Source organism: Sphingomonas sp. BE123, from assembly GCF_031456015.1.
Classification (GTDB): domain Bacteria; phylum Pseudomonadota; class Alphaproteobacteria; order Sphingomonadales; family Sphingomonadaceae; genus Sphingomonas.
Map to the genome: position 1 here is coordinate 782143 of NZ_JAVDTW010000001.1, position 221638 is coordinate 1003780.

Below are 221638 nucleotides of genomic sequence, written 5' to 3' on the forward strand. Positions count from 1 at the left end.
GTTGACGCCCAGGTTGATCATTGCCGAGGTCGCGAAACTGTCTTCCTCAAACGCCCGGTTGGGCGCCCCCATATAGTCGTAGCTCTCGTTCCAGTCGCCGTAATCGCGCACCGAGGCCTCGACCTTCGAGGCATATTCGGTCAGCGCAGCGCGGGTGCGTTCGATATGGCCGTCGATCGCCTGCGCCTCGAGCTTGTCGAAACTGGGCGTGATGACGAGGGCAAGCAGCAGCGTGACGCTGGCCGCGCCGAGCAGCGCGACGCCGGTCAGGATCACGACGAGCTTTGCCCCCAGCGAACGCGGCAACCGCGCGCGCGCCGGCAGGATGGACCGCAGCGGCATCGCGGTCAGCCGTAGGTACCGTTGCGCGGCGCTTCGACGTCCGGCGGATCACCGGGGAGCAGACAGCCGGCATGCGCCATCGCGATGGCAGCATCGGCCTCCATCGGGCGGGCGAGATAATAGCCCTGGACATGGCTGCACCCGGCGAGGCGCAGCGCCTGAAGATGCGCGTCGGTTTCGACACCTTCGGCCACCACTTCGAGCCCGAGCGCGCGGCCGAGATGGATGATCGAATGGACGATCGCGGCGCTCTCCCGCTCGCGGCCCATGCCATCGATGAAACTACGGTCGATCTTCAGGCAATCGAGCGCGAATTTGCGGATATTGTAGAGCGAGGAATAGCCGGTGCCGAAATCGTCGAGCGCGATGCGGAAGCCCATCTGGCGCAGCTTGTAGAGCGTTTCGGCGGCACGTTCGGCATTGTCGAAGATCGCGGTTTCGGTGATCTCGATCTGCAGCCGATTGGGGTCGATGCCGGCGCGCTGAACGCGTTCGACCACATGGCCGACGAAATTCTGGCGACGAAACTGGCGCGGCGAGAAATTCACCGAGACATATTGGCCGGGCCATTGCTGGAGCATCTTGAGCGCTTCATCGAGCACCCAGTCGCCCAGTTCATGGATCAGGTTCGATTCCTCGGCGATCGGAATGAACATGCCGGGCGAGATCGGCCCATATTCGGGGCTGTTCCAGCGCAGCAACGCCTCGAACGCCACGACCTCCAGCGCATCGCGCGCGACAATCGGCTGGTAGACAAGGCGCAGTTCGCCCTGCGCGATCGCCTGGCTCAGCCCACCTTCGATGCGGCGGCGGAAGCGGATCGATTCGTCCATGCTTTCGTCGAACACGCGCACCACGCCGCGGCCGGCGCGCTTCGATTCATTGAGCGACAGGTCGGCGCGACGCATCACGTCGATCGGATCGTGCTTCATCCCCGGTTCGACGATGACGAGGCCGGCCGAGGCCGATCCCTGGACCGAATGGCCGAACACGGTGAAGGTCTTCGAACACGCCAGCAGCAGGCGTTCGACCGCCTCGATCGCCTCGCCCTCCCCGGCCACCTTCATGAGCACGGCGAATTCGTCCCCGCCCAGTCGCGCGACAAAGCCGCCGGGCGGCACCGCGCCCTCGATCGTGTCGCACACCATGCGGATCAGCTCGTCGCCGGCGAGATGGCCGAACGTGTCGTTGACCAGCTTGAACCGGTCGAGGTCCATCATCGCCATCGCGAACCTGTCGGGTCCGCGCACATGATCGGTCAGCGCGCGCATGAACGCGAGCCGGTTGGGCGCGTCGGTCAGGCTGTCGTGATTGGCAAGATGGGTGGCCTTGCTTTCGTTTGCGGCGAGTTCGGCCTTCTGTTCTTCGAGCAGGGCCATGGCCTGTGCAAGCTGGCGGTCGACCTCCCAGCGCTGGCCGAGCGCGGTGGCGGTCTGGACCACCTCCTCAACCTCGAACGGCTTGGCGATATAGAAGATCTTGTCCGCCGGACCCGCGGCGCGGCTGATGTCGAGCGGGGAGAAATCGGAAAAGCCGGTGACGATGACGATGTTGATGTCGGGATCGAGCGCGCGGATGCGGCGCGCGGTTTCCTTGCCATCGATCCCGGGCGGCATGCGCACGTCGATAAAGGCGACCGAGAACCGCGCACCGCTTTCGACCGAGCGCGCCACGGCATCGACCGCGTCGAGACCCTGCATGCAATGGACGGTGTCGAAGTCGGGGCGCTCGGCGGCAGGTTCGGGGGCATTGTCGGGTTCGCCGAACAGTTCCGCCGCCATCGCGTCGAGCGCCGCGCCCTGCGCCGCAGCGACGCCATTGCCCTTGAAGCACTGGCGATAGGATTCGTGCATCCCCGCTTCGTCGTCCACGATCAGAATGCGCAAGATCCGCTCCCTTTCAGTCACTAGCCTGTCCGCCTAGCCGGTCAGGGTTAAAGCGAGGTAAAAGGGTTAACGCGGCCTTCTCCATCGCCTCCGCATTGGCCCCAAAAAAAGCGGGGCGCCGCAGCGCTGGGCCGGGCGCCCCGCCGAGTCAGGAGGGGGATGAATGCGTCTCCGCACCGCCACTCCCTGCCCCGCGGCGACCGACGCCGCCACGGTCAGACTCTGACGTTCACCGCCGTGCCAGCGTCCATGCCGCCTCGACCTGTCCGGCAAAGCCGTCGCGGAATTCACGCAGATCGGCGCGCGATGCGCCGGCCGGATCCGGTCCGGTGAGACGCGCCAGCAGCGCGCGCTGCGCCGTGCGGTAGAGCGGCCTGGCTGCTTCCGCGCGGCCGCCGTCGAGGTGGAAATGGGCAAGGTTGAGCTGGATACGCAGCGTCTGCACATGGTGGACGCCGAGCGCCGTGCGCGCGCCGGCCAGCGCTTCATCGAACAGCGCCGCTGCCTCGCCCCGGCGCCCGAGCCGGGCATAGGCGGACGCAAGTTTGCCCGCGCTCGCAATCCGGTCAGGATGAGCGGGCGGCAACAGGCGCAGCTGGGCGGCACGGGCCAGCTCAAGCTGAGTCGCCGCTTCGCGCAGCGCCCCTTCGGCGCGCAGGTCGCCGAGCAGGTTGCCGCCCAGATTGGCACGGAGCGTCGCCAGCAGCAGCGGATCGACCCGCGCGTCGGGCGCGATCAGCGCGAGCGCCGCGCGCAGCGTCGCCACGGCACCCGCACGATCGCCGGCTGTATCGAGCGCAACCGCCAGATTATTGTAGCCAGTCAGCAGCGCGTCCGGCGACTGGCGGTTGAGGCGACGGATCCTGAGCGACTCGCGCAGATACAGTGCCGCTTCGTCATGGCGGCGCAGATCGGTGAGGATCAGGCCATAGCTGCTGTGGCCGACCGCCATGTCGGGATGATCCGGCCCGAGCGCATCGCGCCAGATGCGCGCCGCTTCGCGCGCAAAGGGTTCCGCTGCCGCCGGATAGCCGATCTCCCGCAGGAAATTGGCATAGTCATTGTAGAGCCGTGCGAAGCCGGGGCGTTGGTGCGCCCATTCGGTCACCGTCGCGCGGTGCATGTTGGACTGCGCCGCTTCGATCGCCGTCTTGTAGCTGCGCGACGCCGGTTCGATCAGGCCGAGCGCCCATGCCGCCTCGGCCGTTGCGGCATGGGCATCGACCGTATCGGGATGATCCGCACCGAGTGCCGCCTGATAGCCTGCCGCGCCGCGGCGCGCGGCGTCATAGGCGGCGCGCAGCTGGTTGGCGGCACCCAGCGCGGTTGCCAGCGCGAGCTGGGCGCGGGCGACATCGCGGCTGTCAGGTCCGGCGGTGGCCTGCGCGATCGTCAGCGCGCGCCGGGCATGTGCCTCGGCCTCGCCTGTCCGCCCGATCCGCAGCGACAGGTTGACCATCGCGTGGATGAGGTCGAGGCACGCGTCGGCGCGCGGCGCGGTTTGAAGGCACGTGGCAAGCTGCTGTCCGACGAGCCGGTGCCCGGTCGCGAAATCGCCCGCCGCGACGATCTCCGCCGGCACCGAAGGCGGCACCCGCGCGGCGGTCTGCGCCTGCGCCGGCAGCACTGCCGCGAGCGCGAGCGCGCCGATGCAGCGGACCGCGTGCGCGGCGGCACTGTGCCAGCCGCTCGCCCGGCTCGTATCCGTCCCGCTGCCCCCCGCCTGTGCCCGCATCGCGCGTTTCCCGACTCCGGTCGATCCCCGCCCCGGCATAGCAAAAATCCGGGGCGCCGCGCGCCTGTGCTGCGCGCGACGCCCCGTCAAAGGTTCAGGGGAAAGATGCGTCTCCGCATGCCGCAGCTGTGCCGCGCCGCGCCGGCTTCCGCCACAGTCCAAGTCTGACACGCGCACGCGCCGCTACGGAAAGCACGGGTCGGTACGCGCTGAACTGACGAACGCGCGAACTCCGGTTTATCCTATACAGCCGCGATGAAACCGGTTACAGGGACGCCGCCCAACGCATAACAGGCAGGCCGCCGACTCGCCCGGTCCGGGACGAACGGTGCAATCAGGTAAACGTTGTCAACCTCCAGGGGGGATCCTGTGAAGTCATCACATCTCGCACCGAATGCATTCATCCGTGGCTCGCGCGTCCGCGCCGCCGCTGCCGCCCTCGCCTGGTCGAGCGCCGGCGCCGCCCTGGCCATCGGCGTCGCGGTTCCCGCGCATGCGCAGCAGGTCAACGCCTCGCTCCGCGGCACCATCACGGCCGAAGGCGGCGCGTCGCAGGTGACTGCGGTCAACGTCAACACCGGCCTGACGCGTACCGCGACGGTCAGCGAAAATGGCGTGTACCAGATCGCGTCGCTGCCGCCGGGCACCTATCGCCTTGAGGTCACCACGCCGTCGGGCGTGCGCAAGACCGACGAATTCCAGCTGCTCGTCGCGCAGAACGCCGTGCTCGATTTCGACCTCACCGCGCCCGTCACGACGGCCGATACCGGTGCAGCCGATGAAATCCTGATCACTAGCGGCCGCATCCGTTCGATGGAAGGCGGCGAAGTCGGCGTGAACATCACGCAGCGCGAGATCGACACGCTGCCGCAGAACAACCGCAACTTCCTCGCCTTTGCCGACCTCGCCCCGGGCGTGCAGTTCATCACCGGATCGAACGGCAATGCCCGGCTGCAGGGCGGCGCGCAGGACAGCCGCACCGTCAACGTGTTCATCGATGGCGTCGGCCAGAAGGACTATGTCCTCAAGAACGGCGTGACCGGGCAGGATTCCTCGGAAGGCAACCCGTTCCCGCAGTCGGCGATCGGCGAGTACAAGGTGCTCAGCTCGAACTACAAGGCGGAGTTCGACCAGGTCAGCTCGGTCGCGATCACCGCGGTGACCCGTTCGGGCACCAACGAGTTCAAGGGCGACGCCTTCTTTGAATATTATGACGAGAGCTTCCGCACGCGCACGCCGATCGAGCGTGACACCAACGCGGCCAAGACCTCGGTCCAGGACATGCAGTTCGGCGCCTCGCTCGGCGGTCCGATCATCAAGGACAAGCTGCACTTCTTCGTTACCTATGAAGGCAAGCGGATCGAGCGCCCGATCGACATCTTCCCGGGCAATTCGGCCAACAACGCCAACATCCCGTCGGCGGTGCAGAACGAATTCGGCAGCTTCAGCCGCATCTTCAACGAAGACCTGTTCTTCGGCAAGCTGAGCTTCCAGCCGACCGATCGCGACCTGATCGAAGGGTCGGTCAAGGTGCGCCTCGAAAGCGGCGATGGCATCGGCAGCGGGTCGAACCTGCGCGACACCGCCAGCAACTCCAAGGTCGAGGAATATCGCGGCACGTTCCGCTGGGAGCACAGCGCCGACACCTGGGTCAACGACCTCAAGCTGACCTATGAAGACGCGCGCTGGGCGCCGACCCCGGCCGTGTTCGGTCCGCAGTTCGCGTATCAGGATGCCAATGGCGTCCAGATCTATCGCACCGGCGGCGGCTCCAACTATCAGGACAAGGGCCAGAAGGGCTGGGGCATCCAGAACGACTTCACCTGGACCGGCGCCGAGCGCCACACGGTCAAGGCCGGCGTCAAGGCGAAGTGGGTCGACCTCAACTCGCTGCAGCTCAACCTGTTCAACCCGGTCTATTTCTACAACACCCAGTATAATGGCGCGGCGTGGAACAACACCCAGCCGTTCCGGGTCCAGTTCGGCTTCGACCCCGGGCTTGGCGCCGATCCGATCGTCCAGTCAAAGAATTTCCAGCTTGGCCTGTACATTCAGGACGACTGGCAGGCGACCGAGCAGCTGACGCTGAACCTCGGCCTGCGCTGGGATTATGACCGGACCCCGGCATGGGTCGATTTCGTCCATCCGGCGCAGGCGGTGGCGGCGGTTTCGCCGGCCAACTACCCGAACCTGAACAACGCCAATTACAACATCAACGACTATATCTCGACCGGCAAGGAGCGGAAGACGTTCACCGGTGCGTTCCAGCCGCGGCTGGGCTTCACCTACATGATCGACGAGGAATCGAACTTCGCGATCTTCGGCGGCTATGGCCGTTCGTACGACCGCAACCAGTTCGACTTCATCCAGCAGGAAACCAGCGTCGGTGGCTTCTCCACCCGCACGTTCAACTTCCTGGTCCCCGGCGACACGCGCAACAATTGCACCCCGTCGGCGACCTGCGTTGCGTGGAACCCGATCTATGCAACCCCGGAAGGGCGCGCACAGCTGGTCAATTCGGTCGGTCCGCAGGGCGGCGCCGAGCTGCGCTTCATCAACAACGATCTGAAGACCCCGTATTCGGATCAGTTCAGCCTGGGCATCCGCCGCCAGTTCGGCCTGCTCGAGACCGAGCTCGGCTTCTCGCACATCAAGAGCCGCGACGGCTTTGTCTGGCTGCTGGGCAACCGCCGTCCCGACGGCAGCTTCTTTGCCCCGACCGGCAACCAGAGCTCGCCGTTCGGCAACCCGCCGCCGGGCCGCGGCAGCATCATCCTGGGCGACAACGGGCTCGAGACGAGCGCGAATTCGGCCTATGTGAAGCTGACCAAGCGTTACACGCAGAGCTCGCCGTGGAACGTGACTGCGACCTACACCTACACCGACGCCGAAGAGAACCGCCAGTTCGGCGAGACCTTCAGCCTCGATTTCCCGTCGATCAACGACTATCCGACCCTGCGGTCGGCGGGCGTGGCGCGGCATCGCCTGGTGATGGCGGGCAGCGTCGACCTGCCGTTCGGGATCGTCTTCTCGAGCAAGCTGCGGCTTGAAACGGCCCCGTATCTCAAGGGCTTCAACAACACCGCGACCGGCGTGCGCATCATCCAGGGGATCGAGGGGAACAACCAGAACCCGTTCATCCTGGGCGATTGGTGGGCGTTCCGTCAGCTCGACGTTGCCGTCACGAAGTACGTCCCGCTCAAGTTCCTGAGCGAGACGACCAAGCTGCGGCTGCGCGTGGATGCGCTCAACATCCTCAACACCTACAACTTCAACAGCTACAACTCGAACCCGCGCGACGTCACCGCGGATGCCAATGGCGTGTTCGGCGACATCGCCAACCGCGGCATCGGCGGCAACCTGACCCGCACGATCAAGCTTTCGGCCGGTATCTCGTTCTGATCGGCTGAACCGGGATGGCGCGCGGACGGATTTCCCCGTCCGCGCGCCTTTTTTGTGTCTAAGGAGTAACCATCATGGCGTTCCGCCTTTCCTCGATCGGTCTTGCCGCGCTGCCCATGCTGGCCGCCTGTGCGACGCTGCCCGCCCCTGCCCCGCAGCCGTCGGCGGCGCCGGCGCTGAACGAAGCGGCTTTTGTCGAGGATCTGTCGCGGCGGACGTTCGATTATTTCTGGGAGACGACCAGCGTCGAGACGTGCCTGGCGCCCGATCGCTGGCCGTCAAACCCCTTTTCCAGCATCGCCGCGACCGGCTTTGCGCTGACCGCGTACGGCGTCGGGGCGGAGCGCGGCTATGTCACGCGGGCAGCGGCCGCAGAGCGCACGCGCAAGTGCATGGAATTCTACTGGAATGCGCCGCAGGGTCCGGCGGTCAGCGGGACCGCGGGGCATAAGGGCTTTTTCTACCATTTCCTCAAGAACGGCGACGGCACGCGCTATCGCAATACCGAACTGTCGACGGTGGACACCACGCTGCTGCTCGGCGGCATCCTGTTCGCGCAAAGCTATTTCGACCGCGACGATCCGACCGAAGCGGCGATCCGCGATCTGGCGGAGAAGATCTACGGCCGCGTCGACTGGACCTTTGTCCAGCGCGAGCGCAGTTCGATCCCGTCGGCGAACAGCAACGGCGGCAAGGCGATCGCGATGGGATGGTACCCGGAGCGCGGCAATGGCGGCGATTTCGGGACGCATGACTGGGTCGGTTATGACGAGGGGATGCTGGTCTATATCCTCGCGCTCGGGTCGCCGACGCATGCCGTGGGCAAGGACGCATGGGACACCGGCTGGGCGGGCAAGCTCGGCAAGAGCTGGGGCACCTATTACGGGCAGGAGCATCTGCAGTTCGAGCCGCTGTTCGGGCACCAGTACAGCCATGTCTGGGTCGATTTCCGCGGCATCCAGGACGCGTTCATGGCCGGCAAGGGCATCGATTATTTCGAGAACAGCCGCCGCGCGACGCTGGCGCAGCGTGCCTATGGCGTGGACAATCCGAACAACTGGACCGGCTATTCGGGCGACATCTGGGGCTGGACCGCGTCGGACGGGCCCGGCGGCGGCGCCAATGGCCGCGTCGTCAATGGCAAGGCCCGCGAATTTCAGGGCTATTCCGCGCGGGGCGTGAGCAGCTATCGCATCGTCGACGATGGCACGATCGTGCCGACGGCGGCTGGCGGATCGGTCGCCTTCGCGCCGGAAATCGCCCTGCCCGCGCTGATGGCGATGCGCGCCAAATATGGCGACAAGCTGTACCAGCGCTATGGCTTCAAGGACGCGTTCAACCCGAGCTATACCTTCACCGATGTCGGCAGCCGCGACGGCGTGGTCGACGCCAAGCATGGCTGGTTCGCGCGCGATTACCTCGGCATCGATCAGGGGCCGATCCTGGCGATGCTGGAAAACCACCGCAGCGGCCTGATCTGGAAGACGATGCGCAAGAACCCGCATATCCGGCGCGGGCTGGAGCGCGCGGGGTTCAAGGGCGGGTGGTTGGAGCAGCCGGCGGGGAAGTAGGGCGGAGCGCGCACCGACCATAATCCTCCCCCGCCAGGGGGAGGTGGCGCCGAAGGCGTCGGAGGGGGAGGACGGCAACGTCCTCTCCACTCAAGCCGACCCCCTTTCCTCCCCCTCCGTCACGCTGCGCGTGCCACCTCCCCCTGGCGGGGGAGGATTGAGACGAGACTGGCGCTGAAGCCTCCGTCCGGAACGGAGAAAAGGGTTATTCGTCGCCCATACGCAGCGCGGCGATGAACGCTTCCTGCGGGATGCTGACATTGCCGTATTCCCGCATCCGCGCCTTACCCTTTTTCTGCTTTTCCAGCAGCTTGCGCTTACGCGTCGCGTCGCCGCCATAGCATTTGGCGGTCACGTCCTTGCGCATCGCGCTGATCGTCTCGCGCGCGATCACCTTGCCGCCGATCGCCGCCTGGATCGGGATCTTGAACAGATGGCGCGGGATCAGTTCCTTGAGCCGCTCGCACATGCCGCGCCCGCGCACCTCGGCGGTCGAGCGGTGGACGATCATGCTGAGCGCGTCGACCGGCTCTTCATTGACCAGGATGCCCATCTTGACGAGGTCGCCCTCGCGATAACCGATCTGCTCATAGTCGAAGCTGGCATAGCCCTTCGACAGCGACTTCAGGCGATCGTAGAAGTCGAACACGACTTCGTTGAGCGGCAATTCGTAGGTCACCTGCGCGCGGCCGCCGACATAGGTCAGGTTCTGCTGAATGCCGCGCCGGTCCTGGCACAGCTTCAGGATCGACCCGAGATATTCGTCGGGGACGTAGATCACGGCCTGGATCCACGGCTCGCTGATCGTCGCGATCTTGTTGGGATCGGGCATGTCGGCCGGGTTGTGCAGCTCCAGATGCCCGCCGCCATGGGTCAGCTCGATCTGGTACACCACCGACGGCGCGGTGGTGATGAGGTCGAGGTCATATTCGCGGCTCAACCGCTCCTGAATGATCTCGAGATGCAGCAGGCCGAGGAAGCCGCAGCGGAAGCCGAAGCCGAGCGCCGCGCTGGTTTCCATCTCGAAGCTGAACGACGCGTCGTTGAGGCGGAGCTTGGAGATGCTCTCGCGCAGCTTTTCGAAGTCCGCCGCATCGGTCGGGAACAGGCCGCAGAACACGACCGGCTGGACTTCCTTGAACCCCGGCAGCGGCTCGGCCGCGGGCTTCTTGGCGTCGGTCAGCGTGTCGCCGACGCGCGCCTGCGCCACTTCCTTGATCTGTGCGGTGATGAAGCCGATTTCGCCCGGGCCAAGGTCGGCAAGCTGTTCGATCTTGGGCCGGAAACAGCCGACACGGTCCACCAGATGGGTGGTGCCCGACTGCATGAACTTGACCTGCTGGCCCTTTTTGAGCGTGCCGTCGATCACGCGGACGAGGATGACCACGCCGAGATACGGGTCGTACCAGCTGTCGACCAGCATCGCCTTGAGCGGCGCATTGGCATCGCCCTTGGGCGCCGGGATGCGTTCGCACACCGCGTTCAGGATTTCCTCGATCCCGATCCCGGCCTTGGCGCTGGCCAGCACCGCGTTCGATGCGTCGAGGCCGATAATCTCCTCGATCTCGTTCTTGACCTTGTCCGGCTCGGCGCTGGGCAGGTCGATCTTGTTGATCACCGGCACGATCTCATGGTCGTGCTCGATCGACTGATAGACGTTGGCGAGGGTCTGCGCCTCGACCCCCTGCGCCGCGTCGACGACCAGCAGCGCGCCCTCGCACGCCGCCAGCGACCGGCTCACCTCATAGGCGAAGTCGACATGGCCCGGCGTGTCCATCAGGTTGAGGACATAATCCTTGCCGTCCGGCCCCTTCCAGTCGAGGCGCACGGTCTGCGCCTTGATCGTGATGCCGCGTTCCTTCTCGATATCCATGTTATCGAGCACCTGTTCGGACATCTCACGTTCGGTGAGACCGCCGGTGCGCTGGATGAGGCGATCGGCCAGCGTCGACTTGCCGTGGTCGATATGCGCGATGATCGAGAAATTGCGGATGCGGGAAATGTCGGTTGCCATGATCCCGCGCGCCTAGCAGGGGTCGCGCCCTTGCGGAAGATGCCCTGTGGGGCCAGTGTGCGGCGATGCGGTTCCTGCTCCTAGCCCTTCCCTGCTGCGCTGCCCTTCCGGCGGCGGCAGCTGACGTGCCGGTTCATGTCGTCCGGCATTTCGACACGCCGGCGGGGGAGAAGGACCCCGACCTGTTGCCGCAGGGCGTGGCGCGGGCCGAAGCGCTGGCGCGCTGGTTCCGGGGCAAGCGGCTGTGCGCGATCCTGGTGACGCAGTACAAGCGCACGCGCCGGACCGCGGCGGCGACCGCCGCCGGGCGCGGCATCGCCATCCGCACCTATGACGCGGCCGATATCGCCGGCGTGGTGGCGCAGGCGCGCGCATCGGCCTGTCCCGTGCTGATCGTCGGGCACAGCAATACCGTGCCGGACATTGTCGAACGACTGGGCGGTGCGCGGCCAGCGCCCTTGTCGCACCCCGATTTCGGCGACCTGTGGACCATCGCGGGCGGGACCAGCGACACGGTGCGCATCGCCCCCTGACCGCGACGGCGCGCGGCGCGGCCGCGACCGGAATTTCGGTGCGTCGGCGCGGCCGATGCGATATGCGTTGCAGTGGGACGCCTGGGGCGCCCGTGTCAGATTGTGTCAGTGGAAGGGGAGCCGCGTGACCGATTATCGCCGACGCGGCCTGCGGGGCCAATGCCCCAGGAACGGGAGGAAGAATTCGATGCGTCTTGTCCGCAATGTGATCGCCGCAACCGCGCTGCTTTCGATGGCTGCCGGCCCGATCGCCGCATCCGCGCAGACCGCGACCAGTTCGTCGGGGAAAACCTATCGCGACGGAACCACCAAGGGCGCATCGTCGGGGCGCCGGGACCAGGAGCGCGGCCAGCGCGAAATCCCGCGCTGCACCAAGAATCTCGGCACCGTCGCGATTGTCGAGCCGGACAATCAGTGGTGGCGCGAGCTGAACCTGGGCAGCCCGGAGGCGATCCTGAAGGTGTTCGTCCAGCAATCGGGCTGCTTCACCATCGTCAATCGCGGCCGCGCGATGCAGAGCCGCGCGATGGAGCGCGCGCTGCAGGAGCAGGGTGAGATGCAGCCGGGCCAGAATGTCGGCAAGGGCCAGGTGCGGACCGCAGACTATTTCCTGCAGCCTGACATCGTCTCGTCCAACCGGGATTCGGGCGGCGGCGGCGTGGGCGGCGCGATCGGCGGCCTGCTCGGCCGGCGCGGCGGCATCCTGGGCGGCGTTGGCGCGATCGCCGGCGGGATCAGCATCAAGAAGAAGGAAGCCAGCGTCACGCTGTCGATGGTCGATGCGCGCACGACCGAGGAAAAGGCGATGACCGAGGGCTATGCCCGCAAGACCGATGTCGGCTTTGGCGGCGGCGCGGCGAGCGGCTGGTGGGGCGGCTTTGCGGCAGCGGGCGGCACCGGATATCAGAATACCGATATCGGCCAGGTGATCGTGCTCGCCTATCTCGATGCCTATACCAAGCTGGTCTATGAACTGGGCGGCCTGCCCGACGACGCCGCTGCGGCGGCCCCTCCTGCGCGCCGCTGAACCGTCCCGGATCGGCATGACGGGGCCGGTCGCGCACGCGCCGGCCCCGTTTCCACCCGCGCACATCCGAAGACTCCCTTAACGCGCGATCAACCACGTCTTTACGCGGTTCGGTATAACCCTTTGCTGCAACAGGGGCCGCACGACGCCGGATGGGCCGGCGCGATGGCACTGCGGGGATGCATGGGACCGACTGTGGCACGTTTGGCAGGGTTGAGCGGCGCTTCGGGCGCGCTGACCGCGCTCGTCGCCGGGGACGGCAGCGACAGCCACCCCTATCTTGCCCATCTGGCGCGGGCGGCCGTGCCGTTGCGCGACCTGGCTGACCTTGCCCATCAGATCTGCCTGCTCCACGCCCGCCATCCCGACCTGTTCGAGCTGGCCGCGGCACAATCGCGCCAGCCCGCTGCGGCCGAATGGCATGCCCATGCCGTTGCCGGTTTTGCGGCGGAGCGCGCCTATCTGGTGCGGCTCGTCGCGGCTGCCGGGCCGATGCCGAGCACGCCGGGACAGGCCGCGTCCGAAACCGCGATCACCGCGCAGCGCCATGCGCTCGACATGCTCGCCCGGTCGGATCGCAATGGCTGCGCCGACGGCACCGCGATCGCGCTGGCACTGGACTGGCCGGCGATCCGGGCGGTACTCGACATATTGGCGCTGCGGCTGGGGCTCGAGCCGCCACCGGGCGATCTGCCCCCGGCGTTCGAGACGGCGACGGTGATCGACGTGCTCGCAACCGCCCTTCCGGTCGAACGCGCGATGATGTTCGGGGCGCAGCAGATGCTGGCCCAGCATCGCGGCCTGATCGACCTGCTCGACGCGCGCGCGTCGGCCCGCGGGCAGGACTGACCCCACTCCCCGCTTGCGCGGCACCGGCTTTCCCCGCTAGTCCATACCCGATCTTCCAATTTGACGGGGACGGGAATGCGCTTCGAAGGCACGCAGGATTATGTCGCAACCGACGATCTGAAGGTCGCGGTCAACGCTGCAGTCACGCTGCGCCGCCCGCTGCTGGTCAAGGGCGAGCCGGGCACGGGCAAGACCGTGCTGGCCTATGAAATCGCCAAGGCGGTCGGCGCGCCGCTGATCGAATGGAACGTCAAGTCGACCACCAAGGCACATCAGGGCCTGTATGAATATGACGCGGTGGCGCGGCTGCGCGACGGCCAGCTTGGCGACCCGCGCGTGCATGAGATTTCGAACTATATCCGCAAGGGCAAGCTGTGGGAGGCGTTCACGTCGCCCCAGCTCCCGGTGCTGCTGATCGACGAGATCGACAAGGCGGATATCGAATTCCCCAACGACCTGCTCCACGAACTCGATCGCATGGAATTCCATGTCTACGAGACCGGCGAGACGGTGCGTGCCGCCGAGCGCCCGATCGTGGTGATCACGTCGAACAACGAGAAGGAACTGCCCGACGCATTCCTGCGCCGCTGCTTCTTTCATTACATCAAGTTCCCCGATCGCGGCACGATGCAGGCGATCATCGACGTGCACTTCCCCGGTATCCAGAAGATCCTGGTGAGCAAGGCGATGGATATCTTTTACGATATCCGCGAGGTCCCCGGCCTGAAGAAAAAGCCGAGCACCAGCGAGCTGCTCGACTGGCTCAAGCTGCTGCTGCACGAGGACATGCCGCTCGACGTGCTGCAGTCGCGCGACCCGAGCAAGGCGATCCCGCCGCTCCACGGGGCGCTGCTCAAGAACGAACAGGATGTGATGCTGTTCGAGCGGCTGGCATTCATGGCGCGGCGTCAGCAGGGCAAATAGGCCGGCCAGTGGCGCTGTATCGCCGCGATCCGATCCTGCCCGAATGGGAGCCGGTTCCGTTCACCCTGTGCGGGAAGGCCGCAGACCGACAGGAAGCGGGCTTTCATCGTTTCGCGCAAATGGCGATCCACTGGTCGCGGATCGACTATGCCGATTTCCCGAAGACAGGCTTGTTTGGCCATGATCGCGCCTGGTTTGCTGACCGCGACGTCAGCCATGTCGCGACATTGGGCGATGAAGCGCTGCTGCTGATTGACAATGTCTGGTTCGGCTGGCCCGATCCACCGCGCTGGGGCCTGGTATCGCGCGATCGGGACGGCACGAAATGGCAGCATTGGGGACATTTCCCCGATCTGCCCGCCTCCTGGCAGGTTCCCGAAGTACGCGAATGGGCGAGCGGCGGCTGACTACTCCCCGTACCCCGCGACATGTTCGAAGATCAGCGTCAGCGCGGCGCGGTCGGCCGCGTCGATCTCCGGGCGCCAGATTTCGAACAACAGCACGACGCGGGTGTCCTGCCCGTCATTCCACGCCTCATGCTCGATCGAATCGTCGAAGATGAGCATGCGCCCCTCTTCCCACTGCCGCGTCTCGTTGCCGACGCGGAAGCGGCAGCCGGGCGGGACGATCAGGGGCAAGTGACAGATCAGGCGGGTGTTGAGAAAGCCGGTATGCGCCGGAATGTGCATGCCCGGCTTCAGCATCGAGAACAGCGCCATCGGCGAGCGCTTCGCGATCTGCGGGATCGGGGCCAGTTCCAGCGCGGCCATCGTCTGCGGGCAGCGGTCGGCATGGTCGGCGACGCGTTCGCCCCCCTGCCACAGATAATAGGCGCCCCAGCGCGGGTCGCCGACCATCGCATTGCGCTTTGCGGGGCGGCTCGGGTCGGATTCGACATAGGGCCGGAACGCCGCTTCGTCGGCCAGGATCGTGGTCAGCTCGTCACGGATCGCGTCGGTGCGCGCCTCCAGCGCGGGCACCCAGTCGAACGCGCTGCGGTCGTAGAACTGGATCTGCGGCAGGCCGGGAAAATAGAAGCTTTGCGGCTGCTGGACGAAAATCTGCCGCTTGCCGGTCAGGATCTCCAGCGCCTCGGTCACGCGCGGGCTGCGCTGCGTTGCGGTCAGTCCGGCATCGTCCAGCCGCGCCCAGATGCTCGCCGCCTGTTCCGCCGAAAGCGCATCGAGCGCAGCCTTGGCGCGGTGCAGCATCGCGTTGAGCGCGGGCGACAGCTGAGGCAGCTGCGCCGCGGTCTGGAGCGCGGTTGCGTAAAACGCCGTCGCCGCCTTGCTGTCACCCAGTTCGCGGCGGCAATCGGCCTTGAAGATCAGCGCCGCGACATGGCGCGGATCGATTGCCAGCACCCGATCGACCGCCGGTTCGGCCGACACCCAGTCGCCAAGCAGGACATGCGCCTGCACCACCAGCAGATGCGGCGCGTCGCTGCGCCCCGCCAGCGGTTCCAGCGCGGCGAGCGCGGCACGCCCGTCGCCGCGGCGCAACGCCTCTGCTGCCTGTCCGTGAAGCTGCGCCGCCTGCTGCGTCGTGACCGTCATCGCGCCACTATAGTCGGCCGATCCGATGCGGCAATCGGCCCGCTGTCGCGCCGCCCCACCCTGTCACACGCGGGTAACGCCGCGGGCCGATAGCGGGCGCGGCGGATGCGCTGGTGCGGCGCGCCTCCCTGTGCGGTGGTCGAGCGGGAGGAAACAGCGATGATGAAGCGGTTCGGTGTGGTGGCGCTGGCCATGTTTGCGCTGGCGGGGTGCGACGGCACATCGCTGCGCGCGGTGCATATCGTCGGCTCGTCGACGGTGTTGCCGTTCACCAAGGCGGTGGCCGCGGCGTTCGTTGCCGCCGACGACAATCGCCGCACGCCGACGATCGAATCGACCGGGACCGGCGGCGGCATGGTCCGTTTCTGCGAAGGCGTTGGCGCCAAATATCCCGACCTGATCGAGGCATCGCGCCGCATGCGCGCGCGCGAATTCGACATCTGCCAGGCCAATGGCGTCAAGGATATCATCGAGGTGCCGATCGGTCTGGACGGCATCGCGCTGGCCGAACCGCTGGAGGGTCCGAAGCTGGCCCTGACGCGCAAGGACATCTACCTCGCGCTCGCCGCCAACCCGATGGGCAAGCCGAACAGCGCGAAAACGTGGAAAGACGTCAACCCGGCGCTGCCCGCCAGCCCGATCACCGTGCTGGGCCCGCCCGCGACGAGCGGGACGCGCGACGCCTTTGTCGAGCTGATCCTCGAGCCCGGGTGCCTCGCGGCGATGCCGGCGGCGCAGGAATTGCGGATGAACCCCGACCCGGCACTGTACGCGGCGGCGTGCAAAACGCTGCGCAGCGATGGTGCCTATGTCGAAAAGGGCGAGGATGACGAGGTGATCGTCGCCGGCCTGGCCGAGAACCGCGCAGCGATCGGCGTGCTCGGCTTCTCCTATCTCGACCGCAACCGTTCGCGCCTGCGCGGGGTATCGATCGACGGCGTCGCCCCGACCGCGCAGGACATCGCCAAGGGCAGCTATGCCGGCGGGCGCACCCTGTACCTCTATGTCAAGAAGCGCCACCTCGACGCGATGCCCGAGCTTCGCGCGTTTCTCGACCTTTATGCCAGCATGTGGGGGCCAGGCGGCCCGCTGACCGAGCGGGGGCTGATCGCCGCCCCCGACAAGGTCCGCCAGCGCGCCGCCGCGACGATCGCCAACGGCTATACGATCGACCGCAACGCGCTGCCGTGAGGGGCGCGGTCGCCGGCTCAGCCGTCGACCCGCACCACCAGCTTGCCGATCGCGCCACGGTCGGCGAGCTTGGCGATGGCCTTGCCGCCGTCCTCGAACGCGAACACCTCGCTGACGTGCGGGTTGATCTTGCCCGCTTCCCACAGGCGGAACAGGTGGTCGACATGCGCGGCGTTCGCCTTGGGATCGCGCGCGGCAAAGGCGCCCCAGAACACGCCGCACACGTCGCAGCTCTTGAGCAGGGTCAGGTTGAGCGCGAGTTTCGGGATGCCGGCGGGGAACCCGACGACAAGGTAGCGCCCTTCCCATGCGATCGAGCGGAGCGCGGGTTCGGCATAGTCGCCGCCGACGGGATCGTAGATCACGTTCGCGCCATCCGGCCCGACCGCCGCCTTGAACTGTTCCGCCAGCGCCTTTGACGCGTCCTTGTCGAACGGGGCGCGGCCATAGATGACCGTGTCGTCCGCGCCGGCCGCCTTGGCCGCCGCCGCCTTCTCCGCGCTCGAGACCGCCGCAACGACGCGCGCGCCGAATGCCTTGCCCAGTTCGATCGCCGACAGGCCGATGCCGCCCGCAGCGCCGAGGATCAGCAGCGTGTCGCCGGCCTTCAGATGCCCGCGATCGCGCAGCGCATGGATGCTGGTGCCATAGGTCATCAGCAGCGCGGCGCCCTGTTCGAAGCTCTTGCTGTCGGGCAACGGGTAGAGGCGGCGATGATCGACCGCGACCTTTTCGGCGAGGCCGTTCCAGCCGGTCGACCCGAGCACGCGGTCGCCGGGCTTGAAGGCGGTGACGCCCTCCCCCACCGATTCGACGACGCCGGCGATCTCGCCGCCCGGCGCAAACGGGCGCGGCGGTTTGAACTGGTATTTGTCCTCGATGATGATCACATCGGGGAAGTTGATCGCACAGGCCTTGACCGCGACCACCACCTCACCGGGTTTCGCCACCGGATCGGGCAGCTCACCCATGGTTAGAGTTTCAGGTCCGCCCACTTCCTTCGACAACAACGCCCGCATCACCGCTCTCCCTCTTGAGCCACGGCCGCGCGTCGGCGACCATCGACTCATATTTCGAAATTGCGGTATCTCTTGCCAGTGTCAGCCCGACCTCGTCCAGCCCCTGCATCAGGCAATCGCGACGGAACGGGTCCATCTCGAAGCTGAAGCGGTCCTGGAAGGGGGTGGTAACGGTCATGGTTTCGAGGTCGATGGTGACCGGATCGGTTTTGGCGACGTCGATCAGCCGGTCGATCGCCTCCTGCGGCAGCACGACGGCAACGATGCCGTTCTTGAACGCGTTGCCCGAGAAGATGTCCGAATAGCTTGGCGCGATCACCGCAGTGATGCCCATGTCCTTGAGCGCCCAGGCGGCATGCTCGCGGCTCGACCCGCATCCGAAATTGTCGCCCGCGATCAGGATCGGCGAACCGGCATAGGCGGGATCGTCAAAGATGTTGCCCGGCTGCGCGCGCACCGTTTCGAACGCGCCCTTGCCGAGCCCTTCGCGGCTGATCGTCTTGAGCCAGTGGGCGGGGATGATGATGTCGGTGTCGATATTCTTGGCGCCCCACGGATAGGCGCGCCCTTCGACCTTGCGGACGGGGTCCATGGTTCAGCTCCGGCTCGGTTGAGTGCGCGCAACAACACCGGCCGCGCTGCTGCGCCGCCCGGTTGCAGGCCCGATCGATGCGATGACGGCGTGCGGCGCGCTCAGCGCACCGGGGCAGCTGCCTGTGCGCTGGCCCGCGCCTCGCCGACGGTGAAGGTCGCCGTGGCGTAGACCGCCGCCGCGCCGCTCAGGATGGTGCCAGCGACCAAAGCCACCAATACGCGCTTCATCGGTCATTCCCCCGCCTGGGCCCCCATCAGGTCCCGTACGTCCGTCAGTCGCCCGGTTACCGCCGCTGCCGCCGCCATTGCGGGTGAAACAAGGTGCGTCCGGGCGCCCGGACCCTGGCGTCCTACGAAATTTCTGTTGGAAGTGGAAGCACATCGTTCCCCCGACGGCACCTTGTCGGGGTTCATTGCGAGACACATCGAACAGCCCGGTTCGCGCCATTCGAACCCGGCGCTGGTGAAGATGCGGTCCAGTCCCTCGGCCTCGGCCTGGCGTTTGACCAGCCCCGAACCGGGGACGATCAGCGCCTGCCGCACGCTGTCGGCGACCTTGCGCCCGTTCACGACCGCGGCGGCGGCGCGCAGATCCTCGATCCGGCTGTTGGTGCAGCTGCCGATGAAGATATGCTCGACCGCAATGTCCTGCATCCGCGTGCCCGGCGTCAGGCCCATATAGTCGAGCGATTTCTGCGCGGCGACGCGCTTCGACGGATCGGCAAAGCTGTCGGGATCGGGCACCACGCCGGTGATCGGCACGACATCCTCGGGGCTGGTGCCCCAGGTGAGCGAGGGGGCGATGTCGCTGCCCTGCAGCGTCACCACGCGGTCGTACACGGCGCCCGGATCGCTCGGCAGGCTGCGCCACCAGGCCAGCGCCTGCTCCCATTGTGCGCCCGTGGGCGCCATCGGCCGACCCTTGAGGTAGGCGAAGGTCGTTTCGTCCGGCGCGATCAGGCCGGAGCGCGCGCCGCCCTCGATCGACATGTTGCTGATCGTCAGCCGCCCCTCGACCGACAGGCCGCGGATCACATCGCCGGTATATTCGACGACATAGCCGGTGCCGCCCGCCGCCCCGGTCTTGCCGATGATCGCGAGGATTACGTCCTTGGCGCTGACGCCATAGCCGAGCGTGCCGTCGACGCGGATTTCCATCGTCTTCGACTGGCTGAGCAGCAGCGTCTGCGTCGCCAGCACATGCTCGACCTCGCTCGTCCCGATGCCGAAGGCGAGCGCGCCGAGCGCACCGTGCGCCGACGTATGGCTGTCGCCGCAAACCAACGTCGTGCCCGGCAGGGTAAAGCCCTGTTCCGGCCCGACGACATGGACGATGCCCTGTTCAGGCGCGGTCGCACCGAAATAGTCGATGCCGAATTCGGCGACATTGCGTTCGAGTGCGGCAAGCTGCTGCGCGCTTTCGGGATCGGCGATCGGCAGCCGGTTGCCCGCCGCATCGACCCGCGCGGTGGTCGGCAGATTGTGGTCGGGCACGGCGAGCGTCAGGTCCGGGCGGCGCACGCGGCGACCGGCGGCGCGCAGCCCCTCGAACGCCTGCGGGCTGGTCACCTCATGAACGAGGTGGCGGTCGATATAGATGAGACAGGTGCCGTCGTCGCGCCGTTCGACGACGTGCGCGGCCCAGATCTTCTCGTAAAGCGTGAGCGGTTTGCTGGCCATAATGCCGCCCCCTTACGCCTTTGTTGCGCGGGAGCAAGGCTTTGCGACATTTTGTGAGGCAAAGTGGCGCTTCAATGCCCCACCACGCCGAGCGACGCGAATGGCTTGTCATGTTCGCCATATTTCTCGACCAAGCTCGCGCTGGCTTCGTTGAGGCCGATCACGTCGACCGCCTTGCCCTCACCGCGCAGCCGCAGGACGATCTTGTCGAGCACCCCGGTCGCCGAAATGTCCCAGAAATGTGCCTGGGTCAGGTCGATCGTCACCGCCGTCACACCGTCTTCGCGGAACATGATCGACTCCATGATCCGGTCGGTCGAGGCGAAGAAGATCTGGCCGCCGATGGCGTAGCTGCGCGTCGTCCCGTCGGCGCTGAGCGCGGTCTCGATCGTGACCAGCTGACGCACCTTGCCCGCGAAGAAGATGCCCGACAGCAGCACGCCCGCGAGCACGCCCATCGACAGATCATGCGTCCACACGACGATGATGACGGTGGCCAGCATCACCACGCTCGACTGCCACGGATGGACGCGCAGATCGGCGAAGGACTGCCAGCGGAAGGTGCTGACCGACACGAACACCATCACCGCGACCAGCGCCGGCATCGGGATCTGTGCCACCCACGGCCCCAGCACGACGATCAGGATCAGCAGCAGGATGCCCGCGGCAAAGGTCGACAGGCGACGCCGCCCGCCCGACTTCACGTTGATCACCGACTGGCCGATCATCGCACAGCCGCCCATGCCGCCGATCATGCCGGTGAAAAAGTTGGCGATGCCCTGCCCCAGCGTCTCGCGACGCTTGTCCGAGCGGGTTTCGGTCATGTCGTCGACGATCTGCGCGGTCAGCAACGATTCGAGCAGGCCGACCGCCGCCATTGCCAGCGAGAAGGGGGCGATGATGCGCAAGGTTTCCCAGGTCAGCGGCACCTGCGGCCAGTGGAACATCGGCAGCGCGTCGGGCAGCTTGCCCATCTCGCCCACCGTGTTGACGTCGATGCCCATGCCGATCGTCACTGCGGCGAGCAGCACGATCGCCACCAGCGGCGACGGCACTGCGCGGGTGATGCGCGGGAGCAGGTAAATGATCGCGAGGCCCGCCGCGACCATCGCATAAGTCTCCCAGCCCACGCCGGTCAGCTGCGGCAGCTGTGCCATGAAGATCAGGATCGCGAGCGCGTTGACGAAGCCGGTGATGACCGAGCGGGACACGAAGCGCATCAGCAGGTCGAGCCGCAGCAGCGCGGCAATGCCCTGGAACACGCCCATCAGGATCGTCGCGGCGAAGAGATATTCGACGCCATGGTCGCGCACCAGCGGCCCGACCAGCACCGCCACCGCCGCCGTCGCCGCCGAGATCATCCCCGGCCGCCCGCCGGAGATTGCGATGATCACCGCGATCGAGAAGCTCGCATAAAGGCCGACGCTGGGGTCCACACCGGCGATCAACGCGAAGCCGATCGCCTCCGGGATCAGTGCCAGCGCGACGACGAGGCCCGACACGATCTCCCGCCCCGGATTGGTCAGCCAGTCGCGGCGGACATTGGAGGCAAAGGACATGTGGACATCGGCCATCGCGCGGCCTCCTCGGTTCAGCAGGGTCGGAATGTGCTGCGATGCAGCGTGAGGCCGCCGCTTAGCGGACGCTGACGCGTGGCTCAACCCAGACCGGGTACTTGCAACTGCGGAGATGTGTAGCTTGCGTCATGGACGAACGGGAGCGCGTCGCCGGTGCGCAACGCATCCAGCACCTGCGCGAAGTCAGTGTCGAAAGCGAAGCCCAACTCGCGCTGGATCCGCCCGCTGTCATAGACCCGCCCGATCCGCGTTGGCAGCTCCCAGCCGCGCGCGGCATAGAGCGCGGGGGCATCGGGGAAATGCCGCGCGATCACGGCGGCTGCGTCTCGCTTCAGCTCCGCTGCCTCTTCGCGTGCGAAGGGCGTCGGCGCGGACACGATATAGGTGCCGAACCCGATTTCCGGTGCCCTGGCGAGCGCCGCGACATGCGCCCGCGCGGCGTCCTCCACGGTCAGGCGGCGGTGGAGCAGCTCGTTCGCCTTCAGATTCGCGCCCGGCGGATGGCTGAGCGTGTCGTCGTCCTCGGGAAAGAAGCGCCCGGTGCGCAGGATGATGCAGTTCAGTCTATGTTCGGCATGAAACAGGCGGCACAGCTGCTCCGCCGCATATTTGGTGACGCCGTAGATGTTGCGCGGTTCGATCGGGCCGCTGTCCTCGTCGAGCCACACCGCCGAATCCCCCGCCTCGTCGCGGATCGCCTGGCTGATCATCAGCGAGGTGGTGGAAGTGAAGACGAACCGATCATGCCCAGCGGCGACCGCCGCTTCCAGCAGGTTCAGCGTGCCGGTGACGTTGACGTCAACGAATGCCTGTTTGGGATAGCGCGCAATGTCGGGCTTGTGCAGTGCGCTGCCATGGATCACCGCCTCGATCCCGCGCTCGGTAAAGACGCGGTCGATTGCCGCGCGATCGGCGACGCTGGCGATCACATCGGTATCGGCGCCCGGCGCGACGTCGAAGCCGGTGACCCTATGCCCTTGGGCGCGCAACATTGGCGCGAGGAATCGGCCCAGCCAGCCGGACGACCCGGTGAGCAGGACGCGCATCAGCGTGCGCTCCCACGCCATAATCCCGCCGCCGTGAAGCCGCCGAACAACGCCCCCTCCGCCGCGCTCGTGACCATCCGGCTGCGCAGGCCGAAGCCGGTTTCGTCGAGCAGCACGCCGATCCGGCCGAGGTCCAGCCGTGCGCCGTCCATGGTCTGGGTCAGCACGTCGATGCTCCCGGCAAGCAGGCGCCCGCCGAGCAACGCGATGATCAGGCCGGCTGCCCCACCGAGGATCATTCCGGCCAATCCCGCGTGACGTTTGGTGCTGCCCGCGCGTCGGGCCGCGATCCAATAGGCGAGCCCCACCGCGCCGCCCAGCGCCAGTCCCTCGGGCGCGCCGGTAATCCCGTCGGGCGCGCGGCCGAGCAGCAGCGCGAAGGCGTCGATGCCGAGCAGCTTGGCCACCGCGCCCACGATCAGCCCGGCGAGCGCGCCGCCGAGAATTGCCAGCGACGACCGGGTGCCGCCGCGCTGCACCGCTGCCGCGACCCCGAACGCGACCGCTCCGCCGCCGATCGCCGCGACAGCGATGGTGATGCATGCCAGCACCAGCACGAACGACAGCGCGCCGCTCTGTGCCGGCACCGCCAGCGTTGCGCCGAGCATGCCATAGGCCAGCCCGCCGACGACCCCCGCGGCAACGGCCCCCGCCGTTCCGCTGGCACCCATCTGCCACAGCGGCGACGGCGTCGGCATGTGAGCGATCGGCGGCAAAGATGGGACAGGGGCAATCGCAGCCCCTGCCCCCTCGACCGCGCCGACGAACCGGTATCCGAATTTGGGAACGGTCGCGATGAAGCGCGGGTCGCCCGCTTCGTCGCCCAACGTACGGCGCAGCGTGCGGATGCACTGGGTCAGCGCCTCGTCGGTCACCGGAATGCCGCGCCACACCGCGTCCATGAACCGGTCCTTGGTCACCAGCTGACCGCGCGCGTGCACCAGCAGGATCAGCGCGTCGAGATAGCGGGCGTTGAGCGCGATCGCCGTCCCGTCGCGGCGCAGCTGGCGCTCGGCCGTGTCGAGCTCGAAGTCTTCGAAGCGGTAGATCATCGGGTCCATGGCGAATTCAGCGAAGCCTCAGATCTTGCTCATGCCGCTCACCCCCGCTGCGCGGCATGGATCGGGCGCAGCATTCATGGAGGCAAGCAAATGGTTGAACAAGCGAAGACTGGCAGCGTGTGGCGCAATCCGTGGCGGTTGATCGGGTGGGGCGGGATTGCCGTGCTGATGCTGACCCCGGCGGTAGCGATGCAGTTCACCGATGAGGTCAACTGGACGGTCGGCGATTTCATCTTCGCCTTTCTGATGCTCGGCAGCGTCGGGCTGGCGGTCGAGCTGACGGTGCGCGCCAATCCGGCCTGGTCGTATCGCGCGGGGGTGGGGATCATGCTCGCCGTGAGTTTCCTGACCGTGTGGATCAACCTGGCGGTCGGGATCGTCGGCAACGAGGACAATCCGGTCAACGCGCTGTTCTTTCTTGCGCCCCTTGCCGCCGTCGCGGGGTCAGTGCTGGGCGGGTTCCGCGCTGGCGGCATGGTCATCGCCACGATCCTTGCCGCGATGGTCCAGATCGCGGTGATGCTCTACATCTGGGTGGCCGGTGCGGGGTTTCCGATCGGGGTCACGGTGTTCTTCAGCACGCTGTGGCTGGTCGCGGCGGGCCTGTTTCGTCAGGCGGCGCGGCGATGACAAGAAATCCTCCCCCGCCAGGGGGAGGTGTCAGCGCAGCTGACGGAGGGGGAGGAAGCACGACGGTCGATAGGGCACAGCCGTCCTCCCCCTCCGTCGCCTTCGGCGCCACCTCCCCCTGGCGGGGGAGGATTAAGGGATCAAACCGTCGCCAGCGCGACCTCATACTGTGCCGTCGTCTTCGCCGCGACCTCTTCCTCGGTCACGCCGGGCGCCAGTTCGATCAGGCGGAAGGGCGAGTCATGATCGACGCGCTGGAACACCGCCAGGTCGGTGATGATCATGTCGACGACATTCTTGCCGGTCAGCGGCAGCGTGCATTCGGGGATGAACTTGGGGCTGCCGTCCTTGGCATTATGCTCCATCACCACGATGATCTTCTTGACCCCGGCGACCAGGTCCATCGCGCCGCCCATGCCCTTGATCATCTTGCCCGGGATCATCCAGTTGGCGATGTCGCCGGTCTGGCTGATCTCCATCGCGCCGAGCACGGTGAGGTCGATATGCCCGCCGCGGATCATCGCGAAGCTGTCGGCGCTGCTGAAATAGACCGATTGCGGCAGTTCGCTGATCGTCTGCTTGCCGGCGTTGATCAGGTCGGGGTCCTCCTCACCCTCGAACGGGAACGGGCCGATGCCGAGCATGCCGTTTTCCGACTGCAGCGTGACCTCGACCCCCTCGGGGATATGGTTGGCGACCAGCGTCGGAATACCGATGCCGAGATTCACGTAGAACCCGTCCTGCAGTTCCTTTGCGGCGCGCGCGGCCATTTCGTCGCGGGTCCAGCCCTTGCTCTCTTGGGGCATATCTTACTCCTTGGGCGATTCGGTTGTCGGGGCGGCGGTGCTGCGCACCGGGTTGGGCAGCAGGAACCAGCCTGCGCCCCAGAGCGGAGCGACCATCGTTTCGGTGGCGGCGGCGGCACGGCGCGTGCCGTCGCCCTGGTCGAGCGCGTCGCTGAAATCGCCGAGCGCGTCGCCGACGATCGCCACGACACAATAGCTCGACGCCAGCGTCTGGCGTACCTGATCGGCCGATACGGGCGGGTTGCCGCCGCGCAGCAGCAAGGTCTTGCCCGGCTCCATCCGCCCAAAGCCGAGCCGGTCGAGCACGGCGACAACGCCGGCGGCATCGCGCGGCCAGCGCCCGCTGACGAACAGCGCCTGGACGCCCTCGCGCCGCAGTGCATCGACCCCTTCGACGGCCCCGGGGACGGCGACGAGCGCGTCGCTGCCATCGCCGATCCAGCGGCGCCAGCGTGCATCGGGGTCGCCCCCCTCCGCCTGTTCATCCAGGTCGAACAGGATCGCCAGCGGCTTGGCTTCGCACGGCACATAGCGCGGCGCCTCAAGGCTCGCGCCGGCGGCCAGCACGACCGAGCGCGCGCCCTCGCCAGCCGCGCGCGCGGCGACCTGTCGTTCGACATAGGCCCAGAGCGATTGATAGGCCTGGAGCGAGCGCGCAGCCGATTCGGCCGATCCGCTCAGGTCACGCGCGGCCGCGACCGAAGCCGACAAGCGCTGCGCCAGCGCGCGTGCTTCGGGTGTGGCGAGCGTGTCTGCCGCCGCCGCCTCGCTCGCCGGTGCGGCTGCGGGCGTCGGCGCAGCAGCCGGGACTTGTGCAGGCGCGGGTTCCGCCGCGCCGCCGCCCAGCAGCTGCCGCCCTGCAATCGATCCGCCCGCGACGATCGGGATCGCCGCCGCGACGCATCCGCCGCACAGCAGCCCCGCCGCGCCAAGCGTCAGCAGGGCGCGCAGCCGGATCACGCCGCGTCGCTGTCCGCGCGCTGGCGGACGGTGCGGAACTCGATCTTCTTGTCATAGGGCGCGCCGACGATCATGCGCTTCACATAGATGCCCGGCAGGTGGATCTGGTCGGGATCCAGCGCCCCGACCGGAACGATTTCCTCGACCTCGGCCACGCAGATATTGGCGGCGGTGGCCATCGGCTGGTTGAAGTTGCGCGCGGTCTTGCGGAAGATCAGGTTCCCGGCCTCGTCCGCTTTCCACCCCTTGATGATCGACAGGTCGGCGCGAATGCCGCGCTCCAGGATATATTCCTGCCCGTCGAACACCTTGACCTCCTTGCCCTCGGCCACCTTGGTGCCGACGCCGGTCTTGGTGTAAAAGCCCGGGATGCCCGCGCCGCCGGCGCGACACCGCTCGGCCAGCGTGCCCTGCGGGCAGAATTCCACTTCCAGTTCGCCCGCCAGATACTGCCGCTCGAACTCCTTGTTCTCGCCGACATAGGACGAGATCATCTTGCGCACCTGGCGGCTGCGCAGCAGCTTGCCCAGCCCCTCGCCGTCGATGCCGGCATTGTTGCTGGCGATGGTCAGGTCCTTGACCCCCGATGCCTGGATCGCGTCGATCAGCCGCTCGGGAATGCCGCACAGGCCAAAGCCGCCCGCGCAGATCGTCATGCCGTCCTGCAACAGTCCGTCCAGTGCAGCCTCGGCGTTCGGATAGAGCTTCTTCATCGCCGCGATTCTCTCCATTGCCATGTGATGCGGGCGATAGTCGCGCGGGCGGATCGCGGTCAAGCAAACCTGAACCAACTTTCAACTTTGGCAACGTGCAGTGTGTTACCTCAATGCAACAGTTTCAACCCAATCTGCGCAAATTGCGGCGCGCGTTGGTTGATGTTCAGCTTGCCACCGCTACATCGCCACCCGTCTGCCGTTCGCAGGCGCAATAATGATAAGAGGGATGTAACATGCGTATTCTTTCCGTGGCGCTTCTCGCCGCAGCCACCTGTGCGACCCCCGCATTCGCCCAGGACAGCACCAGCTTCACCGGTCCGCACGCGTCGGTCTTTGCCGGCATGGAACAGGTCAACACCGACGGTCCGGACGAGACCGGCGTGATCTACGGCATCGCTGCCGGCTATGACTATGACCTTGGCAAGGCCGTGGTCGGCGTCGAGGTCGAAGCCGCCGAAAGCAACACCGATTATTGCGAGACCGCCGTTCTGGTCTCGTCCGACTCGCTCTGCACCTCGGCTGGCCGTGACCTGTATGTCGGCGCCCGCGCCGGCGTGAAGATCGGCGACAGCTCGCTCGCCTATATCAAGGGTGGCTATGCCAATGGCCGCCTCAACGTCGACTATACCGGTGGCGCAGCAGCTCCGGCCGGCGCCGACTATTCCGACAATGTCGACCTTGACGGCTTCCGCATCGGCGCGGGCGCCGAGCACAAGCTCGCATCGGGCGTGCTCGTGAAGGTCGAGTATCGCTACTCGGAATATGAGCAGGAAGTCAGCCGCCATCAGGGCCTGATCGGCGTCGGTTTCCGCTTCTGATCGAATCCGGCCCGACCGGCCGGATCAGGAAGGGGCCGCGCGACCCGGGTCGCGCGGCCCCTTTGCTTTGCGGCAAATGCGCGCCGCACTGCGGCAAATACAAGGTCGCCCGCGTTGAAGCGTTAACCACTCCTGCTTATGGTCGGTCGCGTTCCGGGGGCGGGATCACGACGCGATGCTTGAATTTTCGGTTTTCCTCTACGGCCTTTTGTCCGGCTTCGTCCTCATTTCGGCGGAGCAGAACCGGCGCCTCGACCGTCCGAATCCGGCGATGGTCAGTGCAGTCGGCTGGGGCCTGTTCGCGATGTCGGCGACCCTTGCCGTTCTGTGCCTCGCGGTTGCGCTTGCCGCCGCACTGGGCGCCCCGCTGCCCGCGCAGCTGAGCGCGCTCGCCGCTGGCTGACAAAAAAACGGGGCGACCGGATGGCCGCCCCGCAAGGGCTTGGGAAAGATAGTCAGGTCAGGTCAGCGCTCAGCGCACCGAACCGCGACGCACCAGGTTGACGATCCCGAGCAGCACCACCGCGCCCAGGAACGAGATCAGCAGCGACGTTACGCTGAACGAACCGTCGGTGATCGACGCGCCGCCGATCAGCGGGGTGATGATCAGACCGGCGAGCAGCGCGCCCACGATGCCGACGACGATGTTGAGGAAAATGCCCTGCTGGGCATCCGTACGCATCACGATGCTTGCCAGCCAGCCGAGCACGCCACCAACAACCAGCAGTACAATGAGATTGATCATCCGAGGTCTCCCTTAATCCTTCTCGGCGTGGCCGAGTTGAGGGATATACGGCTGAAACCGCCGGACGTTCCGCGTCCGACAGAATTTGATTCGTGCCAGGAGCGCCGCATGCCGATCTATGCCGTTGACGGGCTGACACCCCGGATCGATCCCGACGCGTGGGTCGCGCCCAGCGCGGACGTGATCGGCGATGCGCAGCTCGCGGCGGGCGCCAGCCTGTGGTTCGGCGCGGTCATCCGGGCGGACAATACGCCGATCATCGTGGGCGCGCGCAGCAATGTGCAGGAGGGCGCGATGCTCCATTCCGACCCCGGCGCGCCGCTGACCATCGGGGAGGATTGCACGATCGGCCATCATGCGATCCTGCACGGCTGCACGCTGGGCAATCGCGTGCTGGTCGGCATGGGCGCGATCATCCTCAACCGGGCGGTGATCGGCGACGATTGCCTGATCGGTGCCGGCGCGCTGGTGACCGAGGGCAAGGAATTCCCCCCGGGCAGCCTGATCGTCGGCAGCCCCGCCCGCGCGATCCGCGAGGTCGACGCAACGACCCGCGCCGGCCTGCTCTATTCGGCGCAGAATTATGCCGAGCGCCAGCGGCGGTTTCGTGCCGGGCTGCGGCGGGTGGACTAACGCTCGTCCACGCTTTCCAAACATGCCGTCACCCCCGCGAAAGCGGGGGCCCATCTCCTGCGTGATTGGCATATTTCACCGGCGCAGCGCGCGGGCCGTCCGGGAGATGGGCCCCCGCCTTCGCGGGGGTGACGGTGTAGCTAGTGCCAAGGCCGACTCCAGCACCTCCGTTTGAAGATCCTGGCGGCGTTCGAACCACCGGTACGGCCAGCCTTGCCGTTTACGTAAAGCATCTGGACAGGCAGGTCAGTTCGTCTATGAAACGGGTATGGCCCTGCCCGCTCTCTTCGATCGCCTGCGCCTGCCCGTCATCGGGTCGCCGCTCTTCATCGTCTCCGGTCCCGAACTGGTCATTGCCCAGTGCAAGGCGGGTATCGTCGGCTCGTTCCCCGCGCTCAACGCGCGGCCGCAGAGCCAGCTCGACGAATGGCTGCACCAGATTACCGAGGAACTGGCCGCGTGGAACCGCGACAACCCGGATCGCCCAGCGGCGCCCTATGCGGTCAATCAGATCGTCCACCGCTCGAACGACCGGCTTGAGGCCGACCTTGCCACCTGCGCCAAGTGGCAGGTGCCGATCGTCATCACCTCGCTCGGTGCGCAGGAGCAGCTCAATCAGGCAGTGCACAGCTGGGGCGGCATCGCGCTGCACGACGTGATCAACGACCGCTTCGCGCACAAGGCGATCGAGAAGGGCGCGGACGGCCTGATCCTCGTCTGCACCGGCGCGGGCGGCCATGCCGGACAGCTCAGCCCGTTCGCGTTCGTGCAGGAAACCCGCGCCTGGTTCGACGGCCCGATCGCGCTGTCGGGATCGATCGCCAATGGTGGCGCGATCCTCGCGGCGCAGGCGATGGGCGCGGACCTCGCCTATATCGGATCGCCCTTCATCGCGACGGCGGAGGCGAATGCCGAGGCGGATTACAAGGCTGGCATCGTTGCCGGTGGCGCGTCCGATATTGTCTATACAAATCTGTTCACCGGCGTGCACGGCAACTACCTGCGCCAGTCGATCGAGGCGGCGGGGCTGGACCCCGACAATCTGCCCGAGAGCGATCCGAGCAAGATGAATTTCGGTTCGGGCGGGAATTCCAAGGCAAAGGCGTGGCGCGACATCTGGGGGTCGGGCCAAGGCATCGGCGCGGTGCGCGAGGTTCAGCCGGTGGCGGCGTTCGTCGACCGGCTGGATAGCGAGTATCGCGCGGCGAAGGCGCGGATTGCGGCGCTGTCGAACGGCGGTTGGACAGCCTGACCTGACCCATCGTCGCCCCGGGCTTGACCCAGGGCGGGGCTGCCTTGTTTCGGCGAATTAGGAAGAAGAAGCCCTGTCCCGGGTCAAGCCCGGGACGACGAAAATGAGGTTAGCGGGTAACGCTCAAGCCGCCAGACGGCGCGCCTTTTCCAACTTCTTCATCAGCATCTGGCGCTTGAGGCGCGAGAGGTGGTCGAGGAACACGATCCCCTCAAGATGATCCATCTCGTGCTGGATGCAGGTCGCGAGCAGGCCGGTGAACACCTCGTCATGCGGCTCGCCCTGCTCGTCCAGCCACTTGACGCGGCAGGTGGCGGGGCGATCGACATCGGCGAACTGGTCGGGGACCGACAGGCAGCCCTCGGTATAGGTGCTCATCTCCGCAGCGGGGTCGAGGATTTCGGGGTTGATGAAGACGCGCGGCGCCTTGATCGGCTTGCCCTCCTCGTCTTCCTCCTCCTGCAAGTCCATCACGATCACGCGCTTGGGCACGCCGACCTGGATCGCGGCGAGGCCGATGCCGGGCGCATCGTACATCGTGTCGAACATGTCGGCGATCAGCGCGCGCAGTTCGTCGTCGACCCTCTCGACGGGGGTGGAGACGGTCTTGAGACGCGGATCGGGTACTTCGACAATCGGGAGAATAGCCATCGCGCCAATTTAGGTGTTGGCCGGTGCGGGGTCAATTACGCGCAGACCGCAGATTTCCGATCAGTGTGATCAGGCAACCGGGCGCCGCGCGCGCAGCGCCTGCGCCAACGTGCCTTCATCGAGATAGTCGAGCTCGCCGCCCACGGGCAGGCCGTGCGCGAGTTGAGTCAGCCGGACCGGATAGCCCTCCAGCCGCTCGGCGATGTAATGCGCGGTGGTCTGGCCCTCCAGCGTCGCGTTCATTGCCAGCACCACTTCATCCACCCCGCCCGCGGCGATGCGGGTGACGAGGCTGTCGATCGCCAGATCCTCCGGCCGCACCCCGTCGAGCGCGGAGAGCTTGCCGCCGAGTACATGGAATTTGCCGGGGAACAGCCGCGAGCGTTCCAGCGCCCACAGGTCGGCCACTTCCTCGACCACGCATAATTGACGCGTGTCGCGGCGCGGGTCGGCGCACACCGCGCACGGATCGGACGTATCGACATTGCCGCAGGTGGAGCAGGTGGCGAGCCGCGCGCTCACCGCCTCCAATGCGCGCAGCAACGGGTCGAGCGCCGTCTCGCGCTTCTTGAGCAGATGCAGCACCGCCCGCCGCGCCGAGCGCGGGCCAAGGCCGGGGAGGCGCGACAGGGCTTGGGTCAGGGTTTCGATCTCGGGCGATGCCATGGATGCGGTGTAGGCAATCCGTCATCCCGGGGCTAGAGGCCACCCCATGCGGATCATCTTCATGGGCACCCCCGAGTTTGCGGTGCCGACCCTCAATGCGCTGGTCGAAGCGGGCCACACGATCGTCGCGGCGTATAGCCAGCCGCCGCGCCCCGGCGGGCGGCGTGGCAAGGCGCTGACCCCCTCCCCCGTCCATGCCCGCGCAGAGGAACTGGGGATCGAAGTCCGCACGCCGCTGTCGTTCAGGAAGGACCCCGACGCGGTTGCCGCCTTTGCCGCGCTCGACGCCGATGTCGCGGTGGTCGCGGCCTATGGCCTGATCCTCCCCGTGAGCGTGCTGGAAGCGCCGCGCCTCGGCTGCCTCAACGTCCATGGCTCGCTCCTCCCCCGCTGGCGCGGCGCGGCGCCGGTGCAGCGCGCGATCCTGGCGGGCGATGCGGAGACCGGGGTCGGGATCATGCAGATGGAGGCGGGCCTCGACACCGGCCCGGTGCGACTGGAGGGGCGCACCCCGATCGACGGCAAGACCGCGGGCGAACTGACCGCCGAGCTGGCCGAGCTGGGCGCGCGGCTGATGGTGGAGGTGCTGGGCGATTTCGACGGGCATCCGGCAGTGGCTCAGCCCGAGGAGGGCGTGACCTATGCGGCGAAGATCGACAAGGCGGAGACCCGCCTGAACTTCGACCAGCCCGCCGAGGCGGTCGAACGCCAGATCCGCGCCTTCAACCCGCCCGGTGCGTGGTTCGAGCATGACGGCGAGCGGATTCGCGTGCTGGCGGCCGAGAAACTCCCTCTCCCCTCAGGGGAGAGGGTTGGGGAGAGGGGCATGATCCTTGACCCAGCAGCACTGCCCCTCTCCCAACCCTCTCCCCAGGGGGGAGAGGGCTTTTGGATCGCCTGCACCACCGGCGCCATCCGCCCCACCCTGGTCCAGCGCGCGGGGCGCGGCGTCGTCACCACCCGCGAATTGCTCAACGGCTTCCCGATCCCCCCCGGAACGCAGCTGTGACCCGCTTTGCGCTGACGATCGAATATGACGGCCGCCCCTTCATGGGCTGGCAATATCAGGATCACGGTCCCAGCGTGCAGGGCGCGATCGAGGATGCGCTGCATGGCATTACCGGCGAGGATGCGCTGGTCCATGCCGCCGGGCGCACCGATGCCGGGGTCCATGCGCTGGGCATGCGCGCGCATACCGAGATCGAGAAGGACATCGCCCCGTTCCGGCTGATGGAGGCGCTCAATGCGCATCTGCGCAAGGTGCCGGTCGCGATCCTGGCGTGCGAGGTTGTGCCCGACGACTGGCACGCGCGCTTTTCCTGCATCGCGCGCCATTATGTCTATCGCATCGTCACCCGCCGCGCCCCGCTGACCTTTGACAAGGGGCTGAAATGGCGCGTCCCCCACCCGCTCGACGCCGACGCAATGCACGATGCCGCGCAGATCCTGGTCGGTACGCACGATTTCACCACCTTCCGATCGGTCCATTGCCAGTCGGCGAGCCCGCTCAAGTCGCTCGACCGGCTGGATGTGGTGCGCGATGGCGACGAGATCGCCATCCACGCCTCGGCGCGCTCGTTCCTGCATCATCAGGTGCGGTCGATGGTCGGGTGCCTGTCGATGGTCGGGCGCGGGCAATGGACTGCCGACGATTTGCGCGCCGCGCTCGAGGCCAAAGACCGCGCCCGGCTCGGCCTCAACGCGCCGTCGGACGGGCTGTATTTCGTGAAGGCGGACTACCCTTAGCGGCTGAACCGCGCCGCCAGCTCGGCATGAGTCGACCAGCGGAACTGGCCCACCGGCTGAACCCAGTCGAGCTTGTACCCGCCCTTGACCAGCGCCTCCGCATCGCGCGCGAAGGTGGCGGGGTTGCACGAGACATAGGCGATCACCGGCGCCTTGCTCGCCGCCAGTTCGACCGCCTGTTCCTTCGCCCCCGCGCGCGGCGGATCGAGGATCACGGCGTCGAACAGGTCCAGCTCCTTCGCGGTCAGCGGGCGGCGGAACAGGTCGCGATGCTCGGCGAACACCTGCCGCTGCGCGCGCCCGGCGGCGGCCTTGAGCGACAGGATCGCGTCGCGCGCGCCTTCGCCGGCATAGACTTTCGCCGCGGGATCCATCGCGAAGGTGAAGGTGCCAAGCCCGGCGAACAGGTCGGCAATCGCCCGTGCACCGCCCACGGCTTCGCGCACCGCGGCGACCAGCGCCGCCTCGCCCTCGGGCGTTGCCTGCAGGAAGCTGGCGGGCGGGAACGGCACAGCGACGCCGCCGAAGCTGACCGTCACCGGATCGGGCTCCCACCGCGCTTCCGGACCCATCCCGTCATCGACGCTGAGCCGCCCGAGCGCGTGGCGCATCGCGAACGCGGTCACCGCTTCCACGGCCTTGAGGCTGTCGGTCACCAGCCCCTCGACCAGCACGTCCGGCCCCTGATCGGTTAGCGCCAGATGGACGTTGACCCGGCGGCTGGCCGGGAGATGCGTCGCGAGCAGTCCGCGCAGCGGCTGGAGCAGCGCGAACAGCCAGGGGTCGAGCACTTCGCATTGCTGCACATCGATCAGCCGGTGGCTCGCCTGCTCGGTAAACCCCAGATGCACCTGCCGCCCGCGCCGCTCGGCATGCAGTGTCGCGCGGCGGCGGGTGCGCGGCGGCGACAGCAACGGCGCGCGGATGTCGGCGGTCAGGCCATGCTGCGCCAGCGCGCCCGAAATGCGCATCGTCAGGAATTCGGCATAGGCCGCGTCGTCGAGATGCTGAAGCTGGCACCCGCCGCATTCGGGAAAGTGGCGGCACGGCGGCGCGACATGGCGCGGGCCATGCGCGACGCTGCCATCGGCGCGCAGCCGGTCCCCCGGCGCGGCCAGCGCGGCGTGGCGCCCGTCCGCCGTCACCCCATCCCCGCGCGCGGCAACGCGCACGATCATCTCGTCATCACTCATCGTGCGCGCTCATAGGCAAGCGGGAGCGCATCCGCCAGTTCGTCGGCGAGGAAACAGCGGTCGAGGATGCGCGCAGCTTCGCCATGCAGCCAGACTCCCGCACCGACCGCCCCGAGCACGTCCCGGCTTCGCTGGGCCAGCATCGCGGCGATTGCCCCCGCCAGCACATCGCCGGTTCCCGCAACCGAGAGCCACGGGCTGCCGATTGCTGCGACGCTCGCCGAGCCATTGGGGGCGGCAATGACCGTGTCCGCACCCTTGAACACCACCACCGCGCCCGAGCGTGCAGCAGCATCCTGCGTCCGCTCGATCTTGCTGCCGCTCGCTGCGCCGAACAGCGCATCGAACTCGCCCGCATGCGGGGTGAGCACGGTCGGCGCGACGCGAGTCTTGAGCGTGTTCAGATCGAGCAGGTGGAGCGCATCGCCGTCGATCACCAGCGGCCGCTTGCTCGCCAGCGCCGCATCCAGCTTTTCGCGCGCGCGATCATCGCGGCCCAGTCCCGGCCCGATCACCGCCGCGCCGATCCGCGTGTCGTCGAGTGCCTCCGCACTCCAGCGCTGGCGGACGATCGCATGCGGCGGGCTCGGCAACCCACCGGTCAGCAGCAGCACATAGCCCGCCCCGGCGCGATAGGCCGCGCGCGCCGCAAGCTCCGACGCGCCATGCATCGGGCCGGAAACCACCGCGACCATGCCGCGCGAATATTTGTGCGCATCGGCGCGCGGGCGCGCGAGCGACGGCTGCCGCAGCGCGCGAATATCGGAATCGATCACGCCAAGCCCGATCTCGACCAGCCGCACGGTTCCGCACCGCGCGGCAACCGGCTGCAGCACATGGGCTGGCTTGAGCGCACCCAGCGCCAGCGTCGCATCGAAATGCGGAAGCGCCGCGCCGAAATCGCCGCCAGCGTCGGTCTCCGCCCCGCTCGGCAGATCGACTGCGACCGACAGACGCGCGCGCCCAACCAGGGTGGCCAGCGTCCCGGCAATCCCGCTATCCAGCGCGCGCGTCAGCCCCGTCCCGAACAGCGCATCGACCAGCACCGGTGCCGCCTCGGTCGCGTCAGTCAGCGCCTCGACCGCCCCGCCCCACGCCGCCCGCGCCGCCGCAGCAGCTTCAGTCTTCGGCTCCCCCAGCGCTGCCACCCGCACCGCCATCCCGCGCTGCGCCAACACCCGCGCCGCGACATAGCCGTCACCGCCATTATTGCCCGGCCCGCACAGGATCAGAACGTCGCTGCCCGCCGCCAGCCGATGGCCCCATTCGGCGACACCCGCGCCAGCGCGCTCCATCAATTCGGCGACAGTTGACCCGGCAGCGATCGCGCGTTCCTCCGCCGCGCGCATCGCTGCGGCAGTCAGCACCGGCGCCCCTTCGGGCACGCCCGAAAACATCAGTCGTCGCCCTGTGGCTTGGGCAGCAGCAGCGCGAGCAGCAGCATGCGGCATTCGGCGTCGATCGTGCCGTCGATCAGTTCGGGGCGAAAGCGCCGCTGAAACGCCACCGTCGCCGCCAGCGGATCGCGCACGTCATAGCCGAAGCGTTCGAGCGCGAGCAGGAAGCCGCTGTCGGTCCAGCCCGGGTCCATCAGATTCCTGGTCGGACGCGGCAGCGCCAGCCGCAGCCGTGCGAGCTTGCCCCATGGAAACAGCTCGCCCGGATCCTGTTTGCGCGCGGGCGCGATGTCCGAATGGCCGACGACATTGCCGCGCGTGATGCCGTAGCGGTCCTTGATATCGGCGACGAGGCGGATCACCGCATCGATCTGTTCGTCGGGGAACGGGCGATAGCCATATTCATGACCGGGATTGACGATCTCGATCCCGACCGATGCCGAATTGACGTCGGTGACGCCGCGCCAGTGCGACCCGCCGGCGTGCCAGGCGCGCTTGGCCTCATCGACCATCCGCACGACCTGCCCGTCCTCGGCCACCAGATAATGGCTGGAGACGCCGAACTCGGGATCGCGCAACCGCTCGATCGCCTCCTCGGCGCTGCGCATGCCGGTATAGTGCAGCACGATCATGCTGACGGGTAGCAGCCGCTCGCCGAAATTGGGCGATGGCGCGTCGATGATGTTCAGCTCGGCCCGGTCCTGCATGGGATGCAGGGATGCGGCGGCGCGCGCCGAAAGGCAAGCCGGTTGCGCGCCGGGTCAGCCCAACCCGGCTGCGCGCGGGACCGGTGGTGGCGGATCGGCGCGATACAGGCCGCGGAACCGGCTGCACGGGACGAACGCGTCGGTCTGCCCGATCACCGTTTCACCGGCGCCAAGCAGCAGCGCGCCCCCGTCGCGGGTGGCCGACCGCAGCGTCGCATAGGCGCGCGTCCGCAACGCCGGCGGGAAGTAGAACAGCACGTTGCGGCACAGGATCAGGTCGAACTTGCCGGGCGGTGCGGGGTCCTGTGCCAGATTCTGGCGCCGGAACTGGATCCGCCGCGCGAGCTCGGGGCGCACCACCCATTCGGTGCCGTCCTGGTCGAACCAGGTCATCATCCGCCGGATCGGCAGCCCGCGCTGAATCTCGAACTGCGAATAGCGCCCGCTGCGCGCGCGTTCGATCGTTGCCGCCGACACATCGGTCGCGACGATCTCCGGAAACGGCAGGCCGCGCGCGACATAGGCTTCCTCGAACAGCATCGCGAGCGAATAGGGTTCCTGTCCGGTCGAGCAGCCGGCCGACCAGATCCGCACGCGCCGCCCGGGCTGTTCCTCCACCAGCGCAGCGACGGCCTCGACCACCAGTTCGAGCACGCCCGCATCGCGGAAGAACGAGGTTTCGTTGTTGAGCAGCGCGTCGACCACCGCGTCGGCGAGCGCGCCCGAACGCGTGCCGGTCAGCTGCGCGACCAGCTGGTCCGCGCTCTGCATGCCGTGCGCGCGCAACACCGTCTTGAGTGCAGTCTCGATCCGCCATGCACGGTTCGCCGCGATCTGCTGCCCGGTCCGCTGCTCGAGCAGCGCGGCGATCACGTTCATGGCGCCGGCCGAGACGCTGGGTTGCAGTCCCGGCATCAGCGCGGCCTGCGCTGGCTGGCGACGACACGTCCGATTTCGTCGGGCGGCAGCACCGCGCTGGCGCTGGCGGCGATGGCGCCGGGCATGCCCCACACCACCGACGTCGCGCGATCCTGCGCCAGGATTGCGCCGCCGGCATCGACCAGCGCGCGCGCACCGGCCGCCCCGTCGCGCCCCATCCCGGACAGCACGACGCCCAGCCCGCGCTTGCCGTACACATCGGCAATCGATTCCAGCATCGGATCGACCGAGGGCATGCACCCGCTTGCCGCGCGTTCGTCGGTCAGGCGGATGGCAATGCCGTCATAGCCGCGTACGCAGCGGATATGCGCGTGTCCCGGGGCCACCAGCATGCGGCCGGGGCGCACGCGCATCGCATCCTCGGCCACCTCGCACGGCCGGCCGGACAGGACCGCGAGCTGCGCGGCGAAATAGCTCATGAACGATGCGGGAAGATGCTGCGTGACCAGGATCGGGACTTCGAAGCTGGGCGGGATCGCGCGCAGCATCTGGCTGAGTGCATGGATCCCCCCGGTCGACGCGCCGACGGCGACGATGTCGAATTCCTGCGGCACCGCGCGCGCGGCCAGCGCCGGGCCGACCGGGTCGCTCGTGCGATCGGTCAGCCGCGTCAGCCGCTCTTCGAGCACCTGCGCGAACTTGCCGGAAAAGCTGCCGACGCCGGGTTTCTCGAGCGTGTCGGCCGCGCCCAGCGCAAGCGCCTGAACGGCGGCGGCGGCGCCGCGCTCGGCCGAGGAAGACACGACCAGCACCCGCGCCCCGCGTCCAGCGGCGAGCAGATCGGGCAGTCCGGTCAGGCCGTGCACCCCGGGCATTTCCAGGTCGAGCAGGATGACGTCCGCGCGATTGGCGGCGAGAAACGACAGCGCCGCGGCAACGGTGCTGACCGCACCGACGACCTGAAACCCGCGCATCCCCTCGATCATCCGGCCGAGCACAGCCCGCGCCACCGCCGAATCATCGACGATCAGGATGCGCACGCCATCGGCGCGCGGTTCCGGCGAAAGGCCGGCCGCGGGGGAACTGCCAGACATGGATCGGGATCCTCAGGCGACGCCGACGATCTGAAGCTTGCTCTCCAGCGTCTCGCGATCGAACGGCTTCATCACATATTCGTCCGCGCCCGCCTCGATCGCGGCGCGGATATAGGCCATGCCGTTTTCGGTGGTGCAGAACACCACTTTGGGCTTGCGGACGATTTCGCTGTCCTTGAGCGCGCGCAGGAAATCCATCCCGCTCATCACCGGCATGTTCCAGTCGAGCAGCACGACATCGGGCGACGCTTCAAGACAGGCGTCGAGCGCTTCGCGCCCGTCGCCGGCTTCGCGGACCTCGAAGTTCAGCGTCTCAAGGATGTGCCGCGCGACCTTCCGGATCACTTTGGAATCATCGACGACGAGGCAGGTTTTCATACTGGACGCTTCCCGGTTCGGCGGAACTGTCAACGCTTATGGAGGAAATACGTAAGTAGGACGTTAATCGCGACCGGTGTGATCGGCACAATCGGGACCGGGCACCAGCGCGGCAAGGTCGATCGCCAGGATCGGCTCGCCATCGCGCTCGACCAGGCCGCGTCCGGCGCGCTGCCACACCGGCGACAGCGGGACGCCGACGGCCATCGGCTGCGATTCGAACGGCGCAACGTCGTCCAGCGCATCGACCAGCATCGCATAATGATGCCCGTCGACCGGCGTGATCACGGCGCGGCCGGTATCGCGCTCGGCCGGGGCTAGCCCCAGCGCGGCGCGCGTGTCGATCACCGTAACCACCCGGCTGCGCAGCGCCGCAAGCCCGCGGACATGGCCCTCGGCACGCGGCACCGCGACGACATGCGCGATATCCACCACCGATTCGACCTGATTGGCATCGATCGCGACCGACTGGCCCGCAATCTGCGCGATCAGGAACAGCTGTTCGCTCATGCCCCGCCTCCCCGCGCCACGCGCGCAATCGCGCCGAGCAGCGCCTCGCGATCGTAGCGATAGATGCTGCCGTCCGGCCCGCCGCGCTTGCGGCTGCGCAGGCGCACGACCGGCGCCGCCTCGACCGCCGCCTGATCGGGTTCATCGTCCAGCGTCAGCACGACCTGGGCGCGGTCGCCCGGCGCCAATGCACTGACCACACGATACCCGGCCTGTTCGACCAGCGGCGCGATGAAGGTGGCGAGCCACCCCGTCTCCGCGCCGGCCAGCAGGCACAGCGGCGGCGCGTCGGACACCGCGTCCTCCTCGCCATGTTCGGCAAAGAGCCATAGCGGGTCGAGCATCTCGACCGGTTCCCCGCCGATCAGCGCGACTCCGGCGACCGGACCCGGCACGCTTGCCGGCGCAAGTGCGCTGGGCAGCGGCACGATGTCGGCCGGTTCGGCAATGGCATAGGCGATTTCGGTAAGCCCGTCGCGCAGGCGCAGGATCGATCCGGTCCGCTTGGGATCGGCGCCGTCGATCGCCGCAACCGGCATGATCCGCCCGTCGATGGTCAGGCGCAGCCGCCCGGCACTGCGGTGGAGCGCGCCGGCAGCGACCTTTTCGATGCGGTCGACCACTTCCAGCGGGACCGCGCGGCGCGCGCCGTCAAGATCGCTGAACACCAGCGCCAGCGCGCCATCGTCCAGCATCGGATCGTCGACATGCTCCTCCTCGATCTCGCGCGCCCGCTCGAACTGCAGCCCGGCGTCGCGGGCAAGTCCGGCACAGTCGAGCAGCAGCATCGGGCATCCGCTGTCGGGCAGGGTCTGACCGGCATAGAGCCCGGTCGCCATGATCGCCGGCGCGGCCGGCTTGATCACCAGTTCCTCGTTATCCAGCACATCGTCGACGCGCAGCGCATAGCTGCCCTCCCCGATGCTGACGATCGCCACCATCGGATAGCCGCTCGGCGCGGCGTTGAGGCCGAGCTGATCGGCCAGCACGATCATCGGCAGACGCCGGTCGCGCAGCGTGACCACCCATGCGCTGCCAATGCGGTCGACCCGGATGGCGTCGCTGCGTTCGCTGACGATTTCCTCGATCGCCTGGCGGGGAATGGCAAAGGACTGGCCACCCGCGCCGACCACGATCGTTGGAATGATCGACAGCGTCAGCGGCACATGGATCAGGATGCGCAGCCCGCGGCCGGGATCATTGTGCAGCTCGACGCGGCCGCCGATCTGCTCGATCGCCGCGCGCACCACGTCCATGCCGACACCGCGCCCGGAAATCTCGGTCACTTCGTCCTTGGTCGACAGCCCGGGTTCGAAAATCAACGCCAGCCGCGCACGGTCGCCCAGCGCGCGCAGGGCATGTTCGTCGCGGCCCTGTTTCACCAGCTTGCGGATCACCCGCTCGACATCGATACCGCGCCCGTCGTCGGCGACCTCGACCACGATCTGGTTGCCCGACTGACGCGCCGAAACGATCAGCCGGCCGTTTTCGCGCTTGCCAGCGGCACGGCGTTCGGCGGGCGATTCGATGCCATGGTCGATCGAATTGCGGATGATGTGGACCAGCGGGTCGCGCAGCACCTCGATCATCTCGCGGTCCAGTTCGACCTCGGAACCGTCGACCTGAAGCATCACCGACTTGCCAAGGCCCGCGGCCGTGTCGCGCACCATGCGCGGCAGCGCGGAAAACAGCGCGTCGATCTTCTGCATCCGGGTCCGCGTGACGGTGTCGCGCAGATCGGCGACGGTTGCCGACATCCGCTCCAGCGCGGCCTCGACCTGCGGGTCGACTTCGGCACTGCGCAGGCGGCGCGACAATTCGTTGCGGGCGAGCACCATGTCGGACATGCCGCTCATCATCCGGTCGAGCAGTTCGACATTGAGGCGCACGCTGCGGCTCTGCGCGCGCGGCGCGACGGGCGCCGCAGCGGCCTGAACCACATCGGCAGCGCCCCCAGCCAGCGCGGCGATCAGCAGGTCTTCGCCGGTGTCGTCCAGCGCAGCTCCCGCGTCGATCGCTTCGACGATCTCACCGATCCGGTCGACCACGCCCAGCACGGCGTTGACCAGCGCGCGATCGGGCACGCGCGTCCCCGCGCGTACGTCCGCCAGCACATCTTCCGCCGCATGGCTCAGCCGCGCGAGCCGCGGCAGGTCGAGAAAGCCGCAGCTTCCCTTGACGGTATGGACAAAGCGGAAGATCGCATCCAGCCGCTCACGGTCGGCGGGCGCAGCTTCCCAGGCGATGATCTCGCCGGACAGCGCCTCCAGCGTTTCCCGCGTCTCGGCAATGAATTCCTGTAACAGATCGTCCACGGGCGCCCCCAAAGGTCCGGCCGGTCTTGGCACCGATACGGTTAACAGGGAGTTAGGACGCGGGCGGTATCGCCACGGTCCGGGCGGATTACTCCCGTATTCCTACGACTATCTCCCCGCGCCCGTCCGATTTACTCATTTCGCGACGGACATGGTTGGGCATCCCTCAACCATCACCGTTCGAGCCATTGGGAGAGGGGATGGCGACGTCACGACTGGACGCGATGCGTCGGGACTGCAGGCTGGTCGCCCGCGTGGTCTCTGCCGAAATCTTTGCCGCAACGCTGGATCTGGGGACGCGGCTGCCGCCCGATCTGTTCCGTGCGCGAATGGTGTGCATCCCCATCCTGATCTCGGTCACGCGCGACCAGATTGACCGGACCATCCGCGGGGTGGATCCGGGGCGCGGGCCGTCGATCAACGCGATTGCCGCCTCGCTCGACCTGCCGTTCGAAACCGCGCGGCGCAATGTTCAGCGCATGGTCGAATGCGGCTGGCTGCGCATCAGCGATCTGGGCGGCGTTGCCCTGCCCGATCCGATGCCAGAAGCGCTCGGTCGCTGGTGCCGCGATCTCGACAGCCTGTTGCCGCGCGCAGCGGCGCGTATCGCACGGCTGAGCAGCGCTGCGGAGCGCTTCCATCCGGTTTACGGCTGCGACAAGGCCGCGATGCTCGGCGCGCTCGACCTGTTCCTGGTCATGGCGAGCACCTCGTCATTGTTCGACCAGCGCTTCAGCGACCTGCTGCTGATCCACTTCGTGTGCAATGCCAGCGTCGCGCATCTCAACAGCGATGCGCCCGGCGCGGCCCCCTTTGCGCGGCGCGAAACCGTGCCGACATCGGACGACCGCGCCTTCATCCCGCTGGCCCGCATCGCCGATACGACCGGCGCTTCGCGCTCGACCGTCTATCGCATCGTCAGCCAGTGCGTCGCGGCGCAGGTGTTCGAACGGCGCGGCAACGCCGTGCGCGCCTCTGTGCCGTTTCTCGCCAGCCCGCTTTATGCCGAGGCGCTCGAACGCGTCGCGGGGCGCACCGCGACGCTGTTCTCGCGGCTCGAGCGGCACCGCTGCGGCGCCGGGTGCGCAGAGCTGGATGCGGCGCTTGACGGTGGTGTCGCGACCGCGCGCGCCATGCCCGCACCGCGCGTCGCGACAGACAGCGCGGTGGTCCCGGGAACCATGGCCAGCTGGGCCTATCCGGCCTGAGCCCCGCCAGCGTTCGCTTCAGCCAGCCGCGCGCCACGGCGTGCGCGTGACCATCACCGCGGCAAACAGCGGCGAGGCGAGAAACGCCGCCAGCCAGGGCTGGACCCGCGCCAGGTCCTGTGCCGCGAACCAGTCCGGGTCGACCGCCGCGAATTGCCGCACGAACGGCAGGATCGCGGCATCGGCGAGCCCGAACCGCGCTCCGCCCAGCCACGCCTGCGCGCCAAGCCGGGTGCCGAGTCCCTGCAGGATCGCCAGCGCCGCCGCGCGATGATCGACCCCGTCCGCCGGATAGCGCTCGGGATATTTGTAGCGGTCGAGGTGATGCTTGAACGCGCCGTCATTCGCCGCGATCAGCGCCGGCGCATCGCCCGCCAGCCAATGCTCGGGATCGTTGCGCGCCAGCGCCCAACGCATGATGTCCAGGCTCTCGTCGATCACCCGGCCATCGGGCAGCACCAGCACCGGTACGGTCCCCTTGGGCGACGCCGCGATCATCTCGGCCGGCTTGTCGCGCAGCCTGACCTCGCGATGCTCGACCGCCGTTTCGCTCACCGCCAGCGCGAGCCGCGCCCGGATCGCATAGGGGCAGCGGCGGAAGCTGTAGAGGATCGGGTCAGTCAGGCTCGCGTCCCCCGGCCTCTGGCGTGAACACCGCGCCGACATGCGCCTCACCGCGCTGTGCCGCCAGCTGCGCCTGGCGATGCCGCTCGGCATAGCTGGCGCGCTGTTCCTCGGTGCGCGTGCCGATACAGGCGGGGCAGCTCACCCCCTCGACATAGTCCGGCGACTGCCGCGCTTCCGGGCTCACCGGCATGCGGCACGCGCGGCACAGCACATGCGCGCCGACCTCCAGCCCGTGCTTCACCGCCACCCGCTCGTCGAACACGAAACATTCGCCGTCCCACAGGCTACGGTCCTGCGGTACTTGCTCCAGATAGGCGAGGATGCCGCCCTTGAGGTGATAGACCTGCTCCACCCCCTCCGCCTTGGCAAAGGCAGTCGATTTTTCGCAGCGGATGCCGCCGGTGCAGAACATCGCGATCTTGGGCATGCGCCCTTGAGCCTCGATCTCCGCGCGCTTGGCGCGGAACCATTCGGGAAATTCGCTGAAGCTGCGCGTCTTGGGATCGATCGCGCCGCGAAACGTGCCAATCGCGACCTCATAATCGTTGCGCGTGTCGATCAGCACCGTGTCCGGATCGGCGATCAGGTCGTTCCACTCGGCCGGCGCGACATAATGCCCGACCCCGGCGAGCGGATCGATATCGGGCTGGCCCATCGTCACGATCTCGCGCTTCAATCGCACCTTCATCCGGTGGAACGGCATCGTGTCGGCGTGCGAGAATTTGACGTCGATCTCCGCGCATCCGGGCAGCGTGCGGACATGCGCCAGCACCGCGTCGATCGCCGCATCGCTGCCGGCAATCGTACCGTTGATCCCCTCACGCGCCAGCAGCAGCGTGCCCTTCACCTCCTGCGCGACGCACAGGTCGAGCAGCGGACCGCGAATGGCCGCCGGGTCGTCGAACCGGGTGAACTGGTACAGCGCCGCGACGCGGACTTGGCTCATCAGGCTACCTTGAACGCTGCCCCGAACAGCAGCACGTCGGCGTCGGGCGGCGACACCTGCAGCTCGCCCCCGCCCTGCGTCACCAGCTGGTGGACGAGATAGGCGGCGGCCGCGCGCGGGGTGACCGGCGAGTCGCCGGTGTCGCCGCTCAATGCACCGCGCAGTTCGCCGTCCAGCACGATGCGCGGCCCCTGCGCGCGCACCACGATCTCGACCATGTCGTCACGCGCCTCGGCGCCGATGTCCAGCTGCCCGCCGCGCACCAGCGCGTCGCCGCCGATCAGCGCGAGGTTGAGCAGCACCTTGATCACCTGCTTGGGCAGCACCGGGTCCTCGACCATCCAGCCGATCGACACGCGGTGATTGTCGCCGAACAGCCCGTCGATCGCCGCCTGTGCCTCGCGCGTGTCGACGGTGTCGCCGAACCCGCCCGCCGCGCCGAACGCCAGGCGGAAGAATTTGAGCTTGTTCGCACTCGCCTTCGCGCTCTCCGCCAGCAACTCCAGGCAGCGCGCGCGCATTTCGGGATCATGCTCGTCGGCGAGCAGTTCAAGCCCGTTGTTGAGCGCGCCAACCGGGCTCAACAAATCGTGGCACAGGCGCGAGCAGAGCAGGCTGGCAAAATCGGTCGGCGAAATGTTCATGGATGCTCCCATTGCTCCCCACCCCTTTGGCCCAGCCGCGCCGCCGCTGCAAGCGCGGTGAACCACGATGTGCAATGTTCTCACGACAAAATGTCAGGTTTTATTGACAAGACGATTCTCGAGCGCGATATGTCAGGAAGACCTGACACCGGGTCGTGTCTTTTCGAACGGCAGAGCGGCGGCGTGCGGAACCGGTTGAAGATACTGCGCGCCGAACGCGACTGGAGCCAGGCCGAGCTTGCCGGCCGGATCGACGTGTCGCGTCAGGCGATCAACGCGATCGAGACCGGCAAGCACGATCCTTCGCTCGCGCTTGCCTTCCGGCTCGCGCGGCTGTTCGGACAGCCAATCGGGGAAATCTTCAATGACGGGAATGACGATGACTGAACGCTGGGGTGAGCAACAACATGCAAAGCGGGTGCAGCAAGGCCGGCGGCGCAACCGCTGGCTGGCGGTCGGGGTAGTTGCACTTCTCGTCGCCATACCGTTCGTCATCGGCGTGATCGACGGAGTTCGCGGCGCGCCGCGCGACGGGGTGCCGCTGCCGATCCGCTCGGCACTGATTCTGGGCGTCACGGCATTGATCCTCACCTATCTGTGGCGCAGCTGGCGTGCGGCGGACGAGTATCAGCGCGCTACCGCGACGCTGTGCCTCGCGGCGGCAGGACTGGTCGCGCTGGTCGTCACCCCCGTCGCCGAATTGATCGGATCGATCGTCGGCCAGCCGCTGTCCTACGAACTGCCCTGGGCACTCGCGGTGGTCGCAGCGATCGGCACCTGGCTGTGGCGGCGACAGCGCTGAAACGCGCATGGCAACAGCGCCGCGCGACGCCCCTTTCGTCGCGCGGCGCGCCCGGCTAGCATGCCGCAAAATTGATGAAGGGGATCGCATGTACCGCTTTGCACTGACAACGTTGACGGCTCTGGCACTCACGGTCCCGGCCACCCCTGCGCTCGCCCAGACCCGCGCTGCGCCCGCCGACGCGGTCAGGCTCGACACCAAGCGGATCGACGCAATGCTGGCGAAGATGATCGCCGATGGCCGTGCAGTCGGCGGGTCGGTGCTGGTGTGGAAGGACGGGCGCGAGGTGCATTTCGCCGCGCGCGGGGTCGCGGACCGGGAGGCCGCCCGCCCCTTCGCCCGCGACACGCTGGTGCAGATCTATTCGATGACCAAACCGGTAACCGGCGTCGCCCTCATGCAGCTGTGGGAACAGGGCAAGTTTCGCCTCGACGATCCGCTCGCGCGCTACCTCCCCGATTTCGCGAACATGCAGGTGCAGGACGGCACCGGTGCGGACGGCAAGCCGCTGTGGCGCGCGGCGAGCCGCCCGATCACGATCCGCGACGTGCTGCGGCACACCGCCGGCTTCGCCTATGGCGACGGCCCGACCGCGGCACACAAGGCGTTCGCCGCCGCCGACCCGCTCAACCCGCAGAATACGCTGGCGGAGTTCGGCCGCCGCCTCGCCAAGGTACCGCTTCTGTCCGAGCCGGGCACCGAATGGCATTACAGCGTGTCGGTCGACGTCCAGGCGCTGTTGGTCGAGCGGCTGAGCGGCATGAAGTTCACCGACTATGTCCAGCAGCACATCTTCGACCCGCTCAAGATGCGCGAGGCTGGCTGGCACCAGCCGATGGACCGCCTCCCCCGCTTCGCCGCGACCTATGTGAAGGGGCCGAGCGGCATGACCCGCCAGCCCGAGGCGGCGATGCGCGAGCGCAACTTCCCCGGCGTGCCGCTGACCATGGGCGGCGCCGGCATCGTCGCGCCAATCGACGATTATATGCGCTTTGCCCGGATGCTGCTGAACGGCGGCGAGCTCGACGGCGCGCGCCTGCTCAAGCCCGCAACGATCCGCCTGATGGCGACCGATCACCTCGATCCCGCGATCACGGAACGCGAATGGCTGCCGGGCAAGATCGACGGCGGCTTCGGCGTCAACTTCGCCGTCCGCACCGCCCGTCCCGCAACACCGGACCGCAACCGTGGCGCCGTCGGCGAATTCTTCTGGGACGGCGCGGCCAGCACCTTGTTCTGGGTCGATCCCGCCAACAACATGGCGGTGGTGTTCTTCGTCCAGACCTTCCCGTTCGACGGCACGCTGCACACCGATATCCGCAAGGCGGTGTATGGCGCGGACTATCTGGGGCCGAAGGGGGATTGATCTACCGGTCGCGCGCGTCGAACCCGGCGCGCGCGGCACCTACCGCTTCCAGATTCGCCTCCGCCCAATGCCACACGCCGCAGAACGCCTCGCCCAAACTCTCGCCCAGCGGGGTCAGGCGATAGTCCACGCGCGGCGGAACGACCGCATGCACCGTGCGCGTCACGAACCCGTCGCGCTCCATTCGGCGTAGCGTCTGCGTGAGCATTTTCTGGCTGATGCCGGGGATGGCGCGCGAAATCTGGGTAAAGCGCATCTCCCCGCCTTCATCGAGCGTTTCGAGCAGGAGCATCGTCCATTTGTCCGCGACCGCACCGATCAGTTCATAGACCAGCGCATCGACGCGGGGGTCGCTCGCATGCCATTCACTATTGCTCATCGCTCACACTCTCTTTTTGGTAAGTATAAATCTTTTGGGTGCCTTCTTTCGATACGATAGCACCGACCTAAATTTGCGTCACCACATCCCAAGGAGGCGCAGATGAAACAGTCCGGCAACACCATCCTCATCACCGGCGGCGGATCGGGCATCGGCGAAGCGCTCGCCCATCGCCTGCACGATGCCGGCAACACCGTGATTGTCGCGGGCCGCCGCCGCGATGCGCTCGACACCGCAATCGCGGGCCGCGCGAACCTGCACGCCATGACGCTCGACATCGACAGCGCGGAGGCGATCGAGAGCTTTGCTGCCGAGGTGATCGCAGCGCACCCGAACCTCAACGTCCTGATCAACAATGCCGGAATCATGCGGTATGAGGACCTGTCCACGCGCCGGGACCTGACCGATGCCGAGGCAATGATCACCACCAACCTGTTCGGCCCGATCCGCCTGATCAACGCATTGGTCGATCATCTGAAGGCGCAGGACGACGCGGCGATCGTCAACGTCACCTCCGGGCTCGCCTTCGTACCCCTCGTCATCGCAGCGACCTACAGCGCGACCAAAGCGGCGATCCACAGCTACACCATCTCGCTCCGCGACGCGCTCGCCGGGTCGGTCGAAGTGATCGAGCTCGCTCCACCGGCGGTCCAGACCGACCTCACCCCCGGCCAGCGCGAGCGTGCCGCCTACCAGCCGCTCGACGACTTCGCCGACGAGGTGATGGCACTGTTCGCGCAAGTTCCGACGCCAAAGGAAGTGCTGGTGGAGCGCGTAAAGCCGCTCCGCAACGCCGAGGCGGAAGGCCGCTTCGACGCTACGCTCGCGCAACTCACGGCGATGGTGAAGGGCGCGCAGCACTGATCCCCCCGTCGCCCCGGCCCCGCACCGGGGCGCGATCAGCCGAGTTCCTCCCGCTCGAACCGCCCATGCAGGCCGCTCGCTCCCGCGCGCCACGCGGTGACGGCGTCGCCTGCGACGATCACCCACAGTTTTCCGTCCGCCGCCGCCATCGCCGCATCGGTCGCGGACGGGGTCGCGTCGCCCGAAGGGTGCGAGTGCCAATAGCCGATGACCTTGTCCCCGCCCGCACGCTCGGCCTTCAGCGCCGCGATCAGCGCGCCCGGATCGATCTCGAACCGGCGCGTCGGATCGCCCGAGGCATTGGCCGTGACGCTCGCCCGCTCGACCCCTTCCGCACCGAACAACAGCCCGCACGCCTCGAATGGCGCGGCTTCGGCCGCTGCCCGCTGCATTAGCGCGATAACACAGCTTGAAATCCGCAAACCCATGCCCATCTGCGTAGCGCAATGAACCGGGGGGTTTCCACACTCGAAGCGCGGATCGCGGATACAGCGGATGGCTGGCGGCTCGACCGGGCTTTGGCGGATGCGCTCCCCACGCTGTCGCGTGAGCGGATCAAGGCGCTGATCTCCACCGGCAACGTCACCGGCCCCGATGGCCTGATCCGCGATCCCAAGAAAAAGGCGCCCGGCGGCGCGCTGTTCACGCTCACCGTCCCCGACCCCGAACCCGCGCATAACGAAGCGCAGGACATCGCGCTCACCGTGGTGTTCGAGGATGAACATCTCATCGTCATCGACAAGCAGGCCGGGCTGGTCGTCCACCCGGCAGCGGGCAATTTCGACGGTACGCTCGTCAACGCGCTGCTGCATCATTGCCAGGGCAGCCTGTCGGGCATCGGCGGCGTCGCGCGGCCCGGCATCGTGCACCGCATCGACAAGGATACCTCCGGCCTGATGGTCGCGGCCAAGACCGATCGCGCGCATGTCGGCCTTGCCCGCCAGTTCAAGGATCATTCGATCGACCGGCGCTATCAGGCGATCGTCTCGGGCCGACCGAAACTGTCAGGCGGAAGCGTCGACGCACCGCTTGCGCGCTCACCGCAAAACCGCAAGAAGATCGCCATCCAGCCCGGCGGCAAGCGCGCGGTCACCCACTGGACGCTGGTAAAGCCGCTGTACGAGGCGGCGTTGGTCGAATGCCGGCTCGAAACCGGGCGGACGCATCAGGTGCGCGTGCACATGGCGTCGCTGGGTCATCCGTTGATCGGCGATCCGGTTTATGGTAGAACTAAAAAGGAACATCGGGAGGTCGTGGAAACCTTGGGTTTCCGCCGTCAGGCCTTGCACGCCGCCCGGCTGGGGTTCATCCATCCGATCAATAGTCACGCTTTGGCGTTCGATAGCGAAATGCCGGCGGACATGCAGGAACTGATGGATAAGCTCGTCGTATAGTTTTTTGACCCGTCGCAACGAGGGTCGACCGGCATCCCCGCCTAAGAAGGGGGGAAGCCCAGACAAAGGGAGTGAAGTACCATGGCCAGCGGAAGCAATGTCCCGGCGACCATCCCCGCCCTTGGCGGTGAGGCCAGCCTGAACCGCTACCTTGCGGAGATCCGCAAGTTTCCGATCCTTGCGCCCGAGCAGGAATATATGCTCGCGAAGCGCTTTCAGGAGCATGGCGACCCCGAAGCGGCCGCGCAGCTGGTCACCTCGCACCTGCGCCTCGTGGCGAAGATCGCGATGGGCTATCGCGGCTATGGCCTGCCGGTCAGCGAACTGATTTCCGAAGGCAATATCGGCCTGATGCAGGGCGTGAAGAAGTTCGAGCCCGATCGCGGCTTCCGCCTCGCCACCTATGCGATGTGGTGGATCCGCGCCTCGATTCAGGAATTCATCCTGCGCAGCTGGTCGCTCGTGAAGATGGGCACGACCGCAGCACAGAAAAAGCTGTTCTTCAACCTGCGCCGGATGAAGGCCAAGCTCGACGCGTTCGAGGATGGCGACCTCAAACCCGAGGATCTGGCGAAGATCGCCAAGGATCTGGGCGTGACCGAGGAAGAGGTCACGTCGATGAACCGCCGCATGGCGATGGGCGGCGACACGTCGCTCAACGTGCCGATGCGCGAGGATGGCGAGAGCCAGTGGCAGGACTGGCTGCAGGACGACAGCGCGCTGCAGGACGAGGTCGTTGCCGAAGCGCAGGAAGCCGATGTCCGCCACGGCATGCTGATCGAGGCGATGGACGAGCTCAACGAGCGTGAAAAGCACATCCTGACCGAACGCCGCCTGACCGACGATCCCAAGACGCTCGAGGAACTGAGCCAGGTCTATGGCGTCAGCCGCGAACGCGTCCGCCAGATCGAGGTGCGTGCCTTCGAAAAGCTGCAAAAGGCGATGATGCGCCTGGCCGGCGACCGCCGCCTGCTCACCGTCGGCTGAGCGATCGGCCGGGGGACGGGTGGCGCAGGACAATAGCGGAGCGGGCGGATCGCCGCCGGGTGCATCGCGCCCGGTGTCGCCGCTTGGTCCACGTCCGCTGCCCGACCTCGGCCATCTCGATGGAATCGGTATTCAACCCGTGAAACCCGGCAAACCGCGCAGGCCGATCGGCCGCCGCCTCGTCGGCTGGCTGTTCAAGGGCGCGCTCGGCTTCGTGCTGGTGTCGGTCGCGATGGTCACGCTCTATCGCTTCGTCCCGCCGCCCTTCACGCTCACGATGCTGGGCGACGTGTTTTCGGGCCATGGCGTCACCAAGAAATGGGTGCCGCTGTCCCGGATCGACGCCGACATGGCGCGTGCCGCCATCGCGGCCGAGGACGCGCGCTTCTGCAGCCATTCCGGGTTCGATTACAAATCGATCGCCGCTGCAATCGCGCGCAATGCGGAGGGCGGGAAAGTGCTGCGGGGCGGATCAACGATCAGCCAGCAGACCGCGAAGAATGTCTTCCTGTGGCAGGGCGGCGGCTATTTTCGCAAGGCGCTGGAGGCGTGGTTCACCGTCCTGATCGAAGCGATCTGGGGCAAGCGTCGCATCATGGAAGTCTATTTGAACGTCGCCGAAACCGGCATCGGCACCTATGGCGCAGAGGCAGGGGCACGCCGTTATTTCAAGAAAGGCGCGGGCAATCTGACCCGTGCCGAAGCCGCGCGCATCGCTGCCGTGCTGCCGCTGCCCAAGCGCCGGGCCGGCGTCGCTCCGAAAGGCTTCACCCGGCGCTACGGCAATTCGATCGCGGCCCGGATCGGCGTGGTTCAGCGCGACGGCCTCGACGCCTGCCTGCGCTGATCCGGCATCCGCAGCCGCCTGTTTGAGGCGGAAGTGACCCCGGGCCGCGCCCGGGGCCATGCGCGCGCTTACTTCTTGTCCGCCGGGACCGCCTGGTCGATCGCATCGCCGGCCTTTTCTGCGGTGTCGCCAACGGCCTGTGCCGCCTCGGTGATCGCCGCGTCCTTGCGCGTCTCGGAATTGTTGCTGAGGAAATAGAAGGCACCGACCACCACGATCACCAGTGCGATGATGCCCAGGATCAGCCCGCCGCCGCTGCCGCGCCGCTCGATCACCGTGGTGCCGCCTCCGCGCTCGGTCACGCGTTCCGCGGTCACGCCATCGGTGCGCTCGACAATCCGTTCTTCAGCCATGTTTCATCTCCCAACAGGAACATTGGCGGCCCAACGCAGCGGGCAAAGCCATTGTTCCCGTTGTGAAATGTTCAGGCACTTTGATTGGTGCGGTGCCGGCCCGCTCCCCCACCCGGCCACCCAACGACAGTAATTCTATGGGTGGCCGGGTGGGGGAGCGGGTTGGTGCCGCCACAAACGCCCTCAGAACGGCAGCTTGAACCCCGGGGGCAGCGGGATCCCGCTCGACAGCTTCGACATTTCCGCCGACGCCGCTGCATCTGCCTTCGCCCGCGCATCGTTGAGCGCAGCCGCCACCAGATCCTCGACCATCTGCTTCTCGCTCGGCGCGAGCAGCGATTCGTCGATCGTCACGCCGATGATCCGGCCCTTGGCGCTCGCCTTGACCTTGACCAGCCCGCCACCCGACGCGCCTTCGACCTCGATCCCGTCGAGGTTTGCCTGCGCCTTGGTCAGCTCGTTCTGGACGTTCTGCGCCATCGCCATGATGTCTTCGATACTCTTCACCCAAACCTCCTGTGTTCGCGGGTCCAGCCGATCAGCTCGGCATCGGGAAAGGCTTCGAGCGCGGCGGCGACCACCGGCGAGGCGAGCACGGCATCGCGCTCCGCCGCCTCGCGCGCCGCGCGCTCTTCGTTCAACGTCGCTTCGCCCGGTGCGTCGGTCACGCGTAGCGACCAGCGCTTGCCGAGCACGCGTCGCAGCACGCTTTCGAAATCATGCACCAGATCGGCGGGCAGGCCCTGACTGCTGATCTCGACAATCGGTTCGGCGATGCGGATCGGGCGGACCAGGTTGCGCACGCGCGCGGCGAGATGCTCCTCATGCGCCGCCGCCAGCCGCTCGACCAGTTCGGCCATGCTGCGTGGAGCCGGGGCCTCGGCGGGCGCGGCAGGCGTCGCGGCGGGAGCCGACGCACCCATCGGCGCCCCCTCGGCAATCCGCCGCGCCAGTTCGCCCGGATCGGGCAGGGTCGAGGCGTGAATCACCCGCAGCAGCGCCATTTCGCATGCCTCGATCGGCAGCGCGGCACGGATCACCTCGTCATGCCCCTTGAGCAGTAATTGCCACAGCCGGTGCAGCGCCGGGAAGCCGAGCTTCCCCGCCCATTCGGCCAGCGCCGCGCTTTCCTCGCTCGCCTGTCCCGGGATCACCGTGTTGCCGAGCTTCGCCAGCGTCACGCGGTGGACCATTTCCAGCAGCGATTTCAGCACCGCCTGCGGATCGACGCCCAGATCATATTGCCCGCGCAGCGCCGTCAGCGCGCCCGCCGCATCGCCCGCAATGACCAAGCCGAACAGGTCGCGGATCGCATTGCGGTCGGACAGGCCGAGCATGTCGCGCACCGCATCCGCCGTGACCGCCCCGCCCTCCATGCCGGCATGCGCAATCGCCTGGTCGAGGATCGACAGCCCGTCGCGCGCCGACCCTTCCGCTGCGCGCGCGATCATCGCCAGCGCCTCCGGCTCGGCCTGCGCGCCTTCTTTCTCGACCACTTCGCCGAAATGCGCGGCGAGCTTTTCCGCCGGAATGCGTCGCAGGTCGAAGCGCTGGCAGCGCGACAGCACCGTCACCGGCACCTTCTGCACCTCGGTCGTCGCGAACAGGAATTTCACATGTCCCGGCGGCTCTTCCAGAGTCTTCAGAAGCGCGTTGAATGCGTTCTTCGACAGCATGTGCACTTCGTCGATGATGTAAATCTTGTACCGCGCCGACACCGCCGAATAGCGCGACGCATCGATGATATCGCGCACATCGTCGACGCCGGTATGGCTGGCGGCGTCCATCTCGATCACGTCGATATGCCGCCCCTCGGCAATCGCGCGGCACGGTTCGCACACGCCGCACGGATCGATCGTCGGCCCGCCCTGCCCGTCCGGGCCGATACAGTTCAGCGCCTTGGCGATCAGCCGCGCGGTCGACGTCTTGCCGACCCCGCGCACGCCAGTCAGCAGAAACGCATGCGCCAGCCGGTCGCGCCGGATCGCGTTACCCAGCGTCTGCACCATCGCATCCTGTCCGATCAGCTCGGCAAAGGTCTGCGGCCGGTATTTGCGCGCGAGCACGCGATAGACGCTGTCGCGCGGCTGGTGCGGTTCGTCGAGGCCAAGGAATGAATCGGACATTGCGGAAGACCCTAGCGGCTCCGGCCGGTCACGTCATGGGGGGAAGGTGGGAGCCGGGACGACCCGACACGAAAATCGTTACGGCTGCTTCCTTCCGGACCTGACCGGGTTGGCGACGGCATCGTCCGCCCGACTCCCGCGGCGCAGATAGGCGGAAGTGCGCGCGATTGCAATGACTCCGCCGCATGTCGCTGCTAAGCCCCTGTCCGATGCGCATTTTACTGCTGGGCGCCGGGGGGTTCATCGGCCGGCATATCCTGTCCGAATTGCTGGCGAGCGGCCATCAGGTCCGCGCCGTCGCGCGCGATGTCGCGCGGCTGCGCGAGGCGGAGCCGGGCGCGGAGTGGATCGGAATCGACCTCGCCCGCGCCACCGATGCTGAAGGCTGGCGACCGCACCTGTCCGGGATCGACTGTGTCGTCAACGCGGCGGGCGTGCTGCGCGGGCCGGAGATGCAGGCAGTCCATGTCGACATGCCGCGCGCGCTCCATGCCGCGTGCAAAAAGGCTGAGGTGCGCCGCGTCATCCTGATCTCCGCCGTCAGCGCGCGACCCGATGTCGATACCGACTACGCCCGGTCGAAGCTGGCCGGCGAGGCGGCATTGCGTGACTCGGGGCTGCGCTGGACGATTTTCCGCCCGTCTTTGGTGATCGCGGAGGGCAGCTATGGCGGCACCTCGCTGCTGCGCGGCCTCGCCGCTTTGCCCTTCGCACAGCCGCTGGCAGGCGATGGCAACTTCACCTTCTCCCCGATCCATGCCGACGACCTCGCGCGCTCGGTGCGCCTCGCGTGCGAGGATCTGTGGTTTGTCGGCCAGAGCTTCGAACCCGCCGGGCCGGAAACGCTCACCCTGCGCGAATTGATGACGCGCTATCGCCACTGGCTCGGCTTGGGCCCCAGCCGCCTCGTCCGCGTACCGATGCCGGTGATGCGCGCGCTCGGGCGGATTGGCGATCTGGCCGGATCCGGCCCAGTCTCGACCAACAGCCTGACCCAGCTGGTCGCCGGCAACGCCGCCGACGGCGCGGCGTTTGCCCAGGCGGTCGGTTTCCGCCCGCGCAGCGTGGCTCAGGCGATGCGCGACCGCGCCGCCGGGGTGCAGGACCGCTGGCACGCGCGGCAGTTCTTCCTCGCCCCCGCGATCCGCTGGGGCCTCGCGCTGCTGTGGCTCGCCTCGGCGCTGCTCGGCCTGTTCGCCGGGCGCGCGCAGACGCTGGAGTGGCTCGCCGCGATTGGCGCACCCGCGGGCGCCGCACTCCCGCTCCAGATCGGCACCGCTTTGCTCGACCTCGCCATCGCCGCACTCGTGCTGCGCGACCGCACCGCGCGCACCGCGACCGCCGTCCAGTTCGCAGTCGTCAGCGGCTATACGCTCGTCCTCACGCTCGGCCTGCCCGAACTCTGGGCCGATCCGCTCGGGCCGCTGCTCAAGAACCTGCCGATCCTGCTGCTGATCCTCGTCCATGGCGCGATCGGGGACCGGCGATGACCTATCTGCTGGTCAAATGGGTGCATATCCTCAGCTCCACCGTGCTGTTCGGCTTCGGCGCAGGGACGGCCTGGTACCTCTGGAACGCGCACCGCAGCGGCGATCCGGCAACCATCGCCAGCGTCGGAACGATGGTCGTCCGCGCCGACTGGATCTTCACCGGCACCAGCGGCGTGGTTCAGCCGGTCAGCGGGCTGATCCTGCTCCACCTGCTCGGCATCCCGCTCACCGAAAGCTGGGTGCTGGCCAGCGTCGCGCTCTACCTGCTCGCCTTCGCCTGCTGGGTGCCGGTGGTCGGCCTCCAGATCCGCGCCCGCGACCTCGCCCGCGCGGCGTGCGCCAGCGGCCAGCCGCTCGGCCCCGACTATCACCGCGCGATGCGGCTGTGGTTCATCCTCGGCTGGCCCGCCTTCATTGGCCTCACCGCCGTCTTCTGGCTGATGGTCGCCAAGCCGCAATTGTGGTGAGAGGTCAGCTCATGTGGCGACGCGGGTCCATCGCGGCATGGAGGATGCGCACAACGCGAATCCTCCGAGCCTCAATGCGGTAGTAGAGAATGTGGGAACCCGCCGGCCAGCGCCGCAACGCCCGCCGTCCGTAAAACCGTTCAGGGCCAAGCGCTGGATGTTCGCACAGCCTCAAGCATCGCTCACGCATCTCGGCGATATAGGTGTCCGCCTGTTCGACGCCCCATTCGATGGCCGAGTAACGCCAGATTTGCTGAAGATCGACCTCAGCGCGTTTGGCGAATTTCAGCTCGAACGAAATCGCGCGCGTTCCTCGGCAACGATCTGGTCGAACGTCTTATCGCTCAACCCGCTCGCCTCGCCCTCTTCGAGCGCAGCGATCAGCTCGGGACTCGGCTCGCCCTCACCCTGTACGCTCAGATCCGACCGGATCAGATCGCGGACATAATCGCTGATGTCGGCATACAGCCCATCGCGGATGCGCGCATCGACCAGCGGCTTCATATCCTCCGGAAGGGAAATCCGCATTTCGATCATCGAGCAAATCTCCTCCCTGCCGCGCGCCCTGCCAATCACCCGAACAACGCCCCGACCAGCTCCCCGACCTTGGCATGCGCCGCGTTCGCCCTGGCCGATGCCAGCCCCGGCGCGTCGAGGTAGCAGGCGATCAGGATCGGCTTGCGCCCCGGCGGCGTGGCAATCGCGATCGTGTTGAAATAGCCCTCGCCGCTCGTCCCGGTCTTGTCACCCACCCGCCAGCTCTTGGGCAGGCCCGCGCGCAGCCGGTCCTTGCCGGTCGGCGATGCTTCCATCCAGCCCGTAAGCTTCGCGCGCGACGCCGGCGACAGCACATCGCCCAGCAGCAACCGGTTCATCAGCCACAGCATCGCGTCGGGCGTCGTCGTATCGCGCACCTCGCCATTACGGACATTGTTGAGCGACGGTTCGTCGCGATCCGACCGGGTCAGCTGGTCGCCCGCGTCGCGGATGAACCTGGTCAGCCCGCGCGGCCCCGAAATCTGGCCGAACAACAGGTTGGCGGCGCTGTTGTCGCTCATCACCACGGCGGCTTCGCACAGGGCGTCGATCGACAGCGCGCCCTTGGCAAGGTTTGCCTTCACCACCGGCGCATAATCGAGCAGGTCGGCCTCGCCGAAGCGGATCTCGCGCGTCAGGTCCAGCTCGCCCCGGTCCACCCGCGCCAGCACTGCAGCGACCAGCGGCACCTTGAACGTCGAGCACATGGCAAAGCGCGCCTCGGCCCCGTCCGAATAGCGCCGCCCGGTGCCGCTGTCATACACCGCCAGCCCCAGTCGCCCGCCGGTCTCGGCGCGGATCCGGTCGAACGGTCCGATCTTCTGCGCAAGCGCGGGAGCGGCGGCGAGCGCAGCGGCGCCCGCAATCACGGTGCGGCGAGTCGTCATCATCATCGTCCCTGCATATCGCGATGTTCTGAAGGCAGGCTGACCGTCAGCCCGTCCAGCTCCGGCGTGAGCACGATCTGGCACGACAGCCGGCTGGTCCGCGTCGCCCCGACGGCAAGGTCGAGCATATCCTCTTCCTCCTCGCTCGCACGCGGCAGCCGCGCGAAATCTTCCGCCGACACGATGACGTGACAGGTGGAACAGGCCATCTGCCCCTCGCACGTCCCCTCCAGCGGCATGCCCCGCGCTTGCCCGATTTCGAGCAGCCGGTCGCCCGGCGCGCCTTCGGCCTCGGCCGCAACCGCACCATCGACGGTCAGAAACCGCACCCGGATCATGCCGCAATCCGCTGCGCGCGGGCGGCGGCGTCGATGCGCTGGATCGCGTTCACCAAATCCTCCTCGTTCGTATAGCGACCGAACCCCAACCGGATGCTCGACCGCGCTTCGGCGTCGCTCAGGCCCAGCGCCTGCAGCACATGGCTCGGCCGACCCGATCCGCTGGCACAGGCCGACCCCGCCGAAAAGGCGATGTCGCGCAGCTCGGACATCAATCGCGCGACGTCCAGCCCCGGATAGCGCAGGTTGAGATTGCCGGAATAGCGCGCATCCTGCGACCCGTTGAGCGTCCAGCCCGCGGCATCCAGCGCGCGCAACCCGATGTCGAACAGCCGCGCCGCATGCGCGCGATCCGCTTCGAACCGCTGCCCGGCCAGCGCCGCCGCCGCGCCGAATCCCGCGCACAGGGCCGGCGACAACGTCCCCGAGCGCCCGCCCGGTTCCTGCCCGCCGCCATGCAGCAGCGGCTCCAGCGCGACGCCGTCGCGTATCCACAACGCGCCCACGCCCTTCGGCCCGTGCAGCTTGTGCGCCGACACCGCGACCAGATCGACCCCAGCGGGAATCGCCACGCGGCCATAGCCCTGCACCGCATCGGTCAGCATCAGCGCGCCCGCCGCCCTCGCCAGCTCGGCCAGCGCCGCAACCGGCTGGATCACCCCAATCTCGTTGTTGACCAGCATCGCCGCGACCAGCCCGGTCCCCGGCCCGATCGCGTCGCGCGCGGCATCAAGATCGACCAGCCCGTCCGGCCCAACCGGCAGCACGGTGACCGCGCGCCCGCGCCGCGCCTCTGCTGCCACCGTGTCGAGCACTGCGGCATGTTCGGTCGCGATCGTCACGATCCCGCCGCTGCTGCCCTTGATCGCCCAGTTCAGCGCCTCGGTCGCGCCCGACGTAAAGCTTACGGTCCCGCCAGCGGGCATCAGCCCGGCGACCTGTTCGCGCGCCATCTCGACCGCCGCCTTGGCCTTGCGCCCGGCCGCATGCGCCGAATGCGGATTGGCGAAATTCTCGCGCATCCATGGCGTCATCGCGGCCAGCGCCTCGGGCGCCAGCGGCGTCGTCGCCTGATAATCGAGATAGATCATGCCGCCCGCGCCCGGGCTTCCTCGGCGATCGTCCGCCACAGCGCCGCAAAGGCGTCGACCTCGGCCTCGGTCGTCGACCGCCCGAAACTGACCCGCACCACTTCGCGCAGCGCCGGTTCGTCCCAGCCCATCGCGGTCAGCACATGGCTGGGGCGCAGGCTGCCCGACGCGCACGCGCTGCCCGCCGACACCGAAATACCCGCCAGATCGAACCGGATCAGCTGCGCCGCCGACGATACCCCCGGCATGCGATACGCCCCGATCAGCGGGCTGCGCGGGCTGGCCGCCCCGACCACCTCGACCCCGGGCAACGCCGCCTCCAGCCGCGCGCGCAGCCGCGTCATCGCGGCCATGTCCTCCGGCACCGCCAGCGCGGCGGCATAGCCCAAAGCGCCGGGCAGATTCTCGGTCCCTGCGCGATAGCCCTTTTCCTGCCCCCCGGTCGGGATCAGCTTTGCAAAGTCGCGCACCAGCAGCGAACCGACGCCCGGCGGCCCGCCGCGCTTGTGCGCCGACACCACCACCAGATCGGCCTGCCTGATCGCGGGATCGGCCCCGGCCGGCATCTGCGCCGCATCGACGATCAGCGTCCCGCCCGCCGCGTGCACGATCTCGGCAATCTCCGCGATCGGTTGGCGCACGCCCGTTTCGCTGTTCGCCCATTGCACGCACAAGGCCGTGTCCGGCCCGACCGCCGCCTTCAGCGCGTCGCGATCGATGATACCCTGCGCATCGACCGGCAGCGTTCGCGCCCCCTCCGCCAGCCGCAGCACCGCGTCATGCTCGACCGCCGTGATCAGCGTCGCCCGCGCCATGCTCCGGCGCAGCGCGATGTGCAGCGCCTCGCTCGCCCCGCTGGTGAAGATCAGCTCATGCGCCCAGCCATAGGCGCCCGCCACCGTGCGCCGCGCGGCTTCCAGCGCCGCGCGCGCCGCGCGCCCCTCGGCATGCGGCGATGACGGATTGGCCCAATGTGCCATGCCTTCGAACACCGCGGCCTGCGCCTGTGGCAGCATCGGCGTGGTCGCGGCATGGTCCAGATAGATGCGGTCGGTCAGGAGAATCGTTCCAATTGCTTGTCGGGGCGTGAGGACTATATAGCCTGCACCCGTTTCCGCGCTACCGCGCGCCCATCACAGAGCAGGTCCACTTTGCCCGAAGTCATCATTCCCGGTCCCGAAGGCCGCCTCGAAGGGCGGTTCGCGCCCGCCCCCCGTCCCCGCGCACCGGTCGCGATGATCCTGCATCCGCACCCCAGCGCGGGCGGCACGATGAACAACCGCATCGTGCAGGAACTGTACAAGACCTTCCAGCGCCGCGGCTTCGCCACGCTGCGCTTCAATTTCCGCGGCGTAGGCAAGAGCCAGGGCACGTTCGACAACGGCATCGGCGAGCTGAGCGACGCCGCGAGCGCGCTCGACTGGGTGCAGAGCTTCCACCCCGAAGCATCGACCACCTGGATCGCGGGCGTCAGCTTCGGTGCGTGGATCGGCATGCAGCTGCTGATGCGCCGCCCGGAAATCCGCGGCTTCATCTCGGTCGCGCCGCCCGCGAACATGTACGACTTCACCTTCCTCGCCCCCTGCCCCAGCTCGGGCATCATCATCCAGGGTGAGGGCGACGAGGTCGTGACCCCGGGCGCGGTGCAGAAGCTGGTCGACAAGCTGCGCACGCAAAAGCACATCACGATCCACCACGACACGATTCCCGGCGCCAACCATTTCTTCGAACATGAAATGGACCAGCTGATGCGCAGCGTGGACAATTATCTCGACATGCGCCTCGACCCCAATTCGCCGATCCGGTGATTTAGATCCTCCCCGGAACGGGGAGGGGGACCGCGCCCGCAGGGCGTGGTGGAGGGGGCCCGAGGTAAGGGAAATCCGGTGCCTCGGGCCCCCTCCGTCAGCGCTACGCGCTGCCACCTCCCCGTTCCGGGGAGGATTTTGGCTAGGCTTTCGACGCGTCGCGAAGCATGATCGCCCCATGAAGCAATCCACCGCGATCAAGATCGCCGCCGGCGTCGCCGCTGCCACCATTGGCGGCCTGTTCCTCTATTCCCGCGCGACGCGCCCGCCGGTCATCAACCCGAAGGTGCCGGAACCGGCCAAGCCGGTCGACCTGACCCGCTACGCCGGCACCTGGTACGAACTCGCCCGGCACGAAAATCGCTTTCAGAAGGGCATGGACTCGGTCACCGCCGACTATGGCCTGGAAGCCGAGGGCAAGGTCAGCATCGTCAACAGCGGCATCCGCACCGGCGAAACCGAACGCGACGTCAGCGAGGGCACCGCGATCGTCGCCGACGAGGACACCAACGCCAAGCTCAAAATATCGTTTTTCGGCCCGCTCTACACCGGCGACTATTGGGTGCTCGACCATGGCGACGATTACGACTGGTCGATCGTCGGCGAGCCGTCGGGCCGCTATCTCTGGATCCTCGCCCGCGACCCCCGCCCCGACCCGGCGCTGCTTCAGATGCTGCTGACGCGGGTCGAGGAACTCGGCTATGACCGCTGGGCGCTGCGCATCACGCAGCAGGGGTGAAGATGGACCGCATCGACATCACGGTGACCGGCGGATGCCAGTGCGGCGCGGTCCGCTACCGCGCCACCGCGATGCTCGACAACGCCCATCTCTGCCATTGCCGCATGTGCCAGAAGGCGACCGGCGGCCTGTTCGCGGCGCTGGTCGCCGCCCCCAATGACGCGCTGATCTGGACGCGCGGCACTCCCGCCACCTTCCGCAGCTCCGCACATGTCGATCGCGGGTTCTGCGCCGACTGCGGTACTCCACTCTTCTATCGCGGCGACAGCGGGCGCACCAATCTCACCATCGGATCGCTCGATGCCCCCGCAGCCTTTCCGCCGAAAACGCAAATGGGCAACGAATCGCGCATGCCGTGGTTCGCCGACCTGCCCAGCCTGACGGACGAAGGCGCGACCGAAGATCAGGATCCCGACTGGGCCGCCGCCATCGCGGCCAGCAGCAATCAGGCGCCCGACCGCGACTGCCCCCCTTAAACCGTCCAGATCAGCACATTCCCGACCAGCACTACCGCGCACACGATCATCAGCACGCCCTTGGTGCGGTCGCCCTTGCGGAGCATCGTCACCCCGCCCCACACCAGCACCGCCGCCGCGATCAGCAGCAGCGACAGGGTCATGTTGGCGGCGGGGGACAATTCGGGGCGCATGTCGCCCTCCTGCCGCGCTTTCCCGCGCCCGTCGAGTCGATCCGTGGTTAATGCGATTGACTCGCAACACACCCGCTGCCAAGGGGCGCTGAAAGTTTAGCCTTTCACCGCCCTAGCCAGAAAAGGTTGCGCCGCGCACCGCTGGCCTTTAGCCGAGCCGCCAATGTCCGACCGTAACGCCATCCCCCTCGCCCCGTCCGCCGCGCTCACCGTGGAGACCGTGCTCAGCGTCCGTCACTGGAACGAGCATCTGTTCAGCTTCACCATCACGCGTCCGCAAAGCTTCCGCTTCCGCTCGGGCGAATTCGTGATGCTCGGCCTGCCGGGCGAAGGCCGCCCGCTGCTGCGCGCCTATTCGATCGCCAGCCCCGCCTGGGCCGAGGAACTCGAATTCCTCTCGATCAAGGTGCCCGACGGCCCGCTGACCTCGAAGCTTCAGCTGATCCAGCCGGGCGACCAGCTGTTCCTCGGCCGCAAGCCGACCGGCACGCTCGTCACCGACGCGCTGCTGCCGGGCAAGCGGCTGTTCTTCCTCTCGACCGGCACCGGCCTTGCCCCGTTCCTCAGCCTCGCGCGCGATCCCGACGTCTATGAGATGTTCGATCAGGTCCAGCTGGTCCATTCGGTCCGCCGCGTCAGCGACCTCGCCTTCCGCGAAGAGCTGGAGGCACAGCTCGCCGGCGACCCGCTGGTGCAGGATCAGGCGCTGATCCAGTTCAGCTACCTGCCGACCGTCACGCGCGAACCGTTCCCGACCAATCAGCGGATTGGCACGCTGATCGAAAATGGCGGCCTGTTCGGCCCCAATATGCCGGGCGAAAAGCGCCTGAACCCCGAGACCGACCGCATCATGCTGTGCGGGAGCATGGAGATGATCAAGGATCTCTCCGCGATGCTCGACGGCATGGGGTTCGAGGAAGGCTCGAACAGCAAGCCCGGCCACTACGTCATCGAACGCGCCTTCGTGGGGTGACGATCTCGCTCCCGGCCAGGAGATCGGGCGGGTTCAGGTCGGTACCAGCCCAGCCGTCACCCCCGCGAAAGCGGGGGCCCATCTCCGGTACTGTCCACTTGTCGCACCGGCGCAATGTGGTGATCATCTAGGAGATGGGCCCCCGCTTTCGCGGGGGTGACGATTAGTTGCGCCTCATTCCCGATTGCCCCTGCCCCAATGGTAACGCTATCATCCCGCCCGACATACCATCGGAGAGGACGGCGATGCCCCACATCATCTCGCGGCGCAGCTTCATCGGGACCAGCGGCGCCCTTGCCGCCACGCTGACCACTACCGCCAGCGCCGCATCGCTCCAATCCAGCACCACTGCCCGGCTCAAGGGACTCCCCCTCCCCGCCGGCGTCTGCCTCCCCGCCACGCCGCCGCGCCGCAAGCGCGACGACAGCGTCGGCATCGCGATCGTCGGGCTGGGCGGCTATGCGCTCAACCAGATCATGCCGCGCATCGAACAGGCACAGCGCGCGCACATCAGCGCGCTCGTCTCCGGCAACCCCGAAAAGCTGGCTCAGGTCGGCACCGCCTATGGCGTGCCCGCCGACGCGCGCTACTCCTATGAAGACTTCGACAGGATCGCCGCCGACGACCGGATCGACGCGGTCTACATCATCCTCCCCACCGCCTTCCATGCCGACTTCACGATCCGCGCCTTCGCCGCGGGCAAGCATGTCCTGTGCGAGAAGCCGATGGCACTCTCCAGCGCCGAATGCGAAGCGATGATCGCCGCCGGCCGCCGCGCCAATCGCATGCTGATGATCGCCTATCGCTGTCATTTCGAACCGTACAATGTCGAAGCGATGCGGCTGATGCGCGAACGGGCGGTCGGCGCGATCCGCCTGATCCGCACCGACCAGTCCTATCGCGCCGGTCCCACCACCCCGGCGCAGAACTGGCGCTTCAACCGCGCGCTCGCTGGCGGCGGCCCGCTCGAGGATTACGGCCTCTATGGCGTGCAATCCGCGCTCTATCTCAGCGGCGAGATGCCCGACAGCATCAGCGCCACGACGTTCCAGCCCAAGGGCGACCCGCGCTTCACCGAAATCTTCGCGCATGTCGGCGCGCAATGGACCTTCCCGTCGGGCGCGGTGGCCCAGCTCGCCACCGCCTATGACAGCGCCGGCGCCAATTTCGCCCAGGTGCGCGGCACCGACGGCACCCTCATCATGGACCCCGCCACCAGCTATTCGGGGCAGAGGATGCGGATCGAGGGGCGCAACGCCCGCGACTTCACGCCCGGCGACCCGACTGTTCAGTTCGCCGGCCAGCTCGACCATTTTACCAGCGCCATCCGCGACGGCACCCCGATCCTGACCGACGGCGAGATGGGCCTGCGCGACCTGCGGCTGATCGAGGCGACCTACGCCTCCGCGCGCACCGGGCGCACGGTCAGGCTGGCGCCGGACGGTCGCATGCGGGGTTAAGGCGGCGCCCCCGCCGGGCTTTCACAACCGCGTCACGATGCGCCGCTATCGCGCTCCGATGGCATTGCGCGATACTCGGCAGGGGGGACCATCCGGCGCATTCGGCTCCCCCCGCAACGGCTGTCGGTGAAGAAAGCGCAACGCACCCGTGCTCGCGCCCCCTCCCGCCCCCAACGCTCCCGAATTGCTGGCGGGGGACGCGCGTCTGACCCCCGTGCCGACCACTCTGGCTGCGTCCTATGTCGCGCGTCTGGCCGCCGACGGGACGCGCAACCTGGTGACCAATGCCGCCAGCCTGATGCTGCTGCTGCGCTCGGGCGCCGTCGATCTCCCGGTGAGCGTCGACGATGGCACGCTGGGCCATTCCTATGTCACCAGCCCGCACAGCGCCTATGTTCTCTATGCCCGCGACGAGATCGCGCTGCTCGGCCTCGGGCGGATGCGGCTCGCGGCCGATGCAGTGCTGCGGACGCTGAGCGGCCTGTTGCGCAGCATGCGGCTCAACCGCGCGGTGCATCTCGACAATTGGCTGCTGTCGACCAATCTGCACGGCTGTTGGGACGGCGCCGGCCTTGCCGGGATGCGCCAGCTTCTCGCTGACCGCTTCCCCGATCATTTCCTGATCATCCGCTCGCTCGATCCGTGGACCTGCCCGGCGCTGCTGGACGCCGTCCGCCACGATGGCTGGACCCTGCTGCCCGCACGACAGGTCTGGGTCACCGACGATCTGGCAGGGCAATGGCTGCCCCGCGGTCAGACCCGCGCCGATGCCAAGGCGTTGCGCCGCTCGGGCCTGCACACCGGGCGGGCCGACGCGCTCACCGAACGCGACTGCGCGCGGATCGCCGATCTCTATCGGCAGCTCTATGTCGGGCGCTATTCGGCGATCAATCCGATCTTCACGCCCGACTTCATTCAGGCGGCGGCGGCCATCGGCCTGCTGACCTTCCTCGTCGCGCGCGATGGGCAGGGGCAGATCATGGCCTTCTCCGCACTGCGCAGCGCTGGCGGAGTCGGCACGGTGCCGCTGATGGGCTATGACATGACCCGCCCGCAGGGCGAGGGCCTGTACCGCATCGCCAGCTACATGGCCGCCGATACCGCGATGCGCGCCGGGCTGCGCTTTCACGGATCGGCCGGCGCGGGCGAGTTCAAGCGCAGCCGCGGCGCACACGGGGTGATCGAATATATGGCGGTCGATGCCCGCCACCTCTCCGCCCCCCGCCGCGCGGGCCTCGCGCTGCTGGCCGCCGGGCTGAATGCGTTCATGAAGCCGATGCTGGAGCGCAATGGGTGGTAGCGCGGCGGCGCCACCTCGGGAATGCGCAGACCGCTCCAATCACGCCGAAACTGCCGTGCCAGCTCCCTTGACGCAACACGACCGCGCCTCTAGGTCGCTCCCAACACTCTATCGCTGGAGACTGCCATGCGTGACCAGATCGTCCCCAATCAGGAATCGGCCACTCTCGAAGCACGCGCTCCGGTCGCGTGGTCGGCCCCGACCCTTACCGAACTGCCGATCGCGGAACTGACCCAGGGCGTTGGCGGACCCAATTTCGACGGTGACGCTTCGCCGCTGTCCTGAGCGCAGGGGCGCCTGCGCTGCGCCGTTCCGCTTCTGCCTTACAGGTTGATTTGTGCCGCTGATCGCCGTCGCTGCGCAGCGGGGGGTCGGGCTTGCGCCTGACTTACGCCGACGTCTGACCGGGCCTGCGGTGTTCGATACAGCCGATGCCCGGCTGGTCGAACTTGACCCGGTCGGCGCGCCGCCCGCCCGCCCGTCGCCGCGCCCGCGCACGATCGCGCCGGGCGCCGCCGGGTCGGGGCTGGTCCTTGATGGCTATATCCTCGATGCCGCCGGTCTCGCCGCGATTGCCGGCGAAGATCCGCGCCGGGGCCTTGCTGCCACGCTCGACAGCGGCCTCACCAAATCCGGCGCGGAGTTCCTGTCGCATCTCAACGGCGATTTCGCGCTGATCTGGCATGATGGTCGCGACGGCTCATGCCTGCTCGCCAGCGACATCATGGGCCAGCGTTCGCTTTACTATGCCGAGGCCGGTGGCCGCCTCTACGCCGCGTCCCAGCCCAGCCTGCTGCTCGGCTTTCGCGATGTCCCCGACACGCCCGATGCCGAGGCACTGGCCTATCGGCTCTACGACCTCCAGCATCTTGCGCCCGAACGCACACCGTACCGCCATATCCGTCTGCTGCCGCCCGGACACGCGCTGATCTGGCGCGACGGCACGACCAGCATCCGTCCCTTCTGGTCCCCGATCCCGCGCCGCACGATCCGCTTCCGCCACGACAGCGACTATGTCGATGCCGCCCGCGAGCTGCTCGACCGCGCCGTCGCCGCGCGCGTGCCCGCGCGTGGCTCCTTTCTCTGCCAGCTCAGCGCTGGCCTCGACTCGTCGGCGGTCGCCACATCGGCCGCCCAGCTGGCCGATCGCCCGTTCCACACCATCACGGTCCGCCCCGATCCGACTGCCATCGCCGCGCATGACCCGACCCGCCACTTCGTCGATGCGTGGCAGCGGGTTCAGCCGCTGCTCGCCCGCTATCCCCAGATGACCGGCCATGGCGTCGATGCGCGCTTGCCGGGGCTGGAGGAGGAGGAGATGGGCGGGCTGTTCTGGTCGCGCGACTGGCCAACCGGGTCCTTGCACCACCATGGCTGGCTCTATCCGCCCGTGTGGGATCTGGCGCGGCAGCTCGACACCCACGTCATTCTCAGCGGCAGCGTCGGCAATGCCAGCTTCAGCCATGATGGCCGCTGGGTTCTGGCCGACGCGATCCGTCGCGGCCGGATGCTTCAGGCGCTCGCCTGTCTTAACGGGCCGGAGCGGCGCCGCGATGGCCTGCTGCGTGCGCTGTGGAACAATGGCGTGCGACCGCTGCTCCCCTTCGCCGACCGCCTCGGTCATCGCGCCAGAGCAGGGCTGCCCGCAAACAGCTGGGCCGACTTTGTCAGCGTGCGTCGCGATGTTGCCGACCGGCTCGGCCTTGCCGCCGAGTCGGGCATGCCTCCGGCGCGCACCGGCTCCCGCGATCTCGACCGGCAGATCGCCGCGATCGAGGCGACGCGCATCCGCCACGCGACGCACAGCGCCCTGAAACAGCGTGGCGGGTTCGAAATTCGCGACCCGACTGCCGACCGCGCGCTGCTCGACTTCTGCCTCGCCATCCCGCGCGACCAATATCATCGCAAGGGGATCGACCGTTATCTCGCACGCCGCATGCTCGCCGGTCGCGTCCCGCCAGCGATCGCGAACGAGCGGCGCATCGCCCCGGGCCAGCCCGACTGGTTCGCCTGGGCCGATCGGCGGCGCGACTGGATCGGCGTGGAACTGGCGCGGATCGAGCAATCCCCGCTCGCGTGCGCGGTGCTGGATGTGGCGCGGATGCGGCAGATCTACGACGATTGGCCCGCCTCGGCAGAGGAAGCCGGGCGCCCGCCCCGCGTCCACCAGCTGCGCCATGCGCTCGGCCATGGCCTGCGCGTCGGCCAGATGCTCGCCCGGATCGAGGGGCGCAACGAATAGCGCGCGCGCCGCGAGCCATGCCCGCCGGGCTCAAGCGGCTTCCAATGTTGGAAATTCCCTGATCTAAGCTGGTCGGTGACCCCCGACCCCGCCTCTTCGCATCCCGACGCCCGCGCGCCCGACCTCGACCGGGCGGGCCTCGCACGGGTGCGATGGCCCGCCGATCATGTCAGCCTGACAACCCGCATTTTTTGTCAGTTTCGTCCGGACACTGCCGCGCCGCCGTCAGTCGTCGCCGCTCAGCACCCGGGCATAGGCCGCCGGATCGGCATTGCCGCCGCTCAGCACGACCAGCAGGTCGGGCCGCGCCTCGACCTTGCCCGCCAGCAGCGCTGCCAGCGCGACCGAACCGCCCGGTTCGATCACCAGCCGCAATTTGCGCGCCGCCCAGCGCTGTGCCGCCCGCACCTCGGCCTCGCTCACCCGCACGCCCGTAGCCCCGCGCCGCGACAGCACGTCAAAGGTCAGCGGGGAGACACGCAGCGTCTGCAGCGAATCGCACGCCGTTGGCGGCGGATTGTCGCCGACCGGCTCGATCCAGCCCGCCTCCAGGCTGCGGCACATATCGTCCCAGCCTGCGGGCTCGACCACCGTGACCTCCGCATCGGGCAGCGCCAGTGCGACCCCGGCGGCAAGGCCCCCGCCGCCGCACGGCACCACGACATGCGCCGGATCGGGCAGCTTCATCTCGGCCGCTTGGGTCAGCACCTCGATCCCCAGGCTGCCCTGCCCCTCGATCACCCACGGGTCGTCGAACGGCGGCACCAGCGTGGCACCGCGGGCATGGGCAAGGTGCGCGGCGATCTTGTCGCGATTCTCGGTCATGCGGTCATAGCTGACCACCTCGGCCCCCAGCGCCAGGGTCGCCTCGCGCTTCAATGCCGGCGCGTCGCTCGGCATCACGATGACGGCCGGCACCCCGAGTCGCTTGGCCGCCCAGGCAACCCCCTGCGCATGATTGCCGGAAGAGAATCCGACCACGCCCCTCGCGCGGACGTCCGGATCGAGCGCAGTCAGCCGGTGCCACGCCCCGCGAATCTTGAACGCGCCGATCGGCTGCAGCGATTCGGCCTTGAACATAACCGGAACACCGCGAATCTCGGCCACGAACAAGGGGGTTGGCGGCAGGATCGCGGCCACCTTTGCTGCCGCATCGCGGACCCCTGCCCGGGTTGGCTGTCGCAAAATTGTCATAACATCCCCTCTCGCCCCGGTTCTTCCCGGTTTTGCACTTTACATCCCGGCCCCTCGACCCTAAGTGGCCCTTCCGCTGCCCCATGGGACTTCCACCGCAAGGCAGTGTTTTTCACCGTACGGCGCAAGCCAATTGGAGGTCCCTTGAGTTGCACAAGCATCATAGCGCGCTGGGGCTAGCGAAAGCCCTTCGTCCCGTCGAGCCGGTAACGCTCGTTCGTCCGCACGCTGCAAAGCGCGCCGCCCGCTTCTTTGTCGAGAAGTTTCCGGGAACGGTGCTCTATGCCGTCAAGGCGAATCCCTCTCCGGAATTGCTCCAGATCCTCTGGGACAGCGGTGTGACGCATTATGACGTCGCGTCGATTGGCGAAGTGCGCATGGCGCGCCGCGCCCTGCCCAAGGCGACCCTGTGCTTCATGCACCCGGTCAAGGCCGAGGAAGCGATCGAGGAAGCCTATTTCGTTCACGGCGTCCGCACCTTCAGCCTCGACACGATGGACGAGCTGGAAAAGATCGTTCGCGCCACCCGTGGTGCGACCGACCTGAACCTGTGCGTCCGCATCCGCGTGTCGTCCGATCATTCGAAGCTGAGCCTCGCGGCGAAGTTCGGGGCGGAGCCGGAGGATGTGAAGGATCTCCTCGTCGCGACCCGTCAGGCCGCCGATGCGCTGGGCATCTGCTTCCATGTCGGTTCGCAGGCGATGACCCCGACTGCCTATGCCGAAGCGATGGAGCGCGTCCGCGCGGCGATCGTCGCCTCGTCGGTCACGGTCGACATCGTCGATGTCGGCGGCGGGTTCCCGTCGACCTATCCGGGTATGGAGCCGCCGCCGCTCGAAACCTATTTCGGCGTGATCCACAACGCGTTCGAGAATCTCCCGATCTCGTACAGCGCCGAACTGTGGTGCGAGCCGGGCCGTGCGCTGTGCGCCGAATACAGCTCGCTGATCGTCCGCGTCGAAAAGCGCCGCGGGGACGAGCTGTACATCAACGACGGTGCCTATGGCGCGCTGTTCGATGCGGCGCATGTCGGTTGGCGCTTCCCGGTCCGCGTGCTGCGCGACGATGCCGATGAAGCGGCGGAGATGACCGAATACAGCTTCTACGGCCCGACCTGTGACGATCTCGATCACATGGCCGGCCCGTTCGAACTGCCTGCGGACATCCAGGCCGGCGACTATATCGAGGTCGGCATGCTCGGCGCCTATGGCTCGGCCATGCGCACCGCGTTCAACGGTTTCGGTTCGGACCTGGTCCACACCGTCACCGACGAACCGATGGCGACGCTCTATTCGGGCATCGCGATCGAACGCCCGACCAATGTCGTCAGCCTCGAGCAGTTCAAGCGCCGCGCGCGCCGCTGATCGCGCATAGCTGGACCTGACAAAAGGGGCCGCCGTCCATCCGGACAGCGGCCCCTTTTTCATGCCTCACGGCCAAAAAAAGGGGGCCGCAGCCCCCTTCCCTCACTTCCCGTCGAGGATCGCTTCGATCGCTGCGGTCACCTCACCAATGTCCGCCATGCCATCGACCCGCTGCACCAGGCCCCGCGCCTCATAAATCGGCAGGATCGGCGCCGTCTTGGCCCGATACTCCGCCATCCGGGTGCGCACCGTCTCTTCATTGTCGTCAGGACGCCGCTTGAACTCGGTCCCGCCGCAGACGTCGCAGACACCGGCCACCGCCGGCTGCTTGAAATGGTCGTGATAGCCAGCGCCGCAATTGGCGCAGGTGAAGCGCCCGGTGATGCGCGCGACCAGCGCGTCCTCGTCGACCACCAGCTCGATCACGTGATCGAGGCTGCGTCCGCGTTCGGCGAGCAGCGTGTCGAGCGACTCGGCCTGCGCGGCGGTGCGGGGATAGCCGTCGAAGATCGCGCCCTTGTCGCCCAGCGCGTCAAGGCTCTCGCCGATGATGCCGCTGACGATTGCGTCGGAGACAAGCTCGCCCGCTTCCATCACCGCCTTGGCCTGCAGCCCGACCGGCGTGCCTGCCTTGACCGCGGCGCGCAGCATGTCGCCCGTCGACAGCTGGACCATGCCACGCTCGGTCTCGAGCCGCGACGCCTGGGTTCCCTTGCCGGCCCCCGGAGGCCCCAACAGGATGATATTCAACTGGCTTCCCCTTCAATGCCGCTGCGCCGTTCAGCGCAGACGGCCACCCTTCAGCTTCGCCTTCTTGATCAGGTCGCCATACTGGTGGGCCAGCAGGTGCGACTGGATCTGCGTCACCGTGTCCATCGTTACGTTGACCACGATCAGCAGGCTAGTCCCACCAAGGTAGAACGGGATCGACAGCGCCGAAACGAGATATTCGGGCACCAGACAGATGAAGGTCAGATAGGCTGCGCCGATCACGGTAATGCGCGTCAGCACATAATCGAAATAGGCCTCGGTGTTCTTGCCCGGACGGATGCCGGGGATGAAGCCGCCATGCTTCTTGAGATTCTCGGCCGTCTCCTCCGGGTTGAACACAACCGCGGTGTAGAAGAACGAGAAGAAGATGATGCCGGCGCCGTAGAGCAGCATGTACACCAGGCTGCCATGCTGCAGATACTGGTTCAGCGTGATGATCAGGTCACCGCCCCAGCTCTCGCCGGCCTGTGCCTGGCCAGCGAACTGGCTGACCGTCAGCGGCATCAGCAGCAGCGAGCTGGCGAAGATCGGAGGGATCACGCCCGCCGTGTTGATCTTGAGCGGCAGGTGGCTGCGCTCGCTCTGCATCCCGCGCTGGGTCTGACGCTTCGGATACTGGATCAGGATGCGGCGCTGCGCGCGCTCCATGAAGCAGATGAAGACGATCAGGCCGACCACGGCGAGGATGATCGCGACCAGCGTCAGCGAGTTCATCGAACCCGAACGGCCGCCCTCGAACAGCTGGACCAGCGTCGTCGGCAGGTGCGCGACGATGCCCGCCATGATGATCAGCGAGATGCCGTTGCCGACACCGCGGCTGGTGATCTGCTCACCCAGCCACATCAGGAACATCGTGCCGCCGATCAGCGAGATGACGGCAGCGATGCGGAACAGCATGCCCGGCTCGACCACCGGCGCCAGACCCTGGGTCGCGCCCAGCGTCTCAAGGCCCACGGCGATGAAATACCCCTGGATCGCGGTCAGCGCGACCGTGCCGTAACGGGTATATTGGTTGAGCTTCTTGCGCCCGCTCTCGCCTTCCTTCTTGATCGCGGCCAGCTGCGGCGACAGCGACGTCGCCAGCTGCACCACGATCGACGCGGTGATGTACGGCATCACGCCCAGCGCGATGACCGACATGCGCTCCAGCGCGCCGCCCGAAAAGGTGTTGAAGAAATCGAGCACGCCGCCCTGCGTGCGGTCGGCCAGCAGGCCGAGCTGCGTCGGGTCGATCCCGGGAAGCGGCACGAAGCTCAGCATCCGGAAGAGGATCAAGGCGCCGAGGGTGAACCACAGGCGCTTCTTGAGTTCGGTGGCCTGGCCGAACTTGGACAGGTTGAGGCCGGATGCGAATTGATCGGCTGCGGATGCCATTGAAAATCTATCCCGGAAACCAAAGCGGCGGAGAAGCGTATGCCGCTACCCCGCCGCCCATATAGGTTACTGACGGTTCAGGGCAATGCAATGCAGCGCCCTGTCCACAGCGTTTGTCAGGCCTTGCCGGCCTTCTTGGCGGCAATGACCTTCTGCACCGAACGATGCTTCGCGGCATGCTTGTCAGCAGCCGGAACGATCGTCGGGATGGTCACGGTGCCACCGGCCTTTTCAACCGCCTCGATCGCGCCCTTCGACGCACCGGCGACGGTGAAGCTCAGCTTCGCCTTCAGTTCGCCCTTGGCGAGCAGGCGGACGCCGTCCTTGCCGCCACGGGCCAGGCCGACGGCCTGCAGCGCCGCGTGGTCGATCTCGGTCGCGGTCAGCTTGCCGGCGTCGATCAGCTTCTGGATCATGCCCAGATTGACCTCGGCATAGTCCTTGGCGTTCGGATTGTTGAAGCCGCGCTTCGGAAGGCGCATGTGGAGCGGCATCTGACCGCCCTCGAACCCGTTGATCGCGACGCCCGAACGTGCCTTCGCACCCTTCTGGCCGCGGCCCGCGGTCTTGCCCTTGCCCGAACCGATGCCGCGTCCGACGCGCATCCGGCCCTTGCGGGCGCCTTCATTGTCGTAAAGATCGTTCAGCTTCATGTCGTGCACTCGCTTTCGCTTTTGTCGCGCTGTGATGGGAAGCGCGTGCCCTTAGAGGCTGGGCGCGCCAATGTCACCTGAAAAATGCGCCACGGGCGCTGCCGCTCGGGCCGGCGCGCGCCGCAGCCATCGCGCCGTGAGCCAGCGACGCACCGGCGTATCAACGAGTCGATCGAACGCATAGCCAATCGCGGTCACGCCGATCACAAAGGCCAGCGCGACGCCGGCCGACGGCGCAAGATCCCGCGCCCCGATGATCTGGAGCCCGGCCAAGGTCACGAGCAGTAACGGCATATGCAGCGCGTAGACGGGATAGGACGCCTTGCCGAGGAACAGTGCCACCTTCGCGGCGCGCGGCCCGGGTTCGAACCGCATCGCCATCCAGGCCAGCACCGGGAACAGCAGCAGCACGACCGCGGTATCAAAGCCGAACCACGCCACCGGCGCCCAGAACAGCAGCACCAGCGCTCCCGCCGCCGCCAGCACGGCCGCCGTCGACCGCACCGGCAGCCGCGACTCAATGCGGGCAAGCGCCACACCGGCGAAGAAACCAAAGCCGGCCCGGCACGCAGCGAGCGCGGCATGCTCGATCGCGAAACCCTGCTCGAAACTGCCCTCGGCCGGGGTGAGCAGCACGACCCCAGCTGCCAGAACCGCCAGCACCGCGATGAGCCTTGCCCCGTGCAGCCACCGCCAGAACGCGGCAAAGGCGATGTTCACGAGCAATTCGAACGCGAGCGACCAGAACGGGCCGTTGAGCGGATAATAGTTGCGCCCATCGACCCAGGGCTGGGGCACCAGAACCATGGTCAGCCCCGCACTCACCGCAATCGCACCGATGCTGTCGAACGGGATTACCCCGTCCCCCCGCCCCGTCATCAGGATCGCAGCGCTCAACAGGGCCGCGATCAGCGTCGCCGCGGCAATCGTCGGCATCAGCCGGATCAGGCGCATCGCGGTGAACCGGCGCAGGTCCAGCGCTCCGTCCGCAAAGCGCGCATCATAGCTGGCCGCCATCACGATGCCGCTCAGGATGAAGAAGAAATCGACGGCAAGATAGCCATGCGCCGGGACCAGCGCGCCGAACAACGTCGCGGCATGCACCCCGATCACGCTGATCGCGGCGAGCCCGCGCAGGTCCTCGATCGCCACGAACTGCCGCTTCACTGCAACCGAATATGCGCCCATCCCGTCCCCCAACGTCGGCACATCCGTACAGCGCATGCAGTCCCGCGCAAGGACGTTTCGGCCCCGTGACCACGCCCCCGTGCATCACACGCAAAACGGGGGCGGTCGCCATGGCGACCGCCCCCGCTTTTTCGTCCCAATCGTCGGGCGGGCGTTCAGCCCTCGACGATCTCGACCATGTGCGGCAGCTTGCGGATCATGCCCCGGACTTCGGGGGTGTCCTCCAGCTCGCTGACCTTGTGCATCTTGTTGAGGCCGAGACCGATCAGCGTCGCGCGCTGATCCTTGGTCCGGCGGATCGGCGAACCGATCTGCTTCACCTTGATCTTCGCCATCTGCGTTACTCCACGATGGCCGCGGCATCAGCCTCGGCGGTCTGCGAACCGCCGCGACCGAGCAGGTCGGCAATCTTCTTGCCGCGACGCTGGGCCACCGCCTTCGGGGAATACTGGTCGCCCAGTGCCTCGAAAGTGGCGCGGATCATGTTGTAGGGGTTCGACGTACCGACCGACTTGGTCACCACGTCGGCAACGCCCAGGCTCTCGAACACGGCGCGCATCGGACCGCCGGCGATGATGCCGGTACCCGGAGGCGCCGAGCGCACCGTCACCTGGCCAGCGCCGAAATGGCCCTTGCCGTCATGGTGAAGCGTCCGGCCCTCGCGCAGCGGCACGCGGACCATCTTCTTCTTGGCCGAAGCGGTCGCCTTGCTGATGGCTTCCGGCACTTCGCGCGCCTTGCCATGACCAAAGCCGACCCGGCCCTTGCCGTCGCCGACCACGACCAGCGCAGCAAAACCGAAGCGCTTGCCGCCCTTCACCGTCTTGCTGACGCGGTTGATGTGGACCAGCTTTTCGATCAGCTCTTCGCCCTGCTCGTCGCGCGGGGTGCGGTCGTCACGACGGCCGCGACCACGCTCGCCACCGCGGCCACCGCGATCGCCGCCACCACGGCCACCACGGCCACGACGGTTCTCGTTGCCAGCCTCGGCTGCTGCGCCCTCGACGGGCGCCTGGTTCTGTTCGTCAGCCATCTTAGAACTCCAATCCGCCTTCACGCGCGGCATCCGCCAGCGCCTTGACGCGTCCGTGGAACAGGAACCCGCCACGGTCGAACACGACCTGCGTCACGCCCGCATTCTTGGCGGCTTCCGCGATGCGCAGACCGACTGCCTTGGCCGCGTCGATGTTCGCGCCGGTCGTGCCGCGCACGTTCTTGTCGAGCGTCGAAGCCGCGGCGAGCGTCTTGCCCTGCGCGTCGTCGATGACCTGCACATAGATGTGCTTGCCCGAACGATGCACCGACAGACGCGGACGGCCACCCGAGCGCGCACGCAGTGCGGTCCGGTTGCGGCGGCGGCGCTTCTCGAAGAGAGAGAGACCCTTGCTCATTACTTCTTCTTCCCTTCCTTGCGGAAGATGAACTCGCCGTCGTACTTGATGCCCTTGCCCTTATAGGGCTCGGGCTTACGCCAGCGACGGATTTCAGCGGCAAACTGGCCGACGGCCTGCTTGTCGTTGCCCGAGATCTCGACGGTCGTCTGGTCGGGGGTCTTCACCTCCACACCTTCCGGGACGTCCAGGTCGACATCGTGCGAATAGCCGAGCTGCAGCTTGAGCTTGCGGCCCTGCGCGTTGGCACGATAGCCGACGCCCGTGATCAGCAGCTTCTTCGTGAAGCCCTCGCTGACGCCGGTCACCAGGTTCTGGACCAGCGTACGCTGCATGCCCCAGAACGCCTTGGCGCGCTTGGTGTCGTTGGCGGGCTTCACCGTGATCGTGCCTTCGCCCACCTCGTACGAGATGTCTTCGGCGGTCGGCATCGTCAGGGTGCCCTTGGGGCCCTTGACGCTGATCTTGCCGGCCTCGACGCTGGCGGTGACGCCAGCGGGGACGGTGATCGGCTTCTTACCGGTGCGGCTCATCAGAACACCTCCGCCAGCACTTCGCCGCCGACATTCTGCTCACGCGCTTCGGCGTCGGACAGAACGCCGCGAGGCGTCGAGACGATCGTGATGCCAAGGCCGTTGCGTACCTTGGGCAGCTCCTTGCTGCCCGAATAGACACGGCGGCCAGGCTTCGAGACGCGGGCGATCGACTTGATCGCCGGCTGGCCCTCGAAATACTTCAGCTCGATGCGGATGCCGGCCGCGGGGCCCATCTGCTCTTCGCTGTAGCCACGGATATAGCCCTCGCGCTGAAGCACGTCGAGCACACGCGCACGCAGCTTGCTCGCCGGCGTCAGGACGGAGTCCTTGCGGGCGCGCTGGCCGTTGCGGATACGGGTGAGCATATCACCCAGGGGATCGGTCACTGCCATCTTCGTGATCCTTACCAGCTCGACTTCGTGACACCGGGGATCAGGCCCTTGTTGGCCAGATCACGCAGCATGACACGTGCGAGACGGAACTTGCGGTAGTAACCGCGCGGACGACCGGTCAGCTCGCACCGGTTGCGGATGCGGGTCGGGTTCCCGTTGCGCGGGATCTCGGCCATCTTGAGACGCGCGATCAGGCGCTCGGTCTCATCGAGCGACTTGTCGTTCGCCATTGCCTTCAGCTTCGCGTAGCGGCCGGCGTACTTCTTCACCAGCTGCTTGCGACGCTCGTTCTTGAGCACGGAACTCAGTTTCGCCATGACTTAAGTTCTCTTTCCTTGCCTTTACGCAGCCTGCTTCTCTTCGCCGGTCATGCCGACGAAGGGGAAGCCGAAGAGACGGAGAAGCTCACGAGCCTCCTCGTCGGTCTTCGCGGTGGTGGTCACGATGATGTCCATGCCGCGCACCTTTTCGATGCGGTCATAGTTGATCTCCGGGAACACGATCTGCTCCTTGAGGCCCATGGCATAGTTGCCGCGGCCGTCGAACGACTTCGGGCTGACGCCACGGAAGTCGCGGATACGGGGCATTGCGATCGTGATCAGGCGATCGAGGAACTCGTACATGCGCTCACGACGCAGCGTGACCTTGCAACCGATCGCCATGCCCTCACGCAGCTTGAACTGCGCGATCGACTTCTTGGCCTTGGTCACGACAGGCTTCTGGCCCGCGATCAGCTCCATTTCTGCAGCTGCCGCTTCGACCTTCTTCTTGTCCTGGGTCGCTTCGCCGACGCCCATGTTGAGCACGATCTTCTCGATCTTCGGCACTTCCATCGCATTGGTGTAGCCGAACTTCTCGGTCATCGCCTTGACGATTTCCGCGTCGTACTTCGACTTCATGCGGGGGATGTACTTGTCAGCCATTAGATGACCTCCCCGGTCTTGACGGCGACGCGAACCTTCTTGCCGTCGCGCTCTTCAAAGCGGACGCGGGTCGCCTTGCCGTCCTTGGTCACATGCGCGACCTTGGAGACATGCAGCGGCGCCTCGGACCGCTCCAGGCCACCCTGCGGGTTGCCCTGGGTCGGCTTGCGGTGGCGCACCGCGACATTGACGCCGGCGACGACGACCTTGTCGTCCTTCGGCATCGCCTTGACGACCTCGCCGGTCTTGCCCTTGTCCTTGCCGGACAGGACGATGACCTGGTCGCCCTTCTTGATCTTGGCAGCAGCCATCACAGCACCTCGGGGGCGAGCGAAATGATCTTCATGAAGCCCTTCGAGCGGAGCTCGCGGACCACCGGGCCAAAGATACGGGTGCCGATCGGCTCCTCGTTCTTGTTGACCAGGACGGCAGCATTGCCGTCGAAGCGAATGACCGAGCCATCGGCGCGGCGAACGTCCTTGGCGGTGCGGACGATGACGGCGCGATGCACGTCACCCTTCTTCACCTTGCCGCGGGGCTGTGCTTCCTTGATGCTGACGACGATGACGTCGCCCACGCCGGCGAAGCGACGCTTCGACCCGCCCAGCACCTTGATGCACTGCACCCGCTTCGCGCCGCTGTTGTCGGCGACGTCGAGATTGGACTGCATCTGGATCATCGATCCGGTTCCTTCTCGTTCGGCCTACCGGGACTGTGCCCGGGGGTTCCAGTTGAACTCTTGAGACCCGTGCGGGTCTTAAGCGATGTCGGCCCGCTCGGGGGTCGCGTGGGTATTCACCCGCTCGATCACCTTCCAGGTCTTCAGCTTGCTGATCGGTGCGGTCTCTTCGATCCGCACGGTCTCGCCAGCTTTGTACTCGTTCGCCTCGTCATGGGCGTGATACTTCTTCGAGCGCCGGATGATCTTGCCGTAGAGCGGGTGCTTGACCTTGCGCTCCACGTTCACGACCACCGTCTTGTCGCCCTTGTCGGACACGATCTGCCCGGTCAGCACGCGCTTCGGCATGGTTCAGTGTCCTCTTACTTCGCAGCCGAGCGCGAGCGCTCGTTCTGCAGCGTCTTGATGCGGGCGATGTCCTTGCGGACTTCCTTCACGCGGCTCGACTTCTCGAGCTGGCTCGTCGCCGCCTGGAAACGCAGGTTGAACGCCTCGCGCTTCAGGTTGCCCAGCTCCTCGGTGAGCTGATCGTCGCTCTTCGCGCGCAGATCACTTGCCTTGGTCATTTTACTCAACCCTCCAGGTGCGACGTGTCGCCGAGGCGGGCCACGACCTTGGTCTTGATGGGCAGCTTCATCGCCGCACGCTCGAACGCTTCTGCAGCGAGCGGGCCGGGAACGCCGTCCAGCTCGAACAGGATGCGGCCCGGGGCAACGCGCGCTGCCCAATATTCGGGCGCGCCCTTGCCCGAGCCCATGCGGACTTCAGCGGGCTTCGACGACACGGGCAGGTCGGGGAACACGCGGATCCACAAGCGCCCCTGGCGCTTGATGTGACGCGTGATCGCGCGGCGCGCCGCTTCGATCTGACGTGCGGTGATCCGCTCCGGCTCGAGCGCCTTCAGGCCGTACGACCCGAAATTCAGCGTCGCGCCGCCCTTGGTCTCACCCTTGATCCGGCCCTTGAAGGCCTTGCGGAACTTGGTGCGCTTCGGTTGCAACATTGTCTCTAACCCTTAGCGACGGTCATCGCGCGCCGGGCGCACGCCCGACGTCTGCGATTCCATGTTCAGGCGATCGGTCGCCATCGGATCATGGCCCAGGATCTCGCCCTTGAAGATCCAGACCTTGACGCCGCACACGCCATAGGCGGTGTGCGCTTCGGCGGTCGCATGGTCGACGTTCGCGCGCAGCGTGTGCAGCGGAACGCGGCCTTCGCGATACCATTCCGAACGCGCGATTTCCGCGCCGCCCAGACGGCCGCCACAGTTGATCCGGATGCCTTCCGCGCCCAGACGCATCGCCGACTGAACGGCGCGCTTCATGGCGCGGCGGAACGCGATGCGGCGCTCCAGCTGATCGGCAATGCCCTGCGCGACAAGCTTGGCATCGACTTCGGGCTTGCGGATCTCGACGATGTTCAGCGACACGTCCGAGCTGGTCATCGCAGCCAGCTTCTTGCGAAGCTTCTCGATGTCCGTGCCCTTCTTGCCGATGATCACGCCGGGACGCGCGGCAAAGATGCTGACGCGGCACAGCTTGGCCGGACGCTCGATCACCACCTTGGAGATCGCCGCCTGCGGCAGCGTCTTCATGATGAACTGGCGGATCTTCAGATCCTCCAGGAGCAGGCGGCCATAATCGGCGCCTTCGGCGAACCAGCGGCTGTCCCAGGTGCGGTTGATCTGCAGGCGCAGACCGATCGGGTTGCTCTTGTGACCCATGACTTACGCCTCTTCCTGCACTTCACGCACCACGATCCGAAGGCGCGAGAACGGCTTCAGGATGCGGGTCGACTTGCCGCGACCGCGGGTGTGGAACCGCTTCATCGTGATCGACTTGCCGACCGATGCCTCGGCGACGACGAGTGCGTCGACGTCGAGATTGTGGTTGTTCTCGGCATTGGCGATGGCCGAAGCCAGCACCTTGCGCGCATCAACCGCCATCGCCTTCGTGCTGAAGGAGAGGATGTTGAGGGCGTCGCCCGCCTTCTTGCCGCGGATCAGGCCAGCAACCAGGTTCAGCTTCTGCGCCGAACCACGGATCTGCGTGCCGACCGACAGCGCCTCATTGCCGCCTACGCGACGGGGAGCCTTGGGCTTCGACATGTTAGCGCTTACCCTTCTTGTCGGCCGCGTGGCCCGGGAAATACCGGGTCGGCGCGAACTCGCCGAGCTTCATGCCAACCATTTCCTCGCTCACCGACACCGGCACGAACTTGCGGCCGTTGTAGACGTTGAAGGTCAGGCCGACGAACTGCGGCAGGATGGTCGAACGACGCGACCAGGTCTTGATCGGACCGCCACGGCCCGAATTCTCCTGCGCGGCTTCCGCCTTCTTCAGGAGGTGGAGGTCCACGAACGGACCCTTCCAAACGGAGCGAGCCATGGTTTAGCCCTTCTTCTTCGCGTGGCGGCTGCGGATGATGAACTTATCCGTCGCCTTGTTGTGACGGGTGCGCGCACCCTTGGTCGGCTTGCCCCACGGGGTGACCGGATGACGGCCGCCCGAGGTCCGGCCTTCACCACCGCCGTGCGGGTGGTCGACCGGGTTCTTGGCGACACCGCGGGTCAGCGGGCGGATGCCCTTCCAGCGGTTGCGGCCAGCCTTGGCGAGGTTGGTGTTGCCGTTGTCGGGGTTCGACACGGCGCCAACGGTGCCCATGCAGTCCGAGCGGATGTAGCGCTGCTCGCCCGAGTTCAGGCGAACGATGACCATGCCGCGGTCACGGCCGACGACCTGCACATAGGTGCCGGCCGAACGTGCGATCTGACCGCCCTTGCCCGGCTTCATCTCCACATTGTGGACGATGGTGCCGACCGGCATCTGGCCCAGCTCCATGGCATTGCCCGGCTTCACGTCGGTCTTCTTGCCGGCGATCACCTTGTCGCCAACGCCAAGGCGCTGGGGAGCGATGATATAGGCATAGTCCGGCGTTTCGGCGGTGCCATAGTTGATCAGCGCGATGAAGGCGGTGCGGTTGGGATCATATTCGATCCGCTCCACGGTGCCTTCGACGTCCCACTTGCGACGCTTGAAGTCGATGATGCGGTAACGCTGCTTGTGACCGCCCGCGATGCCGCGCGACGTCACATGGCCCTTGTTGTTGCGGCCACCGGTCTTGCGCTTGCCCTCGGTCAGCGACTTGACGGGACCGCCCTTGTGCAGACCCGAACGGTCCACCAGGATCAGGCCGCGCCGCGCCGGCGAGGTCGGGTTGTAATTCTTGAGCGCCATGGTCAGTTGACCCCCTGCGTCACGTCGATCGAGTCACCGTCCTTGAGGGTGACGATCGCCTTCTTGATGTCGCTGCGCGTGTAGGGCTTGCCCTTCCAGCGCTTCGTCTTGCCCTTCTGGACGATGGTGTTCACCGCAGTGACACCGACGCCGAAGATCGCCTCGACCGCCGCCTTGATCTGCGGCTTGGTCGCATCGTTCGCGACCTTGAAGACGACTGCGTTGGCTTCCGAAACCAGCGTCGACTTCTCGGTGATGTGCGGCGCGACGATCACGTCATAGTGACGGACGTCGATCTGCTCCTTCTTAGCCATTGAAGCGCGCCTCCAGCTTTTCGACGGCAGCGCGGGTCAGGACCAGCGTGTCGTGCTTCAGGATGTCATAGACGTTGGCGCCTGCCGCCGGCAGGACGTTGACGTCCGCCAGGTTGCGCGCCGCGAGGAAGCCGTTGCCGGCCTCGGCGTCGATCACCAGCGTCTTCTTGCCGACGTTCAGACCAGCGAACTGATCCTTCAGCGCCGCAGTCTTGGTCGCTTCGAAGCCGTCGAGGACGATCAGCGAACCCGCCTTGGCGTGGCTCGACAGCGCCATCTTCAGACCCAGCGCGCGAACCTTCTTGTTCAGCGAGATGTTGAAGTCACGCAGACGTGCACCGTGAGCCTTACCACCGCCGATGAAGATCGGAGCGGCGCGGTCGCCGTGACGGGCGGTACCGCCACCCTTCTGGCGACCGAACTTCTTGCCGGTGCGCGAGACTTCCGAACGCTCACGCGTCGGACGGGCGGTGCCGCGGCGGTTCCACAGCTGCCAGGTGACGACGCGGTGCAGGATGTCAGCGCGCGGCTCGACGCCGAAGACTTCGTCCTTCAGCTCGATGTCGCCCGATGCCTGCGCGTCGAGGGTTTGAACCTTGACCTTCACGTTCAGCCCTCCTGGCCTTCGGTCGCCTCAGGCGCCTCGACCGTGTCGGCCGGGGTGTCCGCTGCGGCGGTGTTGTTGCTGTTGGCAGCGCTCTTGATGCCCGCGGGGAACGGCGCGTCGGCGTGACGCGCGACCTTCACCGAGTCCTTGACGAACAGCCAGCCACCCTTCGAGCCAGGGACCGAACCCTTGACGAAGATCAGGCCGCGCTCGACGTCGGTGCCGACGATCTCGAGATTCTGCTGCGTACGGTTCTTGTCGCCCATGTGGCCGGCCATCTTCTTGTTCTTGAAGACGCGGCCCGGGTCCTGACGGTTACCGGTCGAACCCAGCGCACGGTGGCTGATCGACACGCCGTGCGTTGCACGCATACCGCCGAAGCCCCAGCGCTTCATGCCGCCCGCAAAGCCCTTGCCCTGCGTACGACCCTGGATGTCGACGAACTGGCCCGCGACATAATGGTCGGCCGAAATCTCGGCGCCCACGTCAAGCAGACCGTCCTCGTCCACGCGGAACTCCGCGAGGATTGCCTTGGGCTCCACTTCGGCCTTGCCGAACTGGCCGCGCTGCGGCTTGGCGACGTTCTTCGCCTTGGCGCTGCCAGCGCCCAGCTGCACGGCGGTGTAGCCGTCCTTGTCCATTTCGCGACGGGCGACGACCTGAACGCCTTCGAGGCTCAGAACGGTAACCGGCACGTGGCGGCCATCGTCCTTGAACAGGCGGGTCATCCCCAGTTTCTTCGCGATCACGCCAGTGCGCATGATCAACTGCTCCTCAATACAGAGGCACCCCGCGGACAATTCCGAAGGGTGCGTGCCTCAGCCCGAATATGCGATGCGAGCCCCCGTCCGGGCTGAATTCCGACCCGAAGGCAGGAAAGACGGGGGACGCAGACCCGAACCGAAGTCCGGCGGTATCCCTATGTCGTTTAGAGCTTTCGCTCCGGGGCGGTTCATCGGATCGGGATCGATCCGGCCAGCCCTGCGCGACTCCAGTGGAATCGCGAATCTCGTTGGGAGAGCGCGGCCATTACGCCAGCTCGATCTCCCTGTCCACCCCTTCACGCCGCTTTCGCGGTAAAGGATGTGGAAACGACCCCGGCAACCGCGCGGGGCCGTGTCAAGCGGATCAGGCCAGCTTGATCTCGACGTCCACGCCAGCGGCCAGGTCGAGCTTCATCAGCGCGTCGACGGTCTGGGCGGTGGGCTGAACGATGTCGAGCAGGCGCTTGTAGGTACGCGTCTCGAACTGCTCGCGCGACTTCTTGTCGATGTGCGGGCCACGGTTGACCGTGAACTTGTCGATGTGGGTCGGGAGCGGGATCGGGCCACGGATCATGGCGCCGGTGCGGCGCGCGGTGTCGGCGATATCGCTTGCGGCCTGATCGAGCACGCGGTGGTCGAACGCCTTCAGGCGGATGCGGATATTGTTGTCCATGTCCCTACCAATGCGAAAGAGCGGGGCGCGTGAAACACGCCTCTTGCTGGTTCATACGCTAAAACGAAGGCGCGCAACTACAGGGGAAGCGGGAGGTTGGCAAGGGGGTGGACCCGGATTTTTCGCCGTCTGTCGCTATTCAACAATGGTCATATCCGGATGGCGACCTACGAACGAGATAATGGCGGCGATGGTAGCTGGGTCATCGCAGAAATCTCGGCCCAGACACCCCATCGTCTCGATGACACCAGTCTCCAGAATCCCAAGCCAGTCCTCGCCTTCCAGCCCCTCTAGGTCATCAAATACCCAACGAAACAGTTCGCGACGATCCATCCGCGGAATCGCAGCCACACCATCCAAATGCTCCGCCCATGGCGTCGATGTGATGATTGCCTGGATGACCGCCCGAGTCCGCGCCTCGACATGTTCACGCCTGGCTTTGATCGTCCCCATCAGCACCTCGTCTAAGCAATCATACGCCGCTCAACCGACAAAAAGCCCGGCCTCCCCTGGGGGAAGCCGGGCTCTTCATTCTCAGCCCTTGCGGGCGTCGATTACTTGTCGATGCCGCTGACGACGCCTGCACCGACGGTGCGGCCGCCTTCGCGGATCGTGAAGCGCTGGCCGACGTCCATCGCGATCGGCGCGATCAGCTTCACGCCCAGCGCGACTTCGTCGCCCGGCATGACCATCTCGGTGCCCTCGGGCAGCTCGATCGTGCCGGTGACGTCGGTGGTGCGGAAGTAGAACTGCGGACGATAGTTCGCGAAGAACGGCGTGTGACGGCCACCCTCGTCCTTCGACAGGACGTACACCGACGACTGGAAGTCGGTGTGCGGGGTGATCGAACCCGGCTTGGCCAGAACCTGGCCGCGCTCGACTTCGTCACGTGCAACGCCACGGATCAGCGCGCCGATGTTGTCGCCAGCCTGGCCCTGGTCGAGCAGCTTGCGGAACATTTCGACGCCGGTCACGGTGGTCTTGCGGACGGTCGGCTGGATGCCGACGATCTCGACTTCTTCGCCAACCTTGACGATGCCGGTCTCGACGCGGCCGGTCACCACGGTGCCGCGGCCCGAGATCGAGAACACGTCTTCGATCGGCATCATGAACGGCTTGTCGAGCGGACGCTCCGGCTCCGGGATCGACTCGTCGACAGCGGCCATGAGCGCGAGGATCGCGTCCTTGCCCAGCGCGTCGTTCGAACCCGACAGCGCGCAGGTCGCCGAACCGCGGATGATCGGAATATTGTCGCCGTCGAACTCGCGCTTGCTGAGCTCTTCACGGATTTCCATTTCGACCAGCTCGAGGATTTCCTCGTCGTCAACCAGGTCGACCTTGTTCAGGAAGACGACCATGGTCGGAACGCCGACCTGCTTGGCGAGCAGGATGTGCTCCTTGGTCTGCGGCATCGGGCCGTCGGTGGCCGACACGACCAGGATCGCGCCATCCATCTGCGCGGCGCCGGTGATCATGTTCTTCACATAGTCGGCGTGGCCGGGGCAGTCGACGTGCGCATAGTGGCGGTTCTGCGTCTCATACTCGACGTGGGCGGTCGAGATGGTGATGCCGCGCTCACGCTCTTCCGGCGCCTTGTCGATGTTCTCGAAGTCGACCTTTTCCGACAGGCCGGCATCCGCCAGAACCTTCGTGATCGCCGCGGTCAGCGAGGTCTTGCCATGGTCGACGTGACCGATGGTGCCGATGTTGAGGTGCGGCTTGTTCCGCTCGAATTTTGCCTTCGCCATTGTTTCCTACCTTCTGAGTCTATCTTCCCGGACCGCCATGGGACTCACGAGAACGCGGCCCCATAGCGATCAATTTCACCTAGCGCCAGCCTTATGCCAGCTTCGCCTTCACTTCGTCGGCCACGTTCGGCGGCACTTCGTCATAGTGCGAGAACTGCATGCTGTACTGCGCGCGTCCCTGGGTGAACGAGCGGAGCTGGTTCACGTAACCGAACATGTTGGCCAGCGGGACCATCGCATCGACGGTCTGCGCGTTGCCGCGGCTGTCGGTGCCCTGGATCTGGCCACGACGGCTGTTGATGTCGCCGATGACGTCGCCGAGATAGTCCTCGGGGGTCACGACCTCAACCTTCATGATCGGCTCGAGCAGCTTGATGCCGGCCTTCTGCGCCGCTTCGCGCATTGCTGCACGGGCGGTGATTTCGAACGCCAGCGCCGACGAGTCGACGTCATGGTACGCACCGTCATACAGCAGCACTTCGAAGTCGATGATCGGGAAGCCGACCAGCGAACCGGTCATCGCCGTCTCGCGGAAGCCCTTTTCGATCGCGGGGATATATTCCTTCGGAATGTTACCGCCCTTGATCTCGTCCTTGAAGACGAAGCCCGAACCGCGCTCACCCGGGGTCAGCTTGACCTTGACGCGGCCGAACTGGCCGGTGCCGCCCGACTGCTTCTTGTGGGTGTAGTCGATGTCGACCGGCTTCGCGAGATATTCGCGATACGCCACCTGCGGCGCGCCGACATTCGCCTCGACCTTGAACTCGCGCTTCATGCGGTCGACCAGGATCTCGAGATGGAGCTCGCCCATGCCCTTGATGATGGTCTGGCCCGACTCATGGTCGGTCGAAACGCGGAACGAGGGATCCTCGGCGGCCAGACGGTTGAGCGCGAGGCCCATCTTTTCCTGGTCGGCCTTGGTCTTCGGCTCCACCGACAGCTCGATCACCGGCTCGGGGAATTCCATCCGCTCGAGGATGATCGGGTTGGCCGCGTCGCACAGCGTGTCGCCGGTCGTCGTTTCCTTCAGGCCCGCGATCGCGACGATGTCGCCCGCACGCGCCTCGTCGATGTCCTCACGCGAGTTCGCGTGCATGAGGAGCATACGGCCGATCTTTTCCTTCTTGTCCTTCACGGAGTTCAGGTACGAACCCTTGCTCAGCGTGCCCGAATAGATGCGGGTGAAGGTCAGCGAGCCGACGAACGGGTCGTTCATGATCTTGAACGCCAGGCCCGAGAACGGCGCATTGTCGTCCGCCGGACGCGAATCCGGGGTTTCGCCATCGAGCTTCACGCCCTGAACGTCCGGGATGTCGAGCGGCGACGGCAGATAGTCGACCACCGCGTCGAGCAGCGGCTGAACGCCCTTGTTCTTGAACGCCGAGCCGCACAGGATCGGCACGAACGCCATTTCGAGCGTGCCCTTGCGGATCAGCTTCTTGAGCGTCGCGACGTCCGGCTCGTTGCCTTCCAGATAGGCTTCCATCGCCGCGTCGTCCTGCTCGACCGCCATTTCGATCAGGTCGCTGCGATACTTCGCGGCCTTTTCCTTCAGGTCATCGGGGATGTCCTGATATTCGAACTTGGCGCCCAGCGACTCTTCGAGCCACACGATCGCGCGGTTGTTGACCAGGTCGACGAGGCCCTTGAAGCCGCCTTCCATGCCGATCGGCAGGTACAGCACGGCCGGACGCGCGCCGAGGCGATCGACGATCGTGTCCACGCAGAAATAGAAATCGGCGCCGGTGCGGTCGAGCTTGTTGACGAAGCACATCCGCGGAACCTTGTACTTGTCCGCCTGGCGCCACACGGTTTCCGACTGCGGCTCAACGCCGGCAACGCCGTCGAAGCACGCAACCGCGCCGTCGAGCACGCGCAGCGAACGCTCGACTTCGATGGTGAAGTCGACGTGGCCCGGGGTGTCGATGATGTTGATCAGATGCTCGGGGCCCTGACCGTCCTCGGCCTTCCACTTGCAGGTGGTCGCCGCCGACGTGATCGTGATCCCGCGCTCCTGCTCCTGCTCCATCCAGTCCATCGTCGCGGTGCCTTCATGCACTTCGCCGATCTTGTAGGACTTGCCGGTGTAATAAAGGATGCGCTCAGTCGTCGTCGTCTTGCCGGCGTCGATGTGCGCCATGATGCCGATATTGCGATAACGCTCGAGCGGATGGCTGCGGGCCATGATCGTGGTTCCTTAAGGGTATGGGGAGCCGCCAGAAGCGACTCCCCGGGATATAGGCAAGATTGTTACCGGTAAAAGACCGGCAACGCCGTCATTACCAGCGGTAGTGGCTGAACGCGCGGTTCGCTTCCGCCATGCGGTGCGTATCCTCGCGCTTCTTCACCGCGTTGCCACGGTTGTTCGCGGCATCCATCAGCTCGCCCGACAGGCGCGCCGACATGGTGTTTTCGCTGCGGTTGCGCGCCGAAGCGATCAGCCAGCGGATCGCCAGCGCCTGGGCGCGCTCGGGGCGCACCTCGACCGGTACCTGATAGGTCGCACCGCCGACGCGGCGGCTGCGGACTTCGATGCCCGGCTTGATGTTGTTCAGCGCTTCATGGAAGACCCCGATCGGGTCCTTCTTCGCGCGCTGCTCGACCACCTGAAGCGCCGAATAGACGATGCCTTCGGCGACGGCCTTCTTGCCGTCCAGCATCACGCTGTTCATGAACTTCGACAGAACCTGATCCCCATAGACGGGATCGGGCAGGATTTCCCGCTTTTCGGGACGACGACGACGTGCCATCTTGAATTTCCTTCTAAAACTTCAGCCGGTTCCGGAACACGTCCGGGGCTTACTCTGGCTTACTTCGGACGCTTCGCGCCGTACTTCGAGCGGCTCTGCTTGCGATCCTTGACACCCTGGGTGTCGAGCACGCCGCGCAGCACGTGATAGCGGACGCCGGGAAGGTCGCGAACGCGGCCGCCACGGATCAGCACCACCGAGTGCTCCTGCAGGTTATGCCCCTCGCCGGGGATGTACGAGATGACCTCGCGGCTGTTGGTCAGACGGACCTTGGCCACCTTGCGAAGTGCCGAGTTCGGCTTCTTCGGGGTCGTGGTATAGACACGGGTGCAAACGCCGCGCTTCTGCGGGTTCTGCTCCATTGCAGGGACCTTCGACTTGGTCTTCTGCAAAACGCGGCCCTTGCGGACCAGCTGGTTGATCGTCGGCATGAAGCCCTTCACCTTCCAATGGTTACTTTGCTGGAGCCGTGTGACCGGAAAATACGAAAGGACCCTGGCGGCCTAGCGCGGCCTCCGGGCCCTGGCGTCTCCAACAACGTTCAGCTCAATAAAGCTCGCGGGACGGAATCCCTGCGAGCGCGCGGCCTATATACCTGCACCCCCGGTCGGTCAACGGGGTGTTTGGATCGCCGCGCCGGGGTTTTCGGGGATACGCCACAGATAGACTGTCGAACCGCCGACGCGGCGCTTCGCCTCGGGCTTCCAGTCGCCCATGTCAAAGGCGTGGCTGACCACGCGCGTTCCCGGCTTGAGCTGGGCGAACAGCTGCGGGCGCAGGCGGAGGTTCACTTCGGGCAGCAGATACATGGTCACGACATCGGCGGAGCTCAGGTCGGTCTTGAACAGGTCCACCGCTTCGAATCGCACCTTGTCAGCGACTCCGGCCTTGCGCGCCGCCGCGCGCGCCTTGCGGATCAGCACCGGGTCGAGGTCGACGCCCAGCCCCCGCGCGCCGCGCTCCTTTGCGGCGGCAATCAGGATGCGCCCGTCGCCCGTGCCCAGGTCGATCACGGTATCCCCCGGCTTCACCTCCCCCATCTCCAGCATCAGCGCGACGACGTCGCGGCGCGTGCTCTTGTACGGGACGTCGAGCTTCGGCCCGCCAAAGATCGTCGTGGCGGAACAGCTCACCATGGTCGGCAACATGCAGCGCCCGCCCAGTGCGATCAGCCCAAGCGCGACCACGGCGAGGGTCAGCGCGAGCAGGCGAAGACGGGCGGCGGAGGACAGCGAGCGCAGCATCGGTGCGCGGTTTGTGCAACGACGCCAGCGTCTTGTCCACTGCACGCACGGACGTGGCTTAACCCGATCTTCAGCGCATGCCCCTATCGGCGATGCGATGTCGTCCGCCGCCCTCCGTCCGGGATTTCCGGCCCCCTCGCCCGTGCTCGTCGCGCTGGTCGCCGCGGTGCAGGCCTGGGTGCTGTGGCCGCTCTTCACCCCCGACATGACCGCCTATCTGATCCCGTGGCTGGAGAGGATCCGCGAAGCCGGCGTGGCCGACGCCTTTGCGCGCCCCTTCTCCAACTATATGCCAAGCTATCTCTACCTGCTCGCGCTGGTGAGCCCGCTTGCCGGCTGGCTGGATGCGATGAGCGTCATCAAGCTGCTTTCCGTCGCCGGGACGGTCGCGCTCGCGCTCGCGATGCACCGCTTGCTCGGCGCGCTCGGCGTTGCCCAGCGCGCGCACTGGGCAGCACTGGTCGTCGCCCTCCCCTCGGTCGCGTTCAACGCGCTGCTGATGGGGCAGTGCGACGCGCTTTATGCCGCTGCCTGTCTGATGGCGGTCGCGATGGCGGTCGAGCGGCGGCACCTCGCCATGTTCGTCTGGTGCGGCGTAGCCGTCGCGTTCAAGGCACAGGCGCTGCTCGTCGCACCCTTTTTTCTCGCCGTCGCGATTCAGCGGCGCATCCCGCTGGTCCAGTGGCTGGCGGCGCCCGGCGCGCTGCTCGTCCTGCTGACCCCGGCGCTGCTGGCGGGCTGGCCGCCGGGCGATCTTGCGACCATCTATTGGCGCCAGGCCGGGACGTTCAGCAACGATATCGCCCGCAACGCCCCCAATCTCTGGTCGCTCGTCGCCATGATCGCCCCGGACCTTGCGCCGCGCCTGTTCGCGCTGGCGCTGGTGACAGCGCTGGGCGCGACGGCCTGGTTCGTCGCGCAGATGCAGACCGTCCGCTTCGACCGTGCCGGCCTTGTCGGCATGGCGGGACTTGCCGTGCTGCTCAGCGCCGGACTGCTGCCGCGCATGCACGAACGCTATTTCCTGCTCGCAGACCTGCTGATCCTCGCGCTGGCCATCGCGCGCGGCACGCGCAGCGGCTTTGCCCTCGCCGCGCTGGTCCAGCTCGGGTCCTTCGCCGCGATCACCGGCTATCTCGGCCTTGGCGCCCCGATGGTCGCGCTTGGCGCGCTGTGCATGATCGTCGCGACCTGGATCGCGGCGCAGCCGCTGGTCGCTCCGGCCGCCAACGACAATCCCCCATCGGGACGCCGTTACCCGCGCGCGCTGCTGCAGCCGGCAGACCGTTATGGTAGGGAAACGCGACTCGGTTTTCGGGGATTTGGGGAGTAACCATGTTCAGCAGCAATCGTTCGCGTGATGACCGTCCTGCCATGCCGCCCGCGCCGCCGGCCTCCGGCAATGGGTCGAAGCGCGGCATGTTTTCCGTGATCGGTCCCGATGTCGTGATCACCGGCAATGTCCGCGCAACTGCCGAACTGCATATCGAGGGGCGGGTCGAGGGCGATGTCGATTGCGGCACGCTGGCGCAGGGCGCCGACAGCCAGATTTTCGGCAGCGTCACCGCCGACAGCGCCCGCCTTGCCGGCGCGATCGAGGGCACGGTCCGCGCCAAGCAGCTGACCGTCGAGCGCTCGGCGCGCATCACCGGCGATGTCGAATATGAGAATATCACGATCGAGAATGGCGGCCATATCGACGGCCGGCTCAAGCATATGAGCGCGATCACCGCCGCCCCGCGCACCGAAGCGGTTCAGCAGGTGACCATCGCATCGGTGGTCGGATCGAACTGACCGGTCCGTTCTGGCCGGACTTGATCCGGGCACGACATGACGGGCGCGCCTCGCGCGGGGCGCGCCCTTTTTCGTGCCTGCGGCACCGGCCACCGCGGCACTAGCTCCGAAATGGCGCTCGTTCGCCAGCACCGGGTTGCAGACTGCGCTAACCTGCACCGGTCGCCCTGTGGTGGCGACCTGTTCGCGCGTACCCATCCAGCGCAACCGGGCAGCCCATGCGATGGCGGAATGCGCCGGATCGCGCGCCAGTCGAGGAGAATGCAGCGATGACGATCTATGCAATCCAGAACCAGTGGGGCGGCGACAGCGCGCCCTGGCACGATGGCGGTCTGCTCAACATCGGCAACCGCGCTGACCAGAATCCGGTCGCGCTGGCGATCCAGTCGGGAGATGGCGGGCGCAGTTTCACCGGCACCATGACCTATGACGGCGAAGGCCCGATCGGGGTGCGTGCGACGCTGATCACCGAAAATTGCTACCAGGTCCAGAACCAGTGGGGCGGCAACACTGCGCCGTGGCACGACGCCGGCCAGTTCCTGCTCGGCGCGCGCAACGGCCAGAACGCCGTCGCGTTCGACCTGCGCTCGACCGATGGCGGCGCGACCCTTACCGGATCGATGACCTATGCCGGCGAAGGGCCGATCGGGGTCAAGGGCGCGGTCTCGCCCGGCACCAGCTTCGACGCGACCAACCAATGGGGTGGGGACAGCGCGCCCTGGCATCCCGGCGGTCTGTGGATTCTCGGGTGCCGCCCCGACCAGGCGATTGCCGCGCTCGATCTGGTCAGCGCCGACAATGGCCGGACCCTGACCGGGACGATGACCTATTCGGGCGAAGGACCGATCGGCGTTCGCGGGACGCTGACCATGGCCAATACCTACAGCGTGCTCAACCAGTGGGGCGGCGACAGCGCGCCGTGGCACCCGGGCGGAACTTGGGTCATCGGCTGTCGCGGGACCCAGGGGGTCGTCGCGGTCAAGGCAAGCGGGACCGGCGCGGCGATGCAGGGCAGCATGACCTATGCCGGCGAGGGGCCGATCGGCCTCGACCTCACGCCCGCGACCGCCCCGGCCGACGCGCGCACCCCCGCCCCGGCCTGACTGACGACGCCGGCCCGGGCCACCCTCTGGCCCGGGCCGGCGCCACGACCGGCTCAGTCGGCGACGCGCGCGCCGCCCTTGATCACATCGGTCACCTTGGTCAGCACGGTTACGTCCTTCAGCGGATCGCCCTCGACCGCGATCAGGTCGCCATAGCGCCCGACCTCGATCGCGCCGACATCCCGGGTCCGCCCCAGCGCTTCGGCGGCGTTGAGCGTCGCGGCGCGGATCGCCTCCATCGGGGTCATGCCATATTGGACCATGACGCGGAACTGCCCGGCTGCCGTGCCGTGCGGCATCACCCCGGCATCGCTGCCGAACACCATCTTCACCCCTGCCGCATGTGCCTTGCGGAAATTGTCGCGCTGGATCTGCGCAATCTCGCGATCCTTGCGCAGATTGTCTTCCAGCACGCCGTTCTTCTTGCCCTCGGCCTGGGTGTAATCGGTGTTGTAGATATCCATCGAGAACCACACCGGCTGCTTGCGCGTCGCAGCCAGCTTGATCCCCTCGTCATCGACCAGGCTGGCATGTTCGATCGTGTCGATGCCGGCGCGGATCGCCGCCTTGATCCCAGCCGCGCCATGCGCATGCGCTGCAACCTTCAGGCCCCATTGATGCGCCTCATCCGCGATCGCGCGCATTTCCTCTTCCGACAGCTGCTGCTGGCCCGGTTCGGTATTGCGCGAGAACACCCCGCCGGTGGCGCAGATCTTGATCACCTCGGCACCATATTTGCGCTGCTCGCGCACGATCCGGCGCAGCTCCTGCGCCCCGTCGCCGACTGCCACGCCCTTCGACTTGAACGACGGCGGCAGATAGGTGCTGTCGCAATGGCCGCCGGTCGCACCCAGCGAATGCGCGCCGGGAACGATCCGCGGCCCGGCGATCAGCCCTTCCTCGACCGCCTGCTTGTAGCCGACATCGGCATAATTCTCCGACCCGACATTGCGGATCGTCGTGAACCCGGCGCGCAGCATCGCGCGCGCATTCGCGGTTCCCTGGATCGCCCAGAAGCTGTCAGTGAACTGCAACCCGGTATAACCGCCATAGACCGGATTGCTGTCGAGATGGACGTGCATGTCGATCAGCCCGGGCAGCACGGTCTTGCCGCTCAGGTCGATATGCCGCACGTCGCTGCCCCAGCGCACCGTGCGCGCATCGGCAATGCTGGTAATGCGCCCGTCGGTGATGAAGATCGCCGGATGCTCGACCACCGTGCCCTTGACCACATCGACCATCTTGTCGGCGGTGACCACCACCGTCTCGGCGGCGGCGGGGGTGGCGGCGGCGAGTGCCAGTGCGGTTCCGATGATCCCCAACTTCATGCGATGCTCCCTTGATCCGTTCGCAGCACGCTCGCCGCGAACCGGACCAAGGTCAATCGCGTTCGGGCAAATCAGATGTGGATCACCCGGCCATAGGCGGCCAGCACGCTTTCGTGCATCGACTCGCTGATCGTCGGGTGCGGGAAGACGGTTTCCATCAGCTCCGCCTCGGTCGTCTCCAGCGTCTTGCCGATGGTATAGCCCTGGATCATCTCGGTCACTTCCGCGCCGATCATGTGCGCGCCGAGCAGCTCGCCGGTTTTGGCGTCGAACACCGTTTTCACGAACCCGTCGGGCTCGCCCAGCGCGATCGCCTTGCCATTGCCGATGAAGGGAAAATTGCCGACCTTGACTTCATAGCCCGCTTCCTTGGCCTTCGCTTCGGTCAGGCCGACGCTGGCGATTTGCGGGTGGCAATAGGTGCAGCCGGGGATGTTGCGCGGGTCCATCGCGTGCGGATGCTTGCCCGCAATCGCCTCGGCCGCGATCACGCCCTCATGGCTTGCCTTGTGCGCCAGCCACGGCGGCGCGGTGATGTCGCCGATCGCCCACAGGCCATCGACATTGGTGCGGCACGCGCCGTCGGTCTTCAGGAAGCCGCGATCGTCGACCGCAACGCCCAGTTCCTTGAGGCCGATGTCCGCCGTGTTCGGCACGATGCCGATCGCGACGATGACATGGCTGTACTCGCCCGCAACCGCCTTGCCATCCTTGCCGGTGATCGTCGCCTTGACGCCAGTCTTGTCGGCGCTGATCGACTCGATCTTGGCGCTGGTCATGATGGTCATGCCCTGCTTCTTGAGCGCCTTCTCCAGATGCGCGGAGATGTCCTTGTCCTCGACCGGCACGATGCGGTCGAGCATCTCGACCACCGTCACATCCGCGCCCATGTCGTTGTAGAAGCTCGCGAACTCGATCCCGATCGCGCCCGATCCGATGACCAGCAGCTTCTTGGGCATTTCCTTGGGCGTCATCGCGTGGCGATAGGTCCACACCCGCTCGCCATCGGCGGGCAGGTTGGGCAGGTCGCGGGCGCGCGCGCCGGTGGCGAGGATGATGTTCTTGCCCGTCAGCTCGGTCACCTTGCCGTCCGCGCCGGTAACCGACAGCTTGCCCTTACCGGTCAGCTTGCCGGTGCCCATGTGCACCGCGATCTTGTTCTTCTTCATCAGGTGCGTGACGCCCTGATTGAGCTGCTTGGCGACGCCGCGCGAGCGCTTGACCACGGCGTCGAGATCGGCGCTGATCTTTTCGGCGGCCAGGCCATAGTCCTTGGCATGCTGCATGAAGTGGAAGATCTCCGCCGAGCGCAGCAGCGCCTTGGTCGGGATGCACCCCCAGTTGAGACAGATGCCGCCGAGCAGCTCGCGCTCGACGATCGCGGTCTTGAGACCGAGCTGGCTCGCGCGGATCGCGGCGACATAGCCGCCGGGTCCGGAGCCGAGCACGATCACGTCATAGGATTCAGCCATGTTGTTGCCCCTGGGGAAGAGAGGGTTGGAAGAAAAACGCGCCGCGCGGACTATCCGTCCACCGGTCGCGGCTTGCGGTCCTCGCCGACCGCGACAAAGGTGAAGTTCGCCTGAGTCACCAGTTGCTGGTCCTCGCCATGGCGATCGCGCCGCCATGCCTCGACCTCGATCAGCATCGACGACCGCCCGATCTTCACGATCTGGGCATAGACCGACACTTCGTCGCCGACCGAGACGGGCGCGTGGAACTGCATCGAATCCATCGCCACCGTGACCGCACGCCCCTTGGCGCGGCGCGCGGCGACGAGGCCGGCCGCGAGGTCCATCTGCCCCACCAGCCAGCCGCCGAAAATATCGCCATAGGCATTGGCGTCGGCCGGCATGGTGCTGACGCGGATCGCGGGTTCGATTGCGGGGGGCTCCCGGTCAGGCATTGCCGCCGCCCTCCCCGCCCTGCGGATTGCGCTGCAACCACATCGCCCGGCGCATCGGCCCGATGCCCATCAGGATGATGCAGACGATCGCGATCCCCGTCACCAGCCACACGTCCGCCGAGGCGAGCGGATAGGCCCAGCTCGCCAGCGCCCCGATCAGCAGCGCGACCGCGATCCCCGCGGCGATGTGCAATGCTTCGATCAGGACACGCATGGCGCGGCGCTCAGGCCAGCAGGCCCATGGGCGATTCGATCAGCGCCTTGAGCACCTTCATCAGCTCGGCGCCATCGGCCCCGTCCACTGCGCGGTGGTCGAAGCTGCCGGTCGCGGACATGACGGTGGCGACGCCGAGCGCATCGTCGACGATATACGGACGCTTCTCGCCCGCGCCTACCGCCAGGATCATCGCCTGGGGCGGGTTGATCACCGCGTCGAACTGCTTGATCCCGAACATGCCCATGTTCGAGATGCTGGCGGTGCCGCCCTGATATTCGTGCGGCTGGAGCTTGCCCTCCTTCGCGCGGTCGGCCAGCTCCTTCATCTGGGTCGAGATCGACGCGAGGCCGATACTCGCCGCGTCGCGGATGATCGGGGTGATCAGGCCGGTCGGGGTCGAAACGGCGACCGAAATATCGGCGCGGCTGTACTTGACCAGCTTGTCGCCGGCGAAGGTCACGTTGCACTTGGGCACCTGCGTCAACGCGACCGCCAGCGCCTTGATCAGCATGTCGTTGACCGACAGCTTCACGCCGCGCCCTTCCAGGCTCTTGTTGAGCTGGCCGCGCAGCTTGAGCAGCGCGTCGAGCTGGATGTCGACGGTCAGATAGATGTGCGGAATGGTCTGCTTCGCCTCGGTCAGGCGGCGCGCGATCGTCTTGCGGATGTTGCTGAGCTTTTCGACCTCGTGCGGGATGCTCTCGTCATACCACACCGATGCCGGGGCAGCGGCGGGAGCCGTGGCAGTGGCCGCGGGCGCCGCAGCGGCGGGTGCGGCAACCGCCGGAGCCGCGCCGGGCTTCGCGCTTTCGATGTCGGCCTTGACGATGCGCCCGTTGGGGCCGGAGCCGGTCACGCCCGCCAGGTCCACGCCCTTTTCCGCAGCGATGCGGCGCGCCAGCGGGCTCGCCTTGACGCGGTCGCCGTCGGCCTTGGGCGCAGCTGCCGGAGCAGGTGCAGACGCAGCGGCGGCCGGCGCCGGAGCCACCTCGGCCTTCGGTGTTGCGGCCTTCGGGGCGGACACCGAACCGGCGTCCTCGCCCTCACCCGCCAGCACGGCGATAACCGTGCCGACCTTCACGCCATCGGTGCCCTCGGCAACGACGATCTTGGCGATCACGCCCTCATCGACCGCTTCGAACTCCATCGTCGCCTTGTCGGTCTCGATCTCGGCCATCAGGTCGCCGGCCTTGACGGTGTCGCCTTCCTTGACCAGCCAGCGGGCCAGCGTGCCCTCCTCCATCGTCGGGGACAAAGCGGGCATCTTGATTTCGATCGACATGGGTGGGGAGGATCCTGTCGTGATATGGGTCGGTTGTCGCGCCCTCCTTGCGCGATGCACGGCTTGGGTCAACCCCGCCCCTTGCGCTTGGCGACGCGACGCGTCACCACCTGTCACCAACGGAGAGGGGAACTGGTTTCATGCGTACCTATCTGGTCGTGATCGATGAAAGCCCCGAGGCGCAGATCGCGCTCCGCTTCGCCGCGCGCCGCGCCGTCAAGACCGGTGGCGGGGTCGAGATTCTGGCGCTGATCCCGCGCCCCGATTTCGTCCAGTGGGGCGGCGTGATGGCGACAATCGAGGAAGAGGCACGCCAGCGCGCCGAGGCGCTGGTCGCCGCCGCCGCCGGTACGCTGATCGCCGAGTCCGGGCTGAAGCCCCAGATCACGGTGCGTGACGGCGACGGGCCAAAGGTCATTCGCAAACTGATCGATGAGAATGACGCCATCGCCGCACTCGTGCTCGGCGCCGCTGCGGAGGGGCCGCCGGGGCCCCTGGTCAGCCACTTCGTCGGGGAAGCAGCCGCACTCCCCATCCCCCTGATGATCGTTCCGGGAAGCCTCGACCGCGAGGCGATCGACCGGCTAAGCTGAGGATCCATGCACAACTTCCTGCTCCCCGCGCTGCTGATCGCAGCCCCCGCCGCTGCCCAGCAGACCCCTGCCGACGCCCCCAGCCCCGAACGGCTCAAGGCCGATGTCGAAAAGCTGGTCAGCTTCGGCACCCGCCACACCCTCTCCTCTCCCGATCACCCGACACGCGGGATCGGCGCGGCGCGCAAATGGGGTGCGGAGGAGCTCGACCGGATCGGCGCGGCGTGCGGCAACTGCATCACCGTCGCGCGGATCGGCCGCACCTTTACCGGCCCGCGCGCGCCGAACGGGGTCGAGGTCGTCAACGTCCTCGGCTTTCAGCAGGGCGAGGACCCCAAGCGCGTGATCATCGTTCAGGGTCATATCGATTCGCGCGTCAGCGACGTGATGGATTTCACCAGCGACGCCCCCGGCGCGAATGACGACGCCTCCGGCACCGCTTTGGTGATCGAGGCGGCGCGCATCCTGTCGAAATCGAAGCACCGTGCGACGATCGTCTACGCCCTGCTGTCGGGTGAGGAACAGGGGCTGTGGGGCGGCACGCTGCTCGCCGAGACCGCGAAGGAGCGCGGCTGGGAGGTGATCGCGGTCCTCAACAACGATATCGTCGGCAACACCGTCGGCCAGAATGGCGTGCGCGTCGCCGACCGCGTGCGCGTTTTCTCCGAAGGCATCCGCGCGTCCGAAGACCTGCCCGGCCAGATCGGCCGGCGCGCCGACGGCGGCGAGGATGACGGCCCCAGCCGCGCGCTGGCCAAGGCGATCGACGGGATCGCCGACGGCATGCGCGAAAAGGACAAGGCCGCGCTCGACGTGTTCGTCGTCCGCCGTCCCGACCGTTTCGGCCGTGGCGGCGACCATGAGCCGTTCCTGCGCGTCGGCTATCCCGCCGTGCGCTTCTCGGTCGCGGCCGAAAATTACGACCAGCAGCATCAGGACCTGCGCACCGAAAACGGCCGCGTCTATGGCGACACGGTCGACAAGATGGACTTCCCCTATCTGGCGAAGGTCACCGCGCTCAACATCGCGACGATCCGCCGCCTCGCCAACGCACCGTCAGCGCCTTCGGGCGTCGTCCTCGACGGGGCGGTGAGTGCGGATACCAAGGTGCGCTGGAACGCCGTCCCCGGCGCGCGCAGTTACAAGGTCTATTGGCGCCGCAACGACACCCAGAACTGGAGCGAGGTGCGCGGCGTCGCCGGGCGGACCGAAACGGTGCTGAAGGATGTGGTCGTCGACGACCATTTCATCGGCGTCTCGGCGGTTGCGGCAGATGGCAGCGAGAGCATCGTCACCTTCGGCACGCGCCCGCCGCGCAACTAGCACGCGATGCGTCGCCCCGGTCCGACCGGGGCGACGCCGATTACCGGCAGCATTCCTTGGTCGACCGCCGCACCACCGTCTTGCTCGGATAGCGCCGCACGGTCTTCACCGGCGCGCGATAGGTGCGCACCTCCTCGACCTCCTCGATCACTTCTTCGGTGACGGTGGTGGTGGTGACCGCCCCCGACTGGATCACGATCGTCGTCACCGTCGGCCCCGCCATGTAATAGCCGCTGCTGCCGCCATGATAGCCGCGGGCATAGCCGCCGCCCTGCGCGCCGCACGGGCTGGCGCAGGGCGGCGGAGCATACCCCCCCGGGTAAGGCTGGGCCGGGATCGGCCGCCGTGCATGGCGGTCGTCGGCATAATCGTCATCATAACCGGGCGCAGCGTAGCGCGCGCCATAGCTACCGCCGCCCCCGCCAGCAGCCGCTGCCGCCGCACCGCCGCTGCCGGCATAGGCGGTCGCGCTCCCGCCGCCACCGCCGCCCGCGCGGCTCCAGTCCAGACCGCTGACCGAATCCCACACCCGGCCATCGCGATCCGCCAGCACCGCGTCGTCATAATAGCGCAGCCAGCCATAGCCATGAGGCGGACGGCTCAGCCCCCAGGCCGACCAGTCGTCGATCCAGAACCCCCCGCTGACCCAGTACCCCGGCAGCGTCCAGCCACGCACCGGCCGGCGATAGGCACTCCATCCGCCCGGCGCGCGCGTTCCGGCGTGCCAGCGCCCGCCGATCATCGGCCCCCACCGTCCGCCGGCATCCGGCGCACGCGGCGGATCGATCCGGGTCGCCGGGACCGATCGCGGAGGATAGCGCACCGGCTCCCGGTCGCGCTGGACCCATTGCCCGTCACGCCAGACGCGCTGCGCCTGCGCCGGTGTGGCAACGGCGATCGCAGCGATCGACAGGGTGGCAAGGGTCAGGGTGCGCATTGGCTGTACTCGCAATTGGGGCGAGACGCGGCCATTCAAGCAGGGAAAAAGGACCGCGCCTCTTTTCAGCGTTTTAACACTGTGCGCAGGCCGATCCCACCGTGCGCGATGGTTAAGAAAGTCCCAATGCGGGGCAGCCCCTATCCTGCGATGCGCGGCGCGAGCAGCGTCATCAGCGCTTCGCATCCGGCCGCATCCTCGGCGTCGAACCGACCGGTGGTGGGGCTATCGAGGTCGAGCACGCCGATCAGCACATCCTCGTGCACGATCGGCACGACCAGCTCGGCGTTGCTGGCGGCGTCGCACGCGATATGGCCGGGAAAGGCATGGACGTCCGCGACCAGTTGCGTCGTGCGCGTCGCCGCCGCTGCCCCGCACACGCCCTTGCCGAACGGAATGCGAATGCACGCTGCCTTGCCCTGAAACGGCCCAAGCACCAGTTCGCCGCCGACATTGCGGTAAAATCCGGCCCAGTTGAGGTCCGGCAGATACTGGCCGATCAACGATGCGGCATTGGCCATGTTGGCGATGGCGTCCGCTTCCCCGGCGGTCAGCGCGTCGAGCGCAGCGTGGAGATCGCGATAGAGTTCGGCCTTGGATCCGGCGGCAATGTCGAAGCTGTACATGACCCCGCAGGTGGCGCGCGCGGCGCCGCGATGCAAGGGGCTATGGACAGCGAACCCGCGTCATCCCGTCGGATGTCAGGCGATTGCCGTCGGCGGACAGCGTAAAGGTCCGCGTCGCTTCCCAGCTCTCGCCCTCGCCGCGATAGCGCGCCGCGACCCGGATTTCCTGCCGCGTTCCGGTGACGGCGGTAACGGCGGCACTGCTCTCGTAAAAGCGCAGCTCGCTCGGCGCGATCGTCAGCCGCGTCACGTCGCCGCCCTTCCCGCAATCCGCCGCGCGGGCGCTCCAGTCACCCTGAAAGCCGACCGGGATCGTGTCCGTTGCTTCCGCCGGGACAGGGCTCGCCGCCACCGGCGCGGGCGTGGGCGCAGGCGATGGCGCCGCGCGCTGCCCGGCTTCCTGTTCGGCGTTGCCGATACCATTGTCCGGGACGGGGTCTTGCGCACAGGCGGCAGCCAGCGCGAGCGATGCAATGACGGTCAGTCGGATCATCGCGCGCCAACGCGCCGCGGGCCGGATTCGTTGCGCTGCGCGGTCAATCGATCCGGACTTTGCCCCGGCCCGCCTTGATCGCCGACCGCCCCTTCTTCGCGTCGACCCGCCGCGCCTTGGCCGCCTTGCTTGGCTTGGTCTTCACCCGCCGCGCCTGCCGTTCATGGGCTTTCTCGATCAGCTCAAGCACCCGTGCCCGGGCATCTTCGCGATTGGCGTCCTGGGTCCGGAACGTGCGCGCGGTCACCACCAGTTCGCCGCCCGACGTCATCCGGCTGCCCGCCAGTTCCTTGAGCCTGGTGTAGGCATAGGGCGGCAGCCCCAGCGCAAACACGTTGACGCGCAGCTGTACCGCGGTCGCGACCTTGTTGACATTCTGCCCGCCCGGACCCGATGCGGCGAGGAACTTCTCCTCGACGATCGCCGCCTCGGGCAGCTCAATCGGCATCGTAGCCCGGCTCGTCCTGCGGCTGGCCGCCCGCAAATCCCAGCGCCCGGAAGGCATCGGGAGTCGGCGCCTCGGCGTGGATATCGGGCTTGCCGGGGCGCGGCACGGTCAATTGCGCGGCGTGGAGCATCATCTTGCGCCCGTTGGCGACGCCATAGACCGGATCGCCGGTAATCGGGAAGCCAAGGCCTTCGGCGGCATGGACGCGGATCTGATGCGTCCGGCCGGTTTCGGGATAGAAGGCGATGAACGCCCGCCCGTCCTTGTGCGCCAGCATCCGCCAGCGCGTCCGGGCCGCCTTGCCGGTCGGGCTGCCGGTCATGCGCCAGCCGCGCTCGGCGCTCGACACCTTGATCAGCGGCAGGTCGATCGTCCCCGACGGCGCATCGGGGATCCCGTCGATCACCGCCAGATAGCGTTTGGTCACCTGCCCAGCCTCGAACGCCTGCTGGAAGCGCGCATGCGCCTTGGGGTTGCGCGCCAGCAACAGGCACCCGCTGGTGTCGCGATCGAGCCGGTGGACCGGGGTCGGCCAGCGCTTGAAGCCGAAGGTCAGCCGCGACAGATGGTTTTCAAGGCTGATCGACCCGTCGCGCGGCGGATCGACCGGCAAGCCGGCCGGCTTGTCGATGACAATGGCCTCGCCATCGATGAACAAGATGTGATCCTGGAGCATCCCCGCGCCTTGCCACCGCGCGGCGCGCGACGCCAGCCCTCTAGCCGAAGCGATAGGCGTCCATCGCCAGCACGCCATAGGTATAGCTGTGGTGCAGCCGCTGCGCGGGCATGCCGCCGGCCCCCATCGCGGTGAACAGCGGCAGGATATGGTCCATGGTCGGGTGGTTCGCCCGCCCGTTCGGGCCGCGCGCGACCGCATCGAGCACGGCGTCGGTGTCGCCAGCGTCGAACCGGTCCTTCACCCAATCGGCAAAGCCCGACACCCAGTCCGGCACCGGCGCGTCATGATCGCGCCCTTCGGCAACGAGCGCGCGCAGATTGTGGGTCAGGCTCCCCGATCCGATGATCAGGACGTTGCGCGCGCGCAGCGGCGCGATCGCCTGACCGATGCGGTGATGCCATTGCGGCGGGTGCGCGCTGCTGATCGACAGCTGCACGATCGGGATCGCCGCCTCCGGCCAGCCCAGCATCAGCGGGACCCAGGCGCCGTGGTCGAGCCCGCGCACGGGGTCGCGGGACACGCGCTGCCCGGCCTGCGCCAGCAGCCGCACGACCTCGTCCGCCAGTGCCGGATCGCCCTTGGCCGGATAGCGCAGGTCGAACAATATCTGCGGGAAACCACCGAAGTCGTGAATCGTGGCAAGGTCGCGGCCCGACGTCACCACCGCCTCCGCCCTGTCGTGATGGGCAGAGATGATCAGGATCGCGTCGGGGCGCGCGACATGCGACGCCAGCCCGGCGAGAAAGTCCCGCGCCGGGCTGGGTTCGAACAGGATCATCGGCGAGCCGTGCGACACGAACAATGCCGGCTGCACGGCGCGCGGCATGTCAGGCGGCCAGCTTCGCCGCGACTTCGGCGATGCGCCGGCCCTGGTAACGCGCGCCGGCGAGGTCAATGGCGCTCGGCATGCGGCTGCCGTCGCCGCCCGCGATCGTGGTCGCGCCATAGGGCGCACCACCGACCACTTCGTCGATCTTCTGCTGGTCAGCATGGCCGTAATCCAGCCCGACGATGGTCAGGCCGAAGTGGAGCAGGTTGGTGATGATGCTGAACAGCGTCGTCTCATTGCCGCCATGCTGGGTCGCGCTCGACGTGAACGCGCCGCCGACCTTGCCGTTGAGCGCGCCCTGGTACCAGACACCGCCGGCCGTGTCCCAGAAGCTCGCCATCTGGCTCGCCATGCGGCCGAACCGGGTCGGCGATCCGACGATGATCGCATCATAATCCTTCAGCGCGTCGGGGCCTTCGATCACCGGATGGGCACTGTCGGCCTTGAAGCCGGCGGCCTTGACCACCGCCTCGGGCGCAGTCTCGGGCACGCGGCGGATGTCCACCGTCGCGCCAGCCGTACGCGCGCCTTCGGCAACCGCTTCGGCCATCGCCTCAAGATGGCCATAGGACGAGTAATAGAGCACCAGAACCTTGGTCACGGCGTGTCTCCTGTATCAGCAATGGAAAGGGGGGTGGAGCGGCCCGCCTTGGGAGGGGGAGGGACGCGGACCGCTCCGGGGGGTCTGTTCAGTCGGAATCGACCAGGACGATTTCGGCATCCTCGATCGCGGTGATCGTCACCGTCTGCCCACCGCTCAGCGCGGCGCCGTCGCGGGCGTTGAACGGTTCACCATCGATCGTGATCTTGCCGACCGCGGGAACGAGATAGGCATGCCGCCCCTCGCCCACGCTGTGGGTCAGGCTTTCACCGGCCTTGATCGTCGCGCCCAGCACGCGGGCGTCGGCGCGGATCGGCAGCGCGTCGCCATCCTCGGCATAGCCGCTGGCCAGCGTCACGAACCGGCCCGACCGCTCGCCCTTCGGGAACGGCTTGGCGCCCCAGCTCGGCGCACCGCCGCCGGCGCGCGGCAGGATCCAGATCTGGAACAGCGTCGTCGTCTCCGGCTCCAGATTATATTCGGCGTGGCGCACGCCGGTGCCGGCGCTCATCACCTGGACATCGCCCGCCCCGGTACGGCCGGTATTGCCCATCGAATCCTGGTGGGTGATCGCCCCGGTGCGGACATAGGTGATGATCTCCATGTCCTTGTGCGGGTGCGGCGGAAAGCCGCTGTTCGGTGCGATCTCGTCGTCGTTCCACACGCGGATCGCGCCCCAGCCCATCCGGGCCGGGTCATAGTAATTGGCAAAGCTGAAATGGTGACGGGCGTTGAGCCACCCGTGATCGGCATGGCCCAGGCTGTCGAACGAACGCTTGTCGATCATGGCGACCTCCTTGTTGACCGCCAAGATAAGCCATGCGATCACCACGTAAATGGAAACGTCCGAAACTGATCGTTTCCCCCAAGGCCCCGAGCGGAGCAGCGACGATGCGTCTTCCCGACTTTGAAGCCTGGGCGATGTTCGCCTGCGTGGTCGAACATCGCTCGTTCAGCGGCGCCGCCGCGTCGATCGGGGTGAGCAAGGCGACCATTTCCAAGGCGATCGCGCGGCTTGAAGCGCAGCTCGGCACCGCGCTGTTTCATCGCACCTCGCGCCGCCTGACGCTGACCGACAGCGGCACGGCACTGGCCGAACGCGCCGCCCGCATCCTCGCCGAGGCACAGGCGGCGGAGGAGGCCGCGATCGATTCCGCCAAGGCGCCCTCGGGGCTGGTCCGCATTGCCGCACCGATCACCTTCGGCATCCGCTATGTCGCCGATGCCGTGGCCGATCTGCTCGCGGCGCATCCCGGGATCCAGATCGATCTGCGGCTGTCCGATGCGCGGGTCGATATTGTCGCGGACGGCTTCGACATCGCGCTGCGCATCGCCGATCTGCCCGACAGCTCGCTGCGCGCGCGCCGGCTGGCGCCGATCCACGCGCGGGTGGTGGCGGCCCCCGCCTATCTGGCCGCGCATGGCACCCCGCGCCATCCCGCCGACCTCGCCCATCACGCCTGTTTTCTCTACGCCAACGCCATCGGCGCCTGGCAGTTTCGCAAGGCCGATGGCGAGGAAGCCGCGGTCCGGCCGGCCGGGCCGCTGATCACCGACAATGGCGACGCAATGATGCCCGCGCTACTCGCCGGGCTCGGCATTGCCCGGCTGCCGGATTTCATCATCGAGCGCGAACTGGCCGATGGCCGGCTGGTCGAGATTCTGGGCGACTGGTCGCCGATGAACATCGCGCTGCACCTGATGACCCCGCCCAGCGCGCTGCGCCCCGCGCGGGTCGAACTGGTGATCGACTTCCTGTCCCAGCGCTTCCGCAAGCTCGCCACGCGCTGACCGCGCCTACCAACGCAAAGGGCCGGCCCGCATCGCTGCGGACCGGCCCCTGTTTGCGCGCGCAGCGTCAGATCAGAACTTGACCTCGGCGGCGATGGTGAACGAGCGGCCGCGCGGGTCCGCAACGCGCGGCTCCCACGAACTGCCCGCGCCCGAATTGCTGTCATAGGTGATGGCAAAGGGCGGATCGGTGTCGAAGATGTTCTTGATGCCGGCGGTCAGCTTGAACCGCTGGGCAATCTGCTGCGTCACCGACAGGTTGTAGGTGATGTAGGAATCGACCCGCTCATTATAGTCGGGGCGCGTTGCGCTCTGGTTATTGGCCAGGCTGGGCAGGCCGTTATTGTCATAGCCGCTGCGGAAGATCTGCGAGAAGGTGACCGCAAAATCGTCCTTGGAAAAGCTGACCCAGGCATTGTGCTTCCACTCGAGGCCCAGATCGCCGGCATAGCTGAACACGCCGACAATGTCGCTGTACGGCGCCGTCGGCAGGAAGCGTTCCTTCTTCTCGATCAGCCACGTGCCGTTCATGCCCAGGTCGAACATCCCGCCCAGCGCATCGACCGATCCGCGCAGCGCGAACTCCAGCCCCTTAGTCCGCCGTGACCCGATATTGTCGGCGGTCAGGTCGACCAGCGTGATGACGCCCCCGGTCCGAGTGATGCGGTCCCCGAAGAACTGGTAATTGTCGAACAGCTGGCGCAGCGTCAGCGCGCCGATCGTGTCGTCAACCGCGATCGACCAGAAGTCGACCGATGCGCTGAAACGCGGCGCCGGGCGGAACACGATGCCGACCGAATATTGCTCCGACGTCTCGGGACCGACATTGGGATTGCCCCCGCTCAGCGTATCGGGGTTGATCGCCGCGCAAGCCGGGTTGGTCGTGCTCACCACGCCGCTCGGGCAAGTCGACGGATCGACCAGCGTGTTGGTGGTCGGGTTGGGGCTCAGCGTCTGACCGTTGAAGATCTGGTTGAACGTCGGGACGCGGAAGCCGGTATTGTACGACGCGCGCACCATCAGCCAGTCGACCGGGGTAAAGCGCGCGCTCACCTTCGGATTGAACGTGCTGCCAAAGCCCGAATAATCGTCCACGCGGCCCGCGACCGAAATTTCCAACGGCTCGAACACCGGGATCAGCAGCTCGGCATAGGCGGCCTTCACGTCGCGATGCTTGGGCGTCAGCGCGTTGGCGTTGTCGAACGCGACGTTGAAGATTTCGGGCCGCGCCAGTTCGGCTTCGGCCGATCCGTTGAAGCTGTAGCTTTCGCGGCGGTAATCGATCCCTGCCGCGATCTGCACCGTGCCGCCGGGCAGTTCGAACAGCGACCCCGAGATCGAGGCGTCGAACTGCTTCACCTCGTAACGCCCGCCATATAGCGTCACGCCCTCGGCCGAAATCGCGTCGAGCGCGGCCAGCGCCTCGGGTGTCTGCGTCACGGCAAAGGGATTGAGGATACCGCTGTTGAGCAGGCCGACAATGCCCGGCGCCGTCGCACCGGGAGCGATCGGCGCGCGCGTGTCGAGCCCCCCCGACACCGCACCCGGAATGCCCGACGCGTTGGCACGCGCGGAAGACGAGAACACGCCGCGATAATGATAGCCGGTGCCGAGGACCGAGGTGGATTCGCTGCGTGCATAGGAGGCGCCCGCACGATAATCCCACCCGTCGAACAACGGCCCTTCCAGGCCGATCGCCCCGCGCAGCGTCTTGGTGTTCGTTTCATATTCGCGCGGACCGCACGAAGTGCAGCGCCAGCGATACGCGATCGGGCGGCCGTAATTGGCCGCGATCGACGGGAAGACCGCGACCATCGCGTTATAGACCTGGTTGTAGGTCGGCGCCGTCAGCGCATTGAGCGGATAATAGAGCGGCAGGGTCGAGGTGTTGCCGGCATATTGGTTGGACGAAAACTGCTTCGACGAGTCCGCGTCCGATCCGGTAATTTCCGCAAAGGCGCGGTGATTGCCCAGCGCCACCGTGCCGCGCGCATAATAGGTCAGCGTCTCCAGCGGCTGCTGCAGGATCGCCGCGCGCCCCGTGTCCCACGCACAGGCATAGCGCGCGCTCGCATTGGCCCATAGCGCATCGTCATAGGCCATGCCGCCGTCGAACGATTCGCACCCGGCCTGCCCCGGCAGGTCGAGATAGTTGATGCCGCCATTGGCGGTGATCGTCGTGCCCGGGATCAGCAGCGGCACGCCGCTGAGCAGGCTCCCCGACGGCGCGAACAGGGCGTTGGCGCCATTGGCAAAGGCAGTCGCGATCGGGGTGCCGCGCGTGTCGATCGACAGGCCGCGATTGGGCTGGTTGCCGTTGACGAAGTCACGCTTCTCGCCGCGCAGGATGCCGTTCCAGCTCTTGCTGACCGCAGCCATGACGTTGAACCCGTCCGACTTGAGGTCGCCATAGCCGGCGGTCGCCGACAGGCGATAGATTGGCGAATCCCCGCGCTCGGTGATGTCGGTAAAGCCGTTGAGCGCCAGTCCCTCGAAATCGGTCTTGGTGATGAAGTTCATCACGCCGCCGATCGCGTCGGTGCCATAGATGGCCGATGCGCCGTCCTTGAGCACCTCGACCCGCTCGATCGCGGCGAAGGGGATCTGGTTGACGTCGACCGCCGAGCCCTGAAGCCCGTGCGCCGCCACGCGCCGCCCGTTGAGCAGCACCAGCGTCGCGGCCGAGCCCTGCCCGCGCAGGTTCGCCGCCGACAGGCCGTTGGTGCCGCGCTGCGCCCCGCTCACCACGTCGGTGTTCGACGCCAGATTGTCCGCACCATTGCCGTTCGTGCTGAGCAGCGAGACCAGCTGTTCGGGGCTGTTGATCCCCTCGCGCGCGAAATCTTCGTTGGTAAAGATTTCCAGCGGCAACGCGCTCTTGGCCGGATCCTGCTTGATGCGCGATCCGGTCACCAGCACTTCGCGGTCTTCGCTCGCTTCGGCCTGCGCCGTGGTCGGCGCTTCCTGGGCGAGCACGGGCGTCGCGAGGCTGCACGCCGTCACGAACAATGCGGTCTTGAACTTCATACCCCAACCCCCTTTTTGATCCGGCGCGCATTTTTGTGTCGGTTTCACCGGAAACCGGGAAACTAATCACGCATATCTGATGTTAGCAAATATAAATTATGGGGGAATCCCATAACCTGCGCCTATATCACTGGGCACGGGGCTTGACAGGATTTCGGCGCGCGCAGCGCCCGGCCATGTCGCGCGACGGCCTGTGGGATTGGCGCGCGACTCGTGGATTCAGGCGGGTTAGGCAAAAATTAACCTTTTGCCTTCATTCCAGCTTAGGTTAATGAATCAGTCGCGTTGCATGTCGCAGGGGGCGTGCAACCGGCACAGGGGAAATCAGCCGATGCGCGTGCTGCTGATCGAAGACGAGCCGACGACCGCCAAGGCCATCGAGCTGATGCTCGCAACCGAAGGGTTCAACGTCTACACGACCGATCTGGGCGAGGAAGGCCTCGATCTGGCGAAGCTGTATGATTACGACATCATCCTGCTCGACCTGAACCTTCCCGACATGCACGGCTATGACGTGCTGAAGAAGGTTCGCGTGGCACGCGTGCAGACGCCGGTGCTGATCCTCTCCGGCATCAACGAAATGGACAGCAAGGTGCGCTCGTTCGGCTTCGGCGCCGACGATTATGTGACCAAGCCGTTCCATCGCGAAGAGCTGATCGCCCGCATTCACGCCGTCGTGCGCCGCAGCAAGGGCCATAGCCAGTCGGTCATCCGCACCGGCAAGCTCGCCGTGAACCTCGACGCCAAGACGGTCGAGGTCGATGGCGCCCGCGTGCACCTGACCGGCAAGGAATATGCGATGCTGGAGCTGCTTTCGCTCCGCAAGGGCACCACGCTCACCAAGGAAATGTTCCTCAACCATCTCTATGGCGGGATGGACGAGCCTGAGCTCAAGATCATCGACGTCTTCATCTGCAAGCTGCGCAAGAAGCTCAGCATGGCGTGCGAGGGCGAGAATTACATCGAAACCGTCTGGGGCCGCGGCTATGTGCTGCGCGAGCCCGAGGAAGCGGGCACGGCGGTCAGCGCCGTCGCCTGACACCAGTTCGTCACACGGGGAAACGGGGCCGCGTCATCCGCACGGATGGGGCGGCCTTTTTCATGCCTGCACCGGCAAGCCGGTCGATTGTCAGCAGTAAATGGCGGAGAGGGTGGGATTCGAACCCACGTTACGGTTCCCCGTAAACCGCATTTCGAGTGCGGCGCGATCGACCACTCTGCCACCTCTCCGCGAGGGGTCCGCAGGGCAATTGCTTGCCGCTCCGTCCGGTCGAGCGGGCGCCTCTAGACCAAGCTTTCCAGGCTTGCAAGCGCCTTCCGTCACTTGTCTTGTCTGACCCGCAAAGCGCATTAGATTAAGGTCCATGAACCGTATTTCCGACCCGCTCGACCTGGCTGCGGCCGGTGTCCCCGTCCCCCCGGTTGCCCATGCGCGCTTCAACCTGGGCGATGTGGTGCGGCACCGCGTGTTCGATTTTCGCGGGGTCGTGTTCGACATCGACCCGGTCTTTGCGAACACCGACGAATGGTATGAGGCGATTCCCGAGGATATCCGTCCGCGCAAGGACCAGCCTTTCTACCACCTGCTCGCCGAAAATGCCGAATCGAGCTATGTCGCCTATGTCAGCCAGCAGAATCTGATCCCCGACGACAGCGACGAGCCGGTCGATCATCCGGCGATCGGCGGGCTGTTCGACGAGCTGAGCGGCGGACGGTACAAGCTGAAGCGCGAGCACCGGCATTAGTCGTTGATGCGCCTCACGGCGCATGTGCGGTGCCGGCCCGCTCCCCCACCCGGCCACCCACTTCAAGGTATCTTCGATGGGTGGCCGGGTGGGGGAGCGGGCCGGTACCGCACGCGTGCTGCGAGCGACGCACGAATAACCAGCAGGCCAGTACCGCCTTGCGGACGAAAGCCCGGCAACAAAGGTTGACTTCCCCGACCGAATCCCATAACCGCGCCGTTCCTCCCGCCGGGCTTGCCCTGCGCGGGCATATGCATTTTTGAATCGAGAAGAGGCCCATGTTCGCTATCGTGCGCACGGGCGGCAAGCAGTATCGCGTTGCCGCAGGAGACAAGATCGTCGTCGAGAAGCTCGACGGCGAAGCTGGTTCGTCGATCACGCTGGGCGACGTGCTGCTCGCTGGCGAAGGCGGCGACCTGAAGCCGACCGACGGCCTGACCGTTTCGGCCGAGATCATCGCCCAGCAGAAGGGCGAGAAGGTCATCGTTTTCAAGAAGCGCCGTCGGCATAACTATCGCCGCAAGAACGGCCATCGCCAGAACCACACCATCCTGAAGATCACCGCGATCGGTGCGCAGGAAACCAAGAAGAAGGCCGCGAAGGCCAAGGCGACCGAGGGCGATGCCCCGGCGGCCGCGGAAGCGTAAGGAGTAATCCGAAATGGCACATAAGAAGGCAGGCGGCTCTTCGCGCAACGGTCGCGACTCGCAGTCCAAGCGTCTCGGCGTGAAGAAGTTCGGTGGCGAAGTCGCCATTGCCGGCAACATCCTCGTGCGTCAGCGCGGGACCAAGTACTATCCGGGCGTCAATGTCGGCATCGGCAAGGACCACACCCTGTTTGCGCTTACCGACGGCCGCGTGCGATTCCACGACGGCAAGCTCGGTCGCAAATTCTGCTCGGTAGAAATGATTGCGGCTGCGGCCGAATAAGCTGGGCGACCATCCGGGTTGCCCGCCAGGGTGACCCGGGTCTCCAAATCTGGAGACCGCAAAAGGGAGACGGGTCACCCCGGTCTCCCTTTTTTATTGCTCCCTCCCCACCCCAACTGTCGCGCTCCGGTCATTAACCCGGGGCATCGGCGGGTCCGCGAGGAGAGTAAGATGTTCGCACGTACACAGCGGTTGATGCTGCGGCCCGGCTGGATCGAGGATGCGCCCGAACTGGCGCGCGCGATCGGCCATCACGAGGTTGTCCGCAACCTCAGCCGCGCCCCCTGGCCCTATGCGGTGAGCGACGCCGAGGAATTCCTGCTGATCGAGCGCAAGGCGAGCGACCTGCCCGTCTTCCTGATCTGCGCGCTGGACGGCGGCACCAGCCGCATCGTCGGCTGCATCGGGCTGGACCGGATGGAGCGCGGCGGCGTCGAGCTTGGCTATTGGATCGCACCCGAAGCCTGGGGCCGCGGCTATGCGACCGAGGCCGGCCGCGCGGTGATCGACATCGCCCGCACGCTGCGCGTCCCCGCCCTCACCGCCAGCCACTTCGCCGACAATCCGGCCTCAGGCCGCGTCCTGCGCAAGCTCGGCTTCCGCCCGACCGGGCGCACGGTGCAGCGCCACTCGCTGGGTCGCGGCGGCGCGGATGTGACGGTGGAGTTCGAACAGCGCCTGTCGGACTCGGACTGCACCGACCCCTGCGACCGAATGGCGGCGTGAGGTTCTAAAAAGCCCCTCCCCTTCAGGGGAGGGGTTGCAACTCCGCGGCCTAGCTCAAGCCCTCGGTGCATCGAAGCTCCTCAATCTGGCGCTTCGCCGGACTATAGACGACGACAACCAGTGAGCAGTCTCGTGCACCTACGGTGGGCAAAATCAACCAGTCCGCAAACCACCGCCGCTCTCCCGCGCCCATCACGGGTGCTTGTTGGCAGCCAATGCCGCGACAGGCATCAAGCTCAGCTCTGTAGACATCAGGAAGCACATAGGTCGCTATCACTGAGCCATCGATACCGCGCGCATAATAGCGCGCATAGGCATCGAGTGGCCTGGCCCCCACTGGCAGGACGATCTGCGATTCGATCGTGTCCATCACTCGGGCTTCGACGCTGGACGCGGAGTCACTGCCCCCGGCTAAGGCCATAGCCAACGAACAAAGAAATGCCGCTTTCATCGTGCAAGAATGGCTTATGGCGCCATTCGTCGCAATGGCGCAGTCGAGCGATTCAGGAACCCGCGTCAGATGATCAGAGCCGTCGACGAAGCGCGAGCAGATGATCTGCCTTGAGTTCGTCAGATGATCGGACGGAGCCAGTTACGCAACACGGCTCCGCCCGAAACTCTGGACCTCAGTTAGCGGCAGCAGCCTCGCGCCGCACCGTATCCGGCGCGGTTTCCCAGCCGCCGCCCAGCGCCTTGAACAGCGCCACCTGCGCCTCCGCCAGCGCGGCGTTGGACTGGGCCAGCGCAGCACGCGCCCCTGCCCGCTCGCGTTCGGCGTCAATGCGCTGGAGCAGGCTGTCGCGCCCCGCCTCGAACCGCAGGATCGCGATCCGCGCGGCGTTGGTCGCCGACGCATCGGCACGGCGCAGCGCGACGTTGCGCTCGATCTCGCCCGAATAGCGCGCCAGCGCCTGTTCGACTTCGCGCAGTGCGGTCAGCACCGTGCCGTCGAACGCGGCGAGCGAACCTTCCGCCCCCGCCTCGGCCTGCCGAATCCGCGCGCGGGCGGCGGTCAGGTTCGGGAAGTTCCAGCTGAGCAGCGGCCCGAGCGAGAAGTTGAACGACGAGCTCTTCCCCAGATCCTCGATATTCTGCGCCCCCAGCGACACCGATCCGCCCAGCGTGATCGACGGATAGAGCGCGGCGGTCGCCACCCCCACCCGCGCGGTATCCGCCGCCAGCTGACGCTCGGCCTGGCGCACGTCGGGACGGCGGGCAAGCAGCGCCTGCCCATCGCCGACCGGGATCAGCGCCGATACGCCCGGCGGGGTCGCACAGGCATCGGCCTGCGCGTCCAGTTCCGCTGGCGGCTTGCCGGTCAGCGTGGCCAGCGCATAGAGCGCCGCGCGCCGCTCCGCCTCGAACGCCGGCACCTGTGCGCGGGCATTCTCCGCCAGCACGCGCGCCTGATCGACATCGCGGATCGTGCCACGACCGGCATCGAGCAGCCGCTGGGTCAGGTCGAGCGTGCGGGTCTGGAGCTGCACCGTCTCGCGCGCCACCGCCGCCTGCGCGGCAAAGCCGCACGCCGCGGCATAGGTCCGCGCCGTCTCCGCCGCGATCGCCACGCGCGCGCCGTCGAGTGCCGCCTGCGCCGCATCGACATCGCCACGCGCCGCTTCGATCGAACGGCTCACCCGCCCGAACAGGTCGACCTCATAGGACGCATCGAGCCCGACGCGGAAAAAGTCGCCCTCGACCCCGTCGACGCCGGCGGGCAACGCGCCCTGTGCACTCTCCGCCCCGGTGCGCGAGCGGGTATAGCCCCCGCTCACGCTCGTCCCCGGCAGCCGCGCCCCGCGCGATTCCGACAGGATCGCGCGCGCGCGCTTCAGGTTGGCCGACGCCTGACGGATGTCGGTGTTGTAGGTCAGCGCCTCCACCACCAGCCGGTCGAGCGCCGGATCCTTGAACAACCGCCACCATTCGCCCTCGACCGCGCCCGGCGACACCTTCGTCATGCCCGGATCGACGAAGGCCGCAGCCGCAGCCGACGGGGTTTCGGGCCGCTGATAGGTCGGACCGACCGAGCAGCCGGCAAGCAGCGCCGCGCTCGCACTTACAAGGAATAGGCGCTTCATGCTGCCGGCTCCGTCACGGGGTCATGGGGTTTGGAGCGGAAACGCGCCGTCTGCGCGCTTGCCCAGATGCCGAACTTGCGGCTGATGACATAAAAGGCCGGGGTGAAGATCAGGCCAAAGATCGTCACGCCGATCATGCCAAAGAACACCGCGACGCCCAGCGCCTGACGCAACTCCGCCGCCGCGCCGCTCGCGATCACCAGCGGCAGCACGCCGAGGATGAAGGCGATCGACGTCATCACGATCGGCCGCATGCGCTGGCTCGCGGCATGCTTGGCAGCCTCGAACATGTCCATGCCCTGATCCTCGTTCTGCCGCGCGAATTCGACGATCAGGATCGCGTTCTTCGCCGCCAGCCCGATCAGCACCACCAGACCGATTTGCGTGAGGATATTATTGTCCATCCCCATCGCGTTGACCCCCAGGATCGCGGCGAGCAGACACATCGGCACGATCAGGATCACCGCCAGCGGCAGCACCAGGCTCTCATAGAGCGCGGCGAGCAACAGGAAGACGAACACCACCGCCAGGACAAAGGCGATCGTCCCGGTATTGCCGGCAGATTTCTGCTCCAGCGCGAGTTCGGTCCATTCGAAGCTCATGCCCTGTGGCAGCGTCTGTGCGGCGAGCGCCTCCATCGCGTCGAGCGTCTGACCGGTCGAGTAACCGGGCTTGGAATCGCCCTGCAGCTCGGCTGCGGGATAGAGATTGTAGCGCACCACGCGATACGGCCCGGCATCGTTCTTCAACGTCATCACCGAACTCATCGGCACCATCTCGCCCGACGCCGACCGGGTTTTCAGGCCCTGAATGTCGGTGGCGTCGTCGCGATAGGGCGCGTCGGCCTGTGCCGTCACGCGGAAGGTGCGGCCCAGATAGTTGAAGTCGTTGACATAGGACGAACCGAGATAGGCACCCAGCGTCGAGAAGATGTTCGACACCGGCACGCCCATCCGCTCGGCCCGCTCGCGATCGACATCCGCGGTCAGGCGCGGCGTACCGGTGTTGAACAGGGTGAAGGCACCCGCGACGCTCTCCTGCTGGTTCGCGCCCATCATCATGCCGAAGGCCGCCTGCGCCAGCGCCTGATAGCCCAGTCCCTCGCGGTCCTGGATCATCATCTTGAATCCGCCACCGGTGCCGATGCCCGGAACCGGGGGCGGCGCGATGACCAGGATGTCGCCGCCCTTGATCGGCGCGAGGGCACCATAGAGCGCACCCTGAATCTCGTCGGCGGTCGCATCACGCTCGGCATGCGGGGCCAGGCCGAAGAACAGCACGCCGGTATTGGGCGCGGTCGAGAAGCTCGCCCCGTCAAGGCCGGCAAAGCCGACCACATATTTGACACCCGGCAGCTTGCGCGCGGCGGCAATCGCCTCCTGCACGACCCCATCGGTGCGGTTGAGCGACGATCCCGGCGGCAACTGCACCGCGCCGATCAGATAGCCCTGATCCTGCGGCGGGATGAAGCCCGACGGGGTCGATGTGAAGCGCCACCCGGCGACGAGGATCAGCGCGACATAGACCACGCCGACGACCATCAGCATCCGCACCAGCTTCGCGGTCAGCTTGCCGTAATTGTCCGACAGTCGGTTGAACCCGCGATTGAACGCCGCCCCGGCCCGCGCCGGCACGCCGCGCCAGCCCGGCGCGGGTTCGCTGGCATGGCCCTTGTGCTTGAGCACGAGCGCGCACAGCGCCGGCGAGAGCGTCAGCGACACGAACGCCGAGATCAGCGTCGCCGAAGCGATGGTGATCGCGAACTGCTGGTAGAAAGCGCCCGAAATGCCCGGGATGAACATCGTCGGCACGAACACGCCGACCAGCACCAGGCTGATCGCGATGATCGCGCCCGACACTTCGTCCATCGTCTTGTGCGCGGCTTCCTTGGGGGACAGCCCCTCCTCTTCCATCAGCCGCTCGACATTCTCGACCACCACGATCGCGTCGTCGACGACGATGCCGATGGCAAGGACCAGGCCGAACAGCGACAGCGTGTTGAGCGAATAGCCGAACGCCAGCAGCACCGCGAACGCGCCGATCAGCGAAATCGGGATCGCCACGATCGGCACCACCGCCGCGCGCCAGCTCTGCAGGAACACGATGACCACCAGCACCACGAGCACCAGCGCCTCGATCAGCGTGTGCTCGACCGCGGTGATCGACTCCGCGATATATTCGGTCGGGTTGTAATCGATGGAATAGGTCATCCCCGGGGGGAAGTCCTTGGCCAGGCTGTCCAGCTCGGCCTTGACCGCTTCGGCGGTCGCCAGTGCGTTCGATCCGGGCAGCTGGAAAATGCCCATGCCGACCGCGCGCTTGTCGTTGAGATAGCCGTTGAAGTTGTAATCCTGCGCACCCAGCTCGATCCGTGCGACGTCGCGCAGATGCGTCAGGCGGCCGGTCGCATCGCGCTTGACCACGATCGCACCGAACTCGTCGGTGGTGGTCAGCCGGCCCTTGGTCTGGACGCCCAGTTCGAATGCCGGGCTGGCATTGCCATAGGGCGGTGCGCCGATCGTGCCGGCGGCGACCTGCAGGTTCTGGCCGCGGATCGCGTTGACCACTTCGTCCACGGTCATGTCGCGCGCGGCGGCCAGGCCCGGGTCGATCCACACGCGCATATTGTAATCGCGGCCGCCAAAGGCCTGGGCCTGACCCACGCCCGGGATGCGCGCGATGCGGTCCTGCACCTGCAGCGTGACGTAGTTCGAGATATACTGGATATCCAAACTCTTGTCCGGGGACGTGAAGAACACGACCATCAGGAAGTCGGGCGAACTCTTGTTCACCGTCACACCGATCCGGCGGACATCCTCGGGCAGCCGCGGCTCGGCGGTCGCCACCTTGTTCTGGACCAGCACCTGCGCCTTGTCGATGTCGGTGCCCTGCTTGAACGCGACGGTGATCTGCGTCTGGCCGTTACCGGTCGACGACGACGTCATGTATAGCATGTTGTCGACGCCGTTGATCGCCTGTTCGATCGGCGCGGCGACGGTTTCGGCCAGCGTCTCCGCGCTCGCGCCGGGATAGGCGGCGGTCACGACGACGGTCGGCGGCGCGATATTGGGATATTGCGCGACCGGCAGCGACGGATAGGCGATGGCGCCGACGATCACGATCAGGATCGACAGCACCGCCGCAAAGATCGGCCGCTCGATGAAGAAATGGGGGAATTTCATGAATCGCGCCCCTTACTGGACGGTCGCCTGGCCCGAAGCCGGCGGATCGATGGGACGCGTCGGCGCAGCCTGTTTGGTCGCGTCGGGCGTGATCTTGCCGGCCTTGGGGGTGACCTGCGCGCCAGGCTGAAGCCGGCCGACGCCGGTCAGCACCACCCGGTCGGTCGGCGCCAGACCGTCGCGCACGATGCGCAGCCCTTCCGCCTTGGCGCCGACTTCGACCACGCGCGGCGTCGCCTTGTTGTCCTTGCTGACGACATAGACGAGGCGCCGGGTCTGGTCGGTGACGATCGCCTCGTCCGGCACCAGCATCGCGCGATAGCTGCCCGATCCAAGCAGGCGCGCGCGGCCGAACATGCCGGGGGTCAGGAAGCCATTGGGGTTCGGGACCACGGCATAGGCGCGGATCGTCCCCGAATTGGGGTCGACCGCATTGTCGAGAAACGCCATCCGGCCGTTCCAGCGATAATCGGCCTCGTCGGCCAGCTGGATCTGCACCGGATTGGCGGTGGTGCGCGACGATCCACGCTCACCGCGCTGATCCTGCCGCAGATTCTTGAGGTAAAAGGCCTCGGCGCCTTCGAATTCGAACCAGATCGGGTTGAGCGACACGACGCGCGTCAGCACCGTCTGCCCCTCCGCCACGAAATCGCCGATGCTGACCTTCCGGTCCGACACGCGCCCGCTGAACGGCGCACGCACGGTGGTAAAGCCAAGGCTCAGCATCGCCTGCGACGCGGCGGCGCGCCCGGCGGCGAGGTCGGCAGCGGCGCTGCGCTCGGCAGCGATATTGGCTTCCAGCTCCTCGGCGCTCACCGCCTGCGCCTTGGCCAGTTCGCGGCTGCGCGCGGTCACCTGGCGCGCATTGTTCAGCGCCGCCTGCGCCCGCGCAATCTGCGCCTGCGCCTGCATCAACTGCGCGCGATAGGGCCGCGGGTCGATCGTGAACAACGCCTGGCCTTTGCGCACATCCTGGCCGTCGCGAAAGTGGATCGCGGTGATGACACCGTTGACGCGGGCGCGCAGCTCGACATCCTCGGGCGCGACAAAGCGGCCGGTATAATCGTCCCAGTCGACCACTTCGCGCTGAAGCGGCGTTGCGACCATGACCTCGGGCGGCGGCGGCGCCGCGGGCGGCTGACCGCCACCACAAGCACCCAAAGCCAACAGCGCCACACAGCCTGCCAGGACACGCATAGTCGTATTTCCCCTTATTGCGGTGCAGCAATTGGGGAGGGGCGAAAGCGGTTTCAACCCCGCAACAGATAATTTCTGAAATTTTCCGTTCAGTAATCCCGATGGCGTCAGGCGGCGGCGGTTTCCGGCCGCATCACGGCCGCCTCATAGGCGCTTTCGGCCATGCGGATCAGTGCGCGGTCATCATGGTTCCACGGGTGGAAGCCGGGCAGGAAATAGCTCAGCCACGCCGGGATCATGCGCGTCACCAGCCCGGGCGACACCAGCAGATATTTCGCCAGCATCGCCTTGGCGCGCCAGCCGGTGATCCCGTCCTGCGCCATCAGGTCCAATGTGCCCTCGATGCGGTGCTTCCAGAAATTGACGGTCACCAGCAGCATCACCAGCGCCTTGATCTTGTACCGCTTGCCGCGCGACAGGTGGCGGGTCGCGTGCAGGAACGTGTCATAGGCGACGCCCTTGTGCTCGATCTCCTCCAGCGCATGCCAGCGCCACAGCTCGCGGCTCTCGCTGTCGGCGCCCTCCAGATGCTTGGGGTTCTTGAGCAGTTCGGCCGCCAGGATCGCAGTATAATGTTCCAGCGCCAGCGTCGCGGCCAGCCGCACGATCGGCGGGCGGCTGCTGGCGATCGCCAGCACCTCGTCGACCCGCTGGTCCAGCCGGCTGATGTCATAACCATGGTCCAGCACGCGGCGGTTGAACGCCACATGCTCGCGGCTGTGCACCACTTCCTGCATCGTGAACGCGCGGATTTCACGCGCCAGCTTGGGGTCGACCCCATCGCGGAACGCTTTGACGCTCTCGATGAAGAACGCCTCGCCCTTCGGAAAGGTCACCGACAGCGCGTTATAGAACGCCGTTGCTGCGGGGTTGCCGCCCAGCCACCAGCGGTCCGGGCGCTGGTCGCGCCCAAAGCGGCGGTCGCGCGGGGTGATCGTCAGATCGGCGGGAGTCTTTGCGTTCGACATGGTTTTGCTCCAAGGCACGTTCCAGTGGAGCTAGTTTTTACTTACATCTATGTCAATAACCCCCATCTCCGAGCGCAAGCGGCTCACCCCGGAAGAATCACGCGACGCCGCGCTTGAAGCGGCCCGAACGATCCTGATCGAAGCCGGTCCCCAGGCCGTGACGCTCAAAGCCGTTGCCGCGCGGATCGGGCGCACCCATGCCAATCTGCTCCACCATTTCGGGTCGGCGGCGGGGCTGCAGCGCGCGCTCGCCCGGCGGATCGCCGAAACCGTCTGCGCGCGGATCGTCGCGCTGATCCACGATGCGCGCACCGAGGACAGCGAGCGGACCGAGCACAAGCCGCGCGAAGTCGTCGACCTTGCCTTTGACGCGTTCGACTCGTCCGGGGCCGGCGCGCTGGCCAGCTGGATGATCCTGTCGGGCAATGAGGACGCGCTTGACCCGATCCTCGAAGTGATTCACGGACTGGTCGATCAGATCGCTGCGGTCGAGGGCGAAGATACCGGCGTCGCCCTGCGCGAGGATACGCTGAGCCTCGTGCTGATGGCGATGGGGGATGCGCTGCTCGGCGAGCAGCTCGCCCGTTCGCTCGACCTTCCCCGCGGCGCCGCGCGTGAAATCGCGCTGCGTCAGCTCACCGGATCGCCCCGCTTCCAGCAAATGTGGGGCCAGGACCTTTAGACCATGCATTTTCTCGATCAGGCCAAAATCTATGTCAAATCCGGCTGGGGCGGCGGCGGCGCGGTCAGCTTCCGGCGTGAGAAATATGTCGAGTATGGCGGCCCCGACGGCGGCAATGGCGGCAAGGGCGGCGACATCGTGTTCGAAGCCGTCGCCGGCCTCAACACGCTGATCGACTTTCGCTACACCCAGCACTTCAAGGCACAGCGCGGCCATGGCGGCGCGGGCGCGAACAAGACCGGCGCCGGCGGCGACGATCTCGTCATCAAGGTCCCGGTCGGCACCCAGATCCTGGCGGATGACGAGGAACGGACCCTGCTTGCCGACCTCACCCATGTCGGACAGCGCATCGTGTTCCTGCGCGGCGGCGATGGCGGGCGCGGCAATGCCAGCTACAAGACCAGCACCAACCGCACGCCGCGCCAGCACGGCACCGGCTGGCCGGGCGAGGAAGCATGGGTCTGGCTGCGGCTGAAGCTGCTCGCCGATGCCGGGCTGGTCGGCCTCCCCAATGCGGGCAAGTCGACCTTCATCAACGCCGTCACCAATGCTCAGGCCAAGGTCGGCGCCTATGCCTTCACCACCACCCGTCCCCAGCTCGGCGTGGTCCGGCACAAGCATCGCGAATTCGTCGTCGCCGACATTCCCGGTCTGATCGAGGGCGCGGCCGAAGGCGCCGGGATCGGCGACCGCTTCCTAGGCCATATCGAGCGGTGCAAGGTATTGCTGCATCTGGTCGATGCGAATGACGCGGACGTCGCGACCAGCTACCGCATCGTCCGCGACGAGCTCGAAGCCTATGGCGCCGGCCTCACCGACAAGAAGGTGATCGTCGCGCTCAACAAGATCGACACGCTCGACGATGAACTCATCGCCGCGCTTTCGGCCGAGCTGGAAGCGGCGAGCGGCGCCGAGGTCATTCCGATCAGCGGCGCCAGCGGCGTCGGGCTCGACTGGGTGCTGGACAAGCTGCTCGAGGCGATCGGCCCGGATCGCGGACGCGTGGCGGACGATGACGATGGCGAAGAACCGGTCGAATGGTCGCCGGTCTGAAGCGCGCCTGACAACCGGGCCCCGGGTCGGCTACAGGCGGCCGTCCAGCGGCACGGCGCGATTTTTCGCGCGCGACCGACTGGCGCCCGGGCGCGGATCGATTAAATTGTGCGCCATGCTGTATCGTTTCGCCCCGCTCGCCCTGCTCGCCATCGCCCTGCCCGCTGCCGCGCAGGAGGCACCAGCCGAACGCGAGCCGCTGCGCACGCGCGTCTATATCGGCCCGCAATTGTCGCCCAAATCGCCCGGCGCCAAGGACCTGTCCGTCGGGCCGTTCTTCGAAGTGTCGCGCGCGCGCGGCGACACGCCGTTCGAATTCGAGGCACCGGACGAAAGCTTGGGCTTTCCCGTGCTCGACACCGGCGGCGTCGAATTCGGCCCGGCTTTGGGGTTCAAGGGCAAGCGCACCGCCGCCGATACCGGCATCCCACTGCACGAAGTCGGGTTCAGCTTCGAAATTGGCGGCTTTGCCCAGACCTATCTCGCCCGCGATCTGCGCATCCGCGGCGAAGCCCGGCGCGCGATCAGCGGTCATGACGGCTGGGTCGGCGAGCTGAGCGCCGACTATATCGCCCGCGACGGCGACGCCTGGCTGTTTTCGGTCGGACCGCGCGTGATGGTGGCGGATTCGACCTACCACCGCGCCTGGTACGGCATCACCGCCGCCGACAGCGCCGCCACCGGCCTCGCCGCCTATCGCCCCGATGGCGGGGTCGAGGCGCTGGGCCTTGCCGCCGGCTATCTGCGCCAACTGACCAAGCGCGTCGGCATCGCTGCCTATGCCCGCTACGATCATCTCGTCGGCGACGCCGCTCAGTCCCCCTATGTCCGCAGCCGCGGCACGCGCAGCCAGCCCTCGGCCGGCCTCGCGCTCAGCTACACCTTCGGGGCGCAGTAACCACGCACGGACAGTTGCGGTTCAGCAACGATCTGGCACCGTCCCGCTCGATTTCAGCTGGAGGGTGGACATGATCCGATTGGCTCTGGGCATAACCGGACTGGCGCTGGTCGCGGTTCCGGTGGCGGACGCGCAGCGGTTTCGCGAGCGGCTGGCGGAGCGGATGGCCGAACGCGCCGCCGCGCGCGGTGCCGAAGCGCCAGCGGCGGGCATGGTCGAGCACAGCTTCGGCACCGACCCGCTGCAAAAGCTCGATTTCTGGGCGGCCAAGGACACCGCCAGGCCCGCGCCGATCGTGATCTTCGTCCATGGCGGCGGGTGGAAGCGCGGCGACAAGCGTAACGCCACCGGCGCGGCCAAGGTGACGCACTTCCTCGAACAGGGCTATGCCGTCGCCTCGGTCAACTACCGCCTCGTCCCCGCCGCCAAGGTCGAGGATCAGGCCGCCGATGTCGCCGCCGCCTTTGCTTGGCTGCGCAGCAATGCGAGCAAGCTCAACATCGATCCCGCGCGGATGGTGCTGATGGGCCATAGCGCGGGCGCGCACCTCGTCGCCCTCGTCGGCACCGACCCGCGCTATGCCCGCGCGGCCGGCTTTGCCCTGAGCGACATAAGCGGCGTGATCCCGCTCGACGGCGCGGCCTATGACGTCGCCGCGCAGCTCGCGGACGGCCCATCGATCATGCAGGACACCTATGGTCAGGCGTTCGGCAGCGATCCCGCGCGGCAAAAATCGCTGTCCCCCACCCTCCACGCCGCCGGGCCGAACGCCCCCGCCTTCCTGATCCTCCATGTCGATCGCGACGACGGCAAGCGCCAGTCCGAAGCGCTCGGCGCCGCGCTGCGCCAGGCGGGCACCCCGGCCCAGGTCACGCGGATCGAAGGGCGCGGCCTGATCGGCCATATGGAGGTCAACCGAAAGCTGGGGCAGCCCGACTATCCCGCGACGCCGGTTGTCGATGCGTGGCTGAAGACGCGGTTTCAACCCTGACCCTCGCGTCACCCCGGGCTCGACTCGGGGTCCAGCTGCCTTGAGACAGCCGAAGAAGCGGGATCCCGGGTCAAGCCCGGGATGACGGAATGAGATCGAGGCGCTATGCCGCGCGCGATGCACCTCTTCCCGCCCGCCTCCTGCCCGCGCCTTGTCGTCAAGATCGGATCGGCGTTGCTCGTCGACCCCGATGGCGGCGTGCGGCGCGACTGGCTTGAGGGGATCGCCGCCGACATCGCCGCGCGGGTGCAGGCGGGGCAGCAGGTCGCGGTCGTCTCGTCCGGTGCAATCGCGCTCGGTGCGCGTCGCCTGAACCTGCCCAAGGGCGGCCGCGCCAGCCTTGAGGATGCGCAGGCCGCCGCGGCGACCGGCCAGATCGCGCTCAGCCAGGTCTGGGCCGAAGTGCTGGCGGCCAACGGCCTCACCGCCGCGCAGATGCTGGTCACGCTCGACGATCTTGAGGATCGCCGCCGCTACCTCAACGCCGCCGCGACGCTGGGCCGCCTGCTCAGCCTCGGCGTCGTGCCGATCATCAACGAAAATGACAGCGTCGCGACGGCCGAGATCCGCTTCGGCGACAATGACCGGCTCGCCGCGCGCGTCGCGCAGGCCGCCGACGCAAACGGCGTCGTCCTGCTCAGCGACATCGACGGGCTCTACGATCGCAACCCCGCCCTCCCCGGCGCGCAGCACATCGCGCAGGTCACTCAGATCGACGCGCGGATTGAGGGGATGGCCGATCGCGGCTCCGCCTCCGGCATGGGCTCGGGCGGCATGGTGTCGAAGATCGAAGCGGCGCGGATCGCCGCCAGCGCCGGGGTCAGCCTCGCAATCGCCAGCGGCCGCATCGACCGGCCGCTGTCCGCCGACGCGCGCCACACCATCTTCCTCCCGGAAAAACGCACGCGCGCCCGCAAGGCGTGGCTGGCGGGCCGCCTCACCGCCAAGGGCAGCATCAGCATCGACGCCGGTGCCGCCGCCGCGCTGAGCGAAGGCCGCAGCCTGCTCGCCATCGGCGCAACCGGCGTGCGCGGCATGTTCTTCCGCGGCGACCTCGTGACGATCGAGGGCCCGAACGGCCCGATCGCGCGCGGCCTCGCCGAATATGATGCGGGCGAGGCGCAGGCGATCCTCGGCACCCGCAGCGAGGATCAGGGCGACATCCTCGGCTATGCCCCGCGCGCGGCGTTGGTCCACCGCAACCATATGGTGCTGCTGTGACGCTGACCCTTGCGCTCACCGGCGCCACCGGCTTCGTCGGCACGGCCACGGTCGACCACGCGCTCGCTAGCGGCCATCGCGTCCGCGCGCTCACCCGCCGCGCGCAGCCACCGCGCGACGGCGTCACCTGGGTCGCCGGCAGCCTGGACGACGAAACCGCGCTCGCCCGGCTCGCCGAGGGTGCCGACGCGGTCCTGCACATCGCCGGCGTGGTCAACGCACCGACGCCCGCCGGTTTCATCACCGGCAATGTCGACGGCACCCGCCGCATGGTTGCCGCCGCTGCGGGACAGGGCGTACGCCGCTTCGTCCATGTTTCCTCGCTGTCGGCGCGCGAACCCGACCTGTCGCTCTACGGCAAGTCCAAGGCGCTGGCCGAGGACGAGGTGCGCGATTCCGGCCTCGACTGGACGATGGTCCGCCCGCCCGGCGTCTATGGCCCCGGCGACCTGGAGATGCGCGACATCTTCCGCATGGCAAAGCTCGGTTTCGTCGTGCTTCCCCCGGCAGGCCGCGTGTCGCTGGTCCATGTCCGCGACCTCGCCCGGCTGCTGGTCGCGATGGCGCAGAGCGATACGGGCCGCCATATCTATGAATGCGACGATGGCGTCGATGGCGGCTACAGCCATGCCGAATTCGCGCGGCTGGTGGGCGGCGCGGTCGGCAAGCGCCCGATCCCGCTCCACGTCCCGCGCGCGCTGCTCCACCTCGTCGGCCATGCCGACCGCTTCCTGCGCGAGGCGAATGCCAAGCTGACCCCCGACCGCGCCGCCTATCTCAGCCACCCCGACTGGACCGCGACCCCGCACCACCGCCCGCCCGCATCGCTCTGGGCGCCGCAAATCGCGACGCTCGACGGGCTGGTCGAGACGGCGGACTGGTATCGGGCACAGGGTCTGCTCTAGCCATCCCATCGGCCTTGAAATGTTGGATTTCGAATGCTTGGGTCGGCGCATGCCCCCGGTCCGCCCCCGCCCCGTCCAGTGTCGTACCGACTGGCTGACACCGCGCAGGACAACCCTGCAAAAGTGTCAGTTTCCCCTCCATGGCGTGTCCGGCGCCGCCCCGCTCTTCCCGCAATTCCGCCGCAATCGCTTGGCAGTGCCAGCCCACACCAGTAAGGACCGCGCATGAGCGACCGTAACGACATCTTCGCAACCGTCTCCGCCCAGATCGAACCCTTCAACAAGAAGGGCGTCGCGCTGACCGATTCCACCACCTTTGCCGGCGATCTCGAATGGGACAGCCTGACGGTGATGGATTTCGTCGCCGCGATCGAGGACGAGTTCGACATCATCATCACCATGAACATGCAGGCGGAGATCGAAACCGTCGGCCAGCTGGTCGATGCGGTCCAGAAGCTGAAGGGCTGAACCCACGTGACCGAAGCCATTGCCACTTCCGACGCTCCGGCTCCCATGACCGGCGAAAAGCCCGATCTGATGAGCAAGTTCGACGCCATCATCGCGGAGCGCAAGGCGCTGCTCGACGCCGGCTTCACCGATCCTTACGCGGTGGTGATGGAGCAGGTGAAATCGCCGACCGAGGCGGTGATCAAGGGCAAGGACACGATCCTGCTCGGCACCTATAACTACATGGGCATGACCTTCGACCCCGACGTGATCGCGGCGGGCAAGGAGGCGCTGGAGAAATTCGGCAGCGGCACCAATGGCAGCCGCATGCTCAACGGCACCTTCCGCGACCATATGGAGGTCGAACAGGCGCTGCGCGAGTTTTACGGCACGACCGGCGCGATCGTGTTTTCGACCGGCTACATGGCCAATCTCGGCATGATCTCGACCCTCGCCGGCAAGGGGGATTACATCATCCTCGACGCCGACAGCCACGCCTCGATCTATGACGGGTGCAAGCAGGGCGTCGCCGAAATCGTCCGTTTCCGCCACAATAGCGTCGAGGATCTCGACAAGCGCCTCGGCCGCCTGCCGGCCGAAGCCGGCAAGCTGGTGGTGCTGGAGGGCGTCTATTCGATGCTCGGCGACATCGCCCCGCTCAAGGAAATGGTCGCCGTCGCCAAGAAGCATGGCGCGATGGTCCTGTCCGACGAAGCGCATTCGATGGGCTTTTACGGCCCCAATGGCCGCGGCGTGTACGAAGCGCTCGGCTGCGAGGACGATGTCGACTTCATCGTCGGGACGTTCAGCAAGTCGGTCGGCACCGTCGGCGGTTTCTGCGTCTCGAACCACCCGAAGTTCGAGGCGATCCGCCTCGCCTGCCGCCCCTATATCTTCACCGCGTCGCTGCCGCCCAGCGTCGTCGCCACCGCCGCGACCTCGATCCGCAAGCTGATGACCGCCCATGAAAAGCGCGCGCGACTGTGGGACAATGCCCGCACGCTGCATGCCGGGCTCAAGGACATGGGCTTCAAGCTCGGGACCGAGCAGGCCGACAGCGCGATCATCGCCATCATCCTGACCGATCAGGTTCAGGGCGCGGCGATGTGGCAGACGCTGCTGGAAAACGGGCTGTACGTGAACCTTGCCCGTCCCCCGGCGACCCCGGCGGGCACCTTCCTCCTGCGCTGCTCGCTCAGTGCCGAGCACACGCCCGAGCAGATCCAGCGCGTACTGGGCATGTTCAAGGCTGCGGGCCAGGCGGTCGGGGTCATCCCCTGACCGGGCCGGGGATGGTCACATCCCCGCCCCGCGCTTAAAGTCGCGACCATGCGTACCGGCCGCCTCGATGCTGTGTTCAACCGCCTGCGGACGATCGACTGGCGATCGGCCTTGCTGGCGCTGGTCGCACTGCTCGGCATCGCCGTGCTGGTGCTGCTCGTCGCCAGCCAGCGCGAAGCCGATGCCCAGCGCCAGGCTGCGCTGAACCGCCAGTCGGACAGCTATGAAGTGATGGTCCTGGTCCAGAGCTTCCGGGCGACAGTGGCCGGGGCCGAAGCGACGCTGGGCCGCTATGTCGTCGCCGGCGAACGTGCTGTCGGCCGCGATTATGTCGACCGCTGGCAGCGCGCCGCCGGCCAGTTGAGCCTGCTCGACCGCCGCACCCGCGCAAATCCCGCGCAACGCGACCGCGTAACCCGGCTCGACCGCGCCTTCCGCGCGCGCGGCGTCGAACTCGACGAAGTGGCGCGCAACACCGATCTGGGCCGCTACGAACCGGCCTATGCCTATTTCAACGCCGCGCGCCGGTCCCCGCATCTGGCGGCGATGGACCGTGAGGCGGATGCGATTTTCGAGGCGGAGCGCACCCTGCTCGCCCGCCGTGCCGAAGCGGCGCGCACCAGCGCCGACGGGGCAAGTGCCGACACGCGCAACCTGGCGCTGTTCGGCATGCTGCTGGCGTTCGGCGCCATCGCCTTGGGCTGGCTCAACGTCCGCGTGATTCGTGCCCGCGCCGCCGCTGCGGCCGAAGCCGACGCGCAGCGCCGCCGCTCGACCGAACTGGAAGCCGCCGTCGCCGATGCCACCGCCAGCCTCAAGGCCGAAGCGCGCGAACGCGCCGCTGCCGAGGACAAGTTGCGCCAGGCGCAGAAGATGGAGGCCGTGGGCCAGTTGACCGGCGGGATCGCCCATGATTTCAACAACATGCTCGCCGTGGTCCTAGGCGGGATCGAGCTTGCCAAGCGCAACCTTGCCACTGCGCCCGACGCCGCGCTGCGCCACCTCGACAATGCCGGCGAAGGCGCCAACCGCGCCGCGGCGCTGACCCGTCAGCTGCTCGGCTTTGCCCGTTCCGAGGCGCTGGCGCCCGAGGCGATCGAGCCGAGTGCGCTGATCCATGGCATGACGGAGCTGCTCGACCGCACGCTGGGCGACGGCATCGTCATCGAAACCCGCAGCGAAGGCACCGGCTGGCGCGTTTGGGCGGATCGCGTTCAGCTCGAAAACGCGCTGCTCAACCTCGCGGTCAATGCCCGTGATGCGATGGACGGACGCGGGACGCTGGTGGTCGCATCAGGCCATATCGCCTTGTCCGGCGATGATGCCGGGGCATGCGCGCCGGGCGATTATGTCAGCATCTCGGTCAGCGACACCGGCAGCGGCATGACCCCTGAGGTGCTGGCGCGCGTATTCGAACCCTTCTTCACCACCAAGCCGGTCGGCAAGGGGACCGGACTCGGGCTCAGCCAGGTCTTCGGCTTTGCCCGCCAGTCGGGCGGGGAGGTGCGGATCGAATCGACGCCCGGCACGGGAACGACCGTGACCATGCTGCTCCCCTGCCACGCTGCCACCGCCTCCCCCGACCAGCCGGCCGTGCGGATCGGCCCGCGCCAGGGCGCGCATCGAGCGCTCGACATTCTGGTGGTCGAGGACGATCCGCGCGTCCTCTCGGCGACCATCGCCGCGCTCGAAGAACTCGGTCACCGGCCGATTGCCTGTCCCGACCCGCTCGGCGCGCCGGCGATCGTCGCCGGCCTCCACGCGCTCGACCTGGTGATGACCGATGTGCTGATGCCGGGCCAGACCGGCCCGGAAATGATCGCCGCGCTCGAACCGCAGCTGGAGGGTGTCGGCGTGCTGTTCGTCACCGGCTATGCCGGCGAGGGCGAACAGGACCGGTTCGGCGACCATCCCGTGCTGCGCAAGCCCTTCACCCTCGCCGCGCTGGAACAGGCACTCGCAGATGCCACCCGCGCCACACCGACACCGGCGACCGCGGGCTAGATTTACGCGTGTCCTTCGATATAGCGGAACAGGAACGCCGGACCGGCCGGCGCGGCGACCGAAACAAAGGCGTGAACCCAACACGATGACCGCACTTGACCGGTACATGGCGCGCCTGATCGCGGTCCCGCTGATCTCGACCCTGCTCATTTCCGCAATGCTGCTGGTGCTGGACCGCATGCTGCGCCTGTTCGACTTCGTGGCGAGCGAGGGCGGGCCGGTCAGCGTGGTGTGGCAGATGCTTGCCAACCTTCTCCCCGAATATCTGGGGCTCGGCATCCCGATCGGGCTGATGCTCGGCATCCTCCTCGCCTTTCGGCGGCTTGCCACCACCTCGGAACTCGACGTGCTGCGCGCTGTCGGCATGAGCTATGGCCGGATGCTGCGCGTGCCGTTCATGTATGCGTTTGCGCTCGCCGCGCTCAACCTCGCGATTGTCGGCTATATCCAGCCCTATGCCCGCTACAATTATGAAGGTCTGCGGTTCGAATTGCGCACCGGCGCGCTCGGCGCGTCGATCAAGGTGGGGGAATTCACCAATCTCGGCGACCGCATGACGCTGCGGATCGAAGAGAGTCGCAACGAAGGTACCGACCTCTCCGGCATTTTCGTGAGCGCACGCGCACCGGGCGGCGATTCGGTCACCGCGACGGCCGAAAAGGGCCAGTTCCTGCGCACCGATGATCCCGACGTGATCATTTTCCGCCTGACCAAGGGCACTTTGATCCACCAGTCGCCCAAGTTCGACGTGCCGCGCGTCCTGACCTTCGACGCGCATGACCTGCCGATCGATCTGCCCAAGTTCGAACAATTCCGGCAGCGGGGCGAGCGCAATCTCGAACTGACCCTGCCCGAACTCGCCCGGATCGGCGGCGACCCGCAAAAGAGCGAGGAGGAGCGCGACACCAGCCGCTCCGCCTTCCATTTCCGCGTGGTCGAGGTGGCGACGATGTTCCTGCTGCCGTTGCTGGCGCTGGCACTTGGCGTCCCGCCCAAGCGCTCGACCTCGGCGCTCGGCGTGTTCCTGTCGATCGTGATGATCGTCACCTATCACAAGATCAACGAATACGCCCAGTCGATCGGCAGCCTCGGGCGGATCGATCCGTTCATCGCGCTGTGGGGGCCGTTCGTGATCTTCGCCGGCCTGGTCTTCTGGATGTACTATACCATCGCCTATGTGCCCGGCGGCCAGCCGATCGGTGCGCTTGAGAAATTCTTCGCCAAGGCCTGGAAATCGGTCGCGAAATATCTTCCCGGTCGGCGCAAGCGGAAGGTCGCGGCATGATCCACGCGCTCACCGATTTCTTCCCGTCAAAGACCGTGTCGCTCTACATGGCGCGGTCCTTTCTCATCAACACCTTCGCCTTTCTGTTCGGGCTGGTGCTGATCCTGCAGACGCTCGACCTGCTCAGCGAGTCCGGCCGCATTCTTGCCTATCCGGGCAATGGCGACGCGCAGGTCTGGCAATATGTCAGCCTGCGCGTGCCCCAGATCGTGGCGACCTTCCTGCCATTCTCGGTTCTGCTCGGCACGATCATCACGTTCAGCACGATGAACCAGAATAGCGAGATCATCGCGCTCAAGGCTTCAGGCCTGTCGGCGCACCAGGTGCTCGCACCGCTGATGATCGCCGGGCTGGGCGTCGCGATCCTGTCCTTCAGCTTCAACGACCGCATCGTGTCACGCGCCAGCGTCACGCTCGCTGCGTGGAAAAAGGTCGATTACGGCCCGCTTCCGATCGACCGGGGCGACCGTGCCAATGTGTGGGTGCGCAATGGCGCCCATCTGATCCATGCCCAGCAGATCAAGGGCCGGGGCGACGCCGCCCTGCTTGGCGGCGTGACCATCTATGAGCGCGACGGCGCGGCGCTGAAGTCGCTGGTGCGCGCCAAGACCGGGCGGCGCGAGGGCAATGGCTGGCGGCTCGAAGGTGCGGAGCGGTTCGATGTGGCAACCGGCAAGCTGACCCCGCTGGGCAGCACCGTGGCTGCGCAGGGCGTCCGCCCGGACCAGTTCACGCTGGCCAGTGTCGAGGCGGAGAGCATGTCGTTCGGAGCGCTGTCCGAAGCGATCGACGATCTGCGCGCTGCCGGCCGCCCGACCAAGGCGCTCGAGGGCGCGCTGTGGCACAAGCTGTCCGGGCCACTGTCCGCCGTGCTGATGCCGCTGCTCGCCGCGGTCGCCGCCTTCGGCATCGCGCGCTCGGGCAAGCTGTTCGTCCGCGCGGTGATGGGGATGGGCCTCGGCTTCCTCTACTTCGTCGCCGACAATTTCGCGCTGGCGATGGGCAATCTTGGCGCCTACCCGCCCTTCCTCGCCGCCTGGGCCCCGTTCCTGTTGTTCGCGATGATCGGCGAAGCGGTACTGCTCAAGAGCGAGGAATAATTAGCCTTGTCGCCCCGGGCTTGACCCGGGGCCGGGCTGCCTTGCTCACCTGAAGGAAGAAGCCCCGGCCCGGGTCAAGCCCGGGCGGACGATGGATTATCGAGCCCGCGCCTTCATCGTGCTCGCCGCGAGGCGCGCCATCAGGCCGCGCAGAGTCGGGTAATTGGCTCCCTGATAGGTCGACTCGGTCCCCAGCGCTTCGGACAGCCGCCGATGCGCTTCGCCCAGCGAATGATAGGGCAGGCTCGGCAGCAGATGGTGGAGCGCGTGGAAGCGCAGGCCCACCGGCGCCCACAGATAGGGCAGGAACCCACCCGGCACGTTGACGCTGTCCAGATATTGCGCGGTCACCGTCAGCGGCTCGCCCTCATTCTCCCACAGATGCGCGACCAGCGTCCGCACCTGGTTGAGCACCGCGACGCCGGAGATCACGACCATGTAGGTCAGGAATGCCTTGAGCGGCAGCACGCCGGTCGCGACCGTGGCGATCAGCGCCACCGCGACCATGCTCGCGCCGATTTCCTGCCAGCGCCACTGCTTCGCGAACTCGCCCTCGGGCGACTTGCGCTCGAACTTCGGGTTGATCTGCAACCCCGAATAGCGGCCGACGACGATGCGGCGCAGCTTCTTCGAGAGCAGCGACAGCGGCCCCAGCACGCCGAAGCGCAGCAGTAACCCGACCGGCATCAGCAGCGACACGAACAGGAACACCGGCAGCGTCCACGGCTTCATCAGCGCCAGCGGCAGATATTCGGGATCCTCGACCGTGCCATAGCGCGTGCGCGTGTGATGGATGGTGTGGATGCCTTCATACATGAAGCTCGGCAGCATCATCGGGATGCCCAGCAGCACGTTCCACCCGACCCGGAATCCGGGCAGCAGCGAATGCTTGAGGTGCGTAATCTCGTGGATGAACAGGCTGGCGCGATAAAGCGCGAGCACCGCGAGCACGCCGCTCGCCAGCGCCCAGCCGAGTGACGGCGCCAGGATCGCGCCGGCCAGCGCGGCATAGCCGACCGCGGCCGAACCCAGGAAATCGGTCCAGTAAATGCGCGGGTTCGGCGTCTGCAGGTCGCGGGTCAGTTCGGCTGCCGCGCGCAGCATCGCCTTGTCGTCGGCCATGCCGGACAGGCGGATCTTCGCCGTCGCGACCGGCGCATCGGCGACCCGCGCATGCGCGGTCGCATCAAGGGCAAGACTGTTCATAGCATTGGCCATTGCCAACAGATCGTGGCCATTGCGTGGCATTTCAACGCTCCCGGGGATTGGCGGTGTGCATCCGGTTGACTTGCGCGACATCTGGCCTGACTGAATTGACCGTCATCAAGAAGAGGTGCCTTTCGTGGCCAATGCCCCGCTCGCCATCCGCCCGGTTGTTTCCCGGACGGAGAAGCGCGATTTCATCGAACTCGCCTATCGCCTCAATCGCGGCGACCCGCACTGGGTGCCGCCGCTGCGCAGCGAGGTCGCGGGAGCGCTCGATCCGCGCAAGAATGGCTGGTTCAGCCATGCCGACGCGCAATTGTTTCTCGCCGAGCGTGGCGGTCGCCCGGTCGGTCGCATCGCCGCCCATATCGACCGTCTGGCGCTGGAAATGCCCGCCGAACAGGGGTTCGGGCCGGGCACCGGCTTTTTCGGGCTGTTCGAGGCGGAGGACGAAACCGTCGCCCGCGCGCTCATCAACACCGCCGAAGGCTGGCTGCGCAAACAGGGCATGACGCGCGTGGTCGGCCCGATCTCGCTGTCGATCTGGGAAGAGCCCGGCCTGTTGATCGAGGGGTATGATCATGCCCCAATGGTGATGATGGGGCATCACAAGCGTCTCTACCGCGATTACATCGAACAGGCGGGCTTCGCTCCGGTCAAGCAGCTCAAGACCTATGAACTCGACATCACCCGTGAGTTCCCACCACTGGTCCAGCGGATCATTGCGATGGGCGAGAAGAGCGATCGCATCCGCATCCGCACCGTCGACAAGTCGCGTTTTGAAGACGAAGCCGCGATCATTCTCGGCATCCTCAACGATGCCTGGTCCGACAATTGGGGGTTCGTCCCGCTGACTCAGCCGGAAATCGACGATGTCGGCAAAAAGCTGAAGCCGATCGTGTTCGAACAGCTGATCCGGATCGCCGAACTCGACGGCGAACCGGTCGCATTCATGATCACCCTGCCCGACCTCAACGAAGCGATCGCGCCGCTGCAGGGCAATCTGCTCCCGTTCGGCTGGGCGCGGCTGCTGTGGTGGCTGCGGCGTGGCAAGGCGCGCGGCATGCGCGTGCCGTTGATGGGGGTCGTGAAGCGGCTGCAGGGCTCGCGCATGGCGAGCCAGCTCGCCTTCATGATGATCGAATATATCCGGCGCGCCGCAGTGCAGGATTTCGGCGCGGTGCGCGGCGAGATCGGCTGGGTGCTCGATGACAATCAGGGCATGATCGCGATCGCCGATACGATCGAGAGCCGGGTCAACCGCATTTATCAGATCTACGCCAAGGAGCTTGGCTGATCGTCCGGCGCCCGGGGAGAATGCGGCCCGCGACCTTAGGGGGTGCCGCGGGCCGCTCCCTCGTCACTGTCGGGGTGCGAGGGGATCGAAATCCTGCTGCGCGATCCAGTTCGCGCGGGTCTTGCAGATCTTCTTGGGCAGGCGCGATCCGGTGAACTCGGCCTTGATGCAGTAAACGGTCTCCGTCTGCGGCGCGGTTGCCTCGGGAGCGGGCGCCGACGGCGGCGGCGGCGGCGCCTTTTCGGCGGCGAATGCGGGGGCGGCGATCACCGCGAACAGGGCTGCGGTGGCGGTAAACATGGACTTGCGCATCGGACATCTCCTTCGGTCTGGCTTGGGGGCCGCAGGGCTGGCTGTTTGCCTATCGTCACCCACGACTGTATTAGTGCATTAGTCATGCCAAACACTGTGGCCGAACAAAAACAATGACTTACCGAGCACGCACGCGCCAGATTGTGAGATTTGCGAAGATTCCGTGGTGAAAATCGCCGATTATCGGCGGATTATGCGCGCAGCCGGATCCAGGTTGGCGCATGGTCGCTCGCTTTCTCGCGACCGCGATAATCCTTGTCGACGCCGGCATCCACGAAGCGGTCCGCCGCGATCGGGCTCAGCAGCAGATGGTCGATGCGAAAGCCCGCATCGCGCTGCCACGCACCCGCCTGATAGTCCCAGAAGGTCCACACCCGCCCCGCCGGGAAACGGGTGCGCAGGCCGTCGGTCCAGCCCTGCGCCAGCAGCGCGCGATAGCCTTGGCGCGATTCGGGCTGCATCAGCGCATCGTCGGCCATGGCCCGCACCGAATAGACATCGTCGTCATTCGGAATGACGTTGTAATCGCCCGCCAGCACTACCGGCCGCTCCTCGGCCAGCAGGTCGCGCGCATGCGCCGACAGCCGCTCGATCCAGCGCAGCTTGTAATCGAATTTCGGTCCTGGAACGGGATTGCCATTGGGCAGGTAGATCGACGCGATCACCACGCCGTCGACCTCGGCCTCGATGTACCGGCTGTGCTCATCCTCCGGCTCGCCCGCCAGCCCGCGCTTGCGCTCGACCGGGTCGGCGCCCTTGGCCAGGATGGCGACGCCGTTGAACCCCTTCTGCCCGTGCCACACGGCGCCATAGCCCGCTGCACGGATATCGGCTTCCGGAAAGCCCTCGTCCGCCGACTTGAGCTCCTGCAGGCACACCACGTCGGGCTGCTGTTCGGTCAGATATTCGATCAGGCGCGGCAGCCGCGCCTTGATCCCGTTCACATTGTAGCTGACGATCTTCAAGGCGCGGTCAGACGGAAAAGCTGGTGCCGCAGCCGCAGCCCGATGCGGCGACCGGATTGCTCACGCGGAACGCTGCGCCGCCGAGCGATTCGACATAATCTACGCTCGCCCCGCGAACGAGGTCGAGGCTGATCGAATCGACCAGCAACGTCACGCCGTCGGTCTGGGCAATCGTGTCGTCATCGGCCGGCGCGTCGGCGAGTTCGAATTTGTACTGAAAGCCCGAACACCCACCGCCCTCGACCGACAGACGGAGGATCGCGGCCTTGCCCTGCTTTGCGGCAATCGCCGCCACGCGGGCGGCGGCGGCGGGGGTAAGGGCGATGTCCTGGGATAGCGCGTTAGCCATGCTCCGCAGATAGGGAAGCCACGCGGACGCCGCAACCGAAAGCACGCGCGCAATGTCGGCAAACGGAAAGGGGCCACCCGGTATCCGGTGCGGCCCCCGTCCCTCTCCTGTTATTTCGTGCGGCTCAGTTGCCGCCGACCGCCGTCATCTGCAGTCGCGCCGCGCTCTGCTCCACCTGCTCGATCACGCTGGCATTCTGCATGAACGGCATCGGGTTGACGGCCTTGCCGTCGACGCGGACCTCATAATGAAGGTGGCTGCCGGTCGAGCGGCCGGTCGACCCCATCAGGCCGATCAACTGGCCGCGGCGCACGCGCGTGTTCGGCGCGACCAGGATCTTCGACAAATGGCCGTAGCGGGTCTCGATGCCCTTGCCATGGTTGACCGTGATCAGGTTGCCATAGCCACCGAACCGCCCGGCGCGACCGATGACGCCATCGGCGGTGGCATAGATCGGGGTGCCGACCGGACCGGGAATGTCGACCCCGGCATGCATCGCGGCCGTGCCGTGGAACGGATCGGAGCGGACACCGAAGCTACTCGTCAGCTTCATGTCCTGAACCGGCTGAAGCGACGGGATCGCGATCACCGACTGCTCGAGAATGTCGAGCTTCTGCCAGGTCTGGAACAGCGAGCGGAACTGCGCATCGGCGCCCCCCTCGGCCGCCGGCTCACCTGCCGGAGCGGCCTCGAACGGGCCACCCATGCCACCGGCAACCAGCCGCTCGGGCTGGATGCCCAGCTTGCGCAGATGCTGCTGCGTCAGCTGAAGCCGCAGCTGAACCGTGCGGTGCGCCTTCTGCGCGAGCTGGGCCTGCTGGGCCTCGACACGCTGCAGCGGCGCCAGTACCTCGCGCGCCATCGCGCTGTCGGCGTTGACCGCCATGACCGGGACCGGCGCGCCAATCTCGGCCGGCGAACCCTTGCCGTTCAACACGCCGGCGATGATCTTCTGGCGCTGCTCGACGCGCGCGGCATGCGCCTTGGCCGCTTCCTTGATCGCGCTCACATCGGCTTCGAGCCGGGCCATTTCGGCGCGCATCTTTTCCATCCGCGCCTCTGGCGTCGCGGCGGTACCGGCAACGCCGGTCGCCATGATCGCGCCGAACGCGGCCTGCGACACGCCATAGGCGGAGAAGGTGACGGTGATCGCCGCAACGCCGGCCAGGATCGCCTGAGTGCGCCCGCTGACGCTGAACCGCTTCAGGTCGCGGCCGTCGTGAAAGATGAAGTCGCGAGTCGTGAACATCTCGCGGAACCGAGTAACGATGTTCGCGTTGAGTGCAGTGCTGACCATGAGTCCCCGGCAACCACAGACACGCGCCAATTCACCGGCACACGCCCTTGTTTAACACAAGCGTCTGGAAGCAGCCCCTCCGCATCCGACAGGCGGCGTTGAACCCGATGGCTCAGCCGGCGGCAAGGCTTTCGTAATAGTCGCGCGTTAAACCGGCTGTCTCGCGCGCCGAGTCGTTGAACGGAGGCTTAACCGTGCCCCGGAAATAGCGGTCGAGCAGGGCGCGCCATTCCGCCCGCGAATCGATTCCCCGCGCCGCGCAGAGCGATTCGAACCAGCGCGTCCCCGCCCTGACATGGACGATTTCATCGCGGAAAATGCGGCCGAGGATCGCGGCGGTCGCCTGATCGCCGACCGCTTCGAACCGCGCGATCGTCGTCGGGGTGACGTCGAGTCCGCGCGCTTCCAGTACCATCGGCACCACCGCCAGCCGCGCGGCGGCATCATCCGCCGTCGCGGTCGCGGCTTCCCACAGTCCGGCATGGGCCGGCATCGCGCCATATTGGCTCCCCAGCTGCTTCAGCCGTCGGTCGAGCAGCGCGAAATGCATCGCCTCATCCGCGCCGACCCTCATCCAGTCATCGGTGAACGCGCGCGGAAACTGCGCGCCGAACCGCCCGATCAGGTCGAACGCCAGGTCGATCGCGACGAATTCGATATGCGCCAGCGCATGGATCAGCGCGACGCGCCCACGCTCCGACCCGCCCTTGCCGCGCTTGGGCATGCGGTTGGGCGGCAGCAGCTCCGGCACGGGCGGACGCGCAGGCTCGTCCGGCATCGTCACATCGAACGCGAAATCGAGCCGACCCAGCCGCCATTCACGCGCCGCCCGGCGCGCAGCGGTCACCTTGGCCAGCGGATCGCTGGCGTCGAGCACCGCCCGCGCCGCCTGTGCAACGGTCGCGGTCACCGTCACGCCGCCAGCATCTCCTTGGCGGCTTCCAGCACTTCGACGACATGCCCCGGGACGCGCACCTTGCGCCAGGCGCGGACCAGCGCCCCGTCGGCGTCGAACAGAAAGGTCGAGCGGTCGATCCCCATATATTTCTTGCCGTACATCGCCTTTTCCACCCACGCGCCGAACGCTTCCAGCGCCTTGCCGTCGGGATCGGTGGCGAGCGGGACGGTCAGGTCATATTTGTTGACGAACTTCTGATGCTTGATCGCGCTGTCGCGCGACACGCCCAGCAGCTGAACCCCCAGCGCATCGAACTGCCCCTTGAACGCGCTGAAATCCTGCGCCTCGCGCGTGCAGCCGGCGGTATCGTCCTTGGGATAGAAATAGAGCACCAGCGGCGCCCCCATCATCCGGTCCAGCTGAAATCCGTTGCCGTCGATGTCGATCAGTTCGACCGCCGGGATCGTGTCGCCTTCCTCGATGCGCATGTTCCGCTCCGTCATGCCCGTGCCACCGCGGCCCAGGCGCTGGCGACCTCCTGCCGATGCCGGTCGAGCGACGCAAGCACCGCGTCCCAGTCGGCCGCGCCGACCGCGTGCGCGATCAGCGCCCGGGTGGCCGCGCCCGGCGGCTGCGCATCGGGCGCAACCAGCCGCATCGTGACCAGCATCCGGGTGAGGAAGTCATGCGCCGGCCCGACCGCCGGCGACAACAGGCCCGCCCCCGCCAGCGCCGTGATCGCGTCGTTCAGCCCCACCGCAAACCCGGTGCGATGGACCAGCTGCAGCGTGTGCACTGCAAACTCGAGGTCGACCAGGCCGCCGGGCAGCAGCTTCGCATCGAGCGGCCCCTGCGGCGGTTTGTGCGCGGCCATGTCGGCGCGCATCTTGGTCGCCTCGGCCGCTACGTCGCGGTCCGGGCGATCGCCTTCCAGCACCTGTGAGATGACCGTCGCGACCGCAGCGCGCCCCGCGTTCGACCCGAAGACCGGGCGCGCGCGGGTCAATGCCATATGTTCCCAGGTCCACGCATCGACGCGCTGATAGCGGGCAAAGCCCTCGAGCGACACGACCAGCGGCCCCTGCGCGCCCGACGGGCGCAGCCGCGTATCGACCTCGTACAGCGCCCCCGCCGCGGTCGCGACCGACAGGGCCGCGATCACCCGCTGCGCCAGGCGATTGTAATAGGTCACCGCTCCAAGCGGCTTGTCGCCATCGGACTCGGCCAGATGATCGCCGGTGAACAGGAAGATGAGGTCGAGGTCGCTGGCATGGGTCAGCGCGCCTCCGCCAAATCGGCCGAGCGCGAGGATCACCAGCTCGCTGTCGGGCACATGGCCATGGCGTTCGGCAAAGGCCGCCACCGTTTCGCGCGCGAGCACGTCGAGCGCCGCCTCCGCCACCCGCGCATAGCCGGCCGAGACCTCCAGCGGGTCGCTTACCCCGGCGACGATCTGGACACCCAGCGCAAAGCGTTTCTCGCCGACCACCTGCCGGACATGGTCGAGCAGCCGCTGATAATCGTCCCCCGCCTCGCGCCGCGCCATCTCGCCGGCCAGCGTCGCGACGTCACCGACCGGGGCGAGCGCGCGGGCATCGATCAGCCCGTCGAGCAGATCCACGCGTCGCGCCAGCGCGTCGGCAAGCGTTGGCGCATGGCTGAGCACGGTCGCCAGCAGGCGCGCGAGCGCCGGCCGCGCCTCGAGCAGGTGGAACAGGTTGAGCGCGCTCGGCAGGCGCGAGAGGATCGTGTCGAGCCGCGCCAGTGCCGCTGCCGGGTCGGGCGACTGGCCGATGGCGCCGATCAGCGGCGGCAGCGCCGCCTCCATCGCTGCCTGCGCCGGGGCCGAGCGCAGCGCCGGATAGCGCCCGCTGCGCCAGCCCTCGATCAGCCGCGCCGCCGCCGCCGGGTCGGCAAATCCGGCAGCGCCAAGCGCCGGCTCGGCGACCGGCAGCGGCGGCGCGCCGCGCCCCCCGTCCTCGCTGTCGAGCGCATCATAGATCAGCCCGACCGCCTCGACATGCGGGCGCAGCAGGTCGAGCAGGTCGCCGCCCGCGTCCAACCCATGCAACCGGGCCACGCGGTCCAGCGCCTCGCCCTCGGGCAGCGCATGGGTCTGACGGTCATCGATCATCTGCACGCGATGCTCGATCGTGCGCAGCAGCACATAGGCGGCGCTCAGCGTGTCCGCCTGTTCCGCATCGATCCGTCCTGCATCTTTCAGCGCCGCCAGCGCATCCAGCGTCGCCGGGACGCGCAGCGACGGATCGCGCCCGCCATGGATCAGCTGGTGAATCTGCGCGAAAAACTCGACCTCGCGGATGCCGCCGCGCCCGCGCTTCAGGTCAAAGCCCGGCCCGAACTGCTGACCGCGCGCATGATGGTCGCGGATCCGGCGCGAAATCCCGCGAATCTCGCGGATCGTCCCATAGTCCAGCGCGCGCCGCCACACGAACGGCCGGATCGTATCCAGAAACCCCTGGCCCAGCGCACTGTCCCCTGCCGCTGCGCGCGCGCGGATGAAGGCGGCGCGCTCCCATGGCAGCGCCTGCGACTCATAGTAACTGATCGCCGCCTCTTCGGGCAGGACGATCGGTGTCACTTCCGGGGACGGCCGCAGCCGCAGATCGACCCGCAGCACATAGCCATCGCCGTCGCGCGCCTGCAGCAGTTCCACCACGCGCCGCCCGATCCGCACCGCTGCCTCGTCCACCGCGTCGCGCTCGCGATGCGGCAGCGTGGCCGGGTCAAAGATCAGGATCGGGTCGATATCGGATGAATAGTTGAGCTCATGGCTGCCCTGCTTGCCCAGCGCGATTGCGGCGAGGCCGACCGGCGCGGCGCCAGGCACCCGCTCGCTGATCGCGCCGGCAATCGCGGCGTCGAGTGCATAGTCGGCGAAATCGGACAGGCCCCGGGTCACCGTCCGGAAATCGAGCACCCCCGCAAGGTCACCGATCGCCGCCGCCAGCGCCATGCGGCGACGCTCGAGCCGCAGCCGGCGGGCGAGTGGCAGCGCCGCATCGTCGATCCGGCTTGCGGTCAGCGGGTCATGGACGGCCGTGGAGATCCGTTCGACCAGCAGCGGCTCGCGCGCAATCAGATGCGACAGAAAGGGCGAGTCGCGCTCGGCGCGGGCGATCGCGTCGGCGACCGCAGTATCAGCTCCGCCCATCACCTTATCGTTTCGGATGCCAAAGATTGCGTTTCTGATTTGTCAAGCAACAAATCGCGCAAAACCGCGTTCTACCTGTCATGACCTCGCACGCACCTCGATCGCCGAACCGGCACCGCGATAGCGGCTATTGGGTGGAAGCGCCACGCACCACCGACGCGATCGGCTTCGTGCTGCGCGACACCTATGCCGGCGATCGCGACCTTCCCGACGACATGCGCGCACTGCTCGGTCAGTTGACCGAATATCCCGTACCCTCGGGGCGCCAGCGACACCGCTGACCGGGACCGCAGCCCCGATCAGGGCTCAGTCCCGGCTGAGTGCGTTCACTTCATCCATGATCGTGTCGAGTGCGCTGCGCCCGTCGCTTTCGCTGTCGGCGCGCGACGGCAGATCGTTCCCGCTCATCAGCGCCTCGAGCGCGACGCGCCCGCGCGCGACACGGCTCTTGATCGTGCCGACCGCAACACCACAGATTTCAGCGGCTTCCTCATAGGCAAAGCCGCCGGCGCCGACCAGGATCAGCGCCTCGCGCTGCGGCTGGGGCAGGTGCAACAGCGCGCGCTGCATGTCGGCCAGTTCGACATGGCGATCCTGGCTTGCCGGCGCCGCAAGGATGCGGTCGGCAACCAGATCGTCCCACTCGCCCTTGAACCGCGCGCGCCGCATCTGACTGAGATACAGGTTGCGCAGGATGATGAAGGTCCAGGCACGCATGTTGGTTCCGGCCTGGAACCGCTTGCGCGCGGCCCATGCCTTCATCAGCGTTTCCTGCACCAGGTCATCCGCCAGGTCGCGGCTGCCCGAAAGCGAGCGGCCAAAGGCGCGCAAATGCGGGATGACCAGAGCGAGCTGCTCCTTGAACTCCGGATCGGAGAGCGAAACATGCTCAACGGCCGCTTGCGGGTCAGTATCGCTCATTGAAATCCGTCTGTCTCGCGCGGCATTCTGCCGCTCCGCTGAAATTACATGGCCCGGCGACATTCGTCACCTGTCGATCAGAGCAACAGGTAGATCGCATAGATCACGATGATCGCCACGAGCGAGATCGCGAGAATATAGCGGGTCATGTGGGGGGTCGCGCCAGCGCGGACGCGATCCGTTTCGATGTGCTGCGGCTCGGAATGCCGGGGGTCGTTTTGGTTCGCCATGCGCCTACAACCCCCGACAACCGTTTTAGGTCCGTAAGAAATGGAACTTTCAGCTGGCGGGCACGGTCGCCTGGTCAAAGAACAGCGCCTGGCTGATCGCCGCCTTCACCGTCGACCGCTGGAACGGCTTGGTAATCAGGAACGTCGGCTCCGGCCGCTCGCCGGTCAGCAGGCGCTCGGGGAAGGCGGTGATGAAGATCACCGGCACGTTGAACTCGGCAAGGATGTCCTTCACCGCGTCGATGCCCGAACTGTCGTCCGCCAGCTGGATGTCAGCCAGCACCAGCCCCGGGCGATCCTCCATCGCCAGCGCGACGGCTTCGTCACGGGTTACCGCGACGCCGGTCACGTCATGCCCCTGGTCGCGGACGATCGTCTCCAGATCCATCGCGATCAGCGGCTCGTCCTCGATGATCAGCACACGTGCGCGCGTCTGCCGCTCGATCTCCGACAGCGCCTCGCTCACCAGCCCCTCGACCGCGTTCGGCGATTCGTCGAGCAGATAGGCAGCGTCCTCGCTGGTAAAGCCTTCCATCGCGGTCAGCAGCAGCGCCTGGCGCGAACGCGGCGCCAATCGCGCAAGCCGTGCGCGGGCGATCGCCTCATTCTCGCTCGAAATGCCGACATCGCCCGGATCCTGGCCCTCGTCGACATGGCTCGACCCCCAGATCGCCTGGAAGGTACGATACAGGCCTAGCCGGGGATCCACGTCCCGCGGAAACTCCTCGGGCGCCGCGACGATCGCTTCCAGCGTCGCGCGGACATAGCGATCGCCTTCGGTCTGGCTGCCGGTGAGCGCGCGACCATAGCGACGAAGAAAGGGAAGATGAGGCGCGAGCTGCTGTCCAAGCGACATGGGAACTTGTTCTCCTTCGGCGACACCGCCGGAATTCATGCGGTGTCAGTGCTTTACTAATGCGCTGCTGGTCCAAAGGAAGCCCCTCCCCGGATTTCGCATCGCGGGTGGAACAAACGACCGCGGAAATGGTTTCATCCGGGCTGCACGACAGGGAACGTCGTTTGGCCGGTGGCTTGCAGCCGCCGTGTTTTTTGTGCATCCGCCCAATTCCCGGGCTATCAGGGGGACGAGGTGTTTTCGGCCGACGACAAGAGTAAGCCACCTCCACGCGGCAACGGCGAACCATCGCCGGGCCAGCGCGGAGCCGCCCCCCAGGGCGAACGCAACATCGGCGATGCCCTGCGCAGGGTATATCAGGATGCCGCCAGTGAGGACGTGCCGGACGATCTGCTCGACCTGCTTCGCAAGCTCGATTAACCGTCGCGCGCGATGGACGATGATACACTGAAGCGCGGGGGACCGCTGGCCGCCGTTGCGCGAATGCCGACCGGCGCCAAGGTGTTTCTGATTCTCAGCGGCGCGTTGCTCCCGCTTGCGCTGATTGCATTTCTGGCATCGCTGCAGACGACACGCATCGCCGATCAGGAGGTCCGCGCGCGGCTGCGGGTCGCGATTGGCGAGGCCGCGCGCTCATTGCGTGGCGAATTGGCCTGGGAGCTGCGCGAAGTCCGCGCGGCTTTGCCCGGCACGCCCGGCGAGGCACCCAATTGCGGCCGACTGGCCGGTCTGTTCGAGCCGCAGGCAGCACAGGGCGTGCGCTACGCCGTGCTTGACCCTTCGCGGCGGCTGGTATGCGGCCAGCCGATCCCGTCGGTTGCACCCGCCGCCAGTGACGCGCCGCCCGCTCCGCTCCAGCTCATCCCCGGAAGCGGCGCACAGATCGAGGTAACCGCGCCGACGGGCTATACCGCGCGGGCCTTCTTTCCGACCCGCTTCATTGCCGACGCTGCGCAACCTACCGGCCTGACGGACGATATCGCCCTCACATTGTTCTCCGGGGATCGCAGCCTGATTCTGCGCACACGCGAAGATGCCAACGCGCTCGACCGCACCGAAACGCAGCGCGTCGATCTCGCGATCGAGGATCTGAGCCTCGAAATGACCGTGCCCGGGGCGCCGGTCACCTCCTCGGCGGTGGTTGCGGCGCTGTCGCCGTTCCTGATGTGGTTTCTCGCGGCGACGATCGCCTGGTTCGTAGTCGACCGGCTGCTGATCCATCCGCTGCGCCGGCTGCGCGCCACGGTCAGCGCCTATCAGCCGGGCGAAGTGATCGATCCGGTGCGCGGCAGCCAGATTCCGGCACAGGAAATCCGCGCGCTTGGCGACACGTTCCGTGAGCTGAGCCAGATGGTGGAAGCGCATGAGCGCGACCTCGCCGAAGGCCTGTCACGCCAGACCAAACTGACCCGTGAGGTGCATCACCGGGTCAAAAACAACCTCCAGGTGATCGCCAGCCTGATCAATTTCCATGCCCGGGTCACGGTCGATCCCGGCGCGCTTGAGGCTTATGCGTCGATCCAGCGCCGCGTGGATGCGCTCGCGGTGGTGCATCGCCACCATTATGCCGGCTTCGAAGATACGCGCGGGATCGAGCTGCGCGCCGTGATCGGTGAACTGTCCTCCAACATCCGCGCGACCGCGCCGGAAGGCAGCGGCGTCGGCATCATGCTGAATGTCGAGCCACTGCTGGTGTCGCAGGACACCGCCGTCGCCGTCGCGTTTCTGCTCACCGAAATCGTCGAGCTGGCGATGCAGGTCTCTCCGGCGGCGCAGGTCCATATCTCGACCCAGACCACCGGCGACGCCGCGACCGCGACCCTGTTGCGGATCAGCTCGCCCGCGCTGGCCGACTCGCCCGCCTTCGCCACGCTGCACGACAAACGCTATGGCCGCGTCATCGGCGGGCTGGTCCGCCAGTTGCGCAGCCAGCTGCATCATGAGCCGCTGACCGGTGCGTTCGAGCTTCAGGTATCGATCACCGGCCGCCTGTGATTGGCGCAGATTGCTGCGGCCCGAAAAAAAGTGACATCGCCGGGAACCGGCCCGATCGCATCGCGTTCTGCTCTTCGGATAGTGACTTTTTGCCCCCCCGCTCTCGCTATCCACGACACAGGCCCGGAAGCGTCAACCCCCTCCCCCCCCGGTGACGCTTTCGGGCCTTATTCGTCTTCACGACGAACGCGATCCCCCTGAAAACACCTGCGGAACGAAGTCGCACACGGCGCATTTCCACCTCGCATGATTGCGAATTGGAGACACATGATGCGCAAGATTTTGACGATGGCGATGATCGCCAGCGGGCTCGCTTTGTCCGCCTGCAACACGATCGAGGGAGTCGGCCGCGACGTCGAGTCGGCGGGCGAGACGGTGGCGCGGACTGCGGAAGACGCCAAATAGGCGCTGAACTATTCCCCGGCGGCGGCTTCGGCCGCCGCTTCCTTTTCTCGCCGACGCCGGGTGAACCAGATCGCGACGAGCGACAGGAAGTACAGGCCGCACAATGGCCCGGCGAGCAGCAGCTGCGACCCGACATCCGGCGGCGTCAGCACGGCCGCCACCGCAAAAGCCGCAACAACGGCATAACGCCACGCGCCCTTCAGCTGCTCATACGTGACGATCCCCGCGCGCTCGAGCAGCATCAGCAGCACCGGCAGCAGGAACGAGATGCCGAACGCGAACACGAACTGCATCACGAAGTCGAGATAATTGCCGACCGCCGGCAATGCCTCCTGCGTCACCCCGCCGCCAAGATCGCCCTCAAGCCCGAGCAGGAAGCTCAGCGCGACCGGTATCGCGAAATAATAAGCGAGCGCTGCGCCCGACACGAACAGCACCGGCGTCGCCAGCAGGAACGGCAGCAGCGCGCGCTTTTCCTTGCGATACAGCCCCGGCGCGACAAACTGCCACAGCTGGTTGGCGATGATCGGAAAGGACAGCATCAGCGCGCCGAAAAAGCCGACCTTGATCTGGACCAGAAAGGCTTCGAAAATCTGGGTGAACACCAGCCGGTCCTGCCCCGCCGCCGCCAGCGGGTGAACCAGAAAGCCGAAGATCGGCTTGGCGAAATAGAAACACACGCCAAAGGTGACGAGCAGCGCCACGACACAATAGATCAGCCGCCGGCGCAGCTCGATCAGATGGTCCATCAGCGGTGCTTCGCTATCGGCCAGTTCGTCGGTCACGCGGCAGGCTTCCCGTCGGAGGGCAGGTCCGGCGCGGCTGTCGGGGCCGGGTCGGGCCGGATCTGCGGGGCCGGCGTCATCGCCGGGCCGGGATCGCTTTCCGGCGCGTCATCGCCCGCCACTGCAGCGCGTGCGCCCTCGGGATTGGGGTCGAACACCGGCGCCGGCAACGCCTTTTCGGGCGGATACTCGCGCATGATCCGCGCATTTTCCTCCGCCCACTTCTTTTCCATCTCGGCGAGCTCGGCTTCCCGCACCATCGTATCGAGACCGCTGCGGAACTGGCCCGCCACGCGACGCGCCTTGCCGACCCACTGGCCGACAAAGCGCATTGCCTTTGGCAAATCCTTGGGCCCGATCACCAGCAGGGCAACGATGCCGACCACCAGGAATTCGGGTGCGTTGAAATCGAGCATCGATCAGCCGGTCCGCAACGCCGCAGCCTCAGGCCGCGGCAAGGTCATCAACGCTCGTCGTGGGCCGGGCGCGCTTCGGTCTGCGCCTGCGGCTGGGGGTCGTTGACGCGCTTCGCCTCGATCTCCGCCGGCTTCTTGCCCGGCTCGTCGTCCTCGGCCATGCCCTTCTTGAACTGCTTGATGCCCTTGGCGACGTCACCCATCATGTTCGAGAAGCGGCTGCCGCCGAACAGAAGGATTACGAGAACACCGACGATCAGCCAGTGCATCAGACTCATGCTACCCATCGGAACTCTCCGTTGATTCCCCGGCTATCTAGTCGTCTTCGGTGACAGATTCTACCGGCTCTTCGCCGGAAAGCGCCGCCTCGAACGCAAGATCGACCGGATCGAGCAGCCCCGCCGCCCTCAGGTCGTCGATTCCCGGCAGGTCGCGGCGGCTCGCCAGCCCGAAATGGGTGAGGAATTCCGGCGTCGTCGCATACATCAGCGGTCGTCCCGGCACCTCGCGCCGTCCCGCCGGGCGAATCCACCCCGCCTCCATCAGCACGTCGAGCGTGCCCTTGCTGATCTGCACCCCGCGAATCGCCTCGATCTCGGCGCGCGTCACCGGCTCGTGATAGGCGATGATCGCCAGCGTCTCGATCCCCGCGCGGCTGAGCTTGCGACTGTCCTCGCGGTCGCGGCGCAGGAAATTGGCGAGGTCGGGCGCAGTCTGGAAATGCCAGCGTCCGCCGCGCTCGACCAGTTCAATCCCGCGCCCGGCATAATGTTCGGTCAGCGCCAAGAGCGCCGCCACGATGTCCGCCTCCTCCCCGACATAGGCGCGCAGGTCGCCCAGCGTCAGCGGCGCCTCGGCCGCGAACAGCACCGCCTCGACCGCGCGCATCGTCTCGTCCGGCGGCGTCACGTCTCGATCCCCCGCAGATACAGCGGCGCGAATGCCGATTTCTGACGGATCTCCACCCGTCCCTGCTTGGCCAGCTCCAGCGCCGCGACGAACGAACTCGCCAGCGCCGACTTGCGGTACGAACCGCTGGCATCCTCGGGCAGGAAGCTCTCGATCGTGGTCCAGTCGATCCGCTGCCCGATCAGCTCGGACACGCGCCGGATCGCGTCCTCCAGCGTCATCACCGGGCGCACCGCAACGATGTGCATCACCGGTCGCGTGCGCGCGCTGATCTGGCCATAGGCGGCGATCAGGTCATAGATTTCGGCCTGCCAGCGCGACTTGCGCACGGTCTTCAGCCCTTCCGGCGCGCCGCGCGTGAACACGTCGCGCCCCAGCCGGTCGCGCGCCACCAGCCGCGCGCCCGCCTCGCGCATCGCGCTCAGCCGCTCCAGCCGCAGCTGCAGCCGCAACGCCATCTCTTCCGGGCTCGGTTCGATCTCCGGGTCGCGCGGCAGCAGCAGCGCCGATTTGAGATAGGCCAGCCACGCCGCCATCACCAGATAGTCGGCGGCCAGTTCCAGCTTCAGCTCGCGCGCCTCGTTCACATAGCTGAGATACTGGTCGACCAGCTTCAGGATCGACAGCTGCCGCAGATCGACCTTCTGGCTCCGCGCCAGCGCCAGCAACAGGTCGAGCGGCCCTTCCCAGCCGTCGATGTCGATGGTGAGGGGGGCAGGGTCGGTCATCCCCAAGATCCTCCCCGGAACGGGGAGGGGGACCATGCGCAGCATGGTGGAGGGGGCCCGAGGCAAGGGATTCCGGTGCCTCGGGGCCCCTCCACCGCCGCTTCGCGGCGGCCCCCCTCCCCGTTCCGGGGAGGATTTGAGTTAGACCACCCCAAGCAACGCCTCCCGCTTGGCGATCAGATCGTCGATCGCGCCCGGCTCGGGGCGCACGCTCGCCATCGCCCGCTCCAGCCGCGCCAGCGTCACCGGCGGCGCATCGCTCAGGCGCCCGACAATCTCTTCCATCTCGCCCATCCGCGCCCAGCAATCGAGCACGACATCGCACCCCGCCGCGATCGCCTGTGCGGCCTTCTCGCCCGCCGTGCCGGTCAACGCTTTCATGTCGATATCGTCGGTCATCAGCAGCCCGTCGAACCCGATCCGACCGCGGATCACGTCGCGGATCACCGTCGACGACAGCGTCGCGGGGTGCTCGGCATCCCATGCCTTGAACACGACGTGGCAGGTCATCGCCATCGGCGCGTCCCTGAGCGTGCGGAACGGTTCGATATCGCGCTCCAGCGCCGCATCGTCCGCATCGACCACCGGCAACTCATAATGGCTGTCGACCACGCCGCGCCCATGGCCCGGCATATGCTTGACCACGCCGACCACCCCGCCCCTGGCCATCCCGTCGAGCATCGCACGGCCCAGCGCCGCGACGCGCATCGGGTCGCTGCCGAACGTCCGCCCGCCCACCGCCGGGGTCGTCTCCGGCATGCGCACGTCGAGCAAGGGCGCGCAGTTCACATTGACCCCGACTTCGGCCAGCATCAGCGCCAGCGCCTGCCCGTTCGCCCGCGCCGCCTCGATCGCCGAAGACGGCGCCACCTCGTACAGCGCATCGAATGCGGGTCCGGCAGGGAAGGCCGGCCATTCCGGCGGCTGCATCCGCGCGACGCGCCCGCCCTCCTGATCGATCAGGATCGGCACGTCGTCGCGACCGGACAGGGTGCGCAAGCTGTCGGTCAGCGCGCGCATCTGCGCGCGATCGACGCAGTTGCGCCCGAACAGGATGTAGCCAAGCGGGTCGGCATCGCGAAAGAACGCGGCTTCGTCGGCGGTAAGGACAGGGCCGGACAGGCCGAAAATGACGGGCTTCATGGCGCGGTTAGAACAGGCGCGAGACCAAGATTCCAGAGGCGGACCCAAAAAATCCTCCCCGGCACGGGGAGGTGGCAGCGCGTAGCGCTGACGGAGGGGGCCCGAGGCACCGGATTCCGATGCCTCGGGCCCCCTTTCACCATCCTGCGGATGGTTCCCCTCCCCGTTCCGGGGAGGGTTTCGGGGCTCATCCCCCCGCCAGGAAGCACGCCTCGCCCGCGGCCTTCAGCCGGCCACACAGCTCGCGCGCCTGCCCGTTGCTGCCGGCGTTCACGCGCAGCCGGTAAAAGGTCTTGCCGTCCACCTCGGCCTTGGCGATCCCCTTGCCCAGCGGCGCCAGATAATCGAACCGGCGCGACAGCCGCGCCCACGCCGTATTCGCCTCGGCTTCGGTCGGGAACGAGCCGAGCTGGATCGTCGCGCTTCCGGCCGAGGGTCCGGGGGCCTTTTGCGTCGCTGTCGTGGCCGCCGCGGGCAGCGTGCCGCTCGGGACCGGCGCGACCACGCGGCTCGCCCCCTTCACCGGCGTCGCGCTGGCCTTGGGCGCTGCCTTGCCATCGACCGGGGTTTCGGGGACGGCCGACAGGTCGACCGACCCGTTGGTGGTTGCCCCTTCGCTCGCGGCAAAGACGGCGTCGCCTTCGCCCTCGACCTTCATGCCGCCCGGTTCGTCCGGCTTGATCTTGTAATCGCCCTCGGGGGCAGCGATCAGCGCGCCGGTCCCCGCGCCCGAACTGGTCCGCTGGTACCACCACCAGCCCAGCCCGGCGGCGGCAATCACCGCCAGGACGATCAGCACCAGCAGGATGATGCGCAGGACCGACGGCCCTTCGCGATAATCGTCCTCGACCGTCTCCAGCCACGGCAGCCGGTCGTCCTGATACTCCTCGCCTGCATTCATTCAGTTCAGCTCCTGAACCGCCTCGACCCCCATGATTGCGAGGCCGTTACGAATAACCTGCCCGATTGCATCGGCCAGGAAAAGCCGCGCGCGGGTCAGCGCGGGCTGATCGGGCAACAGGAAGCGCCGTGACGGATCATCGTTGCCGAGATTCCACAGCGAATGCAGCTCCGCTGCCAAGTCATAGAGATAAAACGCAATTCGATGCGGTTCGCGCGCTGCCGCCGCGCCCTCGACCATGCGCGGATACTGTGCGGCGAGCTTCACCAGCGCCAGTTCGCGTGTATCAAGCAGGGACAGGTCGGCAGGCTCCGATACGTCCAGCCCGCTCTCGACCGCCTTGCGATGCAGCGACGCGACCCGCGCATGGGCATATTGGACATAGAATACCGGGTTGTCCTTCGACGCTTCCACCACCTTGGCGAAGTCGAAATCCATCTGCGCATCGGCCTTGCGGGTCAGCATGGTGAAGCGGACCACGTCCTTGCCCACTTCCTGAACCACATCCGCCAGCGTGACGAAATTGCCCGAGCGCTTGGACATCTTCACCGGTTCGCCCGCGCGCAGCAGGCGCACCATCTGCACCAGCTTGACGTCGAACCGCGTCTTGCCGCCGGTCAGCGCGGCGACGGCGGCGGTGATCCGCTTGACCGTGCCGGCATGGTCCGCACCCCAGATGTCGATCAGCTGGTCGGCCGACTGCGCCTTCTGGAAATGATAGGCCATGTCGGCGCCGAAATAGGTCCACGCGCCGTTCGACTTCTTGATCGGCCGGTCCTGATCGTCGCCGAATTTGGTCGAGCGGAACAGCGGCAGCTCGACCGGCTCCCAATCCTCGGGCGTTTCGCCCTTGGGCGCTTCGAGCACGCCGTCATAAACCAGGTCGTTGGCGCGCAGCCACGCCTCGGCCTCTTCGGGCTTGCCCGCCGCCTGCAACTCCGCCTCGGACGAAAACAGATCGTGATGGATGCCCAGCAGCGCGAGGTCGTTGCGGATCATCACCAGCATGTCGGCCACCGCTTCCTTGCGGAACAGCGCCAGCCATGCGCTCTCGTCCTTGCCAATGAACGCGTCGCCATGCTCACGCGCCAGCCGCTCGCCAACGGGCTTCAAATAGTCGCCCGGGTACAGGCCTTCGGGGATCTCGATCGTCTCGCCCAGCGCCTCGCGATAGCGCAGGTGCGCCGAGCGCGCGAGGACATCGACCTGCCCGCCCGCATCGTTGACATAATATTCGCGGATCACCTTGTGCCCGACCGCTTCGAGCAAGCTGGCGAGCGCATCGCCCACCACCGCGCCGCGGCAATGACCCATATGCATCGGCCCGGTCGGGTTGGCGGAGACATATTCGATGTTCACCGTCACGCCCGCGCCGCCCTGCGACCGGCCATAGGCGTCGCCAGCGTCCGCAATCGCGCTCAGCTCGCCGCGCCATGTCGCGTCCGTCAGGCTCATATTGATGAAGCCCGGCCCGGCAACCGACACGCCCGACACTTCGTCCAGCTTCGCCAGCTCCGCCGCAATCTTCTCGGCCAGCGCGCGCGGATTGGTGCCCGCAGGCTTGGCCAGCACCATCGCTGCATTGGTGGCCAGGTCGCCATGCGTCACGTCACGCGGCGGCTCCACCGTCACCGCGCGTCGCTCCAGCCCCGCCGGCAGATCGCCGGATGCGACCAGGGCATCCAGCGCGGCGTCGAGATGGGCGGCGAAACGGGTATAGAGCGTCATGTGCGGGTCCAATGGTTTTCCGAAGCCGGGCGCTCTAGCGCACCCGGGGGCATTCGTCACGCGGTGACGCGGCGGCGGCGCGCGGCCAGCAGTCCGTCGGCGGCATAGATTGCAAGGCCAGTCCAGATCAGCGCGAAACAGATCAGGTGCGCGGTCGTCACCCGCTCCCCGAAATAGCTGATCGCCAGCACGAACTGCATCGTCGGGGCGAGATATTGCAGCAGCCCCAGCGTCGAATAGGGCAGCCGCCGCGCCGCGCCGGCGAACAGCAGCAACGGCACCGCCGTCACCACGCCCGACAGCACCAGCAACGTCGTCGCCACCGGCTCGTTGCCGAACTCCAGTCCGCCATGCGTCGACAGCCAGTAAAGATAGGCAAGCCCGAACGGCGCGAGGATCGCGGTCTCCAGCGTCAACCCCTCCAGCGCCCCGACCGGGGCAACCTTGCGCACCAACCCGTAGAATCCGAACGAAAAGGCCAGCGTCAGGCTGATCCAGATGCCCTGCCCGGCACCGATCGCCAGCACCGCAACACCGATGGCCGCCAGCGCAACCGCCACCAGCTGCGCCCGCCCGAGCTTTTCGCGCAGCAGCACGACGCCCAGTAGCACGTTGACCAGCGGGTTGAGGAAATAGCCCAGGCTCCCCTCCAGCACATGCTGGTTCTGCACCGCCCAGATATAGACCAGCCAGTTCACCGAGATCAGCGCCGCACTGGCGCTCAGCAACAGCATCGCCCGCCGGCTGCGCAGCGCCGTCACGATCGCGGCTGTCCGTCTCAGCGCCAGAATCACGATCGCCAGCAGCCCGAGCGACCACAATACGCGCCCGGCAACCACCTCGCCCGCACCGACCCCTTTCAGGAACCAGAAGAACAGCGGCAACACGCCCCAGATGCCATAGGCACCCAGCCCCTGGATCAGCCCGGCGCGGTCAAGGCGCTCGGGCGCTGGGGGCGGATCGGACCGGGCCATGTGCGCTGAGATAGGCGCTCTGCTGCATCGCCGAAAGCCAAGCATCTGAAAGATTTCGTTTCGCGCGGGGCGCGCACGCTTCACGCGCCGGGCGGCTCGTCGCGATCGCGGTTCAGCAGGCGCGCCCAGTCGATGCTGACCAGCGCGACCAGCAGCGCCAGCATCGCCACTTGCAGCGCAATGCCCCACGGGCTCGTCAGATTGGCGAACATCACCTCGCCCAGGTCGCTCTCGCGCACCTTGCGCGCGGTCCAGCCATAAAAGGCATAGGTGAACAGCCGCCCGGTGAAGAACGCGGCAGTGAAGCCGAGCAGCGGTACCCGCGCCAACCCGACCGCCATGAACAATTGCGCCGAGGGCAGCGGCGAAATCACGAACAGCGCGAGCAGGATCAGCACATTGTGCCGCCGCCGCTCGACCGCGACCCGCGCCGCCGCGATGTTGCGCTGCATCCGCTGCGGCAACCAGCTCCCGAAATGGCGCGCGCCGAGCGCCAGCACCAGCCGCCCCAGCGCCGCTCCCATCGCTCCGATCAGCACCAGCGCCCAGAGCGGCTGGTCGCCATTGATCCCGTACAGCACGATGATCGACCAGGTCGGCGGCCCGAAGGCCGGCAGCAAATTGACCCCGAACGCCAGCAGGAACAGCGAGACATAGTCCATGTCTCACGGCGTGGTGCGAAACAAACGCAGACGCAAGCCGCTTGACCGATGTAACATTATATCATTAAGGTTGCGCGATGACTGTCAAAGCCCCCGCCATTCACGATCCCGCCCACTGGGATTCGGTTTCCGCCAACTATGCCGCCGAAGCGGATCGCATGACCGGTCGCTATGCGCAGGCCGCCTGGGAACTGGCCGCACTGCCCCGCGACGCGCGCGTGCTCGACGTCGCCACCGGCGCAGGCGCGCTGCTGCTGGCCGCGCTGCGCGACGGTGCGGACGCGGTCGGGATCGACTTCTCGCCCGGCATGGTCGCCATCGCCCAGGCCCGCGCTGCGGAGATCAGCTCCGGTGAGCGGGCGCTGGTGATGGACGGGCAGCGGCTCGACTTCCCGCCCGACAGCTTCGACGCCGCCTTTTCGATCTTCGGTGTGTTCATGTTCCCCGACCCAGCCGCGGGCTTCGCCGAAATGGCGCGCGTGCTGCGTCCGGGCGGCCTCGCTGTCGTCGCGGTGTGGGAGAATCCCGGCGGCGCCGGCCCCGCCCAGCTTTTCGCCCAGACGGCCCAGCGCCTCTTCCCCGACCAGCCGGTGCCGCTGCCGGTGTCGCGCCTGTTCAACAGTCCCGCGCTGCTCGACGCTGCCTTCGCAGAGGCTGGACTACGGCCGACCACAGTCCATCGCGTCAGCTACGCATGGCCTGCCCCGCCGATCGACTGGTTCCGCGAACATGCCAAGCTCGCTTATGGCTGGTCGCCCGTATGGCAGCTGCTCGACGATGCGCAGCGCACCGTCTTCGCCGAAGCAGCCGCCGCCCTCGCCGCGGACCTACCGCCGGAAGGCATCACCTCGACCGCGCTGATCGGCATGGCACGCAAGCCGGAATAGCCTGAAACACTGCCGCTAAGCGTCACCCCCGCGAAAGCGGGGCCCCATCTCCGACAGGATCAGCACACTGCACGGGTGCGGCAAATGGCCAGTCCGGGAGATGGGCCCCCGCTTTCGCGGGGGTGACGGTCGGACGTTAAACCCGCACCAACCCGTCCAGCATCCGCGCGCTCTTCTGTCCCGGGAACAGCGCCGGCATCGCGCGCGCCGGGTCGACCCCGAAATGCGCGGCCACCGCGCTGCCGATCACCGCGTCGAGCCCCGCCGTCGGCCGCAGATCGCGTCCTTCGTACAAGGCGGCGTCGCTCAGGCCCGGCCAGTCGGCAACGACACGCCCGCCCTGCACCGCGCCGCCCAGCAGCCACGCGACCGATCCAGTGCCATGGTCGGTGCCCTGGGTGCCATTGACCTTCACCGTCCGCCCGAATTCGGTTGCGACCAGCACCAGCGTTTTCGACCAATGCGGGCCAAGTCCGGTCTTCAGCGCCGCGATCATCTGGTCGATGCCGTTGAGCTGCGCGCCCAGCCGTCCGCGCTGCCCGGCATGGGTATCCCAGCCACCGGTCTCGATCATCGCGATCCGCGCGCCATTGTCCGCCGCGAGCAATCGCGCGGCCAATGCGCCCGTGGCGGCGGCATTGCGCCCGTTGTTCGCCGCGAGGTCGCCGGTCAGCGTCCGCGTCGCCGTCGCCTGTTCCCAGATCGCGTGCAGCTGCGGATCCGGGGCATAGAGCATCGCCACGCGGGTCAGCAGGTCGTCCGACGCATCGGGCAGGACCGACGGCGCATAGGACGCCACCTCCACCGTGCCGCGCAGCGCCATCGGGATCGTCGCGGCCACCGCAATGCCCTTGCGCGCATCATCCGGCAGCACGCCGAGCAGGCGGTTCATCCACCCGTCCTTGAGCTGATACGCCGCCGCGCCACCGGTCTCGAGCACATTCTGCGCATCGAAATGCGACCGGTCGCGATAGGGCGAGGCGACCGCATGGACGAACAGCGCCTCTTTCGCGGCATACATCTGCGCGACCTGCCTGAGGTTGGGATGCAGCGCGAACATCGCATCCAGCTTCGCCGCGTCGGCAAAATCCTCTGCCAGCACCCCGCGCTGCGCGGCAAAGGCAGGGTCGCCAACCGGCGCCAGCGTGCCGAGCCCGTCGGCGGCGCCGCGCTGGATGATGAACACGAACCGGCGGTCGCTCGCTGCTTGCGCAAAGGCAAGGCGCGGGGCAACGCCGAGCGACAGCGCGCCGGCGGCGCCGGTCAGGACAAGCTTGCGGCGAGTGATCATGGCGTGACTCCGGCGAAAAACTGAAGGCGAACGGCACCTACCAAATCCTCCCCCGCCAGGGGGAGGTGGCGCCGAAGGCGACGGAGGGGGAGGACGGCGGTGCCCTGGCGACTAAGAGTGCGAAGCCGCCCGCCCCCTCCGTCAGCTGCGCTGACACCTCCCCCTGGCGGGGAAGGATTATTGAGAGCCGGGCCTGAAAGCTGCGCCATCGCCCTATCTCCGCATGAATTCAGGCGCGACCAGCATCAGCGCGACGCCTTGTGCCGCGCTTTCCGCCCGCGCGATAGCCTGCTCGGTGGTCGCGCTCAGCGCCCCGGGGAACAGCATTGCCGCCCGCGCGCGCGCATCGATCGTGTCGCGGGTCCGCGCCGCCATCCGCTCCGCCGCCTCGACCCGGCGCATCACCGCGTCCGGCCCGGCCCAGCTCGCCGCGACATCGTCGAAACCCGCTGGCGACCCCGGCCGCCACACCGGCTGGCCCAGCTGGTTCATCAGCCCCAGCACCGCCTCGCCCGGAATCTCGCGCGTGCCAAGCGCGCGCATCGCCGCGACCGACCATTCCCATGGCGTGCGGAACTTGACCGGCTGCGCCACCCACGCCTCGGGCGCCTCGATCAGCACGCGGTACAGCGTCGACAGGTCGCCGCCCGATTTCAGGAACGCCGTCTCCAGCCTGGTCACCAGCGTTTCCGGCGGTGTGTCGCCGGCAAAATGTCGCGCCAGCTTGGTCGCGATATGCCTTGCCGTCGCCGGATGCACGGCCAGGTCGTCCAGCACCGCCGCAGCCTGCCGCTCGCCCTGCTGATCGTAACGCTTGCCCATTATGGTCCGCGCGCCCGGCTCATGGATCCGCTCGGCGAACACGAAGCTTCCGGGCCTGCCTTCCAGCCCGGCAAAGCGCGCCGCCGGCCCGCGCGTCATCCCCGCGACGCTCCACCCGGTCATCGCGCGCGCAAGCTCGGTCACGTCCGCCTGCGTATAGCCGGTGCGCACGCCCAGCGTGTGCAGCTCCAGAATCTCGCGCGCCAGGTTTTCGTTGAGGCCCACCCGTTGCGGCCCGCCACGTCGCGCCGCGATCTGCCCGGCCATGCTCCCCGGTCCGACCGACTGCGCCTGATCGAGGTACAGCAGCATCGCCGGATGCCGCTCGATCGCATGCAGCATGTCGCGGAACCGGCCCAGCACATGCGGCCGGATCGCATCGAACTCGAACGCGCCCGCCAGGCCGATCATCGTCAGCTTGTCCGCCGAAACCGCAAAATGGTTCGACCAGAAATGGACCATCCGTTCGACGAACGGCGTTTCGCTCGCGACCGCCAGCTGCGCGCGCGCACCGGCTGCGGTCATGTAATAGTCGCGCCCCTGCTGGCGACCGAATTGCTGGGCCTCGCGCACAGGATTCGCGCCCGCGGCGTCCATTGCCGGCGCGTCGCCCCTGCCCGCGCGCTGACTGCGCTGCGCCATCCGCACCGTTTCAAGATAATCGGCAATCTGCGCCGCAATCACCGGGGTCGCCGGCAATGCGGCAAGGACGGCCGGTCGGGCATCGAACCGCGCCATCTGGTCGAGCAGCGCTCGGCGTGGCTCGATCGGGGCCGGTTCATCCCCCCGTGCGCCCAATCCGAACCGGTTCATGGCGATGCTGATGGCCGACATGCGTGAAATCCCTGATTGGCTGACTGGCTCTACCGCCGCTTTGTCGCAAAACTGTGCCGCACGCGCGGGTCATCGCAGGACGCGGTCCGCTCACCGCCGATGCACCGCGCGCAATCGCACTTGCAGCCTTCGCGCTTGGCAATGCTGCGTCGCAACATGACAAGGGGCGCAAGAACAAAACATAGTGGATGCCGATCTGGCCCTTCAGTGTTTCAAGGGAGAAAGATCGTGATCAAGACCTTCATCAGCGCCGCCCTGCTTCTCAGCCTCCCGGTCGCCGCCTTCGCGAGCGAGCGCAGCTTCGAGCGTGATGGCGTCACCTATGTCTACACCAGCAAGCGCAGCGGCGACGTCACCGTGCTTGAGGGCAAGGCATTCCCCGGCGGATCGACCTACACCCTGACCGTGCGCGGGACCAAGGTCACCGGCCGCGTCGGTGGTACCCCGGTGTCGTTCCGCATCGCCAAGCCGCTCGCTCCCGCCGTCCAGAGCGCGGCACGCTGAGCCTTCGATCCCTCCCCTGAGCGTGTCTTGGGGGAGGGACGAGCCGTCTAGAACCCGTCCGGCAAGGCGATCGGTCCGACCGCCTCGCGATAGCGCGAGATCGCATAACGGTCGGTCATCCCGGCGATGAAATCGGCGATATGCCGGCTGCGCCACGGCTCCGCGCCGGGCAGCGTCGCGCGCCACGCCTCCGGCATCAGCGCCGGGTCCGCTGCATAGGCGGCGTACAGCCCCGCCACCACGCCATGCGCCATCTCTGCCGCCGCCAGCTGGTGCGGGTGGTGATAGAGGTTGGCGTACATGAAGCGCTTGAGCACCCGCTCCTCCTCGCGCATCGCGTCGGAAAAGCCGCATAATGCCTGCCCGGCTTCGCGCACATCCTGCGCCGTCTCGATCCGCGCCGCGGCAATCCGCCGCCGCGTCTCGTCGAGCAGGTCGTTGACCATCACCCCGATCTGCGCGCGCACCAGCTCGCGCAGCAGCCGCTTTTCCGACGCGTCCGGGAACCGCGCCCGCACCGCATCCCATCCCCGCGCGACCAGCGGCACGTCCAGCAGCTGATCGAGCGTCAGCAATCCCGCGCGCAGCCCGTCATCGATATCGTGATTGTCATAGGCGATGTCGTCGGCAATCGCCGCGACCTGCGCCTCCAGCGAGCTGTGCTGCGAGAGCTCGAGCGGAAACGCCGCATCCGCCGCCGCCAGTGCCCAGCCGGGTGCCGTCACCGGGCCATTATGCTTCGCCAGCCCCTCCAGCGTCTCCCAGCTCAGATTGAGCCCGTCCCACCCCGGATAGGGGCAGTCGATCGTCATCAGCGCGCGCAGCGTGTTGCCATTATGGTCGAACCCGCCCTGCCCGCTCAGCGCCTCTTCCAGCGCGCGCTCCCCGGCATGGCCGAATGGCGGGTGTCCGATGTCGTGCGCCAGGCATAAAGCCTCGGTCAGGTCCTCGTTCAGCCCCAGCGTCCGCGCGACCGTCCGCCCGATCTGCGCCACCTCCAGGCTGTGGGTCAGGCGCACGCGGAAATGGTCGCCATCGGGCGCCATGAACACCTGTGTCTTGTGGCGCAGGCGACGAAAGCTGATCGAATGGACGATGCGGTCGCGGTCGCGCTGGAACGCATCGCGCGGCCCGCGCGCGGTCCCCTGTCCCTCGTCGTGCAACCGCCCCCGGCTGCGCGCCGGATCGCTGGCATAGGGGGCGAGGGTCATCATCGGAAGCATGGTCACTTTCTAAGCCCTTCCCCTTCAGGGAAGGGGTCGGGGTGGGGACTCTCAGTCTCGCCGAGAACGACGGGACCAGAGGACAGGCCCCAGCCCTCGCCTAAACCGAAGGCGCTCGTAAAGTCATTTGACGTCGAGCCTCTCGATCTTCTGTCCGGCTTCGCTGGTCCAGGCAAAGGCCTCGACCCCCTTCTTGCGGATCGCATTGACGAAGTCCTGCGCCGCCGCCGGCGTCTTGAACGGTCCGACCAGCAAGCGGTTGGTGAAGCGCAACGGAGTCGTCCACGCCTGTTTGCCCCGGAACTCGGCCGGCGCCTCGGCTACCGCCGCCTTCCACGCCTTGGGGAATGCCTTGACGTCGGCGCCGCCGGCAACCTGCACCCAGTGGCGCGCAGGTTCGGCCTTGGCCGGATCGACCTTCGGCTTGGGCTTGGGCTCGACCTTGGCCTTGGGGTCGGCCTTGGCCGGTGTGGCGGGCTTGGCCGCCGGCTTCGGCGCCGGCTCGACCTTGGCCGCTGTCACAACCGGTGCAGGCGCTGGCTCGGCTTCCGGCTCGGATTCGGCCGCCCGCCCGGGCAGCGGATCGACCCCCAGTTCGGACGCCGGAATGGTGATGCCCGCCATGATGCGCGCAATCACATTGTCTTCGCCGCCGACCCGCGCACCGCTGCGCGCTGGCGCGGCCGCTGGCGGCGGTGGCAGCGCAGCCGCTGGCGGAGTTGCTGGCGCCGGCGCTGGCGCAGCCGCGACGACCGGCGCCGGAGCCGGCGTAACCGGCGTGGCGGCCACGGCTTCGGCCGCACGGCGCGCCGCTGCTTCGCGCGCGCGCTGTGCCTCCGCTGCCTCCGCCGCGCGCTGCGCCTCCGCCACACGCTGCGCTTCGGCCAGTCGCGCCGCCTCGGTCAGCCGTTGCTGCTCGGCCGCGCGTTCCGCCGCCGCAACCCGCTCGCGCTCCAGTCGCTGCTGCTCGGCCAAGCGCTGCTGTTCGGCCAGCCGCTGCTGCTCCGCCAGCCGTGCCGCTTCCGCACGGCGCTGCGTCTCGCGCTCCTGCGCGGCACGCGCCTCGGCCAGCCGACGTGCCTCGGCGTCCGCTGCGGCCTGACGCGCTGCCGCCTCCTGCGCCCGCCGCTCGCGCGCGCTCGGTCGCCGCTCGGCCCGCGCCGCGGGCGCAGTCACGACTGCAGGGGGTGGTGGCGGCGCCGCGGCCAGCTGCTCGGAGGCGATGCGCGGCAGCGGCGGCGCCAGCTGCGCATCGGCCAGCCGCGCCGGGGTCCGCCGCAACTCGCCGAAATGCACCGCAAATGCCTTGTCGCCCGGACTCAGCGTCGGCAGCCGCCGGAAAAACGGCGCCAGCGCCGTGCCGACGCCGCCCATCATCGTCGCGGCGATCTGGTCCGCCCCCGCCGCGTCGCCATTCATCGCCAGGATGAAGGCGCGCGCGCGCCATGCCCCGCGGTCGCTCCGCCGCAGCAGCGGATCGAGCGCGCGCATCGCCTCATCGGTGCGACCGCTGATCCCCAGCGAATAGGCAAAGCGCCGGATCGTCTCGTCATCGGGGTCGCGCGCCATCGCGATCCGGTGATCGCGCTGCGCATGCGGCTGCGCGCCGATCAGGTCATAGGCCAGCCCGCGGTCCGAGGCATAGGGCTCCATCGCCACCCCTCCGCGTTCGGCGAGCGCGAACAGGCGCAGCGCTTCGCCCGGACGCTCCATCCGCACCATCACCATCGCCTGCCCGGCGGCAACGCGCGGATTGCCGGGCTCGAGCGACTGGGCGCGGGCAAAGAACCCCGCCGCCGCTGCCGGATCGTTGAGCCGCGCGCTCAGCTCCCCCGCTGCCAGCAGCGCCGGCACGTTGCGCGGGTCGGTCGCGAGAATGCGCATCTGCGCCGCCAGCCGGTCGGCATTGGGCGTCGGCGGCGGCGCCACTTCCTGCGGCGCGACTCCGGCCGCTACGGGCAAGGGACCGAACAGCGCAAGCGCGGCGGCAAGGCGCAGGGTGGAACAAGCGGGCTTGGCTATGCGGGTCATGCTGCTGCGCCGACTACATCATCCCACGCGCAAGGCATGTAGTCGCGTCGGCAGACAGCGACCGGGCGCCCTGCCCGTGCGGTCAATCGCGGACGGACCCGCGCGCCGATCGCACGGGCCCGGATCGGGTCACTGATTATTCTGACGGTTCAGGAAGCGCGGGATGTCCAGCGGATCCTTGTCGTCGTCATCGCGCGATGCATTGCGCGCCGCGGCCATGCGCTCGAACAGCGTCCCGCCGCTGCGCGCCTTGGGCGTTTCCGCCGGGGCCGGAGCGGGCGCCGCATCGGCATCGTCGCCACCGGTCAGCCAGCGGCGCCGGATCGTCGGCTCGCGCGGCGTTTCCGCCGGGGCCGGGGCCGGGGCGTCGGGAACGACTGCTTCCGATCCCAGCACCAGCTCGTCCGCCGGCTCGGCCGGAAGCGCGTCGGGCGCTTCGAGCCGCAGCTCATCCTCGTCGGCGAAGGTCGCCGGCGCCGGTGCAGCCGGCTCGGCCACCGGCGCTGCCGGGGCGGTCGGAACCGCAACCGGCTCGGGCTCGGGCGCGGCGGCTGCCGGTGCTTCGGGCGCAGCCGCGCCGGTCATCGGGCGCCGAACGGTCCCGAAGGAAAAGCTGCGCGCCGGTTCCGGCGTTGCGGGTGCGGCCGGCTTGGCCGATGCATCCGCCTCGATCCCGGTCGCGACGACCGACACGCGGATCTTGCCTTCCAGGTCGGGGTTGAACGCCGAACCCCAGATGATGTTGGCGTTGTCGTCGACCAGCTCGCGGATATGGTTCGCGGCTTCGTCGACTTCGAGCAGGCGCATGTCCTCGCCGCCGGTGATCGACACGATGACGCCCTTGGCCCCGTCCAGCGACACGCCGTCGAGCAGCGGGTTGGCGATCGCCTGCTGTGCCGCCTCGATCGCGCGGCTGTCGCCGCTCGCTTCGCCGGTGCCCATCATCGCCTTGCCCATCTCGCTCATCACCGCGCGGACGTCGGCAAAGTCGAGGTTGATCAGGCCCGGCATGACCATCAGGTCGGTGATGCCGCGCACGCCCTGCTGCAGCACCTCGTCCGCCATCTCGAACGCTTCCTTGAACGTCGTGTTGGCGTTGGCGACCAGGAACAGGTTCTGGTTGGGAATGACGATCAGCGTGTCGACATATTTCTGAAGCTCTTCGATGCCCGCCTCGGCCGACATTGCGCGCTTCTTGCCTTCGAACGCGAACGGCTTGGTGACCACGCCGACGGTCAGGATGCCCATGTCGCGCGCTGCCTTGGCGATCACCGGGGCTGCACCGGTGCCGGTGCCGCCGCCCATGCCGGCCGCGATGAAGCACATGTGGGCGCCGGTCAGCGCTTCCTGCACCTGCTCGATCGTCTCTTCGGCGGCGGCGCGACCGATCTCCGGACGGCTGCCCGCGCCCAGCCCCTGCGTGATCTTCGCGCCCAGCTGGATACGCTGCCCGGCGCTCGACTGCTTCAGCGCCTGCGCGTCGGTGTTGGCGACCAGGAACTCGACCCCCTGCACTTCGGCACGGATCATGTTCGCGATCGCGTTGCCACCCGCGCCACCGACGCCGATCACCGTGATGCGCGGCGTCAGTTCATCCAGCTCGGGCGGAAGGAAATCGATGCTCATTGTCGTTCAGTCTCCTCGGGCGGCGCGCCCCGGTGCGCGGACCCCGTCTAACCCTTGTTTCTGCACCATGCGGCGGTAGCGTTCCAGCGTTATCCGTCGCGCATGACACGAAATGTCAATAATTGGCCCGAAACGCGGCCATCATCCGCTGCAGCATCGCCTTCGGATTGCTCCGGATCACCAATTGCCCGCGCGACGGCTCCAGCGTGCGCAGGTCGACCGGATCGGCCGCCGCGAACGTCGCCAGCCCCGCCAGCGTCGCGAATGCCGGTCCCGCATGCGCCTCGGGCAGTGCCGACAGGCCGCGCGGACGCCCGACGCGGACCGACCGGCCCAGCGCCTGCTGCGCATAATCCGCCACGCCCTTCAGCTCCGCGCCACCGCCGGTCAGCACGATCTGCCGCCCGACCGGGTCCTCGAAATTGAGGCGCGTCAGCTCCTTGCTGATTTCCGCCATCAGCCGGTCGAGCCGCAGGCGGATCACCGCGATCAGCTGGGCCCGCGTGATCCGCGCGCCCTCGCCCTCTTCCTCCAGGCTCGCCGGCGCGATGTCGATCATGTCGTGATTGTCGCGCGGCGTCATGTTGGCGCTGCCATAGAAGCACTTCATCCGCTCGGCCTGCCCGCGCCGCGTCCCGAACGCGCTGGCAATGTCGTCGGTGATGTCCGCCGACCCCTGCTGGATCGACGACAGGCCGGTCAGCACGCCATCCTTGTACACCGACACATTGGTCACGCCCGCGCCGATCTCGACCAGAGCCACGCCCAGCTCGCGCTCTTCCTCGGACAGGCAGGCCAGCCCCGTCGCGACCGGCGCGGCGATGATCGACCGCACCTCCAGATGCGCCGATCGCACGCACAGGTCGAGGTTGCGCACCGGCGCACCCTCGGTCGACACGACATGGATGTCGACGCCCAGCCGCTCGGCATGCAGTCCGCGCGGCTGCTTGACCCCCGCGAGGCCGTCGAGCGTATAGCGCGTCGGCTGCGCATGCAGCACCATCCGCCCGCCCGGGTTGATCGCCTCGCGCCCCGCGCGCAGCAGATCGTCGATGTCCGACTGCTCGACGCGATGCCCGCCCAGATCGACCTCGAGCCGCAGGATGTTCGAATCCAGCCCACCGGCCGAGAAGCTGACCCAGACATCCTCGATATTGGTGCCGGCGATCCGCTCGGCCTGCTCGACCGCCTCGCGCACCGCCACTTCGGTCGCGGCCATGTCGGCGATATAGCCGCGCTGCACGCCCCGGCTCTCGCGCTGGCCGGTGCCGAGCACGACCAGTTCGCCGCCATCGCCCTTCTGCGCGATCAGCGCCGACACCTTCGACGATCCGATGTCGAGTGCGGTAATTAGTCCTTCGGGCGCGGTCTTGGCCATGTCTTAGTCCCCCTGCACATTCACACTGGCAGTTTCTGCCGCCGATTCAATCTCTTTGCGGACCACCTGCCCGGGCATCCGCACCACCAGCCGCGTCGGATCGCGCAGGTCGAAGCGCAGGTAACCGCGCCCCAGCAACCGGTCCGCCCCGTCCAGCTCGGCAAACTTGACCAGTGCCTTGGCCGCCGCCTCCTCGCCCTCGGGCAGCGCCAGCCGCTCGCCGGTGTTGAAGGACAGGTCCCAGCGGCGATTGCCGATCCACGTCGCCGCCTTGACCAGCGGGCGCAGCGCGGGCGCCGCCGCCAGCAGGCGCTGATAGGCCGGCTGCTGCGCATAGGCACCATCGCCGATCACCAGCGGCAGGTCCGGCATCGCGTCCGCCGATACCGGCTCCAGCAGCACGCCCTCGGCATCGATCAGCATCAGCTGCCCCTGATGCTGCCACACCGCCGCCGCCTTGCGCTCGACGATATCGACCACCAGCGTATCGGGCAGGCGGCGCGACACGCGCGCATCGGCGACCCAGCCAATCGTCATCAACCGCGCGCGGACCGCGTCCAGGTCGACCAGCGGCATCGCGCGGCTCTTCTCGTCCAGCGCGTAGTTGTACACCGTCATCTTGTCGGCGCGCTTGATCCCGGTCACCTCGATCTGCTGCACGCGAAAGCCGGCTTGCCCAACGCCTTCGGCCAGTGCCGTGCCGATCGCGCCCGGCACGCCGAACAGCGTCGCCACGCCGATTGTCGACGCGACCGCGATGCCGGTAATGCTCCACGCGATGATCCGGTGCAGCGTCGCCTCGCTCACCGGCATCGCCGCGACCATCCGGTCGAGCAGATGCGGTTGCTTGCGCTTCGGTTGCGCGCGGCGCTTGGGCTTGACCGTGGGGCGCTTGGGCGTCGGCTTGCGGCTCATCCCGCACCGTCCTTCATCGCCTCATCGACGATTGCCTGCACCAGCTGCGGATAGCTCATGCCCAGCGCCTTGGCCTGTTCCGGCACCAGGCTCAGCGGCGTCATCCCCGGCTGGGTATTGACCTCCAGCAGAAACAGCCCGTCCAGCCCCTTCTCGTCATCCCAGCGGAAATCCGACCGCGACGCACCCTTGCACCCTAACAGTCGATGCGCGTCGAGCGCGATACGCTTGCACGCCTCGGCGATCTCGTCGGGGATCTCCGCCGGACAGATATGGTCGGTCATGCCGTCGGTATATTTGGCGTCGAAGTCGTAAAAGCCGCTCTTGGGCTTCAGCTCCGTCACCAGCAACGCCGTGTCGCCCAGCACCGCCGTCGTCAGCTCGCGCCCGCGAATGAACGGCTCGGCGAGCAGTTCGTCGAACTCCTGCCACGGCCCCTTGGCTTGCGCCGAGATCGGGTTGCCGTAATTGCCCTCGGCGGTGACGATCGCCACGCCGACCGACGACCCCTCATTGACGGGCTTCAGCACATAGGGGCGCGGCATCGGATCGGCTTCGTAGAGCGACGCGGTCGACACGATCTGCCCGCCCGGCATCGGAATGCCATGCGGGACCAAAGCCTGCTTGGTCAGCACCTTGTCGATCGCGATCACCGACGTGACCATGCCGCTATGCGTATAGCGCAGCCCCATCAGGTCGAGCATCCCCTGCACCGTCCCGTCCTCGCCCGGCGTCCCGTGCAGCGCGTTGAACACGACATCGGGCTTCGCCGCCGCGAGCTTCGCGGCAACATCGCGATCCATGTCGATCCGCGTGACTTTATGGCCGAGCGACTCCAGCGCCTCGGCAATCCCCGCGCCCGACATCAGCGACACCGGCCGTTCGGCCGACCAGCCGCCCATCAGGACTGCGACATGGAGGGGGTTCACATCGTCGTTCACTTCACCACTCCGACACGGTCCCGGTTGGCGTTATCGGCGACCACGCCGACACGCTGAATTTCCCACTCAAGCTCAACCCCGCTCGCCGCCTTGACCCGCGCGCGCACCTCGTCGCCCAGCCCTTCGATATCCGCGCTGGTCGCGTCGCCGGTGTTGATCAGGAAGTTGGTATGCTTCTCGCTCACCTGCGCCCCACCGCGCATGAGGCCGCGACAGCCCGCCGCATCGACCAACGCCCAAGCCTTCTCACCCTCGGGGTTCTTGAAGGTCGATCCACCGGTCTTGCTCCGCAACGGCTGCGACGCCTCACGCGCGGCGGCGATGCGGTCCATCTCGGCCTGGATCGCGCTAGGCTCGCCCGGCTCGCCGCGAAAGGTCGCGCTCACCACGATCGCACCCTCGGGCAATTCGGAGTGGCGATAGGTATAGCCGAGCGCCGCAACAGGCAGCGTCACCCGCTCGCCCGACCGCAGCACCACGTCGCACTCCACCAATATGTCCTTGGTCTCGCGCCCATAAGCGCCGCCATTCATCCGCACGAATCCGCCCACGGTACCGGGGATCGACCGCAGAAATTCCACGCCAGCAATCCCAGCGTCACGCGCAGTGGACGACACGAGAATCCCGCTCGCCCCGCCGCCACAGGTCAGCGTCTGCCCCTCGGCCTGAACCTTCGCAAACGCCTTGCCCAGCCGCACCACCACGCCCGGCACCCCGCCGTCGCGCACGATCAGGTTCGACCCCAGCCCCAGCGCCATGACCGGCACCGCCGGATCGAGATCGCGCAGAAACTCCGCCAGATCCTCGACATCCGCCGGCTCGAACAACCACTCCGCCGTCCCGCCGCTCTTGAACCAGACCAGCGGCGCCAGCGGCGCGTCGGGGGTCAGCTTCCCCCGCACCTTGGGGAGAAGCGTTGCGTTCACTTCACCCCCCACAGCTTCGCCCATTGCTTCCAATAGGACAGGTTCGCCTCGGCGGCCTTCACCCCCGCCTCCTGCAGCTTCGCGACATCCTTGCCCGCGTCGAGCATCGTCTGCGCCGCGTCCATCTGCGCCTTCTGCGCGCGCAGGATTTCGCGCTGCATATCGGTGGCGAGGGTAAACCAGTCGCTCACGCCGCCACGCTCCGCTTGGCATCGACTGCTGCGGCCAGACCAGCGGCCCACTTCGTGATGTCGCCCGCGCCCAGGCACACGATCAGATCGCCCGGCAGCGCCACTTCGGCGATGCGCGCCGCCAGCGCATCGGCGTCAGCGACGCTCTCCGCCAGCCGGTGCCCGCGCGCCAGCGTCCGTTCGACCAGCGCCGCGCCGCTCACGCCGTCGACCGGCGCTTCGCCCGCGGCATAGACCGGCGTCACCAGCACCATGTCGGCGTCGTTGAACGCCTGCGCAAAATCATCCATCAGATTGCCGAGCCGCGAGTAACGATGCGGTTGCACCACCGCGATCACTCGCCCCTGCGCACTCTCCCGCGCCGCCGACAGCACCGCGCGGATCTCGACCGGATGGTGGCCATAATCGTCGATCACGATCGCCGGCGGCTGCCCCTCGAACGCAATCTCACCGACCTTGGTAAAGCGCCGCTTGACCCCGCCGAACTTGGCAAAGCCGTTCTGGATCGTCGCGTCATCGATGCCCATTTCCAGCGCCACGCCGATCGCCGCCAGCGCGTTCTGGACATTGTGCCGCCCGGGCATCGGCAGGTCGATCCCCTCGATCGACCGCGTCGTGCCGTCGCGATGGCGAATGATCGCCTCGAACCGGTTGCCGCCCGGATAGGGCTGAACATTCACCCCGCGCACATCCGCCGACGCCGCAAAGCCATAGGTCACGATCCGGCGATCCCGCACCCGCGGGATGATCGCCTGCACCTCGGGATGGTCGAGGCACAGCAGCGCCGCGCCATAGAAGGGCACATTCTCGACAAACTCGACATAGGCGTCCTTGGCCCGCTCGAAGCTGCCATAGTGATCGAGATGCTCGGGATCGATATTGGTCACCACCGCGATCGTGCCGTCGAGCCGCAGGAAGCTGCCGTCGCTCTCATCGGCCTCGACCACCATCCACTCGCTGTCGCCCAGCCGCGCGTTGGAGCCATATTGGTTGATGATGCCGCCATTGATCACGGTCGGGTCGATCCCACCCGCATCCAGCAGCGCCGCGATCATGCTCGTCGTCGTGGTCTTGCCATGCGTCCCCGCCACCGCGACGGTGGACTTGAGGCGCATCAGTTCCGCCAGCATCTCCGCGCGCCGCACGACGGGCACGCGCGCGGCATAGGCGGCCTGCACCTCCGGATTGTCGCGCTTGATCGCGGTCGAGGTGACGACCACCGCCGCATCGCCCAGATTGTCCGCGCTCTGCCCGATCGTGATATGGATGCCGCGCTTGCGCAGGCCCTCGACGACATAGCCCTCGGCACTGTCGCTGCCCTGCACCTTGTAGCCCAGATTGTGCATCACCTCGGCAATGCCCGACATGCCGATCCCGCCGATGCCGACGAAATGGATCGTGCCGATATCCTTGGCGACACCCTTCACGCAAACGCCTCCCCGCCGCGCGCGATCTTCACCGGCTCGGCATGTCCCATTCCTGCCGACGCCCAGTCGGCGTCGATCGATTCCACCAGATCGGCAAGGTCGCGCACCGCGTCGGGCCGCCCCACGCTGCGCGCGCACGCGGCGGCATGCGCCAGCCCCTCGGGGTCCAGCCCCAGTTTCTGGATCTGCTTGGCCAGTTCCTGCGCCGTGAACGCGCGCTGCGGGATCGTCCGCGCCCCGCCCGCCGCGCTGATCTCGCGCGCATTCGCCGTCTGGTGATCGTCGGTCGCACTAGGCAGCGGCACCAGGATCGCCGGCCGCCCGGCCGCCGTCAGCTCGGCGATCGTCGACGCGCCCGCGCGCGCAATCACGATATGCGCCCATGCGAGCCGCTCGGGCAGGTCGGGCAGGTACGTCGCGATCTCCGCCGGAATGCCATGCTCGGCATATTTGCGGCGCACCTCGTCGATATCCTCGACCCGCGCCTGATGCGTCACCTGCATCCGCCGGCGGAAATGCACGGGCAGCAGCGCAAGGCCATCGGGCACCACCTGGCTCAGCACCGACGCGCCCTGGCTCCCGCCGGTCACCAGCACGCGGAAAATGCCGTCTTCCTCCAGCGGCGGATAGGGGCGCAGCCGCAGCTCCAGCACCGCCTCGCGCACCGGATTGCCGGTCAGATGGGTCTTGCTGGCATAGGCCGGCTTCAACCGCGCCACTTCGGCATAGCTGGTGGCGATGGCGTCGACCTTGCCCGCGACCAGCCGGTTGACCCGGCCCAGCACCGCATTCTGCTCATGGATCACCGTCGGCACCTTGCTCGCAAAGGCTGCCGACAGCGCGGGCATCGACGCATAGCCACCGAACGCCACCACCGCCGCCGGGCGGAACTGGCGATACAGCTTGCGTGCCTGCGCCCGCCCCTTGGCCATGGTGTTCAGCGCCTTGAGCCAGCCGATCGGCCCGCCCGAAAAGCGCGATGCCGGAACGACATGCGTCTCGATCCCGTCGAACAGGTCGGGGAAGCGCACCCCGCGCTCGTCTGAAATCAGCGCGACGCTGTGCCCGCGCCGCATCAACTCGGCCGCCAGCGCGGCTGCCGGTACCATATGCCCGCCGGTACCCCCGGCGGCGAGGACGTAATGCCGTCCCGAAGTCATGCGTTCTTCCCTCGAACCGTATAGCTTGAACGCTTCAGATACGGGTTCCGCCGCGTGAAAGCGAGCAGCAGTCCCATCCCGATCGACAAAGCCACCATCGACGATCCGCCATAGGAAATGAACGGCAGCGTCATGCCCTTGGAGGGGGCAAGGCCGGTATTGACTGCCATGTTGATCACCGACTGAATCCCGAATTGGGCCGCCAGCCCGGCTGCGGCGAGCAGGCGGAACGCATCGTCCTCATCCAGCAGCTTGATCAGCACGCGCACCACCATCGCCAGATAGATCAGCACGATGGCGATGCACGCGATCAGCCCGAACTCCTCGCCGACCACCGAAAAGATATAATCGGTATGCGCCTCGGGCAGCTTGAACTTGACCGTCCCCCCGCCGGGGCCAGTGCCGGTCACCCCGCCGCCGGTCAGCACCGCGTGCGCCATGTCGGTCTGATAATGTTCCGCCGCCGCCTTTTCGGGATCGGGGAACAGGAAGCTGTCGATGCGCGTCCGCGCGGTGTCATAGAACAGATAGGCCGCGACCACCCCCGCCACGCCGGCTCCGCCCAGCACGCCGATCGCGCGGGTCGAAATCCCGGCGAGCATCAGCAGCACCACCCATACCGCGCCGAACACCAATGTCTGGCCGAAATCGGGCTGCTTCATCAGCAGCACGGCGATGACAAAGGTCAGCACCCCGGTGACCGGGATCACCGGCAGGTCGGGATCGCGCGCGCGCAGCGACAACAGCCAGGCGGTGGTGACGATGTACAGCGGCTTGAGGAACTCCGATGGCTGGAACGACGCGATGCCGAACCCGATCCAGCGCCGCGCGCCATTCACCTCGGTCCCGAAAAAGGCGGCAATGCCGACCAGCAGGACGCAGATGCCCGTCCCCAGGATCGCCGCGCGCCGCGCAAATCCGACCGGCAGCATCGATACCGCCAGCAGCACCGGCACCGACAGGCCGATCCACACCGCCTGGCGCCAGAAATAATGCATCGGCGCAAATTGCTTGGCGGCGTCGGAATAGCGCTCCGCCGATGCCGGCGACGCCGCCGCCACCGCGACCAGCCCGATCCCGATCAGCAACAATGCCAGTAGCAGCAGGATCCGGTCGATTTCCCAGAACCACAGGCCCAGCGGCGTCTTGCTGCCACGGCTCAGCTGATCCTCGAACCGCTCGCGCAACGGCTTGCGCTTGGTCGTCGCGCGGATCACGTCGCTCATGCCAAAGCCTCCACCGCCGCGCGGAACTGGTCGCCGCGATCCTCATAGTCGCGGAACTGGTCGAACGACGCGCATGCCGGCGACAACAGCACCACCTCGCCCGCCACCGCGTTCGCCGCGGCCGCGCGCACCGCCTCGGCAAGCGTGCCGGAGCGTTCGACCGGCATGTCGTGCTTCAGGATATCCGCGAACATCTCGGTGGCTTCGCCGATGGTATAGGCGCGGACAATATGGGGGAAACCCGGGCGGCACGCATCGAGATCGGCGGTCTTGGCCTTGCCGCCCGCAATCCAGTGAATGCGCGGATAGGCGGCCAGCGCCGGCGCCACCGATTCCGCATTGGTCGCCTTGCTGTCATTGACGAACAGCACGCCGTTCTTGGTCGCCACCCGCTCCATCCGGTGCGGAAGCCCCGGAAAGCTCTCCAGCCCGCGGTCGATGCGCGCCTGATCCACCCCCAGCGCCGCGCACGCGGCGATGGCGGCGAGCGCATTCTGCGCATTATGCGGCCCCTGCAGCGCCGGCCAGCGCGACTGGTCCATGCAGCCGCCCGGCGCGATCCGGGTCACGTCCTCGGCGCGCCCGGACCGCGCGAGCCGCTTCGCCACGCCCTGCGACGCTTCGTCGGCGATCCCGATGATCGCGGCATGCCCATTGGACTGCATGTCGAACAACCGGGCCTTCGACGCCGCATAGGCATCGAACCCGTCATAGCGGTCGAGATGATCCGGCGTGATGTTGAGTAGCACCGCGACCTCGCAATCGAGGCTCTGGGTCAGGTCGATCTGATAGCTCGACAGCTCCAGCACATAGACGCCCCCCTCCGGCAACGGCTCCTGCCCGAGTATGGGAAGCCCGATATTCCCGCCCAACCGCGCCGGAATGCCCGCAGTCTCCAGGATATGATGGATCAGCGCGGTCGTGGTCGACTTGCCATTGGTCCCGGTAATCCCGACCACCTTGTGCGCCGGAAGTTCGCCCCGCGCCTGCGCGAACAGCTCGATATCGCCGATAACCGGCACGCCCGCGTCGCGCGTCTTGGCGGCGATCGGATGGGTGTTGAGCGGAACGCCGGGCGAGACCACGACCCCGGCAAACCCGCTGAGGTCGATCTCCAGCGGGTCGACCAACGAAATAGCCCTCTCCCCTTCAGGGGAGAGGGTTGGGAGAGGGGCCTGTCCACCCAGTGCATCGCCCGTGGCAGAGTCCCCCTCTCCCCGACCCTCTCCCCGCAAGCGGAGAGAGGGAGAAAAGGCATTCCGCGCCTCGGCCTTCGAATCCCAAGCCGTCACTTGCGCCCCGGCGGCCACCAGCGCGCGCACGGTCGCCGCCCCCGACCGCGCCAGCCCGAGTACCGCAAAGCGTTTCCCGCGCCAGGCGCGCGAAACGATCACCGCAGTTTCAGCGTCGCCAGCCCCGCCAGCGCAAGGACGAAGGCGATGATCCAGAAGCGGATCACGACCGTCGGCTCGCTCCAGCCAAGCTGTTCGAAATGATGGTGGATCGGCGCCATGCGGAACACGCGGCGGCCCGTCCGCTTGTACCAGAACACCTGGATGATGACGCTCAGCGCCTCGACCACGAACAGCCCGCCGATGATGCCCAGCACCAGCTCGTGATGCGTCGCCACGGCAATCGCGCCGAGTGCGCCGCCCAGCGCCAGGCTGCCGGTATCGCCCATGAACACCGCGGCCGGCGGCGCATTGAACCACAGGAACGCCAGCCCCGCCCCGATGATCGCGCCGCAGAAGATGGCAAGATCGCCTGCGCCGGCCACGTGCGGAATGCCCAGATAGGTCGCGAACACCTTGTTCCCGACCAGATAGGCGATCAGCAGGAACGCGCTGCTCGCGATGATCACCGGCATCGTCGCCAGCCCGTCGAGCCCGTCGGTCAGGTTGACCGCATTGCCGAACGCGACGATCGTGAACGCGGCAAAGACGATGTAGAAATAGCCAAGGTCGACGCTGAACTGGCTGAAGAACGGCACGTACAGCACCGTTCCGTTCTGCTGCGTGATGATCCACGCCGCCACGCCGGCAATCGCGAACTCGCCCAGCAGCCGCACCCGGCCCGAAACGCCCGCAGTGCTCGCCTTGCGCACCTTGTCATAGTCGTCGAGGAACCCGATCATCGCAAAGCCCAGCGTCACGAAGACACAGGCCCAGATGTACGGATTGCTGAGGTCCATCCACAGCAGCACCGCCAGCGACAGGCTGGTCAGGATCATGAGGCCACCCATCGTCGGCGTGCCGCGCTTGGCCAGGTGGCTCTGCGGTCCGTCGGTGCGGATCGGCTGCCCCTTGCCCTGGCGGACGCGCAGCCAGCCGATGAAGCGCGGCCCGATGATCAGGCCGATCAGCAGCGCGGTCGCGACCGCCGCTCCGGTGCGGAACGACAGGTAACGGAACAGGTTGAGAATGCCCGGAAAGCCCAGCCATTCGGCGATCTCGTAGAACATTCCCCGCCTATGCCCCCTGAGTCAGCGCCGTCACCACGCGCGACAGCCCGACCCCGTTCGAACCCTTGATGAGAACCGCGTCACCCGGGCGCAGCATCGTGGCAAGCCGCGCGCTGGCACTTGCCGCGTCGGGCACATGGACCAAATCGACCCGCCCCTCAAGCGCGCGGGCAAGCGGCGCCATCCCTTCGCCGACAAGAAGCACCGCTTCGACGCCGGCGTCGAGGATCGGGCCGTCCAGCTCGGCGTGATACCGCTCCGACTCCACGCCCAGTTCGCGCATTTCGCCCAGGATCGCGACGCGGCGTTGCGCGCGCGTCCCGGCCAGCACGGCCAGCGTCGCGCGCATCGATGCCGGGTTGGCATTGTAGCTTTCGTCGATGATCAGCAGCTCGCCCGCGCCGATCCGCGCGGTCAGCTGGGCGCCCCGCCCGGCGATCCCGCCCAGCTCGCCCAGCGCAAGGCCCGCCTGCTCCAGGTCGCCGCCCGCCGCCGCGACCGCCGCCAGCACCGCCATCGCATTGGCGACCCAATGATCGCCCGGCTGCGACAGGGTAAAGCTCAGCGTGTGCGCGTCCCCGATCTTCGCGGTAATGAACGTCCCGCCCGGCTGGCCGTGCAGCACCTCGACCGCGCGCACATCGGCACCCTTGCCCAGCCCGAACGTCACGATCCGCGCCGCATGCGGCTGTGCCGCAGCGATCAGCCGGTCGCGATACGGGCTGTCGAACGGCACGATCGCCGTCCCGCCGGGCTCCAGCCCCTGGAAAATCTCGCCCTTGGCGTCGGCAATGCCTTCGACGCTGTCGAAGAATTCGGTGTGTGCCGGGGCGATGGTGGTGACGATGGCGATGTGCGGCCGCACGATCCGGGTCAGCGCGGCCAGCTCGCCGGCATGGTTCATCCCCATCTCGAACACGCCAAAGCGCGTGTCGCGCGGCATCCGCGCCAGGCTCAGCGGAACGCCGGTATGGTTGTTGTAGCTCTTGACCGAACGGTGCGCCTGCCCCGGCTCGGGCCGGTCGAGGCACGCGAACAGCGCTTCCTTGGTCCCGGTCTTGCCGGCCGACCCGGTGACGCCGATCACCACCCCGTCCATCCGCGCACGGCTGGCCCGCGCCAGATTTTCCAGCGCAGCGGTGGTGTCGCCGGTCAGGACATGGGGGTGCGGCGTCGGCACGGAAACGACCGCGCCCGCCGCGCCGCTGGCAAAGGCCTGGTCGAGGAACCGGTGCCCATCGGTCGTTTCGCCGGTCAGCGCAAAGAACAACGCCCCCGGCCCGACCTCGCGGCTGTCGAACGCGACCGCATCGACCGCAAAGTCACCCGATGCGGTGCCGCCCGTCGCGGCTGCGATTTCGGCGGCGGTCCACAGCGTGTCGCTCATGCCGCCGCCTCCCGCGCCACGCTCACATCGTCGAACGGCAGCACCATCTCGCCCACGATCTGTCCCTGTTCATGCCCCTTGCCAGCGATCAGCACGATGTCGCTCGGCCCTGCCGCCGCGACCGCGGCCATGATCGCGGCGCGCCGGTCGCCGATCTCGGTCGCGTCGGGGCATCCCTTCATCACTGCGGCTCGGATCGTGGCCGCGTCCTCGCCGCGCGGATTATCGTCGGTAACGATGACCAGGTCCGCGCCGGCTGCCGCTGCAGCGCCCATCGGCGCGCGCTTGCCCGGATCGCGATCGCCGCCCGCCCCGAATACCAGGATCAGCCGCCCGGCAACATGCGGCTTCAGCGCGGCAATCGCCGCCTCGATCGCATCGGGGGTATGGGCGTAATCGACATAGATCGGTGCACCGCCGGCGCTGATCGCCGCGCGCTCCAGCCGCCCGCGCACCGGCTGCAACCGCGCCAGATTGGCAAAGGTCTGCGCCGGATCGCCACCGGTCGCGATCACCAGCCCGGCCGCGACCAGGGCGTTCGCCGCCTGATACCCGCCGATCAGCGGGAGGCCGACGCGATAGCTTTCCCCGCCGAACGCGATCTCCAGCTGCTGGTCGAGCAGCGTCGGCGCGCGCGACACCAGCCGGATCGTGTCGCCATGTTCGCCCACGGTGATGATCGGATTGCCGCGCATCCGCGCAATGTCGATCACCCGCTCGCTATGCGGATCGTCCGCCCACACCACCACGGTCCCGTCGGGGTCGAGCACGTCGGCGAACAGCCGCAGCTTGGCGGTCAGATAATCCGCCATGTCCTTGTGATAGTCGAGATGGTCGCGGCTGAGGTTGGTGAACGCCGCCGCGCGCACCGGCAGCCCTTCGGTGCGATATTGCGACAGGCCGTGGCTCGACGCCTCGAACGCCAGGTGCGACACGCCCTCGCGCGCCAGTCCCGCGACGTTGGACAGAAAGGTGACGACGTCGGGCGTGGTCAGCCCGGTCGACACCATCTCGCCCGCCGTGGTGACGCCAAGCGTCCCGATCGACGCGGCATGATGTCCGGCCATGCGCCACAACTGCCGCACCATTTCGACCGTCGACGTCTTGCCGTTGGTCCCGGTGACCGCGACCGTCGTTTCGGGAAAGGGCGCAAAGAAGCGCGCGGCGACGCGGGCGAACTCGGTACGCGGATGGTCGGTGGCGATGTGCACCGCCCCCTCGACCTGCACTTCGGGCCGCGCGATCACCGCGATGGCGCCCCGCGCGACGGCCTCGGCGATGAAATCCTCGCCGTTGAAGCGGATGCCCCGAAACGCGCCGAACACCGTGCCCGGCGCCACTTTCCGGTGATCGATCGCAAAGCCGGTGACGGTGGCGGCCTCGTCCCCGCCGGTGAGGTCGCCCAGCCTCACTCGTCCACCCCCGCGCCCAGCGCTGCCGTCGCGGTTGCGGGCTTGCCCTTCTCCTCGCCCTTCCACAGCAGCGGAGTCAGGTCGGAAACATCGACGTCGCGCCGGGCATCGGGCACGACGCCCAGCATCGCGCCGGTGCGCATCACGACGCGGTTGACGACGGGGGCTGCGGTCCAGCCCGCGGTGGACTGGCCGGCGGACTGGGCATTGCCAATGGGCGAATCGAGCATCACCAGCACCACATAGCGCGGCGCGTCCATCGGGAAAGCCGCCGCAAAGGTCGAGACATTCTTGTTGCGCTGATAACCGCCGCGCCCGGGCACCTCGGCCGTCCCGGTCTTGCCGCCGACGCGATAGCCCGGCGCATCCGCCTTGCTGCCCGTGCCATGCGTGACGATCAGGCGCATCAGCTGCCGCATCCGCGCGCTGGTCGCCTCCGAAATCACGCGCCGCCCCGCCGGCGCCTTGCCCGGCTCGACCTTGCGCAGCGTTGCCGGGCGCCACACGCCGCCATTGACCATCGCGGCATAGGCGCTGGCCAGGTGCAGCGGCGTCACGGCGATGCCATGGCCATAAGCGGTGGTCATCACCGTGGTGCGCGCCCAGTATTTCGGCCAGATCGGCCCGGCCACGCCGCCCAGCTCGATCGGCGCCTTGGTATCGAAGCCAAGGCCACGGAACATCGCCTCCATCCGCTCCTTGCCCAGCTCGTCGGCAATCCGCGCGGTCGCGATGTTCGACGAATGGATCAGCGTCTCGGGGATGTTCAGCCAGCGCTTCTGCGCATGATCGTCGCGGATGCGAAACCCGCCGACCTGCAGCGGCTCGGTCGCGTCGTAGCGCTTGGACATCGACGGGGCGACGCCGCTCTCGATCGCGAACGCCATCGCCAGCGGCTTGAACGTCGACCCCAGCTCATAGACGCTCTGCGTCACGTTGTTCCGGAAATGCTCGGGATTGGCGCCCTTCACATTATTGGGGTTGAACGTCGGCAGCGACGTCATCGCCATGATCTCGCCGGTCGACACGTCCAGGATCACGCCCGCCGCGCCACGCGCCTGAAAACTGGTCATCGCCGCGCCGAGTTCGCTTTCCAGCGCCGCCTGCGCGCGCAGGTCGATCGCCAGCGCCACCGGCTTGCCGCGCTGCGCCGGATCGGTCAGCTGTCGATCCAGCACATGCTCCATCCCGCTGACGCCCTTGCCGTCGAAATCGACAAAGCCCAGCGCATGCGCGGCCAGCGTCGCCTGCGGATACAGGCGCTGGGGTTCGCGCGCGAACTCGATCCCCGGCTCGCCCAGCGCGTGCACCGCCGCCACCAGCTCGGGTACCGCGCGCCGCTTGAGATAGGTGAAGCTCGCGTCGCTGTTGAGCAGCCGGGCATAGTCCTGCGCGCTCTTGCCGGGCAGCGTCGCGGCCAGCAGCCGCGCCAGTTCGGCCTTGTCGCCGATCACCCGGCTCGGGCGCACCCCGATCGACCACGCATCGATCGTGCGCGCCAGCGGCGCGCCGTTGCGGTCGACCAGATCGCCGCGCAACGGCACCAGCATCGCGTTGACGCTCGGCGTTTGCTGCGGCTCGGCAAAAATGGCGAGCAGCGCCAGCCGCCCGATGATCACCGCGAACGCCGCCGAAAACAGCAGCGCGAGGATCATCAGGCGCACATGCGCGACCGCCAGCGGCGATGCCCGGCCATTGTCGCGTGTGCGGATCCGCGGCGAAGGGGCGACCAGCAATGTCACCGCAGTTTGCGGGCCTCAGCGCGGACGCCCTGCATCAGGTCGCCAAAGCTCGAATCCTTGAGCAGCTTGCGGTCCAGCGCCGCGACCGCCTCGTCGCGCGCGGCCACCGGCTTTGCCCGTCCTGGCGCGGCGGTTGCAGCGACGGTCCGCGCTGCCGTCGCGCGATCGGCACGGCGCGGCGCCGGCGTCGCCTCGGCCCGGGCCACCGCAACGACCGGTGCCGGCGTCGCCACTGCGGCAGCCGCCTTCGGTCGCGCCGGCGCGACCGCATCGGACGCCACCGCTGCGCCCGCCACCACATCGGGCATGCCCTGCGGCACGACCATCGCGGCATAGCGTTCGGCCATGCCATCGCCCTCCAGCGGGCGCAGCGCGGCCAGCTCGGCATCGCTCGACAGGAACTGTGCCGGGGTCGGCGCGGTGTAGCGCATCACCTCGCCATTCCAGCGCTCGAGCTGGGCCAGGTTGGCACGCGTGTCGAATTCGGTTTCCAGCCCGCGAATGTCCTTATGCGCCTTGGCGATGGCGCGCTCGACCGCCTCGACCTTCGACCGCTCGGCCGCGACTTGCGAGGACACGAGGTAGCAGGCCGGCGCCACGACCACGCCGGTCAGGAACCACCCGAACCCGTTCAACGCCTTGATCGCCATTCCCGCCTCCTCACCGCGTCCATGCCGGCGCCGCGGTCCGAACGGCGACGCGCAATGTCGCCGACCGGGCCCGCGGGTTTACCGCAATCTCGTCCTCGCCGGCCCGGACCGCCTTGGCGGGCGGTTCGAAGCTCGGCGCCTGTTCCGCCGCGACCATCGGGCGATGCCGCGATCCCGTCGGCTCGCTCCCGCTGCGTTCGCGCAGGAACTTCTTGACCATCCGGTCCTCCAGGCTGTGGAACGTCACCACCGCCAGCCGCCCGCCGGGCTTCAGCGCCCGCTCGGCCGCAGCCAGCCCGTCCTCAAGCTCGTCGAGCTCGCGGTTGAGGTGAATCCGGATCGCCTGGAAGGTCCGGGTGGCCGGGTCCTTCTTCTCATGCGGACGGTACCCAAGGGCCCGCCGCACCACATTTGCCAGGTCTCCCGTGCGCGCGTGAGGCCGTGACTTCACGATCGCTTGTGCCACACGCCGGGCCTGTTTTTCTTCCCCGTAATTCTTCAATATCGTGGTTAAATCGGACTCACCGATTTCGTTAACCAATTCGGCTGCGGTCATGCCCGACTGGCTCATCCGCATGTCCAGCGGGCCGTCCTGCTGAAAGCTGAATCCGCGCTCCGCCTGGTCGAGCTGCATCGACGATACGCCGATGTCCAGCGTCACGCCGTCGACCGGCCCCAGCCCGCGCAGCGCCAGTTCGCGGTCCAGGCCGGAAAACGGCGCCTCGATCAGCGTCAGGCGGTTTTTCGACGCATCGACAAGCGCTTGGCCGTTGCGGATCGCGTCGGGATCGCGATCGAATGCCACCACTGCGGCGCCTGCATCCAGAAAGGCGCGGGTATAGCCGCCCGCACCAAAGGTCGCGTCGACATGGCACTCGCCCGGCTGGATCGCCAGGCCCGCCAGCACTTCGGCGAGCAGCACCGGAATATGTGGACGATCCTGGTTAACCGCGCTTTCGGTCGGGGACAGGGTCACAGCGCCACCCCCTTTTCCTCGAGGCAATAGCGGCACGCGGCCTTGATCTGTTCGGAGATCGTCGGGTGATCCAGCAGCGTGCGGGGATTCCACAGTTCGATCGTCGCCCCGACACCCATGAAAAAGGCGTAGCTGCCCTTGGGAATGCCGGCGAGGTGGCCGAGCATGCCGGGCAGCACGAATCGCCCCGAGGCGTCGAACGCGATATTCTCGCTCGTGCCCACGCCGTCGCGCCAGATATTGGGATCGGTCCGGCCGCGGTCGCCCGCGAACTCAAGCGCACGCGCATCCAGCCGCTGCATCAGCGAATCGAAATAGGGCTCGTCATAAGCGACCAGGCATTTGTCGCTTTCATGGGTGGACAGGATCGCCACCCGCGCATCGCGCGTCTCGACCGGGTGGCCGCTATTCTTCTCCAGCGTTGCGCGCAGCCCGGCGGGGATGGCGACACGACCCTTGTCGTCCACCAGCTGTAAGCCGACCCCTCTGTAGCCGCTGCGCGCCACGCCTGCCCCTTGCTTCCGGGCGCACCCTCTCCGCCTGCGGGGACGCACCTGCGCGCGCACCCCGACCGATCCTGGCCGACGATAAAGGTTACCCCGTTAGCGATGGCCTATCGCAACCAACCCCGGTTTTCAATGCCTCAGCGCGGGATTTCACGGTAAATTGCCCCACTTCACCCCACATCTTGCCAGTGTTTTTACTTTATTCATTAAGTGGTCACTATTTGTTCGATGTTGTATTTTTACAGGCGTGGCGCCGCCGCGGCGCTGCTGCGGGCGCGGCGGCGGCGATGCGGGGCAATGTGGGGCGATTTCCCGTGACAACGGACTCGGCGGCGCATGGCGCCGGACCAAAGGGGTCACTCGCCGGGGGCGGCGCTCGGGGCTGGCTCGATTGCGGGAGTTTCGGCGGTGCGCGGCGCGATTCCCAGTTCGGCGATCGGCTCGTCCTTGGGTTCGGCGGCGCTGTTGGCGATCATGCCTTCGGTCATGTTGGCGACCACTTCGGGCTTGGGCGCGCCCTCGGCGACGACCGGGGCTTCGTCCCTGGCCGATGAAAAGATCGCGCTCGCCACCCCGATCAGCAGCAGCACGGTGGCAAGCCCGGTCAGTCCGACGCGGACCCGCTGCATGCTGGATTGAGGATCGCTGGGCATCGACTTCATAAGCTGTGGCATAAATGTAACGCCTTAACAGCCGATTGTCGAACCCCGTTTTGTCCGTTGCGTTCGCCGCGATCCGCTCACGCGGCGGCGTCCAGCCCCTTGAGTCGCAACCATTCCTGGCTATAAAGCGTTGAAAGATAACGGAAACCCGTATCGCACAGGATCGTCGCAACCCGCGCGCCCGGTCCCAGTTCGCGCCCCAGCGCCACCGCACCCGCGACATTGATCCCCGACGACAGGCCCAGGCACAGCCCTTCCTCGGCCAGCAACCGGCGCACCCACGCCATCCCTTCCGCGTCGGAAATGCGGAACTGCGTGTCGATCGGCGCGCCTTCCAGATTGGCGGTAATCCGCCCCTGCCCGATCCCCTCGGCCACCGACGACCCCTCGGCCTTCAGCTCGCCATGCGCGTAATAATTATACAGCGCAGCGCCATGCGGATCGCTCAGCGCGATGCGGACCTTGTCGTCCTTTTCCTTGAGGCCCAGGCCAACGCCGGCAATCGTCCCACCGGTCCCGGCGGCACAGGTAAAGCCATCGATCCGCCCCTCCATCTGGGTCCAGATTTCCTCGGCGGTCCCGACGATATGCGCGCGGCGGTTGGCGATATTGTCGAACTGGTTCGCCCAGATCGCGTTGGGCGTCTCTTCCGCGATCCGGCGACTGGTGTGCACGAAATGCCCGGGGTTCGAATAGGGCGCCGCCGGCACCAGCACCAGCTCCGCGCCCAGCGCGCGCAGCGTGTCCATCTTCTCGCGACTCTGCGTCTCGGGCATGACGATGATCGTCCTGTAGCCCTTGGCATTGGCGACCAGCGCCAGCCCGATGCCGGTATTCCCCGCCGTCCCCTCGACGATCGTCCCGCCCGGCTGGATCAGCCCGCGCGCCTCGGCATCCTCGACGATGAATAACGCCGCGCGATCCTTCACGCTCGCGCCGGGATTGGCGAATTCGCACTTGCCGAAAATGTCGCACCCGGCGGCCTCGCTCGGCCCTTTCAGCCGGACGAGCGGGGTGTTGCCGATCAGCGCGATGGTATCCTGTGCAACTTTCATGGCCGGAACATAGGCACCGCCCCCACCGCGCCGCAAGCAAGCGAAACTATACGGGCACCGCTACGGGCTTGCCCGGCGCCACCGCTGGCACCCTCCATCGCCTTATGGTAGAAAAGAGTAGGTCGGAGGTAGACATGGGCGCGCAACTCAACATCAAGGACGCCGCCACCGTCGAACTCGCGCGCGATCTCGCCCGCCAGCTCGGCAAGAGCGTGACCGAGACGATCAAGGAAGCACTCGAAGAAAAAGCCCGGAAACGTGAGGCCGAGATCGAGGAAAAGATCGCTGCGGTCCGGGAAATCGCGCGCGAGTTCCGCGACAGCATGCCCCCGGCAATGCGCGGCAAGACGTCCAAGGAATGGATGGACGACATCTATGACGAGGACGGCTTGCCACGATGATCGTCGACACCTCGGCGATCATGGCGATTGCGCTGCTCGAGCCTGAAGCCGAAGCGTTCATGACGCGGCTGGGATCGGCCGACACGCCGCGCATCTCCGCCGGAAGCTGGATAGAACTTTCCGTCGTGGTCCTCCGCCGGCATCCCGAAAAAGCAGATCTCGTCGACCGGATCATGCAACGCTTCGGCATTACCGTTGAGCCGGTCACGATCGCACAAGGTCGAATCGCCCGCGAAGCCTATGCCCGGTTCGGGCAGGTTTCGCGCCACCCCGCCCGCCTCAATTTCGGCGACTGTTTCGCCTACGCCCTTGCCAGGTCCACCGGCCAGCCGCTGCTGTTCAAGGGCGACGATTTCATCCACACCGACATCACCCCTGCGGCATGAGCCGCAAGGCCAGCTTCCCGCCCGTCACCGACGCCCGCACCCGCGTCCTCATCTGCGGCAGCCTCCCCGGCGACCGCAGCCTCGCCGCGCGGCAATATTATGCCCACCCGCAAAACCAGTTCTGGCGCCTGATCGCCGCCGTGATCGACCGCGCCGACCTTCCCGCTTTGCCCTATGACGCCCGCCTCGCCGCGCTTGTCGACGCCCGCATCGGCCTGTGGGACGCCGTGGCCAGCGCCACCCGCCCGGGCAGCAGCGACGCGGCCATCGCGGACGCGCAGCCCAACGACCTCGCCACCCTCGCCGCCACCCTGCCCGACCTCGCCGCGATTGCCTTCAACGGCGCGACCGCCCACCGGCTCGGCCTGCGCCAGCTCGGCGACGCGGCGGCACGCTGGACCGTCCTCGCGCTCCCCTCGTCCAGCGCGCTGCACACGGTCGGTCTGGCGGCAAAGCTCCCGGCATGGTGCGCGCTGCGCCCGCTGCTCGCCTAGCCGACGGCGCGCGCATGGTTGCATTGCGTGCCGGGCATTTCTATCCGCACGTCCGGTACGGCTTGCGCCATGCATTTACGGGGTGACACGAGTGAGCGTCCGTCTCGACCAGTGGGTCAGTATCAAGCCCGATGTGCTCGCGACCGAGGTCGATGACAGCGCGGTCCTGCTCGACATCGAATCCGGCCGCTATTTCGGTTTCGACCCGGTCGGCTCCGACATCTGGACCCGGATCGCCCAGCCGCAGCAGGTCGATGCGCTGTGCCATGACCTCATGCAGCGCTATGACGCGCCGATCGACCGGATCCGCGCCGGCGTGCTCGATTTCCTCAACGATCTCGCGGCCAAGGGGCTGATCGTAGTGCGCGCCGAATGACCCGCCTGCCGCCCTGCTGCGCCGCGCGCCGCTGCGGCGCGGCATGACGCTTTGCCGCTACCGGGTCGCCGGGTGGAGCGTGCATGCGCCGCGCGCGCTGCCCTATCTGCTGCCCGATGACGGGCCGGTGGCGGCGGACCCGATCCGCGTCGAATTCGCCCCGCTCGCCCCGCTGGCAGGACCGGGCACCGCGGTCGGCCCGTTCACCGTTCACGCCCCCGACCTGATCGATCTCGACCTGCCCGGCGGCCCGCGGCTGCGCATCCGTGACGGGAATACGATCACGCTGGCCGACAGCGACGGGCACACAGCTGCCGAACTGCACACCGCCCTGTTCGGCCCGGCGTTCAGCGTGCTGGCGCATCAGCGCGGGCGTCCGCCGCTCCATGCCGGCGCGGTGACGCGCGCAGGCCGCACGCTCGGCATTGCCGGGCATAGCGGCGCGGGCAAGTCGACGCTGGTCAACGCCCTGCTCGCGCGCGGCGCGCGGCTGCTCAGCGACGATCAGCTGCTGGTCGATCCGGTAAGCGGCCTAGCCTTCCCCACCTATCCCTCGGCCAAGCTGTGGGCGGCCAGCGCGACCCGGCTGGCGGTCCCGATGGACGATGCCGCCCGGGTCCGCGACGGGTACGACAAATTCCATGTCGACCTTGCCGACCGGTTCGCCTCGGCGCCCGCCAGCCTCGACCTGCTGCTCGTGCTCGCCCCCACCCCCGGCCTTGCCGCGCCCGCAGCGCAGCGGCTCGACCGCAGCACCGCGACCGCCGTGCTCGCCGCTCTCACCCATTATGCCGATGTCGCAACGGCGAGCGGCCGGGCGGCGGCTACCCTGCGCCACGCCGCCGCGCTCGCCGCGCGCGTGCCCGTGGTCCGCGTCGCGCGCCCGGACGATTTTGCCCGGCTCGACGCGCTGGTCGATCTCGCGCTGCAGCTGGCGGAGGCGGCATGACCGCGATCTGCGGCGTCTGGCACCGCGATGGCCGCCCCGATGCGGGCGATCAGGTCGCGCGCATGCGCCGCGCGCTTGCCCCCTATGGCACCGACCGCAGCGCCGCCTGGGACGATGGCGCCATCGCGCTCGGCATCGGCCTCGCCCGGCTGCTTCCCGAAGACCGCTTCGACCGCCAGCCGCTCGCCGCGCGCGATCGCTTCCACCTCGTCGCCGATCTCCGCCTCGACAATCGCGCCGAGCTGGCCGACGCGCTCGGGCTGACCGGCCGTGCCGCAACGCTTGCCGATGCCGATCTGCTGCTCGCCGCGTGGGAGCGCTGGGGGACCGACACCCCCGACCGGCTGGTCGGCGACTTCGCCTTCGCGTTGTGGGACGCGGCCGAGCGTCAGCTGCACCTCGTTCGCGACCTGCTCGGCAACCGGCCGCTCTTCTACCATGTCGCCGATACGCGCATCGCCTTTGCGACGATGGCCCGCGGCCTGCACGCGCTCCCCGATATCCCGGTCGCGCCCGATCCGCTCACGCTGCTGGACTGTATCGCGCTCGCCCCGCGTCGCGGCCCGCGCAGCTTCTTTGCCGAGATCTGCCGGGTCGAGCCGGGTCAGCGCGTCACGCTCCACGCCGACGGGCGGGTCGCGTGCGTCGACTGGTTCGACTGGGACGCCCCGCGCGACCTTGGCCTGCGCAGCGATGCCGACCATGTCGACGCGCTGCGCAGCCTGCTCGACCGCGCGGTTGCCGACCGGCTGCGCAGCGATGCCGCGATCGGCAGCCATCTCAGCGGCGGGATGGACAGTTCCGCCGTCACCGCCGCCGCCGCGCTGCAGCTGGCCGAACGCGGCACGCGCCTGTCCGCCTATACCCATGTCCCGATGGCCGGCGCGCGGCTCGATCATTGGGGGGAACGCACGCTGGACGAAGGGCCGCACGCGGCGCTGCTTGCCGCACGCCACGCCAATATCGATCATGTCCGCGTCGATGCCGCCGACCGCCAGATCGGGGACGACCTGGACGCGCATTTTCACGCGTTCGAATATCCCCCGTTCAACCTGTGCAACCAGGTGTGGCTGACCGAAATCTGCCGCCAGATGCAGCGCCGCGGCGAACGCGTGATGCTGGTCGGGGTCATGGGCAACATGACGATCAGCCATCAGGGGATTGAGCGGCTGACGATGCTCGCGCGCGGCGGCGCCTGGCCGACCCTGCTCGGCGAAGGGCTGGCGCTGCGCCGCAACGGCTGGACCTGGCGCCGTGTCGCCTCCTCGGCGCTCGGGCCGCTGCTCCCGCCACACTGGCTGGAGCGGATCCGCCGCCTCGCCAATGGCAAGAGCCCACCGCTCGACCTGCTCGCTTATGCCGCGCTCAACCCGGCGCTGGTCGACGATCCCGACTATCGCGCGCATCTGGCGCATCTCGACCACGGCCTGCACCTGCCGCCGATCCGCACCACGCGCGACCGCGTCGTGCGCGTGCTGCGTCACAGCGACGTGATGGGCCTGACGCAAAAGGGGCAGCTGGCCCGATTCGGGGTGGATCAGCGCGATCCCACCGCCGACCGCCGCCTCGTCGAACTCGCGCTCGCCCTGCCCCCGCATCTGCTGCTGCGCGACGGCCAGACGCGCTGGATCTATCACCAGGCGTTCGGCGCGCGCATTCCCGACGCGATCCGCTTTCAGCCGGGCAAGGGGCTCCAGGGCGCCGACTGGCCGACCCGGATCGAACAGGCGCGCGGCACGCTGGCGGACGAGCTTGGCCGCGCGCCGCCCGCCGCCGCCGCACTGCTCGATCTGTCCCGCCTCACCACGCTCGCGGCCCAGCCCACCGGCACCGGCCGCGTCACCGACGCCCAGCGCTATGACCAGCGGATCAAGCTGCTGCGTGGCATCTCGATCGCCCATTTCATCCGCAAGGCCCAGCGCAGCAACGACTGACCGCCGGGCATCGATCGGTTGACCCACGCCCCGCTTCATCTAGACTAGCGACAACTGCGATCGACAGGAGCGCGCCAATGCCTCTCACCACGCCCGATCTGCCCCCCGCTCCCGCCGCCACGCGCGCCTGGACCGACCCGCGCTGCACCGAATATCCGGTCGCCGACCTGACCGGCTTTTTCAACGGCGGGGCCGGCGACGCCAACACCGGCTCCTGATCCTGCGCGGCGCCGCCATGCGCGGCGCAGCACTCGATCCGTAAGCGCACAACTGGGGACTGCTGACCATGACCGATACCCGCCCCGCCCGGCAAATCTGGACAGACCCGCGCTGCACCGAATATCCGGTCGAAGAACTCACCGCCGGCTCGCCCTTCTGGCCGTTCTGGCGCTTGAGCTGAACCGATCGGTCGGCGATTAACCCGATCTTGACCCTCCGGCCCGAGGGGGCAGGACAGACCGTTCATTGAGGAAACACCATGTCCGACACCAACGCACCGGTTGCCAAAGCCGAAACCGCCACCCCCTGGACCGACCCGGTCTGCACCGAATTCGCGGTCGCTGACCTGACCCAGGCCGGCGGCCCGGGCGCCACGGACAGCGGCGTCCTGTCCTGATCTGCCAAACCGCGCGCGGCGCCGTCACCCGGCCGCGCCGCCGCGCATCTGCGTCGCAGCTTTAGTCGACGCTGACGGGCATTGCCCGTCGCTGCTCTCCTGCTAGCCCCGATCCGGCATATCTGACCCGTCCCCATCCCTGCCGGGACGCATCCATGCCGCACCCCGTGACTCCGCCCGCGCGTTCCGCTATTGTTCCGGCCATGGCCGACCCGGCATTTCTCGATCTTCCGCCCCGTCCGCTGCGCTGGCTGTATCTCGATCTCAACCGCTATTTCGCGGCGGTTGAGCAGCAGTTGAACCCCGACCTGCGCGGGAAACCGATCATCGTCGCCCCGGTCGCCAGCGACACCACCGTCGCCATCGCCGCCTCGGTTCAGGCCAAGAAGTACGGCATCCGCACCGGTACCCCGGTGTGGGAGGCCAAGCGCCTGTGCCGCGACCTCATCGTGACGCCGGGGCAGCACGAAAAATATGTCGAGTTCCACGAAGCGATCGTCGCCGAAATCTGGCGGCACATCCCGGTCACCGCGGTCTGTTCGATCGATGAAGTCGCCTGCCGCCTGCTCGACAATGAAAACAGCCCGGAACAGGCGATGGCGCTGGCGCGGCGGATCAAAGCGGGGATCATCGCCAATGTCGGCGAATGCCTGACCAGTTCGGTCGGCATCGCCCCCAACCGACTGCTGGCCAAACTCGCCAGCGACATGGAAAAGCCCGACGGGCTCACCGTACTGACGCAGGAACAGCTGCCCGACCGGCTGTTCACGCTCAAGCTGCGCGACATCGCCGGGATCGGCGCAAAGATGGAAAAGCGGCTGGCGCAACAGGGCATATTGGACATCGCCCAGCTGTGCGAACGCCGGCCGCGCGACGCGGGCTCCGCCTGGGGCGGGGTCAATGGCGACCGGCTCTGGTATCTGCTCCACGGCTTCGACCTGCCCGAAAAACCGACGCAGAACCGCACCATCGGCCACAGCCATGTGCTGTCGCCGCAGAAACGCGGGTTGGAACCCGTCCGCCTCACCGCCCGCCGCCTCGCGCTGAAATGCGCCGCCCGGCTGCGGCGCAAGGATTATGTCAGTCGGCTATTGGTGCTCCATGCGAAGTTCGAGGATGACAAATCGGTCTGGCGCACCTCGCTGAAGCTGCCCGCGACGCAGGACAGTTTCGCGATCCTCGCCGCGCTCGACGCGATCTTCCCCCGCCTCGCCGCCGCCGGCCGGACCCGTCCCGGCGGCTTTGCGATCCGGATGATCGGCGTGACGCTGGCCGAAATCGCGCCCCTTGGCGCGGCACAGGAATCGCTGTTCGCCGCGCTCGACCCGGACGACGCCCTTGCCCGCGAAACCCGCACCTTGTCGCTCAGCAAGGCGATGGACCGGATCAACGAGAAATTCGGCCGCCACGCCGTGTCGGTCGGCCCGATGGACGGCAGCCGCACCGACCGCGTGGGGACCAAGATCGCCTTTGGCCGAATCCCGGATCTGGACGAATTTCACGAATGACACATGATATTGTATCGATGCGACGCAATATGCCTGTACCCGTAGTTATCCCTTATATCTTGACCCGCGATGCTGCGTGCGCAAAGGAAAGTTCCGCTATGAACATGCGTCTCCTCCCTGTCGCCGCGGTTGCGCTGCTCGCGCTCTCCGCCTGTAATCCTGAACCCGAAGTGCTCAGCGAACGCGCGCCCGACCCGCTGGAATCGCAGCTGGCGAACGCCGCGCCGGTCGAACTGCCGCCCGCGATCAAGGCGACGGTGTCGATGCGCTGCCAGCCCGGCAATGCGCTCGTGTTCGCCGAGTTCTTCGAAGGCGACAAGATCGTCGCGCTTGCGACCGAAAAGGGCGGGACCAAGACCCGCCTGACCGCGCCAGAGGCTGGCCAGCCTTTCACCGCCGAGGGCGGCTGGAAGCTGACCGGCAATTCGACCGCCGCGACGGTCGAAATCCCCGGCAAGGGCACGCTCAACTGCAAGGGCTAACCCACCCCTCCCGATCACCCGAAGAGCCGGCCGCCCGCCGGCTCTTTTTTTGCCCGTAACCCGCCCCCGGCCGCGTTCGCCGTTGCGCTCGCCCCCCGCTTTCGCCACCTTGGCCCGACGGAGCAACGGAGGTGCGCGTGGCGACGATCGCGGTGTACAGTCTGAAGGGCGGCGTCGGCAAAACCTCGCTGGCGGTGAACCTTGCCTGGTGTGCCGCCACCCTCTCCGCGCGGCGTACGCTGCTCTGGGATCTCGATCCCCAGGCCGCCTCGACCTATCTGCTCGGCGGCGCGCGCGGCAAGGCGGTGGCGCAGTCGGTGTTCAGCAAGGATGTCGAGCCCGCCCGGCTGATCCACCCCACCGCGATCGAGCGGCTCGACCTGATCGGCGCGGATGCCTCGCTGCGCGGCCTTGACCTGCTGTTCCACGAACTCGACAAGAAAAAGCGCCTCGCCAAGCTGCTGGCCCAGCTCGACGGCAGCTATGACCGGATGCTGCTCGACTGTCCGCCGGGGCTGACCGAGACGAGCGAACAGGTGATGCGCGCCGCCGACCTCATCGTCGTCCCGGTCATCCCCTCCCCCCTTTCCGAGCGCGCACTCGAAGAGGTTGAGCGCCATCTGTCGGGCCCCGGCAGCGGCAAGCTGCGCGCCGCGCTGATGCCGGTGCATGCGATGGTCGATCGCCGCCGCCGGCTGCACGCCGATGCGCTCGCGCGCAATCCCGACTGGCCGGTAATCCCGATGGCAAGCATGGTCGAGGCGATGGCAGTACGCCGCGCCCCGGTCGGCGTCTTCGCCCCGCGCAGCCCCGCCACGGCCGCCTTCGCCGCGCTGTGGCAGGCGATCGAGCTGCGGCTCGCACGGCGCGGGCGGACCGCTGCGGGATGACCCGCCCGACCCGCCGGGCCAGCGATCTCGACGCCGATCTGGTCCTGCGCGCCTATGCCATGGGCGTGTTTCCGATGGCCGAGACGCGCGACGATCCCAGCGTATTCTGGGTCGAGCCGCGCCAGCGCGCGATCCTTCCGCTCGACGGTTTCCACCTGTCGCGCTCGCTGCGCAAAACGCTGGTGGCCGATCGCTATCGCCTGACCGTCGACACCGCCTTTCCCGCGATGATCGCGCTCTGTGCCGAACCGGCGCCCGACCGGCCGGAAACCTGGATCAACCCGGCGATCGAGCGGGTATTCACCGCGCTCCACCACCGCGGCCTTGCCCATTCGGTCGAATGCTGGGACGGGGATCGGCTCGTCGGCGGGCTGTACGGCCTCGCGCTGGGCCGCGCCTTTTTCGGGGAAAGCATGGTCAGCCGCGCGCGCGATGCCTCAAAGGTCGCGATCGCGGCGCTGGTCGCGCGGCTGCGTGTCGGCGGCTTCACCCTGCTCGACTGTCAGTTCATGACCGATCACCTCGCCTCGCTCGGCGCGGTCGAAATCCCGCGTGAGGCCTATCTGTCGCGATTGGCCTCGGCGCTGGGCGCCGATTCAGCGGGGCTGGCGACCGGCGCCGGTGCGGCCTCGGTCGGCGTATCGGGCGATTTCGGCGCACTCGACCGGCTGGCAGCCGGCGCCCGGGGCGACCCGTCGACCACCTCGCCCCCGGTATCGGGAAAGGTCATCGCACAGCTCTTGACCCACACATCATAGATCGGGTGCTGCACGACATTGAGCGCCGGCCGCTCCTTGAACAGCCACCCGGAAAAGGCGCGCGCAACCTTGCCGTCGGTCCCGCGAATATCGACCTGGGCAAACGCGCCGGTGAGCTGCTCGGTCTCCCATGGCGCGCTCGTCTCGCACGCGCGCAGCCGGATGACCACATCGCCCGATCGCACCGCCTGACCGGGTTTGAGCGTGATGTCCCGTGCCACCCCGTTGCGCTTGTTGAGCAGGCCCAGCACCGCGACCCGCTCCGCCATCGGCGTCACCCCGGCCATCGACACCGCAGTGCCTGTTTCGACCTGCACCTCTTCGGGACCGCCGGCCGCAGGCGTGGGCGCTGCCTCGACCGTTACCGTGTCGACCGCGGCGGCATCGTTGCCCGCCGGCTTGCCGCCGCACGCCGCCAGCGCCACCGGCGCCAGCATCAGCGCCGCAAGCCGCACCGGCTGCATCAGGCGCCGGGCGTCCAGGCTTCGTAATCGCCGGTCGCACCGACGCGCTGCCCGCCCTTTTCAAGCGCGCCCGGCGGACGATAGGCCAGCGCGCTGCCGGTCAGGTTCGGCATCGCCGGCTGTTCCCACCCGCGCACCGGCGGCAGCGCGCGATCGGGCACATCGTCGATCTGATGGTGCAGCCAGCTGAACCATTCCGGCGGCACGCGGCTCGAATCATTCGATCCCTTGTAGATCACCCAGCGCCGCGGGCGGCCATGCATGTCGGCCCCGCCCTGGAAATACAGGTTGCCGAGCGCGTCCTCGCCAACCTGATCCTTGCCGCGCAGGCCGACCCAGGTGCCAAAGGTGGATCCGTTCCACCAGGTGAAGATGTTCGCGAAGATTCCCATGGCCAGTGCTTTACGCGGCAGAGCACCGCTGGGCAACGGCGATCATCGCATGCGCGCTGCGACCATCGCGGCGATCCGCCGCGCGCGACCGCTTACCAGCGCACTTTGTCTCCCGGCGAAATCCCCAGTTCCGCCGCACGCCCGCCGCGCAATTCCAGCACGGCCGCAACCGGCTCGCCCGACTGCACCCGGTCTTCCGAGAACGGGATGGTATTCTCGGCGATGGTGGCGATGGTGCCGTCGGCGCGGATGAACAGGATGTCGAGCGGGCTCGGCGTATCCTTCATCCAGAAGCTCGCCGGACGCGGCGGGCCGCCATCGGGCGGATAGGGCGCGAACAGCATCCCGCCATCGGCCGGAATGTCGGTGCGGAACATCAACCCGCGCTGCTGCGCCTCGGCTGTGCGCGCGACATCGACCTTGAACACATGGCGCGCGCCGCCCGATTCGACCGTGACCGTCACCTGCTCGGCCTGCGCCACCGCGTTGCTGTCGCCATCGCCCGCAGCGCATCCGGGCAGCATCAGCGCCGCTCCCAGTGCCAGCAGCACCGCCCGACCGGCGCCGCGATCAGGCCGGTTCGACCAGAACCGCGAGCGGCCCCTTCTCTCCATCGACGATCCGGGCGCGCAAAGGCTGGTCGGGTTCAACGTCATAAATCTCCGCTCGGCGCAGGGTTTCCATATGCACGAATATATCGGCGGTTTCGCCGTCCCGCACCAGGAAACCATAGCCTTTCAGGCGGTTGAACCACTTGACCGTAACCGGCTCGAACGGCCCCGCCTCCTCGATCAGGCGGATGCGGTCGATCCGGTCGGCGCCGATCGCGCGGCTGCGCACCGGCTCCACCGCATCGGTCAGGTCGATCGACAGGATGTCGCGCGCCTGCAGCCCGCGTTCGCGCTGCACGACGGTACAGGATACGCGCGCGCCCTCGGGCAGGCTGCGTCGGCCATGCGGCTGCAACACGCTGAAATGCAGCAGGATGTCACCTGCATCGCCATCATCGACGATGAACCCGAATCCCCGGGTCACGTCGAACCATTTCACCCGGCCCCAATGGACCTCTGCGTCGGCGTCGCCATCCGGTACCAGCACGGGCATCGGCCCCCGCTCGGCTACCTCTCCCTCCAGGCTCGACGCTCGCTGCGGCTCGGCTCGCATTACATCATTTCCCCCTGACCGTCGACATTAACACAGCATGTCCGTCGGGCGCGACTCCTTTATGCTTATCGGTCGTCAACCAGCGTGCTCGGGTCCGCTCCCGGCTCCATCCGCGCGATACGCCATGCCAGCTCCGGGGCATGGCCGGCGCGCACCATCGCGGCGACCTGCTTGGTCATGCGCGGCCGGTCGGCGGGCGTGTCGGCAAACGGGCCGATCCGCTTGCGCCGGGCAAAATCCAGCGCAGTGTCGACCCGTCGCGCGGCAATGTCGGGGGCAATTTCGGCCATGTCCGGCGCGGCGATCCCGGCATGGCGCAGCGCCTCGCTCACGCGCCGCGCGCCCAGCCCGCGCCGCGCCATCGCCGCCGCCTTGCTCTCGGCATAGAGCCGGTCGTTGACATAGCCGAGCTCGGCAAAGCGCGCGGCGATCTCCGCGGGATCGGGCGCCGGTTCCTCGACCCCGCGCTCGCGCATCTTGCGCAACAGATAGGCGGTCAGCTTGCCCTGCGTGGTGGCGAAGCGTTCGACATAGCGCAGCGCCAGCCGCTCCAATCCGGCACGGTTCAGGGGCGGAAGCGGGCGACGTGGGGGTGGCATGCGCCTTGTTTGTGCCACAGTGACAACCGAATTTGAACGACAGTGCGTAGCAATGCCGCCCGCGTTCGGAATGTAGCGCCGCTGCCGGCAATGGGTGGACAGGCTGCTGCGATCTGGGGGCACGGAATTTAGGATATGGAATTGGACGTCAAGGATCAGGTCGAAACGATGCCCGCCGCACTGGCGCCTACCCCGACCGACTGCACCCTTCCGCGTCGTCTCGCGGACTTTGCGACGCTGGGTGATGCGCTCGATTATGCTGCGCAGGGTGTGCGCGGGCTCAATTTCCACGACGCGCGCGGGACGCTGACGCGCGCCTATCCGTTCAGCGAAATGCGCGAAGATGCGCTGGCGCAGGCGCGCCGCCTGATCGCTGCGGGTGTGAAGCCGCAGGACCGGATTGCGCTGATCGCGGAAACCGGCCCGGATTTCGCGTCGCTGTTCTTCGGCGTGATCTATGCCGGCGCCTGGCCGGTGCCGCTGCCCTTGCCGACCAGCTTCGGCGGCAGCCAGCATTATATCGACCAGCTCTCGGTCCAGCTCGAAAGCTGCGACCCGTCGATGCTGTTCTACCCGGCCGAATTGTCGGCAATGGCTGGCGAAGCGGCGCGGCTGAAGGGCGTTGAAGGCATCGACTGGGAAAGCTTCGCCACCCGCGCGGCGCCCGCGGCCGATCTGCCCAAGGCCAGCACCGACGACATCGCCTATCTTCAGTACAGCAGCGGCTCGACCCGCTTCCCGCATGGCGTGGCGATCACCCACCATGCGCTGCTCAACAATCTCTCGGCGCACAGCCATGGCATGAAGCTCGGCGAAGGCGACCGCTGCGTGTCGTGGCTGCCCTGGTATCACGACATGGGGCTGGTCGGCTGCTTCCTGTCGATCGTCGCCAACCAGGTCTCGACCGATTATCTCAAGACCGAGGATTTCGCCCGGCGTCCGCTCGCCTGGCTCGACCTCATCTCGCGCAATCAGGGCACGACCCTGTCCTACTCGCCGACCTTCGGCTACGACATCTGCGCGCGCCGCATGTCGAGCCAGACCAAGGCGAGCGAGCGTTTCGACCTCAGCCGCTGGCGCGTTGCGGGCAATGGCGCGGACATGATCCGCCCCGACGTGATGCAGGCCTTTGTCGACGCCTTCGCCGACGCCGGCTTCCAGGCCAGTGCCTTCCTGCCCAGCTACGGCCTTGCCGAAGCGACGCTCGCCGTGTCGATCATGCCGCCGGGCGAGGGCATCGTCGTCGAACTGGTCGAGGAGACCCAGCTTTCGGGCGGCGATCACGGCACCGGCGCCAATCGCCCGCAGCGCTTCCGCGCGATCGTCAACTGCGGCAAGCCGGTCAAGGACATGGATGTCGAGATCCGCGAGGAAGACGGCACCCCGCTGCCCGAACGCGCGATCGGCAAGGTGTGGTGCCGCGGTCCCAGCGTGATGGTCGGCTATTTCCGCGATGCGGACTCGACCGCTGCCTGCATGAAGGACGGCTGGCTCGACACCGGCGACATGGGCTACATGTCCGACGGTTACATCTACATCGTCGGCCGGGCGAAGGACATGATCATCGTCAACGGCCGCAATCACTGGCCGCAGGACATCGAATGGGCGGTCGAACAGCTTCCCGCGTTCAAGCAGGGCGACGTCGCGGCGTTCGCGATCACCACGCCGGGCGGTGAAGAAACCCCCGCCGTGCTGGTCCAGTGCCGCACCAGCGACGATGAAGAGCGCCAGAAGCTGCGCGAGGAAATCCGCGAGCGCGTCCGCGCCGTCACCGGCATGAACTGCGTGATCGAACTGATCCCGCCGCGCACGCTGCCGCGCACCAGCTCGGGCAAGCTCAGCCGCGCCAAGGCGCGCAACCAGTATCTGAATGGTGAGATCAAGCCGTACAGCATCGCGGCCTGATCGCAGCACGTCCGGTCGGGTGGCGGAAAATTCTGCCGCCCGGCCCTCGGCTCTAACCGATCGCTAACCTCCACCGGGCTAGGGTCGCCGGGTGAAGAGCCAGACCATCTCTCAATTTGCGCGGCCGCGGATCGATCTGCGCGCGTTGCTCGGCCTGTACGACCCGGCGGACACCACCGACTGGGGGCCGATCCGTGCTGCGCAGATGAATGCGGGCAGCCATCTCGCGCTGTTCATGCTCGCCGCCAATGTCGTCGGCGCGGCGCTGATCGTGCTCAATTTCGCGGCGCTGGTCCCGATGTGGCAGCTGGCCGGCTGGGGCGTGCTGATCGCTGTGGTCGGCACTGCGGTCGCCATCCGCCGCCTCGCCGTACGCCGCCGGACCGAACGGACCGCGACGCTGGTCGATGTGCGCGATTCGATGCTCGACGGGATCGCGCTCGGCGCGGTGTGGTCGATCGCGCCGCTGTTGTTCGGCGCCTTTGCCAGCCCGCAGGCAGCGACCGGCATGTGGATCGTGCTGTCGATCCTGATGGTCGCCTCGTCCTTCGCGATGGCGGCGCTGCCGCTGGCGACCGTCGCCTTTCTCGTGATTCTCGGCAGCGCGAACGCGGTCGCGCTCGCGCTCACCCATTCGCCCGCGCTCGGCGCCGCCGCGATCTTCTTCACCCTGCTGCTGGTGATCGCCTGCATCGCGCGCGGTAAGGCGCTGGTGGTGATCCGCGCCGGAGAGATCGCGCTGGCCGAACGCGACGAAACCGTCAGCCTGTTGCTGCGCGAGTTCGAGGATGGCGGCGCCGACTGGCTGTGGGAAACCGATGTCCAGCGCCGCGTGATCCGCGCCAACCCGCGCTTCGCGGTCTCGCTCGGCGTCGATCCCCAGGGGATCAACGGCATGCCCTTTCTCCAGGCGCTCGCCGGTTCGGCGTGGGAGAGCGGCCATTTCTCGCAGGGGCTGCGCGACCTCGCCGAATCGCTCAAGAAGCGCGAGGCGTTTCGCGACATCCTCCTCCCCGTCATCGTCGATGGCGAAGAGCGCTGGTGGGAGCTGACCGGTTCCCCGCGCTACAACGAACGCGGCAGCTTCATCGGGTTCCGCGGGGTCGGCTCGGACGTGACCGAAGCGCGCGAATCCGCGAACAAGATCAGCCGCATGGCCCGCTTCGACACGCTCACCGGCCTGCCCAACCGGCTGCATGTCAACGAAGCGCTCGCAACCGCCATGGCCGAGGCGGAACAATGGAATGCGCGCTGCGCCTTCATGATGATCGACCTCGACCGGTTCAAGGCGGTCAACGACACGCTCGGCCATCCGGTCGGCGACCGGCTGCTGATGCGCGTGTCCGAACGGCTCAAGCAGCTGATGGGCCCGAACGAGACGATCGGCCGGCTGGGCGGCGACGAGTTCGCGGTCGTGGTCCGCGACGCCAATGATTCGCTCGCGGTCGAGCGGCTGGCGCGCACGATCATCGACGTCGTCTCCGCCCCCTACGATGTCGACAACCACACCCTCTATATCGGCGCCAGCGTCGGCCTTGCCTTCGGTCCGCGCGACGGGCGCACTGCCGAGATGCTGATCCGCTCCGCCGATCTCGCGCTCTACCGCTCGAAGGACGCGGGCGGCGGCCTGTTCCACGCCTATGAGCCGCAGCTGCATGTCGAGGCAGAGGAGCGCCGCGTCCTCGAAATCGCCCTGCGCGCCGCGCTCGAAAAGGACGAACTGCACCTCCTCTACCAACCCGTGGTCCAGGCCGGCACCGGCGCGCTGATGGGGTTCGAGGCGCTGCTGCGCTGGACCCATCCCGAACTCGGCCCGATCTCCCCCGCCAAATTCGTCCCGCTCGCCGAAGAGGCGCGGCTGATCGCCCCGATCGGCGAATGGGTCCTGCGCACCGCCTGTATCGAGGCCGCCAAGTGGGACGAGCCGATCCGCGTCGCGGTCAATGTCAGCCCCGAACAGCTGCACAATGCCGGTTTCGCCGCCTTTGTCGCGCGCGCGCTCAAGGACAGCGGCCTCCCCCCCGGCCGGCTCGAGCTCGAGGTCACCGAAAGCGTCTTCATGCGCGAAGGCACCGCCGCGGTGCAGACGCTCGAAGCGATCCTCGACATGGGCGTCCGCCTCAGCCTCGACGATTTCGGCACCGGCTATTCCTCGCTCGGCTATCTCTCGCGCACCCGCTTCAGCTCGATCAAGATCGACCGCAGCTTCGTGCAGGGCGCGTCCAAGGGGCAGAAGGAAGCGATCGCGATCATCCGCGCCGTCGTCGCGCTGGCCGACAGCCTCGGCATGGCCACCACTGCCGAAGGTGTCGAGACCGAGGACGAACACCGCCTGATCCAGGCGCTCGGCTGCACCAAGGTCCAGGGCTATTATTTCGGCCGCCCGCTCCCGGTCATCGAAGCGCGCACCCTCGCCACCCGCGACAGCCAGAGCGACGTCGCCCGCGTCGCCTGATCCCCCGCGCGGCGATTGACGCCGCCGCGATCCGCGCTACGCTCTGCCGCATAACCACCAGCAGCGGATAAGGATGCGGATGCGACATTGGCAGAGCGCGGCTTTGGCAGCGATTATGGTAGCGCTACCATCGCATGCCCCGGCCCAGGGTCCCGCCGCCCCGCCCGGCGCCAATCCCATCATCCGCGACCGCTTCACCGCCGATCCCGCGCCGCTGGTCATCGGCGACCGGCTCTACCTTTATGTCGGCCATGACGAGGCCGGGCCGGGCGAGATGTTCAACATGCGCGAATGGCTGGTCTATTCCACCGCCGACATGCGGCACTGGACCGACCATGGCCCGATCATGGCGGTCACCGATTTCAAATGGGCAAAGAAGGATGCCTGGGCGGCTCAGGCGATCGCCCGCAACGGCCGCTACTGGTTCTACGCCGCGGTCGAGCATGACGACACCCGCCCGGGCAAGGCGATCGGCGTCGCCGTATCGGACAGCCCGACCGGCCCCTTTGTCGATGCGCGCGGATCGGCGCTGATCACCAATGCGATGACGCCAAAGGGGACGCACAGCTGGGAGGATATCGACCCGACCGTGCTGACCGACGACGATGGCACGACCTGGATCGCCTGGGGCAATCGCCAGGCCTATATCGCCCGGCTCAAGCCGAACATGATCGAGCTTGACGGCCCGATCACCGAAATCACGCCCCCGCATTTCGAAGAGGGGCCGTGGCTGCACAAGCATGGCGGCCTCTATTACCTCACCTACGCCTCGCTCGACCGCACGCTGCACAGCGACGAGCGCGTTTCCTATGCCACCGCCCGCTCGCTGCGCGGTCCGTGGACCTATCGCGGCGAGCTGACCGGCTCGGCGCGCAACAGCTTCACCATCCACCCCGGCATCGCCGAATTTCGCGGGCGCTGGTATCTGTTCCTGCACAATGCCGCGCTGCGCATCGGCGACCGCGCCGGCGCACTCGGCCGCCGCGCGGTCACCGTCGAATATCTCCACCATAATCGCGATGGCACGCTCCGGCCGGTGGTTCAGACCGATGCCGGCGTCTCCGTCCCCCCATCCGACTGATCCCCCCCGTTGCGGAGCCACGCCATGTCCAGCCTCTCCCTGCCAGCCCCCTCCCCCCGCCGCGCCGCACGCCCGCTGCGGCGGCGCATCGCGCACGCGCTCGCCGCCGGCCTGCTGCTCGCCCCGCTCGCCCCGGCGGCGGCGCAGGATGACCGCATGGTCCCCGTCGTCGCGCCGGATCAGCCGCACGCGATCCCGCTCGACACCGGCCCGCTGCCCGGCGCCACCGTCGCCGAATCCTGGCACCGCCAATATGGCAGCCTGTTTGCACGCAACGTCACCCGCGCGACGCTCACCCCGGTCCTGCCCGATCCGGCGAAAGCCAGCGGCGCGGCGGTGATCGTTGCCCCCGGCGGTGGCTTCCGCACCCTGTCGATGTCCAATGAAGGCTGGGATGTCGCCCGCGCGCTGGCCGATCGCGGCATCGCCGCCTTCGTCCTCAAATACCGGCTCAACCAGACCCCGGCCGACATGGCGGCGTTCGATCAGGCGATGCGCACCATGTTCGCCGCTGCCGCCCGTCCGGAACGCCCGCCGCCCGGTGCCGCCACCGCCACGCTCGCGCCCCAGATTGCCGATGCCCGTGCCGCCTTTGCGCTGGTCCGCGCGCGCGCCGCGACCTTCGGAGTCGATCCCGACCGGATCGGGATGATCGGCTTTTCCGCCGGGGCGATGCTGACCATGGCGACGACGCTGACCGCCCCCGATGCGCGCCCCGCCTTCATCGCCAACATCTATGGCCCGCTTGCCCCGGTCGCGGTGCCCGCCGACGCCCCGCCGCTGTTCGTCGCGCTCGCGGCCGACGATCCGCTGTTCGGCGATACCGGCTTCGGGCTGGTCGAAGGGTGGAAACGTGCGCGCCGCCCGGTCGAGTTTCACCTCTACGAACGCGGCGGCCACGGCTTTGGCATGTATGCCAAGGATACGACCAGCACCGGCTGGTTCGACGCCTTTGCCCGCTGGCTGGCGATGAACGGCTTCGCCGAGCCGCGCCCGCGCTGATCGCACGCCGCCGCCGCCGGGCGTGGATGCGCAATCCCCCTTGCAATGTTGGATTTGGTTTCGGAACACTGGCCGGTGACCGGGACCCGCCCCTTCAACCGGCGTCAGGCAAAGGAGAACGCCGCCTTCCTCGCCGCGCTGCGCCGCACCGGCAATGCACGGGAGGCAGCGCGCAGCCTCGGCTTCCACCGCTCGACCCTGCTCAAGCGGCGCGCCCGCGACGCCGCCTTCGCCGCCGAATGGGACGCCGCGCTCGCGATTGCTCATGCGCATCTGAACCGCGCCGCGCCCAACCCCGACGCCCCGTCGACCGGCGAACCGCGCGCGATCCGCACCGCATCGGGGCGGATGCAGCTGCGCACCCTCCCCGCCCGCGCGCTCGACCGCGCCGCCGAACAGGCGTTCCTGTCCGCGCTCAGCGCCACCGCCAATGTCCGCCTCTCCGCCGCAGCCGCCGGCTTCAGCCACTCCGCCTTCTACGCCCGCCGCCGCCAAAGCCCCGCCTTCGCCCGCGAAATGCGGCTGGCGCTCGAAACCGGCTATGAACGCGTCGAACTGGCGCTGATGCAGGCCGCGCTCGCCTCCAGCTATCGCGACGACGCCTGGCGCCACAATGATCCCCCACCGATCCCGTCGATGACGGCGGACGAGGCGCTGATGCTGCTCCGCCTCCACCAGCAGAGCGTCCGCCTCCAGGAAGAACCCCCGCACATCAAACGCCGCCGCGGCGAAAGCCGCGAAGCCCACAGCTACCGCCTGTCCGAAATGTACAAGGCCCGCCTCCAACGCGCCCGCGACGCCTTCGACATCGCCGAAGCCGAACGCCGCTCAGCGACAGCGGCGACCAGCGAAAGCCCGTTCGAGGAACCGCTCCCGACGCTACCGGCGCTCGATCAGGTCACGGGGTGGCGGAAGGGGAAGGGGTGATGGGGAATTCTGAGCTTTGCGCCTCAGGCTGTCGTCGTCCATGTCGTAAATCAAGGAACCCGAAAATTCTTCTCGGGTAGGAACAAGGTGTTGCTTGCTTTTGGTAAGATCTGGCCGGAATCTTCTTCACTCAGTGCTGATCGGAGGACACCGTGGGAACCGCCATCGAGCTTAAAGTGGCCGCAGTTACCCTCGACTATGCCAAAAATGGCATGGGGAATGACTATGGAAGCTACTTCCAAGAAGGTGATCTAGCGAGACGGCATGACGAGGGAACGGACTACGACTATATTTTGGAGAACGGGCTCGAAAATGAGCTACCGGTTCGAGAAGAGGCGTTCGTCCGTCCCCTTTGCAGAGTGCTTCCACGGCTCACGCAGCTTCGCCACAGGCTTGATGGAGCGCGCGCTGAATATGACGCGGCCACTGTGTTCGATCAGGAGGTTTCTTCTGGCTCCAATGGAGAAATCCCCGAGCGTCGTTATCTGAGTTTCGACGAATTTTGCTCTCTCGCTAACCGCTACCCGGTCGCCAGTTTGGCAGGCGGCTACGTTCCCTACGACGCCGAAGACCGCGAACGCCTGTGCCAGGGACGCTTCGCTTCACACTTGGATCTCATCGAGCGTATTCCGTGGGGAGGCGGATCGGATCATTATTGGTCTGAGAGCAGCTTTTTTGCGGCCAAGATTTGTATCCTTAGCCCTGCCTCGATGCTCCAAGTCCTCGGGCTCAACCTTGCAAATGCAGACGCAGAAGTAAGCTGGCAGTTTGGACCGCTGGTGAGCTCCGGCTGGGCTAACCGCGACAGTTTCGTTGCCGGCGCAAAGCGCGAGGACACCGTATTGGTGGCAACCGAGGGCGCGTCCGATGCACGAATTCTTCGACGCGCACTTGATATCTTAAGACCCGACATCACCGACTTCTTTAGATTCATCGACGTGGAGGAGAGGCATCACTTCTGGGGAACAGGTAACATGTTAAAGTTTGCGGAAGGTCTTATCCGCATCGATGTCCAAAACGATGTTATTTTCCTCCTCGATAATGATGCCGAGGGTGTCGACGCTGATCGCAAGCTCCGGGCCCTCAAAATGCCTCGAAATATGCGGTCAATGGTCCTACCTTCGTTGCCTACTTTCGAAAGCTTCCCCGCCCGAGGTCCGGAGGGTTTGGCTCTCAGTAACATCAACGGCCGCGCAGCAGCAATTGAGTGCTATCTTGATCTCCGCTTGAATGGGCATGGTCCCGCCGAAGTTCTGTGGAGCAATTACAAGCGCGAGATCGATGCGTGGCATGGTGCCTTGGAACACAAAGAAAGCTATACAAAGCACTTCATGAGCCAAGATGCTAATAGCATGTCCGACGGTAGCTATGACACGTCGAAGATAAACAGCCTTCTCGACGCGCTTACTGCGGCAGCAGCGGAGATGTCCGCCTTTCGCAATGAGTTTCCTTAAAGAGCACTAACGGCAATTCGGCCATTTCCAGACAACAGCGCAAACCAAAAAAGCCGGGGCTCTCACCCCGGCTTTCCCGTAACCCGCTAAAGCAGCGAAGCCTTACTTCGACCGCTCCACCTGATCGAAGTCCAGCTCGACCGGCGTCGCACGCCCAAAGATCGACACCGAAACCTTGACCTTCGACTTGTCGAAATCCAGTTCCTCGACCACGCCGTTGAAGCTCGCGAACGGGCCGTCCAGCACCTTGACCGAATCGCCGATCTCGTAATCGACCTTGACCTGCTGCTTGGGCGCGGCGGCGGCTTCTTCCTTGGTGTTCAGGATGCGCGCGGCCTCGCTCTCGCTGATCGGCTGCGGCTTGCCCGACGAACCCAGGAAACCCGTCACCTTGGGCGTGTTCTTGACCAGGTGATAGACGTCGTCGTTCATGCTCAGCTTGGCAAGGACATAGCCGGGGAAGAATTTCCGCTCCGACTGCACCTTCTTGCCGCGGCGCACTTCGGTGACCGTCTCGACCGGCACTTCGACCGATTCGACCAGCGCGTCGAGGCCCAGCCGCGTCGCATCGGCCAGGATCTGGTCCCGAACCTTGTTCTCGAAGCCCGAATAGGCGTGAATGATGTACCAGCGCGCCGCCATGGATTGTTTCCCGTTATCTGGCCGCTCAGCCCGCAAGGCCGAGGAGGAAGTTCACGATTGCGCCGAACATGCGGTCGACGCCGAAGAAGAACAGGCCGAGCAGCGTCGCCATGATGAACACCATGACCGCGGTCATGATCGTTTCCTTGCGGGTGGGCCACACGACCTTCTTGGTCTCGGCCTGCACCTGGCGCATGAATTCCAGCGGACTCGTCTTCGCCACGTTCTGCCTCACGAATGAATTGCCCGGCTTCGGGACAGGGTTCTCCGCCCGGCTCCTTGAGGAAGGAACCCGGCGAACCCCATCACGCTGTCGGATTGGGGACGCTATCTAGCGACTGTGCGACAGGGGGGCAAGGGGCTTGGGCCGCAGCGCGCGCGGGGCGCTCAGATCAGCGTGATGACGCCGAACCCGCCGATCAGCAGGACCATCGCCAGCCAGCCGAGCAGGGTCAGCCGTTCCTCGATGAACGCCTGCACCGGCTCGCCCCAGCGATGGACGAGGAAGGCGAGCAGGTAAAAGCGAAAGCCGCGGCCGACGATCGCGAGGAGGACGAACAGCGGGAAGTTATAGCTGAAAAAGCCGTTGGCGATGGTGATCAGCTTGAACGGCAGCGGCGTGATGCCCGCGGTCAGCGTGACCACCGCGCCCCATTCGTCGTACAATGCGCGGACCGTCTCGACCTTGGTGCCGAGCTGGTAGAGGTCGATGATCCACTGGCCGATCGTGTCGAACAGGAAATAGCCGATGGCATAGCCCGCGATCCCGCCCAGCACCGACGCGACGGTACAGATGGTCGCGATCCAATAGGCGCGCTGGCGCTGGGCCAGCATCATCGGGATCAGCATCACGTCGGGCGGGATCGGGAACACGCTCGATTCGGCGAACGACACCGCGGCGAGGTAACGATTGGCGTGGCGGTGACCGGCGAGCTTCAGCGTCCAGTCATAGAGCGCGCGGAACATGCGGGGCGGACCTCTGCAGGGGAACCGGGGCGCGCCCGGAAAAGATGGCAGGGGAGCTCGGATTCGAACCGAGGGCCTTCGGTTTTGGAGACCGACGCTCTAACCAGCTGAGCTACACCCCTAGTCCGCCGCGCCTTAACGACGCTTTCCGGATCGCACAAGAGGTCGATCCAACTTGGGCGTGTCGCAAAAGTGCGCGGGGCGAAAAAGCGGTTTCTCGCTTGCCGCGCTCCGGCCGCTAGGAACAACCCGGCGCGCGCGGAGCACTTTCCGCCCCGAGTCACGATCAGTGCACCGGAACCGAGACGCGAACCCCGGATTTCCGTTCGCGGCCTTTGATCGGGCCGAATGTTTCAGGAGTATCTCCATGCGTACCATCCATACCGCCCCTGTCGTCTTTGCAGCGCTCTTCGCCGCAACGGTGCCGCACACGATCGCCGCGCAGGAGTTTCCGCCGGTTCCCGGCGACGACGTCACTGTCCAGGGCGAGCCGCTTCCACCATTGGCAGAAATGCCGGCGGGCCCTGAAATCACGGGCATGATCACCGCGCGACAAGGCAACCAGTTGCAAGTGACGGGCGCTGACGGGACGGCGTCGACGATCGCCGTGACAGGGGAAACCCAGATCCGCTCCACCGGCGGTTTTCTTGGGCTGGGCCGCACCAAGCGCGGGACCGATGCACTGCTTAACGGCCTTCCGGTAACGGTCGAGACTCGGTCCTTTGCCGGTGGTCTGGTCGCGAGCCATGTTCGGCTGGCCAACAAGGATCTGAAGACCGCGGCCATGATCCGCAGCGGTACCGACCAGCGCTTTGCCGAGCAGACCGCAGCGACCGAGGCGCTGCGCGGCCGCGTCGGCGATATCGACCAGTATAACGTCAAGGGCACGACCAATGTGAACTTCGACACGGGCAAGGCCGTCCTGAGCGCGCAGGCCAAGGCCGAGCTGTGCAACGCGGCGAGCGAGGCAAACGCCATGGACAACGCCCTGCTGCTTGTCGTGGGTTACACGGACGCGACCGGACCGGAAGAACTCAATCAGGTGTTGAGCGAAAAGCGCGCAAGCCGGGTGGTCAACCATCTGCAGCAGGCATGCGGCTGGAAGCCCTATCGCATGCTGACCCCGACCGGCATGGCGGAAGCCGATCCGCTGGCGGACAACATGACCGAAGAAGGCAAGGCGCAGAACCGTCGCGTCGCCGTCAACATCCTGGTCAGCAAGGCGGTCGACGGGCTGTAAGGTCGCAGCAGCGCGGCGCGGGTCCGTGCGGTCAGCCCTGGCTGGCCGCGCGTACCCCCTGCTGCGCAACATCTTCGGCAATCCGACCGGCAAGCAAGCGGCCTGATAGCCACGCGCATTCGAGCCGGGGCGCCAGCAGCCAGTCGCCGCATGCGCCAAGCCCAAGCTGCGCGTTCCAATAGGCGCCGTCGCTGCCCGGGCTGGACAAGGCATAGCGCCAGCGGTGCGCGCGCGATCCAACCGGTTGAGACATAAGACCCAGATGGGTCATGAATGCGATCCTCAGGTGTTCGGCGACGGCCTCAGCGGTGAGGTCGAGATTGGCGACGGACCATGCGCTGCTCGCATGCAGCACCCATGCTTCGCCACCGTCGCGCCCCGGCTTTGCCGAATCGCGCGCGGCCCAGGCAATCGGGCCGATGTCGCGCAGCACATCCGCTTCGACCGGCAGCGGCGCCGAGAAGGCGAGCATCACGGCCCAGCACGGGCGCGAAGGCGACTGCACTGCGCGGCGCGCCAGCATGAAGTCCTGCGCCCCGGCAAGGGCGGCAACCTGCTCGGCCGGCATCGCCAGCACCAGCGCGTCGAACGGACCTGCCGATCCTTCGGTCAGGGTAAGCGTCCACGACCCCGCGCGGCGTGCAATGCTCTGGACATGGCTGGACCAGTGCACTTCAAGCCCGCGCGCGAGGTCAGCCACCACCGCCGCCATGTCGGGCACGCCGACCCACGCATCGGCGCCAGCGGCAGGCCATGGCGCAGCAAGCCCGCGCTGCGCCCATGCCTGCGCCTGCGCAGCAAAATCCGGGTGGCGCGGCGTGAAATATTGTGCGCCGAAATCGAAGCGATAGCGCGCTCCGTCGATCAGCTGTTCGCGGGTGGATGCGCGCCCGCCTGCGCGCCGCCCTTTGTCGAACAGGGTGACGCGACAGCCTTGATCATGCAGGATCTGCGCGCAGGCAAGCCCACTGACTCCCGCGCCGACAATCGCAACCGAATTGCTCATCGATAGCCGAGCAGCGCCAGCAGCTCCGCCCGGCTCGAGCGATCCTCAAGGAAACAACCAAGCAGCTTGCTCGTGACCATGCCGACGCCGGGCGTACGAACACCCCGACACGTCATGCAGCCATGCTGCGCTTCGATCACCACGGCGACGCCATGCGGGTTGAGCGTATCCATGATGCACTGCGCGATCTGGACGGTCAGCCGCTCCTGGACCTGCAGGCGATGCGCGAAGGCGTGGACAACGCGAGCGAGCTTGGAAATCCCGACGATACGCTCACGCGGGAGATAGGCGACGGCCGCCTTTCCGATGATCGGCGCCATATGGTGCTCGCAATGCGAGTTGAAGGGAATGTCCTTCAGCACCACCATCTCGTCATATCCACCGCTATCGCCAAAGGTACGCGCGAGCATCGCGGCCGGGTCCTGCTCATACCCCTCGAAGTATTCGCGATAGGCGCGCGCTACGCGATCGGGCGTGTCACGCAGCCCTTCACGGTCGGGGTCGTCGCCCGCCCACCGCAGCAGAGTCCGGACCGCCTCGCGCGCTTCCTCCTCGCTTACGTGAGGCGAGGCGCCGGCACTGTCGTCACGCGGTGCATAATAGTTCATCGACGCCTCCTTGATTGAGCATCTCAATCCTCCCGGTTAACGCCGCGCACAACATGACCAGAGGTGCAGGTTTGCGCTGCGCGCGCCAAGCTGGCATGACGCCACCATGTCACCGTCCGAGATGATCGCCGGAAGCGCGGTTGCCGCCGTCATCAGCGATCCGCATCGGCCCGATACGCCGATCATCGAGTGCAACGACGCGTTCGTTGCGCTGACCGGCTATTCGCGCGAAGAGATTATCGGTAACAATTGCCGTTTCCTCGCCGGCCCCGGGACCGAGCCCGAGCTGACCGACGAGATCCGGAAGGCAGTGGCGGCGCGGCGCACGGTGCTGGTCGAGATCCTCAACTACAAGAAGGACGGCACGCCGTTCCGCAACGCGGTGATGGTGGCGCCAATCTTCGACGACCGCGGCGAACTGCGCTATTTCCTCGGCTCGCAGGTCGAGGTGCGCGGGCCGGTCGCGGAACCGGCGCCGACACCGCAGTCGTCGGCGCGCGCGCGCGTGGAAAAGCTTTCGGCGCGGCAAAAGGCGGTGCTGCTCGGCATGGCGGCAGGCCGGCTGAACAAGCAGATCGCGCACGACCTCGGGATTACCGAACGCACGGTGAAAATGCACCGCGCCGCGATGTTCGAGGTGCTGGGCTGCCGCACCGGCGCCGACGCGATCCGCATGGCGATCGAGGCGGGCTACTGACCCGCCTTTCGCCCATACGCCCGCATGGTCCAAGGTACAGGTCGTTCGCGCCTGCGCGCGGCCCGATCTAGTCGAAATGAGCGATAATGGTTTCGAGACCGGTCCCGGCCGGCGGGTTCCGCGCGGGCGACTGGCCAGGCTGGGCGGCTTTGCGCGGCTGACTGCCGGGGTTGCAGCCAATGTCGCGCGCGACGGGGTGAAGAAGATCGCAGCGGGTGAACGTCCGGCCCTGTCCGACCTGATGCTGACCCCCGCCAATGCCGAAAAGCTGACCGCACAGCTCGCCAATCTGCGCGGTGCGGCGATGAAGCTGGGGCAGATGCTGTCGCTCGACAGCGGCGACCTGTTGCCGCCCGAACTCGGCGCGATTCTGGCGCGGCTGCGCGACCGCGCGCAGCATATGCCGCCCGCTCAGCTCGACCAGCGGCTGAAGGCCGAATGGGGCCCCGACTGGCGCCGCCGCTTCCGCCGGTTCGAAGCCTCACCGATCGCCGCAGCGTCAATCGGTCAGGTGCATCGCGCAGAAACGCATGACGGGCGGATGCTGGCGATCAAGGTCCAGTACCCCGGTGTCGCCGACAGCATCGATGCCGATGTCGACAATGTCGCGACCCTGCTGCGCCTGTCGCGTCTGCTCCCCGACAGCATCGATATCGGCCCGCTGCTGGAGGATGCCAAAACGCAGCTGCACGAAGAGGCCGATTACCGGCGCGAGGCGCAGATGCTGACGCTCTATGGCGATACGCTCGCCGACCGGCCAGAGTTCATCGTGCCGCGCGGCGATCCGGCGCTGACGACCGACCATATCCTCGCGATGGACTTCGTCGCGGGCCGACCGATCGAGAGCGTCGAGACGGCGAGCCAGGACGAGCGCAACCGCGTGGCCGCGCTGCTGATCGATCTGGTGCTGGACGAACTGTTCCGCTTTGGCGTCATGCAGACCGATCCCAATTTCGCCAACTATCGCTACCAGCCCGAGACTGGCCGTATCGTCCTGCTCGATTTCGGTGCGGCGCGGCGGATTTCGCCCGAGCTGGTCGCGGGCTATCGCCTGTTGCTCGGCACGGCATTGTCAGGCGACCGTACCGCCACCGAACAGGCGGCGGTGGATTCCGGCTTCATGGGCCAGCGTGCGCGTGAGCGGCATCCGGCACTGATCGCGTCGATGGTCGATGCGATCCTGACCGAGCTGGAGCGCGGACCGGAATTCGACTTTGCCGACCGCGCCTTCCTGCAATCGATCCGCCGCGACGTCGGCGACATCGCCGCCGACCGGTCGAGCTGGCACCTGCCGCGATCCGAATTGCTGTTCGTCCAGCGCAAGGTCAGCGGCACCGCCCTGCTCGCCGCCCGCCTCCGCGCCGTGATCGAGATGCGCGCGCGGGTAGGCAATGTCATCGGGCCAATCGCCGCCTGATTGCCTTTTTTGCTCAGCCGGATAGGTTCGTTTCCTCACAGAGGGGGACAGATCGTGGACAAGATCCTGCGGCCGTGGCGGCACTATGCAGATTTCAGCGGGCGCTCGACACGCACCGAGTTCTGGCTGTTCATCATCATTTTCTACGCAATGCTGCTGGTCCTGGCGGTTGTCGGCGGGATCCTCGGCGCGGCCGCGTTTCAGGAGGACACGGACAGCGGGTTGTTCAGCCTCTCGATGCTGCCGGTCATCCTGTGGGCACTCGCGGCATTCATCCCCAGCATCGCGGTGACCGTCCGTCGCCTGCATGACAGCGACAAGAGCGGGTGGATGTACCTGCTGACGCTGATCCCTTATCTCGGTTTCATCTTTCTGATCGCCTTTGGCGCGATGCGCGGCACCTACGGCGAAAACAGCTATGGGTTCGACCCGCGACTGGGCGAAGGTGCACCCGATTATGACGCACCCGAAATATTCAGCTGACAAAACGTCGCGCAGATCAATCGTTTTACTGCGCTTGCGTTACACCCCCCGCACATAGCGCTTCGCACCGCGCTGCGCAGTCGCAGTGCGACATGCGCTGATCGAAAATGCGGCGTTACAAATGCTTGCAGTCATTTGAACTGGATTTGCACGCCCGCGACCTGACCCTCCTCCGGCCCCCTATAATGGCTTGAGAAATGGATTCAGGGAGATGGTGAATGCGCGTGCGGACCTATCTGTTGACTGCTGCTGCCTGTGTTGGGTCGATCAGCCCTGCCTATGCGCAGGGGCTGCGGAGCGTTGAGCCGACGCCGGCGGAAACCCCCGCCACCGAGCAGGCGGCATCCGAGAACACCGCTGACATCGTGATCACGGCCACCCGCCGCTCGCAGCGTCTGTCGAGCGTGCCGATCGCAGTCAGCGCCTACAGCACGGCCGCTCTCGAAAACTCCGGCGCAACCGATATCCGCCAGATGGCGCAGATCGCGCCGTCGCTGCTGGTTGCGTCGACCGGATCCGAAGCCAATGCGACCGCGCGCCTGCGCGGCATCGGCACGGTTGGCGACAATCCCGGCCTTGAAAGCTCGGTCGTCGTGTTCATCGACGGTGTGTACCGCAACCGCACCGGATCGGGCCTCAACGACCTGGGTCAGGTCGAACGGATCGAGGTCCTGCGCGGGCCTCAGGGTACCCTGTCCGGCCGCAATTCGTCCGCGGGCGCGATCAGCATCTACACCAAATATCCCGAGTTCAAATTCGGCGGCTATGCCGAGGCGAGCTATGGCAATTACGACGCGATCCGCCTCGCCGGCGCGATCACCGGCCCGATCATCGCCGACAACCTTGCGTTCCGCGTCGATGGCGTATTCGCCAAGCGCACCGGCTTCTACCACGATGTCGTCAACGACACCGATTACAACGACCGCAATCGCATGTTCGTGCGCTCGCAGCTGTTCTGGAAGCCGAGCGACGATTTTTCGATCCGCCTGATCGGCGACTATACGCGGCGCGACGAGAAATGCTGTGGCGCCGTGCTGGTCGACACGCGCGAAAAGACCGATCCCACGCCGGGCGTGCCGGGTGATTTCGCGGTCGCCGCGCAGAACCGCATCATGCCGATCCTGACCAATCTGGGCGGTGTGTTTCCGAACCTTGGCGACCCGTATAACCGCCGGATCGCCAACACCGCCGGGCGCGCGTACTCGAACCTGACCACCGATTATGGCGTCTCCGCACGGATCGGCTGGTACATCGGCGAAGCGCAGTTGATTTCGATCACCGCCTATCGCGAATATGAAGCGGGCGGCGCGGCCGATATCGACTATGGCAATGTCGACATTGCCTATCGCCCCGATGACGGCAATTCCTATCGCAAGTTCCGCACCTTCACCCAGGAAACGCGGCTGAGCGGTTCCGCGTTCGACAACCGCTTCGACTGGCTGATCGGCGGCTATTTTGCGGACGAGAAGCTTCAGGTTTCCGACAATCTGCGCTTCGGCAGCCAATATGGTGCCTTCGCCGCGTGCCGCATGGTCGCGACGATTAACCCGACCCCCGCATTGCAGAGCGCGACCGCACCCGGCTGCCTCAGCGCCACGGGTCGCGCCGCGCTGACCCCCGCGGTTGGCCCGCAGATCATCGCCGGGCTCGACCGGCTGAGCACCATCAGCAATGTCGGCAGCGTCCGTGACATTTACGACCAGACCAGCAGCAACTGGGCGCTGTTCACCCACAATATCTACAAGATCACCGACAAGCTGAGCATCACCGGCGGCCTGCGCTACACGCGAGAGGTCAAGACGCTGAACGCGCAGTTCAACAACAACAACACCGTCTGCCCGGCGCAGCAGGCTGCGCTCGGCCCGCTGCTCGCCAACCCTGCGCTGCAGTCGCTGGCCGGCGGGATCATCACGCTGAGCTGCACCGGCAATTCCTCATCCGCGATCACCGGCCTGCCGATCAGCGACCGGATCGCCGAGGGCCAGTTCACCGGGACCACCGTGCTGTCATGGAAGCCGACCCGCGACCTGCTGCTCTATGGCAGCTATTCGCGCGGCTACAAGGCGGGCGGGTTCAACCTCGACCGGTCGGACCTGAGCGCCACCGTGTTCAGCACCCCGACCTCGGCGATGGCCCGCAATCTGCGCTTCGACCCGGAAACGGTGCAGGCCTATGAAGTCGGCGTCAAATATACCTCGCGCAAGCTGACCGCGAACCTTGCCGTCTACCGGTCGGAGTTCAAGAATTTCCAGCTGAACACGTTCAACGGCAGCAACTTCATCGTCCAAAATATCGGATCGTGCAGCGTCGGCCTGAACGGCGCGGATCGCGACCTCAGTTCGGCGACGGGCGCGTGCACTGGCGACGTGCAGGCCGGCGTGATCACCCAAGGCTTCGAGATCGAGGCCGGTGTATACCCGACCGCCGATCTGACGCTGAACCTTGGCTACACGCTGACCGACGCGAAGTACGCCAACGACCTGGTCGGCAGCGATTCGGGTGAGGCGCTCAACAACGCACTGTTCCTGCTGCCCGGCAAGGCGATCTCGAACGCCCCGCGCCACACCATCACCAGCTCGCTGAGCTGGACCCCGGAGATCGGCAATAGCGGCCTGTCGGCGATCTTCTATGTCGATAGCCGCATGACCAGCGACTATAATACCGGGTCGGACCTGTTCGCCGAAAAACTTCAGGACGGCTATGTCCTGCTCAACGGCCGCATCGGCATTCGCGGACCCGACCAGCGCTGGGCGGTGGAATTGTGGGCACAGAACCTGCTCGACACCGATTACCAGCAGGTCGCGTTCTCGGCACCGTTCCAGGGTTCGGGCAGCGTGTCGCAGGTGCAGACCTTCGGCGCCCCGGCGTTCGCGACGGCCAACTCGCTGTTCGCGTCGTTCCTGGCGGAACCACGCACGTACGGCCTGACGCTGCGCACCAAGTTCTAAGACTACCACATTGTTACCGAAACGCTCTCCGGGCCTGTCCCGGGGAGCGTTTTGCGTTGCGTCAGCTTGCGTCGAACAGGCTGTCCTGCGATCCCGCCGGCGGGTTGAGGCCGAGATGCTTCCACCCCGCCGCGTTGAGGCAGCGGCCGCGCGCGGTGCGGGCGATCATGCCGATCTGGATCAGATAGGGTTCGATCACTTCCTCGATCGTGTCGCGCGGTTCGGACAGGCCGGCGGCAAGCGTCTCCACCCCGACCGGGCCGCCGCGATAGATATCGGCGATCATCGTCAGGTAACGCCGGTCCATCGCGTCGAGGCCGAGCGCATCGACCTCAAGCCGGGTGAGCGCGGCATCGGCGGCGCGCGCATGCACCACCGCCTCCCCCGCGACATTGGCGAAATCGCGTACGCGCCGCAGCAACCGCCCGGCGATACGCGGCGTGCCCCGCGAACGCCGCGCAATCTCCGCCGCGCCATCCTCGGCAATCGCGAGATCGAGCAGCCCGGCGGCGCGGGTGACGACGCGGGTCAGTTCCTCGACCGTGTAGAATTGCAGGCGCACCGGGATACCGAAGCGATCGCGCAGCGGCGTGGTCAGCAGCCCCTGTCGCGTGGTCGCACCGACCAGGGTGAAACGCGGCAGATCGATCCGCACGCTGCGCGCCGACGGCCCCTCCCCGATCATCAGGTCGAGCGCGCGGTCCTCCATCGCGGGATAGAGCACTTCCTCGACCGCCGGGGCGAGGCGGTGAATCTCGTCGATGAACAGCACGTCGCCATCCTCGAGATTGGTGAGCAGCGCGGCGAGGTCACCCGACTTGGCGATGACGGGGCCGGACGTGGCGCGGAAGCCGACGCCCATTTCCTTGGCGATGATCTGCGCCAGCGTGGTCTTGCCCAAGCCCGGCGGGCCGAAGAACAGCACATGGTCGAGCGCGTCGCCCCGTTGGCGGGCGGCATCGATGAACACGCGCAGGTTGTCGCGCGCGGCGCGCTGGCCGACAAACTCGTCGAGCGACTTGGGGCGCAGCGCCGCGTCGATATCCTCGGGACGGCGCGAGGCGGTGAGGATGCGGTCGTCGGTCATGGGAGGCCCCACAACAAGACCGCAAACACAAGCATGAACCAGAAAGTGACAAGCGTCATCACAGGCACATAGACTATCGCAAACCCGGCCCGCCACCCGAATGGCCAGCTTTGGTGGAAGATCGGAACAACACCAGCTACCACGCCGACCGCCACCGCAGCCCATTCCGCCACCTGTTGCTGCGGATAGCCGAAGTCGATGTTCAGCAGCACGAAAACAAAGATGACTATGATCGGCAGCGCCGCGGACCAAACCAGCAACGAAGCCGACCGCGGTATGGCGTTCACAGCCCAACTCCGTCATGCTGAACTTGTTTCAGCATCCACCGTCCGTCGGGCGATGCGCCAACGGTTCCAGCCTCAGCCCGACAGCCAGATCGATCCAGTGCGGATTCTCGGATTCGATTAAATTGACCTTCCATGGCCGATGCCAACGCTTGAGCTGCTTTTCGTGTGCAATTGCCTCCGGCATTGTCGCGAAGAATTCGTAACGGACCAGCATGTGGACGCGGTTGCGCGCGGTGAAGCCCCGGATTTCGCCGCCACGATGCTGGTACAGGCGGGCGATCAGGTCGGAAGTGACTCCGACATAGATCGTGCCGTTCGGCTGACTGGCGAGGATGTAGACGCACGGTCTTTTGGGCATGGCTGCGCCCTTCGGAATGGAGCCGTGGGGTCGTCGCTTGCGGCGCGGTGGATGCTGAAACAAGTTCAGCATGACGGGAGGTGGGGGCAGCAGCGCGTTTCACTTCGCCGCCCCACACTCAGCATCAGATTTAGGAATTACGCTCGCCACGGACGTTCCTTATCCGTTCGCTTGCAGCAAGCCAATCCCCCTCCCGGTCAGGTCGGTGCCGATCGCGCGGCGGTCGCCGCAAACGCCTCCCCGATCGCGGTATAGAGCCGTTTGGGCTGGGCGCTGGCGTCATAGGGGAGCGGGCGCAGCGGCTGGCCGTCGGGGCGCGGGGTGCCGAAATTCTGCAGCCAGCTATATTTGTCGTTCATCCCCCAGACGAGCACGTCCTTGAGCTGCGGGTAGCTGAACAACAGGTCGATCCAGGCGCGGCCGTACACCGCGACATCCTCGTCGCGCTGCGCCACCGTGCCGGTACGGTTGCGGTCGTTGACGTCGAATTCGGTGATGATCAGCTTGTACCCCAACGCGACGACCTGATCGAGGAAGGACCGCATCGCCGGGATCTGCGCATTGGCGATGTCCTGCGCGGTGCCGCTGGAGTAAAATCCGATATGCGACTGGATGCCCAGCGCGTCGATCGGCACGTTGCGGTCGCGAAAGCCGCGCAACAGGTTGAGCACGCCGTTGCGGTGGGTGGTCGAGCCCCAGTCCATATAGTCGTTATAGACCAGCTCCGCGCTCGGCAGCTCGGCCCGTGCGGTGCGGAAGGCGAGGTCGAGGATCGAGGTGTCGCCGCCGACCGCAGTATGCAGAATGTTGCTGCGGACATTGCCGGTGGCGGGGTCGACCGCCTCGTTGATCACGTCCCAGCTCCTGATGCGATTACCGAAATGGCGCGCGGTGCTCTCGACATGCGTGCGCACCAGCCGTTCCGCCGTTGCCCGGGGGTTGGTCCCCATGTCGTAGCTGCGCAGCCAGGCGGGCAGACGCTCCTGAATATACCACAGGAAGCAGTGGCCGCGCATTTCCATGCCCTTTGACTCTGCATAGGCGAGCATCTGGTCGGCGCGGGTCCAGTTGTACACATTCTCCGCGCTCGACTGATATTCCCACTTCATCTCGTTTTCGGGGACGAGCAACTGGCAATCGCGTTCGAGCAGCGCGGAATAGGCCGGGTTGTTGAACGACCCGGCATCGGCACCCGGCGATGCCCAGGCGAAGGTGGAGCCGAAGCGCATCCCCCGCGCTGCCGCTGTATCTTTGAGCGCACTGGTCGGAGCCGGGGTCGGCGATGGCGTCGCGCTGGGCGATGGCGAAGGACTGGGAGACGGGCTGGGCGTGGGTGTAGGTGACGGGGTCGAGACAGTGCCGCCCCCCGATCCGCCGCCGCTACAGGCTGTAACGCCCAGCGCACCGGCAAGGGCAAGGGTTTCCCGACGGGTAAGGGACCGCATCCTCTCTTTCCTCCTCGCGGCCCGTTAGCGGGCCTGCATGTTCCGGATTCGTGTCCGGCGGAGCGATGGTAGCGCTATCAGATATCAGCGCAACGGGAAACTGGTAGCGCTATCTTGACACCACCCCCGTCATGCTGAACTTGTTTCAGCATCCACCGTGCGGCGGGCGACTGTTCCGAGGTTCCAACCCCAGCATCGCCTCCGGGCAGCGCTTCACCCTTGCAGACGGGGCATAAGCTTCGTCGCCAGGCGGCAGGGTGGATGCTGAAACAAGTTCAGCATGACGGGAGGAAGGTCGGTGAGGCCGACCCTATTCCTGCCCCCTCCTCTGATCCGCCTTCGCTTTGAATTCCGGATCGACGATGTACTTGTCCAGTTCGGATGCACCTGTAACTCTTGGAAAAACCCTACCTCTAACTGGACGGGCCACGACAACGACTTGTCCCGAAGAGCGGGTGAAAACGTGGTCGAATACGACGAATGCGCGCCCCTCTCGAAGCCCAAAGTCGATGCAGTTCGTAATCCATGGGTACTCGGGCAGCACAATCTCAATGTCGCGCCCGCCAAGTGCTTCGGCGAACCGTTCGTCCGTTCTCGCCTGAACAACCCGACCATCAAGGCGAAGGATTTCGACCGGTAGCGACCGCCCGACTTCAACCCCCTCGGGTTGCGCGGGGAAGAAGTAGGACCGCATTGCCGAACCATCCGTACACGCGAGCGCATTGCTGCTCATCAGCAACGCACTGATATAGATGAACCACTTCACTTCGCCGCCTTCCTCAACGCCAACCGCACAAGTGCATCCAGCGTCGCGCCCGCCCCCAGCTCATCGCTCGCCGCATTCACCGCGTTGCTCGCTTCGGCGGGTTTGAAGCCGAGGTTCAGCAGCGCCGACACCGCGTCGTTGGCCGCGCTGCCAGCCGGGATCGTCGCCCCTGCCCCGCCCGCGCCGATCGCGATGCCGCCGGCCTTGTCCTTCAGTTCGTTGACGATGCGCTGCGCCAGTTTCGGGCCGACACCGTTGGCGCGCGCGACCATCGCGGCGTCGGCGCGGGCGATGGCGGTCTGGACCTCGGCCGGGGAGAGGATCGACAGGATCGCGAGCGCGACCTTGGCCCCTACCCCCTGCACACCGGTAAGCAGGCGGAACCAGTCGCGCTCCTGCGCGCTGGCAAAGCCCATCAGTCGGATCGAATCCTCGCTGACCAGCATTTCGGTGTGCACGGTGACGAACTCGCCGATTGCGCCGAGCGCCGCCAGCGTCCGCGCCGACGCACCGACCAGATAGCCCACGCCATTCACGTCGATCACCGCATGATCGATGCCGGTGGCGGCGAGGTGGCCGTTGAGATGCGCAATCATCGTCCGCACCCAGCGAATTGCGTGCCGACGCCCCGGACAAACCGGACAAAGCGGACACAATCACCCGTATATGCGGCCCGCGGCGGCAGCGCGGAGGGCGAGGCGGGATGCGCGATGGGCGGCTCGGACAGCATGATCCGGTACATAAGCGGAACGGCGGGGTGTAGGAAAGCGGAAATGGCGGGCGTCGCCGGTCCGGATGCTCAGCGGCGCAGCGCGCGCGCGCTAGCCAGATGATGCGCGTGACAGATCGCGACGGCGAGCGCGTCGGCAGCATCGGGACCGGCGATGGTCGCGCCGGGGAGCAGGCGCGCAACCATCGCATGCACCTGCGCCTTGTCCGCGCCGCCGGTGCCCACCACCCCTTTCTTGACCACGCTGGGCGCATATTCGCCGACATCGAGCCCCGCCCGCGCCGCCGCCGCGATGGCAACGCCGCGCGCATGGGCGAGCTTCAGCGTCGATTGCGGATTGGCGTTGACGAACACTTCCTCCACCGCTGCGCCGTCGGGTGCGTGATCGGCGATCAGCGCGGCGAGCATCGCGTCGAGATGCGCGAGCCGCCGCGCCAGCGGGGCTTTGGCGTCGGTCTTCAACTGCCCGTTGCCCAGATGGCCCAGCCGGTTGCCCTCCGCCCGGATCAGCCCCCAACCGGTGGTGCCAAGGCCCGGGTCAAGGCCGAGGATGATCCGCACGGCGCTCATCGCACACCGGCCGTTCGGCGGTGCGGAAACGTATTTCTACCTAGGGGCCGACCCTTAACCATGGCGGCGTCCTAAAAGACAAATGGGTGGTCCGCCAGCCTGCCCCGGTATCGATCCGATGCCGCCTCGACGTCCGGAGCATGAAAGCGGGTTCGTACCGTGTCCAATCTCGATCAGTTCTTTGCCGAACATCGCCGCCTGCGCGAATGCAATGCCGAAATGGCGGCGCTGGCCCGCCGCTTCGACCCGCCGGGCACAGACGAACTGAACGACGCGCGCTGGCGCTTTACCCGCACGCTGTTGCGGACGCTGACGCTCAAGGACCGGATGATCTATCCGCGGCTGCGCCTGCATGCCGACAGCGCGGCGCGCGCGATTGCCGAGCGTTTCTGCCAGTCGACCTCAGTGGATTATGAGCGGTTCGCCGCCCATACCAAGCGCTTTCCGCCCGATGCGGTGGTGCGCGACTGGCGCGCTTATGCGGTCGCGGTCCGGTTGCGCACCGCAGAGCTGGAGGATCGAATGGACCGCGAAGAGCGCGAACTGTTTCCGCTGCTGGACAATGCGCCGCGCGTGGCATCGGTGTCCTTTTCGCAGGGGACCAACTGGGCCGCCGACGCCTGGCGCATCCGCGCGATGCTGGGCATGGACGGCGCCGACGACCGGGCGGCTTGAGACAATTCCTCCCCCAGCTCGCTGGGGGAGGTGGCGGCGCGCAGCGCTGACGGAGGGGCGGCCGCGCAGACGGCCGTGGACAGCTCGGCAAAATTCCGCCCTCTGCGAGGGCGGCCCCTCCACCACCGCCTGCGGCGGCGGTCCCCCTCCCCTGAGCTAGGCTCAGGGGAGGAATAGAAAATCACCCCAGCTTGGCCATCACTTCGTCCGAGACTTCGTAATTGCCCCAGACGGTCTGGACGTCGTCATCATCGTCGAGCGCGTCGATGAGCTTGAACAAGGTCGCGGCATCGTCCTCGCCCACCTCGACCATCGTCTGCGGCTTCCATGCGAGCTTGGCGCCTTCCGCTTCGCCCAGCACGGGTTCGAGCGCCTTGGCGACTTCGTGCAGGTCGGCGCTGGCGGTCCAGATCTCGTGGCCATCCTCGCTCGACGTCACGTCCTCGGCACCCGCTTCCAGCGCTGCCTCGAACACCTTTTCGGCGTCACCGACGCTGGCGGGATAGGTGATCAGGCCGACGCGGTCGAAGGCGTGGCTGACCGATCCGGACGCGCCGAGATTGCCGCCATTCTTGGACACGGCGGTGCGGACGTTGGTCGCGGTGCGGTTACGGTTGTCGGACAGCGCCTCGATGATCAGCGACACGCCGCCGGGGCCGAACCCCTCATAGCGGATTTCCTCGTAATTCTCCGCGTCGCCCTTGCTCGCCTTGTCGATCGCACGCTGGATATTGTCCTTGGGCATCGACTGCGCCTTGGCGGCGTTGACCGCAGCGCGCAGGCGCGGGTTCATGTCGGGATCGGGGAGGCCCATCTTGGCCGCGACGGTGATTTCGCGGCTGAGCTTGCTGAACATGCCCGAGCGCTTCTTATCCTGCGCGCCCTTGCGGTGCATGATGTTCTTGAACTTGGAATGGCCTGCCATGGACTGTCTCTTTTGAATGGGCGGCACCGGCCCGCTCCTCCACCCGGCCACCCATCGGCAGGATATCGTCAAATGGGTGGCCGGGTGGGGAAGCGCGCCGGTGCCGAAATCAAATGCCCGGCGTCTCTAGGCGAGCGGAGGGGAGACTTGCAACCCGTCGCCCCGCGCTCCGGGTGCGTCAGACGCCGCTGAGCGTCACCGCCGTGCCCGAAGCGGAAACCATCAGCATCGATCCGTTCTTTCCGATCACTTCATAATCGAAATCGATGCCGATCACCCCGTTCGCGCCAAGCGCGCGGGCTTCGTCCTGAAGTTCGGCGAGCGCGGTCTTGCGGGCATCCTTGAGCGGGCGCTCATAGCTGCCCGAACGGCCGCCGACGATGTCGCGGATGCCGGCGAACAGGTCGCGGAACACGTTCGCACCGATGATCACCTCGGCGGTCACGATGCCGTGATAGCGGGTGACGGTGACGCCATCGACGGTGCTGGTGGTGGTAAGAATCATGCTGGGCCCTCCGGTCTGGAGGGGGCATGGTAGGGCGGCGGGGTGTGGGGCGGCAATGCCCCTGCCCGCCACCACCGTCGCCCCGGGCTTGACCCGGGGCCGGGCTGTCCTTCGTCCACGGATAGACAGAAGAAGCCCTGTCCCGGGTCAAGCCCGGGACGACGAAAAGGCGGTGCTTACTGCATCCCCAGCGCGGCGCGGTAGGTTTCGAGCAGCGCGTCCTGCTCGTCGAGCTGGTGCTTCTCCATCTTCCGCAGGCGGATGATGGTCCGCATGATCTTGGCATCGAAGCCGGTCGCCTTGGCCTCGGCATAGACGTCCTTGATGTCGTCGCTGATGCCCTTTTTCTCTTCTTCCAGCCGCTCGATCCGCTCGATCAGAAGGCGCAGCTGCTCGGCCGAAATCGAGTCGCTCATGTCCCGCTCCATAAATGTGGTGAACGGGGGCGTTTAGCGGCTGTGCCGGGGGGTGCAAGGGGGCGGCACCACCCGGCTGTGGATAGCGCCGCCCGCGGCGACCGGTTCAGCGCTTGCCCGGCTGGCGGCGCACCATCGGCCCCGTGGGCATGTGCGACGCCGACAGCGCTTCCGCCTGCGCGGCGGGCACGCCTTCACGGATCAGCGCTTCGTAGAGTGCGCGTTCGGGGGGAACCGCGATGTCGGGCTTCACGCCAATCTGCTCCCAGCTGTCGCCGCCGGGGAAATAGCTGCGCCCGACCGGGATGAACGCCGAATAGCCGCCGCCAAGCGGCGCGGTGCCGCCAAAATGGCCCGCCCCTGCGGTGGTTTCGCCGATCAGCGTCGCGCGCTTCGTACCCTTGAACACCGCTGCGAGGTGCTCGGCGGCCGACGCGGTGCGCGGCGAAGTGAGGTAATAGATTTTGGTTTTGGCCCAAGGGCTGGCGGGGCTGGCCGGGGTGACGCGATGCTCGGTCCGCGCCAGCTCGGCGGGCGCGTCGACCTTGACCAGCGAACGGAACGGCAGCGGTCCGGCCTGCGCGGCGAAGGACGCGCGCGTGTCCATGATCATCACCGCCTGCGGCGTATCGAAGATGCGCGGGAACAGCAGGTCCATTTCGTCCAGCCCGCCGCCGCGATGCGTACGCGCATCGATGATCAGCGTTTTGGCGCCGGCATGCTGGTCGAGAAAGGCGGTGAACGCCTTGAGCATCTCGGGCTCGCCGAAAAAGCCGTTGAAGCGGACATAGGCGATGCCGGGCGCGATCATCCCCGCCTGCTCCATCGCGGGCGGGGGCAGCGGAGCGCCGCCGATCTGTTGCTGGGTCGAGGGCTGGCCGACGCGCTGCGACTGCGGGCCGCCGGGCGCGAACATGGCGAGGTGGCCATCGGGGGCGATCGCCTGAAGATCGGCGGTCACCGCGGTGGCGAGCGCATAGCCGTCGGTGATGCCGTCATAGCCGCCCGCCGCGAGCTTGGTGCGCAGGGCGGCGGCGTAGCGTTTGGCAGTGTCGGGGAAGACGAAGTTCTTCTCGAGCTCGTCCGCCAGCGTCGCCACCGCCGCCTTCGCCGCCGCCGCGTCATAGGCGGGCGCTGCGGCGGG

At 67.1% G+C, this 221638-nt stretch carries 242 protein-coding genes, 2 tRNA genes, 1 other RNA gene and 1 pseudogene (2 of these 246 running past the window's edge); 87 read left to right on the forward strand and 159 right to left on the reverse strand.

What is annotated here, in order from left to right; all coding sequences use genetic code 11:
• The 3 genes from J2Y54_RS03890 to J2Y54_RS03900 form a co-directional block, all read right to left on the reverse strand.
• On the reverse strand, positions 1-342 hold the beginning of the coding sequence (locus J2Y54_RS03890; protein ID WP_310037074.1) for a CHASE4 domain-containing protein. Its footprint begins 1515 nt before the window's first position; only the first 342 of its 1857 coding nucleotides appear in the window; its start codon is at positions 340-342; the stop codon falls past the left edge of the window.
• A 5-nt stretch (positions 343-347) separates the two neighbouring features.
• Complete coding sequence (locus J2Y54_RS03895; protein ID WP_310038447.1) at positions 348-2195, reverse strand: EAL domain-containing protein; 1848 nt, start codon at positions 2193-2195, stop codon at positions 348-350.
• Between the two features lie 262 nt (positions 2196-2457).
• Positions 2458-3963 (reverse strand): tetratricopeptide repeat protein, encoded by a 1506-nt coding sequence (locus J2Y54_RS03900; RefSeq protein ID WP_310037076.1) that lies wholly within the window; start codon positions 3961-3963, stop codon positions 2458-2460.
• Positions 3964-4332: 369 nt separating this feature from the next.
• Between J2Y54_RS03900 and J2Y54_RS03905 the strand changes: the two genes are divergently transcribed.
• Positions 4333-7365 carry a TonB-dependent receptor domain-containing protein gene (locus J2Y54_RS03905; protein WP_310037078.1) on the forward strand — a complete coding sequence of 1011 codons (3033 nt, stop codon included), beginning with the start codon at positions 4333-4335 and terminating at the stop codon, positions 7363-7365.
• Between the two features lie 74 nt (positions 7366-7439).
• Entirely contained in the window at positions 7440-8936 is a 1497-nt protein-coding gene (locus tag J2Y54_RS03910) for a glucoamylase family protein (protein ID WP_310037080.1), read from the forward strand.
• A gap of 205 nt (positions 8937-9141) precedes the next feature.
• On the opposite strand, the gene lepA is transcribed toward J2Y54_RS03910, so the two are convergent.
• Entirely contained in the window at positions 9142-10950 is a 1809-nt protein-coding gene (gene lepA / locus J2Y54_RS03915; protein ID WP_310037082.1) for a translation elongation factor 4, read from the reverse strand.
• A 65-nt stretch (positions 10951-11015) separates the two neighbouring features.
• On the opposite strand from lepA, the gene J2Y54_RS03920 reads away from it, so the two are divergent.
• The 5 genes from J2Y54_RS03920 (at position 11016) to J2Y54_RS03940 (ending at position 14690) form a co-directional block, all read left to right on the forward strand.
• Entirely contained in the window at positions 11016-11483 is a 468-nt protein-coding gene (locus tag J2Y54_RS03920; protein ID WP_310037084.1) for a histidine phosphatase family protein, read from the forward strand.
• A gap of 187 nt (positions 11484-11670) precedes the next feature.
• Positions 11671-12510: a CsgG/HfaB family protein gene (locus tag J2Y54_RS03925; RefSeq protein ID WP_310037086.1), complete on the forward strand. Its 840-nt coding sequence runs from the start codon at positions 11671-11673 to the stop codon at positions 12508-12510.
• A gap of 195 nt (positions 12511-12705) precedes the next feature.
• Positions 12706-13359 carry a DUF6975 family protein gene (locus J2Y54_RS03930; RefSeq protein ID WP_310037088.1) on the forward strand — a complete coding sequence of 218 codons (654 nt, stop codon included), beginning with the start codon at positions 12706-12708 and terminating at the stop codon, positions 13357-13359.
• Positions 13360-13434: 75 nt separating this feature from the next.
• Positions 13435-14283: a MoxR family ATPase gene (locus tag J2Y54_RS03935; protein WP_310037090.1), complete on the forward strand. Its 849-nt coding sequence runs from the start codon at positions 13435-13437 to the stop codon at positions 14281-14283.
• 8 nt (positions 14284-14291) lie between these two features.
• Positions 14292-14690 carry a hypothetical protein gene (locus J2Y54_RS03940; RefSeq protein WP_310037092.1) on the forward strand — a complete coding sequence of 133 codons (399 nt, stop codon included), beginning with the start codon at positions 14292-14294 and terminating at the stop codon, positions 14688-14690.
• Here the strand turns inward: J2Y54_RS03940 and J2Y54_RS03945 are convergent, their stop codons facing one another.
• The gene (locus J2Y54_RS03945) at positions 14691-15839 is read right to left on the reverse strand and encodes an aspartyl/asparaginyl beta-hydroxylase domain-containing protein (protein ID WP_310037094.1); all 1149 of its coding nucleotides are present in this window, start codon (positions 15837-15839) and stop codon (positions 14691-14693) included.
• Positions 15840-15998: 159 nt separating this feature from the next.
• On the opposite strand from J2Y54_RS03945, the gene J2Y54_RS03950 reads away from it, so the two are divergent.
• Positions 15999-17030, forward strand: coding sequence for a substrate-binding domain-containing protein (locus tag J2Y54_RS03950; RefSeq protein WP_310037096.1), 1032 nt, complete (start codon positions 15999-16001; stop codon positions 17028-17030).
• 17 nt (positions 17031-17047) lie between these two features.
• Here the strand turns inward: J2Y54_RS03950 and J2Y54_RS03955 are convergent, their stop codons facing one another.
• The 7 genes from J2Y54_RS03955 to J2Y54_RS03985 form a co-directional block, all read right to left on the reverse strand.
• Complete coding sequence (locus tag J2Y54_RS03955; RefSeq protein WP_310037098.1) at positions 17048-18049, reverse strand: NADPH:quinone oxidoreductase family protein; 1002 nt, start codon at positions 18047-18049, stop codon at positions 17048-17050.
• Positions 18012-18641 (reverse strand): 3-isopropylmalate dehydratase small subunit, encoded by a 630-nt coding sequence (gene leuD / locus J2Y54_RS03960; protein WP_310037099.1) that lies wholly within the window; start codon positions 18639-18641, stop codon positions 18012-18014. The genes J2Y54_RS03955 and leuD overlap by 38 nt, the downstream gene beginning before the upstream one ends.
• Positions 18642-18742: 101 nt before the next feature.
• Entirely contained in the window at positions 18743-18871 is a 129-nt protein-coding gene (locus J2Y54_RS03965) for a hypothetical protein (RefSeq protein WP_310037102.1), read from the reverse strand.
• A 3-nt stretch (positions 18872-18874) separates the two neighbouring features.
• Entirely contained in the window at positions 18875-20323 is a 1449-nt protein-coding gene (gene leuC, locus J2Y54_RS03970; protein ID WP_310037105.1) for a 3-isopropylmalate dehydratase large subunit, read from the reverse strand.
• 71 nt (positions 20324-20394) lie between these two features.
• Positions 20395-21882, reverse strand: coding sequence for a SulP family inorganic anion transporter (locus tag J2Y54_RS03975; protein WP_310038448.1), 1488 nt, complete (start codon positions 21880-21882; stop codon positions 20395-20397).
• A 98-nt stretch (positions 21883-21980) separates the two neighbouring features.
• The gene (locus J2Y54_RS03980; RefSeq protein ID WP_310037108.1) at positions 21981-22946 is read right to left on the reverse strand and encodes an NAD(P)-dependent oxidoreductase; all 966 of its coding nucleotides are present in this window, start codon (positions 22944-22946) and stop codon (positions 21981-21983) included.
• Positions 22946-24007 (reverse strand): transcriptional regulator, encoded by a 1062-nt coding sequence (locus J2Y54_RS03985; RefSeq protein WP_310037113.1) that lies wholly within the window; start codon positions 24005-24007, stop codon positions 22946-22948. Before J2Y54_RS03985 ends, J2Y54_RS03980 begins: the two co-directional genes overlap by 1 nt.
• A gap of 90 nt (positions 24008-24097) precedes the next feature.
• Here J2Y54_RS03985 and J2Y54_RS03990 point away from each other — a divergent pair, with 90 nt between their 5' ends.
• Complete coding sequence (locus J2Y54_RS03990) at positions 24098-24637, forward strand: hypothetical protein (protein ID WP_310037115.1); 540 nt, start codon at positions 24098-24100, stop codon at positions 24635-24637.
• A 140-nt stretch (positions 24638-24777) separates the two neighbouring features.
• Here the strand turns inward: J2Y54_RS03990 and J2Y54_RS03995 are convergent, their stop codons facing one another.
• From J2Y54_RS03995 to J2Y54_RS04005, 3 genes are read right to left on the reverse strand one after another with little or no spacing between them, the layout of a single operon-like run.
• Positions 24778-25443 carry a CoA transferase subunit B gene (locus J2Y54_RS03995; protein ID WP_310037117.1) on the reverse strand — a complete coding sequence of 222 codons (666 nt, stop codon included), beginning with the start codon at positions 25441-25443 and terminating at the stop codon, positions 24778-24780.
• A gap of 3 nt (positions 25444-25446) precedes the next feature.
• Positions 25447-26403 carry an HAD family acid phosphatase gene (locus tag J2Y54_RS04000; protein WP_310037119.1) on the reverse strand — a complete coding sequence of 319 codons (957 nt, stop codon included), beginning with the start codon at positions 26401-26403 and terminating at the stop codon, positions 25447-25449.
• Positions 26400-27116 (reverse strand): CoA transferase subunit A, encoded by a 717-nt coding sequence (locus J2Y54_RS04005; protein WP_310038451.1) that lies wholly within the window; start codon positions 27114-27116, stop codon positions 26400-26402. Before J2Y54_RS04005 ends, J2Y54_RS04000 begins: the two co-directional genes overlap by 4 nt.
• A 236-nt stretch (positions 27117-27352) precedes the next feature.
• Here J2Y54_RS04005 and J2Y54_RS04010 point away from each other — a divergent pair, with 236 nt between their 5' ends.
• Positions 27353-27937: a porin family protein gene (locus tag J2Y54_RS04010; protein WP_310037121.1), complete on the forward strand. Its 585-nt coding sequence runs from the start codon at positions 27353-27355 to the stop codon at positions 27935-27937.
• 175 nt (positions 27938-28112) lie between these two features.
• Complete coding sequence (locus J2Y54_RS04015) at positions 28113-28340, forward strand: hypothetical protein (RefSeq protein WP_310037122.1); 228 nt, start codon at positions 28113-28115, stop codon at positions 28338-28340.
• A gap of 69 nt (positions 28341-28409) precedes the next feature.
• On the opposite strand, the gene J2Y54_RS04020 is transcribed toward J2Y54_RS04015, so the two are convergent.
• Positions 28410-28682: a GlsB/YeaQ/YmgE family stress response membrane protein gene (locus tag J2Y54_RS04020; protein WP_405052871.1), complete on the reverse strand. Its 273-nt coding sequence runs from the start codon at positions 28680-28682 to the stop codon at positions 28410-28412.
• A 108-nt stretch (positions 28683-28790) separates the two neighbouring features.
• Between J2Y54_RS04020 and J2Y54_RS04025 the strand changes: the two genes are divergently transcribed.
• Positions 28791-29315 carry a gamma carbonic anhydrase family protein gene (locus J2Y54_RS04025; RefSeq protein ID WP_310037124.1) on the forward strand — a complete coding sequence of 175 codons (525 nt, stop codon included), beginning with the start codon at positions 28791-28793 and terminating at the stop codon, positions 29313-29315.
• Positions 29316-29583: 268 nt separating this feature from the next.
• On the forward strand, positions 29584-30567 hold the full coding sequence (locus tag J2Y54_RS04030) for a nitronate monooxygenase family protein (RefSeq protein ID WP_310037128.1): 984 nt from the start codon (positions 29584-29586) through the stop codon (positions 30565-30567).
• A gap of 123 nt (positions 30568-30690) precedes the next feature.
• Here the strand turns inward: J2Y54_RS04030 and def are convergent, their stop codons facing one another.
• The gene (gene def / locus J2Y54_RS04035) at positions 30691-31218 is read right to left on the reverse strand and encodes a peptide deformylase (RefSeq protein ID WP_310037130.1); all 528 of its coding nucleotides are present in this window, start codon (positions 31216-31218) and stop codon (positions 30691-30693) included.
• A gap of 69 nt (positions 31219-31287) precedes the next feature.
• Positions 31288-31884 (reverse strand): recombination mediator RecR, encoded by a 597-nt coding sequence (recR, locus tag J2Y54_RS04040; protein ID WP_310037132.1) that lies wholly within the window; start codon positions 31882-31884, stop codon positions 31288-31290.
• Between the two features lie 46 nt (positions 31885-31930).
• On the opposite strand from recR, the gene fmt reads away from it, so the two are divergent.
• Together fmt and truA are read left to right on the forward strand one after the other, a co-directional pair.
• A complete protein-coding gene (fmt, locus tag J2Y54_RS04045; RefSeq protein WP_310037134.1) occupies positions 31931-32893 on the forward strand; it encodes a methionyl-tRNA formyltransferase in 963 nt (320 codons plus the stop codon).
• Positions 32890-33630, forward strand: a complete 741-nt coding sequence (gene truA, locus J2Y54_RS04050) for a tRNA pseudouridine(38-40) synthase TruA (protein ID WP_310037135.1) — start codon at positions 32890-32892, stop codon at positions 33628-33630. The genes fmt and truA overlap by 4 nt, the downstream gene beginning before the upstream one ends.
• Here the strand turns inward: truA and J2Y54_RS04055 are convergent.
• From J2Y54_RS04055 to J2Y54_RS04090, 8 genes are all read right to left on the reverse strand, one after another.
• Positions 33627-34823 carry a class I SAM-dependent RNA methyltransferase gene (locus J2Y54_RS04055; RefSeq protein ID WP_310037136.1) on the reverse strand — a complete coding sequence of 399 codons (1197 nt, stop codon included), beginning with the start codon at positions 34821-34823 and terminating at the stop codon, positions 33627-33629. The two genes, truA and J2Y54_RS04055, sit on opposite strands and share 4 nt — an antisense overlap.
• Complete coding sequence (locus tag J2Y54_RS04060; protein WP_310037137.1) at positions 34820-36220, reverse strand: NAD(P)H-hydrate dehydratase; 1401 nt, start codon at positions 36218-36220, stop codon at positions 34820-34822. The genes J2Y54_RS04055 and J2Y54_RS04060 overlap by 4 nt, the downstream gene beginning before the upstream one ends.
• On the reverse strand, positions 36220-36927 hold the full coding sequence (locus J2Y54_RS04065; protein ID WP_405052872.1) for an N-acetylmuramoyl-L-alanine amidase: 708 nt from the start codon (positions 36925-36927) through the stop codon (positions 36220-36222). Before J2Y54_RS04065 ends, J2Y54_RS04060 begins: the two co-directional genes overlap by 1 nt.
• A 54-nt stretch (positions 36928-36981) precedes the next feature.
• Complete coding sequence (locus tag J2Y54_RS04070; RefSeq protein ID WP_310037138.1) at positions 36982-37806, reverse strand: protein-glutamate O-methyltransferase CheR; 825 nt, start codon at positions 37804-37806, stop codon at positions 36982-36984.
• A gap of 35 nt (positions 37807-37841) precedes the next feature.
• Complete coding sequence (locus J2Y54_RS04075; protein WP_310037139.1) at positions 37842-38900, reverse strand: chemotaxis protein CheB; 1059 nt, start codon at positions 38898-38900, stop codon at positions 37842-37844.
• Between the two features lie 12 nt (positions 38901-38912).
• Positions 38913-39278 carry a response regulator gene (locus J2Y54_RS04080; protein WP_310037141.1) on the reverse strand — a complete coding sequence of 122 codons (366 nt, stop codon included), beginning with the start codon at positions 39276-39278 and terminating at the stop codon, positions 38913-38915.
• Between the two features lie 63 nt (positions 39279-39341).
• Positions 39342-39788, reverse strand: a complete 447-nt coding sequence (locus tag J2Y54_RS04085; RefSeq protein WP_310037142.1) for a chemotaxis protein CheW — start codon at positions 39786-39788, stop codon at positions 39342-39344.
• Complete coding sequence (locus tag J2Y54_RS04090; protein WP_310037143.1) at positions 39785-42103, reverse strand: ATP-binding protein; 2319 nt, start codon at positions 42101-42103, stop codon at positions 39785-39787. Before J2Y54_RS04090 ends, J2Y54_RS04085 begins: the two co-directional genes overlap by 4 nt.
• Positions 42104-42303: 200 nt before the next feature.
• Between J2Y54_RS04090 and J2Y54_RS04095 the strand changes: the two genes are divergently transcribed.
• The gene (locus tag J2Y54_RS04095; protein WP_310037144.1) at positions 42304-43311 is read left to right on the forward strand and encodes a hypothetical protein; all 1008 of its coding nucleotides are present in this window, start codon (positions 42304-42306) and stop codon (positions 43309-43311) included.
• Between the two features lie 18 nt (positions 43312-43329).
• Here the strand turns inward: J2Y54_RS04095 and J2Y54_RS04100 are convergent, their stop codons facing one another.
• The 3 genes from J2Y54_RS04100 to J2Y54_RS04110 are packed head-to-tail and all read right to left on the reverse strand — an operon-like array spanning position 43330 to position 45528.
• Entirely contained in the window at positions 43330-43977 is a 648-nt protein-coding gene (locus J2Y54_RS04100; RefSeq protein ID WP_310037146.1) for a glutathione S-transferase, read from the reverse strand.
• The gene (locus J2Y54_RS04105) at positions 43928-44884 is read right to left on the reverse strand and encodes a rhodanese-related sulfurtransferase (protein ID WP_310037148.1); all 957 of its coding nucleotides are present in this window, start codon (positions 44882-44884) and stop codon (positions 43928-43930) included. The genes J2Y54_RS04100 and J2Y54_RS04105 overlap by 50 nt, the downstream gene beginning before the upstream one ends.
• Complete coding sequence (locus tag J2Y54_RS04110; protein WP_066655533.1) at positions 44884-45528, reverse strand: histidine phosphotransferase family protein; 645 nt, start codon at positions 45526-45528, stop codon at positions 44884-44886. Before J2Y54_RS04110 ends, J2Y54_RS04105 begins: the two co-directional genes overlap by 1 nt.
• 183 nt (positions 45529-45711) lie before the next feature.
• Here J2Y54_RS04110 and J2Y54_RS04115 point away from each other — a divergent pair, with 183 nt between their 5' ends.
• From J2Y54_RS04115 to J2Y54_RS04125, 3 genes are all read left to right on the forward strand, one after another.
• Positions 45712-45915 (forward strand): helix-turn-helix transcriptional regulator, encoded by a 204-nt coding sequence (locus tag J2Y54_RS04115; protein ID WP_310038456.1) that lies wholly within the window; start codon positions 45712-45714, stop codon positions 45913-45915.
• Positions 45908-46330: a hypothetical protein gene (locus J2Y54_RS04120; protein WP_310037150.1), complete on the forward strand. Its 423-nt coding sequence runs from the start codon at positions 45908-45910 to the stop codon at positions 46328-46330. Before J2Y54_RS04115 ends, J2Y54_RS04120 begins: the two co-directional genes overlap by 8 nt.
• Positions 46331-46418: 88 nt before the next feature.
• Positions 46419-47696: a serine hydrolase domain-containing protein gene (locus J2Y54_RS04125; protein WP_310037152.1), complete on the forward strand. Its 1278-nt coding sequence runs from the start codon at positions 46419-46421 to the stop codon at positions 47694-47696.
• A gap of 1 nt (position 47697) precedes the next feature.
• Here the strand turns inward: J2Y54_RS04125 and J2Y54_RS04130 are convergent, their stop codons facing one another.
• Complete coding sequence (locus J2Y54_RS04130; protein ID WP_310037154.1) at positions 47698-48075, reverse strand: helix-turn-helix domain-containing protein; 378 nt, start codon at positions 48073-48075, stop codon at positions 47698-47700.
• Between the two features lie 102 nt (positions 48076-48177).
• On the opposite strand from J2Y54_RS04130, the gene J2Y54_RS04135 reads away from it, so the two are divergent.
• Positions 48178-48939 (forward strand): SDR family oxidoreductase, encoded by a 762-nt coding sequence (locus tag J2Y54_RS04135; protein WP_310037155.1) that lies wholly within the window; start codon positions 48178-48180, stop codon positions 48937-48939.
• A 35-nt stretch (positions 48940-48974) separates the two neighbouring features.
• Here the strand turns inward: J2Y54_RS04135 and J2Y54_RS04140 are convergent, their stop codons facing one another.
• Entirely contained in the window at positions 48975-49331 is a 357-nt protein-coding gene (locus J2Y54_RS04140; protein ID WP_310037158.1) for a M67 family metallopeptidase, read from the reverse strand.
• A 54-nt stretch (positions 49332-49385) separates the two neighbouring features.
• Here J2Y54_RS04140 and J2Y54_RS04145 point away from each other — a divergent pair, with 54 nt between their 5' ends.
• The 3 genes from J2Y54_RS04145 (at position 49386) to mtgA (ending at position 52167) form a co-directional block, all read left to right on the forward strand.
• The gene (locus J2Y54_RS04145) at positions 49386-50333 is read left to right on the forward strand and encodes an RluA family pseudouridine synthase (RefSeq protein ID WP_310037160.1); all 948 of its coding nucleotides are present in this window, start codon (positions 49386-49388) and stop codon (positions 50331-50333) included.
• A gap of 81 nt (positions 50334-50414) precedes the next feature.
• Positions 50415-51320 carry an RNA polymerase sigma factor RpoH gene (rpoH, locus tag J2Y54_RS04150; protein WP_310037163.1) on the forward strand — a complete coding sequence of 302 codons (906 nt, stop codon included), beginning with the start codon at positions 50415-50417 and terminating at the stop codon, positions 51318-51320.
• 130 nt (positions 51321-51450) lie between these two features.
• Complete coding sequence (gene mtgA / locus J2Y54_RS04155; protein ID WP_405052896.1) at positions 51451-52167, forward strand: monofunctional biosynthetic peptidoglycan transglycosylase; 717 nt, start codon at positions 51451-51453, stop codon at positions 52165-52167.
• A gap of 68 nt (positions 52168-52235) precedes the next feature.
• Here the strand turns inward: mtgA and J2Y54_RS04160 are convergent, their stop codons facing one another.
• The 4 genes from J2Y54_RS04160 to ffs form a co-directional block, all read right to left on the reverse strand.
• Positions 52236-52520, reverse strand: a complete 285-nt coding sequence (locus tag J2Y54_RS04160; RefSeq protein ID WP_310037165.1) for a hypothetical protein — start codon at positions 52518-52520, stop codon at positions 52236-52238.
• A 183-nt stretch (positions 52521-52703) separates the two neighbouring features.
• Positions 52704-53027, reverse strand: coding sequence for a YbaB/EbfC family nucleoid-associated protein (locus J2Y54_RS04165; protein ID WP_066660410.1), 324 nt, complete (start codon positions 53025-53027; stop codon positions 52704-52706).
• Entirely contained in the window at positions 53024-54646 is a 1623-nt protein-coding gene (locus J2Y54_RS04170) for a DNA polymerase III subunit gamma/tau (protein WP_310037168.1), read from the reverse strand. The genes J2Y54_RS04165 and J2Y54_RS04170 overlap by 4 nt, the downstream gene beginning before the upstream one ends.
• A gap of 42 nt (positions 54647-54688) precedes the next feature.
• Positions 54689-54787: signal recognition particle sRNA small type (gene ffs / locus J2Y54_RS04175), an RNA gene on the reverse strand.
• A 44-nt stretch (positions 54788-54831) separates the two neighbouring features.
• Between ffs and J2Y54_RS04180 the strand changes: the two genes are divergently transcribed.
• Positions 54832-56136: a complex I NDUFA9 subunit family protein gene (locus J2Y54_RS04180; RefSeq protein ID WP_310037170.1), complete on the forward strand. Its 1305-nt coding sequence runs from the start codon at positions 54832-54834 to the stop codon at positions 56134-56136.
• Positions 56133-56603, forward strand: coding sequence for a DUF2269 domain-containing protein (locus tag J2Y54_RS04185; RefSeq protein ID WP_310037172.1), 471 nt, complete (start codon positions 56133-56135; stop codon positions 56601-56603). The genes J2Y54_RS04180 and J2Y54_RS04185 overlap by 4 nt, the downstream gene beginning before the upstream one ends.
• Positions 56604-56607: 4 nt before the next feature.
• Here the strand turns inward: J2Y54_RS04185 and J2Y54_RS16145 are convergent, their stop codons facing one another.
• Genes J2Y54_RS16145 through J2Y54_RS04210 form a run of 6 tightly spaced genes read right to left on the reverse strand, consistent with a single transcriptional unit; the run spans position 56608 to position 60514 of the window.
• Positions 56608-56904, reverse strand: coding sequence for a type II toxin-antitoxin system RelE/ParE family toxin (locus J2Y54_RS16145; protein ID WP_405052897.1), 297 nt, complete (start codon positions 56902-56904; stop codon positions 56608-56610).
• Entirely contained in the window at positions 56889-57140 is a 252-nt protein-coding gene (locus J2Y54_RS04190) for a type II toxin-antitoxin system ParD family antitoxin (protein ID WP_310037174.1), read from the reverse strand. The genes J2Y54_RS16145 and J2Y54_RS04190 overlap by 16 nt, the downstream gene beginning before the upstream one ends.
• 35 nt (positions 57141-57175) lie before the next feature.
• The gene (gene bla / locus J2Y54_RS04195; RefSeq protein ID WP_310037176.1) at positions 57176-58027 is read right to left on the reverse strand and encodes a class A beta-lactamase; all 852 of its coding nucleotides are present in this window, start codon (positions 58025-58027) and stop codon (positions 57176-57178) included.
• 2 nt (positions 58028-58029) lie between these two features.
• A complete protein-coding gene (locus tag J2Y54_RS04200; protein WP_310037178.1) occupies positions 58030-58365 on the reverse strand; it encodes a 2Fe-2S iron-sulfur cluster-binding protein in 336 nt (111 codons plus the stop codon).
• Positions 58362-59456, reverse strand: a complete 1095-nt coding sequence (locus J2Y54_RS04205; protein WP_310037180.1) for a cysteine desulfurase family protein — start codon at positions 59454-59456, stop codon at positions 58362-58364. Before J2Y54_RS04205 ends, J2Y54_RS04200 begins: the two co-directional genes overlap by 4 nt.
• The gene (locus J2Y54_RS04210; RefSeq protein WP_310038458.1) at positions 59453-60514 is read right to left on the reverse strand and encodes an aminotransferase class V-fold PLP-dependent enzyme; all 1062 of its coding nucleotides are present in this window, start codon (positions 60512-60514) and stop codon (positions 59453-59455) included. The genes J2Y54_RS04205 and J2Y54_RS04210 overlap by 4 nt, the downstream gene beginning before the upstream one ends.
• 93 nt (positions 60515-60607) lie before the next feature.
• Here J2Y54_RS04210 and J2Y54_RS04215 point away from each other — a divergent pair, with 93 nt between their 5' ends.
• From J2Y54_RS04215 to J2Y54_RS04225, 3 genes are all read left to right on the forward strand, one after another.
• Positions 60608-61264: an alpha/beta hydrolase gene (locus J2Y54_RS04215; protein ID WP_310037181.1), complete on the forward strand. Its 657-nt coding sequence runs from the start codon at positions 60608-60610 to the stop codon at positions 61262-61264.
• Between the two features lie 178 nt (positions 61265-61442).
• A complete protein-coding gene (locus J2Y54_RS04220) occupies positions 61443-62003 on the forward strand; it encodes a lipocalin family protein (RefSeq protein WP_310037184.1) in 561 nt (186 codons plus the stop codon).
• Positions 62004-62005: 2 nt separating this feature from the next.
• Positions 62006-62479, forward strand: a complete 474-nt coding sequence (locus J2Y54_RS04225) for a GFA family protein (RefSeq protein WP_310037185.1) — start codon at positions 62006-62008, stop codon at positions 62477-62479.
• On the opposite strand, the gene J2Y54_RS04230 is transcribed toward J2Y54_RS04225, so the two are convergent.
• Positions 62476-62652 (reverse strand): hypothetical protein, encoded by a 177-nt coding sequence (locus J2Y54_RS04230; RefSeq protein WP_310037188.1) that lies wholly within the window; start codon positions 62650-62652, stop codon positions 62476-62478. The genes J2Y54_RS04225 and J2Y54_RS04230 overlap by 4 nt on opposite strands.
• Positions 62653-62815: 163 nt before the next feature.
• Here J2Y54_RS04230 and J2Y54_RS04235 point away from each other — a divergent pair, with 163 nt between their 5' ends.
• The 5 genes from J2Y54_RS04235 (at position 62816) to J2Y54_RS04255 (ending at position 68627) form a co-directional block, all read left to right on the forward strand.
• Entirely contained in the window at positions 62816-63625 is an 810-nt protein-coding gene (locus tag J2Y54_RS04235; protein WP_310037189.1) for a ferredoxin--NADP reductase, read from the forward strand.
• Between the two features lie 245 nt (positions 63626-63870).
• The gene (locus J2Y54_RS04240; RefSeq protein ID WP_310037190.1) at positions 63871-65085 is read left to right on the forward strand and encodes a Gfo/Idh/MocA family oxidoreductase; all 1215 of its coding nucleotides are present in this window, start codon (positions 63871-63873) and stop codon (positions 65083-65085) included.
• Between the two features lie 214 nt (positions 65086-65299).
• On the forward strand, positions 65300-66385 hold the full coding sequence (locus J2Y54_RS04245) for a hypothetical protein (protein WP_310037191.1): 1086 nt from the start codon (positions 65300-65302) through the stop codon (positions 66383-66385).
• A 126-nt stretch (positions 66386-66511) separates the two neighbouring features.
• Positions 66512-66670 carry a hypothetical protein gene (locus J2Y54_RS04250; RefSeq protein ID WP_310037193.1) on the forward strand — a complete coding sequence of 53 codons (159 nt, stop codon included), beginning with the start codon at positions 66512-66514 and terminating at the stop codon, positions 66668-66670.
• A 130-nt stretch (positions 66671-66800) separates the two neighbouring features.
• Positions 66801-68627 (forward strand): asparagine synthetase B family protein, encoded by a 1827-nt coding sequence (locus J2Y54_RS04255; protein WP_310037195.1) that lies wholly within the window; start codon positions 66801-66803, stop codon positions 68625-68627.
• A 225-nt stretch (positions 68628-68852) separates the two neighbouring features.
• Here J2Y54_RS04255 and J2Y54_RS04260 read toward each other — a convergent pair whose 3' ends face one another.
• Positions 68853-69821, reverse strand: coding sequence for a threonine/serine dehydratase (locus J2Y54_RS04260; protein WP_310037198.1), 969 nt, complete (start codon positions 69819-69821; stop codon positions 68853-68855).
• 149 nt (positions 69822-69970) lie between these two features.
• Between J2Y54_RS04260 and J2Y54_RS04265 the strand changes: the two genes are divergently transcribed.
• Positions 69971-71185, forward strand: a complete 1215-nt coding sequence (locus J2Y54_RS04265) for a type III PLP-dependent enzyme (protein ID WP_310037201.1) — start codon at positions 69971-69973, stop codon at positions 71183-71185.
• A gap of 102 nt (positions 71186-71287) precedes the next feature.
• On the opposite strand, the gene J2Y54_RS04270 is transcribed toward J2Y54_RS04265, so the two are convergent.
• The 30 genes from J2Y54_RS04270 to J2Y54_RS04415 all read right to left on the reverse strand — a co-directional run bounded on the left by J2Y54_RS04270 (position 71288) and on the right by J2Y54_RS04415 (position 90428).
• Entirely contained in the window at positions 71288-71935 is a 648-nt protein-coding gene (locus J2Y54_RS04270; RefSeq protein ID WP_310037204.1) for an adenylate kinase, read from the reverse strand.
• Between the two features lie 30 nt (positions 71936-71965).
• The gene (secY, locus tag J2Y54_RS04275; RefSeq protein ID WP_310037208.1) at positions 71966-73330 is read right to left on the reverse strand and encodes a preprotein translocase subunit SecY; all 1365 of its coding nucleotides are present in this window, start codon (positions 73328-73330) and stop codon (positions 71966-71968) included.
• A 116-nt stretch (positions 73331-73446) separates the two neighbouring features.
• Positions 73447-73983, reverse strand: a complete 537-nt coding sequence (rplO, locus tag J2Y54_RS04280) for a 50S ribosomal protein L15 (protein WP_310037209.1) — start codon at positions 73981-73983, stop codon at positions 73447-73449.
• Between the two features lie 51 nt (positions 73984-74034).
• Positions 74035-75207, reverse strand: coding sequence for an acyltransferase (locus J2Y54_RS04285; protein WP_310037210.1), 1173 nt, complete (start codon positions 75205-75207; stop codon positions 74035-74037).
• A 119-nt stretch (positions 75208-75326) separates the two neighbouring features.
• Positions 75327-75506 (reverse strand): 50S ribosomal protein L30, encoded by a 180-nt coding sequence (gene rpmD / locus J2Y54_RS04290; protein WP_310037213.1) that lies wholly within the window; start codon positions 75504-75506, stop codon positions 75327-75329.
• Between the two features lie 5 nt (positions 75507-75511).
• Complete coding sequence (rpsE, locus tag J2Y54_RS04295; protein WP_310037214.1) at positions 75512-76204, reverse strand: 30S ribosomal protein S5; 693 nt, start codon at positions 76202-76204, stop codon at positions 75512-75514.
• Position 76205: 1 nt separating this feature from the next.
• Entirely contained in the window at positions 76206-76562 is a 357-nt protein-coding gene (rplR, locus tag J2Y54_RS04300) for a 50S ribosomal protein L18 (protein ID WP_310037216.1), read from the reverse strand.
• Positions 76562-77095: a 50S ribosomal protein L6 gene (gene rplF, locus J2Y54_RS04305; RefSeq protein ID WP_310037218.1), complete on the reverse strand. Its 534-nt coding sequence runs from the start codon at positions 77093-77095 to the stop codon at positions 76562-76564. Before rplF ends, rplR begins: the two co-directional genes overlap by 1 nt.
• The gene (gene rpsH / locus J2Y54_RS04310; protein ID WP_310037219.1) at positions 77095-77490 is read right to left on the reverse strand and encodes a 30S ribosomal protein S8; all 396 of its coding nucleotides are present in this window, start codon (positions 77488-77490) and stop codon (positions 77095-77097) included. The genes rplF and rpsH overlap by 1 nt, the downstream gene beginning before the upstream one ends.
• Positions 77491-77501: 11 nt before the next feature.
• Positions 77502-77807, reverse strand: a complete 306-nt coding sequence (rpsN, locus tag J2Y54_RS04315) for a 30S ribosomal protein S14 (RefSeq protein ID WP_310037221.1) — start codon at positions 77805-77807, stop codon at positions 77502-77504.
• 24 nt (positions 77808-77831) lie between these two features.
• Positions 77832-78413: a 50S ribosomal protein L5 gene (gene rplE / locus J2Y54_RS04320; RefSeq protein WP_310037222.1), complete on the reverse strand. Its 582-nt coding sequence runs from the start codon at positions 78411-78413 to the stop codon at positions 77832-77834.
• Positions 78413-78724, reverse strand: coding sequence for a 50S ribosomal protein L24 (gene rplX / locus J2Y54_RS04325; RefSeq protein ID WP_310037223.1), 312 nt, complete (start codon positions 78722-78724; stop codon positions 78413-78415). The genes rplE and rplX overlap by 1 nt, the downstream gene beginning before the upstream one ends.
• Entirely contained in the window at positions 78724-79092 is a 369-nt protein-coding gene (rplN, locus tag J2Y54_RS04330; protein ID WP_066574426.1) for a 50S ribosomal protein L14, read from the reverse strand. Before rplN ends, rplX begins: the two co-directional genes overlap by 1 nt.
• A 78-nt stretch (positions 79093-79170) precedes the next feature.
• Complete coding sequence (gene rpsQ, locus J2Y54_RS04335) at positions 79171-79440, reverse strand: 30S ribosomal protein S17 (RefSeq protein WP_066574429.1); 270 nt, start codon at positions 79438-79440, stop codon at positions 79171-79173.
• Positions 79441-79454: 14 nt separating this feature from the next.
• Entirely contained in the window at positions 79455-79658 is a 204-nt protein-coding gene (gene rpmC, locus J2Y54_RS04340) for a 50S ribosomal protein L29 (protein WP_310037226.1), read from the reverse strand.
• 5 nt (positions 79659-79663) lie between these two features.
• A complete protein-coding gene (rplP, locus tag J2Y54_RS04345; protein WP_310037228.1) occupies positions 79664-80095 on the reverse strand; it encodes a 50S ribosomal protein L16 in 432 nt (143 codons plus the stop codon).
• A gap of 12 nt (positions 80096-80107) precedes the next feature.
• Positions 80108-80815, reverse strand: coding sequence for a 30S ribosomal protein S3 (rpsC, locus tag J2Y54_RS04350; protein WP_310037230.1), 708 nt, complete (start codon positions 80813-80815; stop codon positions 80108-80110).
• Positions 80816-80818: 3 nt separating this feature from the next.
• Positions 80819-81199: a 50S ribosomal protein L22 gene (gene rplV, locus J2Y54_RS04355; RefSeq protein ID WP_310037232.1), complete on the reverse strand. Its 381-nt coding sequence runs from the start codon at positions 81197-81199 to the stop codon at positions 80819-80821.
• A 1-nt stretch (position 81200) separates the two neighbouring features.
• The gene (gene rpsS / locus J2Y54_RS04360) at positions 81201-81479 is read right to left on the reverse strand and encodes a 30S ribosomal protein S19 (RefSeq protein WP_310037233.1); all 279 of its coding nucleotides are present in this window, start codon (positions 81477-81479) and stop codon (positions 81201-81203) included.
• A gap of 3 nt (positions 81480-81482) precedes the next feature.
• The gene (rplB, locus tag J2Y54_RS04365; protein WP_310037235.1) at positions 81483-82328 is read right to left on the reverse strand and encodes a 50S ribosomal protein L2; all 846 of its coding nucleotides are present in this window, start codon (positions 82326-82328) and stop codon (positions 81483-81485) included.
• A gap of 2 nt (positions 82329-82330) precedes the next feature.
• On the reverse strand, positions 82331-82642 hold the full coding sequence (locus J2Y54_RS04370; protein ID WP_066664406.1) for a 50S ribosomal protein L23: 312 nt from the start codon (positions 82640-82642) through the stop codon (positions 82331-82333).
• A complete protein-coding gene (rplD, locus tag J2Y54_RS04375) occupies positions 82635-83249 on the reverse strand; it encodes a 50S ribosomal protein L4 (protein WP_310037236.1) in 615 nt (204 codons plus the stop codon). Before rplD ends, J2Y54_RS04370 begins: the two co-directional genes overlap by 8 nt.
• Positions 83250-83251: 2 nt before the next feature.
• Entirely contained in the window at positions 83252-84010 is a 759-nt protein-coding gene (rplC, locus tag J2Y54_RS04380; protein ID WP_310037239.1) for a 50S ribosomal protein L3, read from the reverse strand.
• A gap of 367 nt (positions 84011-84377) precedes the next feature.
• Positions 84378-84686, reverse strand: a complete 309-nt coding sequence (gene rpsJ / locus J2Y54_RS04385) for a 30S ribosomal protein S10 (protein WP_066664400.1) — start codon at positions 84684-84686, stop codon at positions 84378-84380.
• Positions 84687-84821: 135 nt separating this feature from the next.
• Positions 84822-85139 carry a hypothetical protein gene (locus J2Y54_RS04390; RefSeq protein WP_310037241.1) on the reverse strand — a complete coding sequence of 106 codons (318 nt, stop codon included), beginning with the start codon at positions 85137-85139 and terminating at the stop codon, positions 84822-84824.
• A gap of 101 nt (positions 85140-85240) precedes the next feature.
• A complete protein-coding gene (tuf, locus tag J2Y54_RS04395) occupies positions 85241-86434 on the reverse strand; it encodes an elongation factor Tu (protein WP_310037242.1) in 1194 nt (397 codons plus the stop codon).
• Positions 86435-86525: 91 nt separating this feature from the next.
• Complete coding sequence (gene fusA, locus J2Y54_RS04400) at positions 86526-88619, reverse strand: elongation factor G (RefSeq protein WP_310037245.1); 2094 nt, start codon at positions 88617-88619, stop codon at positions 86526-86528.
• 94 nt (positions 88620-88713) lie between these two features.
• Complete coding sequence (gene rpsG / locus J2Y54_RS04405) at positions 88714-89184, reverse strand: 30S ribosomal protein S7 (RefSeq protein WP_310037247.1); 471 nt, start codon at positions 89182-89184, stop codon at positions 88714-88716.
• A 59-nt stretch (positions 89185-89243) separates the two neighbouring features.
• Positions 89244-89615, reverse strand: coding sequence for a 30S ribosomal protein S12 (rpsL, locus tag J2Y54_RS04410; protein ID WP_066664461.1), 372 nt, complete (start codon positions 89613-89615; stop codon positions 89244-89246).
• Positions 89616-89795: 180 nt separating this feature from the next.
• Positions 89796-90428 (reverse strand): methyltransferase domain-containing protein, encoded by a 633-nt coding sequence (locus J2Y54_RS04415; protein ID WP_310037250.1) that lies wholly within the window; start codon positions 90426-90428, stop codon positions 89796-89798.
• Between the two features lie 97 nt (positions 90429-90525).
• On the opposite strand from J2Y54_RS04415, the gene J2Y54_RS04420 reads away from it, so the two are divergent.
• The 3 genes from J2Y54_RS04420 to J2Y54_RS04430 all read left to right on the forward strand — a co-directional run bounded on the left by J2Y54_RS04420 (position 90526) and on the right by J2Y54_RS04430 (position 93325).
• Positions 90526-91761: a hypothetical protein gene (locus tag J2Y54_RS04420; protein WP_310037253.1), complete on the forward strand. Its 1236-nt coding sequence runs from the start codon at positions 90526-90528 to the stop codon at positions 91759-91761.
• 2 nt (positions 91762-91763) lie between these two features.
• The gene (locus tag J2Y54_RS04425) at positions 91764-92222 is read left to right on the forward strand and encodes a polymer-forming cytoskeletal protein (protein ID WP_310037254.1); all 459 of its coding nucleotides are present in this window, start codon (positions 91764-91766) and stop codon (positions 92220-92222) included.
• 269 nt (positions 92223-92491) lie between these two features.
• Positions 92492-93325, forward strand: coding sequence for a lectin ESA-2 (locus tag J2Y54_RS04430; RefSeq protein ID WP_310037256.1), 834 nt, complete (start codon positions 92492-92494; stop codon positions 93323-93325).
• A 53-nt stretch (positions 93326-93378) separates the two neighbouring features.
• Here J2Y54_RS04430 and J2Y54_RS04435 read toward each other — a convergent pair whose 3' ends face one another.
• From J2Y54_RS04435 to J2Y54_RS04455, 5 genes are all read right to left on the reverse strand, one after another.
• Positions 93379-94653, reverse strand: coding sequence for an amidohydrolase family protein (locus J2Y54_RS04435; protein WP_310037258.1), 1275 nt, complete (start codon positions 94651-94653; stop codon positions 93379-93381).
• A gap of 71 nt (positions 94654-94724) precedes the next feature.
• On the reverse strand, positions 94725-96125 hold the full coding sequence (gene lpdA, locus J2Y54_RS04440) for a dihydrolipoyl dehydrogenase (RefSeq protein ID WP_310037261.1): 1401 nt from the start codon (positions 96123-96125) through the stop codon (positions 94725-94727).
• A 50-nt stretch (positions 96126-96175) separates the two neighbouring features.
• Positions 96176-96559 carry an acyl-CoA thioesterase gene (locus J2Y54_RS04445; protein ID WP_310037263.1) on the reverse strand — a complete coding sequence of 128 codons (384 nt, stop codon included), beginning with the start codon at positions 96557-96559 and terminating at the stop codon, positions 96176-96178.
• Entirely contained in the window at positions 96552-96773 is a 222-nt protein-coding gene (locus tag J2Y54_RS04450; protein ID WP_310037265.1) for a hypothetical protein, read from the reverse strand. The genes J2Y54_RS04445 and J2Y54_RS04450 overlap by 8 nt, the downstream gene beginning before the upstream one ends.
• Positions 96774-96783: 10 nt before the next feature.
• Positions 96784-98058, reverse strand: a complete 1275-nt coding sequence (locus J2Y54_RS04455) for a pyruvate dehydrogenase complex dihydrolipoamide acetyltransferase (protein WP_310037267.1) — start codon at positions 98056-98058, stop codon at positions 96784-96786.
• Positions 98059-98198: 140 nt separating this feature from the next.
• Here J2Y54_RS04455 and J2Y54_RS04460 point away from each other — a divergent pair, with 140 nt between their 5' ends.
• The gene (locus J2Y54_RS04460) at positions 98199-98651 is read left to right on the forward strand and encodes a universal stress protein (protein WP_310037270.1); all 453 of its coding nucleotides are present in this window, start codon (positions 98199-98201) and stop codon (positions 98649-98651) included.
• A 6-nt stretch (positions 98652-98657) separates the two neighbouring features.
• Positions 98658-99974: a M28 family metallopeptidase gene (locus J2Y54_RS04465; RefSeq protein ID WP_310037272.1), complete on the forward strand. Its 1317-nt coding sequence runs from the start codon at positions 98658-98660 to the stop codon at positions 99972-99974.
• Between the two features lie 40 nt (positions 99975-100014).
• Here the strand turns inward: J2Y54_RS04465 and J2Y54_RS04470 are convergent, their stop codons facing one another.
• The 8 genes from J2Y54_RS04470 to J2Y54_RS04505 form a co-directional block, all read right to left on the reverse strand.
• Positions 100015-100911: an RcnB family protein gene (locus J2Y54_RS04470; protein WP_310037274.1), complete on the reverse strand. Its 897-nt coding sequence runs from the start codon at positions 100909-100911 to the stop codon at positions 100015-100017.
• A gap of 140 nt (positions 100912-101051) precedes the next feature.
• Positions 101052-101537 carry a GAF domain-containing protein gene (locus J2Y54_RS04475; protein WP_310037277.1) on the reverse strand — a complete coding sequence of 162 codons (486 nt, stop codon included), beginning with the start codon at positions 101535-101537 and terminating at the stop codon, positions 101052-101054.
• Positions 101538-101577: 40 nt separating this feature from the next.
• Positions 101578-102030, reverse strand: a complete 453-nt coding sequence (locus tag J2Y54_RS04480; RefSeq protein WP_310037279.1) for a hypothetical protein — start codon at positions 102028-102030, stop codon at positions 101578-101580.
• Positions 102031-102073: 43 nt separating this feature from the next.
• Positions 102074-102478: an alternative ribosome rescue aminoacyl-tRNA hydrolase ArfB gene (gene arfB, locus J2Y54_RS04485; RefSeq protein WP_310037280.1), complete on the reverse strand. Its 405-nt coding sequence runs from the start codon at positions 102476-102478 to the stop codon at positions 102074-102076.
• Positions 102468-103154 (reverse strand): RNA pseudouridine synthase, encoded by a 687-nt coding sequence (locus tag J2Y54_RS04490; protein ID WP_310037281.1) that lies wholly within the window; start codon positions 103152-103154, stop codon positions 102468-102470. The genes arfB and J2Y54_RS04490 overlap by 11 nt, the downstream gene beginning before the upstream one ends.
• A gap of 40 nt (positions 103155-103194) precedes the next feature.
• The gene (locus tag J2Y54_RS04495; protein ID WP_310037283.1) at positions 103195-103983 is read right to left on the reverse strand and encodes a class III extradiol ring-cleavage dioxygenase; all 789 of its coding nucleotides are present in this window, start codon (positions 103981-103983) and stop codon (positions 103195-103197) included.
• 1 nt (position 103984) lies between these two features.
• Entirely contained in the window at positions 103985-104587 is a 603-nt protein-coding gene (wrbA, locus tag J2Y54_RS04500; protein ID WP_310037284.1) for an NAD(P)H:quinone oxidoreductase, read from the reverse strand.
• A gap of 88 nt (positions 104588-104675) precedes the next feature.
• Positions 104676-105374: a pirin family protein gene (locus J2Y54_RS04505; protein ID WP_310037287.1), complete on the reverse strand. Its 699-nt coding sequence runs from the start codon at positions 105372-105374 to the stop codon at positions 104676-104678.
• A gap of 104 nt (positions 105375-105478) precedes the next feature.
• Between J2Y54_RS04505 and J2Y54_RS04510 the strand changes: the two genes are divergently transcribed.
• The gene (locus J2Y54_RS04510; protein ID WP_310037290.1) at positions 105479-106378 is read left to right on the forward strand and encodes a LysR family transcriptional regulator; all 900 of its coding nucleotides are present in this window, start codon (positions 105479-105481) and stop codon (positions 106376-106378) included.
• 72 nt (positions 106379-106450) lie between these two features.
• On the opposite strand, the gene J2Y54_RS04515 is transcribed toward J2Y54_RS04510, so the two are convergent.
• Positions 106451-109405 (reverse strand): TonB-dependent receptor domain-containing protein, encoded by a 2955-nt coding sequence (locus J2Y54_RS04515; RefSeq protein WP_310037292.1) that lies wholly within the window; start codon positions 109403-109405, stop codon positions 106451-106453.
• A 331-nt stretch (positions 109406-109736) separates the two neighbouring features.
• Here J2Y54_RS04515 and ctrA point away from each other — a divergent pair, with 331 nt between their 5' ends.
• On the forward strand, positions 109737-110444 hold the full coding sequence (gene ctrA / locus J2Y54_RS04520; protein WP_310037293.1) for a response regulator transcription factor CtrA: 708 nt from the start codon (positions 109737-109739) through the stop codon (positions 110442-110444).
• Positions 110445-110545: 101 nt separating this feature from the next.
• Here ctrA and J2Y54_RS04525 read toward each other — a convergent pair.
• Positions 110546-110635 (reverse strand) — tRNA-Ser (locus J2Y54_RS04525).
• Between the two features lie 134 nt (positions 110636-110769).
• Here J2Y54_RS04525 and hspQ point away from each other — a divergent pair.
• The 4 genes from hspQ to J2Y54_RS04545 all read left to right on the forward strand — a co-directional run bounded on the left by hspQ (position 110770) and on the right by J2Y54_RS04545 (position 112806).
• Positions 110770-111150 (forward strand): heat shock protein HspQ, encoded by a 381-nt coding sequence (hspQ, locus tag J2Y54_RS04530; RefSeq protein WP_310037297.1) that lies wholly within the window; start codon positions 110770-110772, stop codon positions 111148-111150.
• 278 nt (positions 111151-111428) lie between these two features.
• Entirely contained in the window at positions 111429-111797 is a 369-nt protein-coding gene (gene rplU / locus J2Y54_RS04535) for a 50S ribosomal protein L21 (RefSeq protein ID WP_310037298.1), read from the forward strand.
• 13 nt (positions 111798-111810) lie between these two features.
• Positions 111811-112080: a 50S ribosomal protein L27 gene (rpmA, locus tag J2Y54_RS04540; RefSeq protein WP_257845123.1), complete on the forward strand. Its 270-nt coding sequence runs from the start codon at positions 111811-111813 to the stop codon at positions 112078-112080.
• A gap of 171 nt (positions 112081-112251) precedes the next feature.
• A complete protein-coding gene (locus J2Y54_RS04545) occupies positions 112252-112806 on the forward strand; it encodes a GNAT family N-acetyltransferase (protein ID WP_310037300.1) in 555 nt (184 codons plus the stop codon).
• Positions 112807-112855: 49 nt separating this feature from the next.
• On the opposite strand, the gene J2Y54_RS04550 is transcribed toward J2Y54_RS04545, so the two are convergent.
• The 5 genes from J2Y54_RS04550 to J2Y54_RS04570 all read right to left on the reverse strand — a co-directional run bounded on the left by J2Y54_RS04550 (position 112856) and on the right by J2Y54_RS04570 (position 120234).
• Positions 112856-113257: a hypothetical protein gene (locus J2Y54_RS04550; protein ID WP_310037303.1), complete on the reverse strand. Its 402-nt coding sequence runs from the start codon at positions 113255-113257 to the stop codon at positions 112856-112858.
• A 175-nt stretch (positions 113258-113432) separates the two neighbouring features.
• Positions 113433-114887, reverse strand: coding sequence for a TolC family protein (locus J2Y54_RS04555; protein WP_310037305.1), 1455 nt, complete (start codon positions 114885-114887; stop codon positions 113433-113435).
• A complete protein-coding gene (locus tag J2Y54_RS04560) occupies positions 114884-118069 on the reverse strand; it encodes a multidrug efflux RND transporter permease subunit (RefSeq protein ID WP_310037308.1) in 3186 nt (1061 codons plus the stop codon). The genes J2Y54_RS04555 and J2Y54_RS04560 overlap by 4 nt, the downstream gene beginning before the upstream one ends.
• Before the next feature lie 12 nt (positions 118070-118081).
• The gene (locus J2Y54_RS04565; protein ID WP_310037311.1) at positions 118082-119266 is read right to left on the reverse strand and encodes an efflux RND transporter periplasmic adaptor subunit; all 1185 of its coding nucleotides are present in this window, start codon (positions 119264-119266) and stop codon (positions 118082-118084) included.
• Positions 119267-119373: 107 nt separating this feature from the next.
• On the reverse strand, positions 119374-120234 hold the full coding sequence (locus tag J2Y54_RS04570; protein ID WP_310037314.1) for a metal-dependent hydrolase: 861 nt from the start codon (positions 120232-120234) through the stop codon (positions 119374-119376).
• A 49-nt stretch (positions 120235-120283) separates the two neighbouring features.
• Here J2Y54_RS04570 and J2Y54_RS04575 point away from each other — a divergent pair, with 49 nt between their 5' ends.
• From J2Y54_RS04575 to lptG, 11 genes are all read left to right on the forward strand, one after another.
• Positions 120284-120916, forward strand: a complete 633-nt coding sequence (locus J2Y54_RS04575; protein ID WP_310037315.1) for a helix-turn-helix domain-containing protein — start codon at positions 120284-120286, stop codon at positions 120914-120916.
• 3 nt (positions 120917-120919) lie between these two features.
• Positions 120920-121969, forward strand: coding sequence for a GTPase ObgE (obgE, locus tag J2Y54_RS04580; RefSeq protein WP_310037317.1), 1050 nt, complete (start codon positions 120920-120922; stop codon positions 121967-121969).
• Between the two features lie 115 nt (positions 121970-122084).
• Positions 122085-122867 carry a MipA/OmpV family protein gene (locus J2Y54_RS04585; protein ID WP_310037319.1) on the forward strand — a complete coding sequence of 261 codons (783 nt, stop codon included), beginning with the start codon at positions 122085-122087 and terminating at the stop codon, positions 122865-122867.
• Positions 122868-122937: 70 nt separating this feature from the next.
• Positions 122938-123858: an alpha/beta hydrolase gene (locus tag J2Y54_RS04590; RefSeq protein WP_405052874.1), complete on the forward strand. Its 921-nt coding sequence runs from the start codon at positions 122938-122940 to the stop codon at positions 123856-123858.
• 117 nt (positions 123859-123975) lie between these two features.
• Complete coding sequence (gene proB, locus J2Y54_RS04595; protein WP_310038460.1) at positions 123976-125079, forward strand: glutamate 5-kinase; 1104 nt, start codon at positions 123976-123978, stop codon at positions 125077-125079.
• Between the two features lie 2 nt (positions 125080-125081).
• Positions 125082-125984 carry an NAD-dependent epimerase/dehydratase family protein gene (locus J2Y54_RS04600; RefSeq protein ID WP_310038461.1) on the forward strand — a complete coding sequence of 301 codons (903 nt, stop codon included), beginning with the start codon at positions 125082-125084 and terminating at the stop codon, positions 125982-125984.
• Positions 125985-126209: 225 nt separating this feature from the next.
• Positions 126210-126452 (forward strand): acyl carrier protein, encoded by a 243-nt coding sequence (locus tag J2Y54_RS04605; protein ID WP_310037321.1) that lies wholly within the window; start codon positions 126210-126212, stop codon positions 126450-126452.
• 45 nt (positions 126453-126497) lie between these two features.
• Positions 126498-127712, forward strand: coding sequence for a serine palmitoyltransferase (gene spt / locus J2Y54_RS04610; protein WP_310037324.1), 1215 nt, complete (start codon positions 126498-126500; stop codon positions 127710-127712).
• 48 nt (positions 127713-127760) lie between these two features.
• Positions 127761-129716, forward strand: a complete 1956-nt coding sequence (locus tag J2Y54_RS04615; RefSeq protein ID WP_310037326.1) for an ATP-binding protein — start codon at positions 127761-127763, stop codon at positions 129714-129716.
• Positions 129717-129801: 85 nt separating this feature from the next.
• Positions 129802-131001: an LPS export ABC transporter permease LptF gene (gene lptF / locus J2Y54_RS04620; RefSeq protein WP_310037328.1), complete on the forward strand. Its 1200-nt coding sequence runs from the start codon at positions 129802-129804 to the stop codon at positions 130999-131001.
• Positions 130998-132101, forward strand: a complete 1104-nt coding sequence (lptG, locus tag J2Y54_RS04625; RefSeq protein WP_310037329.1) for an LPS export ABC transporter permease LptG — start codon at positions 130998-131000, stop codon at positions 132099-132101. The genes lptF and lptG overlap by 4 nt, the downstream gene beginning before the upstream one ends.
• A 96-nt stretch (positions 132102-132197) precedes the next feature.
• Here lptG and J2Y54_RS04630 read toward each other — a convergent pair whose 3' ends face one another.
• A complete protein-coding gene (locus J2Y54_RS04630) occupies positions 132198-133319 on the reverse strand; it encodes a fatty acid desaturase (RefSeq protein WP_310037331.1) in 1122 nt (373 codons plus the stop codon).
• A gap of 124 nt (positions 133320-133443) precedes the next feature.
• Between J2Y54_RS04630 and J2Y54_RS04635 the strand changes: the two genes are divergently transcribed.
• A complete protein-coding gene (locus J2Y54_RS04635; protein WP_310037333.1) occupies positions 133444-134604 on the forward strand; it encodes an N-acetyltransferase in 1161 nt (386 codons plus the stop codon).
• Between the two features lie 63 nt (positions 134605-134667).
• On the opposite strand, the gene J2Y54_RS04640 is transcribed toward J2Y54_RS04635, so the two are convergent.
• From J2Y54_RS04640 to J2Y54_RS04670, 7 genes are all read right to left on the reverse strand, one after another.
• Positions 134668-134916, reverse strand: a complete 249-nt coding sequence (locus J2Y54_RS04640) for a hypothetical protein (protein WP_310037335.1) — start codon at positions 134914-134916, stop codon at positions 134668-134670.
• A 191-nt stretch (positions 134917-135107) separates the two neighbouring features.
• The gene (gene xth / locus J2Y54_RS04645) at positions 135108-135881 is read right to left on the reverse strand and encodes an exodeoxyribonuclease III (RefSeq protein ID WP_310037337.1); all 774 of its coding nucleotides are present in this window, start codon (positions 135879-135881) and stop codon (positions 135108-135110) included.
• Positions 135882-135888: 7 nt separating this feature from the next.
• Entirely contained in the window at positions 135889-136230 is a 342-nt protein-coding gene (gene erpA / locus J2Y54_RS04650; RefSeq protein WP_310037340.1) for an iron-sulfur cluster insertion protein ErpA, read from the reverse strand.
• A gap of 124 nt (positions 136231-136354) precedes the next feature.
• Positions 136355-137527 carry a M23 family metallopeptidase gene (locus J2Y54_RS04655; RefSeq protein ID WP_310037342.1) on the reverse strand — a complete coding sequence of 391 codons (1173 nt, stop codon included), beginning with the start codon at positions 137525-137527 and terminating at the stop codon, positions 136355-136357.
• 112 nt (positions 137528-137639) lie between these two features.
• On the reverse strand, positions 137640-138437 hold the full coding sequence (locus J2Y54_RS04660) for a ferritin-like domain-containing protein (RefSeq protein WP_405052898.1): 798 nt from the start codon (positions 138435-138437) through the stop codon (positions 137640-137642).
• Between the two features lie 2 nt (positions 138438-138439).
• Complete coding sequence (locus tag J2Y54_RS04665) at positions 138440-138913, reverse strand: peroxiredoxin (RefSeq protein ID WP_310037344.1); 474 nt, start codon at positions 138911-138913, stop codon at positions 138440-138442.
• Between the two features lie 11 nt (positions 138914-138924).
• Entirely contained in the window at positions 138925-141600 is a 2676-nt protein-coding gene (locus J2Y54_RS04670) for a bifunctional [glutamine synthetase] adenylyltransferase/[glutamine synthetase]-adenylyl-L-tyrosine phosphorylase (RefSeq protein ID WP_310037345.1), read from the reverse strand.
• An 80-nt stretch (positions 141601-141680) separates the two neighbouring features.
• Here J2Y54_RS04670 and J2Y54_RS04675 point away from each other — a divergent pair, with 80 nt between their 5' ends.
• On the forward strand, positions 141681-141881 hold the full coding sequence (locus J2Y54_RS04675; RefSeq protein WP_310037348.1) for a hypothetical protein: 201 nt from the start codon (positions 141681-141683) through the stop codon (positions 141879-141881).
• Between the two features lie 25 nt (positions 141882-141906).
• Here the strand turns inward: J2Y54_RS04675 and J2Y54_RS04680 are convergent, their stop codons facing one another.
• The 3 genes from J2Y54_RS04680 to J2Y54_RS04690 all read right to left on the reverse strand — a co-directional run bounded on the left by J2Y54_RS04680 (position 141907) and on the right by J2Y54_RS04690 (position 143607).
• Complete coding sequence (locus tag J2Y54_RS04680) at positions 141907-142521, reverse strand: sigma-70 family RNA polymerase sigma factor (RefSeq protein ID WP_310037350.1); 615 nt, start codon at positions 142519-142521, stop codon at positions 141907-141909.
• A 77-nt stretch (positions 142522-142598) separates the two neighbouring features.
• Positions 142599-142751: a hypothetical protein gene (locus tag J2Y54_RS04685; protein ID WP_310037352.1), complete on the reverse strand. Its 153-nt coding sequence runs from the start codon at positions 142749-142751 to the stop codon at positions 142599-142601.
• A 49-nt stretch (positions 142752-142800) separates the two neighbouring features.
• On the reverse strand, positions 142801-143607 hold the full coding sequence (locus J2Y54_RS04690; RefSeq protein WP_310037355.1) for a response regulator: 807 nt from the start codon (positions 143605-143607) through the stop codon (positions 142801-142803).
• Positions 143608-143841: 234 nt separating this feature from the next.
• On the opposite strand from J2Y54_RS04690, the gene J2Y54_RS04695 reads away from it, so the two are divergent.
• The 3 genes from J2Y54_RS04695 (at position 143842) to J2Y54_RS04705 (ending at position 146007) form a co-directional block, all read left to right on the forward strand.
• The gene (locus tag J2Y54_RS04695; protein WP_310037356.1) at positions 143842-144027 is read left to right on the forward strand and encodes a NepR family anti-sigma factor; all 186 of its coding nucleotides are present in this window, start codon (positions 143842-143844) and stop codon (positions 144025-144027) included.
• Between the two features lie 12 nt (positions 144028-144039).
• Positions 144040-145602: a histidine kinase dimerization/phosphoacceptor domain -containing protein gene (locus J2Y54_RS04700; protein WP_310037358.1), complete on the forward strand. Its 1563-nt coding sequence runs from the start codon at positions 144040-144042 to the stop codon at positions 145600-145602.
• Positions 145603-145872: 270 nt separating this feature from the next.
• Positions 145873-146007, forward strand: a complete 135-nt coding sequence (locus tag J2Y54_RS04705) for an entericidin A/B family lipoprotein (RefSeq protein ID WP_310037359.1) — start codon at positions 145873-145875, stop codon at positions 146005-146007.
• Between the two features lie 8 nt (positions 146008-146015).
• On the opposite strand, the gene tatC is transcribed toward J2Y54_RS04705, so the two are convergent.
• The 10 genes from tatC to J2Y54_RS04755 all read right to left on the reverse strand — a co-directional run bounded on the left by tatC (position 146016) and on the right by J2Y54_RS04755 (position 154253).
• Positions 146016-146756, reverse strand: coding sequence for a twin-arginine translocase subunit TatC (gene tatC / locus J2Y54_RS04710; protein WP_310038462.1), 741 nt, complete (start codon positions 146754-146756; stop codon positions 146016-146018).
• Between the two features lie 32 nt (positions 146757-146788).
• Positions 146789-147208 (reverse strand): Sec-independent protein translocase protein TatB, encoded by a 420-nt coding sequence (tatB, locus tag J2Y54_RS04715; protein WP_310037361.1) that lies wholly within the window; start codon positions 147206-147208, stop codon positions 146789-146791.
• A 47-nt stretch (positions 147209-147255) separates the two neighbouring features.
• Entirely contained in the window at positions 147256-147495 is a 240-nt protein-coding gene (locus J2Y54_RS04720; RefSeq protein ID WP_310037362.1) for a twin-arginine translocase TatA/TatE family subunit, read from the reverse strand.
• A gap of 28 nt (positions 147496-147523) precedes the next feature.
• Positions 147524-148096 carry an SMC-Scp complex subunit ScpB gene (scpB, locus tag J2Y54_RS04725; protein ID WP_310038463.1) on the reverse strand — a complete coding sequence of 191 codons (573 nt, stop codon included), beginning with the start codon at positions 148094-148096 and terminating at the stop codon, positions 147524-147526.
• Between the two features lie 17 nt (positions 148097-148113).
• A complete protein-coding gene (locus J2Y54_RS04730) occupies positions 148114-148845 on the reverse strand; it encodes a ScpA family protein (protein ID WP_310037363.1) in 732 nt (243 codons plus the stop codon).
• A gap of 141 nt (positions 148846-148986) precedes the next feature.
• Positions 148987-149988, reverse strand: a complete 1002-nt coding sequence (nagZ, locus tag J2Y54_RS04735) for a beta-N-acetylhexosaminidase (protein WP_310037365.1) — start codon at positions 149986-149988, stop codon at positions 148987-148989.
• Positions 149989-150175: 187 nt separating this feature from the next.
• Positions 150176-150889, reverse strand: a complete 714-nt coding sequence (locus tag J2Y54_RS04740; protein ID WP_310037366.1) for an SPOR domain-containing protein — start codon at positions 150887-150889, stop codon at positions 150176-150178.
• On the reverse strand, positions 150890-152617 hold the full coding sequence (gene argS, locus J2Y54_RS04745; protein WP_310037367.1) for an arginine--tRNA ligase: 1728 nt from the start codon (positions 152615-152617) through the stop codon (positions 150890-150892). It abuts the gene before it with no gap.
• Positions 152618-152673: 56 nt separating this feature from the next.
• Positions 152674-153591, reverse strand: a complete 918-nt coding sequence (rarD, locus tag J2Y54_RS04750) for an EamA family transporter RarD (protein ID WP_310037369.1) — start codon at positions 153589-153591, stop codon at positions 152674-152676.
• An 80-nt stretch (positions 153592-153671) separates the two neighbouring features.
• Entirely contained in the window at positions 153672-154253 is a 582-nt protein-coding gene (locus J2Y54_RS04755) for a VTT domain-containing protein (RefSeq protein ID WP_310037371.1), read from the reverse strand.
• Between the two features lie 77 nt (positions 154254-154330).
• Between J2Y54_RS04755 and J2Y54_RS04760 the strand changes: the two genes are divergently transcribed.
• On the forward strand, positions 154331-155140 hold the full coding sequence (locus J2Y54_RS04760) for a class I SAM-dependent methyltransferase (protein ID WP_310037373.1): 810 nt from the start codon (positions 154331-154333) through the stop codon (positions 155138-155140).
• A 136-nt stretch (positions 155141-155276) separates the two neighbouring features.
• Here J2Y54_RS04760 and J2Y54_RS04765 read toward each other — a convergent pair whose 3' ends face one another.
• Positions 155277-156431: a DUF1501 domain-containing protein gene (locus tag J2Y54_RS04765; RefSeq protein ID WP_310037375.1), complete on the reverse strand. Its 1155-nt coding sequence runs from the start codon at positions 156429-156431 to the stop codon at positions 155277-155279.
• Positions 156432-156644: 213 nt separating this feature from the next.
• Entirely contained in the window at positions 156645-158087 is a 1443-nt protein-coding gene (locus tag J2Y54_RS04770) for a DUF1800 domain-containing protein (RefSeq protein WP_310037377.1), read from the reverse strand.
• A 228-nt stretch (positions 158088-158315) separates the two neighbouring features.
• Here J2Y54_RS04770 and J2Y54_RS04775 point away from each other — a divergent pair, with 228 nt between their 5' ends.
• Positions 158316-158591, forward strand: a complete 276-nt coding sequence (locus tag J2Y54_RS04775) for a hypothetical protein (RefSeq protein WP_310037378.1) — start codon at positions 158316-158318, stop codon at positions 158589-158591.
• 47 nt (positions 158592-158638) lie between these two features.
• Here J2Y54_RS04775 and J2Y54_RS04780 read toward each other — a convergent pair whose 3' ends face one another.
• From J2Y54_RS04780 to J2Y54_RS04880, 21 genes are all read right to left on the reverse strand, one after another.
• Complete coding sequence (locus J2Y54_RS04780) at positions 158639-159805, reverse strand: deoxyguanosinetriphosphate triphosphohydrolase (RefSeq protein ID WP_310038464.1); 1167 nt, start codon at positions 159803-159805, stop codon at positions 158639-158641.
• Between the two features lie 132 nt (positions 159806-159937).
• On the reverse strand, positions 159938-161845 hold the full coding sequence (locus tag J2Y54_RS04785; protein ID WP_310037379.1) for an SPOR domain-containing protein: 1908 nt from the start codon (positions 161843-161845) through the stop codon (positions 159938-159940).
• Positions 161846-161974: 129 nt separating this feature from the next.
• Complete coding sequence (ftsZ, locus tag J2Y54_RS04790) at positions 161975-163471, reverse strand: cell division protein FtsZ (protein ID WP_310037381.1); 1497 nt, start codon at positions 163469-163471, stop codon at positions 161975-161977.
• Positions 163472-163586: 115 nt separating this feature from the next.
• Positions 163587-164849 (reverse strand): cell division protein FtsA, encoded by a 1263-nt coding sequence (gene ftsA, locus J2Y54_RS04795; RefSeq protein WP_310037382.1) that lies wholly within the window; start codon positions 164847-164849, stop codon positions 163587-163589.
• A 3-nt stretch (positions 164850-164852) separates the two neighbouring features.
• The gene (locus J2Y54_RS04800; RefSeq protein ID WP_310037384.1) at positions 164853-165764 is read right to left on the reverse strand and encodes a cell division protein FtsQ/DivIB; all 912 of its coding nucleotides are present in this window, start codon (positions 165762-165764) and stop codon (positions 164853-164855) included.
• On the reverse strand, positions 165761-166705 hold the full coding sequence (locus J2Y54_RS04805) for a D-alanine--D-alanine ligase (protein WP_310037386.1): 945 nt from the start codon (positions 166703-166705) through the stop codon (positions 165761-165763). The genes J2Y54_RS04800 and J2Y54_RS04805 overlap by 4 nt, the downstream gene beginning before the upstream one ends.
• A complete protein-coding gene (murB, locus tag J2Y54_RS04810; RefSeq protein WP_405052875.1) occupies positions 166702-167631 on the reverse strand; it encodes a UDP-N-acetylmuramate dehydrogenase in 930 nt (309 codons plus the stop codon). Before murB ends, J2Y54_RS04805 begins: the two co-directional genes overlap by 4 nt.
• Complete coding sequence (locus J2Y54_RS04815) at positions 167628-167822, reverse strand: hypothetical protein (protein WP_310037390.1); 195 nt, start codon at positions 167820-167822, stop codon at positions 167628-167630. The genes murB and J2Y54_RS04815 overlap by 4 nt, the downstream gene beginning before the upstream one ends.
• Entirely contained in the window at positions 167819-169249 is a 1431-nt protein-coding gene (murC, locus tag J2Y54_RS04820) for a UDP-N-acetylmuramate--L-alanine ligase (RefSeq protein WP_310037391.1), read from the reverse strand. Before murC ends, J2Y54_RS04815 begins: the two co-directional genes overlap by 4 nt.
• Positions 169246-170409 carry an undecaprenyldiphospho-muramoylpentapeptide beta-N-acetylglucosaminyltransferase gene (gene murG / locus J2Y54_RS04825; RefSeq protein ID WP_310037393.1) on the reverse strand — a complete coding sequence of 388 codons (1164 nt, stop codon included), beginning with the start codon at positions 170407-170409 and terminating at the stop codon, positions 169246-169248. Before murG ends, murC begins: the two co-directional genes overlap by 4 nt.
• On the reverse strand, positions 170406-171635 hold the full coding sequence (locus tag J2Y54_RS04830) for an FtsW/RodA/SpoVE family cell cycle protein (RefSeq protein WP_310037394.1): 1230 nt from the start codon (positions 171633-171635) through the stop codon (positions 170406-170408). The genes murG and J2Y54_RS04830 overlap by 4 nt, the downstream gene beginning before the upstream one ends.
• Positions 171632-173029: a UDP-N-acetylmuramoyl-L-alanine--D-glutamate ligase gene (murD, locus tag J2Y54_RS04835; RefSeq protein ID WP_310037395.1), complete on the reverse strand. Its 1398-nt coding sequence runs from the start codon at positions 173027-173029 to the stop codon at positions 171632-171634. The genes J2Y54_RS04830 and murD overlap by 4 nt, the downstream gene beginning before the upstream one ends.
• The gene (gene mraY / locus J2Y54_RS04840) at positions 173026-174096 is read right to left on the reverse strand and encodes a phospho-N-acetylmuramoyl-pentapeptide-transferase (protein ID WP_310037396.1); all 1071 of its coding nucleotides are present in this window, start codon (positions 174094-174096) and stop codon (positions 173026-173028) included. The genes murD and mraY overlap by 4 nt, the downstream gene beginning before the upstream one ends.
• Before the next feature lie 7 nt (positions 174097-174103).
• Positions 174104-175483 (reverse strand): UDP-N-acetylmuramoyl-tripeptide--D-alanyl-D-alanine ligase, encoded by a 1380-nt coding sequence (gene murF / locus J2Y54_RS04845; RefSeq protein ID WP_310037399.1) that lies wholly within the window; start codon positions 175481-175483, stop codon positions 174104-174106.
• On the reverse strand, positions 175480-176895 hold the full coding sequence (locus J2Y54_RS04850) for a UDP-N-acetylmuramoyl-L-alanyl-D-glutamate--2,6-diaminopimelate ligase (protein ID WP_310037401.1): 1416 nt from the start codon (positions 176893-176895) through the stop codon (positions 175480-175482). Before J2Y54_RS04850 ends, murF begins: the two co-directional genes overlap by 4 nt.
• Entirely contained in the window at positions 176892-178637 is a 1746-nt protein-coding gene (locus J2Y54_RS04855; protein WP_310037403.1) for a penicillin-binding protein 2, read from the reverse strand. The genes J2Y54_RS04850 and J2Y54_RS04855 overlap by 4 nt, the downstream gene beginning before the upstream one ends.
• A complete protein-coding gene (locus J2Y54_RS04860; RefSeq protein WP_310037405.1) occupies positions 178634-179287 on the reverse strand; it encodes a hypothetical protein in 654 nt (217 codons plus the stop codon). The genes J2Y54_RS04855 and J2Y54_RS04860 overlap by 4 nt, the downstream gene beginning before the upstream one ends.
• A 10-nt stretch (positions 179288-179297) precedes the next feature.
• On the reverse strand, positions 179298-180263 hold the full coding sequence (gene rsmH, locus J2Y54_RS04865; protein ID WP_405052876.1) for a 16S rRNA (cytosine(1402)-N(4))-methyltransferase RsmH: 966 nt from the start codon (positions 180261-180263) through the stop codon (positions 179298-179300).
• Positions 180260-180730: a division/cell wall cluster transcriptional repressor MraZ gene (locus tag J2Y54_RS04870; protein ID WP_310037407.1), complete on the reverse strand. Its 471-nt coding sequence runs from the start codon at positions 180728-180730 to the stop codon at positions 180260-180262. The genes rsmH and J2Y54_RS04870 overlap by 4 nt, the downstream gene beginning before the upstream one ends.
• A 395-nt stretch (positions 180731-181125) precedes the next feature.
• On the reverse strand, positions 181126-181443 hold the full coding sequence (locus J2Y54_RS04875) for a hypothetical protein (protein WP_310037408.1): 318 nt from the start codon (positions 181441-181443) through the stop codon (positions 181126-181128).
• Between the two features lie 65 nt (positions 181444-181508).
• The gene (locus tag J2Y54_RS04880; RefSeq protein WP_310037410.1) at positions 181509-182486 is read right to left on the reverse strand and encodes a cysteine synthase A; all 978 of its coding nucleotides are present in this window, start codon (positions 182484-182486) and stop codon (positions 181509-181511) included.
• A gap of 134 nt (positions 182487-182620) precedes the next feature.
• On the opposite strand from J2Y54_RS04880, the gene J2Y54_RS04885 reads away from it, so the two are divergent.
• The 12 genes from J2Y54_RS04885 (at position 182621) to aat (ending at position 191280) form a co-directional block, all read left to right on the forward strand.
• Entirely contained in the window at positions 182621-182887 is a 267-nt protein-coding gene (locus J2Y54_RS04885; RefSeq protein ID WP_310037412.1) for a type II toxin-antitoxin system VapB family antitoxin, read from the forward strand.
• A complete protein-coding gene (locus tag J2Y54_RS04890) occupies positions 182884-183273 on the forward strand; it encodes a type II toxin-antitoxin system VapC family toxin (protein WP_310037414.1) in 390 nt (129 codons plus the stop codon). The genes J2Y54_RS04885 and J2Y54_RS04890 overlap by 4 nt, the downstream gene beginning before the upstream one ends.
• On the forward strand, positions 183270-183767 hold the full coding sequence (locus tag J2Y54_RS04895; protein ID WP_310037416.1) for a DNA-deoxyinosine glycosylase: 498 nt from the start codon (positions 183270-183272) through the stop codon (positions 183765-183767). Before J2Y54_RS04890 ends, J2Y54_RS04895 begins: the two co-directional genes overlap by 4 nt.
• A gap of 91 nt (positions 183768-183858) precedes the next feature.
• On the forward strand, positions 183859-184143 hold the full coding sequence (locus tag J2Y54_RS04900; protein WP_310037418.1) for a PqqD family protein: 285 nt from the start codon (positions 183859-183861) through the stop codon (positions 184141-184143).
• Between the two features lie 79 nt (positions 184144-184222).
• A complete protein-coding gene (locus J2Y54_RS04905) occupies positions 184223-185092 on the forward strand; it encodes a hypothetical protein (protein ID WP_310037419.1) in 870 nt (289 codons plus the stop codon).
• Complete coding sequence (locus J2Y54_RS04910; protein ID WP_310037420.1) at positions 185089-187026, forward strand: asparagine synthase-related protein; 1938 nt, start codon at positions 185089-185091, stop codon at positions 187024-187026. The genes J2Y54_RS04905 and J2Y54_RS04910 overlap by 4 nt, the downstream gene beginning before the upstream one ends.
• Positions 187027-187103: 77 nt before the next feature.
• The gene (locus J2Y54_RS04915; protein ID WP_310037422.1) at positions 187104-187244 is read left to right on the forward strand and encodes a hypothetical protein; all 141 of its coding nucleotides are present in this window, start codon (positions 187104-187106) and stop codon (positions 187242-187244) included.
• 260 nt (positions 187245-187504) lie between these two features.
• Positions 187505-187642 (forward strand): hypothetical protein, encoded by a 138-nt coding sequence (locus J2Y54_RS04920; RefSeq protein WP_310037423.1) that lies wholly within the window; start codon positions 187505-187507, stop codon positions 187640-187642.
• Between the two features lie 203 nt (positions 187643-187845).
• On the forward strand, positions 187846-189150 hold the full coding sequence (locus J2Y54_RS04925; protein ID WP_310037425.1) for a type VI secretion protein ImpB: 1305 nt from the start codon (positions 187846-187848) through the stop codon (positions 189148-189150).
• A 98-nt stretch (positions 189151-189248) separates the two neighbouring features.
• Positions 189249-189632 (forward strand): hypothetical protein, encoded by a 384-nt coding sequence (locus J2Y54_RS04930; protein ID WP_310037426.1) that lies wholly within the window; start codon positions 189249-189251, stop codon positions 189630-189632.
• 137 nt (positions 189633-189769) lie between these two features.
• The gene (locus tag J2Y54_RS04935) at positions 189770-190522 is read left to right on the forward strand and encodes a ParA family protein (protein ID WP_310037427.1); all 753 of its coding nucleotides are present in this window, start codon (positions 189770-189772) and stop codon (positions 190520-190522) included.
• The gene (gene aat, locus J2Y54_RS04940; protein WP_310037428.1) at positions 190519-191280 is read left to right on the forward strand and encodes a leucyl/phenylalanyl-tRNA--protein transferase; all 762 of its coding nucleotides are present in this window, start codon (positions 190519-190521) and stop codon (positions 191278-191280) included. Before J2Y54_RS04935 ends, aat begins: the two co-directional genes overlap by 4 nt.
• A 35-nt stretch (positions 191281-191315) precedes the next feature.
• On the opposite strand, the pseudogene J2Y54_RS16150 reads toward aat, so the two are convergent.
• From J2Y54_RS16150 to J2Y54_RS04965, 5 genes and pseudogenes are all read right to left on the reverse strand, one after another.
• Positions 191316-191744, reverse strand: a pseudogene (locus tag J2Y54_RS16150) (DUF2155 domain-containing protein); the annotation flags it as partial.
• Entirely contained in the window at positions 191744-192136 is a 393-nt protein-coding gene (locus J2Y54_RS04950) for an NADH:ubiquinone oxidoreductase subunit NDUFA12 (RefSeq protein WP_310037430.1), read from the reverse strand. The gene J2Y54_RS04950 and the pseudogene J2Y54_RS16150, both read right to left, overlap by 1 nt.
• A 92-nt stretch (positions 192137-192228) precedes the next feature.
• Positions 192229-192660 (reverse strand): DUF192 domain-containing protein, encoded by a 432-nt coding sequence (locus J2Y54_RS04955; protein WP_310038468.1) that lies wholly within the window; start codon positions 192658-192660, stop codon positions 192229-192231.
• Positions 192661-192706: 46 nt separating this feature from the next.
• A complete protein-coding gene (locus J2Y54_RS04960; RefSeq protein WP_310037432.1) occupies positions 192707-193240 on the reverse strand; it encodes a cold shock domain-containing protein in 534 nt (177 codons plus the stop codon).
• Positions 193241-193365: 125 nt separating this feature from the next.
• Positions 193366-193899: a RecX family transcriptional regulator gene (locus J2Y54_RS04965; RefSeq protein ID WP_310037433.1), complete on the reverse strand. Its 534-nt coding sequence runs from the start codon at positions 193897-193899 to the stop codon at positions 193366-193368.
• A 135-nt stretch (positions 193900-194034) separates the two neighbouring features.
• Here J2Y54_RS04965 and J2Y54_RS04970 point away from each other — a divergent pair, with 135 nt between their 5' ends.
• The 6 genes from J2Y54_RS04970 to J2Y54_RS04995 all read left to right on the forward strand — a co-directional run bounded on the left by J2Y54_RS04970 (position 194035) and on the right by J2Y54_RS04995 (position 202723).
• A complete protein-coding gene (locus tag J2Y54_RS04970) occupies positions 194035-195804 on the forward strand; it encodes a fatty acyl-AMP ligase (protein ID WP_310037435.1) in 1770 nt (589 codons plus the stop codon).
• Between the two features lie 91 nt (positions 195805-195895).
• Positions 195896-198259, forward strand: coding sequence for an EAL domain-containing protein (locus J2Y54_RS04975; protein WP_310037437.1), 2364 nt, complete (start codon positions 195896-195898; stop codon positions 198257-198259).
• A 115-nt stretch (positions 198260-198374) separates the two neighbouring features.
• A complete protein-coding gene (locus J2Y54_RS04980; RefSeq protein ID WP_310037439.1) occupies positions 198375-199340 on the forward strand; it encodes a glycoside hydrolase family 43 protein in 966 nt (321 codons plus the stop codon).
• A gap of 24 nt (positions 199341-199364) precedes the next feature.
• Positions 199365-200342, forward strand: a complete 978-nt coding sequence (locus tag J2Y54_RS04985) for an alpha/beta hydrolase (protein WP_310037441.1) — start codon at positions 199365-199367, stop codon at positions 200340-200342.
• 75 nt (positions 200343-200417) lie between these two features.
• Positions 200418-201269, forward strand: a complete 852-nt coding sequence (locus J2Y54_RS04990) for a hypothetical protein (RefSeq protein WP_310037442.1) — start codon at positions 200418-200420, stop codon at positions 201267-201269.
• A 152-nt stretch (positions 201270-201421) separates the two neighbouring features.
• Positions 201422-202723, forward strand: a complete 1302-nt coding sequence (locus J2Y54_RS04995; protein ID WP_310037444.1) for a HEPN/Toprim-associated domain-containing protein — start codon at positions 201422-201424, stop codon at positions 202721-202723.
• A 102-nt stretch (positions 202724-202825) separates the two neighbouring features.
• Here J2Y54_RS04995 and nusG read toward each other — a convergent pair whose 3' ends face one another.
• The 4 genes from nusG to J2Y54_RS05015 form a co-directional block, all read right to left on the reverse strand.
• Complete coding sequence (gene nusG / locus J2Y54_RS05000; RefSeq protein ID WP_310037446.1) at positions 202826-203365, reverse strand: transcription termination/antitermination protein NusG; 540 nt, start codon at positions 203363-203365, stop codon at positions 202826-202828.
• A 25-nt stretch (positions 203366-203390) separates the two neighbouring features.
• Positions 203391-203588: a preprotein translocase subunit SecE gene (gene secE / locus J2Y54_RS05005; RefSeq protein WP_310037449.1), complete on the reverse strand. Its 198-nt coding sequence runs from the start codon at positions 203586-203588 to the stop codon at positions 203391-203393.
• A gap of 164 nt (positions 203589-203752) precedes the next feature.
• Positions 203753-204331: a YqaA family protein gene (locus tag J2Y54_RS05010; protein ID WP_310037450.1), complete on the reverse strand. Its 579-nt coding sequence runs from the start codon at positions 204329-204331 to the stop codon at positions 203753-203755.
• Positions 204332-204376: 45 nt separating this feature from the next.
• Positions 204377-204453, reverse strand: a tRNA-Trp gene (locus J2Y54_RS05015).
• Between the two features lie 245 nt (positions 204454-204698).
• On the opposite strand from J2Y54_RS05015, the gene J2Y54_RS05020 reads away from it, so the two are divergent.
• The gene (locus J2Y54_RS05020; protein WP_310037451.1) at positions 204699-205571 is read left to right on the forward strand and encodes an OmpA family protein; all 873 of its coding nucleotides are present in this window, start codon (positions 204699-204701) and stop codon (positions 205569-205571) included.
• A 31-nt stretch (positions 205572-205602) separates the two neighbouring features.
• On the opposite strand, the gene J2Y54_RS05025 is transcribed toward J2Y54_RS05020, so the two are convergent.
• On the reverse strand, positions 205603-206577 hold the full coding sequence (locus J2Y54_RS05025) for an FAD-dependent oxidoreductase (protein ID WP_310037452.1): 975 nt from the start codon (positions 206575-206577) through the stop codon (positions 205603-205605).
• Positions 206574-207185, reverse strand: a complete 612-nt coding sequence (folE, locus tag J2Y54_RS05030; protein WP_310037453.1) for a GTP cyclohydrolase I FolE — start codon at positions 207183-207185, stop codon at positions 206574-206576. The genes J2Y54_RS05025 and folE overlap by 4 nt, the downstream gene beginning before the upstream one ends.
• A 106-nt stretch (positions 207186-207291) precedes the next feature.
• Between folE and J2Y54_RS05035 the strand changes: the two genes are divergently transcribed.
• The 4 genes from J2Y54_RS05035 (at position 207292) to J2Y54_RS05050 (ending at position 212730) form a co-directional block, all read left to right on the forward strand.
• Positions 207292-207882, forward strand: a complete 591-nt coding sequence (locus J2Y54_RS05035) for a PAS domain-containing protein (protein WP_310037454.1) — start codon at positions 207292-207294, stop codon at positions 207880-207882.
• Positions 207883-207958: 76 nt separating this feature from the next.
• Positions 207959-209299 (forward strand): AarF/ABC1/UbiB kinase family protein, encoded by a 1341-nt coding sequence (locus J2Y54_RS05040; protein WP_310037455.1) that lies wholly within the window; start codon positions 207959-207961, stop codon positions 209297-209299.
• Positions 209300-209353: 54 nt separating this feature from the next.
• Positions 209354-209782 (forward strand): DUF805 domain-containing protein, encoded by a 429-nt coding sequence (locus tag J2Y54_RS05045; protein ID WP_310037456.1) that lies wholly within the window; start codon positions 209354-209356, stop codon positions 209780-209782.
• 218 nt (positions 209783-210000) lie between these two features.
• The gene (locus J2Y54_RS05050; RefSeq protein ID WP_310037457.1) at positions 210001-212730 is read left to right on the forward strand and encodes a TonB-dependent receptor domain-containing protein; all 2730 of its coding nucleotides are present in this window, start codon (positions 210001-210003) and stop codon (positions 212728-212730) included.
• A gap of 61 nt (positions 212731-212791) precedes the next feature.
• On the opposite strand, the gene ruvB is transcribed toward J2Y54_RS05050, so the two are convergent.
• From ruvB to ruvC, 7 genes are all read right to left on the reverse strand, one after another.
• Entirely contained in the window at positions 212792-213817 is a 1026-nt protein-coding gene (gene ruvB / locus J2Y54_RS05055; protein WP_310037458.1) for a Holliday junction branch migration DNA helicase RuvB, read from the reverse strand.
• The gene (locus J2Y54_RS05060; RefSeq protein WP_310037460.1) at positions 213814-214104 is read right to left on the reverse strand and encodes a hypothetical protein; all 291 of its coding nucleotides are present in this window, start codon (positions 214102-214104) and stop codon (positions 213814-213816) included. The genes ruvB and J2Y54_RS05060 overlap by 4 nt, the downstream gene beginning before the upstream one ends.
• Before the next feature lie 28 nt (positions 214105-214132).
• Complete coding sequence (locus J2Y54_RS05065) at positions 214133-214462, reverse strand: GIY-YIG nuclease family protein (protein WP_310037461.1); 330 nt, start codon at positions 214460-214462, stop codon at positions 214133-214135.
• A gap of 197 nt (positions 214463-214659) precedes the next feature.
• On the reverse strand, positions 214660-215907 hold the full coding sequence (locus J2Y54_RS05070; protein WP_405052877.1) for an endo-1,4-beta-xylanase: 1248 nt from the start codon (positions 215905-215907) through the stop codon (positions 214660-214662).
• Between the two features lie 310 nt (positions 215908-216217).
• Positions 216218-216673: a hypothetical protein gene (locus tag J2Y54_RS05075; RefSeq protein ID WP_310037463.1), complete on the reverse strand. Its 456-nt coding sequence runs from the start codon at positions 216671-216673 to the stop codon at positions 216218-216220.
• Entirely contained in the window at positions 216670-217269 is a 600-nt protein-coding gene (gene ruvA / locus J2Y54_RS05080) for a Holliday junction branch migration protein RuvA (RefSeq protein ID WP_310037464.1), read from the reverse strand. Before ruvA ends, J2Y54_RS05075 begins: the two co-directional genes overlap by 4 nt.
• Before the next feature lie 203 nt (positions 217270-217472).
• Positions 217473-217973 (reverse strand): crossover junction endodeoxyribonuclease RuvC, encoded by a 501-nt coding sequence (gene ruvC / locus J2Y54_RS05085; protein ID WP_310037466.1) that lies wholly within the window; start codon positions 217971-217973, stop codon positions 217473-217475.
• Between the two features lie 159 nt (positions 217974-218132).
• Here ruvC and J2Y54_RS05090 point away from each other — a divergent pair, with 159 nt between their 5' ends.
• Positions 218133-218648: a hemerythrin domain-containing protein gene (locus J2Y54_RS05090; protein ID WP_310037468.1), complete on the forward strand. Its 516-nt coding sequence runs from the start codon at positions 218133-218135 to the stop codon at positions 218646-218648.
• A gap of 181 nt (positions 218649-218829) precedes the next feature.
• Here J2Y54_RS05090 and J2Y54_RS05095 read toward each other — a convergent pair whose 3' ends face one another.
• The 4 genes from J2Y54_RS05095 to J2Y54_RS05110 form a co-directional block, all read right to left on the reverse strand.
• Complete coding sequence (locus J2Y54_RS05095) at positions 218830-219573, reverse strand: YebC/PmpR family DNA-binding transcriptional regulator (RefSeq protein ID WP_310037469.1); 744 nt, start codon at positions 219571-219573, stop codon at positions 218830-218832.
• 178 nt (positions 219574-219751) lie between these two features.
• Positions 219752-220078 carry a heavy metal-binding domain-containing protein gene (locus J2Y54_RS05100; protein ID WP_300501154.1) on the reverse strand — a complete coding sequence of 109 codons (327 nt, stop codon included), beginning with the start codon at positions 220076-220078 and terminating at the stop codon, positions 219752-219754.
• A gap of 176 nt (positions 220079-220254) precedes the next feature.
• The gene (locus J2Y54_RS05105; protein ID WP_310037471.1) at positions 220255-220494 is read right to left on the reverse strand and encodes a DUF2312 domain-containing protein; all 240 of its coding nucleotides are present in this window, start codon (positions 220492-220494) and stop codon (positions 220255-220257) included.
• Between the two features lie 106 nt (positions 220495-220600).
• A protein-coding gene (locus J2Y54_RS05110; RefSeq protein WP_310037474.1) for a S41 family peptidase crosses the window boundary here: on the reverse strand, positions 220601-221638 show its 3' portion. 84 nt of this gene lie beyond the right edge of the window; 1038 of the gene's 1122 nt are visible here — the last part of the coding sequence; its start codon lies beyond the right edge, outside the window; the stop codon is at positions 220601-220603.

Coding starts and splice junctions, on each gene's coding strand:
- J2Y54_RS03895 (WP_310038447.1), bottom strand. CDS start 2,195: ATGCACGAATCCTATCGCCAGTGCTTCAAGGGCAATGGCGTCGCTGCG.
- J2Y54_RS03900 (WP_310037076.1), bottom strand. CDS start 3,963: ATGCGGGCACAGGCGGGGGGCAGCGGGACGGATACGAGCCGGGCGAGC.
- J2Y54_RS03910 (WP_310037080.1), top strand. CDS start 7,440: ATGGCGTTCCGCCTTTCCTCGATCGGTCTTGCCGCGCTGCCCATGCTG.
- lepA (WP_310037082.1), bottom strand. CDS start 10,950: ATGGCAACCGACATTTCCCGCATCCGCAATTTCTCGATCATCGCGCAT.
- J2Y54_RS03920 (WP_310037084.1), top strand. CDS start 11,016: ATGCGGTTCCTGCTCCTAGCCCTTCCCTGCTGCGCTGCCCTTCCGGCG.
- J2Y54_RS03925 (WP_310037086.1), top strand. CDS start 11,671: ATGCGTCTTGTCCGCAATGTGATCGCCGCAACCGCGCTGCTTTCGATG.
- J2Y54_RS03935 (WP_310037090.1), top strand. CDS start 13,435: ATGCGCTTCGAAGGCACGCAGGATTATGTCGCAACCGACGATCTGAAG.
- J2Y54_RS03945 (WP_310037094.1), bottom strand. CDS start 15,839: ATGACGGTCACGACGCAGCAGGCGGCGCAGCTTCACGGACAGGCAGCA.
- J2Y54_RS03950 (WP_310037096.1), top strand. CDS start 15,999: ATGATGAAGCGGTTCGGTGTGGTGGCGCTGGCCATGTTTGCGCTGGCG.
- J2Y54_RS03955 (WP_310037098.1), bottom strand. CDS start 18,049: ATGCGGGCGTTGTTGTCGAAGGAAGTGGGCGGACCTGAAACTCTAACC.
- leuD (WP_310037099.1), bottom strand. CDS start 18,641: ATGGACCCCGTCCGCAAGGTCGAAGGGCGCGCCTATCCGTGGGGCGCC.
- J2Y54_RS03965 (WP_310037102.1), bottom strand. CDS start 18,871: ATGAAGCGCGTATTGGTGGCTTTGGTCGCTGGCACCATCCTGAGCGGC.
- leuC (WP_310037105.1), bottom strand. CDS start 20,323: ATGGCCAGCAAACCGCTCACGCTTTACGAGAAGATCTGGGCCGCGCAC.
- J2Y54_RS03975 (WP_310038448.1), bottom strand. CDS start 21,882: ATGTCCTTTGCCTCCAATGTCCGCCGCGACTGGCTGACCAATCCGGGG.
- J2Y54_RS03980 (WP_310037108.1), bottom strand. CDS start 22,946: ATGCGCGTCCTGCTCACCGGGTCGTCCGGCTGGCTGGGCCGATTCCTC.
- J2Y54_RS03985 (WP_310037113.1), bottom strand. CDS start 24,007: ATGGACCCGATGATCTACCGCTTCGAAGACTTCGAGCTCGACACGGCC.
- J2Y54_RS03990 (WP_310037115.1), top strand. CDS start 24,098: ATGGTTGAACAAGCGAAGACTGGCAGCGTGTGGCGCAATCCGTGGCGG.
- J2Y54_RS03995 (WP_310037117.1), bottom strand. CDS start 25,443: ATGCCCCAAGAGAGCAAGGGCTGGACCCGCGACGAAATGGCCGCGCGC.
- J2Y54_RS04005 (WP_310038451.1), bottom strand. CDS start 27,116: ATGAAGAAGCTCTATCCGAACGCCGAGGCTGCACTGGACGGACTGTTG.
- J2Y54_RS04010 (WP_310037121.1), top strand. CDS start 27,353: ATGCGTATTCTTTCCGTGGCGCTTCTCGCCGCAGCCACCTGTGCGACC.
- J2Y54_RS04015 (WP_310037122.1), top strand. CDS start 28,113: ATGCTTGAATTTTCGGTTTTCCTCTACGGCCTTTTGTCCGGCTTCGTC.
- J2Y54_RS04020 (WP_405052871.1), bottom strand. CDS start 28,682: ATGATCAATCTCATTGTACTGCTGGTTGTTGGTGGCGTGCTCGGCTGG.
- J2Y54_RS04025 (WP_310037124.1), top strand. CDS start 28,791: ATGCCGATCTATGCCGTTGACGGGCTGACACCCCGGATCGATCCCGAC.
- J2Y54_RS04030 (WP_310037128.1), top strand. CDS start 29,584: ATGGCCCTGCCCGCTCTCTTCGATCGCCTGCGCCTGCCCGTCATCGGG.
- def (WP_310037130.1), bottom strand. CDS start 31,218: ATGGCTATTCTCCCGATTGTCGAAGTACCCGATCCGCGTCTCAAGACC.
- recR (WP_310037132.1), bottom strand. CDS start 31,884: ATGGCATCGCCCGAGATCGAAACCCTGACCCAAGCCCTGTCGCGCCTC.
- fmt (WP_310037134.1), top strand. CDS start 31,931: ATGCGGATCATCTTCATGGGCACCCCCGAGTTTGCGGTGCCGACCCTC.
- J2Y54_RS04055 (WP_310037136.1), bottom strand. CDS start 34,823: ATGAGTGATGACGAGATGATCGTGCGCGTTGCCGCGCGCGGGGATGGG.
- J2Y54_RS04060 (WP_310037137.1), bottom strand. CDS start 36,220: ATGTTTTCGGGCGTGCCCGAAGGGGCGCCGGTGCTGACTGCCGCAGCG.
- J2Y54_RS04065 (WP_405052872.1), bottom strand. CDS start 36,927: ATGCAGGACCGGGCCGAGCTGAACATCATCGACGCGCCATCGCCCAAT.
- J2Y54_RS04070 (WP_310037138.1), bottom strand. CDS start 37,806: ATGAACGTGATCGCCGCGCTGCTCGAGCAGCGGACCGGGCAGCAGATC.
- J2Y54_RS04075 (WP_310037139.1), bottom strand. CDS start 38,900: ATGTCTGGCAGTTCCCCCGCGGCCGGCCTTTCGCCGGAACCGCGCGCC.
- J2Y54_RS04080 (WP_310037141.1), bottom strand. CDS start 39,278: ATGAAAACCTGCCTCGTCGTCGATGATTCCAAAGTGATCCGGAAGGTC.
- J2Y54_RS04085 (WP_310037142.1), bottom strand. CDS start 39,788: ATGAGCGAACAGCTGTTCCTGATCGCGCAGATTGCGGGCCAGTCGGTC.
- J2Y54_RS04095 (WP_310037144.1), top strand. CDS start 42,304: ATGGCGACGTCACGACTGGACGCGATGCGTCGGGACTGCAGGCTGGTC.
- J2Y54_RS04100 (WP_310037146.1), bottom strand. CDS start 43,977: ATGTCGGCGCGGTGTTCACGCCAGAGGCCGGGGGACGCGAGCCTGACT.
- J2Y54_RS04105 (WP_310037148.1), bottom strand. CDS start 44,884: ATGAGCCAAGTCCGCGTCGCGGCGCTGTACCAGTTCACCCGGTTCGAC.
- J2Y54_RS04110 (WP_066655533.1), bottom strand. CDS start 45,528: ATGAACATTTCGCCGACCGATTTTGCCAGCCTGCTCTGCTCGCGCCTG.
- J2Y54_RS04120 (WP_310037150.1), top strand. CDS start 45,908: ATGACTGAACGCTGGGGTGAGCAACAACATGCAAAGCGGGTGCAGCAA.
- J2Y54_RS04125 (WP_310037152.1), top strand. CDS start 46,419: ATGTACCGCTTTGCACTGACAACGTTGACGGCTCTGGCACTCACGGTC.
- J2Y54_RS04130 (WP_310037154.1), bottom strand. CDS start 48,075: ATGAGCAATAGTGAATGGCATGCGAGCGACCCCCGCGTCGATGCGCTG.
- J2Y54_RS04135 (WP_310037155.1), top strand. CDS start 48,178: ATGAAACAGTCCGGCAACACCATCCTCATCACCGGCGGCGGATCGGGC.
- J2Y54_RS04140 (WP_310037158.1), bottom strand. CDS start 49,331: ATGCAGCGGGCAGCGGCCGAAGCCGCGCCATTCGAGGCGTGCGGGCTG.
- J2Y54_RS04145 (WP_310037160.1), top strand. CDS start 49,386: ATGAACCGGGGGGTTTCCACACTCGAAGCGCGGATCGCGGATACAGCG.
- rpoH (WP_310037163.1), top strand. CDS start 50,415: ATGGCCAGCGGAAGCAATGTCCCGGCGACCATCCCCGCCCTTGGCGGT.
- J2Y54_RS04160 (WP_310037165.1), bottom strand. CDS start 52,520: ATGGCTGAAGAACGGATTGTCGAGCGCACCGATGGCGTGACCGCGGAA.
- J2Y54_RS04170 (WP_310037168.1), bottom strand. CDS start 54,646: ATGTCCGATTCATTCCTTGGCCTCGACGAACCGCACCAGCCGCGCGAC.
- J2Y54_RS04180 (WP_310037170.1), top strand. CDS start 54,832: ATGTCGCTGCTAAGCCCCTGTCCGATGCGCATTTTACTGCTGGGCGCC.
- J2Y54_RS04185 (WP_310037172.1), top strand. CDS start 56,133: ATGACCTATCTGCTGGTCAAATGGGTGCATATCCTCAGCTCCACCGTG.
- J2Y54_RS04190 (WP_310037174.1), bottom strand. CDS start 57,140: ATGATCGAAATGCGGATTTCCCTTCCGGAGGATATGAAGCCGCTGGTC.
- bla (WP_310037176.1), bottom strand. CDS start 58,027: ATGACGACTCGCCGCACCGTGATTGCGGGCGCCGCTGCGCTCGCCGCC.
- J2Y54_RS04200 (WP_310037178.1), bottom strand. CDS start 58,365: ATGATCCGGGTGCGGTTTCTGACCGTCGATGGTGCGGTTGCGGCCGAG.
- J2Y54_RS04205 (WP_310037180.1), bottom strand. CDS start 59,456: ATGATCTATCTCGATTATCAGGCGACGACGCCGCTGGCGCCCGAGGCG.
- J2Y54_RS04220 (WP_310037184.1), top strand. CDS start 61,443: ATGAAGCAATCCACCGCGATCAAGATCGCCGCCGGCGTCGCCGCTGCC.
- J2Y54_RS04225 (WP_310037185.1), top strand. CDS start 62,006: ATGGACCGCATCGACATCACGGTGACCGGCGGATGCCAGTGCGGCGCG.
- J2Y54_RS04230 (WP_310037188.1), bottom strand. CDS start 62,652: ATGCGCCCCGAATTGTCCCCCGCCGCCAACATGACCCTGTCGCTGCTG.
- J2Y54_RS04235 (WP_310037189.1), top strand. CDS start 62,816: ATGTCCGACCGTAACGCCATCCCCCTCGCCCCGTCCGCCGCGCTCACC.
- J2Y54_RS04240 (WP_310037190.1), top strand. CDS start 63,871: ATGCCCCACATCATCTCGCGGCGCAGCTTCATCGGGACCAGCGGCGCC.
- J2Y54_RS04250 (WP_310037193.1), top strand. CDS start 66,512: ATGCGTGACCAGATCGTCCCCAATCAGGAATCGGCCACTCTCGAAGCA.
- J2Y54_RS04260 (WP_310037198.1), bottom strand. CDS start 69,821: ATGACAATTTTGCGACAGCCAACCCGGGCAGGGGTCCGCGATGCGGCA.
- secY (WP_310037208.1), bottom strand. CDS start 73,330: ATGGCATCCGCAGCCGATCAATTCGCATCCGGCCTCAACCTGTCCAAG.
- rplO (WP_310037209.1), bottom strand. CDS start 73,983: ATGAAGCTGAACGATCTTTACGACAATGAAGGCGCCCGCAAGGGCCGG.
- J2Y54_RS04285 (WP_310037210.1), bottom strand. CDS start 75,207: ATGCGCTGTACGGATGTGCCGACGTTGGGGGACGGGATGGGCGCATAT.
- rpmD (WP_310037213.1), bottom strand. CDS start 75,506: ATGGCGAAGATCAAGGTGAAGCAGATCGGTTCGCCGATCCGCCGGACC.
- rpsE (WP_310037214.1), bottom strand. CDS start 76,204: ATGGCTGACGAACAGAACCAGGCGCCCGTCGAGGGCGCAGCAGCCGAG.
- rplR (WP_310037216.1), bottom strand. CDS start 76,562: ATGAGCAAGGGTCTCTCTCTCTTCGAGAAGCGCCGCCGCCGCAACCGG.
- rplF (WP_310037218.1), bottom strand. CDS start 77,095: ATGAGCCGCACCGGTAAGAAGCCGATCACCGTCCCCGCTGGCGTCACC.
- rpsH (WP_310037219.1), bottom strand. CDS start 77,490: ATGGCAGTGACCGATCCCCTGGGTGATATGCTCACCCGTATCCGCAAC.
- rpsN (WP_310037221.1), bottom strand. CDS start 77,807: ATGGCGAAACTGAGTTCCGTGCTCAAGAACGAGCGTCGCAAGCAGCTG.
- rplE (WP_310037222.1), bottom strand. CDS start 78,413: ATGGCTGACAAGTACATCCCCCGCATGAAGTCGAAGTACGACGCGGAA.
- rplX (WP_310037223.1), bottom strand. CDS start 78,724: ATGGCTGCTGCCAAGATCAAGAAGGGCGACCAGGTCATCGTCCTGTCC.
- rplN (WP_066574426.1), bottom strand. CDS start 79,092: ATGATCCAGATGCAGTCCAATCTCGACGTCGCCGACAACAGCGGCGCG.
- rpsQ (WP_066574429.1), bottom strand. CDS start 79,440: ATGCCGAAGCGCGTGCTGACCGGGCAGATCGTGTCCGACAAGGGCGAC.
- rpmC (WP_310037226.1), bottom strand. CDS start 79,658: ATGACCAAGGCAAGTGATCTGCGCGCGAAGAGCGACGATCAGCTCACC.
- rplP (WP_310037228.1), bottom strand. CDS start 80,095: ATGTTGCAACCGAAGCGCACCAAGTTCCGCAAGGCCTTCAAGGGCCGG.
- rpsC (WP_310037230.1), bottom strand. CDS start 80,815: ATGGGTCACAAGAGCAACCCGATCGGTCTGCGCCTGCAGATCAACCGC.
- rplV (WP_310037232.1), bottom strand. CDS start 81,199: ATGTCGAAGCCCAAGGCTCCCCGTCGCGTAGGCGGCAATGAGGCGCTG.
- rpsS (WP_310037233.1), bottom strand. CDS start 81,479: ATGGCTCGCTCCGTTTGGAAGGGTCCGTTCGTGGACCTCCACCTCCTG.
- rplB (WP_310037235.1), bottom strand. CDS start 82,328: ATGGCGCTCAAGAATTACAACCCGACCTCGCCGGCGCGGCGCGGCCTG.
- J2Y54_RS04370 (WP_066664406.1), bottom strand. CDS start 82,642: ATGGCTAAGAAGGAGCAGATCGACGTCCGTCACTATGACGTGATCGTC.
- rplC (WP_310037239.1), bottom strand. CDS start 84,010: ATGCGCACTGGCGTGATCGCGAAGAAACTGGGGATGACCCGCCTGTTC.
- rpsJ (WP_066664400.1), bottom strand. CDS start 84,686: ATGGACAACAATATCCGCATCCGCCTGAAGGCGTTCGACCACCGCGTG.
- J2Y54_RS04390 (WP_310037241.1), bottom strand. CDS start 85,139: ATGGGGACGATCAAAGCCAGGCGTGAACATGTCGAGGCGCGGACTCGG.
- tuf (WP_310037242.1), bottom strand. CDS start 86,434: ATGGCGAAGGCAAAATTCGAGCGGAACAAGCCGCACCTCAACATCGGC.
- fusA (WP_310037245.1), bottom strand. CDS start 88,619: ATGGCCCGCAGCCATCCGCTCGAGCGTTATCGCAATATCGGCATCATG.
- rpsG (WP_310037247.1), bottom strand. CDS start 89,184: ATGGCACGTCGTCGTCGTCCCGAAAAGCGGGAAATCCTGCCCGATCCC.
- rpsL (WP_066664461.1), bottom strand. CDS start 89,615: ATGCCGACGATCAACCAGCTGGTCCGCAAGGGCCGCGTTTTGCAGAAG.
- J2Y54_RS04415 (WP_310037250.1), bottom strand. CDS start 90,428: ATGCTGCGCTCGCTGTCCTCCGCCGCCCGTCTTCGCCTGCTCGCGCTG.
- J2Y54_RS04420 (WP_310037253.1), top strand. CDS start 90,526: ATGTCGTCCGCCGCCCTCCGTCCGGGATTTCCGGCCCCCTCGCCCGTG.
- J2Y54_RS04425 (WP_310037254.1), top strand. CDS start 91,764: ATGTTCAGCAGCAATCGTTCGCGTGATGACCGTCCTGCCATGCCGCCC.
- J2Y54_RS04430 (WP_310037256.1), top strand. CDS start 92,492: ATGACGATCTATGCAATCCAGAACCAGTGGGGCGGCGACAGCGCGCCC.
- J2Y54_RS04435 (WP_310037258.1), bottom strand. CDS start 94,653: ATGAAGTTGGGGATCATCGGAACCGCACTGGCACTCGCCGCCGCCACC.
- lpdA (WP_310037261.1), bottom strand. CDS start 96,125: ATGGCTGAATCCTATGACGTGATCGTGCTCGGCTCCGGACCCGGCGGC.
- J2Y54_RS04445 (WP_310037263.1), bottom strand. CDS start 96,559: ATGCCTGACCGGGAGCCCCCCGCAATCGAACCCGCGATCCGCGTCAGC.
- J2Y54_RS04450 (WP_310037265.1), bottom strand. CDS start 96,773: ATGCGTGTCCTGATCGAAGCATTGCACATCGCCGCGGGGATCGCGGTC.
- J2Y54_RS04455 (WP_310037267.1), bottom strand. CDS start 98,058: ATGTCGATCGAAATCAAGATGCCCGCTTTGTCCCCGACGATGGAGGAG.
- J2Y54_RS04460 (WP_310037270.1), top strand. CDS start 98,199: ATGCGTACCTATCTGGTCGTGATCGATGAAAGCCCCGAGGCGCAGATC.
- J2Y54_RS04465 (WP_310037272.1), top strand. CDS start 98,658: ATGCACAACTTCCTGCTCCCCGCGCTGCTGATCGCAGCCCCCGCCGCT.
- J2Y54_RS04470 (WP_310037274.1), bottom strand. CDS start 100,911: ATGCGCACCCTGACCCTTGCCACCCTGTCGATCGCTGCGATCGCCGTT.
- J2Y54_RS04475 (WP_310037277.1), bottom strand. CDS start 101,537: ATGTACAGCTTCGACATTGCCGCCGGATCCAAGGCCGAACTCTATCGC.
- J2Y54_RS04480 (WP_310037279.1), bottom strand. CDS start 102,030: ATGATCCGACTGACCGTCATTGCATCGCTCGCGCTGGCTGCCGCCTGT.
- arfB (WP_310037280.1), bottom strand. CDS start 102,478: ATGCCGATTGAGCTGCCCGAGGCGGCGATCGTCGAGGAGAAGTTCCTC.
- J2Y54_RS04490 (WP_310037281.1), bottom strand. CDS start 103,154: ATGCTCCAGGATCACATCTTGTTCATCGATGGCGAGGCCATTGTCATC.
- J2Y54_RS04495 (WP_310037283.1), bottom strand. CDS start 103,983: ATGCCGCGCGCCGTGCAGCCGGCATTGTTCGTGTCGCACGGCTCGCCG.
- J2Y54_RS04505 (WP_310037287.1), bottom strand. CDS start 105,374: ATGATCGACAAGCGTTCGTTCGACAGCCTGGGCCATGCCGATCACGGG.
- J2Y54_RS04510 (WP_310037290.1), top strand. CDS start 105,479: ATGCGTCTTCCCGACTTTGAAGCCTGGGCGATGTTCGCCTGCGTGGTC.
- J2Y54_RS04515 (WP_310037292.1), bottom strand. CDS start 109,405: ATGAAGTTCAAGACCGCATTGTTCGTGACGGCGTGCAGCCTCGCGACG.
- ctrA (WP_310037293.1), top strand. CDS start 109,737: ATGCGCGTGCTGCTGATCGAAGACGAGCCGACGACCGCCAAGGCCATC.
- hspQ (WP_310037297.1), top strand. CDS start 110,770: ATGAACCGTATTTCCGACCCGCTCGACCTGGCTGCGGCCGGTGTCCCC.
- rplU (WP_310037298.1), top strand. CDS start 111,429: ATGTTCGCTATCGTGCGCACGGGCGGCAAGCAGTATCGCGTTGCCGCA.
- rpmA (WP_257845123.1), top strand. CDS start 111,811: ATGGCACATAAGAAGGCAGGCGGCTCTTCGCGCAACGGTCGCGACTCG.
- J2Y54_RS04545 (WP_310037300.1), top strand. CDS start 112,252: ATGTTCGCACGTACACAGCGGTTGATGCTGCGGCCCGGCTGGATCGAG.
- J2Y54_RS04550 (WP_310037303.1), bottom strand. CDS start 113,257: ATGAAAGCGGCATTTCTTTGTTCGTTGGCTATGGCCTTAGCCGGGGGC.
- J2Y54_RS04555 (WP_310037305.1), bottom strand. CDS start 114,887: ATGAAGCGCCTATTCCTTGTAAGTGCGAGCGCGGCGCTGCTTGCCGGC.
- J2Y54_RS04560 (WP_310037308.1), bottom strand. CDS start 118,069: ATGAAATTCCCCCATTTCTTCATCGAGCGGCCGATCTTTGCGGCGGTG.
- J2Y54_RS04565 (WP_310037311.1), bottom strand. CDS start 119,266: ATGCGTGTCCTGGCAGGCTGTGTGGCGCTGTTGGCTTTGGGTGCTTGT.
- J2Y54_RS04570 (WP_310037314.1), bottom strand. CDS start 120,234: ATGTCGAACGCAAAGACTCCCGCCGATCTGACGATCACCCCGCGCGAC.
- J2Y54_RS04575 (WP_310037315.1), top strand. CDS start 120,284: ATGTCAATAACCCCCATCTCCGAGCGCAAGCGGCTCACCCCGGAAGAA.
- obgE (WP_310037317.1), top strand. CDS start 120,920: ATGCATTTTCTCGATCAGGCCAAAATCTATGTCAAATCCGGCTGGGGC.
- J2Y54_RS04585 (WP_310037319.1), top strand. CDS start 122,085: ATGCTGTATCGTTTCGCCCCGCTCGCCCTGCTCGCCATCGCCCTGCCC.
- J2Y54_RS04590 (WP_405052874.1), top strand. CDS start 122,938: ATGATCCGATTGGCTCTGGGCATAACCGGACTGGCGCTGGTCGCGGTT.
- proB (WP_310038460.1), top strand. CDS start 123,976: ATGCACCTCTTCCCGCCCGCCTCCTGCCCGCGCCTTGTCGTCAAGATC.
- J2Y54_RS04605 (WP_310037321.1), top strand. CDS start 126,210: ATGAGCGACCGTAACGACATCTTCGCAACCGTCTCCGCCCAGATCGAA.
- spt (WP_310037324.1), top strand. CDS start 126,498: ATGACCGGCGAAAAGCCCGATCTGATGAGCAAGTTCGACGCCATCATC.
- J2Y54_RS04615 (WP_310037326.1), top strand. CDS start 127,761: ATGCGTACCGGCCGCCTCGATGCTGTGTTCAACCGCCTGCGGACGATC.
- lptF (WP_310037328.1), top strand. CDS start 129,802: ATGACCGCACTTGACCGGTACATGGCGCGCCTGATCGCGGTCCCGCTG.
- lptG (WP_310037329.1), top strand. CDS start 130,998: ATGATCCACGCGCTCACCGATTTCTTCCCGTCAAAGACCGTGTCGCTC.
- J2Y54_RS04630 (WP_310037331.1), bottom strand. CDS start 133,319: ATGGCCAATGCTATGAACAGTCTTGCCCTTGATGCGACCGCGCATGCG.
- J2Y54_RS04640 (WP_310037335.1), bottom strand. CDS start 134,916: ATGCGCAAGTCCATGTTTACCGCCACCGCAGCCCTGTTCGCGGTGATC.
- erpA (WP_310037340.1), bottom strand. CDS start 136,230: ATGGCTAACGCGCTATCCCAGGACATCGCCCTTACCCCCGCCGCCGCC.
- J2Y54_RS04655 (WP_310037342.1), bottom strand. CDS start 137,527: ATGGTCAGCACTGCACTCAACGCGAACATCGTTACTCGGTTCCGCGAG.
- J2Y54_RS04665 (WP_310037344.1), bottom strand. CDS start 138,913: ATGCGCATCGAGGAAGGCGACACGATCCCGGCGGTCGAACTGATCGAC.
- J2Y54_RS04670 (WP_310037345.1), bottom strand. CDS start 141,600: ATGGGCGGAGCTGATACTGCGGTCGCCGACGCGATCGCCCGCGCCGAG.
- J2Y54_RS04675 (WP_310037348.1), top strand. CDS start 141,681: ATGACCTCGCACGCACCTCGATCGCCGAACCGGCACCGCGATAGCGGC.
- J2Y54_RS04680 (WP_310037350.1), bottom strand. CDS start 142,521: ATGAGCGATACTGACCCGCAAGCGGCCGTTGAGCATGTTTCGCTCTCC.
- J2Y54_RS04685 (WP_310037352.1), bottom strand. CDS start 142,751: ATGGCGAACCAAAACGACCCCCGGCATTCCGAGCCGCAGCACATCGAA.
- J2Y54_RS04690 (WP_310037355.1), bottom strand. CDS start 143,607: ATGTCGCTTGGACAGCAGCTCGCGCCTCATCTTCCCTTTCTTCGTCGC.
- J2Y54_RS04700 (WP_310037358.1), top strand. CDS start 144,040: ATGGACGATGATACACTGAAGCGCGGGGGACCGCTGGCCGCCGTTGCG.
- J2Y54_RS04705 (WP_310037359.1), top strand. CDS start 145,873: ATGCGCAAGATTTTGACGATGGCGATGATCGCCAGCGGGCTCGCTTTG.
- tatC (WP_310038462.1), bottom strand. CDS start 146,756: ATGGACCATCTGATCGAGCTGCGCCGGCGGCTGATCTATTGTGTCGTG.
- tatB (WP_310037361.1), bottom strand. CDS start 147,208: ATGCTCGATTTCAACGCACCCGAATTCCTGGTGGTCGGCATCGTTGCC.
- J2Y54_RS04720 (WP_310037362.1), bottom strand. CDS start 147,495: ATGGGTAGCATGAGTCTGATGCACTGGCTGATCGTCGGTGTTCTCGTA.
- scpB (WP_310038463.1), bottom strand. CDS start 148,096: ATGCGCGCGGTCGAGGCGGTGCTGTTCGCGGCCGAGGCGCCGCTGACG.
- J2Y54_RS04730 (WP_310037363.1), bottom strand. CDS start 148,845: ATGACCGACCCTGCCCCCCTCACCATCGACATCGACGGCTGGGAAGGG.
- nagZ (WP_310037365.1), bottom strand. CDS start 149,988: ATGAAGCCCGTCATTTTCGGCCTGTCCGGCCCTGTCCTTACCGCCGAC.
- J2Y54_RS04740 (WP_310037366.1), bottom strand. CDS start 150,889: ATGAATGCAGGCGAGGAGTATCAGGACGACCGGCTGCCGTGGCTGGAG.
- argS (WP_310037367.1), bottom strand. CDS start 152,617: ATGACGCTCTATACCCGTTTCGCCGCCCATCTCGACGCCGCGCTGGAT.
- rarD (WP_310037369.1), bottom strand. CDS start 153,591: ATGGCCCGGTCCGATCCGCCCCCAGCGCCCGAGCGCCTTGACCGCGCC.
- J2Y54_RS04755 (WP_310037371.1), bottom strand. CDS start 154,253: ATGGACTATGTCTCGCTGTTCCTGCTGGCGTTCGGGGTCAATTTGCTG.
- J2Y54_RS04760 (WP_310037373.1), top strand. CDS start 154,331: ATGACTGTCAAAGCCCCCGCCATTCACGATCCCGCCCACTGGGATTCG.
- J2Y54_RS04765 (WP_310037375.1), bottom strand. CDS start 156,431: ATGATCACTCGCCGCAAGCTTGTCCTGACCGGCGCCGCCGGCGCGCTG.
- J2Y54_RS04770 (WP_310037377.1), bottom strand. CDS start 158,087: ATGTCGGCCATCAGCATCGCCATGAACCGGTTCGGATTGGGCGCACGG.
- J2Y54_RS04780 (WP_310038464.1), bottom strand. CDS start 159,805: ATGATGACCCTCGCCCCCTATGCCAGCGATCCGGCGCGCAGCCGGGGG.
- J2Y54_RS04785 (WP_310037379.1), bottom strand. CDS start 161,845: ATGACCCGCATAGCCAAGCCCGCTTGTTCCACCCTGCGCCTTGCCGCC.
- ftsZ (WP_310037381.1), bottom strand. CDS start 163,471: ATGAGCATCGATTTCCTTCCGCCCGAGCTGGATGAACTGACGCCGCGC.
- ftsA (WP_310037382.1), bottom strand. CDS start 164,849: ATGGCCAAGACCGCGCCCGAAGGACTAATTACCGCACTCGACATCGGA.
- J2Y54_RS04800 (WP_310037384.1), bottom strand. CDS start 165,764: ATGAGCCGCAAGCCGACGCCCAAGCGCCCCACGGTCAAGCCCAAGCGC.
- murG (WP_310037393.1), bottom strand. CDS start 170,409: ATGACTTCGGGACGGCATTACGTCCTCGCCGCCGGGGGTACCGGCGGG.
- J2Y54_RS04830 (WP_310037394.1), bottom strand. CDS start 171,635: ATGAGCGACGTGATCCGCGCGACGACCAAGCGCAAGCCGTTGCGCGAG.
- mraY (WP_310037396.1), bottom strand. CDS start 174,096: ATGTTCTACGAGATCGCCGAATGGCTGGGCTTTCCGGGCATTCTCAAC.
- murF (WP_310037399.1), bottom strand. CDS start 175,483: ATGAGCGACACGCTGTGGACCGCCGCCGAAATCGCAGCCGCGACGGGC.
- J2Y54_RS04860 (WP_310037405.1), bottom strand. CDS start 179,287: ATGGCGATCAAGGCGTTGAACGGGTTCGGGTGGTTCCTGACCGGCGTG.
- J2Y54_RS04875 (WP_310037408.1), bottom strand. CDS start 181,443: ATGCCACAGCTTATGAAGTCGATGCCCAGCGATCCTCAATCCAGCATG.
- J2Y54_RS04880 (WP_310037410.1), bottom strand. CDS start 182,486: ATGAAAGTTGCACAGGATACCATCGCGCTGATCGGCAACACCCCGCTC.
- J2Y54_RS04885 (WP_310037412.1), top strand. CDS start 182,621: ATGGGCGCGCAACTCAACATCAAGGACGCCGCCACCGTCGAACTCGCG.
- J2Y54_RS04890 (WP_310037414.1), top strand. CDS start 182,884: ATGATCGTCGACACCTCGGCGATCATGGCGATTGCGCTGCTCGAGCCT.
- J2Y54_RS04895 (WP_310037416.1), top strand. CDS start 183,270: ATGAGCCGCAAGGCCAGCTTCCCGCCCGTCACCGACGCCCGCACCCGC.
- J2Y54_RS04910 (WP_310037420.1), top strand. CDS start 185,089: ATGACCGCGATCTGCGGCGTCTGGCACCGCGATGGCCGCCCCGATGCG.
- J2Y54_RS04915 (WP_310037422.1), top strand. CDS start 187,104: ATGCCTCTCACCACGCCCGATCTGCCCCCCGCTCCCGCCGCCACGCGC.
- J2Y54_RS04920 (WP_310037423.1), top strand. CDS start 187,505: ATGTCCGACACCAACGCACCGGTTGCCAAAGCCGAAACCGCCACCCCC.
- J2Y54_RS04925 (WP_310037425.1), top strand. CDS start 187,846: ATGGCCGACCCGGCATTTCTCGATCTTCCGCCCCGTCCGCTGCGCTGG.
- J2Y54_RS04930 (WP_310037426.1), top strand. CDS start 189,249: ATGAACATGCGTCTCCTCCCTGTCGCCGCGGTTGCGCTGCTCGCGCTC.
- aat (WP_310037428.1), top strand. CDS start 190,519: ATGACCCGCCCGACCCGCCGGGCCAGCGATCTCGACGCCGATCTGGTC.
- J2Y54_RS04950 (WP_310037430.1), bottom strand. CDS start 192,136: ATGGGAATCTTCGCGAACATCTTCACCTGGTGGAACGGATCCACCTTT.
- J2Y54_RS04955 (WP_310038468.1), bottom strand. CDS start 192,660: ATGCTGCCCGGATGCGCTGCGGGCGATGGCGACAGCAACGCGGTGGCG.
- J2Y54_RS04960 (WP_310037432.1), bottom strand. CDS start 193,240: ATGCCCGTGCTGGTACCGGATGGCGACGCCGACGCAGAGGTCCATTGG.
- J2Y54_RS04965 (WP_310037433.1), bottom strand. CDS start 193,899: ATGCCACCCCCACGTCGCCCGCTTCCGCCCCTGAACCGTGCCGGATTG.
- J2Y54_RS04970 (WP_310037435.1), top strand. CDS start 194,035: ATGGAATTGGACGTCAAGGATCAGGTCGAAACGATGCCCGCCGCACTG.
- J2Y54_RS04980 (WP_310037439.1), top strand. CDS start 198,375: ATGGTAGCGCTACCATCGCATGCCCCGGCCCAGGGTCCCGCCGCCCCG.
- J2Y54_RS04985 (WP_310037441.1), top strand. CDS start 199,365: ATGTCCAGCCTCTCCCTGCCAGCCCCCTCCCCCCGCCGCGCCGCACGC.
- nusG (WP_310037446.1), bottom strand. CDS start 203,365: ATGGCGGCGCGCTGGTACATCATTCACGCCTATTCGGGCTTCGAGAAC.
- J2Y54_RS05010 (WP_310037450.1), bottom strand. CDS start 204,331: ATGTTCCGCGCGCTCTATGACTGGACGCTGAAGCTCGCCGGTCACCGC.
- J2Y54_RS05020 (WP_310037451.1), top strand. CDS start 204,699: ATGCGTACCATCCATACCGCCCCTGTCGTCTTTGCAGCGCTCTTCGCC.
- J2Y54_RS05025 (WP_310037452.1), bottom strand. CDS start 206,577: ATGAGCAATTCGGTTGCGATTGTCGGCGCGGGAGTCAGTGGGCTTGCC.
- folE (WP_310037453.1), bottom strand. CDS start 207,185: ATGAACTATTATGCACCGCGTGACGACAGTGCCGGCGCCTCGCCTCAC.
- J2Y54_RS05035 (WP_310037454.1), top strand. CDS start 207,292: ATGTCACCGTCCGAGATGATCGCCGGAAGCGCGGTTGCCGCCGTCATC.
- J2Y54_RS05040 (WP_310037455.1), top strand. CDS start 207,959: ATGAGCGATAATGGTTTCGAGACCGGTCCCGGCCGGCGGGTTCCGCGC.
- J2Y54_RS05050 (WP_310037457.1), top strand. CDS start 210,001: ATGCGCGTGCGGACCTATCTGTTGACTGCTGCTGCCTGTGTTGGGTCG.
- ruvB (WP_310037458.1), bottom strand. CDS start 213,817: ATGACCGACGACCGCATCCTCACCGCCTCGCGCCGTCCCGAGGATATC.
- J2Y54_RS05065 (WP_310037461.1), bottom strand. CDS start 214,462: ATGCCCAAAAGACCGTGCGTCTACATCCTCGCCAGTCAGCCGAACGGC.
- J2Y54_RS05070 (WP_405052877.1), bottom strand. CDS start 215,907: ATGCGGTCCCTTACCCGTCGGGAAACCCTTGCCCTTGCCGGTGCGCTG.
- ruvA (WP_310037464.1), bottom strand. CDS start 217,269: ATGATTGCGCATCTCAACGGCCACCTCGCCGCCACCGGCATCGATCAT.
- ruvC (WP_310037466.1), bottom strand. CDS start 217,973: ATGAGCGCCGTGCGGATCATCCTCGGCCTTGACCCGGGCCTTGGCACC.
- J2Y54_RS05095 (WP_310037469.1), bottom strand. CDS start 219,573: ATGGCAGGCCATTCCAAGTTCAAGAACATCATGCACCGCAAGGGCGCG.
- J2Y54_RS05100 (WP_300501154.1), bottom strand. CDS start 220,078: ATGATTCTTACCACCACCAGCACCGTCGATGGCGTCACCGTCACCCGC.
- J2Y54_RS05105 (WP_310037471.1), bottom strand. CDS start 220,494: ATGAGCGACTCGATTTCGGCCGAGCAGCTGCGCCTTCTGATCGAGCGG.